This is a genomic window from Maribacter cobaltidurans (assembly GCF_002269385.1).
Classification (GTDB): domain Bacteria; phylum Bacteroidota; class Bacteroidia; order Flavobacteriales; family Flavobacteriaceae; genus Maribacter; species Maribacter cobaltidurans.
In genome coordinates this window covers 4,346,785-4,577,470 of record NZ_CP022957.1, presented here as the reverse complement: position 1 = coordinate 4,577,470, position 230,686 = coordinate 4,346,785, and the positions used below count along the sequence as shown (strand labels likewise).

Sequence of the window (230,686 nt, the reverse complement as noted above, 5' to 3'; positions counted from 1 at the left end):
TGATGAAACGTATCTTTTCCCCATAATCCGGTTGTGAAATTTCCCACCCATTATTGGAATACAATGGGAAATAAAGTTCAAAATAATCGGTAACTAAATTTAGCCGTACGCCAGAGTCGTAAACAAATTTTTCTTTAAACCCGTTATTTTTCACCAAACCGGCATCGCCATACAATTCTATCCACTTCCAAAGGTTGAAGCTTGTGTTAACGGTGGCCATCCAATTATCAGAAAATCTGTAGCGTTCATCCAAAAAGGATTTGAACCCTCCTTCTGCTATAATAATTTGCTGGCTATATATGCCACTATCTTCTGAACGACCCAAATAACCATAGTCAAACAGATAGTCAGTTGGACGGTCCAGCGCAAAACTAAAAAAATTGGAATCGGTATTATTACTCAAAAATTTACCGGCAAAGAATCTAAAATTAAACTGCCTATTATTTTCGAACAATTTTCTGTATTCGTATTCAAAAGAAAGTTTACTGAATTTTCCAGCCAATTGAAAGTCCAAAAACCACGATTTATAATCTAGAATATTATTGTCCCTGTTGAGATATCTTGCATTGAATACACTATAGTCGGGATTTTCCGGATCGTTGGCCAAATCACTAAGGCTTTCATCAAAATCCCTTAAAATATTTACAAACCTAAAAGACAATACCTGCCTTTTGTTGGAAATTAAGTTCTCCGGGCGCCATCCAAAGCTTAAAGCAGGGGTAATTGATGAATATCTGGAATTTACATTAAAGTGGGATGTTGAGCCTCCTAGTGAATAATTGGCCACGTAAAGACCACTTTTGCTCAAATATTTACGGTAGGTAAATTTTCCATAGCCAACGAATGCTTTTTCCCTGAAGGAATAGGAGGGGGCAAAGTCATAAACGAAGGGGCGCTCCAACAAAGTTTTGTTATAAAGTCTCATTCCGGGAACCCATCCGTCGTATATATTAAAATTTAAAACCGGCACATAGAAAACCTGATTATAATAGGGGTTTTCGGAATCCTTGAAAAATGAGAACTTCAATTTTTTGTTACTGGACAAGAAGCCTTTAAGGGACTTCCAGTTATCCCTTTGGTTGAATTCCGGTATGATTTGATCATAATTTAGGACCAATCGATCTTCTTGATTGTTGGGCACCGTAAATGTTTCCAAGGTTTTAATATCCTTAAACCAATATTTTGAAACCAAGGAATCATTTTTAAGTCCGAACATACTTATGGGTACATTGGTTCCTTCCTTATTTTTTATGGTAACCTTTAGGGAATCTTCGGTTTTATCCACTTTTTTTATCTTAAAGTCTATCTTACGATCCGTTGATACATATTCACTGAAAAACCAATTTATGTCCTTTTCCGTGGAACGTTTAAGAATGGACTCAAAATCCAGAACCTTAACTTTGTTTAGCTGGTAATATTTGAAAAAAGTCTTAATACTCTCATCCACCTTTTCCTTTCCAATATAATCGGCTAAATAGGCCAAACCTAGACCAGCCTTGTACTTATTGGCGATTTTTTGGTTAAATTTTATCAAGGAATCGTTTGGTGTGGTAAGTGCCTGATCTAAATTTTTCCTAGCGGTTAAATTGTACAAAAAAGGATACTGTTCATTAAAACCCATTTTTGCCAGATTAAAACTTCTTAACCCCCAAATACGTGATAAATTTCCCAACAATTTTTGATTGGGATAAAACTCCTCAACATAGCCTATCATAAGGTAATTGGCAATAGCACTGTTCAGCCATTGTTCTTTTCTAGGGTCCAAAAACATGGTTTCCCTAAGGATACTGTTTAAGGCCGTTTTCAAGAATTTCATTTCAAATTGAAACTGTTGTTCATAAGGGCGAATGAATGAAGGCAATTGATTTATACCGTACAGCGGATTTTTATTGTAGTCCATTTCACTGACCAATAATTTGTCGTGCGGATACTCACCTAAATTCCTTTCGATATAATCGGTAATTCTGTTAATTGAAATTCCTTGGGCAATAGGGTCATATCTTGGTGCAGAAATATCAGTCACCACCTTCATATGTGGAGTAATATGTGTGGTAAAAAGATTTTGAACACTTAAGATTATTTCAGCACTTTTTTGATTCTCAGCAATTAACTCCACTTGCTGGCTGCTACTCGTTTCCGTTTTTTTATTTTCCTTAAAGTTGGAACTTAAAAATAGGCCTTTGGGGTAGGTGAAGTCAATCGAAGTTTTAGTGATATTGGTATAGAGATCTTCTAAATTCTTATTTGAATAGAGATGCCACTTTCCATCGTAGACGGCCGGAGTAAGATACCAATCCTTTAGGTAATAATTGCCCTTGTTGTCGTAACCGTAGTCCGTGTATTTATTTGGTGGAAGCTTGACCTTGTAAGTAATAATAAGCTTGACCGTTTTTCTTGGTAATAGAGGCTTGTTCAACCGAAATTTTATGATGTCATCATCCTGTGTACGTTCCCATTCCAAACCTTCATACTGTCCATCGACTGCACTTATTATGGTCGTGTAACCTCGCTCATTTTTTTTTGCCAAATGAAGGCTTTTCTTGAATTCTTGGGCGAATCTTTTGGCCAGCCCCGTGTTTTTATTCGAATAGGCATGCGCCCAATCGTTAAAATAGATAATCCCAAGGTTATAGTTGGAGTCGTTGTAGTAATTGAACTCTTGCTTTATGTCCAATTCCTTGGTAAAATCATTTAGTCTTACAGTAAGATTGGTTTCGTATTGGGCCAATCCTCCCCAGCTCACCAACAAATATAGTAAGGCAAGGAGTGACTTCTTAAACTGCAAGTGACCTTTCAATTTGAATTTTAAAAATTAGGACTTAAGGTATGGCCTTTATAGAATGCATCTATTATTTCCACTACCTCATTTTCGGTATCCACTATTTTAATCAGATCTAAATCTTCTGAGCTAATGTTGCCAAAGGATAGCATTGTGTTTTTAACCCAATCAAATAAACCGTTCCAAAAGTCGCTACCTACAAGGATGATAGGGAATTTACCAATTTTATTGGTTTGTATCAGTGTGATAGCTTCAAACAATTCATCCAAGGTTCCGAATCCACCCGGCATGACTACAAACCCCTGGGAATACTTCACAAACATGACTTTTCTTACAAAGAAATAGTCAAAATCCAAGCTTTTGTCCTCATCGATATAAGGATTGTCATGCTGCTCAAAAGGAAGTTCTATATTGAGGCCCACAGAAGTGCCCCCTGCCAAATTTGCGCCTCTGTTACCAGCTTCCATAATACCTGGCCCACCTCCGGTAATTACGCCATAACCAGCTTCCGCTATTTTTTTGGAGACATTTACGGCAAGCTCATAGTATTTATTGCCTTCCTTGGTCCTTGCAGAACCAAAAATGGAAACACATGGGCCTATTTTGCTCATTTTTTCGAATCCGTTCACAAATTCGCCCATGATTTTAAAAAGGGCCCAAGAATCGTTTGTCTTAATTTCGTTCCACCCTTTGTGGTGTTTTTCGTTTCTCATTTGTATCCTTTATATTTTTAATTCTTTTCTCAAAAACTCTGCCGTATAACTGTCTTCAACCTCACAAATTTCTTCCGGGGTTCCGGTAGCAATCAACTTGCCACCTGATCGACCACCTTCATATCCTATATCAATAACGTGGTCTACCATTTTTATTACATCCAAGTTATGTTCAATAACCAAAACCGTATTCCCTTTATTCACCAGCTTGTTCAATACTTCCATAAGTACCCTTATATCCTCAAAATGCAAACCTGTTGTTGGTTCGTCCAAAATATAAAAGGTATTTCCCGTATCCCTTTTGGATAGTTCAGTGGCCAATTTAATTCTTTGTGCTTCACCACCAGAAAGTGTTGTTGATTGCTGACCCAAGGAAATATACCCCAATCCCACATTTTGAATGGTTTTTAGCTTTCTATGTATTTTGGGTATGGCCTCAAAAAAATCCACTGCCTCGTTGATGGTCATTTCCAATACATCGGAAATGGATTTACCCTTGTATCGTATCTCTAGTGTTTCCCTATTAAATCGCTTACCATTACAGGTTTCACATTCTACATAGACATCAGGCAGAAAATTCATTTCAATTACCCTTAACCCTCCACCTTGGCAAGTTTCGCATCTTCCTCCTTTCACATTAAAACTGAATCTACCCGGTTTATAGCCTCGTATGGACGCTTCGGGAGTTTTGGTGAACAACGACCGAATCTCACTGAATACCCCAGTGTAGGTGGCCGGATTGGAGCGCGGTGTTCTGCCAATTGGAGATTGGTTGATGTCGATTACCTTATCTATATGCTCAAGGCCCGTAATTTTTTTATAAGGCATTGGTTTTTTAACACCATTGAAATAATGGGCGTTCATGATAGGATAGAGGGTTTCGTTGATTAAGGTGGATTTACCACTTCCGGATACTCCAGTAACCCCTATCATTTTCCCTAATGGAAATTCAACCTTAATATTTTTTAAATTATTTCCTGTGCAACCAGAAAGAACTATCTTTTTACCATTTCCCGTTCTCCGCTTTTTAGGAACTTTTATTTCTTTTACTCCGGTAATGTAGTCCGCAGTAAGTGTATGATGATTTTTAAGGTCTTCTGGCGTTCCCTGGGAAATTATTTCCCCTCCATGCTTACCTGCCTTTGGTCCTATATCAATAACGTGGTCTGCACGCTCGATCATGTCCCTATCATGCTCCACAACAATAACGGAGTTACCAATGTCCCTCAAGGACTCCAAGGACTTAATAAGACGGGAATTGTCCCTTTGGTGCAAGCCGATGCTAGGTTCGTCCAAAATGTAAAGTACACCTACCAATTGAGAGCCTATCTGGGTCGCTAAGCGGATTCTTTGTGCCTCACCGCCAGATAATGATTTTGAGCTACGGTTCAGGGAAAGGTAATCCAGGCCTACATCTAAAAGAAAGCGAATTCTGGTGCGAATTTCCTTGATGATCTCCTCCGCAATCTTCAATTGGTTCCCTTCGAGGGTCTTTTCAAGACCTTCAAAAAAATTGGCCAACTCGGCAATATCCATATTGGCCAATTCTGCAATATTCCTGTCATCAATTTTAAAATATAGTGATTCCTTTTTGAGACGGGTTCCTTCACAGGAGGGACATTTTATTTTATCCATGTATTCCCTGGCCCATCGCTTTATGGATGTTGATTCCGCTTGGTCATACTGGCTTTTGATAAAATTGGAAATTCCTTCGTAATCAATTTTATATGTTCTTTTTACGCCCAATGATTTGGAATCTACCTCAAAACTTTCATTTCCCCCGTTCAGGAGAATTTCAATGGCCTCTGTTGGTAATTTATTGATTGGGTCCGTGAGCTCAAATCCATATCGCTGTGCGATGGTCTCAATCTGTTTAAAAGCCCATGATTTCTTATAATCCCCCAATGGCGCTATACCTCCGTTTTTTATGGAGAGTTTTTTGTTGGGGAATATTTTGTCCTCATTGACTTCATAAACATGGCCCAAACCGCTACAATTGGGGCACATTCCCTTTGGGGAGTTAAAGGAAAATGTATTAGGTTCCGGGGTGGGGTAGGAGATACCTGTGGTTGGGCACATAAGGTCTCTACTAAAATATCTTGGAACATCAGAACCTTCCTCAAGTACCATCAAAACATTATCACCGCTATACATGGCAGTATTGATGGTTTCTGCCAGTCGCTTATGCAACTCCTCGCTTTCCTGAACTTTTAGTCTGTCAATAACTATTTCAATATCATGGGTCTTGTATCGATCGACCTTCATGCCCTTGACAATGTCCCTTATCTCACCATCTACCCGAACCTTTACGAATCCCTGCTTGGCAATTTGCTCGAACAGTTCCCTGTAATGTCCTTTTCTCGATTTTATAATCGGAGCCAGAACATTAATTTTCTTATCCTTATAAGTATCGATAATCAAATTCCTGATTTGTTCATCACTGTAGCTTACCATTTTTTCTCCTGTATTATAGCTATGCGCATCGGCCGCACGGGCAAAAAGCAATCTAAGGAAATCGTAAACTTCCGTGATGGTACCAACGGTAGATCTAGGAGATTTTGAGGTAGTCTTTTGTTCTATGGCAATTACAGGGGATAATCCATCTATTTTATCTACATCCGGTCTTTCCAATCCACCCAAAAACTGACGGGCATACGCGGAAAATGTCTCTATGTATCTACGCTGTCCTTCGGCATAAATCGTGTCAAAGGCCAAGGATGATTTACCACTACCGGAAAGACCCGTTATCACGACAAGTTTCTCCCTTGGAATAGTTACATCTATATTTTTCAGATTATGGACGCGCGCTCCTTTTACCTCAATATTTTCTTCGTAATTGATCATAGCATTTGGCAAAGGTGCAAAATTACGATTTTGATCTCGAAACAAGTACCTGCCTTCCCTTATATTTGGATTAATGTGACTCGATGTCCTAATTGGGTAAAATTGAAAAATCCCTAATGACAAACTTATGGGTTAGCTTTATCCAAATGCTATCTATTTAGGCTTTTGAAGCCTTTATCATATTTAGGACCCTTCTCCAAAAGACCGTGCTACTTATATGTAAATTGTCACCTTGCAGAATACTCTCCGTATCCAAATTTAAATCTACTGCCCTGTCCTTAAAGGTGTCCTTCAATTCGTCCTTTTCGGAAAGCAAGGCCATGCTCCACTGTGGAAAAAAGCGATTGGAATTTATTTTACGGGTAAGAATTTCCAGATCATAGTGCCTTGGGTCTTTTTTAATTTTTTCATAGATATACAGCACATTGGATTTAGGCCCTTCCAACAATTGAAAGAAATTGTTATTTTGACAAACAAGGCAGCCCGTAATGTTGTGTTCTTGATTTCTTGGTTCTGCCTCCTCAATAATATCCTCGATATCGGAAAGTTGAATACCATCGGACATGGTAGATTTATAGGTCAGTTCATATACTAAATCATCCGAGGAAAGTGAGTTTTTAAATTTACTGGGCAAAAGTCCAAACCTTTCTGAAAATGTCTTTGAGAAATAGCTTCTACTGGAAAACCCAATTTTATAACAAACTTCAGATATATTTAAATCCGTATGCTGCAATAGTTCTTTTCCCTTTTCCAGGCGTAAATGTGTTATGAAATTACCTAGGCTTTCCCCAAATAGATGCCTAAAACCGGCTTGAAGTTTTTTTGGCGATAACCCAAAAGTTTTGGATAGATGGTCTATATTAAGGGATTGATCTATATTTTCTGCAATATATTCAGCAACCTCGGATATCTTCAGAATTTCGCTATTGGTTAGAGGAAACCCTATTTGGGCCTCTTCTTTGGCAGCATCATGGTGCTCTACTTGTGAAGCAAGGGTATTTATTACCGCTCCCTCCACCAAAAGTTTTCCAACGGCATCCGTACGATTATTATCAATCAATATCTTGGCATATTTGGATGTCACTGGACTGATCTCGCCATAATAACTAAAGGGGTTATCTTTTTGAATAAAAGAAGTAATATCATCCAGTGCAGATTCCAAAATTGTCCTTCTTTTGGAGTTGGAAGGTTTTGTCACACTCTTTACGAAAATAGCACTTAGCCTTAAATGAACATTTGCCGGAAAGGTGACAATATTAGGGGATTTTGGGGCACTTGAATATATTACATTTTGTCTGGGGTAAATTTTAGTGTAATCTTCTTGATTTTCAAATTTGTGAAAAAAATGCCCTTTAATACAATACAGAAAATAGATTATGGAGGGGTCCTGCTCCATTTTGGTTAGCTTAAATTCCTCATTGAAGGTTATATCATAGATTCTTACATTGAGGCCTTCCAAAACATTGTATGTGGTTACATGGCCCTTGCCCAAATCATTATTAAGGGTCAATATTGCAGAATCTTGGAATTCCTTGAAATCTGCATTCAAGCTTAAGGCCAATTTTCTTAATTGATCGAAAGGATGTTCAAAATTTATATAGAGCATGTTAGTGTCAAAAAGTACTGTTAAGTAAAGACCTAAAAATAAAATTATTTTTTAATATTTTTCTGTTTAATAAGTCTTAAGTACTGATATAGTTAACTTAGCGGGGATTTACACCCTTTTAGTTTAGCGCAATCCCATATACGCAAGGTTAAGAATGCATAACGATGATTTACCAAAAAAATCCCGATTGCGTTAAAGAATTTTAAAATTGAATAGAAAAAGTGTTCAGATGCTGGATGTAAACCAAGTATTAATTTTCAAACCTATTGAGCCTCCTTCGCAAAGACAATACTTCTTCTTGTAAGTGGGTAATCTGCTCCAGTAGATGATGGATGGCCTGCAGTCCCTGGGGATTAATTTCCAATTCTTGATTGAGGCGTACCATTTTTTCCAGTTTTGGGAGTTCGGTTGTTCTTATGACCTCCTTTTCATCCGTTATTTCAATTGAAAGTAACTCAAACTCCTCAAGTTGATGCACCAACGAAACGTCTATGTTGTAATGAGTACAAAATTCTTCGATAGATATGTAGGTGGATTGTTCCATGATTTCTTATTTGAGATCGGTTTTTTCCAGTTCCATGAAAAGGCTTTTTTGCTTTTCCGTAATTTTTGTGGGTATTTTAGGGCTATAGGTGATATATAAATCTCCAAATCCATCTTTTTTATATACAGGAAATCCTTTGCCCTTGAGTTTAACCGTAGTGCCATTTTGTGTGCCAGGTTTTACATTTAATTTTACTTTTCCCGTTAGGGTTTCTACTACAATTTCTCCTCCCAATACCGCCGTGGTCAAAGGAATTTCAATGGTTTTATAAAGATTGGCACCTTCCCTTTTAAAGGAAGTATCGTTTAAAATAGAAAAGGTGATGTATAGGTCACCATGGGGTCCTCCGTTAACGCCTTCACCGCCATACCCTTTTATTTTGATCGTTTGTCCGTCTTCTATACCCGCGGGTATGGTTATTCTTATATTCTTTCCGTTTACCGTTAGGGTTCTCTTATGCGTCTCCTTGACTTCCGAAAGGTTTAGTCGAAGTTCTGCATTAAAATCTTGCCCCCTGAACTTTGCCCTGCCCTGTTGTCTTTCAAATCTACCTCCGCCTCCAAACATAGATTCAAAGAAATCTGAAAAATCCCCGTCTTGCCCACTTGAGTAGGTATATTCATTGTAACCTCCACCTGATGGTCTGCTTTGCCTTTGGGATTTAGTTTTCTCAAACTCCTCCGCATGTTGCCAATCTTTTCCGTATTGGTCGTATTTTTTTCTTTTCTCGGGATCACTTAAAACCTCGTGGGCCTCATTGATTTTTTTAAATTTTTCTTCGGCTTCGGTATTATTAGGGTTTAAATCTGGATGATGTTTTCTAGCCAGTTTTCTATAGGCCGACTTTATTTCCTTTTCGGTCGCAGATTTGTCAATTCCTAAAACTTTATAATAATCTATAAAATCCATTGTTCTATATCTTCCAGAAGTTTTGGCTGAAATTACTTAAAAGCCTTCTATTTAACTAACTCTAACCATATCATTTTTAAGTGAAGTACACAAAGAACATAGTACTTATTGTTGCTACGAAATGGTGAGTATTAAAGTTAACGACTCATAGCTGACTCCTTAGTTGAACACTAAAAACTCAAGAATTCAACGGAATAGTTTTGCTTTACCAAAAGGTGGATTATCATTCCTCTCCTACATGTGTCTTATAGAATTTCCAGGCTTCCTGCGCTACGTCCCTTCCCAGTTTTAATCCGGCAATGTTATCCGATTGAATATGATATCCACCCAAAACTCTGGAAATTCCAGCCATTTCGGCTGTTTCAGTGAAAGTAGGGAAATCCAGTAAAATGGTATCGCCCATATAATCCGGTTCCGTCATTGCACCTGCAACGAGTTCGGCAGTGGAACCAAATTCATCGTTTCCTGTCCATAATCTCAAAGCTTCGGCACATCCTCCACTTATTGTGCTATGACCTGATACATAACTGGGGAATGGAGGGCACAGAAATGTTTCAGGGGAATACGGTCTCCATTGTCCACCATTCATCTCTATCATGCCCTTTCCTTCGCCTCCCCATGCTTTTATTTTCTGGTCGTCATAATATTCATGAACCAATGCATATGGTCTAGCATAATCATAGAACATTTTGGAATCCCATGAAGCAATGAAGGCGTCCATGGCAACAACTTGATTATAAAAATACATTTTCACGTCTTGATCTAGGGTATGGTTGTCCCTTTCTGAAACATCCTGCGCAAATTTTAGCCAGTGGCCTGCCTGTTGTACTGACTGAGGCCCATCGCGCATAAATTCCACTAGAGCTTTTTGATAGTCCGTTAGATTTGCCTGTAACTCAATCACCTCTTTAACTTCTTCCTCTAATTGCTTTGAACCAATCATAGGTGGTGGTCCCGGTCTAAATTGATCTCCTGATGTCAAGGAAACGGGAGTTACCTTGTCCCAATAGGGAGTAAGACATTCTGGAGCATAAGTTCCACCTTTTCCATCTGAAAAATATTTTGGCTGCCAACGATTTGGGTCCACACTTTTGTCTGCTGAATTGATGGGTTCATAACCTACATAATTGTAATAAGCTTTTCCATTAGACCCCTCTTCTTCGCCATATTGATTGGAACCATCTCCTTTCCTTGCTTCAATTACAGCCTTTGCCGCAAGGTTGCCAATTCCAATAGGTGTATTTGGGTCTAGACTTTCATCATTAGGATCTAAGCCCATTTCAACCATAAAATCCTCGAACATTTCCTTGTCCGAAAAATAATACTCGTTCATTGCCCTTAACGCGGCATAGCTAATGGCTATTTCCTTGTTTCTTAATGTTTGTTCGTCTGCAGGCCTTCTTTCAACATTTTCAAGATAAACGGGCGTTGCCTTTTCATCGTATCTTGACCACGCATCAAAGACTGACACGAATATCAACCCTAAATATCTTGAAGTAATCGTAGGTCTAGGTTTGAAACGCTCGGTGTCGTTCGCGGTTGCCTTAAGTGCCATTTTCCCCCATTTGTAGGCAACATTTTCCGTTCCCGTGGGTTCCTTGGTTTCTGGTCTGTCAGCCTTATTAGCATTTTTACATCCAAGGAAAGAAAATACAATTAGAAGAATTAGATACGTTTTGTTCCTTGTTATTCTTTTGATTTTTAGAAACATTGAATTCAAGATTTATGGTTAAAAGTATTAGTATTTTTTAGATCGGTTGCATAATTTGTTTGGGTGATTTTGAGAGCTTGGATAGCATTGCACCAACCTACTCGGAAATGCTTTTCGTTTTAAAGGGGTTCATATGGCAATAAAGAATAAAAGAATAACTTTTCAGTTCTTTTGGGAGCGAATCAAATCCGAACCGAGAAACCAGATTTAAACCCTTTTCCGAAATTTTCAGTAAAGTTTTAGGTAGTTCAATTCGTACCTCAATTTGAGTAAAATTTGAATTTTCGACTATGCCAATCACTAGTTTTTCATTTATCAGATATATGTTTAACCAAAAAGAATACTATGGAAACATTTAGAAAATTTTTAGAAACAAGCCTGGACATATTATTTTAAAGATGCTTTTGCTATTTCAAATTTACAAATTTTTTGTATTTGACTTGCACAGTATTTGGGCATCGTCTAAGGTATAGGAGCACTTGGGTTTGGCACATTGTTGAGTGATACTTTTTATTCATGAATATTAGCCGTAACCGAAGCCAATAGGTTTCTTGAAATATTTTTCCTATTCACCTCAAGAATTCCCATATGGTCTACTAGATTTTACAAAAAAAAACACTGCCATGGGTTTTGAATCCTGGCAGTGTTTAATGAAACTAACTAACTCAAACAACTTATTTTAATCTAATAACCAGGATTTTGGTAAGTAGATTTTACCTCATCAGATCCTTCCATCGAGTCTAATTGACCTTGCGGAATAGGACGTAAATAATGATAAGGCTCAATAGTTCTTTCAACCGTTTGCGGTGTGTGTTCACCGTAATTAGGTCCGGCTATCCTATAGCTTCCTGCCAGCTCTTCCCATTTTTGGGTACGAACTAAATCATACCAACGGTAACCTTCTCCAAAGTACTCCCTTGAACGTTCCGCCAATATAAAGTTGATGTCAATAGTAGCAGGTGTTTGTGCTACAAGTGCATCACTATTATCCTCTATCCTTTCTTCCTGTTCACCATTGTCGAAACGCCATTTTCCGGCTCTGGACCTAATTACGTTCATCAAATCCCTAGCACTCTTGCCACTTTGAGTTGCGGCCCCTTTAACAGCAGCCTCGGCAGCAATAAAATAAAACTCAGAGAATTTTGCAATTGGAAATGGGCGTGTGAGACCGGCATTTGGTGAGCCAAGGCCTCCGTCGTTATCTGTTCTATAGGTTCCCAATTTCCACAAACCTGGATATACGATTCTGCTAACTGCACCAGGTTCGATAACAAAATCGGCCCTTCCTGGAAGTACTCCAGCTCCAACGTTGCTTTCACCGGCACCATCTGGATACACGACAGCCGGATTGTTTTCGTCCAAGAAACTCAGGATAGCGTCGCCCGGCTCAACAGGTAAGTCATTGGCATTTGGATAACTAGGGGTGTCATCGCCTGCTTTGTCCCAATTTCCACGATAAGTAGTAGCAAAGGTACCATCGTATCGAGAATCCAAATCTTTTTCTTCAAAAGTTTCTTCAAGCACATTGATTGTGGGTGCCATTCTGGTCCAAGGACGTCCGTAGGTTTGGGCTGCTTCCCTTTGTACGGTACTGGCTCCAGAACTTCTAATATTGGTATAGTTCCAAGTAACCATCCAAACAGAGGCATTATCTTCTGCACCTGAGATACCCCATCCAAGATCCGCACCATTATAAATAGCACTTTCCTCTGTATGGTCCGCATATAAAAGCATTTCCGCATGTCTATCGTTGGGTGCCCAATGTACGTCGTAGAAATGTTCTAAGAGTGTGTAAGGCCCTGGATTATCAATTGCTGATGCTGCAATATCGTAGGCTTGTTGGAAATAATAAGAGGCATCACGACCATCCGGGTCCGTTCTCGGTGCCTCGGGATATGTTGGTATACCGTTCGGATTTTGTAACCACCAAGCATATGTTAAATAGGCTTTTGATAAGTATAAACGGGCAACATTTTTCGTTACTGTACCTGGAAGTCTTGGTGTTTCAGGTAAATTCTCGATTGCGGTCAATAGGTCAGGAAAAATGGCTTTGGTATACACCTCTGGAACAGTGTTACGTACAGAACTTCTGTTAGTTGAAGTATTAAACTTTAATTCCCCAGCGCCCAAATCCAAAGGTACACCTCCATAGGTTTGAACCAAAAGAAAGTAATCGAACGCCCTAAAAAATCTTGCCTCCGAAACTAGTGATTCGTTAATGCCAACAGCTTCGGCATTCTCAATGATTCCGCTTGCCGTGTTGATAGCGCCAAAACAGCTAAACCAAGGTCCAGCAGATGGTGCATTTTGTGAGGTAATGGAACCTACGCCGGATAAGTCCATGTCCTTAAAGTTTCCATCTGCACTTTGAGCCCAAGTATATTCATCGGTTCCGGTTTCCGTGGAATTATAGAAGTTCCATGCACCGTAGAGAAAACGTAGATGTCCGTATAGTGCCGTTATTCCTCCCTGTACCCCAAGCTCTGTAGAGAAAAAATCAGGAGTAAAGACACTCCTTGGTTCCTCTTCCAAAATTTCCTTGGTACAAGAAGCTAGAAACAATGCTACTGATAATATCCCAGTAACGATTAGCCTTGTTTTAAGTTTTTTCATAATCAATTTCTTTTAAAATGTTAAATTCAATCCAACCATAAAATTGCGCGTGGTAGGTGCATTCGCTCCGATTGTTGCGATTCCTTGAGAAATAGTACCATTCGTGCCCGTTGCAGAATTTTGACGGTTACCATTGCTATCTACTCCTGAGTTTGTTTCTGGATCCATACCGGATTCCTTATGAAAAGGAGAGAAAAGTACAAAAGGATTCTGTACAGTAGCATATAATCTTAAATTGGACATACCCAAATCATTGACCAATTTTTGGTCAAAGTTATAGCCTAGGGTCATAGCGCGTATTTTTAAATAAGATCCATCAAAATAGCCCATGGTTGATCCGTATCTTGGTCCATCCCCTTCTTGTGCCCCACCAGGTGCAGGATATTTGGCATCGGTATTGGTAGGAGTCCAATAATCAACATCAATGTTATTTCTTCTACCCGTCAATAAGTTCAAATATCCATTGGAAGAATATAAGGTACTTACTGCGATTCCCCCACTTCTAAAAGCACCTACAATATTCAAATCTAGATTTTTATAGGCCAAACGCGTATTGAAACCTCCTTGAAAATCAGGTTGAGGATCAATAATTTGTCTATCCTCTGCATTTATTTCCCTAACCGGAGAACCGTCAGGATTAAATTCGCCTGTGTATTCTACCTTAATCATTCCCACATTTCCTCCAGGTTCCAATGTCTGTAAGTATTGGAAATCCTCATCGGTTTCGTTCCATAATCCTATATTCTTAAAGTCGTAAATTACATTGATTGGAGAACCTACAAACCAAAGATTTCCTTCGTTGCGGTCTTCCCCACTAGCCAAAGAAGTTATTTCGTTTCTATTGGTATAAAAGTTCACTCCAAAGTCCCAACTGAATCCGTCTGGGTTGTCAATGATTGCAGCATTTAAGGCAACTTCAAAACCCTTATTGGAAGTAGAACCAATGTTGCCGACATATGAGTCCACACCAGAAGATGCAGGCAGCCCTACGCGATATAAAACGTCATTGGTTTCCGTGGTATAATATTCTACCGAACCGGATAAACGATTGTTAAATAGACCAAAATCCAAACCATAATTATAGGTTTCCGAAAATTCCCAACCTAAAGTTGCATTGGGTAACTCCTCAACAAAATACCCTACGGCAAAAACATCGTTGAAATTATACTCCCTTACCCCCAGTCTACCCAGCGTTGCATAATTGTCAATTGCTTGGTTGGAAGTTTCGCCATAACCGGCACGTAGCTTTAACAAATTGACCCACTCTACATTATCCATAAAGGCTTCATTTGCTATATTCCACCCTAGGGAAACAGCGGGATACGTATAAAACTTATTTCCAGGCCCCAGTCTTGAGGATCCGTCCGATCGTACTGTAGCTGTAAGCAGGTATCGGTTATCATATTGATACATGGCCCTACCCATATAGGAAATAAGACTGTTTTCTTGATATTGACCGCCGTAGCCCGTTATATCCTCTACAAGGGCAGCACTTAAATCATAATAAAGGAATTGCTCATTGGCCAAATTCCTGACCCTTAAGTTGGTGTCATCATATTTAGTGTTCTGGGCAGAAAACAAACCAACGATATTTACCTGATGTTTATTCGCAAATGTTCTATCATACGTCAAAAGATTCTCAATTACGTAATCAGTGGTTTGGCTGCTACTTACTCCGGCAACGTTTGGTGCTACATCATTCACGTTTGCAACTCCTTGTCCTGTAAAATCACCATCTCTACTTGTTCTAAAATTAAGACCGAGATTAAGCCTATATTTTAGACCTTCGACACCAGGTATTTCTACTTCACCATATAAGTTATTATAGGAACCAAAATCTTTCTGGAGATTTACCCTACCTTTTCCTATAGCGCCAAATGTACTTCTGGTAGGCGTCCAAATATCATCCTGAGGCATGCTAACCACTCTTTTAATGGAGCCATCTGGATTGTAGGGGTCCAAAATAGGTGTTGCAGCCAAGGTATTGTACAATCCCGGACCGGCACCGTTGGTCAAACTATAATTCATAACGGAATTCAGACCAAATCTGAAAGCACCAATTTGCTGGTCCACCTGGGCACGGAGCGAATATCTTTGAAAAGATTCTATAGGTAAAACCGAAGTGTCCTTCAGGTAGGAACCACCAATGCTATACGTACCATTTTCACTACCACCGGACACACCAATGTCATGGGTCGTTTGCAAACCGGAACCATATAGTAAATCCTGCCAATCCGTGTTAACACTTGGATCTTCATCAACTCCAGTAGCATTCAACGGGTCACCATTATTAAATAGGCCAGTTGCCTGTCTTAAAGCATTAAATTGCTCGGAGTTCATCATAGGAAATTTGGCGAAAACCTCTTTGGTCATATAATAGGTGTTGTATGTAAACTCCGCCTTTTGACCTTTTTTCCCCGTTTTTGTAGTAATCAAAACAACACCGTTGGCACCTCTGGAACCGTAAATAGCGGTTGCGGAAGCATCTTTAAGTATTTCCAGACTTTCAATGTCATTAACATTTATATCATTAAAACCTCCTGCAAACGGTATTCCGTTTAATACTATGAGTGGATCATTACTTCCCGTTAAAGACCTTGCACCCCGTATTCTAATTTGTGTATTGTCACTACCAGGCCTTGTATCCGTAGTGGTAATGTTAACACCGGGTGCACGACCTTGTAAAGCTTCTTGAAAGTTCGCCGCTTGAACCTTGTTTAGTTCATCACCCTTAATGGACACAACGGAACCCGTTACGGACTCTTTGTTTTGTGTACCGTAGCCAATTACTACCACCTCGCTCAAGGATTGTAAGTCCTCTTCCATAACTATGTTAATTTGGCTTTGCCCATTTATGGACACTTCTTGTGATTTGTAACCTAAATAGCTAAAAACCAAAACTCCGTTTGAAGGTGCATCGATGGAAAAGTTTCCGTCGAAATCAGTTGATGTGCCCTTTGTAGTTCCCTTAAGGATAACGTTTACGCCCGGTATTGGTCCGCCATCATCTGATACCGTACCAGAAACTGATGTTTGGGCATTTAGTCCCGATGATAACAACATCGCCAGAACAAAAAGACCCCACCATCTTAAGTTTCTACCTTGATTGAATAGAAAGTTCGTCATAAAATTGAGTTTAAAGTTTGAAATTTAATTTTCATATAATTGAGTTATTAATATTCCCTAATGCATATTCTTTGTATCCAATGGCAGCCCTATGGTCTTGAAAGCTGTTGTTTGTAAACGAATTTTAGTCCATTGTATATCTGTTCTATATTATCTTGAATATGTGGTATATTAACAAATGTAAATAATACATTTATTAAAAACAACCGATTGTGAAGATTTCGCAAAAAAAATCATAACTATTTCTTAAAATGATATAATTATAACTTCAATCCAAGGAACAAAGCTTTATATATTCTCTTAGTGCATTGTATATTGTGAATTTTAAAAATCTGATTTTAAGCCTTATATGGAGTAAAGAGTTTAATTAAATCATTTTCGTCATTAATAATTTCGTGCATTTTTATAGACCGCAATTGGGTGACGCCCTTCGACAAACTAGAGTCACGATAGAATTAATACTATTAATTATTGATCTTCCAAACGGAATGACGGGTTATCTACTCAACAACCAGTTCCAAAATATTTCCCAATAGGTAAATGGTCCATAGGATTTATCACCGATTACATAACAAATTCAATGTATGTCACCTGTTGAATAAGAGAAATAATATTTGTCATTGTTTTCATGTAACCAAGCAGCTTGAAGAAACCTACTTTTGTAATCAACTGCTGACAAAGGATTTCAGTTTTCCTCCTATATAAGGACGTCTTTAGGTTCTTCCGAAAATTCGATAAGATTTTAAATCATTTTCACAATCTTTGGCTTAAGGGCTATTTCATTATTACCCGGTATATGAGCTGTAGGGCCTTCCGGTTTTAACTATTGAATTTACCAATTCTCCATCGTTGTATCTGTCCACCCCATTAACCACCAAAATACATAGAGTAAGTGTCGTCTTCGCCTTCAAGGACCTCGTAATCTATTAAAAAACTCTTTTTATTGCATTTATTGTACACATCTGTTTGGCAGCCCAAGGGACATTGTCAACATGTAATGGAATCCCATGGTTCACGGCCTCTGTATGTACCTCGTACATGTAAAACAAATGATAATCTTCAATTGCAAAAATGACTATCGAAATAATCAAAGGCTACACCTTCATCTATATCATGGGATGGCTTAATGTATATTTCCCAATTGAAGTAATAAGCAGAAGGGTCTGCTGTTTAAATTTGGGATACAATGGGTTGCGAAATAGCTTTTTTTGTTTAAAAGTTCAAAATCGATGTGTTCAGTAGAATCTTCAGCTATTACTTATGAGCATTAATTATCTTCTAAGTTTCAATTCATTTTCAATCTGCAGTTCCATTTTTTTGTTGATTTCATAGAAAAACAACAAGCCTACCCCTATCAGAAAGGGTATTGCTGGGTATATACTTACCAAGAGTTTTGTCGCTTCAATGGCACTTTCAGGTTGCACTGTGTTTATACCGGAAACGGCTGCTTCTTTGGTTATATATCCATATAGACCTAAAATCCATGCGACCAAGGCACTTCCAATACTTAATCCACCTTTTAGGCCCACCATCATGGCCGAAAAAATTATTGCGGTGGCTCTACGATTTGTTTTCCATTCAGAGAAATCGGCCACATCTGCAATCATTGTCCAAAGAATAGGAGTGCTAATACCATAAAAGAACATATGTAATATTTGTGCCCCGTAAATTATACTTATGGCTTCTGGCGGAAAAAAGTAAAATGCGATGATAAACAAAGTTGAAATAAACAGAGACGCAGCAAAAACGTTTCTCTTGCCATATTTATCCGCAAGTCCTTTTGAAAGACCAATGCCTATTAATCCTATTAATATCCCCCCACCATTAAAAACACCCAATCCTAGTGAAGTGTCATTTTCAAATGTTGGTAAAAAACCTTTTAAAGGGTTTAAAAATCCATTTAGGCTTTGTTGGTCCACATAATTTTCAAAATAGTATACATAGGAGCCTCCCTTCATGGCCAAGGTCACAAAAACCAATGTAGTCACCGTTAACATTATAATCCAGGGTTTATTTTTGACCAAGTCGCCTAGGTCTTCCTTAATGCTCGATTTTTGATCCGGCTTGGGTACTACCCGCTCTTTGGTAGTAAAAAAGGTTATGAGCAACATTATAGTACCAATAATAGCCAACCAGGTCATAACCGTTTCCATACCAGCGGCCTTATTTCCATCTCCGGCCTTGAGGATTAGGTCATACATGAATACTTGTACAAAGAACTGTGCGCCCATTACGGCGATGAACCGGTATGCGGACAAACTGTTCCGTTCTTTCATGTTACCAGTGATTACTCCGCTTAGTGCGGAATATGGTAAGTTGTTAGCGGCATATAATAATAGTAAAAGTGTATAGGTAACTACTGCGTAGATTACTTTGCCCTTGTAGGAGAAATCAGGCGTACTAAAAGCCAGCATCGCCGTAACGCCCAGTGGTATGGCGGTCCATAGAATCCATGGTCTAAATTTACCCCATCTGCTTGTTGTACGGTCCGCTATCAAGCCCATTAGAGGGTTAAATGCGAAAGCGGCAATAAGCCCTACTATTAATGTTACAGCAGAAGCATCGTTGGCTTTAAGCCCATAAATATCAGTGTAGAAATAGGCCAGATAAGTAACTAAGGTCTGGAAAACCAAATTGGCAGCTAGATCGCCTAAACTATATCCAATTTTTTCCCTTACGGACAATTTTTGAGAATCGTTGTTCATTTAAAAGTTAATTGGTTGGTATTCTACTTTTGTCAAACTGTCTTTTCAAGGAAATTATACTGTCATAAGCTGCCTTGGGCTTCAAGTCTCTGTCAAACAGCAACGGATAATTAGTCCTACCTCTAATAGGAAAGCCGTTCAACCAAGATTGCCTATCGCTTACACCCCAAAAAGTAACCCTACTTATTTTATCCTTATGCTTAAGAAAAAGTGCAAATATATCCTTATATCTATTTGCTAGTTTTAACTGGACAGAGTCTGGTAAACCTTCCGCATACGGATTCATTCCTTCCCCGTTTTCAAAATTTTGGCTTATTTCCGCACCCTCTAAATCCCAAGGGTTGGGCAAAACGCTGATATCTAATTCCGTTACTGCCACTTTTACGCCAAGGGCCGCATAATCCAAAATACTTTGTTCTATTTCTTCTATAGATGGATAGTTCAAATGCCAATGACCCTGCATACCAATACCATCGACCTTTATGCCCTGATCCAATATCTTCTTTACCATTTTTATAGCTCCCTGTCTTTTATCGGAATTGGTCATATTATAATCGTTGTAATATAAATCCGCATCTGGAGCCACTTCCGCAGTCCACTTAAAGGCAGACGCTAAATAATCCTCTCCCATTTTCTGCAAAAAAATGGAGTTTCGCAATGTGCCATCCTCATTAAGTGCTTCATTGACGACATCCCAGGAATCAATTCTACCCTTATAGTGCGATGCAATATCTTTTACGTGTTTCTCTGTAAACGTAGCAAATTCAAGACTATCCTCTATTGAGCCGAACCATGGAGACAATTGGCTGTGCCAGATTAGGGTGTGTCCATGGATAAACATATCGTATTTCTCCCCCAAAGCCACGAACTTGTCCGCCAATTCAAAATTAAGCGTATCCTTACTCGGGTGTATATTAACAGATTTCATGATATTTTCCGCAGTAATGCTGCTGAACTCTTCACCTACAATGCTAGCCATAGTAGAATCTGTTTCCTCAATCTGAAAACGGTTCAATGCAGTTCCTATGTAAAAGGCATCCTCATAGGTTTCCCTTAGCGTTTTTGAAGTGGACGGTTCTTCTGCTTTTTTGTTGCAGCCGACTGCCGTAAGCATTATGGCTGTTATCATTAAATAAAATGCTGATTTTCCCATGGTTATTTTCATTGATTTTTCAGTTTTCTTTATGGCTTTGTGAGTTAAATTTCTTTGGATAGAATAAAAGGCGCTTTTTAACTTTTGGTTTCGTAAAATCTGAATTTTATATTTCCACCTATTTATTTTCAATTATTAAAAAATGTTCAGTTGTTAAAAAGACTAAGTTCATAAACATAATTTCAAATTCTGAACTAATCTAATTTTGCACTCTCCCTGGGTCCTAAGTAAGACTCTTTTAAATTACTGTTTTCCGTTTCTATAATAATTCTTTGGAGCACCAAACCTTCATCCACTCTAAAGTAATTCAAAGTGTGGTTGCTAGGTGCTTCTATATCAAATTCAGCTGTGATTGTTTTAATATTGTTTCCAACATCATTATGCCAATTTTCTGGTACTTTTCCATTATAATTAAAAATGGTAGGGTCGGCGTCATAATTGATCAATCTTGGAGACTGATTGTCAAATGACAGTCCAAAATACATTCCTTGCCGTGAAGCGTAGTTGATAGTAGGTGAAAAAAGCATTTGAACCTTAACTTTCCCCGCACTTGCAAGGTGAATATCGTATGATAGTTTTGGGGATTTTGCAGTTAGTTCAACCCGACCTTTTTGAATAGGTAATGATATCATCGAAGTACCCGTCTTACCAAGGTTTTCCACTGTTTTCCATTCAAAATCCCTTGGTTCTTTTTTATTCGTGAAATTCTCTGCATCTATAACGATATATCCGTTATTTTCTACAAAACCTTTTATATTGTCTTTAGGATAATTATTGATTTTGATTAATACAGGAATTTGCTTTTGGGCACCAGAAACTAGTATAGTCGCGGTATTTTTTCCTTTTGGAGCTTTTTTCCAATCAATAGTGACACTTATCTTTTTTTGGTCTTGGAGATTGCCTATGGTCTCAGAAAGTTTTATCCATTCGGCATCCTTTTTAATATCGAATTCAAAACTTTTCTTACCCCGATTGAATATTTCCACAAAATATTCTTGATTGTTAACGGGGTCAAAAATGGGTAGTACGGCATCTTCATTATCACCGGACCACCAATCCTCCGAGTTTGAAATAGTTAATCCCATCTCGGCATTGTCCGATGGGTCTATCTTTATCGTTTCTGGTATCCTGTTGAATCTTGGCTCCTGCCAGTTATTATATCCTATATGGGTTTGGGACATCATATGGTTCCATTTACCACTTGCCAATTCCGTATGGTAAAATTTGGTGAGCTCTGCATCTTTCTTAAAAAGTTCTTCAACCCTATCTGCGTATTGATTCGTAGAGACCCTGCCTTGTTTGGCGTAATAATTGTTTTTAGCAGCACTGATATAGAGTTCGTTTAAGTTTGCGCTGGCCAAAACCGGAAACAAGACCAATTGGTAAAAGGCATCCTTATAAATTATTGGAAGTTTAGAGTAGATTTCTTCTGCCTTTTCGGCAAGCGAGTTATAAGAATCTACTATACGGTCGGCTTCGTTATAATTGGTAAGGCTAAAGGTATTTGGGTCAATGAGTTCGTGCTTTCTTCTTGCATTGTATTTGGTGTATTTTCTCATTATATCAGCTATGACATGAGTTTCTATCCCGTTGAAAACCTCACTCGCCCAATGGTTGTAGTAGTCATTCAAGTTATCCGCATTCCATGCTTCTGGGTTCCAAGCGTAATCCATGAAAAATTGTAGTGGAAACTCCATAGGTTTGATGTCGCCAACATTTACAATCCATACTTGATCGACGTTGTGCTCGTAGGCAAGATGCATTTGCTCCCAAGTTCTTTCTATTTGATTGGTGTTAAGCCATTTATAGTTCCTAGGTCCGCCAACGTAATCGAAATGATAATAAATACCATATCCTCCCTTTCTAGGCTTGGCATCCAAACTAGGCAGCTTTCTAAGATTGCCCCAATTGTCGTCGCACAAGAGGAGGGTCACGTCCTCTGGTACCTCCATGCCATTATCATAGTAATCCTGTACTTCCTTATAGAGTGCCCAGATTTGGGGTGTGGCCTCAGCAGGTTTTCCAGTCACATCTTCAATAATTTCACGTTGTGTTTTCACCACGTTTTCCAACAATTCAATCGCGGTACCTTCGCTCATGGATTCGTCTCCATCGCCCCGCATGCCTATGGTGACCAATGTTTCTTTTTCTCCCATGCGTTCGATACCATTTCTCCAAAATTTCTTTAATTCTTCAGCATTGGTTTCGAAATTCCATGGTCCACTTCCAAAATGGGACCATTCTTCATGGGCCCTTGTCAACGGTTCGTGGTGGGAAGTGCCCATCACGATACCATATTCCTCTGCCAACTCTCCATTTCTTGGGTCATCTTCGTAGAACATTCTTGGTCTCCACATGGAAGGCCATACATAGTTTCCTCCCATCCTTAAAATAAGTTCGAAAACGTTATCGTAAAAATCTGAATTAAATGAACCATAATGTTCATTTACCCAACCGGTAAGCGCAGGAGCTTCATCATTTATAAACAGACCACGATATTTTACCTTTGGTTCCCCTTTTGTGTGTTTACCAGGAAGTACATGAAGTTCATTTTGTTTTACAATAGGAACATCTGCCCAGAAATGCCAAGGATGAACACCAATCTGATTGGATAGGTCATAGATACCGTAGATGGTACCTCTTTTGTCACTTCCGGCAATGACCAAGGCATTTTTGATACCAGGCATTGGGTTTTTTATCACTTTGGTAATAAACTTCTCCCATTTTCCTTTAAGCTCCCTTCCGGATATTTTTCCTTTTTTCACCAGTTCATCTATAAGGGAACTAGTACCAAGGGTACCTGCGATGACAACATAATCTTCATCGGTTGTCTTATCCAACAAAGTGCTTGGTTTTAGACCGGTTACCTTAAGCAAGTCATTTTGAAGGTGTCCAGCTACCCGTTTAACACCGGCAAAATCATTTTCACTCAACAAAATGGAAGCCACATTACCCTTGGTGGCCAGAGGGAAACTACCTTTTACAGGTTGGTCTACAACGTATTGGACATTATCCGAAGCAAAAACATTATTGCAAAGAAAAAGGAAGCATAAAAAATTTATAAAAGTACTCTTGATTTCTTTTAACCAGGTCATTGGGTCTAACATGTACAAGCAATAAGGTTAATTTTTAAAGTATATAAAACTCTTGGTAAGAGAAGATTTGATATAGATAGAAAATTGACTACTGAAACAACTCTCATTATCCTTTTAAATATAAATCCCTTAATTTATACCTTCAATTATTGTGAAGATAGTAAAAATACCTTTATTTGCAACCGATTGTGTTCAATATAGAAATTAGTTACGATACGTTTTTTCCACTGAAATAAATTGAATGATATGAAGAAAATCCAACTCTCAATTATTTTTTTGTGCCTTGCTTTTTCCAGTTCTTTTTTGAATGCCCAGATCAAACTACCTAGATTGATCAGTGATGGTTTGGTACTACAACGAAATGCGGAAGTACCTATTTGGGGTTGGGCTGGAGCGAACGAAAACATAACAGTTTCTTTCAACGGAAAAAAATATAAAACAAAATCCGATAAAGATGGTATTTGGAGGGTGACTTTGCGCAAAACGAAGGCTGGTGGACCTTACAATATGTTAATATCAGGTAAAGACAATACGGTAGAGGTAAAGGATATCTTAATTGGTGATGTTTGGTTCTGTAATGGCCAATCCAATATGGTACATCAATTGGATATTCATGATGTTCCGTACGAAAAGGAAATAAAGAACGCCAACAACCCATATATAAGACATTTTAAAATCCCAACTACTACGAGTGTTTCGGGACCTAAAGAGGATTTGAAGGGTGGTGAATGGATTAAGGCCGTTGGTGAGGAGGTTAGACCTTTTTCTGCCGTGGCTTATTTTTTTGCCAAAAAAATTTATGAGCAATATAAAATTCCAATTGGCTTGGTAAATGCTAGCGTGGGAGGCACACCTATAGAGGCATGGATTCCGGAGGAAGGCTATACTGATTTTCCGGATATTCTGAAGATTATTGAAGAGAATAAGGATACCGCTTTGGTGAACAGTCTTATGGAAAATAGACCTGATTTAAATAGGGAATCCAAGGTTTTGGACAAAGGTCTTACTGGGGATTTAAAATGGTATGATGTCAACTTTGAGCCCAAAGAATGGCGTAGAATAAATATACCCGGTTATTGGGAGGACCAAGGTGCCAGAGATTTGAACGGTGTGGTTTGGTATAGAAGGGAAATTGAAATTCCGGAGTCCATGGTCGGTAAAAAGTCAAGGGTATTTTTAGGAAGAATTGTAGATGCCGATGAACTTTATATTAATGGTGTTTTGGTCGGTAATAAAACATATCAATATCCACAGCGTCGATATGCTGTACCGGACACGCTTTTAAAAGCAGGTAAAAATACCTTTGTAGTACGTGTTACGAATACGCAGGGAAAGGGTGGCTTTGTGCCGGATAAGCCATATTACATTTTTACGGAAAAGGATACTGTAGATTTAAAAGGCTATTGGCAATATAAAGTTGGGGAAGTATACAAACCATTTGATTTTTCCTCTGAGAATGGGAATCAACCTACACAACGGCGAATCAACCCACAGAATGAACCGACATCATTATATAACGCCATGGTCGCACCCTATAAGGATTTCCCTATGAAAGGTGTTTTGTGGTATCAAGGTGAAAGTAATACAGAGCAACCGGAAATTTACGATGATTATTTACATGCTCTAGTAAAAGGTCTCAGAACTGTTTTTAACGATTCGGAACTTCCATTTATATATGCCCAACTGCCAAATTTTATGGATGTGACTTATCTTCCAACAGAAAGTAATTGGGCGGAGTTGAGGCAATCACAATTAAACGCATTGGATATACCCAATACCGCCATGACCGTAAATATTGAACTAGGGGAGTGGAACGATATTCATCCGGACAATAAAAAGGATGTTGGTGAACGTATGGCCTTGGCAGCGCTTCATTTGGCATATGGCCAAGACCTTGTTTATTCCGGACCTATATTTAAGGATTATGAAATGAAAGGGGATAAGATAATTGTTTCTTTTGAACATGTTGGTAGTGGCCTTGTTACGGATGACGGAGAACCATTAAGCGAGTTTGCTATTGCTGGCGAGGACAAAGAATTTGTTTGGGCTCAAGCTAAAATAGAAGGAGACCATGTAGTGGTATGGAGTGAAGAAGTACCCAATCCAAAATTTGTACGTTATGCCTGGGCGGACAACCCGGATAATCCTAATCTTTATAATAAGGATGGTTTGCCGGCATCTCCTTTTGAGACGGAGTAGCCTTTTATTTTCTTTTGGAAGATTGTCTCACCAAAACCTCGGTGTTCAAATAAGTTATTTGTTTTACAATTTCACTTTTTCGCTTGGCATTTTTAATGCTTTTCAGAATAATTTCTGCTGCGGTTTTCCCCATTTCAAAAGCAGGATGGGTAACAGTTGATAAATTGGGTTCTATTATGCTGGAAATAGAATCGTCGTTAAAGCCAACCACAGCAAGTTCTTCAGGTACTTTTATACCCATTTTTTTAGCTGTTTGTATGGCACTGACACCGATGGTATCTCCCGGTGCAAATATGGCGTCGGGACGATTTTTTAATTGAAGCAATTTTTCACTGGCCCTTGCCGCGTCTTGATATTTAATAGAATCAGCTCTAACCACAAGTTCATCCTCAATAGGTAGATTATGTTCTTGAAGTGCTGCCAAATACCCTTTTTTTCTTTCGCGATAAACGCTAAAATCGATTCCGGCGGTTATATAGGCAATACGTTTACAACCTTGTTCAATTAAGTGTTTTGTTGCTTTATACCCAGCTCTATAGTTGTCAATGACCACATTATAAGTGTCAAAATTTTCGGGGACCCTGTCCACAAAAACTAAAGCCGTATTATTATCCGTGAATCTTTTAAAATGATCGGTATTCTTGGTTTCCAAAGCCAAAGAACAAATTACGCCACTTACCCTGTTATCATATAAAGATTGGGTCAGATTAACTTCGGTTTCATAGGAATCATGGGACTGCATGATTAAAATAGTATAGCCCGATTTCTGAGCAACTATCTCAATTCCACTTATTAGAGAAGAAATAAATGGGGTAACCATGGGAAGCAGAACTCCAATAGTTTTCATTTTATTTCCTCTGAGGCTTGCCGCTAGATTATTTGGGCTATATCCCATTTCCGCGGCGGTTTTTTTTATTTTCTCAACGGTCTTTTTATTTATGGTATGATGACCTTTTAAACCTCTAGAAATAGTTGAAGTGGCTAAATTCAGTTTATTCGCTATATCATAAATCGTAACTTCCTTATTGGTTTTCATTTGAAGTTGATTGGTAAAGTTCAAATATAAGTGTTTTGGTTTGGCAGCAAATAGTACCGTTCAACAATACATTTATATACTACGAAAACTTTAGTAACTTTTTAAAAACGAAATTCTTGCCTTAAATATTTTATCTTTTTTTACATTTGAGACAAACGGTTGCATTTTAATCAAAATCTTTGCTTTGAATAGTATCACTTTACACTTGTCAAAAATTATAATTTTTGGATTGTTTTTAACAGTTCTCGGTTCGTGCACTCAAAATGAGGTAACCAAAAAAAGAACAACGGCAAAAACCCTCTTTTCCCTACTACCCAATGAAGAGACTAATGTTCATTTTAAAAATACAGTAGAAGAAACCTCGGAATTCAACATTCTAAACTATTATGATATGTATAATGGGGGCGGAGTGGCAATAGGAGATGTCAACAATGATGGTCTGCAGGATATCTATTTTTCTTCAAATCAACAATCTAACAAATTATATGTCAATAAGGGTGGATTTAAATTTGAGGACGTAACAAATGTTGCAGAGGTAAATGATCAGGAGGGTTGGACAACCGGAATTTCCATGATTGATATTAACAATGATGGGTGGATGGATATCTACGTTTGTAAATCGGCATCCATCGAAAATAATGAGCTCAGAAAAAATAAATTGTTTGTAAACCAAAAGAACGGCACTTTTAAAGAGGAAGCACTAAAATGGGGGCTGGACGATGATGGTTTTTCTACACAGGCCTATTTCTTCGATTACGATAAAGATGGGGATTTGGACATGTATCTAATAAACCATAGGATAGATTTTTTGAACTCGGTTAACCTTAAGGAGATTGTTGAGGACAAAGCATATTATCCCCAGACTTCTGATCATCTGTATCGTAATGATGGTGAAAAATTCACCGATGTAACCCGTGAGAGTGGAATCGTAAATAAGGAATTTAGTCTTAGCGCATCTATTGGTGATTTTAATAATGATGGCTGGTTAGATGTTTTTGTGGCCAACGATTTCATAACACCCGATAAACTCTATATTAACAATAAGAACGGTACATTTTCAAATGAGATAAATACAAGGTTAAAGCATATTTCCTATAGTAGTATGGGGTCTGATTTTGCGGATATCAACAATGATTTTCTACCGGACCTTCTTGTGTTGGACATGTCCGCGGAGGACCATAGGCGAGGCAAGCAGAATATGGCCAGTATGAACACCGAAGGGTTTTGGTGGATCGTAGAGGCTGGCTTTCACTACCCCTACATGTCCAATGTTTTGAATTTGAATAATGGCAATGGATACTTTAGTGATATTGCCCAGGTTTCTGGTATATCCAAAACAGATTGGAGTTGGGCCCCATTGATTGCCGATTATGACGGGGATGGTTTCAAGGATGTTTTTATTACCAATGGGATTAAACGGGAAATAGCAAATCAAGATTTTGGTAATTTTTTAGATGCCCACCAAGATTCGCTGGAGAGAATGCCAATAGATCAAATTTTAAGTGAAATGCCTTCGGATAAACTCCAGAACTATATTTTTAAGAATAAGAAAGATCTATCCTTTGCAAAAGTGATTGAAGATTGGGGGTTGGATCAGGCGGTTAACTCCAATGGAGCGGCTTACGGTGATCTGGATAATGATGGGGATTTGGATTTGGTGATAAACAATCTCGAAGATGAAGCCAGTATTTATGAGAATAACAGCACCAGTAATTTTTTGAATATCAATTTAGTGGGTGACTCAAAAAACATTAATGCCATTGGCTCCAAGGTAAAGGTATATACAGATAGTACGGAGCAACTTCAGGAACTCTTTTTGTCCCGTGGATATCAATCTTCGGTTTCACCAATAATGAATTTTGGTTTGGGTAATCAGGAGAGAATCAATCGCGTAGAAGTCGTTTGGGCAGACGGAGCCATTTCAACTTTGGAAGACGTTGCTGTAAACCAAACATTAAACTTGGATAAAAAAGATGCTAAACCTGAAAGTGAGACTGCCTACGAAAGGCCGGCAAACTTTACTCAAATTAATCCCGAATCCTTAGGGATATCCTACAAGCACGATGAGAATAATTTTAATGACTTTTCTAAACAAGTCCTTCTTCCCCAAAAGCAATCACAACAGGGTCCGGCATTCGCTACCGGGGATGTTAACAATGATGGCCTTTCCGATATGTTTTTGGGTGGCGGACCAGGTCAACCAGCACATTTATATGTTCAGAACAATAAAGGTAAGTTTGTAGAAAGTGAACAGAACGTATTTGTTGAGGACAAAGATTATGAAGATAATGGAGCCCATTTCTTTGATGCGGACGGTGATGGCGATATGGATTTATATGTGACCAGTGGAGGGTACGAGTTAAATGAAAACAGTATTCTTCTACAGGATAGATTGTATATAAACGGTGGGAATGCCCAGTTTACAAAATCCAATGGTTTGCCTAAAATGCTTACAAGTACAAAAGCTGTAGTTTCGTATGATTATGATAAGGATGGAGATGAAGATTTGATTGTTGGCGGAAGGGTAATTCCCGGTAAATATCCGCTATCGCCCACATCTTACGTCCTGAATAATTCTAATGGGTGCTTCACCGATGAAACGGAAAACATTGCGCCCGATTTTAGGGAAATAGGCCTTGTAAATGACATGATAGTATCGGATTATGATGGCGATGGACAAAAAGATTTGATTGTAGTGGGGGAGTGGATGCCCATAACTATTTTCAAAACTGAAAATGGAGTCTTTCAAAAACAGGAACTAAGTAGTTTAGCAGATACCCAAGGTTGGTGGAACACTGTTTCTGAAATTGATTTTGATAACGACGGTGATATGGATTACTTCGTTGGGAATTTGGGTGCCAACAATAAATTCCATCCCTCAATGGAAAAGCCTTTACATGTTTATGGGAACAATTTTGACAGTGACGGGCATTACGATATGATTTTAAGTAAAATTTACAACGGAAAGTTGGTACCGGTTCGTGGAAAGGAATGTTCCACCACCCAGAACCCTTTTGTTAGTCAAAAAATAAAAAGCTACGAGGAATTCGCCAATTCAACCCTTACGGACATTTACGGGGAAGAGGAGATTGAGAATTCCTTTCATAAGCAGGTGACCGAATTTGAGTCGGTTTATCTTGAAAATCAAGGCAACGGAGCGTTTTCCGTACATCATTTGCCTGTAAGTGCGCAATTAGGCCCAACCATGTCCTTCGCTTTTACGGACGTGAATAACGATGGTCATTTAGATGTCATCGGGGTTGGGGCTATCCATGAATCCGAGGTGGAGACTGTCAAATACGATTCTAACATTGGGTACATACTCTTGGGCGATTCCAAGGGAGGCTTAGCACCCTATAAGGATATCAGCTTCTACAACGGACTAAATGCCAAAAAAATGGATTTGGTTATGCTACAGGAAGAACCGTATGTATTTATCGCAAACAATAATAGGCCCCTCACGATATTCAAGTTTAGGTAACATACATACATATTCCTCGGTAATTTATCCACGTACAGTAGGTACCAATAATGAATAGAAGCGTACGGATTTTGTATTTTGAGCACTTGTTAAAGGAAGGAGATAAACCCCATATACAATAAAATGGTATGAAGAAAAATACACTGTTTAAAATAATAAGCATTTTACTTCCGATTATTTTTTTGTTTATTGTAGAAATTGTGCTTAGGTTGGCAGACTACGGTTCCAACTATAATTTGTTCAATGTAGTCCGAGTGGCCGATAAGCCGGATTATCTCGTAATGAACAAGCGCATTGCTGGGAAGTATTTTAAGGAGAACGGACTTCGTGCGGATAACCAATCCGATTTATTTCTTAGAACCAAGACAGATAGTACCTTTCGGGTTTTTGTTCAGGGAGCCTCAACTGTCGTTGGGTATCCTTTTTATAAGGGTGGCTCCTTTCCTAGAATGTTGAAGCATAGACTATCGCTTACATTTCCTGAAAAAAATATTGAGGTGGTCAATACCGGAATCACCGCTGTTAACTCCTATACCCTTTGGGATTTAACCGATGATATTATCGCTCAACAGCCAGATGTTGTCATAATCTATGCAGGACATAATGAATATTACGGAGCCCTTGGAGCCGGCTCTTCTATTACCTATGGTTCCCACCCAAGTTTTATTAGGCTTTACTTAAGTTTGAAGGAATTGCGGGTATTTCAGCTTTTTGAAAATGGAATCCAAAAGTTGGTTTCATCCAACGCGCAAAAACCTTCCGAAAGAAATACAACACTCATGGAAGTTTTGGCCAAGGATCAACGAATTCCTTATCGCTCTGCCAAGTACGAGGAAGGACTGGAACAATTTGAAGCTAATTTGGGGAAAGTGTTGTCCAAATATGCAGACCATGACATACCAGTGATTTTATCCACCGTGGTAAGCAATGAAAAGGATATAGAACCCTTTATAAGTGATAGTATACCGGATACTTTGAATTTTTTAAATGGCATAGAACAAGAATCCATTACGTCCAAAAAATTGGCTCGGAATAATGCAAAGGCAGCTTTCTTGTTGGGAAAACATTATCTAGAGAAAAACCAGGATTCTGCCAATAAATATTTAAGCATGGCCAAGGAACTAGATTTTCTTAGGTTCAGGGCTCCTGAAGAAATAAATACGATAATAACGGATTTGTCCCAAAAGTATCATGTCGCTCTAGTAGATATGGAGGCGGTCTTTAGATCATATTCACCACAATCTATAATTGGTGACGAATTGATGACGGAACATGTACACCCGAATATTAAGGGCCAATTTTTAATGGCGGATGCATTTTACAATCAGATAAAGCAGTTGGACTTGTTGGAAGATTGGGAAAATAACATTGGGTATGATGAAGCTTTCAATGATATTCCGGTAACCAGAATAGATTCTCTTCAAGGACAGTTAGTTGTGGAAGAGTTAAAGCGATCTTGGCCATATGATCTGGAAATGTCCGGTATGCGACCAACTTCCAGCTTCAATGAATCGACCTCCTTTGATGAACTTTTGGCGCAGGACATTCATCAAAAGAAGGCCACATGGGATAACGCTATGGCCTTGGCCTATAATACGTATAAGGCAGATGGTAAGTTTAGAAAAGCCTTGCATGTGGCGGAATCCTTGATTTTTGAATATCCGGAACAAGGTAGGGTATATCAAATGGCAGGCGAAATATCTCTGGCACTGGAGGAATTCAAAAATGCGGCATACTATTTTTCAAAATCCAATTACTTGGATAGCAGTGTTAAAAGCGCTGAAGGATTGGCTAAAGCATACATTCAACTTCAAATGGGTCAACGGGCCGAGAAGGTTTTATCCGTCGCACGAAATAAGGGCTTAAATGTGCGAAGTTTATCCGAAATTAAAAAGGAAATAACGACATCTCTGGATTGATATCTCACCAGGGTTTCTGAATATCCTTTAAGGAAAAGGTATGATTGCGATGATGAAAGTAAGATTCCGATGTTCCTTTTTTAAGAATTTGATTTTTACCCAATAACTTTTGGAAAAAAGATAAGGGAGTTAGGACGATATAAAAAATCAGCGCCATAATCAGGTAGTTCATCACCATACCGAAATATTGCGAAAATGTAAACCATGCTTTACCGATAAGCAAGGTTAGTTTTTTGGATAAAATGCCTATGGCGAGCAGTATAAAAACAACGTAAAGTAGCCAATCTAAATCAAATTTGACATATACCAAAAGAGATACTAAGGCTAATACGAGTACGGTCTCAAGTCCTTTTTCCTTGGTCATTTTAAAATAAGGTATATATAAAAGGGGCCAAAGCTGAGCTACTGGTAAGGAAAATTAATATTCCAAATATTAAGAATATGATTATTAACGGTATGAGCCACCATTTTTTTCGCTCTTTTAAAAAAAGAAAAAAATCCCCGATAAAATCCATCACTTTACAATTACATAATTTTCAAGGACCAGTACGTCCATTCCCGATTTCATAAAACAAATATAGGCATCATCCGGACTATTAACGATAGGCTCATCCTTAAGATTGAAACTGGTGTTAATGATTACACCAACACCCGTTATTTGTTTACAGGCTTGAATCAGATTCCAAAAGCGCGGATTCATTTCATTATTGACTGTTTGGACTCTAGCGGAATAGTCGATATGGGTAATGGCAGGCAGGTCAGATTTTGCAATCTCCCGTTTTTGCTCCAGATTTAAGGTTTCAAAGTTATGTGGCAATTTTTTTCGATGTCTTTGTTTTACTTTGCTGATAAATAGCATATAAGGCGATTCTTTTCCGCCCTCAAAGTAGTTAGCGTAATCTTCTTCACAAACAGCCGGTGCAAATGGCCTAAAGCCTTCCCTAAACTTTATTTTTTCATTTAAAATATGTTGCATTTCCGGGTCTGAAGCATTTGCCAAAATACTTCTGTTACCCAATGCTCTTGGGCCGAATTCGGTTCTGCCTTGAAACCACCCAACCACTTTGTTATCCGCCAAGTATTGGGCAACAACTTGATTTAATTCATTTATATTTTCAAAAAATTGACTATTACAATTGTTTTTGCGCAATACCCTTTCGACATCCAAATTGGAAAACTTTGGGCCTAGATATACATTAAAAGGTTTTTCTAACCCCGAAAATTCCATTTTTTCCTTTAAATGACACACCGCCAAAGCCGCTCCTAAACTCCCCCCGGCATCACCCGCGGCCGGTTGAACATAAATATCCTGAAACACGTTTTGATTATGTAATGCCGAATTAGCCACGCAATTGAGTGCAACTCCACCTGCCAGACAGAGGAACTTTTGGTCCGTTTCCTTCTGAATAAAACCAATCAACTTTAATAGAATATCTTCTAGCACTTTTTGGGCGGCATAGGCTAAATCGGCATGACGTTGTTCAAGTTTTTCCGAAGCTTGTCTTCTTTTAAATCCAAATAAGCCTTCCCACTTTTTGGGATTTACCATTCGCAACCCGTAAGGGTATTCAAAAAACTCCATGTTGAGTTCTATGGATCCGTCCGATTTTATATCAACAAGCCTTTTTTTTATGATATCCATATAAACGGATACTTCGTTGGATTTAGAATTTCCATAGGAGGCCAATCCCATTAGTTTATACTCTCCTGAGTTTACTGCAAAACCCAAAAAATAAGTAAAGGAAGAGTATAAAAGTCCTAAAGAATGGGGAAAATGAAGTTCGCCAAGAACCCTTATTCCATTTTCACCATCGGCGATTCCATAGGACGTTGTAGCCCATTCCCCCACACCGTCAACCGTTAGAAAAGCACATTTCTTAAAGGGAGAGGTGTAAAATGCACTGGCAATGTGGGATAGATGATGTTCTGGAAAATAAATTTGAGTGCTTTTAGGATGGGATGCACCCAATTCTTTCAATTTTTTCCGAATAAACTGTTTTATAAAAAGCTTTTCCTTCAACCATAAGGGCATCGCTTTGGAAAAGGATTTAAAACCTTTAGGGGCAAAAGCGTAGTATGTTTCCAAGAGCCTTTCAAACTTTAAGAAAGGTTTATCGTAAAAGGCTATGGCATCGACATCATTGAGCGTTAACCCAGACTCAAGCAGGCAAAATTGAATGGCATTATCTGGAAAAGATGCATCATTTTTAATCCTGGTAAATCTTTCCTCCTGTGCTGCGAACAAGACCTTGCCATTGTCTATGATAGCAGCAGCGGAATCATGATAATATGCAGAAATACCAAGGATTTTCATTCTTTAAAATTATAGATTGATGTTATGTAAACTCAGGGTCGACCCTTCCATAAAATCTAATCCCATCTGGGGCGTATACCCGGCGCAAATGGAAATTTAAGAGATTTAAAATACTCCAAAGATTTTGTTGGCTTTTCAACACCTTCGGGTAAAGGTCTATTGGAAAAGGTTTGAAAGTAAAGCAAACAGGCATCTCTCCACCATTTTGCTTCTTTCAGTTGTATTTCCAATAGCATGGCCACTTCCCTGTATTCGCTTTCCGAAAGATAAGGTTTCATATTATCCCATGTATTGATCATATCCTTTACTTGATCTACTCCTTCCTGGTATTTCAATGCAATCCCGTCCCATAGAATTTCTCCATTATCTAACTTATAGTCCCAAGGAAGATGGTGAAACCATAATAGGTACTCTTCAGGAATTTTTTTTACATCATTATATTTTTGAGCAATTTCTGGTGCATATTGCTCTGTAGCATTACTTCCACTGGGGGTCCTGTCAAAGCCAACTCCCAAAGAATCAGCTTTGTGATAGTAAACGGGGTTCCAATCTGGTCTTCCCAAATTATCTACCCAAGGTCCCGGTCCATAGTGATGGCCTGTATCAAAGATATGGTGAAGACCTAATGGGTTCATATAATTTACAACGGCCTCCCTGGAGGTCAGCATCATGCTCTTTACAGGTTCCACAAATTTGTTGTCATTGGAATACGTTGCCCTTAACCATTCATCGGCAATCACTTCGGAACTTAGGTAAGGGTCCCAAGCCAAGCGACCGAAACCGTACCAATTGGCCTGAGCAAAGGGATGTCCGGTCCAGTTGATATCATTTCCAATATTACTGACGCCGGCCATGCCCGTAATTTCATTACCGTAAAGGCTCCCATCAATGACTTTGGCAACGGTAGAACCTTCACCTCTTTGGTAGGTATCGGCATCCAGAACCTCCTCAAAAAGTTTTGGTAAATAGACCAAATGGGTACTAAACCCAAGATATTCCTGGGTTATCTGAAACTCCATGATCAAAGGTGTTTTTTTCATTGCTCCAAACATAGGATGGAAGGGTTCCCTTGGTTGAAAGTCGATAGGTCCATTTTTTACCTGTACCAAAACATTGTCCATAAAGTTACCATCATACGGAAGGAATTCATCATAGGCCTGCTTGGCACGATCTGTTTCATCATGTTCAGAGTACACAAAGGCACGCCAGATTACGTTGCCTCCGTAAGGCTTGAGTGCCTCTGCCATCATATTGGCACCGTCTACGTGGTCTTTTCCATAGTTTTGTGGTCCAGGTTGTCCTTCTGAGTTGGCTTTAACCAAAAAACCGCCAAAGTCCGGTATAATTTCATAGATTTCCTTGGTTTTATTCTTCCACCACAGCTTTACATCCGCATTCAAAGGGTCTGCGGTATCCAGATTTCCAATTTCTATGGGAGCGGAAAATCTTGCGGTTAAGTATACCTTAATACCGTAACTTCTAAAAGTATCGGCCAGTGCCTTTACTTTTTCCAAATACATTGGGGTAAGAATTAGTGCATTCGCATTTACATTTGTCAGCGCCGTGGCATTTATCCCAATCGAGGCATTTGCCCTTGCATAATCAATATAGCGTTCATCAATGTATTCCGGTAATTTTTGCCAGTTCCAAAGGGAAAATCCGGCATAACCCCTTTCAACGGAACGATCTAAATTATCCCAATGATTTAGCATTCTAATATCTAGTTTGGGGTTGTCCACTAGATTTAAGTTGTTGAGATTACTATGGGTTTGCATCATGTTTAAAAACCTGAACACCCCATAAAGCACCCCTATGTCTTTCTTTGCACTGATGATGGTTACTTTTTTGTTTTTGTAATTAACTGATTTTAGTAAAAAACCTTCATGGGTTACATTTTTTATTTCCTCGGCAATCAATGACTTTAAATCTTTTGAAAGGTTATCATAAACATCTACGACCAAGGTATTTTCAGGAACCCATTCATTGGTGAAAGTAATGTCATCTCCTAGCATTTTAGAAAGGGCAAGCTCTACTTCCTTTTTGGCGTTCCGTAAGGTTGGACTGCCTTGTGATATATAGGCGTGCTTGACCAAAGCATTGTAATTGATGGCTAAATCTGTATTTGTAATGGTTTGATATTTTAACCAAAGCTTATAATCTTCCAATTGCTGCTGGCCACTCGTTTCAAGAACGGAAATGCATATAAAGAAGAGCGTCCATTTAAATATTCTCATTTGGCTTATTTTTGCGTATAATTATTAGAATAGAACAAATTGGTAATTCTTAAGCGGCAAAGCAAGTTAAATAATAATATTGGGCAACTAATTTTGGATAAAACAAAATGATGGTAAAAAAAATATTTTGGGATATTACCGATGATTCTAAGATTTATGGGATTTTTTTTAAAAAGACGATAACCTTTTCGTTAATACTCCTGCTTTTCCTGTTCCCATCCTGTAATGAGCGTTCAAAACCGAGAGAGAAGAATATAACTGAACCTAAAGAATCTGTCTATTCTAATGAACTGATCAACGAAACCAGCCCATATCTATTGCAGCATGCCAAAAACCCGGTTAACTGGCGCCCTTGGAATGAATCGGTTTTTAAGGATGCCTCAACAAATGACAAGCTTGTCATATTGAGTATTGGATATTCTACATGTCACTGGTGCCACGTAATGGAGGAAGAATCCTTTGAGGATTTGGAGGTAGCCAAATTGATGAACGATAATTTCATTAGTATCAAGGTGGATAGGGAAGAGAGGCCCGATTTGGATAAAGTGTACCAAACGGCTTTGCAGTTGGTAAATGGAACCGGAGGATGGCCCATGAACGCTATTATCTTGCCTGATGGAAAACCAGTTTATTTGGGAACATATCACTCAAAGGAGGACTGGATGGCAGTTTTGGAAAAATTCATGGAAGAGTACCTGAGAAATCCTGAGAAAATGGCCGAATACGCAAGTTTGTTAGCACAAGGAGTACAGGATTATTATGCTCCTCCAACGGATAACCTAGAAGACTTGGTTTCTACGGAAAAAATAAACGAAGGTATTCAAAATTGGTCCAACTCATGGGATACTGATAGGGGAGGGAACATAGGACAGGAAAAATTTATTAGCCCTACGGCATTGAACATGTTACTGGATTATTCTTTCCTTCAAAAAGATGATAGCGCTAGAAACCATGTGTTTAAAACTTTGGATAGGGCATTAGCGGGAGGTATATACGACCATATCGGCGGAGGTTTTTTTAGATATAGTACGGACACCGAATGGAAGGTTCCCCATTATGAAAAAATGCTTTATGATAATGCACAGATGATTTCCCTTTTATCAAAAGCTTTCAAAATCACCGAATTTGATGTTTATAAAAATAGGGCAGAGGAAACTTTTCAATTTTTAAGAGCTCAAATGCGAAATGCCGAAGGTGGTTATTATGCTGCCATGGATGCCGATACAGAAGGAAGTGAAGGTATGTATTATTTGTGGACCAAAAGTGAATTACAAGAATTGTTGGGAGAAGATTTTGAACTGTTTTCCAGATTTTATGGTATAGAAGAAAGTGAGAAGTTGGATAATGGCAAGTTTGTGCTATTTACACCATTTTCATCTGATGATTTTGCCAAAAGCGAGCAGTTAGGTAAAGAAGAAATGAGAAAAAAAATAGGGCAATGGAAGAGAATTCTTTTGGAATATAGGCGTAAAAGGAAAGAACCAGCCAAGGATACCAAAATAATCACTTCTTGGAACGCTTTATTAATGAATTCACTTTTGGAAGCATATAAGGCATTTGGTGAAGAGATCTATTTAAATGAAGCCCTTTCTATTCATGATTTTTTCGTAAAGAACAATTACCAAGGCAAAAAGTTGGCTCATTCCTATATTGGGAATCAAGGTCAAAAACAGGTATTTTTAGAGGATTACGCCTTTTTCATTCAAGGATTACTCGGACTTTATGAAGTAACTTTAGATTTAAAATACCTAAATCTGGCCAAGGAGCTGATAGCGTCTACTGAGGAAGAGTTTGGAAGTACATCCGGAATGTATTTTTATAATAAGGCAAGTGACCTGACCCCTAAACTGATGAATACAATAGATACGGAAATACCCTCTGCAAACGCGGTAATGGCCCTAAACTTATTTAAACTGGGACATTTGGAGTATAATAAAGCTTATTTAAAACAAACTAAAGATATGGCTGCGCTGGTAATGGAGGATTTTACAAATCATGCATTAGGTAATGCAAGCTGGGGTTTTTTGTTATTAAATGAATCCTTTCCATATTACGAGGTGGCCGTTGTAGGTGAAGATGCCCCAAAAATAATTAATGAAATGAACCGTGGCTATCTTGTAAATACATTATTGGCAGGAAGTACAAAGTCAAGTAATTTGGCTTTGTATAAAGATCGCTTTTTCGATGACGGTACGTCTATTTATGTTTGTAAGAATAACGTTTGCAGATTGCCCGTAAAGTCCGTAGACGAGGCCTATTCCCTTCTTGAGGGTATGGGCCATCATGAAATCCGTCCATTTAAAATAAAAGCGAAATTTTAGCTAGTAATCCTCTGTATTTATGCTTTTAATTATGAGTCGAATCGTTTAATGAGATTAAAAGTAGGGAAATCATGGACATAAAAAACGGTTTGTGAACACAAACCGTTGATTTTGTTGACTTTGAGCCTTGTAGCGAGAGAGGGACTTGAACCCTCGGCCTCCGGGTTGTGAATCCTGAGACATTTGAACCCATTTGGTCTAATATGAATTGATAATCAATTGTTTATGAGTTATTTGACTATTTCTATTTGCTCAATAAAGCCATAAAAATTCAAGAAAAACCACCAAATGTTTTACCTATGTTTTACCTAAAATTTGTATCTTTAGGTAATAAAATTGGGGTTTATGGCTACTATACAATCATTTTTAATGAAAAAACCAAATAGCGCTGGCCTTTTTCCAATCGCTATTCGAATTACCAAAGATAGAAGGTCGTCATATTTATTCACTGGACAGTATATTGAAAGCAAATTTTGGGATGATAAATTTAAACGCGTTAAAAAATCTCATCCCAATTCAAAACGTCTAAATAGTTTAGTCGCAAAGAAGATAGCAGAAGCAAACGACAGATTAATTGACAATGAAAATCAAAACAATTCCCAATCCGCAAAAAAAATAAAGAAAAAGATTATTGGAAAAACCAAAATGGATTTTTTTGAAGCTAGTAAGCTGTTTTTGTCCAATCTCTTAAAACGAAAGAAATTCAATCAGCACTACAATCAAGAAAAAAGACTAGACATTTTCAAAACATTTTTAGGGCGTAAAAAACTTTTTTTTACGGATCTGGACGTTACTCTGTTAAAGGATTTCAAAGCATATCTCTTGTATGATAGAAAGGTTGCTGAAAGGACTGCGATAAATTACCTAATGCTTATTCGAACCATCTATAATTTTGCCAGAAAGGAATATCATGTAGATGATGGCAATTATCCATTTGGTAAAGGTAAAATACAGATCAAATTTCCCGAAAGCGAAAAGATTGGATTGAATAGGGAAGAGGTTCTATTGCTTGAAACGGCTAATAATTTAACAAAAGCACAACTTCATGCCGTCTACGCTTGGCTAACTAGTTTTTACTTTGCAGGTGTTCGTGTCGCCGATCTCATAAAGCTAAAATGGAAAGATTTTAAAGATGGTCGTTTATATTATCGTATGGGGAAGAACAGAAAACTTGTCTCATTGGTCGTTCCAGATAAGGCCAAAGAAATACTAGCATATTTTGCTGCTCAGAAGACAGGAAAGGATGATTTAGTTTTTCCTTTTTTAAAAGGTACCGATTTGAAAGATGAGAAAAGGGTGGCAACCAGAGTTAAGACCATTACCCGTAATCTAAACCGTCGATTGGAAATTGTCGGCGAAAAGCTTGGTATTGAGAAGAAGATATCTATGCATATTGCGCGGCATAGTTTTGGAAATATTTCCGGTGATAAAATACCTATTCAAATGCTCCAAAAATTGTATCGCCATTCTTCGATTACAACTACGGTTAATTATCAATCGAATTTTATGCACAAAGAAACTGATGACGCTTTGGAAAAAGTCATCAATTTCTAAATCGCTAAAGTTCCATACAACCAATAAATCGACCGATGGACTTCTTTACGGGGAACAGATTTCGGAAAATCTTTAAATTACGGGGATAATAGACCCAAAAAATGGGGTAATCCATTTTGGCAAAGAATTAATACAATGCAAGTAGTTTGCCTACAAGAAGAAGCTTTCTATGCCTTATTTGATAAGGTAATCGAACATGTAGAATCCAAAAGAAAAGATAAACCTGACAAATGGATCGATGGGGAAGAGGCAATGTTCCATCTAAAAATAAAGTCTACCACTACTTTGCAAAAGCTTAGGGACGAAGGTAAAATCAGATTTTCCCAACCTCAAAAGAAAGTAATTCTATATGATAGGGATTCTATTAATGAATATATTGAGGCGCACGTTCGTGAAACTTTTTAGCCATGGAAGAAAATATTAAAATTGATGAGGAGTATAAAAAAGCATTTAATCTTGGCTATGAATTGGCGAAAGAGTTAAATCTAACAACTCCGATGTTCAAAAACGTTGCGTCAACCGACGATCACATGAATGCTATGCAAGCAGGAATGATGCAATACTCTAACGAACTAAATAAAAATCTACATAAAGGAAATGTCCGACATCAGGAATCAAATGTAAAACCACAAAATATAGCCATTGTTCAATCAAACAAGAATAATAAGGATATGGGAAAGGGATTAGACTTTTCCAATTGAGAAGACCATTGCTAAATACCCTATATCCTGATATCCTGAATTGAAATATCCTGAATTGAAACATGATGTATCCCAAGGGTAGTTGGAATTGGTAAAAAGGTTATTTCTTAAGTTTTGACGCAAAAGCGTAGACTACCAATTCTTCAGCCTTTCAAGTTTTTGCACAACCTGTGCATCGATTAATTCTTACCTTTGTTGAAATTTATGAAAACACTTTTTTCCATATCAATGTCGCTATTATTCTTTTTTCAGGGAATTAGTATTGATATGGACTTTTGTGGACCCATTAAAGAAATTTCAAGCATCCTAATCCATTACCAAGACCATAAAGTTTATGGTGACTCTTTCCTTGAATATGTAGTTGAAGATTACTTTGGTAACGTAGCAAAAGCTGAAAGGCACCATAATGACTCTGGTAAGCAGAAAACACCAATCCATTCCCATCAGCAATGTTGCCACCCTTTAGTATTAATTATTGCGAACAACAATTCGGCTTTAATTAATCTATTAAAGTTTGAAGGGAAAGAACAGTTTAACTTATATAAAGTAAACTTCACTTCCAGATATTTGGAATCGCTTTTCCAACCACCTAAAGTATAATTCAGTTTTTTTAAGGATAGCTATATCCTTACGTGATGCTTTTCAAAATAAGCATCACATTATAAACGCATTGTATCTCATTGCATTGCGATGTTTAAACTGAATTAATACTTTTACTATGATTAACAAAATCATTTCATTTTCCATTAATAACAAGTTTATTATTGGGCTCTTCATAGTGGCACTGGTAGGTACGGGCATTTGGTCTATGGCCACTATAAATCTGGGTTCTGTCCCCGATATTACCAACAACCAAGTACAGGTTATTACAGTAGCCCCAAATTTAGGTACTGAGGATATTGAACAATTTGTTACCTATCCTGTAGAATTGGCAATGGCCAACCTTCCTGACGTTATCGAGCTGCGTTCGGTATCTCGTTTTGGGCTGTCCGTGGTTACCATTGTTTTTAAGGACGAAGCAGGCACCTATCTTCCCCGGCAATTGGTGCAAGAAAAATTGACCGAAGTCGCCGGGGAAATTCCCGAAGGTTTTGGTACGCCTTTTATGGCACCCATTACTACGGGTCTGGGCGAAATATTCCAATACACTCTAAAGGTAAAAGAAGGTTACGAAGATAAATACGATGCCATGGAGCTTCGTACCATTCAGGATTGGATCGTCAAACGCCAAATGGCATTAGTCCCTGGAGTGGTAGAGGTCAATGCTTTTGGGGGCTATGTGAAACAATATGAAGTTGCCATAAATCCTGATAAACTAAAAAGTTTTGGCATTACAATGAATCAGGTTTTTGAAGCCCTGAAAGTAAACAACGCCAACACGGGCGGTGCCTATATTGAAAAAAACCATCAGGCCAACTTTATCCGTGGCGAGGGGTTGGCCCGTAGCCTTGAAGATTTGAAAAATACAGTGGTTACCACCCAAAACGGAACTCCCGTATTGGTACGGGATATCGCCGAAAAAGTGGGCTATGGCAACCAGGTGCGTTATGGTGCGTTTACCCAAGATGGCCACGAATCCGTGGGAGGTCAGATTTTGATGTTAAAGGGAGAAAGTCCAAGTAATGTGATCAATAATGTAGAAAAACGAATTGACGAGATACAGAAATCGCTTCCCGAGGGCGTTTATATTGAACCGTTCTTAAGCCGTGCCGAACTTATAGCCAGGACCACAAGTACGGTAGAGAAGAACTTGATTGAAGGTTCATTGATTGTGATCTTTGTGCTTGTACTGCTCTTGGGGAGTTTACGTGGCGGATTGATTACCGCTTCGGTAATCCCGTTATCATTACTGTTCGCATTTATCCTGATGAAACAGTTCGGCGTATGGGCAAATTTAATGTCCCTTGGTGCCATCGATTTTGGGATCATCGTGGATGGTGCGGTAATCATTGTGGAAGGTATGGTATTGCATATCCATCAACGGATGAAAAAATCAAAAGCAGCGATAGGTCAGGCCGAAATGGATGAAATGGCATACGAATCTGGAAGTACGATGATGAACTCTGCCTTTTTCGGTCAGCTTATCATCCTTATCGTATTTACACCGATCCTTTTCCTTACTGGAGTTGAAGGAAAGATGTTCCGTCCCATGGCATTTACCTTTGGTTTTGCCGTACTTGGGGCGATTATCCTCTGCCTTACCTACGTACCTATGGTTTCGGCCTTGTTCCTGAAACCTGCAAAAAACCCGGACCATTGGTTCGCCAAATTTGAAAATAGTATCGATAGGTTCAGTGATAAAATCATGGCAGGGTTGAACAAAGCGTATAAGCCATTGCTTTCGTTTGCATTGCGTTTTAAGGCAGGTATTGTTTTAGGGGCAGTTGCTTTACTGGCAATCGCAGGATTTATTTTTAGCACTATGGGCGGGGAGTTTATCCCAAAGCTGGATGAAGGCGATATTGCCATGCAGGCCCTGATAAAACCTGGCAGTAGCCTTACCGAATCCATTGAAGCTTCAAAAAAACTACAAAATCTGGTAAATGAATTTCCCGAAGTGAAGACCATGATCTCGAGGATCGGGGTGGCAGAAATCCCTACCGACCCCATGCCCATGGACATTGCCGATAGTTACATCATCCTTGAAAAGGATAAGAGCAAATGGACCAGTGCGGAGAGCAAGGAAGAACTCATAGAAAAAATAAAGGAAAAGATTTCGGTTATCCCCGGTGTGAACTTTGTGTTTACCCAACCCGTAGAGCTCCGTTTCAATGAACTGTTGACGGGTGTCCGGGAAGATGTTGCCATCAAGATCTATGGTGAGGACCTGGATGTTCTGGCCGAAAAGGCGCAAGAAATGGCGGCAATCATACAAACCGTAGATGGCGCTGGTGATGTACGGGCGGAAGCGACCAGTGGCCTGCCACAGATGACCGTTGTCTATAACCGGGCAAAGATGGCGCAATACGGGGTTACCATTGACAAGCTCAACGATTATGTGAGTGCCGCCTTCGCAGGGGAATCGGCAAGTGTCATATTCGAGGGCGAAAAGCGCTTTGAAGTGGTCATCCGTCTGGCCGAGGCCTATCGAAAGGATATCAACAACCTTAAAAACCTGTACATAGACCTGCCCAGTGGTAACCAAGTGCCCCTAAAGGAATTGGCGGACATCAGCTATAAACCCGGGCCCATGCAAATTTCCAGGGACAATACCTACCGGCGAATCTATGTGGGGGTAAACGTTCGGGGCAGGGATGTCAAGTCCATGGTCGAGGAGGTTCAGCAAAAGCTCGATGCCCAGTTGAAACTGCCCCCGGGCTATTATATAACCTATGGCGGTTCTTTTGAGAACCTTCAAAGGGCGACCGACCGATTAATGATCGTAGTGCCTATTGCACTGTTCCTAATTTTCATATTGCTCTACTTTGCCTTGAGCTCGTTCTCACAGTCGGTAATGATTTATATGGCAGTACCCCTGGCAGCCATTGGTGGCGTGTTTGCCCTTTGGATACGGGGAATGCCATTCAGTATTTCCGCAGGTGTTGGGTTTATCGTGCTCTTTGGGGTAGCGGTATTGAACGGATTGGTACTGATCAACAAATTCAATGATTTAAAAGAAAGTGGTATGACAAATTTAAAAGACAGGATCTACGAGGCAACCCACGAGCGCTTGCGCCCTATATTGCTTACGGCAACGGCGGCCATTATGGGCTTTATCCCAATGGCGATTTCTACTTCCGGTGGTGCAGAAGTGCAGCGACCATTGGCAACCGTCGTTATTGGTGGCTTGATTACGGCAACCTTTTTAACATTGGTGGTAGTCCCGGTACTTTATAGTTGGTTGGAATCCCGTAAGGAGCGTAGAAATAATGGTGACAATACGGGTTATATCAAAAAAAGTCAAGCCATCATTCCAGTTTTATTGTTGGTTGGAGGATTTTTATCATCTGGTAACCTATCGGCCCAAAACAATCCCATCGCTCAAACCTTGACTTTAGATGAAGCTATAGCAATGGCAAGGGAAAATTACCCCACCCTTAAGGAAGGACAAGCGTTCATAGACAGGGAACAGGCCTTGAAGGGCACCAGTTTTGACCTGGGCAGCACGTTTCTATATGCCGGCAGGGAAGACCAAGGCCTGAATCAGGGAAATCTGCGTACCTTCGGGGTACAACAGGGCAACATTGACCTGCTCTCCGGGTTTTCAAAATCCAGGTTCTATAAGGAACGCACCAAGCTGGGCGAGAAATTCTATGACCTTAGTGAGCAGCAGCTGTTACGGGATGTGATGCAGGCCTATTACGAGATTGCCTACAATAAGGCCCGCCTGAAGCTCGCCGAAAGGCTGGACAGCATCTATGCCGATTTTGAAAGTGCGGCCAAATTGAGGTACGATAGCGGTGAGACCGGAAAACTCGCCTATATTTCGGCTACCTCGGAGTACCAACAAATACAGGTATTAAAGCAACAGTCCTATGATGATATCGAGATCGCCAAAAGGGCATTGAAGCAATATCTGGGAATCGATGGTTCCATTGATACGATGGATGGGCCTTATGGGATCATAAACCCAATATCGGTTGTAGACACTTTGGATATAAGCAATAACCCGTTGCTGCAGTTCGACCTTCAGAACGCAGCAGTGGGCAAAGCGAACGTAAAGGTCGAAAAATCCCAGTTCCTGCCAAAGTTCAGCCTGAGCTATGACAATCTCAAGTATAATGATGTTACGGGGTTCAATGCCTATCAGGCGGGCATCAGCATCCCTTTGTGGTTCCTTCCGCAAAAAAATAGGGTAAGGGCGGCCAAGGCAGATGCCATGGTGGCCGAAAACCAGTATTTGACACAAAAGGCGACCACCGAGAGCCTGGTCTCCCAACTGTACAAAGCCCAGGACAAAACGTTGAAGTCGTTGAGGTACTATGAAGAAGCGGCACTGCCACTGGCAGAGGAACAGTTGACCACTGCCGAACTGGCAAACAAGGAAGGTGAGATAGACTACATTAGCTATATCACCATCCTCAACAGTGCCATCAACATCAAAATAAACCATTTGGATTTCATCAACCAATATAACCAACAGGCCATTGAGATACAATATCAATTGGGCAATCTATAATCTTAAAAAGAAAGAAAAATGAAGAATATACTATTAGTTAGTACCGTATTATTGACACTTATGTTTCTGAGCTGTAACGATGCCCCAAAATCCGAGCTTGGGCATAACGAAACTGAAGGCGTATCAAAAACCGAAGCACCTGGAGAAGATGCGCATGGCGAAGAAGGCCACGAAGGGGAAGAAGGGGAAGAAGGTGTTGTAGCAATCTCAAAACAACAGGCCGAAACCATCGGTCTGGAAACGAAACCTCTGGAGGAACGTAATTTAGGGAACAACATTAAGGTAACAGGAACACTCGAACTCTTCCCACAGGACAGGGCAAACATTAGTCCCTTTATTGGTGGAAATGTTAGCTCGATCAAGGTAGTACCGGGCAACATTGTGCGCAAGGGACAGGTGTTGGCCTATATAGAACACCCGGATATCATCGCCATGCAACAGGAATACCAGGAAAAGAATGACGAACTGGTATTTTTAAAGCAGGATTTTGAGCGCAAAAAGACCCTCTATGACAAAGGGGTTTCCTCTGGCAAGGAATTCCAAATGGCGCAATCCAAATTTCGTTCCACCACTTCCAGTGTAAACGGCCTAAAGTCCAAACTACGCTTGTTGGGACTGGACCCTTCCAAAGTGGCCGAAGGGGAGATCTATTCTGCCATCCCCATTATTACGCCCATTAGTGGCTATGTGGGCGAAGTAATGGTAAGCCTGGGCGATTATGTGGCCCCACAATCCAAAATGTTCTCGATAAGCGATAATTCAAAAATCTATGTCAATTTCAAAGTATATGAAAAGGACATCAAGCAGGTCAAGGAAGGGCAACAGATATATTTTTCAACAGCCTCAAAACCTAATGAATTGTTAAAGGCCACCGTGCGTTCCATAGGCCAGACGTTTGAGAGCGATCCCAAGGCCATAGAGGTATTGGCAGATATTGAAAATAAGGACAAAGACCTTTTGCCCGGAATGTATGTGGAGGGAAGAATCGTGCAAGGAGAAAAATCAGGCTTTGCTGTTCCCGAGGAAGCCATTGTCCAGGAAGGTGAACAGTCTTATATCTTCATCGTGGATGAGGATGAAGAACCTGTTGAAAATAAAATGAAATATAAACGCATCCCCGTGAGTACGGGGGTCAACGATCTGGGCTTTGTAGAAGTTAACCTGCCTGCAGGAACACCCGAAAATATCAAAATAGTAACAAATGGAGCCTATACCCTTTCTTCGGAAATGGTTAAAGGCGAATTGGAGCACGGACATTAATTCTCTAAAAATCAAAGGTTTTGATTCCGGGTTTGTTTATCGTCTTAATTGGTTAGTTAAAAATTAGAAAACAGGCTCGGTTCAAAATCGATTAAAAATTTAAAAATTTTAAAAATGAAAGAAATAAAAGCATTTGTAAAACCGAACAGGATACAAAGGGTCATCGAAGCCCTTAGCGATAACGGTTTTAAAAGTATGACGCTCTCACAAGCAGAGGGCACCGGGGCGTTCAAGGCAAAAGGAGCAAGACCCTCCCTTGATTTTAATATTACCGATAGCCCGGTGGTAAAAGTGGAGTTGGTATGCCAAAATGAGGAAGCACAAGCGGCAATCGATATTATTACGGAAAACGGTAAAACGCCCGACCCAGGGGACGGTATCATCTATTTATCGGATATAGAGGATGCCTTCCAGATCAAAACAGGAAAATCCCTTAAACGCTACGATCTGTAATCCTTTTAAAATGGAAAAAATTGTCAAAAAACTGGAAAGCAAGGGAATACGGCCCACACCGATGCGACTGTTGACCTATAAAAAGTTACTGCAAAGCGAGGTAGCCATCAGTTTGGGAGAGCTAGAGAATTTTTTCGAGATATCCGAAAGGAGCACCCTTTTCCGGACGATGAAAACATTTGAGGAAAAAGGCATCGTACATCAGATAGAGGATGGTACGGGCATTATGAAATATGCGCTCTGTGAGGAAGACTGTGAATGTGAGGTGGGCAACGACCTGCACCTGCATTTTCATTGCACTAGGTGCAACGAGACCGTTTGTTTGACCGACCGTAAAATCCCGCAGGTAAACCTGCCCCAAGGATATATGGCAGAGGATATCAATCTGGTCGTAACGGGAGTATGCAATAAATGCAATGGCAATTTGGAGTAACCTTTAAGGACAATAATATCAAAAGAATACGACGATGATAGCAATCTATAAAAAAGACCAAATCTTATATACCATCGCAGATCAAGAGCTGGATGCCGATGATGGGGCGACCTTAGTCAAGGCCCTGAATGAACATTTGAAAAGCAATGAACTGGCCGCTTGGTATATGGAAATGGAGCCTCGCAAAAAAGGAGTGAAGAAAAGCAGCGGTGAGAGGTTGGATATTTCCTTTCCCGAAGAAGCACGGCTTAAGAAAATAGCCTTGGTGGGCGAAAAAACATGGCAAGAACGGTTTACCGAATCGCTATTGCCGTTTAGTGAAGCCCACATAAAATATTTCGGACCTGAAGATGGAAACATGGCCAACAACTGGCTCGAACAAACAAGCAATAGCAATAGTAACTGAAACATGAATCTTTAAATCTAGAAAATTATGATGGACGATTGGTATTTTGGGGGAATGCACTGGATATGGTGGGGGTTATGGATAATCCTCATCTTCTGGATATTCCTGATTCCCTACCCCACACCGGGACAGAAAAACAGAAAGGACAGGGCAATGGAAGCCCTGAGGGAGCGGTACGCCCGCGGCGAAATCGACGAAGAGGAGTTTGAGAAACGCAAGACGTTCCTGTTAAAGGACAAAAAATAACAGTGTTTTGCTTTTGACCGAACGACCATAACACCGTTATCTATGCAAAGAAGAAAAATAGGGATATGGCTTTTGGCAGGCTTTGCCTTTGGGGTCTTTATACTGCAACCCTTGGGCCTATCCCTTTTTCTCTTTGACCGGTCGGGCGATTCCGGTCACTGGCCAAGCTATCTTGGCGAGGCTTTTGAAACCGTATGGGGTTTTACCGATGTTGACCAAGTCCTTAAAAACCTGTTGTTCGGAATATTGGGAAGCAGCCTTGCCTTGATGGTCTTTTTCAGAAAAAAGATTTTTCAACTGAACAGGAAACGGATGGATGGGCAAACCCTGCTGGAACTCATTAAAAAAGGCGAGAATGATTTGGTGGAGTTCAAATCAAGTCTGCGATGGGATTTACGTCAATCCAAAGTGAATAAACAGTTGGAATTTGTAATTATCAAGACCATAGCGGGTTTTATGAACACCAACGGTGGTAATTTGCTTATAGGAGTAGACGATAACGGCAACATCCTCGGTCTAAACCAGGATTTTGACACCTTGAAAAAACCTGACACAGATGGTTTTGAGCAATACCTGATGCAGTTGGTATCTCTGAAAGTGGGTGCCCATTTGTGTATGGCAGTAAATGTATCTTTTTACAGATATGGAGAAAATGACGTGTGCTACATAGAAATAGCCCCGGCCAAAATACCGGTCTATCTAAGTCAGGACGGGAGGTCACGGTTTTATATACGCACAGGCAATGCCACGCACGAACTCGATTTGCCCGAAGCCATCTTGTACTTAGGAAAAGAGAAGGCACTTTATAATTAAAAAAAGTAAGTGTAAAGCCAATGGATATTTGCACTTACAATGCACTAATAATAATATTAATTTTAAAAGATGTTACAGATTACAGACATAAAGAGCGAAAATGTGGTTACCACAAAGGCTAGCGGTAAACTCAACCAGTACGACTTTGAAAAAATACATCCGCTTATCCATAGTATTCTTGAAAAAGGATTAAAGGTTCGGTGGTATTTTGAGATGAACGATTTTCAAGGCTGGCATATAGATGGGCTATGGAAAGATTTCTCTAAAGATGTTGACCACGAAAAGGAGTATGAAAAAATAGCATTGGTCGGCGAAAAAAAGTGGCGAAAGTGGGCCACCCAATTTATGAAACCATTTTGCAATGCCGAAATCAAATATTTTGGTTCAGACCAAAAACAGGAAGCCAAAATATGGATTGAAAGTGACTGATGACAGGTATTGGCTGGTTAATAAAAGAATAAACTAAAAGATATATTGATATGGGATTTTTAAAACATTTATTTCGAGGCTTTCAAAACGGAGGCCATCATTCCCGTGGGCATCACAATAAACGCGGTTATGGCTATAGGGAAGATAGTTCAGATGCAAAGGTTATGATTCGTTGCACAGCCTGTGGTGAGAAAAATGATGAAAATGCAGCCTTTTGTAAAAAGTGCGGTTCACCTTTAGGCAAGTCCAACTGCAGCAATTGTAACGAGAGTGTGCCAGTCGAAGCAAAATTTTGTCCTAATTGCGGTACTGAACGCATCAATAAATAACAACCGATGAAGTACTATATATTGATAATTCTATTTTTTGGTATTCTCAATGCGAACGCCCAAAAAATTTACAGGACCGAAGAAGGCCACGTTGAGATGATGGCAAGGGTCGATAGTGTACCCTTTAAGGCAGAAAGCCACAAACTGGCCTTATATCTCGACTATGATTCCAAAGTGGTCAGTGGGGTACTCGACCTTAAAACGCTATCGACCAACAACCCTGAAATCAAAGCTATGCTGGCAGGGGAGGAAGACCCCTTAATGCTTCGGTTTACCGGTACGGTGCCTTCTGTTGATTTTTTGTCAAAACGGCACGACCCTATCGACTTTAATTGGCTGATAGATGTTACTTATCAAGGAAAAGCCTTTAAATCACAATTTAAAGCAACCATTACACATATTGAACAAGGCGTAAGTATGTCGTGTTTGATAAGTGCCAGAGGACAGGTTTTGGTGGCTGATACAGGCTTGGATTCCATCATAAAAGGTATAGATGATACCATAGAAGTGCAGTTTGCACAAATGGTTTTAAAATTGGACAACCAGTAATTTAACAAATAAAAAATGCTCTTAAATAAACGGATATCCATCTGGTCCTTTCTTAAATATATTAAATATGACATTTTATTTATTGTGTTTTATGCCATAACTATGGGTATTTTAGACCAATTCGGTTTTCTAAGTAAAATTTCGATACCTATAGCCGTTACAGGGGTTTTCGGGACTGCTGTGGCACTACTGTTAGGTTTCAGGACCAATCAAGCCTATGAACGCTGGTGGGAAGCCCGTATTATTTGGGGCGCCATTGTCAACGACTCTCGTACTTTGGTACGACAGGGCATAACCTTTTATGACCGGCAGGATAGTCAGTATGAATTTAGGATTAAAGAAATAGTTTTACGACAAATTGTGTGGTGCTATGCACTGGGTGAGTCCTTAAGGAAAGTGGACTTTTCCCCTAAGGTAGCTGGCTATTTAAAAATTCAGGACATTAATGACCAAAATGTTCCCAATGCTATACTATTAAAGCATTCAGAAGCATTGGCAATTGCAAAAAAGGAAAACCAAGTGAACGACTATCAGCAAGTACAGATAGATAGTACAATCGCTAGGTTATGCGATTCAATGGGCAAATGCGAAAGGATTAAAAACACGGTATTCCCCAAGGCACATAGCCTGTTGATCCACCTCATCATTTATGTATTTGCCACAATGCTTCCATTCGGCCTGTCTGATAATTACCTCTCTGTGGAAATTGGGCTTACCGTCGCTATCCCTATCATCTTTATAGCCATTGAGAAAACATCAATTTTAATGCAGGATCCGTTTGAAAACAACCCAATGGACACACCAATGACCGATTTGGCCCAAACTATAGAAATTAATCTAAAGGAGATGACAGGTGATGATGACATCCCCGAGAAAAAGAAACCTGAAACATATTACGTTTTATAATAATAAGGTGTAACCTGAATTAACGCTAATAGCCGGATTGGAGGGCTGCTTTGCTGAGCTTGACGGCGAAGCTTCAATAGAACAATTTAAAATTTATGAATATGTTACAGATCTTAAATTTAAAGCAAGAGAACCTTGTTGCCGCTAAAATCAGCGGAAAACTTACGGAAAAGGATATGGAAAAGATACATCCGCTCATCCACAACATCATTGAAAAAGGCCATAAAGTGGATTTCTATTTTGAAATGGAAGATTTTGAAGGCTATACCCTTAAAGGCTTTTGGGAAGACCTAAAGATTGATTCGGCACACTTGGGAGATTATGGCAAGATGGCTTTTGTGGGCAACAAAAAATGGCAGGAATGGGCCGCGAAGGCAACTGATTTTTTCATAAAGTCTGAAGTTAAATTTTTTGATATTAAAAATAAAGAGCAGGCAATGACCTGGGTCTCAACAAAAGGATGAAAAAGAAAAAACTACAGCTACGGGAGCTAAAAGGGAAACAGTCCACTGTAATTTCAGCAAGCGAAAAAAAGCTCAAAACCTATTTACCGGCAATTTTCAGCTTTGTGATGCTCATAGTTGGTATTGCCATTGACTATTTCGATGCCTTTCCTTTCTTTAAGGGATGGGTCAGGATTGTGTGGTACACGGTGGCTTACATCCCTGTTGGCTTTCCCGTCATCAAGGAGGGATGGGAAAGTATTAAAAATGGCGATTTCTTTACAGAATTTTTCCTGATGTCCATCGCAACCTTGGGAGCATTTGCCATAGGCGAATATCCAGAGGGTGTTGCCGTGATGTTGTTCTATGCCGTGGGCGAACTGTTCCAAAATGCTGCCGTAAACCGTGCCAAAGGAAACATTAGGGCGCTTCTGGATGCACGACCGGACGAGGCATTGGTCTATCGTAATGGGGACTTCGTTTCCGTCAATCCCGAAACGGTCAATATTGGCGAGAAGATACAGGTACGGGTGGGCGAAAAAATCCCGTTGGATGGCAAACTGTTATCAAACAAAGCATCGCTCAATACAGCTGCCATTACTGGCGAAAGCAAACCCGACACCATAACACAGAACGAAAAAGTCTTTGCGGGAAGCATCAATCTCGACGGTGTCATCGAAGTAGAAACCACCAAGAAATTCAAGGACAGTTCCATCGCCCGTATTCTGGAGATGGTACAGAATGCCACGGCCCGGAAATCGAAGACCGAATTATTTATCAGGAAGTTTGCACGGATTTATACGCCTATCGTGGTTTTCCTTGCTATCGCGCTCACTTTGTTACCATACTTTTTTGTCGATGAATATGTGTTTAGGGATTGGCTATACCGAGCTTTAATTTTCTTGGTGATTTCCTGCCCTTGTGCCTTGGTCATTTCCATTCCACTGGGCTATTTCGGCGGTCTGGGTGCGGCATCGCGCAACGGAATCCTGTTCAAAGGTGCATCCTTTCTCGATGCAATGACCAAAGTGAATACTGTGGTGATGGACAAAACCGGAACCGTTACCAAAGGGGTCTTTAAGATTAAGGAAGTGATAAATACATCCGCTTTTGCGGAAGTGGAATTTATGAAATACCTGATGGCGATGGAAGAACAATCTACCCACCCCATTGCAAAGGCAATTCTGGAATACAAGGCGGACGGTACTGATTTTAAGGCATCCGAAGTTTCTGAAGTTGCCGGTAAGGGATTAAAAGGCACGGTCAACCATAAGCAGGTCTTGGTCGGCAACAAAGCATTGATGACTTCCAATAGTGTTGATATTCCCCCTGAAACCGATGTGATAGTCGAATCTATAGTGATGGTCGCCATCGATGGAAAATTCGCAGGCTATGTGACCATTGCCGATGAACTTAAGGAAGACGCACATCACACCATTCAACAGATTCGGGAGGCCGGAATAGCTAAAATCATAATGCTCTCAGGAGACAAGGATTCCATAACCCAACAAGTTGCCAAGGAACTGAATATTGATTGGGCCAAAGGCGGCTTGCTACCCGAAGATAAGCTCAACGAGGTCGAAAAGCTCAAGGAACAACCTGAATCCACGGTAGCATTTATGGGCGACGGCATCAACGATGCACCCGTGCTTGCAGCCAGTGATGTGGGTATTGCAATGGGTGGTTTGGGCAGCGATGTGGCCATAGAGACCGCAGACGTTATCATCCAGACCGACCAGCCGAGCAGGATGGCCCGAGGAATCCAAATTGGACGCTCAACACGCCGTATCGTATGGCAAAATATTGGTCTTGCTTTTGGGGTAAAAGGGATTTTTCTCATTTTGGGTGCCATCGGTTTGGCTACGATGTGGGAGGCTGTGTTTGCCGATGTAGGTGTTTCGTTCGTTGCCATTCTCAATGCAATACGTTTGCAAAAAATGAATTGGAAATAGCAAAAATGTTAACCTTTAACAAATTACAAGCCCAAAACTGGATTAAATCTTAATTAACAATAACAAAACCATTAATAATATGAAAGACAAGGAAAAACACAGCAAAGGCGATGGCCACAATCACGACCACGGCGGCATCTTCGGCAAAAACACGGAGCTCTATTTTGCAATTTTAAGTGGGGTCACACTAATTACAGGTTTCCTGTTGGAAAAATATACAGGGGTTTCAGCTAACATCCCTTTTGGGCTCTATATTGCAGCCTATTTTTTTGGAGGTTATTTTACCCTAAAGGAGGCCATTACCAAAGTGTCCAAAGGCGAATTTGAAATCGATTTCCTGATGCTGGTCGCAGCTGCAGGAGCCGCCTATTTGGGCGAATGGGCAGAAGGTGCCTTGTTGCTCTTCCTTTTCAGTCTGGGTCACGCACTGGAAAACTACGCAATGGGCAAGGCAAAAAAGTCCATTGCAGCGTTAACAGACCTTGCGCCTAAAACCGCACTATTAAAGAAGGATGACGATACCGTTGAAGTCGGTATAGAAGAGTTACAGATAGGTGATACTATCGTGGTACGCCCCAACAGTAAAATATCTGCTGATGGTGTTATTGTAAAGGGCAATAGTAGTATAGACCAGTCACCCATTACCGGGGAAAGCGTTCCGGTGGACAAAACACCAATAGAAAATCCCGATAAGGAATATACAGCAAAAAGCGATATTCCCGACGAGAACCGTGTTTTTTCAGGAACCATCAATGGCAACAACACCCTCGAAATAAAGGTGATTAAAGAGGCAAAAGATTCTACCCTCAACCGCTTGGTCACTATGGTTCAAGAGGCCCAGGACCAAAAATCGCCCACACAATTATTGACCGACAAGTTTGAGCGGTACTACGTGCCATCGGTAATCTTATTGGTCATACTATTGAATTTTGCTTTCCTGGTCATTGATGAAACGTGGAATGAAAGCCTGTACCGTTCCCTGGCGGTACTTGTGGCAGCCAGTCCTTGTGCCTTGGCTATATCTACGCCATCTGCTGTATTGAGTGGTGTGGCAAGAGCAGCACGAGGCGGGGTTTTGATAAAAGGCGGTCGCCCCTTGGAAGACTTAGGGGTACTTACCGCTCTCGCTTTTGACAAAACGGGAACACTTACCGAAGGAAAACCAAAACTTACCGATGTCGAAAGTTTTGGCAACATAGATAAAAATGAACTGTTGGAAATTGCTATTGCGGTTGAGGAACTGAGCGACCATCCCCTGGCAAAGGCAGTTGTAAGGGATGGGATGGAGCGGCTTGGGAAGGACACCAAGATTCCGGATGCCGATGATTTGGAGGCCGTACAGGGCAAGGGCATAAAGGCAAACTATCAAGGGAATTCCATTTACATAGGCAATCTTGAGCTTTTTGAGGATATTGATAAAGGTGTTCCCAGCGATGTATCAGAAAAGGTAAGAGCACTTGAAGGGGAAGGAAAGACCACGATGCTAATAAAAAGGGGCGATGAATTTATAGGGATGCTCGGGCTGATGGACACCCCACGGGAAAAAGCCAAGGAAACCCTGGCCCAACTAAAGGAAATAGGCATCAAGAAAATGATAATGCTTACGGGCGACAACCAGAAAGTGGCCGACGCTGTAGCCGAGGAAATCGGGTTGACCGAAGCACGCGGAAGCCTGCTTCCCGAAGAAAAAGTGGAGGCCATCAAAAAACTTGCGGAACAGGAAAATAAACTGGCAATGGTGGGCGATGGTGTTAATGATGCACCTGCTATGGCAAACAGTACCGTTGGTATTGCAATGGGTGCAGCGGGAAGCGACGTGGCTTTAGAGACAGCAGATATAGCGCTGATGGCCGATAAACTGGAAACCCTACCCTTTGCCATTGGTTTGAGCAGAAAAGCAAAAGCTATTATCAGGCAAAACTTATGGGTAAGTTTGGGGGTTGTAGCCTTTTTAATCCCTGCGACCATAATGAGCTGGGCAAGTATCGGCATAGCCGTGGCGGTTCACGAAGGCTCTACGTTGGTAGTGGTGGTCAATGCATTGAGCTTGCTCGCCTATAGGAAATAAATGTAATAAAGGAGATTGCTTTTGAATCAAGCTTAAAATGACCAAAACGGAAAAAATATTGTCAAATCACGGTATTCGCCCTACTCAAATGAGGTCCAAGATATACAGGTATCTGAGGAGGAAGCAAAGTGCCGTGTCCTTTTCCGATTTAAAAAAGGTCTTTGCCGAAAAGAGCGAAACCAATAAAACAGCAAACAGAACGACCTTTTATCGCAACCTTAAGATTTTTGAGGATAAAGGACTAATTCATCAGATTAATGATGGTACGGGCGTAGCAAAATTTGCGATTTCTGATGAAAATACAAAAAGTAAATACGGTACGGATTTACATCTGCATTTTCATTGTACCGAATGTAAGAAAACAATCTGTTTGCCAAATAAAATACCGGAAGAAAATTTACCAAGTGATTATAAAATAAACGATGTCAACTTGGTATTAAAAGGGATATGCGTGAAATGTAAGGAAAAATAACAGGTGGGAGTTCCAGAACTTTGAACCCTTGCGCCTAAGAGTCAAGTTCAAGGTTCTTCCACCTTATTTAACCAAAAAAAATACAACTATAGAAAAATATGATATAACAATTATTGGTTTGTGTTTTGGCGATAATGGAATTCAGGGCAGCGGCAGAGGATATCGCACGGATGCCGCATGGGCATCCCGCATTTTCAGAAACCTTTAAGGAAGCCTTTCTGGCCGCTACCGAAGATAGGGCATTGCATATATAAATATTGGGGCAAGTAATACCATATAAAATATAAGATGATGAAGAAAATTCAGAAGCTAACCCAAGAAATCAACGAATTGACAGTAAGGATAGAACAAGAATATCCCGAACTCTATCGGTATTTGGATGAGAATCCCATAACGATTTCCGTAGATGATGAAGCAAAACCGACTTATAATTCGTTCGTCGATTATTTGGAAAGCTTAAAATCGATTTTGGAAAAATATATGGAATCCCACAAATAAGTAAAGATTTAAAACACCAACCGTAGAATTTAATACAGATTATTTAAATGTCCGATATAAATAAAAGCACTTTTAAGGTAAGTCAAATGGATTGCCCTTCCGAAGAACAGATGATAAGGATGAAACTGGAGTCAAACCCTCAAATCAAATATTTGGACTTTGACATTCCGAATAGAAGGTTGGAAGTGTACCATCAGGGGAATGCCCAAGAAGTAAACAAGGCACTGGGCGAATTGAAGCTGGGAGAAAAACTCTTGGGAACGGAGAAGGCGGAAACACCTATTTCCGAGGACGAGACCAAACAAAAGAAGATACTCTGGTGGGTCTTGTACATCAATTTTGGGTTTTTCGTTATCGAAATGACCACGGGTTGGATTTCTTCCTCGATGGGTCTAATTGCCGATTCACTGGATATGCTGGCCGATTCCATTGTGTACGCATTGAGCCTTTTTGCCGTAGGCGGCGCTATTTCCAGAAAAAAGAAAGTGGCGAAATTCAGTGGCTATTTTCAGATGGCGTTGGCCCTTCTGGGATTTTCGGAAGTCGTGAGAAGGTTTTTGAGTAGTAGCGAAACCCCTTTGTTCCAATGGATGATTATCGTTTCCATTTTCGCCCTTATCGGCAACCTCGTTTCCCTATGGTTGATAAACAAGGCCAAAAGCAAGGAAGCGCATATGCAGGCAAGTGCCATCTTTACCTCAAACGACATTATTGTGAACGGCGGGGTAATACTGGCAGGGGTGCTGGTTTATTTTTTAGACAGTAAATGGCCCGATTTGGTCATAGGCGGTATTGTATTTGCCTTTGTGATGCGAGGAGCCATTAGAATTTTAAAATTGTCCAAATAACGTATTGGGAAGAAAAGAAATAGCAAAAGAAAGATTTTGGAAAGGAATCCAAATGCCATATCCCGAATAGGACTCAAAACTACCCTCGTAGGTATTTTGATCAGTGCATTATTGGCATTGATTAAAGGTTTGGGCGGGGTGTTCGGGCATTCTTATGCCCTTATTGCCGATGCGATCGAATCCGGAGCGGATGTGTTGACATCCGCACTATTATGGGCCGGGTTGAGATGGTCGTCAAGGCCACCGGATGAAAACCATCCCTACGGACACGGTAAGATAGAGGCCCTGGTGGCGGTGGGTATTGCCATAGCCCTAACCATTGCAGGTGGTATAATTATAAGGGACAGCATCGACCATATTCTGGTACCCCACAAAACTCCTGCACCCTTCACACTCTTCATACTGGTATTTGTTGTCCTCACGAAAGAGGCGTTGTATCGCTATGTCATGAAAACAGGTGATGAAATCAATAGTTCGGCCGTCAAGGCCGATGCATTTCACCATAGGAGTGATGCCATTACGTCGATAGCCGCTTTTATAGGGATTTCCATAGCATTGATCGGTGGCGAAGGGTTTGAGATAGCGGATGATTTCGCGGCACTCATTGCAGCGGGCATTATTCTGTTCAATGCCTATAAAATAGCTAGGTCATCGGTAAGGGAGTTGCTGGACGAAGCTGTTGAGCCTGAATTTCGAAATGAGGTTATCCGACTGGCCGAAGCCGTTCCTGAAGTGGTAAGGGTAGAGCGCTGCCATTCCCGAAAGATGGGAACGGCCTTTCATATCGATATGCATATTTGGATCGATGGGGAATTAACTGTGACCGAGGGCCATGATATTGCACACAAAGTAAAGGAGAGATTGTTCAGGTCATATTCCGAGATACTTGACGTGCACATCCATATCGAACCTAGCAAAGAGAGAAATGTTAAAATGACAGAATTATGAACATATGGCCATGGGTACTCGTTTTGGGCCTAGCGGCCTGGGCAGCACACTGGGGTGCGGATCGATTGTTGACTCCTTTAAAGTTGCTCCGCAAGCAATGGGGGCTTACCGCATCCGCTGGAGCCGCTTTTCTTGCCCTTGTAACGGCCAGTCCTGAAGTTGCCATCAATATAACCAGTGCGGCACGGGACGTTTCCGATATTGGCCTGGGCAACTTATTGGGTTCCAATATTATTTCCATTCCCTTGATGGTGACCATAGCTTATTTTGCTTCCAGGAAACAATTCAAGAACAACAAGGAACATCAAGAACATCTTGATAAAAACATTCTGGCGTTGAACAAACGTTCGGTTTCCGTACTGTCCCTTCCTTATCTGGGCATTATCGCCCTTGTGGCCATTTTAACTCTGCCAAAGCCCTGGCGTGGCCTGCAACATGTGGACGGGTGGATTATGCTGGCGGCCTATGCTGCGTTCTTGACCCACGCAATCATAAAAGGCAAGGAAAAGGGCAAAAAAGTAGAATGGAACAAAAAACAGGTCTGGTTATCGATTGCCGGGGCCTTTGCGATAGCAGTTGGCGCTTTTTTCATAGTGAAGGCGACCGAAAATATTGTTTCTGCCCTAAATATTTCTGAAATCGTGGGAGGCCTTTTCATCACGGGCATAATGACCACGGCACCGGAAATATTCAAGACCTGGAGCGTGGTAAAAGGGGGCGAGGTGACAGCGGGCACCACCAGTGTTATTGCAGACAATGCCGTAACGATGACGGTGGCATTTTTTCCGCTGGCTTTGGTAACCACCCCCATTGAGGACTTTGAACTGTTCTGGGTCAACATGGCCTTTGTCGGGCTTATGCCGCTGCTTTACACACTATTTGTGCACCAAAGCAAGGAACTGCACGGTTTCTCTCGTTGGCAGATTTTTGTATTTGATGCGGCATATATAGTTTATTTATTGGTCATGGTTTTTTACGTGTTGAAACTTTTTTGATAGATGAAAGACGAACTTTTTAAAGATTGCTCGATGAGGCTCAATATGCTGGATGAAAACATCCACAAATTGGCCGTAAAGTATGCTGAAGAATACTATACGACAAACCAATGCTCCAAGGAGGAAGCCCTTGAACGCGGCATTGTAAAAGCAGAGATGGAAGGGCGAAAGCTCTAAAAAAAGTATACAATATGGACTGGACATTTGAAGATTTCAAAACAAAACTTGATGGCCTACAGCCGTCAGTTCGGAAGAAGGCCCTCAAAATTGCACAAGAATTGGTAAAGGAGAATGGGTATTCTCGTGAGAAGGCCATTACGGAGGGAATCAAACGTGCAGAAGAATGGTTTTATGACCTTAGGGGATAGCATTGGTGCGTTGATTTTAGTAAAGCACAGTATAATATGTCACGGGAAAGGAGAAAGCGGAGACTAGAGGAAAAAAAGGGGAATTCAATAAACAGGAAAGTAAGAACCAGAAAGGAGAAAGGGTATTGCCTGTTGGTTTTTGTGGCAATGTTCCTTGCGGTGCTGACAATTGCCTTTCTAGATGCAATTCTATATGGTTTTTACCTACTTTTCAATTGAATAATTAAACCTAAAAAGAAAGATTAATGGAGTCAAATCAATAAAAACAAAATGATATGAAAGATGACGGAATTTTAATACCTGTAGATTTTACACAGGTTTCAAAAAATGCGGTGAGCTACGCAATTGGGCTAGCACAAAAATTGAAATCAAAACTGGTTTTTGTCCACGCCTATTCAGTGGCATATCCATCCGGTACGCCCATCGGGATGGCAACTATGGCACACAATGTAACAGATACCACAGCATCACAAGAAAAAATCAATAAAGAAAAATTGGATAAGTTTCTAAGAGGCTTTCCTGAACTGGACAAGTTGGAATTTCAAGCAATGGTCGGTTTCGGGGCAACGGTCGATGTGATTTCTAGCCTGGCTAAGGAAATGAATACCAGTCTTGTCGTTATGGGTACCAAGGGTACGGCTTCGGGATTTGATGAAATTTTTATTGGAACCGTTACCGAAAAGGTGACACAAAAGGCACCTTGTCCTGTACTGGCCGTACCTGAAGATGCCAGCTATACTGCGTATAGGCGTATCGGGGTCGCAGTGGATACGGATAGTACGGATTATAAAATAGATTTTGAAATATTGTCCAGATTATTGGAAAACTATAGTGCACAGTTGCACTTTGTACATATAGCGGACAAACAGGAAAGGGTGCTGGAGAAAGCATTTATTCGTGAAAGATTTGGCAAACTTCTTGTACCTAAGCAATGGTTCTTTACAGTTATCCAGGAAGACAAACCCGAAGAGGGTATCGATGAATTTTTGACTGAAACCCCAATAGACCTATTGGTTTTGCTTTACAGGGAACACGGATTTTTTGAGGCACTTTTCAAAAAGGGGCTAAGAAAAAAAATGCTGTATGCCTCCAAGGCCCCATTGCTGATAGTTAAGTAGCTTTTCTACCTATGTGATACTCTAGTAAATATTAGGTATAGCTTACTATGCGAAATTATCGTGCTCATTCTGGGTGCAGGTGGATTGGCTACCATGTGGGAAGCAGTGTTCGCAGATGTTGGTGTTGCAATGTTGGCTATTTTGAATGCGATTCGATTGCAGAAGATGAAGTGGAAAAGTTCCTAATGGATATCGAAGGGGTCGAAGAAGTACACGATTTACATATCTGGGCAATGAGTACCACGGAAACGGCACTTTCTACCCATCTGGTCGTTCCCGATGGACACGAGGACCAATTTATATACGACATCCGGGAACAATTGCACGATAAATTTGAAATAACGCATACCACCCTGCAAATCGAAAAAGAATTTGGGGACAAAGAATATAAACCCTATCAAGGTCTGGAATAATAAAATCACGATGAAGAAAAAACAAAATCTTAGGGATATCGATACCCGGAAACATTCTGGCGAACACAGCCACGATGATGGCCATAACCACAGTAGTCCGGAAAAGGCATCAAAATTTAGAACCTACCTACCTGCTATTTTTAGCTTTGTAATGCTGATTGTGGGTATTGCCATCGATTTTTTCGATGCCTTCCCATCTTTCACGGGTTGGATTCGTATTCTTTGGTATGTTGTAGCCTATATTCCTGTTGGGTTTCCCGTTATTATTGAAGGCTGGAAAAGTATAAAAAACGGCGACTTCTTCACGGAATTTTTCTTGATGTCTATTGCCACTTTGGGGGCTTTTGCCATAGGTGAATATCCCGAAGGTGTGGCCGTGATGTTGTTCTATGCCGTAGGCGAACTGTTCCAGAATGCCGCCGTCAACCGTGCCAAGGGAAACATCAAGGCTTTGCTCGACGTACGCCCCAATGAAGCACTGGTACATCGTGATGGTGACTTTGTTTCAGTTAATCCGGAAACTGTTTTCATTGGCGAGAAAATTCAGGTACGTGTCGGCGAGAAAGTACCGCTTGATGGCATCCTACTTTCGGAAAAAGGCTCGTTTAATACTGCGGCGTTGACCGGAGAAAGCAAACCCGATACCATTGCAAAGAATGAAAAGGTCTTTGCAGGTAGCATCAACCTCGATGGTGTTATCGAAGTGGAAACGACCAAGGAATTCAAGGACAGTTCCATTGCGCGTATTCTCGATATGGTACAAAATGCAACGGCACGAAAATCAAAGACAGAATTGTTTATCCGAAAGTTTGCACGGATTTATACACCTATCGTTGTTTTCCTAGCTATCGGTCTAACATTCTTGCCCTACTTTTTTGTTGATGATTATGTGTTTAGGGATTGGCTGTATAGAGCATTGATATTTCTCGTGATTTCGTGTCCCTGTGCATTGGTCATTTCGATTCCATTGGGTTATTTCGGTGGTTTGGGTGCGGCATCTCGAAACGGGATTCTGTTCAAAGGAGCATCTTTTCTCGATGCAATGACCAAGGTAAATACCGTTGTAATGGACAAAACAGGAACGGTAACCAAGGGGGTATTTAAGATTAAGGAAGTGGTAAACAGCTCGGCTTTTACCGAAGCTGAATTTATGCAGTACCTAATGGCCATGGAAGAACAATCTACCCATCCGATTGCCAAAGCAATTTTGGAATACAAGGCAGACGGTGCGGATTTTGAAGCGACCGAAGTTTCAGAAGTAGCCGGAAAAGGTTTAAAAGGTACGGTCAACGGAAAGACCGTGTTGGTCGGCAACAAGGCTCTGATGACCGCAAACGGAATAGACGTTCCCTCTGAAACCGATAGTATTGTTGAGTCTATCGTCATGGTCGCCAATGACGGAAAATTTGCAGGCTACGTGACCATTGCCGATGAACTGAAGGAAGATGCGCATCAGGCCATAAAGCAAATTAGGGAATCGGGTATTTCCAAGATTATTATGCTCTCCGGCGATAAGGATTCCATAACTCAAAAGACCGCAAAAGAATTGAAAATCGATTGGGCAAAAGGGGGTTTGCTACCAGAAGATAAGCTTAACGAAGTGGAAACGTTGAAAAAGCAACCCAATACCAAAGTTGCATTTATTGGCGACGGCATCAATGATGCACCGGTGCTTGCGGCAAGTGATGTAGGTATCGCAATGGGAGGCTTGGGCAGCGACGTGGCAATAGAAACAGCAGATGTTATCATCCAGACCGACCAACCAAGCAAAATAGCAAGAGCGATTAAAATTGGACGCTCAACGCGTAAGATTGTTTGGCAGAATATTGGTTTGGCATTTGGAGTGAAAGTTATCGTTCTTATTCTCGGCGCAGGTGGTTTAGCAACAATGTGGGAAGCTGTTTTTGCAGATGTTGGGGTTGCATTGCTGGCTATTTTTAATGCGGTGCGGTTGCAGAAAAAGAAGTGGGAATGATATATTATAAAAGAAATACTATATTCCATTATGCCTAAAAATGAACCAATAAAACAGCATTATATCCCTCGCTCCTACCTTAAAAATTTTGGTGTTGAGGGTAAAAACGGAAACTATTTCGTGGATGCCTACAAACTAGAAGACGAATTTCTTTTAGAATACATCAGCACGAAAAGCATCTGCTTCAAAAAAAACCTCTATACTATTCCCAATGCAGAGGTCGATAAGAAATATGCTTTGGAACTTCATTACGCTGAACACGTAGATTCAGAATTTCCAAAGATATATGCTCTGCTGGTAGATGAAAAGACAATAGTTCTGACACCTGAACAAAAAAGACAGGTATTATACGTTTGCCTATCGCTCTACTTCCGCACCCCGAAAGTTCTTAATCATCAGAATGCGTTCACTGACCAGATTTTAGATAGGATGTTGCTCTATGCTGATGCTAATGGCGATGTAAAGTTCTCATTTGAAGAGGAAAAATACGAATTCAATAAAAAAGACATTGATAAAGTTAGACACGAATTCAAAGAGCGCAATAGACTAAAATTCATAGTCAATCATCTGGAAAGATGGAAAGAATTTGTGGACTTCAAATATGATTGCACCATAAATGTACATCAAATAAATGATGCCAATGCGCCATTGATTACTTGCGATAATCCCCTTTCGATACGTGGCATGAATTCAACACGATTCGAAGGTCTGTTCAATCCCGATTCGGTAATAACCTTGCCTTTGGACACAAAATATTATCTGGAAATCTTTCCCAATAATATAGCCGATGGTCAGACAAGAATTAATAGAATGGTTCATGATAGGGATTACGTTTTTACTACGAACGCAATTATCCAGAGTAATGCGGAAAAATTAATAATTGGCAAGCCGGGAACGATTGAAAGACATTTCGAGATTCAATCAAGCTATGAAGAGGATGACAATGCCGAACGATTTGTTGAAAAAGCAAAGTTTAAGCTTGAAGAAATGCAAAAGTTTCACAAACTTTGCGAGACTTCAGGATTTCCTTCAGAAAAAGCGACTGCTCAACTAAAAACAATGTTGGCTCACGAACATTTTAAAAATGAAAATCAACTGCTACAATTAAAACGATTGCTCATTGTTTTGGGTAAATGGAAATAGCGCAGAATGCAGAAACCCTGAAATTAAAGTTCTGTTAATCACAATAAGAACTGTTAAAATTTTGTAATTTTACATCGATGAAAAAGGTTTTCCATAAAATATTATCCGTTTTGATGGCATTTGTGGTGTTGTTCACTACAATGTCGTTTACGGTGGATATGCACTATTGTGGGGACTCTCTGGTCGATTTTAGTCTTTTTACAAAAGCCGAAGGTTGTGGGATGGAAAAAGCACAGCCGGCCAAAAGCTGTGAAAATCCTTCGATGACCGAAAAATCTTGTTGTACCGACCAACAGATTGTCAAGGAAGGACAAGACGATCTAAAAACTTCATTCAACAAACTGACATTCGAGCAACAGACTTTCGTTGCCACATTTTTCTACACCTATATCAATCTCTTTGAAGGACTTGATGAAAACATCGTTCCCTTCAAGGATTACTCACCCCCCTTTATTGAACGGGACGTGCAGACCCTGTACGAGACATATTTAATTTGATTTTTAGACAGTAAATTATTTGCCCTTCGGTACTTCCGTTTTGGGCTCGTTTTGTTGTGTTCTATTTTCAGAATGCCGCAAGACAATCCCTTTGTATAACTGTCTAATTATCATCCAATATGCTGAATAAAAGCATAAAATTTCTTATCGAAAACAAGCTAGTTGCAGTTTTGATGCTCGCCCTATTTGTGGGCTGGGGCATCGTCAACGCACCATTTAGTTGGGAAACAGGATTATTGCCCAGCGACCCTGTAGCCGTGGATGCCATACCCGATATCGGCGAAAACCAACAGATTGTTTTTACCAAATGGCAAGGGCGTTCCCCACAGGACATCGAGGATCAGATTACCTATCCGCTTACCACATCCCTGTTAGGGATTCCGGGTGTTAAGACCATCCGCAGTTCCTCGATGTTCGGGTTTTCGAGCATCTATATCATTTTTGAAGAGGATATCGAATTCTACTGGTCGCGTAGCCGCATCCTTGAAAAGCTAAATTCTCTTCCAAGTGGTCTATTGCCCGATGGTGTGAATCCCGCCTTGGGTCCGGATGCTACGGGATTGGGTCAGATTTTCTGGTACACCCTCGAAGGTCGTGATAAAGATGGAAATGTAACGGGCGGATGGGATTTGCAGGAACTTCGCAGCATACAGGACTATTACGTAAAATATGCACTCTCTTCTGCAAGCGGCGTATCGGAAGTGGCATCCATAGGCGGTTATGTTCAGGAATATCAGGTAGATGTTTACCCCGAAAAGATGCGGCAGTATAATATCGGTCTGGCCGATATCGTAAAGGCGGTCAAGGAAAGCAATCAGGATATTGGTGCACAGACCTTGGAAATGAACAAGGCCGAATACCTGGTACGCGGTCTGGGTTATGTAAAATCCATTTCAGATATCGAAAATGCCGTAGTCGATTCCGAAAATTTCACCTCCATCAGAATTAAGGATGTGGGCAATGTCCATTTAGGTCCGGCTACCAGACGTGGGATATTAGACAAAGAAGGTGCCGAAGTTGTAGGCGGTGTGGTTGTCGCTCGCTACGGTGCCAACCCTTTGGAAGTCATCAATAATGTAAAGGAACAGATCAACGAATTAAGTGCGGGACTTCCCTCAAAGGAACTGGCAGACGGTAAAACCTCACAAGTAACCATAGTCCCCTTTTACGACCGTACCGAACTCATTCAGGAAACTTTGGGTACGCTCAACGAGGCCCTGACCTTGGAAATCCTGATTACTATTTTGGTCATTATCATTATGGTTTTCAATCTTCGAGCCTCTATCCTGATTTCTGGACTGCTACCTGTGGCGGTATTAATGGTATTTATCACGATGAAACTTTTTAATGTAGACGCGAACATCGTCGCCCTCTCTGGAATCGCCATTGCCATCGGTACCATGGTCGATGTGGGTGTCATCCTTGCCGAGAATATGATCCGCCATCTGGAAGATGAAGGCTTACGAGTAAATGAAAACGGCAAAGCCTATACCACTAACGAAATCGTCTATAATGCCACCGCCGAAGTTTCGGGCGCTATCGTTACAGCGGTAATGACTACGATAATCAGTTTCCTTCCGGTGTTTACAATGGTAGGTGCCGAGGGAAAATTGTTCCGACCCCTTGCTTTTACCAAAACAATGGCACTCGCTGCGGCATTGGTTATTGCACTGTTTCTTATACCACCTTTTGCGGCAACTTTTTTTAGGGAAAGGAAAATGCGGGAGCGGCTCAAATATGCCATCAATGGAATTTTGATTCTATTGGGATTCACTTCCGTAGTCTTCGGATATTGGATAGGATTGGTACTTGTCGCTTTTGGTGCAGTAGCCTTTCTATCAATGCGTGTTACGCTTTCGCGGAAGCAAAAAAATCTTATAAATACGGCTATCGCTACCATTGCCGTAGTGTTTCTATTGGCGGAATACTGGCGACCCCTCGGGTTTGACCGTAGCCTGACAATGAACCTAATTTTTGTGGCTGTAAGCTGTTTTGGGGTTCTGGGCATCTTTTCGTTGCTCAGGAAATACTACGACCGTATCTTGAAATGGGCATTGCAAAACAGGTTGTTGTTTCTTGTGATTCCTACTACGCTGCTTGTTCTCGGTTTCTTCATTATGCGCAACACGGGCAAGGAATTTATGCCAGCTCTCAACGAGGGTTCGTTCCTGCTGATGCCTACGTCGCTTCCACACGCTGGGGTTGAAGAAAACAAACGGGTCTTGCAGCAATTGGATATGGCCGTGGCCACCATCCCTGAAATCGAGACTGTGGTCGGAAAGGCAGGAAGAACAGAATCTGCACTCGATCCTGCACCGCTCTCGATGTACGAAAACGTGATTCAGTACAAGTCCGAGTATATGCGCAACGCTTCAGGGGAACGGCAACGCTATCGGGTAAATGATGACGGACTGTTTGTGTTGAAAAACGAAAAGTTACATATCAATCCGAACAATGAAGTAGAAAACGATGCCAATTATGAAGCATCTCAATTGCAAACTACCGTCACAAGAAACGAATTGATTCCCGATGACGATGGCGAGTACTACCGCAACTGGCGACCTGAAATCCAAAGCCCGGATGATATCTGGAACGAAATTGTTAGGGTAACAAAATTACCCGGCGTCACATCCGCACCCAAACTACAGCCCATTGAAACCCGTTTGGTGATGCTACAGACGGGAATGCGTGCGCCGATGGGCATCAAGGTCAAGGGGCAGGACTTACGTGAGATCGAGGCGTTCGGACTTAAGCTCGAAGAAATTTTGAAACAGGCCGAAGGGGTCAAGGAACAGGCCGTATTTGCAGACCGTATCGTGGGCAAGCCCTATCTATTGGTCGATATTAAAAGGGAACAACTGGCACGTTACGGTGTTTCGATTATGGACGTGCAGGAAATCCTGCAAGTGGCCGTTGGCGGAATGCCCCTGACCCAGACGGTGGAAGGCCGAGAGCGGTATGCGGTTCGGGTACGCTATCCCCGTGAGCTACGTGATAACCCGACCGACTTAAAGAACATCTACGTTCCCGTAGAAAAAGGCAGTCCTGTTCCATTAGGCGAATTGGTTGATATTCGATATGAGCAAGGCCCACAGGTTATCAAAAGCGAGGATACGTTTTTGGTAGGTTATGTCCTGTTCGATAAACGCGACGGCTTTGCCGAAGTGGATGTGGTGGAAAACGCCCAGGCAATGATTCAGGACAAAATAGACAACGGTGAACTGACCGTTCCCAAGGGCATCAGTTACAAGTTTACCGGAACTTACGAAAACCAGTTACGTGCCGAGAAAACCTTGTCCGTCGTGGTACCCCTGTGCCTGATAATCATATTCCTCATTCTGTACTTTCAGTTTAAGTCCGTATCCACCTCATTGATGGTGTTTACCGGTATCGCCATAGCCTTCGCAGGTGGCTTTGTGATGATTTGGCTATACGGACAGGATTGGTTTCTGAATTTCAGTTTGTTCGGTGAAAACCTTCGCGAGCTGTTCAACATCAAGACCATTAACCTGAGCGTCGCGGTCTGGGTAGGGTTCATCGCGCTTTTTGGCATCGCTACGGATGACGGTGTGGTGATGGCGACCTATCTCGACCAGAGTTTTGTTAGGGAAAAACCCAACGACAAAACGGGTATCCGTCAGGCTACCCGCGAAGCGGCAGGAAAGCGTATCCGTCCCTGTTTGATGACAACCGTAACCACAGTTTTGGCATTATTGCCAGTGCTGACATCCACAGGAAAGGGAAGTGATATTATGATTCCGATGGCCATCCCCATTGTGGGCGGGATGCTCATTGATGTAACCTCGTATTTCCTGTTGCCAGTCCTTTATAGCTGGCGGGAAGAATATAAACTTAAACGCACGAGCAAATGAAAAATATAAAAATCATAATTGGATTGTTGCTTGTTTCCGCTGAAGTTTATGCTGAGCGAACACGAAGTGCGAAAGCCCTCCTGAACGCATTGCTAATATTGAGCATTGGACTGATTTCAATCGGCGGGCAGGCGCAACAATTACAATCCTACATTCAAGAAGCCGAAAGAAACAATCCTGAGATTCAAGCCTACGAGCTGCGGTACAATATTGCCGAGAAAAAGGTCAATGAGGTCAATACACTACCCAATACTACAGTAAGTGCGGGCTATTTTGTAAGCGAACCCGAAACAAGAACGGGTGCGCAACGGGCAAGGTTCTCTATTTCGCAGATGTTGCCGTGGTTCGGCACTATAACCGCTCGGGAAAACTATGCGGGTTCGATGGCGGAAACCGAGTTTGTGGAAATTGCCATTGCCAAAAGAAAACTGGCACTCTCGGTCGCCCAATCCTATTACCAACTGTATTCCATCAGGGCAAAGCAGGATGTGCTCGATGAGAATGTCCAACTGCTACAAACCTACCAACGGCTGGCACTGACCTCGGTTGAAGTTGGGAAAGCCTCTGCGGTGGATGTGTTGCGATTACAGATTCGACAGAACGAACTGCAACAGCAAAAAGAAGTTTTGCAGGAAGACTATTTGGCGGAACAGGCGAGCTTCAACAATCTCTTGAATCGCAAAGAAAGTATTGCCGTGGCAGTCGTCCCAGAAATCACCATTCCGACGGAAGACCCGATGTATAGCGAAGAAGGCTTGGCACTCAATCCCGAACTGCTCAAATACGACAGGCTTTACGAATCCATCGAGCAATCGGAATTGCTCAACCAAAAGGAAAGCGCACCGAACATCGGTTTTGGATTAGACTATGTACCTGTTTCCGAGCGGCCAGATATGACCTTCAGTGATAATGGTAAAGATATCGTGATGCCAATGGTATCGCTGTCCATACCCATTTTCAACAACCGTTATTCCTCGATTTCCAAACAGAACGAACTGAAACAACTGGAAATCGAATCCCAGAAAAACGACCGATTGAATACGTTGGAAACCGCTTTCGCGAAAGCAACATCGCAACGCAATCAAGCACGAATAAAATTCAATACACAGCAAAAGAATCTTAATCAGGCAAAGGATGCCGAGGAAATCCTGATAAAGAACTATGAAACAGGCACCATCGATTTTAACGATGTGCTGGACATTCAGGAACTGCAGTTAAAATTTCAAGTGAACCAAATCGAATCAGTGCAATTGTATTATGTGCAATCGGCAATTATCAACTATTTAATCAATTGATTATGGTCAAGGATTTCTATATAAAAAATATGGTTTGTGAACGATGCATCAAGGTGTTGAAGGATGAATTGAATGCACATAACATTGACTTGCTCCAGGTAGAATTAGGCCGTTTGCGATTGGATATTGAAGACCATGATGTAGATAAACTCGAAAATTTATTGAAAGAAAACGGTTTTGCACTCATCACTTCGACCGAGGATAAATTGACGGAGAAAGTAAAAATTGAATTGATAAAGTTACTGAATATGATGCCACTTGAGATTAACGGTAAGCTATCAGATTTTCTTGCGGATAAATTACAAAGGGACTATTCGAAAATCAGCAAGGTGTTTTCCATTACAGAGGGCATCACTATTGAAAAATATTTTATCAAACTGAAGATAGAAAAGGTCAAGGAACTTATCCAGACACCCGAATACAATTTTACGGAAATAAGCCAGATGCTCGATTACAGCAACGTCAATCATTTAAGCAAACAATTTAAAAGCGAGACTGGAATGAGCCTTAGCGACTACAAGGATGGCCAGAAAAATTTTAGAAATCCTTTGGACAAAATTGTATAGATATGAACCAGAATTATGATACAACATACTGAATACCAGTAATATTTTTGTTGAACAATAACAATGAGAAAACTATGAAATTACTAAGAATTATCACATTACTCCTGTTTTCTTCTACGGTATTCGCCCAAGTGGGAACTAACGGACAGGATAGAAAGGAAGAGGGGCGACCTGTTAAGGAATACAGTCTTGTTTTGGAAAATAATAAAATAACGCTTGGAGGAGTAACGGCAAACGGGATGACCATCAATGGTAGTATTCCCGGCCCAGTCTTGGAATTTACCGAAGGCGACTTGGCCATCATCAACGTAACCAATAAAATGGATGTTGAAACATCGGTACACTGGCACGGATTGATACTCCCCAATTTTTATGATGGGGTTCCCTATTTGACCACACCCCCAATAGAACCTGGAACCACTTTTCAATATAGAATACCCATTAACCAATCGGGTACCTACTGGTACCATTCGCATACGATGCTCCAAGAACAAAAGGGTGTTTATGGCTCCATTATGATTCAGCCCAAGGAAAAAACATTGGAATATGATAAGGATTTGGTCGTGGTACTCTCTGACTGGACCAACGAAAAACCAATGAACGTACTGCGAAACCTTAAGCGCGGGAATGAGTGGTATCAAGTAAAAAAAGGTACGGCGGTTCCTTTGGGGAGGGTCATCAAAGAGGGTGCATTTGGTGCTCAACTCAAGTTTTGGAGAGACCGTATGGAAGGTGCGGATATAGCCGATATCTATTATCCGGCATTTCTGACCAATGGGAAAATTTTGGCGGAATATCCAGAATTCGAGGCGGGCGAAAAAGTGCGGCTTCGTTTTATTAATGCCTCCGCTTCCACCTATTATTGGATGGATTTCGGTGGCGGCAACCCTATGGTGGTCTCCGGTGATGGTATCGATGTGGAACCGGTTTCCAAAACTCGTTTCCTTTTTGGTATTGCCGAGACCTATGATGTTATCGTTACCGTTCCCGAGGGTACCTTGGAGGTGACGGCCACGGCACAGGATGGCTCTGGAAGCACTTCGTTGCGCTTGGGCCAAGGAACCCTGTATCCGGCAAAAAGAATTGACAGGCCCGATAAGGTGGCAATGATGAAACAGATGGCCAAAATGGATATGAAAATGGGCGCACCTGCAATGGCCGGTAACAAAAAGAAGAACACTCCGGAATATCTGATGCAAAAGTACGGAATGAAGATGGATATGAAAGACGGCAAGATGAATATGGGAATGCACGATAAGATGTCAGTGAATAATGGCCAAATGGATAAAATGAAAATGGATGACCAAAAACCTATGGATATGAATGAAAATCATATGCAAATGGAGATGGACAAAAAGATGGACGGTATGGAGGGAATGAACCCGCCTGCCGGACCGGCAGGAAAGGATTCAATGCCTATGAACCAAAAGAACGCATCCAATAAAATGAAGGGTCATATGGGTCACAATATGTCTATGATGAAGAAAGACACTTCATCTTTTGATTATGATACCCGAAAAACCTACTTCAACTATGATTTCTTAAAGGCAACCGAAAATACGACCTACAATGCTGATTTGCCCGTGAACGATATTCTATTGAACCTGACCGGGAATATGCAACGGTATGTATGGAGTTTGAACGGTGTGCCGCTTTCAGAAACGGATAAAATTAAAATCAAAGGAGGTAAAGTAACCCGCATTACGCTCAACAACCTTACAATGATGCACCACCCGATGCACCTACACGGGCATTATTTTAGGGTAATCAACGAAAATGGCGAACGTTCCCCATTAAAGCATACCGTCAATGTGCCACCGATGCAGAAAGTGGTCATCGAGTTTTACAACGAGGAGTATGGCGATTGGTTCTTTCACTGCCACATCCTGTACCACATGATGGGTGGTATGGCACGCATTTTCAGTTATGATACCCCAAGGGATGAAAGGATGCAGGATTTTCCTGTTAAAAAACTGATTGACGAAACAGACCATTATTATTCGTGGGGGATGGCGCGCTTGGGCTCAAACTTCAATGAACTCTTTTTAATGTCAAGCAATATCCGCAACGAGTTCGGACTACGGGCTGAATTTGACTATGACAAAAACTTTGAAGCCGAAGTAAACTATAACAGATACCTTAATGATTGGGTGCGCCTCTATGTAGGGGTAAATACCGAAACCTCCACACCCGATTCTTATAACACCTTTAATACGGTAGGTTTGGTGGGTTTAAAATACTTTACTCCGTACCGCTTCAATGTAGATGTGAGTATGGACCACCAACTAAGGCCAAGAATTCGTCTGGACCGGGAATTCTTGATTTTTCCGAGAATTTTTCTGGAAGGTGAATACGAATACCGGGCCGACTTTGGTTGGGTGAACGATATTGGGGATTCATCTTATCAAAGCGAAACCCAGTGGTTGGTGGGAGCCTCTTATATCCTATCCCGAAATTTTTCAATACAAGCAAATTACAATAACCGATATGGCTGGGGTGGCGGCCTTTTAGCCCGATTTTAACAAGTAACAATTTAAAACAAACACAAAATGAAAACAGTAAAGAGAACAATAGGTACAATGGCACTTGCTGCCATAGTGATGGTAACAGTTTCCTGCAAGGACGGAAATAAGAACGAACCCGCCAAGCCAATGAGCAATGAAATGCATCAGGAAACGATGGATGACAAAACAGATATGGCTATGGACAACAGTCAAGATGCTAAGGCCGAGGCCATTTTAAAGGGTTATTTCAACCTAAAAGATGCTTTGGTTAACGATGACAATTCCAAAGCAAAGGAACTGGGTAACACCTTGGCGCAATCGCTCAAATCATTTGATGCATCGAGCTATTCGGACAGCCAGCAGAACGAACTAAAGGACATCATCGAGGATGCCACCGAACACGCCGAGCACATCGGCGAGAGCGATATCAAACATCAACGCGAGCATTTTAAAACGCTTAGCAAGGATATGACCGATATGGTGGCGATAACGGGAACTTCAATGACCATTTATGAGCAGTACTGCCCTATGTACGATAACAATAAAGGCGGTGCTTGGCTTAGTATGAACGACGAAATCAGAAATCCCTATTTCGGTGATAAAATGCTTACCTGTGGTAAGGTACAACGTGAAATAAACTAAGTGAAAATAGTAAAAATCATAGCGTGGGTAGCTTTGATTGTCTTTGTGGTCATCCAATTTTTTCCTGTGGACTATAACCAGAATGAAATGGTGCCGCAAACCGATTTTATGCTCGTGAACAATGTACCCGCAACGATCGAAAAATCGTTACGGGTTTCCTGCTATGATTGCCATAGCAATAATACCGATTATCCTTGGTACAGTAAGGTACAACCAGCAGCTTGGTATTTAGAGGACCATATTAAAGAAGGTAAAGCAGAATTGAATTTTAACGAATGGGATAACCTTTCAGAAAGAAGAAAAACCAGCAAGTTGCGGTCGATCATAAGCCAGCTTGAGGATGGGGAAATGCCTTTGGATAGTTATACGCTAGTTCATAGGGATGCCCTTCTTTCGGAAGTAAATAAGGAAGCAATCATTGACTATGTAAATACACTTAAAGATAGCTTGGAATAAAGTCCTGGTGGGGGAAGGGCAACATGAAGTTTGGTTAGTAACTCTTCTCGTGTCAGGCACAAATATTAAATGCAATGAAACATACCTATCACATACACGGAATGACCTGCAACAGCTGCAGAAACCACGTCGAGAAAGCACTTTCCAATGTGGAAGGGGTAACGAATGTATCTGTCGATTTGGAAAAAGCCGAAGCGGTCATTGAAATGGAATCGCATATTCCTATCGAAACATTCCAGGAAGCACTAAAGCAAGAAGGCGGTTCGTACAGCATCCACAAACCGGGCGAGCATCATCACGAGAATGATTCTGTTTCTGCGAAAAAAGAAAAATCAAAAGGCCAAGGAACAGGAACCTTCTATTGCCCAATGCATTGTGAGGGCGATAAAACCTATGACAAACCGGGCGACTGCCTTGTCTGCGGAATGGATTTGGTGGAAGAGAAAAACTTGAACACTACCAGTTCCGAACAATGGACCTGCCCAATGCATCCCGAAATCGTAAAGGACGAACCGGGAAGCTGTCCTATCTGTGGTATGGATCTGGTTCCTATGAGACCCAACCTTTCCGCAGAAGAAAAAACGTATCGAAAACTGCTCAAAAAGTTTTGGATAGCTGTCGTCTTTACACTGCCAATCTTCCTGATAGCAATGTCGGAAATGCTGAGCAACAATCCATTGTACGACTTTTTGGAATTGAAATATTGGAACTGGATTCAATTCGGACTTTCAATCCCGGTAGTATTTTATGCGACGTGGATGTTCTTTGAACGTGCCTACCGAAGTATTAAAACGTGGAACCTCAATATGTTCACACTAATCGGTATAGGTGCGGGCGTGGCTTGGTTGTTCAGCGTATTTGGGATGCTCGTACCAGACTTTTTTCCGGACCAGTTCAAGACCGAAGCGGGCACGGTACATGTTTATTTTGAGGCGGCCACGGTCATTTTGACCTTAGTGTTGCTGGGTCAACTCTTGGAAGCCCGAGCGCACAGCAAGACCAATTCCGCAGTCAAGGAACTTTTGAAACTGGCACCCAACAAAGCGGTCAAGGTTGTTGATGGTGAGGAACAGGAAGTTGCTATCGATGACATTGAATTAGGTGATATACTTCGTGTCAAACCGGGCGATAAGATTCCCGTTGACGGTGCTATCACCGAGGGCGAAACATCCATAGATGAATCGATGATAACGGGCGAGCCTATTCCTGTGAACAAATCCGTCGATGACAAAGTAAGCAGTGGAACGATAAACGGCAATCAGTCTTTTCTGATGAAAGCGGAAAAGGTGGGTTCTGACACCTTGCTGTCCCAGATTATCCAGATGGTCAACGATGCAAGTCGCAGTCGCGCCCCTATCCAGAAATTGGCAGATACGGTTTCTGGCTACTTTGTGCCGATAGTTGTCATCATTGCAGTCATAACTTTTGGGATATGGGCGATATGGGGCCCTCAACCCTCCTATGTCTATGCACTGGTCAATGCCATTGCCGTATTGATTATTGCCTGTCCCTGCGCTTTGGGCTTGGCAACGCCAATGTCCGTGATGGTCGGTGTCGGTAAGGGTGCTCAAAATGGGGTACTCATTAAAAATGCTGAAGCCTTGGAAAAGATGGATAAGGTAGATACCCTCATTGTGGACAAAACGGGAACGATTACCGAGGGAAAACCTACGGTAGAAAAAGTGGGTTCATTTGATAAGGGTTTTAGCGAAAGCGAAGTACTTCAATATATCGTTTCGCTCAACAGTCAAAGTGAACATCCTTTGGCGGAAGCCACCGTAAAATATGGAAAAGAACAAAACGCGGAATTCCTAAAAGCTGAAGGGTTCAATGCCGTTACCGGAAAAGGTGTTGATGGCAAGGTCAACGGTAAAGATGTTGCTCTTGGCAATGCCAAAATGATGGAACAAGCGAATGCAAACCTTTCCGATGCGATGGAGAATGAAGCACAAACCTATCAAAAACAGGGTAAAACGGTTTCCTATCTCGCTATAGACGGTAAAACCGTGGGCTATGTTGTAATCGGTGATAAAATCAAGGAAACCAGTGCCAAGGCCATCAAGGAATTACAGGAAAAGGGAATTAACGTGATAATGCTTACGGGCGACAACCACGATACGGCACAGGCTGTGGCGAGCGAACTCAATCTTGCCGACTTTCAGGCAGGAATGCTACCTGAAAACAAACTGCAAGAAGTGGAAAAACTTCAGAAAAACGGAAAAGTGGTCGCAATGGCTGGTGATGGAATTAACGATGCCCCTGCCTTGGCCAAAAGCGATGTGGGTATCGCTATGGGAACTGGCACCGATGTGGCTATAGAAAGTGCGGCGATAACCTTGGTCAAGGGCGACCTGCACGGTATTGTAAAGGCACGGAATCTTAGTGATGTGGTAATGCGGAACATTAAGCAAAACCTATTCTTTGCAATGATTTACAACACCTTGGGAATACCCATTGCTGCGGGATTTCTATATCCATTTTTTGGGATTCTGCTATCCCCGATGATAGCGGCCTTGGCGATGAGTTTCAGTTCGGTTTCGGTCATTGCCAATTCGCTAAGGCTCAAAGGTTCAAACATCGACTAAATTATATGGTAAAAAGAAAAACAGCGATAAAAATTAGAAAGGCACACCGCTATCTGGGCATCTTCTTGGGCATCCAGTTTTTGATGTGGACGATAAGCGGTATGTATTTCAGTTGGACCGATATTGACGAAATACACGGCGACCAGTTTCGACAGGACCCGATTGTGGCATCCGCCTTTAAGGATTTGATAAGTCCTTCCGAGGTGAATCTTGAAGAAGCCATTGTATCCGTAGAACTTCGGGAAATCGATGGTGAACCTTTCTACTGGATAAATGGTAAACAACTTTTTGATGCCCGAACAGGTGCCGAAAAAAAAGCAATTTCAGAAACCGAAGCGCTTAAAATCGCTGAACGGAATATGTTGCCTGAACTTGAAGTGAAAGGAATCGAGCTCATCGAACAAGTGGATAACCATAGCGAATATCGCGGTAGACCGCTTCCAGCGTATGTTATAAGTTATGAAACACCCGAAAATATAAAGGCCTATGTTTCAGAAAAAGATGGTGCGTTCCAAACGCTACGTCATCGGGATTGGCGTTGGTTCGACTTTCTATGGATGACCCATACGATGGATTATGAAGGTCGAGATGATTTTAACACAATCGTACTACGTGCCTTTTCCCTACTGGGATTGATAACCGTATTGAGCGGATTATTGTTATGGTACATCAGTTCACCCACAATCAGAAAAATAAAAAAGAGAAACAAATAACACCAAAAATTCAAAAACAATGGAACATTCAAATCACTCAAACAAAGGAAAATACAGAACCTTTTTTATTATGCTGGCTTGCTCATTCGTGGCTATGTATATCACGATGTATCTCAACACCTATGAATGGGACCACGTATGGTTCAGCTTAACACGCTTCTATATGGTCTGTCTGGGTATTGCTGCAATGGCAGTGATAATGTGGTTCTTTATGCGTAAGATGTACACCGATAGGAAAAAGAATATTGCCATACTTTTAGGTAGTTTGGTCTTGTTTCTGGGGGCATTATTTCTTGTACGCGACCAAAAATCAACAGTAGGTGATGTGTTATGGATGAAAGCGATGATACCACACCATTCCATCGCTATATTGACCAGTGAACGCGCCGATATTCAAGACCCAGAGGTTAAAAAACTGGCAGAAGAAATTATTAAGGCACAGCGTAAGGAAATTACCGAAATGAAAAAAATGATTGAGCGATTACAGAACGAAAAATAATTAGTTATGAATAAGAATATCATTTACATCGCTATTGCAATCCTGGTCGGACTGCTCGGTGGATGGCTCATTTTTGGCGGGTCGTCGGAAGATTCAAAATCCAATAAGGATGCTTCAAATATGTCCGACAGTCAAGACCATTCAGCAGATGGGGAAGTCCAGATGTGGACATGCTCGATGCACCCACAGATTATGCAGCCCGAACCGGGCGATTGCCCAATTTGCGGGATGGATTTGATTCCAGCGGAATCAAGTGCCGATGGCCTGGCAATGAACGAGATCAAAATGACCAAAAATGCGATGGCATTGGCGGGCATCCAGACATCCATCGTGGGCAATCAGACGACAGATGACGAAAATATGATTTCCCTTTCGGGAAAAGTCAAGATGAACGAGGAAGAAAATGCGGTCCAGGCCAGTTATTTTGATGGCAGAATCGAACGGTTAAACGTAAATTATGAGGGTCAGGAAGTCAGAAGAGGACAATTGCTTGCCACCATCTACGCACCTAATCTAATTGCCGCACAGCAGGAATTGATTACCGCAGCTTCACTTAAAGAATCACAACCGGCGTTATACAAGGCGGTTCGTAACAAATTGAAACTTTGGAAACTCTCGGAAGCCCAAATCAACAGTATAGAGGAATCCGGAAAGGTCAAAGAGAACTTTCCGATTTATGCGACGGTATCAGGTACGGTCTCCGAAAAGATGGCTGCCGAAGGCGACTACGTAAAACAGGGGCAGCCTATTGTAAAAGTTAGTAATCTAAATTCGGTATGGGCCGAATTCGATGCCTATGAAAATCAGATATCCGAATTCAAGAAAGGACAAAAAATTAAGGTCGTTACCAATGCTTATACCAATAAGGAATTTGATGCGACAATTTCGTTTATTGACCCCGTTCTAAATACCCAGACCCGTACTGTTATCGTTCGTGCAAACCTAAAAAACAGTGAAGGGTTGCTAAAGCCTGGAATGTTTGTTACAGGAAAAATTGAAGCTAAAGCTAATGGAACAACATCACAATTCAGCATTCCGGCAAGCGCCGTAATGTGGACGGGCGAAAGGTCTTTGGTCTATGTAAAGACGAATCCCAACGAACCCGTTTTTGAAATGCGGGAAGTTACGCTCGGCAATCGAATCGGCGAGACGTTTACGGTCGTTTCCGGATTGCAGGATGGCGACGAAATAGTAACCAATGGAACGTTCACGGTAGATGCGGCCGCACAGCTACAGGGCAAGAAATCGATGATGAGCCAAGATACAGCCGATGACGAGAAACCTATGTCAGATATGAAAATGGAACTTTCCAAAAACACTCAAAATATTTTTCAAAAAAGCTTAAAACCGTATTTGAAAATGAAGGACGCTTTTGTTGACAGTGACGCAAAAAACACTTCTGCTTTCGCAAGAGAAACACTGGAAGAAATCCAGCTTATTCGGGAATCGGAATTGGGGACTATGGAAAAATCCCACGTTGCTAAAATCAAAAAGATGTTGGGGGCCATTTCCGAGAACGATGATATTGAGAACCAACGTAGCCACTTTGTGATATTAAATCAGAATATGGTTCCCATTGTAATGAATATTGATAATATAGACTCAAAAGTCTTCATCCAAAAATGCCCAATGGCAAATAATAACAAGGGTGCATTTTGGATAAGTGCAGATACCGAAATACGAAATCCTTATTACGGGGATGCTATGCTTACTTGCGGAAGTGTGATTGATACGGTACAGTAAATCCCTCAAAAAGCATCTAAATAACTATAAAATTATTTTTTTTAATGCGACAGGCCATTTTCAGAATGCCTGCCCCTGTGCCTGCGGAAGTTGAAAATCCTAAGCCTTCAATCCTCCCGAGCGGGCACGCTGTGCTGGCCCGCATTCGGTCGTCTTTCCGGTTTCGGCTTTTAAACATCCTCAGCACCGCGCATAAACCCAAACGGACGGAAAAAAATCGTCAGTTTGGATTTATCTTTCCAACCGCTTTTTTTGATTTCTTTATCTTTATAATCTATAAAAGCTAATCAAACATCAATGAAACGATTACTATTTCTACCGTTGGCAATTACGCTGTTATTAATATCCTGCAACAAAGATGATGACGAAGTTTCTATAGCAAACCGAAATCGGGCATTATTAGGGCAATGGGAATATGAAGCGATCATGACAGACAGAGCGGTAGATTTGAACGGGGACAATACCTCCAATATCGATTTGTTCAATACCCAAGAACTGCCCCAATGTGTTAAGGACAATATTACCACCTATACTGAAGATGGCCCTTCCGGCAAACCGGAATATAACGTTACCGAAAATAATCTGGCCTGTGATGACAATAATCCATTTTCTTTTGTTGAAGAGGATTTTTGGACACTCACAAACAATAATGCTACTATCAGTTTTGAAGGCAGGGAGCCTTTCAGAATAATCGAGTTGACAAAAAATAGGTTAAAGGTGAAATCGGACGACACTTTCGATGGTCAAGATTATATTATGACCATTACTTATCGAAAGAAATAGAAAATCATTTATAAAATGTTTCTAAACTCTTTGAACGGTGCCCATTTCAACATCGCTCCATTCCCCATTGCTGTCCTGAACCCTCACTTCATATCTTTGGTCGAGATATCTAAGTTTACCTTCGCTAGGTTCTTCTTCCATTAAAAATATGCGATCTACACCTGTACCTTGTGCATCGTTGTAATTGAAAAGTTTGGTATCCCATCTTCGGTCAAATCGGTTATATATCCTTATTTCCACCTGCTGCAATGTTGCGCCGTTGTAGGCCTCGCTACAATTCGTATCAAAACAGGTAAATATCCTTACTTGATAATCACAACCGTTCAGACCGCCACAACTTATATTTCGTTTCTCGCCTTTGGCCGCTACCTGTGGTTTTTTAAACATTATTATCGATTCGCTCAACGTTTGGGAAATGCCCGTGGAATTCTCGACCCTAAAATTGATGGTAAAGTTTTCATCGGTTTCCGGAAAAAATTGCATTGGGGTCGAACTGTAGTCCAACGGCAGAATATCCCCTTCTCGATATAGTCGGCTCTTATAGTATATGTACCCCGCGCTGGCACCCGTAAACGTAAAAGTCATTTCGTAGGTTATATTGGGATCATGACCTGTGCTGGCATTAGTAACTGCCGTCAAAGTAAAAGGCTGCCCTTCGTACTTATCCTCGGAGGATTGACTGATATTGAAATCGAAGAATTCCTCGTATTTTTCAAACTGTATGTTGACATCCGCCTTTTTTTCTACTTCCGACGAAGACCGAACGGTAAACTCTATACTATGGTTCGATTCGGAAATTCCAGTATATTTTCCTTGGAATGTACCTATCGGAACGCTGAAACTCTCGCCGGCGGCATAGGTGGTTCCCTGATATTCAAAAGTACCGTTGCTTCCTCCTGAAGAATAATACATCACATACGTATCGCCGCCAATACCCAATTCCGATATATTGAAATTGATGTCTACAGTATCCCCGGTATTGGCCTGCGATTGAGAAGCATTTGCTGTAAAGTTGAAATTTTTTGGTTCGACATTAATAGTAATGTCAACTGTCTTTTCAAGACCCGTATCATTCTGTACGTAGAAAGTCAAGTTGATATTTCCGTCATCCGTTCCCAACAGTTCCCAATTAAAATTTCCCTTAGGAACATCATAAATATTACCCGCACTGACCTGCGTGCCATTTTCATTGGTTATGATGGCATTCCCGTTAATACTATATCTCATGGTATAGTCCGAAGAACCAATACTTTCTGAAATATTGAAGTTCAAGGAAGTGATTTCCCCGACCGAAATATCGGATTTTTGGCTTCCTCCAGTAAATAGAAAATCGACCTGATTATAGTTGATAGCGGTATTTGCGGTATGGGTTACGTTGGCAGAAGATTCCACGCTCAAAACAATGTCATGCTGGCCGGCTTCCGTTCCGGTATACACGACATTGTTATTGTTCGGGCCTAAAAGGAATTTCTCGCCTGGACCATATTCAGTTCCATTCACGCGCAACGAACTGTTTCTCCCCGAGGAATAAAAGGCCTCATAACTATCATTGATTCCCTCGGGTATTTCGTCTATGTCGATAATTACGTTCACGGGAATATTCGCAAATTCAGAGGTTTTTGAAGGCGTGATATTGACCGTAAAATCATTTTGCTTGGTTTCAAGATCAATCAATACGGGGCCGACTTCTTGACCATAATTATCCGTAACGATAAAGGAAACTTGATGTGAACCCAGACTTTCGGGATAATAGAATAGGGAAAAATTCCCTAGTTCCACGGGATACTCGGTCGAATTTTGTAAGGTGTTGCCGCTGATTCCTGTAATTCTCCCATTGCCTTCCAAAAGCTCATAGGATATATTGTAATCAATGTTTTCGGTATTCCCGTTGGATTTGATATTGAAGTTGAATTGTGTCCGTTCATTCACGAAGACGGAATTACTTTCCGAATTGCCCGAAAACGTAAACGGAATATTTGCGACCTCGATTTCAACACTATCCTGTTTTACCTGTCCATTGGAATCCCTAACATCAAAGTATATCTTACGCTTACCCAATTCTTTGCTAGTAAACGTATAATTGTAAGAGTTTGGAACTATGGTTCTAAATTGGCCCGGTTCCATGACCCCGCCATTGTGGTCCCTGACCGTTCCGCTACCTTCACTAGTCGAAGAAAAGGAATGGGATATTTCATATTCCACTTCCGAATCTTCATCTTGTGTTTTTAAATCGATGGCAATGGCCAAATTGGTATCCAATTCCACTTGGGTCGATGATGCCGTGGCATTGAGGATAAAGTCCAAATTCAGAACGTTCAATAACAATTCTTCCGTCAAAGTAGCGCCATCGGGAGCTTTGGCCGTTACGATAAGTTTGTGTTCCCCCAAATTTTCGGGCAGATATTCCAATTCAGAAATGCCTTTGGGCAGGATAAATGGTTTACCTGCATCAAAGACTTCGTTACCAAGATAAAGCTTCCCGGTTCCGTTTTCTATTTGGTAAACGACCTCGAAATCCCCTTTTTTGTCAGGATCTTCAGTTTCCTTATCCCTGAGTAATGTGACATTTACCGGATTTTTAGAATTGATGATAAATGCGTTGACCCCCTTGTTTAGCAGAAAGCTAAAGCTGGCGTACTTGGCATTATATAGAAGTTCCAGTTCCTTTTTTCTAGTATTGGTATCCCATGCCGAAAATCTGATTTTGTGCGCACCCGTATCGATGGCCACATAATTGTAGGCCCAATTTCGGTCGGTTATCTGCAAAGTGTCCCGCTCCCTTATAGTATCGCCTTCCATTGTTAAGAAATATCCCCTGCCTTTATCAGAGGAGAACTTCATAAAGTAATCGACCGTGGTAATTTCTTTATCCGGTACCAAAGAAAAGGTAGTCCGGGCATTTTCGAACACAAAGTTTTCATCGGGATGTTCTTCCGTAAAACTAAAGTCAAAATCATCCTTGATAACACCCTCAAAGTCTTTGCTACATGCCAATATCAGGACAAAAGTTGCCAAGATGGCAGCAATCGAAAATCGGGTCGGTCGGATAAAATTTTTCATTTTCAAAGTATTTAGAACAGGAAATATCTAAGGCCCAATCCGGCATAGGGATAGAATTGACCTACATCGCTATTTATATGGTAGTATTCGTTCGCTTTTATCAAAAGGGAAAAGTCGTTGCTGAGGGTTATTTCTCCTTCAATTCCGACGAAAACCCCATATATAAATTGACTTTTGGCATCCAGAATGGCACCATTGGACAAAAGACTATTTCCGTTATTGATGACCTCATAGCCGAAAATACCGCCGCCGCCAACATTGATGGCATATTTTTTAAAGTTCTTTTGCTCCCAAACTTTAATGAAATACCCTGGCTGTACTGTAAATATGTTGTAGGGAATATCGAAACTTCCTTTATCCTCCGCAATGGCTGCAAATACACTTAATTGTGCATATCGGTTTCGGTTCAAATGGTAATTATACGTCCCCATAATCCCGAAACCATCTTCGGCGTAACCCCCACTTAGCCCTACGGAAGATGCATAGTTGCCGCTTTGGGAGTAGGCCAAAGTTGAAATAAAAAGTGCTAGAATTATCGTATTGATTTTCATTTTAAAAGTGTATAGGGTTGTTGATAATTTCATGGCCTATCTTCAATGAAAGATTTCGATTTCCGGATTCTTCATCCAATTCAACGACCACCTCTTTCTTTTCATCCAAAGCAAACTTTTTAAAGACGATTACAAAGTGGTTTTCACTTTTACCCGAAACCGTTTTTGGTCGTTTGTAAACGAATACCGGTTCCAAAGGCATTTTTTGGTTGCTACTGCTATTTTTATAATTAGTGGCCAGTTGATGCTTAATGAAGTTGATGTCCAAGTCAAGCCCCTCTTTGTTCTCGATACGGTACTGAAAATAGAGTTCGTCCTCATTGTAATACACTCCCTTTAGCCAAAGGAAAACATTGTCCAGCCTTGAGAAATAACGACTAATCTTTGCCTTATCGAACTGCATATAATAGCATCGCAGACGGTAATATTCCATGGGGTCTTTCTCGTAGAGTTCTTTTGTAGCCCTGTCAATAGAATTTGTTGCCGAATCTTTGGTTGATATTGTGAGTTGTTCTTCTGGAATTTCTATCCGTTTTATTTTTGTTTCTGAACCTGGATCCGCAACGTCCAAACTAATTGACTTGGAATTACCATTGATATTGGTGATCGCCTTTTCGGGCTTGATGTACCACGTAAACTTCTTTGGTTTTTCCTTTAGTTTCAAAATAAAGTCATAAACGTTACCTGATTCGGTAATTACCGTATGGTTTGTGAAGTTTTCTTTTTCAGGTGCCAGCTCATCATAGTATAACTTTAAGATTCGCCCATGGAATTTACTTCCAGCGGCCTTTGGCAAATCCGCTATAAAACCAAAGTCGTTACCGATAATACTTTCCGAAATATTCTCGGGAAATATTAAAATGGTCTTGTACTTTTTGGAAACTTCCAAAGTATCGGTACAGTATTGTGCCGTACCCTTGCACATCATGGTTAAAGCCAATATGAAAAAAAACTGTTTTGCCATTTTTTATGCTTTTGGTACTAGAATTACACGATCCCCGTTGACCAGTAAAATCTTATCTCGTTCTTTGTATTTTTTCTTTTGGAAAAAATTGCCAAAAGACCTTACTAGATTACGGGCCAAGGGCGATTCTATCGATTCCCCCGCCGCTTCGGATAGTTCGTTTACACCTTCCCGTTCAATATTCGCCCTAAATTCCTGCATTAGTGCTCCTGCCCGCTCATTGTGAAGTCCTATCATTCCATCTTCTTTATCCATAGCTGTCAATGACATCTTTACATTGTCGATATTGGTTACTTCCAATATTATCCGTGAACCTTGTATGTTTGAGGTGGCATAAACAAAAGTGTTCTTTGGAAATCGCTTACCGTTGTAATAAGTATCCTCCATTAAAATCAATTTTACGCGATTACCAGGAAGAATGAACTGGTCGCGATAGATGGCTGCATCGAGGGAAATTGAATTGGCGGAAGGTTTATTTGAGGACGCTACGTAGGGTGCGGAATAATCCTGACTTCGGGAAAGGCGTTCGTCACGTGCTTCCATCATCAGTTTTCGATACTCCAACTTTTCCTTAAATTCAGTTCTAGGATCGGCAGTCGATTTTTGTGTTGAAGCAGGCATAATTTCTGCGGATTCCATCGATGGTTTATCATCGAATGAAAAAGCGTTCAGTTCTTCCAGAACCAGTTCCAAAGAATCATTTTTCCGTTTGGTCTCCACGATGTTTTTTAACGTGCCATTATTGCGTAATCGTTCCAAAGAATCCTCTTGCGATTTTTTGTAAAGCTCATTGGGTCGTTGGACTTTAAGTTCATTCTCTTGACCGGGAAGCTTGTTGTTATAACCGTCGTCCTCCGCCAATGGCCTGTTTTCTTCTCCGAAAGAACCTAGACTGTTCACAAGAAAGTATATCGTCAGGAGCACGACAATCGGAGCCGACAACGCAAATAATTTGTGCTGTCTTACCCATGTATTGAATGTTTCGCGGTCAAGTTTCATTGTAAATCATTGTTTTCTAGAACATGGAACCGGATAATCTTTAACCCGTTCAAATTATTAGGTGTTGATTTGGTCTCCAAGAGAAAACCGCTGGTCACTAGATTTCGATATTCCGTCTTTTCATTCTTGCGTATTTTTTGTTTTCCCATAAACCGAAAGGCAAAGGGGTAAGCGGAGTAGTCGATATATAGCGAATCTTGCTCCACTTCAATGGAATAGTCGCTTTTGGCGACATCCTCATAATAGTTTTGATCCAACAGGCGGTTGTACAGCCGCTTACCGGAATGGTCTATCATATAGAGTGCCTTGCCCTCTATATTCCTTTTAATAAATCGTAGGTCGGGTTCTAACGAAAAGAACAGTTCGTGGAAGTTTTTTACATGTCCTTCGCACAAAATATCGAGCGCACGTTTGGGGTCGTTTATGCGCACAGCGGCCAATTTTTGTCCGTTGTCAAGCAAATAAAAACGGTTTTTTGCGCTTTCGTTCGTTTTATATCCAAAGTAAATATTGAACAAAGTGCAACCTACCGTAAGAGCTAAAGATATATAAAGAACCCTGTTGCTATTAGCACGAATCTTGTTTAAATCGTTGAAAATGTGATAAGTATCGTTCATCTGTTTATGCGCAATCGTTAAAAATCCATATTTATCGTTAAGGTGTTTACTGTATCAATGTTCTTACTCCCTTTGTAGCCCCTCCCGTCTTGGCATCGACCGTAGTTTGTGCTGCTTTTTTGGTATAGTGTTTTGTACGCTCCTTTAAGTGACCTGCACTTACGTTCATTCCCTGAACAATGAAATTGGAGAGTACCGGTGCCTTGAAATACATAAAAACGTTCATGAAAATCAAAAGCCCGCTCGTGAGTACCAACCCCAAATCGGCTTCTCCGCCCTGAAGTATGGAACCGATCAGCTTGTCGAGAATGTTCAACATGAAATTGTCAATGAGGTACAGCATGGGGATCCATAAACAAACGCTCATGAACTTTTGTAGCCACGCCTTCCACATTCCCCCGAACACGGGAATGAACGAAAGCCCGATATTCAAAGGGCCGAAAATGATAAGAACGAAGAGGTAAATGACTGACATCGCTTTGATACCAATGAATACGACCGCCGATATGACCGATGCGACCATGACGACCACGGAGGTTATGGAACTGAGAACAAACGCCTGAAATGCTTCAGGATCTGCACTTAAAAGTACCCAAGACCAGGCATAATCGGAAGAGGACTTCACTTGTGCGACCAAGACCTTCATTTGCAATATGTCCCAAGAAATATCATTGCTCTTAAAGGAGTTGCCGATGCCCTGATAAAAATCAAGAATGGTCATTGTTACTACTTTGTAATTGAGCAATAAAACGGCCAAGGGAACCCATTTCAGGTATTCCAAAAAAACTGCTCTTGTTTGGGGGTTCACAAAGACCCTAAGCGCGAGCAATGCGATACCGATAAAGGCGAACTGCTGCCCAATATCAACAATCGCATCGGTCGCCTCGAACGCATCGGCAATGTACTGGTCGAACATATCGTTGACCGTTTCGCGTATTCCTTTTTCCGTGACCTGCATATTCCTGTTCTTATTCTTTGTTCATATTGATCAAGGACAACTTGGCCTCCCGAAAAGCGTTGATTTGCGAGAGTTTGTTATTGTAGGCGATCAAGCCGTCCAGAAGCTGTTCGAGTTTCGAGTTGATGCCGCTGACTTTTTTTAGGCGCTCTTCGGGAAGGATGATGGATTTGGTTTTGATAATCCCATTACATTGTTTGAACAGGTTTTTGGCCTCTAGAATCGCATTGGCCGTATAGCCTGCAAATTCCTGAATTTCATCCTGCTCTAGATGTTTCCATTTTTGGATGCTATTTTTAGAACTTCTGTAAGCTTCAAGAATCTTATCCTTTAAATCCATGGTCATGTTGACATCCGTCGATTTCATAACATAATCGGGCGAAGACTTCTTGGCATCGAGTTCTTCCTTCAGAATTTTTCTCGATTTTGAGGTCTCGTTGTTGTTCTTTTCCATCAGATTGATGAGTCGCCCCAAGTTCTTGTTGACAGCCTTTAATTGGATGTTTATGTTCATCAATTGGCTGTTGACCATACCAACGCTGGCATTGGTAGCGGCGTCCGTTACGGGTATTTGCGCCGCCATAATAAACGGAACAATCGTTACTAGGATAAATAGTCTTCTTTTCATTTGTTTTTGTTTTTAGGGGAATTTTCGTAGGCGTAGGCCTTTGCGGTAAGCTCCCAATTATTATGATTGTTAGTGTATAGTTTTTTGATCCTTGAGCTTTCCGTAGGATTGGTCTCGTAGATACATTTTTCTTCCACCGAGGTTTCCACGCCATATACTTTTACCCTGTCCATCCAACAAAAGGCTACCTCACGGAACTTCCGGCCTTCCGGAAGGTCTTTATTGATGGATAGGATGAGTTGCTTCTGTTTTTCTCCAAGACCCATGACGGACTGGATTCGGTCAAAAGACTGAGCGAAATCCCGCATATCCAAAAAGACCTTAATGTGGGAATTGACCACAATGGCGTTTTTGATAATCTCCGAGGAGGTAAAGTCATCCACCTTCTGTGAAATAAAAATGGGTTGGCCACCAAGTTTTCGCGCCATTCTCGATTGGCTGTTGAAATAATGTGCCAGTTCCGGTCTGACCAATGCCTTCCATGCCTCGTCTACCGCTAAGATTTTATTTATGGACAGTTTCGAGGGGTCGTGCATTTTCTTATTGAAAATTTCCATGACCATCAGCGCGATAATGGGAAATAACAGCTCGTTGTCTATAAGTTTACCCAACTTGAAGTACACCACCTTTTGGTCGCTAAGCCCTGTGATTCTATTATCCTCTTTGTTCAACAAATTCCCTCTGGGGCCATCGGAACGGTATTTTTCCAATAGGAAGAGAAAAACATTGGGATCGAACTTTTCCTTCGGAATTTTCTTGGCTTTTATCAAAGCCGAGACCTGCTTCTTACAGAATTCGAAAAAGGTATCGAACTTAAAATTTGAATCATCGTTCTCCCACATGGCACTATAGTAGCCTGAAACCAAAAGTTCAAGAACGGTATTCGTAACCTCAAGATCATTGCCATTGTCCGTACTCCCTGTAATCAATTTTAGCAGGGATACCAGATGTAGCAACTTACTTTCCGCCAAGGTCTGTTTCTCGGTGGTAGATCGGATAAAATCATGTTTGTCCAGTAAAAAGGGGTTGAAGGTAAACGGGCGAGCATCGTCATGTTGTAGAACGACCCCACCGAATACCTTCGTCAGTTTGTCGTAGGAGTTGCCATCCTCCATGATAACGGCCTCGCCGCCCTGCCGTAGTTCGGAAGCAATATAGTGATTGACATAGTAGGACTTACCACCTCCCGATCCGGAGGCGACAAGCATACCACGGTTAAATATCCAATCCTTTTTTTCGGGTTCCCGGTAGACACTTACCGACAAGGGTCGCCCTGAAATCCGATCCACCAATCGCATTCCATAAGCCGAATTCGTAGTATCCTTGTAGCCACCCTCAAAATAGAGTAGGGAGGAGGCCATGTCACTTGGCATGGGCATGTACATATCCGAGGAGATTCCTATGCTGTTTCCCGGAACCCCTGCAAAAAACAAGTTCTTTCGATCTATGGTATTCTGTTTTGCGTTTATTCTCAATTTTTTGAAGGCCGAGCCAACGGAATTTTCCATCTGTCTTTGATGGTCTTTTCCTTCATCAAAACCAAATACGTTCAAATGATAAAAGACCGTTTCCTTGTGGTTTTCAAGAACCTCTTTGGTGTACTCATAGATTTGATCGGCGAAAATGGTGTTACTATCATCCTTCTTTCCCGAACTGAACCGTTGAAAGCTCTTGGCTTTTCGTCGAAGGCTGGCCAAGGCTTTTTCTTGATTCGGGATATAGATGTATTGGTTGATAATATGTTCATGGGGTACCTTAAAGCCCAAAGAGAAAAGGTTACCGATGGGGAAGCGATTGTGCCGGGTCGTGAATTTGCCGTACAGTTCGTGGGTGCCGATATGGTCCTTGGTAAACTGGTCTAGGTTTTCGAGCGTGAAAAATTGGCCCTGTTTGTTCCCAATGTTGACGCGATTACCACAAAAGTCAATATCCTTCAAATTTTGGTTTTTTTCGGACAGTCCGAAATATTTGGCGTACAGTCCGTTTTCTGAAAACAGTTCGTCGTATTCCAATATGTTGGATTTGATAAGTCCGGTCGAATTGATCAAGTTGTTGACGCTCGCTACCTGGTTCTCGAAATCCGCCAATACATTTGTATCAATGAATTCTTTGGGGACCGTATGGTTTAGATAGAAATCCCTGTTCTTGTCCAAGAAACCGTTCGCCCGTTTAGAACTGTACTTGATATAATTTTTGGGCACGATACTGATATACAGGTAATGGGTTCCTACCTGATAAGGACGGTCTTCAAAATGGTGCTCGTTGGCCCGTTCCAAAAAATCGCCTTGCAAACGTTCCTTGATCGGACGATAATTTTCCTGAAGGAAAAAATCCTGTCTGTGGAGCAGCCGGTTCGGCCCCAGGACGGCGATAATATTAAAGAACAGTTCTTGAAGGAGTCCATATTCCGAGGCATCCAATGTGAATACTTCGGGAAGTTCCAATTGCAAAGGGATAGTCACACACCCCTTTTCTTTCGCGATCAAGGATTGCCTTTCATAACCGTAGATGGGGAACGCATCCCAAAGTGCTACCTGTTTTTCCATAGCAACAGATTTTCAAACGGATTGGAAACTTTGATTGTATCGGGCTTTTGGGAATCCGCCAGTTTTTTGACAAAGCCGTTAGCGCCATAGGTTCGGGAATAGAACAACAGTACAAGGAAGACGATTGCGATGACGATGGCCATCAATAGCAAGGCCCAGATCATCGGAATAAAGGTGGAAATTACCAGACCGAGCATGATGGCTGTCAGTACCAAATACAGACAATACATAATGTATTTAGCCTTGAGTCCTTTATATAGGACATCCTTTTGCAGCCCCTTTTGGATAGGGATATATTGATTCTTCATGCGACGGGAAATTTAGATGTTGGCAATTTCCTCGCCGATGGCGATCAGGGCAAAAAAGATGGCGATACCGATGACGGCCTTACCCAACTTATTGGCAAGATCGGTCTGCTGGTCGCGTATATAGAGATAGGCAAGCCCTGTTATGGCAATGGCGACACCGGCAATGATCTTGATAATGTCGACGATTTCACGGGATAAGGTCTTGGAATCGTTCTTAAAATCCTGTGCCTCCTGTAAGAGTTGTTCGAATTGCCCGTAGGAGCAAAGAGGAATGCAGATTAGAATCAGAACTAGGAGAAATAGTTCAGGTTTCGGAATCCGGCGGGTCTTCTTCCGCCGTATCCTTGTTGCGGATAACTTTGAGTTTTTCATGCTTTTTGCGAGTTAAGGAATTTGAATCATCATCTAATGAACCCTCTTTAAAAGCTTCCAGAAGCTTTGAAGTGTCTTCCACTTCGTCTATCTGGTCGAGTACAGCTCCTAAATCGGTCTGTTTATTATTTGATTTATTTACAAATTTATTATTTATATGCAAATAAGCAAATTTATCTGAATCTTTTTTCTTTGAAGTTCTTTTCTTTTTGAGCAGCACCCACGAAACGTAGCCATAATAGATAAGGGCCAAACCAATCAATATGTACCAATAGCTACTCATTTTTCTTTATTATTCCTGTTCGATAAGGTTTAGCAGTTTCCTGAACTTTTGCTGTATAAAATCTTCCAAAACCTTTCGCATCAAATCATTGCGATGGGTTTTGATCTCTAATTTATAGGATGCTCCCTGTGCCAATTTCTCATATTTGGCCATACACTCCCTACTAAGTGAGAGCACGAACGATTCCTTTCTGTCCCTGAAGCTTTCCGCTTTTAGGAACTGTTCGAACTTTTGTACAGCATATCCATTGCCTTCCGGTGCATTTTCACATTTTTGGGGTTTCGAATTCCCAATAGCCGTAGTTTCGTCCTTTTTCTTAACGGATTTTCGCTCAGAATGTTGTTTGTTCTCCAGCGTAGACTTGCTAGGCACCCGTTCGTTTTTCAACTCTTCCAGAACATCCACGGTTTTCTTGTTTTTCTCCGCCATTTTTTGAATAAGTCCTAGCGTATCAATTTTCCGTTGTTTTTTCATGATTCCACTTTTAACGCGTTAATTGGGCAACTTCCTTAAAAAAATGTTTGATATCCTTCTCGCCCAGTTCCTTATGTTGGGGAATGGGATAGAGGGTATTTCGGTACCGTTCCTTGTAAATGGTTTTGTCCTTGACTACACTTTCCATCATCGGTATGTCCGCTTCAAGGAATTGTTGGCGCAGCACCGCAAATTTGCTTTTCTTGACCAACTTGTATTTGTTGAAGAACAGGTGGATACTCTTTAACATCCGTTCCTCATTGTCCAGGAAATTGTTTTTCAGGGTAAAATAAAAATGGGAAGTGCTATCGATTTCCAGTTCGTCATGATCGAATGGTACAAAGACATGCTCCACATATAAAAGACCTTTGACCATTTCCACGTTCAAGCTTCCGGGAAGATCAAGTATAATATAATCCACCCTCCCGTAGTGCTTGACAATGGTATCCTGTAGGGTAGCAACCGTCACAGGTTCTATCGGATAAAGTTCTATGGATTGCCTTTCTTCTTCATCCAACGATTCCAATTCGCGCTGTCTTTTATTGTAAATGGAATATTGGGGATCGTCCAAATCCAATAGTACCACTTTTTTGCCCTTGGCATAAAAAAGGTCGGAGGCCAAAATGATGTTCAAGGTCGTTTTTCCGATACCTCCTTTTTCGCCGACGACACTAATAATCTTTGTTTCCATAATTCATTATTTAGTTCGTTCGATAATTATTTAAATGACGTATTGATCAATGCACTAATCAATGATTTATACACCTAAATAGTTATATAATTAATGATGAATATAGAGATATAAAATGTTAATATACAAGCATTTATGAATTATTTTCCAACATAAGGCCATATAAGACCATAAGGGTTTAAATGGGTACAGGGACTGAATCGATATGGTGTTACGGAAATTCTTTTCTATCTGAAAGGGAAGAAAACGAGATCGGAAACCGTGACTATTCCATACTACTTTTTAAGTGCGGGTAGCCTATTTGTTTGAAGAGATAAAATAGACCTTACTTCGGATAAACGTCAAAAGATACTATCGCCATGGAACGGTAAAAATCGATTAATCAATGCTCTCCCAAAGTTCCTGCGGAAGCCAAGGAAGCCTATCGGCACCCTTGGCACCCTCGCAACCACGCAAAAGCCCATGGGACGAAAAGGTCCCATGCACTTTTTTGGCCAATCACTATTTTTGACACTCAATTTACGGATTGAGACTTTTTTGGATTTTATATATACCAAAACAGCCGGCGGAAGTGCTACTAAATGACCGATTACGCTTTGAAAAGAAAATTAGAAGATGTCAAACAACTCCTTAAAAATTAGCATTGATGTATTTTATCCAAGATTCGATACACTTGTCGAAATACCAATTACTTAGCTAAAATAATAGCTTATATTAAAATTCATAGAATTTTGCAAGATATGTTTTAAGTAACTTAAAACTACTACTTCTTACGAAGTGAAAAAACGCAAAAGCGAGTAAAATCGGCTCCGAAATGGCACAAAAAACAGGTAGAAAACCGTTAGGCAAAAACAAGAGGAAACATGATATCATGTTGCGCTTCAATGATAAGGAGCTAGGAATGGTCAAGAAAATTTTGGCATCCTATGATTTGGATTTTGAAAAGCGCGGTATTGCTGCACCATTTCTAAGACGCCTGATATTGGACAAAGAGGCGGTAGAAGAAAAAAAGCTACCTGATTTCTCGGCCAACCTGATCTATCAAATCAACAAAATAGGTATTAACATAAACCAATTGACGACAGTGGCACGGGCTAAAAACCTTAGAAGTCCGTCAGCCAAATTGGAAAGCGAAGTAGAAAGAGCGAACGAATTGTTGATGAAAATCATGGAGCTATTGAATGAAAAACTGCATAAATGATAGCCAAGATATTGTTTCGTGAAACTGTACATGGCGTGTTGAACTATGTATTCGGTAAGGAAGGAAGCATCATTTTAGGCTATCCGAACACCTGTTCGGAATTTGGGCTGTCGCCTGAATTTTTCGCGAACGTACTGCATTTTCAAGGCCAACGCCATGCTACCGAAAACAGGTATGTACATATCACGATCAACCTTCCCCATGGCGAACGGCTAGACGATGCCACTTTTTACCAACTGGGAAAGGATTATATGGCAGAGATGGGCTTGGGAAACCAACCCTTTTGTGTAGTTCTTCATGAGGATACAAAACATCAACATATACACCTTGTTTCAACGGTAGTTACCGAATCTGCCTCCCTGATCTCTATGTTCAATAGTTACCGGAGAAGTATGGCAACGCAAGCGTACCTTGAAAAACGCTATGGTCTTTCGCCATCGCCCCAAACCCGACAAAAACAGCACAGGGAACTTCCGATATACCGATTTCCGGAATTCCAGTTCAAGCCCGATGATTCAAATGGCACAAGGTTCTATATACAGGATGTAATGAACGGCCTCCTTCAAAAGCACAAGGTGCGCAGTTTTGCCGAACTAAAACAGTTGGCCAGACCCTACCACATCATCGTAAATACCATGACCCATGAGAGTGGAAGGGTAGGGGTAGCCTACGGAATCGATAACCAAAAAAAATATAAGACGCAATTTATAAACGGGTCGACCGTGCATCCGAAATTGAGCGGGCCGAAACTTGTGGCTATTTTTGAAAAGAATTCCAAATCGAAATTATTGGCGATGCACAAAAAGCGCTTGGAAAAGCAATGGATGACCACCTTAAAACTTTTTAAAAGCATTCGTCAGGAAGATCTACCGGATGTCCTGAAGTCATATCAAAACATAGACTGCGAATTATCGTACGGAAAGAATAGGCAATTGAACGAGCTAATCATTTATGACAAATCAGGTTATGTCTTCTTAGCCTCCGAGATTAGCTCCCAAATGGATTTTATCCATCACCCACAATTAGAGGACGATGTGAACGGTACAACCTGTTTGGACGAAAACGGGAAGCAATTTTTACTTGAAACCCGAAAGCTCATAAAAAATGCTTTTTACGAGGCCTATTTACAAGCCAACAAAAGTAATAGGTCGTTATCCGAGTTTGTAATAACTAAAAATCTGAGGGATTTGTTGCCTCATATCGCAGGCTCTGAACGCTATTCTTTCCTAAACCATTATATGAGCCAGGATAAGAATAAAAACCTATTGAAAGTTCTGAAAACCGAATTTGAGGGTACACGTAGGGAACTCCACAAAACCGAATCAAGAAAGGAAATGAAAACCTTGGAAGACAGAGTTTCACTATTCAAAAACGTGTTGGAAGCCAATGTGTTCGATGCTACCAAAAGCCTCTCATTTAATCTACTTCAGGGTTTGGGTCTCAAATATGTCGGGGATAAAGTTTTCTTTAGTAATTCCAAAGCCCATTCCGTTGAATTACTTATTGAGGATTACAAAATGCCAGAAGTCGGCTCATCCTATATATCCACGGGTAGTATCAACCAAAACGTGAAAGTTCTTGAAACGCTCACAGAAACCGGATCAAGTAAGCCATCGGATTTGAACGCGACTTCTTTCTTCCTTCCTTTATTGCTGCCCGAACTTTATGAATCGATGAACCCGGAATACCAAAAACAGTTTGAAGCACTCAGTTTAAGGGCATATCTCAGAATGGCCGAACAATTCAACTTACCTCTTGAAAAATCGCCCGTCGATTATATTAGGTTGTTCAATGCCAAAGGGTTTTATTTTGAGAAAAAAGTAGGGAAAATTTACCTACGCTCACTTTATTCAAAAAATGAAACCAATATACCGCTTTCTACGAAAACCCAGGCATATCTAAAATCCAGCACGGATTTGGATGCTGTCTTGACTGCTCAAATGGAGTCCGTCAACATATCAAACGAAAACGGTCAAATGAATCTTAAAAATTTATGGGTTTCGTATCTTATCGAAAGAGGCGTTTACGGCAGGGCAGCCTACATGATGGTCTATGAGGGTGTACGACCGAATTTACATCGTGAAGCACTGGAATATCATAAGAAGAACGGGTTGCGGGAAAAAATACACGCTGAGTCCCAACAAAAAATCAATACCCAACAGGCGACTATTTTACGCAAAAGTGTTTATTCGTTCAGTTCGCTTTTAAGCGGAAAATACAAGGAAGAGGTGTTTAACGGCTTTAGGGACGAGCTTACGGATTATACAAATAAAAAAGGTCTTTTTAGATAATTGGGTTGTGAACTTTAGTTTCGAAATCGACCTGAACGATCATCCCAAATTTTTCCAGTTCTAGAAATGGTTGTATCCTTACGGAGTATATTGCTTAGTTCCATCATGAGCGTTTTACCAACTCCCCTGACTCTTTTAAAATCATACAAAGTAATGTCTTCCAAATAATCGAAAGGGACTCTGGATGTATATCGGGTGTTCTTCAAAAGGATATTTTGCAATCTTAAAGAAACACCTTGCTTGGCCTGCAACCATTCCTTTATCGGTTTCTTTTGCGTCCTAAGAAGTTCACGGTCCCGATACATTTCAATAACATCGACCAGATGATCATGCAATTCGATGACCTCTGAATCATCCAAACACTGTATGAGCTTTTTTAAATCCATGTTGACTATACTATAATTTTAGGATAACCTGTTCCTTACACATTGGTCGCTTTATAACCAATGCTCTTTCTGGGTTTTCTCTCCTGCACGATAAGGTCTTTAATCGCATCGAAGACCACCTTGAATTGTTGGTCGTATTTCCTTTCCATGGACAATATTTGTTTTTCCAACTCCTTGTTCGATTCGAGTAATCTTCTTAATTGGACAAAGGTTCTCATAATTGCGATATTGACATCCAATGCCTTTTGGCTTCGCAGCACACTTGAAATCATGGCGACCCCTTGTTCCGTAAAGGCCATCGGAGCAGCTCCGCCTAAAACCCTTTTATTTTGTATCACATTACGTGATACCAAATCATCGATCTCGCTTGGCTCAAGTTCGAACATGAAATCTTTCGGAAATCGGTCAAGATTTCGTTTGACCTGTTGCTTCAGAGACCTATTTTCCACCTCGTAAAGTTTTGCAAGATGAAAATCCAGAATAACTTTATGGCCTCTAAAATATTGTATGGTTTCGGCGATGTTTTCAGGTAATATCTGTGTCATTTTCTTATACTGTTCTGAGGTATCACAAATTGTGATACCTCAAATGGCTGTCCGTTTTTTTATATGTTTCAAATGTTTCATAAAGCACAATCTTGTTAGTCTATAGGTAACGGGCTCAAATGGGTCATTATGGGCTCAGAGCTTCTTTTTAAACTTCATCAAAGCCGAAACGATATCAGATTCCAATTCACGATATTCTTCCTGAACATCGGTCTGGTATACCACATTTTCGCCGACATTGTGCTTCATTATAAATTCGTTATCGGGCGAAAGGATCCAAGCGGGATTGTAGCCCAAGGTGTAATAGTACAGCACCATCTTGATGGAGGTATAGGAAAACGTCCCTCGTTCCACATTGACAAGAGTATAATAGTCTATACCGAAGCGCTCGGCCAGATTTTTTCGAGAAAATTCACTATCCCGTTTGTTTCCGGAATCTTTTTCGATCAGTTCATCGCGTATAAGGCGCAAACGTTCCCCGATGTAACTAAAATCCTCTGAAGAGGCCTTCATAATTTCATTTATATCTTTCATAATAGTATGTTATTGTGTTTGTTCATCTACCATTTCCGCGGGATAACTTGAATATAGATCGCCTAAATCCCCAATATTGGGGTTATCGACTACTTCTGTTTCTTTAACCGCCGAGACCCTTTCAAATGTAGGGATTTCATGTGCTTTCCTGAACGCATCCGCCAACTCCCTACTGGGACGTTTTTTATAATGTTTCATAAAATTTTGAGCGATCTCCTCTTCCTTTTCCAAGGATTCGCCGATCTGGTCGCCCGTTTTTGCTTTGTCGAATACAGTAAATTCCGGTTTTTTCCCCGTGCAAATTTCATATTCCTCGGTTACCAGATCGTCAATATCCTGAATGACTTTTAGGAAATTGGCATCAAGTATCCGTTCGATTTCCTTATTGACGAACATCCTGTCCACCAATGTTGCAAGGAAGAGTTTCAAGGTGTCCTCGGTTCCCTCCTTTTTATTAATATGCCCGTCCAATGCCTGCAAATGGTCGTACAATTTGAGTTCGCGTGCCAATTTGATGAACTGCACCCGTTTTATGCTGTTCGGATAGTGCTTTTCGGCAAATGCGTCGATATAGTACTTGTAGAAACCGAGATAGTCCAATTGATTACAATCAATTTTTTGGATGGTTGCATGAAAATCAAGAGTCTGCATTAATTTCAAACGATCCTTGACAAATTCGCTATGGTTCTTGCTCCTAAAATCGGCATGGTTCGGGATTTCATATTTTCCCTGAATCTTCTTTGAAGCCATGTTGGGCCTGAGCAGCCCAAAACATAATTTCTGTTCGATTGGATGTTCAAAGGTATCCGCCACGATGCCCCCGAAATGCCCTGTGGACATGCTTGTGATCTTACTTTTCGGCAGTAATTCGGAAAGTATCGTGCTGAAATTGACCGTGGTATCGTTATTGGAAACGGCCTTGCTCTTTTTTTCCTGATGGATACGCCCGAAAATATCGCTGATACGCCGAGCCGTTTCCCCTTTGGCAGCACCGCTGAACACATTGGAGCAGTTATCGAAAATGACCTCGGCCAGTTCCCTGCCGTAGTCCGCAATCAATTGGGTTATACTCTGAATACCAAGCACGGTGGCCACATAATGCGACCTTCCGGTATCGATAATTTTTCGTAATCCCATAATGAATACGGTGGGCAGTTCGTCCAAAATCAATCCCAAAGGCCTTCCGCCAGGTTTGTTGACCACCTGTAATATTTTGTTGATATAAAGACCTATTGGTGCAGCGTAGATTTCCGAGCGATCAGGATTGTTCTGGATACAGACGATCTTGGGTTTCTTTGGGTTATTGATGTCCAACCTAAAATCGTTGCCGGTCATGATATAGTAGATTTCCTTGTTGGCCAACATCGATAGGGATATCTGTGCACTTGCGGTCTGTCCCGCCAATTGCTGGCCCGCCTGTCGTTCCATGGCATCCTTAAAGGGAATCATCAGGCTGCGTACCTCTACCTCACGCATCATAATGGTCAATAAATATTCAATATTGACCGTGGAAAGGGTAATCACGTGGGGTAGGGTGCAGATGTTCTTGCCCGTTTCCTCCGATTTTTTCTTCAAGTACCATATCAGCCCAGAAACAAAACTAATGGCACTTTTAGAGAAGAAATCGCTGCGCTTGATCCAGTCCTTGTTCAGATTCTTCATGATGATGGTCGCGGCGTCTGCGGCATCGGTCTGGTTGCGCATCAAGTAGGGGTCGATGGGGTTGCAGCGATGCGATTTTTCGATATCGTCAAAGCTCAGGGTATAGAATTCGGGCAGTTCGATAAGTTCGTCTGACTTTGCGGCCATTAGTCTTTCCTTTTTTCGCATCCAATAGTTATAGGCGATTTTGCTCAGGGTATCGAACTTAAAATCATAGATCAGCAGCGTAAATCCCTTTTCTATAAACTGCTCGATGATTTCCTCGATCAAGGCAAAGGACTTGCCACTACCAGGTGTACCGATAATCAAGAGCGCGCGAAAGAGGTTTACGAAATTGATCCAACCCTTCCGTAGTTTTCCTTTATGACGGTATTCATAGGGTATGTTGACGGAGTATGGGGTGTCCACAAGTTTTTCGGTCTGCCGAAAGGTCTCGTTCTTGTCGTTGAACGGGTCGTCCTCGGCCTCGTTACCATAATCCATTACCTGAAAAAGGTGTACTGCGCCTGAGACCGCGAAAATGAACCCGAGTATGTACAAAACTGCGGAACACCAGAACAGCCCCAAGTTGGCCGGTGCCAAATAGCCCGTTAGCAATAGCAACAGAACACCTAGGCCGAAATATAGGAGGCCTGTAAGAAATGACTTCCCTTCCCTTTTTCTGGGATTGTAGAGCATGACCGCGCCCAAGATGCACATCAACAACAGCCCACGGCTGTGCAAGGGTCGTTGTAAGGCCTCAAAACGCAATAAAAAATGGTAGCCGATTTCAGAGAGTTTGGAATCCCATTGCTGGTATTGCAAAATAGGATAATAGGCCATAAACCCGATAAGGGTAAAGACAGCCACGGATAATAACATAGCCGAAAATGCGAGATTCTTGTCGTTCATGACGAAACCTTGGGAATTTGAAAGTTCGTTCCGGGATTATCGGAACATCCGCTCCTTCCATTGTTGGATCACCAAAGAGGAGGCGATAGGGAAGGCGACCTCATTTTTTTCGATATGATCGATGGTCTCGTCCATTAAAAGGCCTGCCTGCTCATTGATGAACCGGGCATAGGTATCCGCTTTTTGCAAACGGTGCTTTAGTTCCATATCGTTTTCCTCGATAAGTGCGTTCAAAAGGGAAACGTAGTATTGGTTGTCCTTTAATTCTTCGGATAATGGTTCCATGGTCTTCATGACAAATTGTTTTGTAAGGTATTGTTTTTTGAATTCATTTTTGATTTTTCGCTGCCTTGTTCGATAACCTGGGCAGCACTTTTCTTAAAATGGGAGTGTATGGCAGAATATGGAATGGCATAGGTATAGTTCAAGCCAAAGTCGCATACCACACTATTTTTCTTTATGGATTTTACTAAACCTTGGTTAGTGCCACCTTCAGGGCCTTTGGTCGTATGCAATTCGATTTTATCCCCAACTGCGATAACATTTGGAACAACTGCGTCCATTTTTAGGTATGTTATGCTTTTGGAAGCGCAAAGGTCATCGTTCCAGTCTTTTCCCTGCGATTTGTGGAGGTCGGTCTGAAAAGGCAGATACAGAGCATTAACCATATTCAGCAGGGTTTTGAACACGTTTTGCTTTTGTTCGATATGTGGAGTGTTGACTACTTCGTTCAGGGAGAACTCCAAAAGGATTTTGTCCGAGAACCCGACACAGCGTACAAGGTCAAAAACCAAATAGTCCTTTTCTATATCGGAAGTCAATTTTTTGTTTAGAATAGTCGTATGATGGGACAATTGCCCCCTGACTTTTTCGGTATAATGAATGCCCATACTCACTTTGCCCGACCGAAATGCGGTTTCTATATAGATGTTCGGATTGTACCGATTGATGACCGCAGTAAAGATCTTTAGGTCGAACTCATGGCCTTTGAGGTCGTTGTCCGTGATGGATATCAGTTCTGTTTTCTTGGTTTGCAGTATTGGTTCGATCAGTTGAACGAAGAACTGCAATTTTTCTTGGTACACATTTCCCCCAAAGGACACGTAAAAATTATCAGGTTTTCCGTAAAGCTCGTGATAGGACAGCAGGTCGATACCACTTTCCCCGAATAGTATGCGAGCAGGTCGGTCAATAGGCTTGGAATGAAACAAAAAATGGTCTTTCTGGTTCAGTACCAATCGAAACTTTTTGATTTCATTGTCCTTTTTACTTCGGTAGGGTCTGTTGTAGAGGATGTAGTTTTTTGCGTTTCCTTCCAAATCGTATTTCGGAAAGGCAATATTGGCGATTTTTCCGCCATTGTCCCGAATGTGATAGGCGTTAAAAATTCGCCCTTTGAATGCTTCGGTGTTTAGCGTTTTTCTGGAAATACTTCGCTGTACCCTCAAATATTGGGAATTCCGCAAGGGCACGATATTGTAGTTTTCTTCCAAGGATTTCACAAAGGTGTTCGGTTTATTGGCCCGCAAAGCGTTATGTTCCAGGCCATAGGCTCTAGCGGCGATTTCCAGCCCCGCCTGCACGGCTTTATAAAAATTTTCGCTGCGTTGCATCAGGTATTTAAAGAACAATCCTTTGTCAAAGGAATCGTTCCGGTTGAAATAGGTAACGGGATTTCTTTTGGTTTGCAGTACGATCCGGTCTTCGTCGTTTTGAAACTCCATGGAACCGGCACTTTTGGTTATGAGTTGATAACCGTTTTGGTGCAGGTACATGGGAAAATTGACCTCTTCATTAATCTTGGCGATCGACCGTTTATAATGTTCGGGATCATCCCTATAGTTCGGACTTTTCATGGGAAGGGTTTAAAATGGCCGACACGCCAAGCATATCGGCCTTTGCATTGAGTTAATTAAAAAAGGGAACTACAGGCTCATGGCGTTGCTAGGCTGTTTCTTTTTTTTTTCGCTGTCAAGGGTTGTCCCCGCTTTGACCTCCATATCCTTGAGTTTCGCTTTCTCCAAATCCCTGTAGAGAAAACGTTGCCCTTTCGCACTCCATCTGACCATATAGGTCAAAGGCCCTTTTTTGGTCTTACGGATAGTGATTTTGACTTCTTCCCCTTTGTTCATGGTGTCGGCCTGCTCCTTGGTCAATTGTTGCCCGAGTACGTACATATTGGCGGAAACTGCCGGTTTTGTACGGATATCGTTCAGTCTTGGCTCATAGTAGGCCAGTTTTTGGAAGGTGTCCCCGTTCAAGGAAGTACCGGTAAATTGAATGGTTTGACCTTCTTTAACCATGGCATTGTATTCCTCCTTGGTAAATTGATATTGGTAGGCATTCGCATCTTCCAATTTGATCTGTTCGTTACGTCTGATCTGTACGTCCAATTTGGAACCAGTATTGGGATTATAGACCATTTGCACCATTTTGACAGAACTTTTCAACTGTCCATCACTGATATAGGTGGTCTTGATCAAACGCTCCTTGCCTTCCAAAAGGGATTCCTGAACATTATCGTCCAACTTTTGAAAACTGATATAGGCTCCTTCCAAACGCCTTTTTACGTCTTCCTTAGCAAATTGATGGTCCAAGTTTTCCCGGATCTGTATGTCCTCGTTTTTTCCACCTTCCTCGTTCATCTTGGGCATTGTAAAGGTTCTGCCATCATCGGTTTTGACCTTATAGGTGTCCTGATCCTTGGAAATGGCTTCGCCCTTAAACCAGACCTGGCTTACGTTGACGAAGACTTTTTCGATTTGTTTTTCTGCTTGTTTTTCCATTTTTGAGTGATTTTTAATTGTTACGAAATTTGAATTTGTTACTTTTGAGTACATAACTGCAAATCAGGAGTGATTTGTGAGTTACGGAATTTGAAGGAAAGAGGGCGGGAGCGTCCTTTTTCCATTTTATAGTGCGATTCTATACTCTTTCCACTGCACCTCCTTCCTTTTTTTGGTTTGGCTTTCTGCCAATTCCCATTCCGAATACCAATTGTGGGCTGTCGGTTTGAGGATTTCGATGGTCTTGTCCAAATAATTTTTATAGTACGACCAGACCAATAACTTTATGGCATTGGTCTCCAAAGGCAGGCGCACTTTGATCTGCTCCCCGTCTTTGGATACCATGATGCTATATCGGTTCAATCGGTTCTGGTCGATGATCTTATTGTATTTCAGAAAACTCTGGGCCAGTTCGGTATTGAACCGCCGCGTATGCTCATAAAATCGGGAAAAGGATTTCTCGTTTCCCATTGGGAAATCGATTACCATATCCCTATCGGTCAAATGCAGTTTAAAATCCGAATCCTCCACATAGGATATAAAATGCAGGTCGCGTAAATACCCCTCCAGTTTTTTATCGCCCGTAAAGCTCAAAAAAAGCTTATCCACCTTGGTCAAACGCTGGATTTGAAAAAGAATTCGTGTCGTTTGGGCATTGATAGTCCCCAAAGCGAGATATACGACGTTTTTAAACTGGAATTTTCTATGGAACGCCAACGCCTCTTTAGGATTTTTAAAAAGGAACAGTCCATCGATTTTTTTGGGAATATTGGAATACCACAACGAATGTTTGATGGCCGATTCCTTATAAGGTAGCACCTCTTGCTCGGTATCCGTAAAATACCCACAGATCTCGTTCTGGATATTGAACAGTGGAAATAGGACTTCGTCTTCCTTATTTTTGAAGATGCGCCCCTCAAAAGGTGCCATATCGTCCAAATTTTTGTAGAGTCCATCGGTGTTTTTATCCAAGGGTAAGGCATAACCAAGAAAATGGTTGAAATCTTTTGTTACTGTTTCAACGGTGCTTTCTGTATTGTCGCTAACCAATAAACTTTCTGTCCGTAACACCTCTCTATAATAGGTGTCCACTTTGTCCCAGAGCATTTCTTTGTCCATTCCCTCGGTTTTCGATACATGTTCGGTAATCAGATCCGAGGCCGATAGTTTTTCATCCGGGCGTTCTATTTTATAGTACAGATAGCCCTTTTCGGTGTTGAGGATAACGTATTGCGCGCCGTTACCTTTGTATAGATAATGTGTTCTTTCCCGTTGTACCGCTCGAAAGCCAAGATGCTTAAAAAGCTTCGGGAGGTCGATGCGATGGTCTTCTGTTAGCCAATTTTTTATCATTTCTTGCTTATTTGCAAATAAATTATAAATTTGTAGATAAAGCAAATATATGAATTTTTTTGAATCTGCAAATTTATTGGGGAAAAAAATGCGAATAGTTGGACATTGCTATGTCAGCGGTATGGGTCGAAAGGAACTGGCCCACTTGCTTTTTCTGATACTTCTTTGTCTTTTCTATGTCATCGGAAATGGTTTCGGTTTTTCGGATTCAAAACTTCGGGAAACAACCGTTGCCATGGAAAATTACGGGGAACGGCTAAAGGACAATTTTAAAACCGACCGCTTTGATAGTACCATTGTGGATAAGGAACGGGAACATTTGTTATTGGCCATTGAAGAACGGATTGCCAAGTACCTGTATCAAATTCCGGATTACTCCTATATAGCTGCTTTGGAAACATATTTGACATACCGACCGGAACTCCTGCACCAGTTTCCCTCGTGTGTTCCCTTGGAAAAGGGCAATTATTCATTGTCAAGTAGGTATGGCATGCGTACCCATCCCATTTCCAAAAAAACGAAAACCCATTTTGGTATCGATCTGGCCGCTCCATCTGGCAAGCCTATATATGCATCGGCCGCGGGAACCGTGTCCGAGGTCATTTATTCAGAAAATGGTTATGGCATCCATATTATCATCAGGCACCGGTTCGGTTTTAAGACCCTCTACGGACATTTGGAAAAGGTATTGGTCGCCAAAGGACAGACTATTGACCAACATGAGCTTATAGCAACGGTTGGTAGTTCGGGTAGTTCCACGGGATTTCATCTGCATTACGAAGTTTGGAAGAATGAAGTCAAAATCGATCCAAGGCCATCCTTTAACCTAAAGAAAACCATCTATGCCGAAGTCATGGATATTAAACCCAATACTCATGGAGAATAAAATCCCAATTTGGAAAAGGGCTGCACGCTTTGCAAGGCGCTTGTACCATACTGTCAATAATTACAGGCAAATGTCGAAAGATATAGATTTTAGGGCTTTTGGTAAGCTGGAATATGACTCGATAACCACTGATGAAGTCAAGGACCTTAAAAAGCTCGATTATATCAAACGGCTAAACCTTGCCAAAAAGGGCTATATCGATGGAAACCTTAAAAAGCTATTGGCCCAAGGCAAGGAAAAAGAACTACTGGTCAACCACGACCATAAAATCGTTCCTATCGGGAATTTTAGGATTTTGGAAAGCGATTCGCTTTTGTGCACGATAAAATTCGGGTTTCAGTTCAATACCCATACCTTTTTTATGGCCAGCACTACCCACGGTAATATTCCTTTATGGAAAACCTACGACGGTCGAGGCTTGCGTCAATCGGTTTCGGCCTTACATCCGGTAGAAAAAAGTTCGCTTCGATTTGAGCATTCCTTTTATGGGGCCGACCGATTGCAAAACGAAAGAAAGGATAGCAGAAGTATTGCGGCATTTTATAATGATGCCGTCCAACTGACCTTCCAAAGCAATCCCTATTTCAAGGAATCGATTTTACTACCAAGCGAGCAGGTGGTATCCGATCCCATACAATATGTAGGCAAACAGTTCCATCTTTCGGAATTAGAAGGAAAATACAATATCATGACCCTTACGGAAGCTACGGAGCGCTACTTGGTGTTTCAGTCCTTTCTGGAGACGGCACCAAAATCCGAATCCCTCTATTTCGGCATGCAGGAATTCAAGGAACGCTTTCTGGACAGCAAGATAGAACTCATAGCCTATCTAAAGCACGGTCTACAACTTGGTATCCACAAAGGCATCCTTTATGTTCGGCGCAATGAGGAAGTTAACGGACATTCACGATTGCAATGGGAAACTTATAAAAAACTCATGCAATCCAAGGAAATTTCGGCCCAAGAAAGATTGTACCTCTCGAAAGAGGTCATTATCAAAAAGAATTTTGTGGTCGAAAAAGATGCCATTGTGTTAAAAAACAATGAAAGAACGGCGTTCCTCAAAAAGCATTACGGTACGGGGGAATGGCGTTTTGCGGAAGGCGAGAAAAATCAAGAGGAAATGCACTTTAGACCCATTGTCGGTTCCGTACTGCGGCATATCGATCGGCATTACTCGCACAGCAAAAATTTCCCAATTGCCTTGGTAAAACTAAAAAATAATCTAGCTGTGCAGACTGTGCAAATGAAACCTTCCTAAAATGGAAAATAAGTACAAAAAAATCGACGGACACGTTTTTAAAATGGCCATGGTAACAAAATCGTTCATTTACTTTATCGGCGACAGCGAATGTGATGACAACGGAAGTGTGAGGATGTACGAAAAAGAAACGGGCCATTTGGTATCGGATAACTATATGGCAAATCGGGATATGCACCAAAACCTACTGTATTTCAATTACGAGTGGATTTGTGAAAGGCTCAGATACTCAAGAAAGTGTATAGTGGAAGAATGTAAAATCAATCTTGCCCAAGAATATTACCATGAAAATGAAATAGAGCACAATGGATTACTTGGTTGGTCCGAGTTTGCCAAGCGCAAATTCAACGATGCCCTTTTAACAAATTTAGGTTTTACACTTTCAGAATATGATTTGCGGGAAGTCCGTAAACAAATTAATCCAGATAAAAATAAAGGTCTGACTATGTAGCATAAGCATCCAATCAAATTCCTTAACTCACTCACTCATGAAATACTCAAAGAAAAGGTACCTCGACCATTTGGTGAGGACCCTGGACGCCCTCCACGCGCCAGAATCGGATCCGCATCTGTTTATTAACAACCTTGGTTTTGGCAATATTTACGACATCCTCAAGAATGAGGAATATCGATCCGTTTTTTTGGAACGGTTGGAACGTTATTTCGGGCAGGAATATGCCCCGACCGTTCTGGCAAGCTTGGAAAAAAGTTCCCTCAATTCCTATTTTACACCTGTTCCCATTATACGGTCCATCGGCTCGTTCTTGAATGGATTGGAAGATTTTAAACCAAAGACCGTTTTGGAACCGAGCGCGGGAAACGGCCTTTTCATCCGGGAATTATTGAAGCAGTTTCCTGCGGCACGATACACCGCTTTCGAAAAGGAAATTCTGACCACCCGTATTTTGGAACACAATTTCAAACCGAACACCAATGTCCAGATTTTTGGGGTTCCCTTTGAGAATATGGCACAGACCGATGCCGGTAGGAAGTATGACCTTGTGGTCGGCAACATTCCCTTTGGGGCGAGCAAGATTTTCGATACCGCGTTAAGTGGCCATCCATTACAGGCCCGGATTTCCAAGAACATCCATTCCTATTTTGTGTACAAGGGATTGTCCTGTCTAAAGCCTGCTGGGGTTTCCGTTTTGATATGTACCAAGAATTTTTTGGACAAGGCCCAATATGCGACCATTCGGAAGCACTTGATGGAAACCAATAATTTTTTGGGCGGTGTCCGCCTACCCGATACGGCCTTTGCCCAGGAAAATACGGCCGTGGTTACCGATATTTTGGTGTTTCAGAACAATCAAGGGATAGAAACAACTGCCGAACAGCAGAAGATCAATGAACTGTTTGCCGATACCATGGAACTGGTGGTGGGCGAAAACACCGTTCAGTTCAGTTCCTATTTCTCGAATTATGGAAATCGGGTCTTGGGCAAAATGGAGGAAGGTGGTATGTACGACCAAACCGATTACACGGTAAAGAACACGATCCAATTGGAAGGGCTGCAACATACCATAACCCAAAAGTTGGGCGATCTTGGACTTGCCGATAAAACCCGGACAATAGAAAAAAGGCCGATCGAATTTACCCCCAAGGAACCTTTGGCACCCATTTCGCAATTGCGGTATAAAGGCATACTAAAGGCCGGTAATCTGGTCATCAGGGAACAGAAAATCGCCAAAATCCTTGAAAACGGAGTGTTGGAAGTGTTGACCGTCAAACCCAAGGAATTCGATAGGCTTTCCAAGATATTGGCCTTGCGCGACACCTATCTCGAATTATTGGATACCGACAGGAGCATGGGGCAAAAGACTTTGGACAGCCTGAACTATCAATACGACCTGTTCGACTTTCAGTACGGGAAACTGCACGACAAGGCGAACTATCCCTTTGTAACCTTGGATATTCAGGGACCGATGCTCCTGGCCTTGGAAAGACCTGAAAACGGCACTTTCTTAAAGGCCGATATTTTGGTCAATCCTTGGAGCGGGATGGCCAAAACCCCTGAAAAACTATCACTGGAGGATGCCATCTATTTTTCGTTGAACAAATACAACGGCATCGATGCGGACGTATTGGCCCGAATGACCGGGGGAGCCAAGGAATCGCTCATCAAGGATGCCCTGGAACGGCAATTATTGTTTCTGAACCCGGAAGGGAACAGTGTCGTTTTGGCTCCAAAATTCCTTTTTTTATCGGGAACCATCTACGAAAAAATCAATTTTTACCGAAGGAACGATTTTGGCCCATACCAGTCCTATATCGATAAGAATTACATCGACAGATCCCTTTTGGCCTTGGAAGGGGTAAAGCCGCCCGTTACGCCTTTTGAAGACCTTGACATCAAACTGCACGAACCATGGTTTCCGTTGGAGATTACCCAGGCCTTTCTCTATGACACCTACCAGACCTTGGCGCACATTGCCTACAACGAAAGTACATCCAAATATATGGTCAAGATCGAGACCTACGAATATCAGGAAGTCAGAAAGTTCTATGTACGGAGCGAGAACCGGAGCTATTATTTTACGGATATTTTGGAAGGTGCCCTGAACTCAACCATTCCCTATATATCGAAAGGGCCAAAGGGGAACAAGAAAACGGATAAGGCAAGGATGCAGGAAATCCGCATCAAATTTGAAATCCTTTATAAGGATTTTCACAACTACATCATGGGGAAGCCCGATCTAAGGAAAGAACTGGAATTAATCTTTTACAGAATGTACGACGCCAAGGTACATCCCAAATATGATGGCAGCTATCTCAAATTCGAGGGGTTACAACAGTTTACCCCATATCCCAGCCAAAAAGATACCGTGGCGGGCATCATCATCAACCAAGGGTTGTTGGTCAATAAAGAGGTGGGTTTCGGGAAGACCTTGGACATGGCCTTGGCCTCCTATAAACTAAAGGAACTCAACCTTTCGAAGAAAACCTTGGTTATCGGGCTGCGCTCCACAATAGTGCAGTTGAGGAACGAACTGCTCAATGCCTTTCCGAACATGAAATTATTGGTCGCCCATGACAAGGTGGTCAGCGGCCTCGCCAATCGCAATGCTTTTTTTGCCAAGATCGCAAGTACCGATTGTGATGTGGTATTGATGAGCCATGATACCTTTAAGTTCATTCCGCAGTCCCCGAAGGTCATCCACGACATCATCAGCGAGGAACTGGCGAACCTGGAACGCGACCTGAACGTCATCCAAGAGGATAAGTATTCCATCAGCAAAAGAGTACTCAAAGGCCTACAGCAAAGGCGCGAGAATTTGAAGGCCACTTTGGACGAGGTGTATTTCCAGATGCAACAGAAACAGAGCGAGGTCATCAATTTTGACCAAATGGGCTTTGGGCACATCATGGTGGACGAATCCCATAAGTTCAAGAACCTCATGTACACCACACGGCACAGTAGGGTTGCCGGGCTGAATACCAACAAGGGTTCGCAGCGCAGCAAAAACCTGCTGGTCGCCATTCGAACCCTTCAAAAGGCAAAAGAAAGGGACTTTCAGACCACTTTTCTATCGGGTACGCCCATTTCCAATTCGATTACCGAGGTCTATGTACTGTTCAAATACCTTATTCCCCATCGCATGCAGGAGATGAACATTACCTCCTTTGACCAATGGGCACAGGTGTTCGCCAACAAATCCTATGAATTTGAACCTACCGTTTCGGGCGATTATAAGGTTCGCGAGCGTTTCCGTTCCTTCAAGAAAATGAAATTGTTGTCCTCGCTCTACAACGAGATTTCGATTATCGTCAACGGCACTACCCACCAAATCGACAGGCCAAAAATGCAGCTCGATGTCCATACGTTAAAACCTACTGCCGCCCAATTGGCGTATTTTGACAGGATAAAGGAGTTCCTGCAAAGAGGGGATAGTAGCTTGTTATACGGCGGAAAGGAATATACCGAGGAACAAAAAAGCGCCTTGTCGCTGATCGCGCTCCATCATATGCGAAATGCCTCCATCGATCCGAGATTGTTGAACCAGGAATTGGACGACCCCGGGGAGGCCAAATTGCGGACAATTGCCTCTGAAGTCTATAAAACGTATGTCGAAACCAATTCTTTTAAGGGCGCACAGGCCATTTTTTCTGATTTGGGGGTTCCCAAGGAGCATTTCAATATCTATGACGAGCTAAAGCGTATTCTGGTCGAAGAATATGGAGTTCCCAAAGAAGAAATAGTATTCATCCATGACTTTAAGACCGATAGAAAACGCTTGGAATGCTTCAAAAGAGTAAACGAAGGTTCCTATCGGGTCATCATCGGCTCCACGGAAAAGTTGGGGACCGGAACCAATATCCAGCAACGTTTGGTACGGATACACCATGTGGATATTCCCTACCGGCCTACGGATATCGACCAACGCAACGGGAGAGGGGTGCGGAAAGGAAACCTTGGTGCCAAGGAACATTTTGACAACAAAGTCGTGGTATCGTTTTACATTGTCGAGAACTGTACGGATGCCCTGATGCTCAACAATGTCAATATCAAAAAGAATTTTATCGAGCAATTGACCAATGGCACGATACAGTTCAACAGATTGGATATGGGGCCGGTCAACGACGAGGGCTCCATTGATTACAAAACCTTGTTGGCCGTTGCCAAGAACGACCCTTTGTATCTGGAAAAGGAAGAGTTGGGCAAGCAATTGGACGAACTGAAACTCGAACGTTCCATTTTTAAAAAGAACCGTTTGGAGGCGCAGAACAATATCCATTTCTATGAGAACGAACTAATGAAAACGGACAAAAACATCGCCAATCTTCAAAACGATCTACCCTTATGGGAATCCCTCGCCGATAAAAGCATCTATTTTTTGAGTTTACTCAAAGCGTTAAAAATAGATGGTTCGACAGAAACGCTGGTCATTGGAAAAAAACTCCAGCATCTTTTAGAATCCAAACGAAAAACGGTCGGGGAACATATCATAGTCTCCCTCTTGGATGCCGAACTGAGGCTCAAGGTCATCGATAACGATGAACATCGGTTGTTTGTCAAGACCCCGAATGCCAGCTACGTCCATGGTTCCCAGAAAATCGTGGCCAATCCCCTAAGTATCGCTGAATATATGCACAATGCCTTGGCCAAGATACCGAAGACCCTCAAAACGCAGACGGAACTGAAAGACGATTTCGGCAAGGCGGTAGCGGCCAATAGAAAGGTGTTGGAACTGGAATTCGACAAGTCGGAACAGTTGGTACAGATGGAAGAACGGTTGGAAGAAATCAATCTTTCCTTGGAAGATAAATACGATGTTGAACCCGAGGAAAAAGAAGAAGAATCGACTTCACGAACGAAATCCGTCCAAAAAGTCTCCCATACGCCAAACATCTCTTTATAGGTTTTTGGGCGTTGGCCGGGCTATCCGCTATATCGCCCTTGCGGACCCCAAGGTTTCGTACGCCTTGAAAGAGCTCCGCTGTCGCTTTTCAAGGCAACGAACCCTAAGGGGGCCACCGCGGTCGATGACGCTGCTATCCCTAACGCTTGCGCCCTATCGGGCGCTTTTAGTAGACAGTAAGGTTTACTTTTTCTTTTTTCTCTTATTCCGTTTTTTGACTTTCAAGTATTCTTCATAATCCGATTCGGCCAAATAGTTGATTTGTCGCACTCCGGCCCGAAAAGCCTCCATTGGTGTTTCGTGGAGTTCATTTTTTAAAAAACCCGTTTCTTTGTCTTTATCAAATTCTCGAAAATCATCCAACACTAAATAACCTGTTCTATTGTTTACCTTGTCCACTCCGCCAATAATATTTATGTAATAGAATTCATCAGTGTCACCTAAAAGTACTTTTACTTGAGGGCTGAATTTTATAATTTTATGCTGAGACCTTTTAACCAAGTATTTTGTTTCATTTATTGGATTTTCCAAGGGTCGGCCCCAATTATCAGAAGATAAACTTGATTGTTGTCTTGAAAATTCTATTCGTATTTCTTTGCGGCCTTTTCCTAAACTTTGGGTAAACTCATATTCAGGAAAAGCTTTAAGAATTTCTGATTCCAATTCCCATTGCTCATATTCACTTGTGAAATTAATCTCATACCTATCCTCGAATTCTACGATGACAATGGGTGCTTTAATTTCATGTTCCCTTAATAATCCTTGAATAAGTTCAATATCAGTTTTTCGATTTACAGTTAGGTTTAAGTAGGTTTCTATCATCACAAATTATTTCTCTAGATTGAACCTATCATTATACATGGATCGTCCAATATCAGATTTCCAGAAACTTTCAGGATCTTTCATTATTTCTTCTACAATTCTATCTTGTTGAGCTTCGCTTGGAAGTGGAAACTCTGCTATTTTTTTAATTCGATTGGTCATAAAAGTTGTTATCGGTTCATATTCTAACCTCTGGGGGATTTCAATACTCCCCCCTTTTGGATGAATTTCAACATCATAAAGTTCATCCAGATATCCAGGGCTTTTGATGACACTCCAAAAGACAAAGCGGTTGAACTTTCCATATACTATTACATACTCTTTAGATGGGCCACTTACAATTGTTCCGTCTAACGCTCTAGTGAAGTAAAAGTCGACTCCCTTTAAATCTGTTGAATGTGATTTTATCCTATCCGTCAAAAATAGGTTTACGTTGTGAAACTTTCCGGGAATAGTGTCTGTCCGCAAATAAAACTTCCATTCCTCTTCTACCTCTTGAAGTAGTTCAAAATACCATCGTTTCTTTATATTTTCCGTCGTTCTGAATTCGGACAATAGTATTCGCCATAGAAACGAAATTGAGAAATAGTAGAGATTTTCGTTGTATTCTAGTTCTGTAGTACCTTCCAAGAAAGGATGAAAAATTTTCTCGGCGAACCATTTTTCGCGAACTGCAAAATCTTGCTCTGCTTTAAAACTTAGCAAATGATGTTTAATTCCATCTTGTTCCCGTTTATTGGGTTCAACCAATTTTCTCAAAAATTTTGACCCCGTTTTCTTGGTATGCTTGATGACAAATTTTGGAAAAATGTGGCTTTCCATCAAATCTGTCTCATTTCCATATAATGCACAAATTCCTTTCATGATTTACTTTACTCAAAATAAAAGAGAATCCAGATTTTAGACGTAGAGGAAGATTCAGGTTTTTTTCGATAGTTTCAAACCAATCTCCAATAACTTTCGATTACCGACCTCGTTTTTTACCTTATCAACCAAAGCACGCTTTTTTTCTTCAACCTTTATGAGGAGTAAATTGGTTAAAATAAAAAAGTTCTTCAGTTGGACTTCATCGAAACTAAACACTTTGATAGAGTAATGACTAAAGGTGGAATTCAGGATTTTTCCATCATATTCAAATTCAATATGAGCCCTATCGGTTTCATAAATATTCCTATCCGCGTGTGCAATGAAGGTATTTCTTAAACCCATAATATACTTATGAAATCGTAATAAATCGGCAACTTCTATATCATTGTATTTTGGAAAATCTTTTCTGATGAGTTTGATGTCAATAGAATTTCTTCCGTCCTTTTTAGTACTATTAAAGCATCGAGCATAGTTGATAATCGCGGTTATAAAAAGTGCTCTTTTTATCAGTCTCCTTTCCTCTTTATTTGCTTTAACCTCTTTCTCGCGGATAACGACAAGTTCCTGAATAAGATCCTTTACGTTTTCTAGGTCATCGATAATCGAGATATAGTTATTGAGTTGCTTAGCGAATTTGATTTTTTCATCAATCAGCCATGAATTTTTAGGTAATTCCTTCAAGAGTATCTCCTCAACGGATTTTGGAGTGACATCGCCAAATATTTTTTCTGTTCGTACAGGCATATTTTTATTGAGGTATAGTAAACCGAAAATAATTAGTATTTATAGCCCTGAGAGATACCAGTTATCAAGTCTTTTGACAAGCCCTACTGTTTCAAGTTTGTCGGAACCAGGCCCAAAAGCGATTTCAATTTTTGCAGTTTCGTTCTCAATTTTTGCTTCTCCCATGATTCTTCCATTCTTAAAACTTTCGGCAAATTTATTCTGCATTTCCTTTGGTTGCATTTCCACTAAACAAATTCCGCGCACATCTCCATCATTTTCACCGTAAGGGTCACACAGATATCTCAATTTACTGAAATCATGATTCTTCGCTGACTCGAACAAATAGTTTATTACTCCTTCCGGGGTGTTTTGAAAATCAAAGGTTTCCCTTAAGTTTATTAGAGAAATCTCGTTTTCTAAGTTTGATATATAATCATTCAGCTTTCTAATTTTAGTGCTTTGGTCATTGAGTTGCTTTTCTTTTGTTGTGCTTGAACGACCTAACTGAAATCTGCCAATCTCTTCCATTTTTTTATTCTCTTGGTCTAGCAATTCTTTAAGCCTTTCTAGTTCATTGGTCAAGTCTATTCTTAGTTTGGATTTTCCAACTTCAATTTTTTCCATATGGATTCTCTCTAATTCCTGTTGTTCCGCCAATCTTTTTTGTTCCAGTTCAATTTTGGCTTGTTCTTTTTCAACTTCTTTTTTACTCTTTCCGCATGCAAATGCTAGCGTCATGAATCCAATTGCAAGGATCTGGTTTATTTTCATTTGTATATATGTTTTTTGGTTATGTATTTAGGCGAGCCCAAAATACATTTATTTTTTTATTAGTAAAAGTCTTACTTATGCTAAAGATATAAACCCTATTGCGTTTAACTATTTCATATCCTTTATTGGAATATAGCGCCCTATCGGGCGCTTTTTTTGTGGATAGGGAGAAAGAAGATAAGGGTGGATTTTAGCCTGTTTTTCCGTGGATTCTCATTGGTATGGGCGTATCTTGAAGGTGAGTTAAGGAAGGAGCGGGGCAAATTCATGCGGTTTATACCAAGCCCCGCTTCTAATTAAAATAGTTTTTTAAGAACAATAAATACCGTTACTATGACAGACTTTTTTTCAACATTACGGCAAACGGGAATCGAACAATTTGGCATCAGTATTTCCTTTAATGAGGATGTGGTAAGCGTATCTCTACTGCCCAAATCGAGTGCCAAGGACAAGGCACTTCAATCCCTAAAACCACTTACCCTGCGTGGAAACGTAACGGAAGTGGACGAGAAATTTTTTCAAATCCTTCAAAAACCTTTGGAGCAGACCAAGGCACTTTTCAGGAATACCGTGGCTTTCGAGAAAACCTTGGCGGAAACCGAACAAAAGACACAACAGGCCAAGAAGAAAAAAGAATCTACTTCCAAAAAGGCGACCGAGTTAAAGCAACTTCTGAAAGAGAAGGACTTTAATCCCATGAGCGACCATAAGAAGGCAACTGACCTTGCCAACCAAATTTTGAAGATAGACGCGAGCCACAAGGAAGCTCAAAAGGTCATCAAGGATATGAAAGCATACGAATCCCCTAAACTTTTTCAATAATGGAAATCGCAACAATAGAACGTAAGTACATCTACCAAAACGGCAACAACAACTCCATCGAGTTGGATGATCTGGATAGCCAATTGACCCATCAGCAAGTGATGGAACACTATTCGCAAATCTATGCCGAACTGACCAACGCCAATATTATGGACAAGGGGATTGTCAATGGCTATCATGAAATCCACTTCAAGACCTTGGCAGGAACAAAGGGATAGAAATATGAACATTGATGAATTTCTAAACCACGAAAGATGCACCCACAAACCGACACCCATATTATCAAAAGAACTCAAAGAGTTCCACGCCCAATTGTTCAAGGCGGTTCAACAATCCCATTACAGGTACGGAACGCATCGACCAAAAGTCCTGCAACCAAAGGTTTTTCCATTTCTGACCTAAGCGTATTGCCCTTGCTTTCCAAACCGATACTAGAGGATGAATCATCGGTCGATACAAAGGCACTTGCCAGTTTAATGGTGGATGCGACCCGAAACTTTTCGGGAAAGATTGACGATTGGCGGTTTTCGGCATCCGATGGAATGGACGATCTGATACTGCGATGCGCCAATCATTTAAAAGAAAGAGCTAAAATAGACCATATCGAAGTTTTACGGGAAGATTCCGATTTGCGCTTGGTCTTGAAACGCCATATCGGAAACCGTAGCACGGTCTATTGTATTCCGTTGGAATCCGTTATGCCCCTTCGATGGAAAAACCCCATGCTTTTTGATATACTGATGTCCTTCATCAAAAGCCTACCCTATATCAACCTTTTTCATACGGGCGAGGATAGGGTGGACTGGCTCTGGGAATATCTTTTCGAGGAAGAAGCCTACCACAGAAAAAACGGTAGTGTTTTTGGGAATTGCAATTCGGTCAGGTTCTTCGGTCGCTACCAAAAGCTTTTCAATGAATACGAACCACAGGATTGGAAATCCCTTTTGCTAAAATACCGTCCTCGCAAGTCCCTGCACAAACGAATCAAGGAACTGTTATCAAAAGCCGATACCATTGATTTTCAGGCGCCGTTCCGTATCGGAACACGGGATGCCTATGAAAGTATGTTCGAGCATTGGGAATCTTTCCTGATTGTTGATGATGCCGATAGCGAGTTTAGCCGTTCCTATATCGAAATGCTCAACGAATGTTCCAACGAATACGACATAATTTCGGCTTATGAACTTACTACGGTCGAAAAAGGAAACATTCAACCTTTCGAAGAAGGTTTGATCTACAATCTCAATCGGTTGGAAGAATTTCTCACCGATCTCAACGAACTTTTAAGACTACTTTGAACATGGAACAGATTGCTATTTTACAGCCCGATGAACACTTTCTTCCAAAATTCGCCATAATAGGCTACTCCCAAGAGGAAGATTATTACAACAGGGGACACTACTTTTCATATCACAACATCGTAGGGGCAAAGCTTACGGCAGGGATGCCGTTGACCAAAGATACCGCCCGAAACCTTTTTAGGTGTTTAGAGGGCGATTTAATAAAGTTCCGTTTTAAGGGAATGTTGCCCAAGAACCTTATCCATTTCGATTTCAAGGGAAATCTCCAACTGGTATGGTACGTCCATCCAAAACAGCACACCCTGTATTTCGATACACGAACGGGTATCGCTTCGGGAAGTTATCCCCTGCCAAAACTGGTTTTCAAACTCGAAGGAAATAACCTCAAAGTCTTTGCCCTCCATCGAAAGGATAAATTGACCGACACTATGCCATTGTATCACGCACCCTTATTGAACGTAGGACGGCACGGAAAGGTTTGTATGGGCAACACCACGATGGATTATGACGGCTTTGAATATTACGAGGATATCATGGGATTCGTGGAACAGCAATTTTTCCGTTCCGTCTTTACGGCAACCCATCACAACCACATTGCGAAAGGAAATATCGTCGATGTAATGAAACGGAATTTTGGGAAAACGTCCTTTGATGATGGGCTATTGAATGAAAACAAATTGATTTTAAAGGATTTATATGAAGACTAGAATACACTTTGCGCCTAATTATTTCTATAACCCCACCCATCCAATTACCATTGCATTGATTGGGGTGGGGGGAACAGGGTCATTGATGCTGGCACGGTTGGCAAGGATGGATTTTGCCTTGCGCCAGATCGGACACCCAGGGTTGCACATAATCGCTTATGATTCCGATGTGGTGGAAAACAACAATGTAGGCAGACAACTCTATGCCCTCAGTGATGTTGGGGAATATAAAGTGGTCAATGCCGTCAATAAGGTAAATATTGCCTTTGGTCTGCAATGGGAAGGTATTCCTATGGACGCAATTCCCAATGGCGAGGATATTCGGGCGAACATCATCATCACTTGTGTGGATAATGCCCGATTTAGAACGCTGTTATCAAAATCGCTTGGATTTCCCTTTAAAGGTTCGGAATATCAAAGCATGTTCTATTGGTTGGACATTGGTAACAGTAGGGATAGTGGGCAATTCGTATTGGGAACGTTGTTCGAGGAAGAACGAAAAACAGAACGGGAGGATTTTGAAATGGTGGACAAACTCAAAAACATCATCGACTTTTTCCCCGATTTGGATGCGCATGATACGCCCAATTTGCAGGGTAGGGGATGTGCCTATTCCGACAAGCTGAACGAGCAATCGTTGTTTATCAATGATGTTTTGGTTGCCCATGCAGCCGATTGTCTGTTTCGGTTGTTGTACCATAAGCAAATTCAGAAACATGGGGCATTCGTGAATTTGGAATCGGGGAGGGTTAACCCGATTTTGGTGTGACACTTAAAAAAAGGAACTATTGTACATTGGATATTTAATCCCTTTCCTCACCTATGTTTTCTCCCAATTCAATGTGAATAGTGCTATCGTTGTTATTCCAGACAACTGCGATAACAATGGAGGCATCATCAAAAGAACATCGCTGCCCGCCATAAATCCATCTCTTGTATCTTTTTTTCAAGGCTTCGGTTTGCTCTACCTTTCTCTCTAAATGTTTATAATCTTGAGGGTCAATAAAGAGGCAATCTCCGATTCTAGGCACAAAGGGCATCTGAATCTCAAGTTGCACGGCCTTATCCATATAATCTTCAGCACATGGAAAGTGGACATAAATTGTGTACATCTCATTCATTTTCATAGGATTTTAATTCTTCTATTTCGTTCATTCTAGAATGGAGTTGCTGCCAAACAATTTTTTGTTTGGCGAGGATTGTGTGAACTTCTCCCTTTTCAAAATGTTCGGGGTTTTTGGAGACAATGTCTTTTCTCAATTCAAGAAAATCGTATATGGCCTTGACATCAGAGAACGTAAAGTTGTTCAGGTTTTTCATATTGTCGATGTGATTTGTGGTAGAGTTGCAATATGCATATTTTTTCAAGCAGGAGATGTATTCGTTGGAATTTATACCTATTACTTTCGATTTAGTTTTTTAAGCCTTGTTTGATACGATTGTAAATAATTTCTTTTGGACGTATCGCTTAGATAGGAAGCGTCTATTAGTTTTTCGACCTCTTCAGAATTCGACAGCAATTTCTCCAAGACCCCATCCAATTGGCCTTGGCCAATTTTTGCGTGTTCGGCAAGCGAAAGAAATTGTTGCATAACCTTGCCTTTGGACAAGTTCTTAGGTAACAGGCCGTCATCTAACGCAAAATCGGAATCTTCTATATGCATTCGTGTATTGAGCAGGTCATAGGCAGGACTTAACCTGAAATCTCCCAATTCTGTTTCCAATAACGAGAAATTTTTGAAATGGGCATCCCCATTGGAAAAAAGATAATTGAAGACGAGCAGTCGGAAAAGTTTCGGTGCCTCCAATTGATAGGCGGGCAGGTATTTTTTCATAAGTTCGAACAACTCAAGATAACTACCCGAATATTTATAGTGCTCCCCATGGGTCTGGGGAGTCCTTCCCGCCAAGGAAGCAAAATCCTCTTTGGCAAGTTTTCCACCACCTTTCTTTACATCAAATCGCTTGGTAATGTAGGCCGGTGTTCCATCCTTAAAAAATATGAGCGCATTTTCGGCGGTCTCGATATCGAATACCTGACGTGCGATCTGCATCGTCAAATGCTCATTGGCGGGCATCTGGTCAGGATTTTTACCTGCACCGGGAATTGGTTTTAAAATATATGTCCCTTGCTCCCCTTCGTTAATAAGCCGAAGTTTATTTTTCTCCAAAAGGACGGAAAATTTTTCCTGTACCCCTGAAATCGAAATCCTTTTTCGGTTCTCAACAAAGAGTTCATCCGTGGCTTCGTTGCTGGCCGGGGAATCGTAAGGCAATATATGGTTTACCTTTCTTCCATCAAACACCCTTCTCAAACAGGTCGTGCTGTAGGTTTCATACCCCTCTGCCAAAGTGCCGGGACAATATTTTATCATCGGTAAACTCATATCGGTTGCTCAATTTTCTTTACGGTTATGGCACCGATCGTATCATAACGTGCCGTTGTCAGCAACAGGCCAAAGTAATCGTCTTGGTCTATCTTCATATGTCTGCACACGACCTGTTTGTTTGTCCCCTCTGGAAGCATATTAAAAAAAAATGGGAACAGATGTTCCGAACGGTACTCCTGTTCGGTTTTGGGCAACGTTAGGCTTATGGCCGGCTTTCCCGAATCGCCAAGCCATTGGTCATGGTAGCGGTACGTAAAGCTTCCATCGTCATACTGGGTAAGTATGCCCGCTTCTTCTCCCTTAAATAATATTTTGGCCTGCCTCATATAATCAATCTAGAGTTTCTTTACTTTTAAGCATACCTCCATTCCCAATACATCCGCAATTCCATCCAAGGTTTCAAGGGTAGGGTTTGCCTGGCCACGCTCAATTTTATAGAGTGTATTAACGCTTACATCGGCGAGTTGGGCCAATTGTTGTTGGGTTACCCGTAGCGCTTTTCTACGTGCTTTAATGCTCTTGCCTATCTTCTTTTTTGACACTATAATGTGATTTAGGTATAAAAATAGTTATAAAATTCAATACTTACAACAAAAATCACATTATAATGAGATAATGAGGTAAAAATAATATCTAAAGTGGGGGACAGGCATGTAAATCACAATATAGTGTGAGAATGAGAGAAAACGAACCTATACTTTACCGCACCGATGAGATATATTTCAGCGAAGTCAAAAACCTATATTCGGGAATCATTTATTTTTTATACCAACGATACATGCCGCAATACGTTTTTCCAATTTTTCGGTCAAGGGAATATGGTCATAGATGGATTTTAATCGCTCAGGCTCAAAGTATCGTTTTAGCCATGGAGTTTTCAGATTTTCCAACGTTATAAGGGCACGCCTCGTAGCTTTTAGTTGCTTTTCTTTTAGCATCGGCATCAGAAGTTCCAACCAGAGTTCGGCAAATCTAGAATAGTCTATGGCCATTTCGTCAATGCGGTAACCCGCTCTAAACGCTTTTTGCAGTTCTTTAATCAACCGAATTATCGTATCATCTTTTTCATACCGTATTTGTTTCGTCAAAAGGAATTCTGCTACCTCTAAAGCCCGACGTTTTTTATTAGGAATGGCGTTGCGCTCATTTCTCCTAAAAATAGAGATGAAATTATCCAATGTTTTAGGACTCCAGTCAATATCGGTTACATTATCCAAGTTTTCACGAAGTAATTGACAAATAACCGAAAATTCGTTGTGTACAACACCAGAGGCTTCTATAAACAACCAAAGAGGGGATTTTTTTTCAGTCCCCTTAGTGCATATAAATGCCCAATCTTCTTTTGATTTCACAAAGCTTACCCTACATTGAATTGACGCTTTTGTACGTTTTAGTTCTTCATAAACTTCCTCTTTGATAATAGCATTATTACCTTCTTTTAATCTATAAAGAGGATCAAAGGCATCATTAAGACCTTGCCAATCCGAGTCTTCCCTTTCAAAAGGGTTGAACTCACGTATGAATTCTGCTGCAGAAATCAGGTCTTCTTCACCCTCCAAAAGTTCATCGGGCAAGTCAAGATTGCCACCTATAAGCTTTTCCGTTAGAATCGTGGTACGTACCAAACGGCGATCGGCCTTTAACGCAAATGACTCGGAATCTTTTGACCAAAATACTTCTATGTCGTCATGGGGACTGTCCATACGGTGCAATCTTCCGACACGTTGCTCGGCCAAACGCATAACACTGGGAAAATCCAACTGTAAAAGGGCCTTTGCTCTTTGAAGGTTAACCCCCTCTGCCATCACATCGGAACAAAGTGCGAGTCCCCGTTCAACCTTCGAATCGATTCCAAAGACTTCCTGAACCTCCAGTCTTGCTGCGTCACTACTGCCGCTCACCAAATGGATTTTTTCGGGGTACCCAAATTCCCTAAGTAATTTTCTAAGATAGAACAATGTGAGCACCGTACTATCAAAACCCAAGACCAGCCCATGTTTATCTACCAATAGCATTAACTGCTTCGCTTTTCCTCGTTCACGACTATCTGACATTGACTTTAATAACTCTAGAATTTCTTTATAGGTCTTTATTTCATGGTTTATTACTTTTTCATATTCTATTGAATCTGTGAGCCAATCTGGGAGTAATTGGGGATAATCACTTCTGGGGAGTGGTTTTTCACGAAAAGATTCCAATTTTGAAATGATGTTGCCCGTATCCGACTTATGCCCTTTAAGGTCATAAAATTTTTTTGTTGTTTGCGTACCAACTACATGTTCCATTAATGCCGCAGTGGAAGAGCGCAGTGAATTCTGAATATGGTAACCGGTAAACGCCGTGGCCGTTTTGATGCGTTGTTTGTAGTAGACCATGATCCTCTCGGTATCTTCTTTTTCTATGTATACCGGTATCCTAAATTTTCTCAAATAGATCAGTCCTCGAAGTTGTTTTGCTTTGACCCCGATCTGTTGCGCAATTTCAATATCCTGTTTCGTCTCTGCCGTCTTGTAGGTTCTATTATTGACTTTGGGAAATTTAGCCCTGTTACCGAATTTATTCACATAAGCCTCCGGTTCTTTGTCAATGAGTTGGTTAAGTCTCTTTTTTGTTCGTCTCAAAATGAACTTTTGGATGAATCGATTCAATCTTTTGAGATCTTCGGCCTTCTTTTCGCGAATGGGAGTTTTATATAATTCTTTCAGTTTTAAAAGTTCCTCATCCTGTAAATTATCCGGACCTAAAAGCTCTATGATGCGAAGAAGATCATCCGCTTTCTTATTTATTGGCGTTGCGGTTGAAAGAATGACGTAGCTTGCATTATGTTCCTTGAATGCATTGCTTCTATTGGACTTTCTTGAGAGAAAGTTGTGGGCTTCGTCCAAAACCAGTATGTTGGTCAGTTGGAGGGCTTTAATGGTCTTGTTTCTATTGCGTCCCTCTCGTTGTAAAATTCCCATGGAAATCGGCGGCGTGTTCAGGAAACTTAGATTAAGACTTTCTTTTTCCCAGTTTTCAACGATATTTTTTGGACATAAGACCAAACTATTACATTGGTCACGCCGACCACTTTCCCATAATTTGTGGATAAGGGAAAGCATGCATATGGTGACCATTCTGGTTTTCCCCGAACCAGTAGGGTCGGCGATAAGAACACTACCCTGATGGTCCAGTAATATCATGGATTTGGCAAGACCACTAATTTGAAAGGGCCAAAGCTTTGCGTTATCAATCTTATTTTTGAATTCTGGATAATTTGAAATCCAGTTACCTTCAAGAATCTCGGCCAAGGCACGTGCCAGCGCCTGATCCCAAGGGACTTTTTGTAATAAACCTTCCAATAATGACTTCATATCATAAGTCTGTCCTTGGTCCCAGAAATTCAATGCCTTTTTTCGAATATTGTCATACTGATATTGATTCAAATCTTTATTGAAATCAGAAACACCTACATCTTGGTAAGGCTGTGATCCTACTCTAATGGATGCCTCTTTTTGGGTGGTAATACCCTGTATGGAGAAATTGGCCGATCCCAAAACGGCATGGCGGTCTCCTACATACAGTTTGGAGTGTTGTCGTTCCTTTATCCTAAATTCGATAGTTCCATTATTGATATGTTCAATGGTCTGGATAACTTTGCCCCCTTTCAGGACATCAATACCCCTATCGATCCAATATTCCTTGATTTCTTCTGAGAGTGGGGTCTTAGACCAAGACTTTCTTTTACGCACTTCGGGTTCAAATCCTAAAAGAATCCTTGTTTTTCTGGTAATGTCAAGAGGCTCACTGCCAAATACTTCTACGATATTTGCTAGTGAGGTGAAACCTGTGATGATGAGATATTCTTTAGAGGCCTTCAGGTCTTCAAGAATAATATCTTTAATTTTTCGCCCGTCTTCATTTATGGGGAAATCTTCTTGTGATGGCCAAGTGTAGGAAGGGTTGTCAAAATCGATAAAGAGTTGCTTTTTGTTTTTCAAAATGTTCGATATTGCTTTTAAGATAGGAAAAATCTTATTTCTACTGGATGTAGTTAAAATCAAGTAGTTTCACTGGCCACTGTTTAATTGTAAGACGTAGACCGCTTTTTTTGATAATTGTTGAAATACTTATCTTACAAATTACTTATAAACAATAATGATATGTACAATATTCTCTCTCTTGATGGTGGCGGTAGCTGGTCTTTACTCCAATTTCTCACCTTAAGGGAACGTTACGGAAATAGCAAGGGTCACGAAATACTAGGAAAATATGATTTGGTCATTGCAACATCAGGTGGAAGTCTCGTGCTGGCCGCCCTCTGCTGTAATTGGGATATTGATAAGTGTTTGTCCCTCTTCTATGAAAAGCAAAATAGAACCTTGGTTTTCAGCAAAAACTCTTTTTGGGAAAAGTACTTTCCGGCCGATTTTGTAGGTCTTTTTGGAGCAGGCCCAAAGTATTCGGTCAAAAAGAAGTATGCAGGACTCAAAAGCTTGTTCAGTGAGATTGAAGCAATACCAATGGAAGACCTTCCTGATTTTATCGGTAAGCCCAGTCTTAAATTAGTAGTTACCACATTTGACGCACTCCATAATAAGGCGAAGTTTTTCAAGTCTTATGGGAAAGAAGGGAAGCCATTCGATTCTGTTAACCTCATCCAGGCCATTAGTGGTTCTACAAACGCACCAATTGGCTATTTTGATTTTCCCGCTAGAATAAAGGCCCAAAGATCTGAGCGAAATTTTTATCTGTGGGATGGTGCTCTAGGAGGGTTCAACAACCCAGTGGCTGCCGGTCTCACGGAAGCCATTAAACTTGGCGTAAGTAAAGAGGAGATTAACATCATCTCACTAGGTACCTCAAATAAGATCACATCTCAACGCGAGCGAAAATATTTTTACCTTTTATATATCAATGTTATAAAATACCGAAAGACAAAACCGGGTCTAGGCCTTAAGTTTTTTGGGAAAACCGTTATAAATCAAGCTAAGACCATTTTATATGAGCCTCCGGACTGGGCAAATTACATGACTTATATATGGAGGTTCGATAATAATCTGGGGCAGGCTTTAGAGAATAAGAAACGGTTTATTCGCTTGTCCCCATTATTGCATAGGCATTCCCAAGACGATAATGCCAATGAACTAGATCACTTGATTAACGAGCTTTATGATCTAGATATGGATCTAACCAATGACGACGACATTGAACTTTTGAACCAATGTTTCGAAAAATGGAAAATAGGTGAAATTTATAACCAACCGATTAGAACCAATTTGGACACCAAGGGAGACGTGTTGCACGATCTTGGACACAAATATTTTAAAGAAGCAATGGCTGATTGGATAAATATGAAAATCTAATTATAAAAGATCGGTCTTCCGTATGTATTATTAATTTTAGTATTTTTAGCGTCAGTTTTTACTGACATCACCCCCTTTCTTGTCGATTGGTAAACAGGCCTCTTTTTGAGCTAAAATTCGTTTGCCTTTTAAAAATGTTTTTTAAAATATATTCAAGTAGCAGCTTTAGTCCATGATAATTAAATTTTTAGAGGCACATAAGGGAGATAGCATCCTCATTTCCCACCAAGATGATGAAGGTACTTCACGAAATATACTGATTGATGGGGGAATGTCATCAACGTATTTTAACTCAAGTTATAACCAATATGGGCAGTTGCACCTAGAAATTGAAAAAATTAAAAAGCGAAAGGAAAAAATCGACCTACTAATTTTATCCCATATTGATAATGACCATATCGAAGGCTTGTTAAAATGGTTCTCAACGGATGCGAAGGCCTACAACCTTGTGGGCCAGGTCTGGTTTAATTCGGGCAAATCTATTGCCCAGTTTTTCAAAAAAGAAGAGAATAATGATTTACGGCTAAATCTCAAAGTACCTAATACGACGTACACTGGGGTGGCGGAGGCTATTGAATTTGAAGACTATTTGCTAAAACATAAGATTTGGGACAAAAAAATTATAAGACAAGGTGATGAATTTGCCCTCTTTGGAGTCCAATTAAAAATACTGTCTCCCGATAATTCACAATTGAAAAAATTGGTCGGTGAGTATAATAAGAAAACGGGAGATCCTGTTTATACAAGCGGAAAGAAAGAGGACTGGGCAAAAAATCTGAAAGATATCATCCAAAAAGAAACACTGGACAGCTTTCGTTTTAAACAAGATACAAGTGTGAAGAACGGAAGTTCCATTACAGTGCTTCTAACCTATGCCGAAAAGAATTTTTTATTTCTGGCCGATTCCCATCCTGATCGGGTATTAAAGTCTTTACAGGAATTGGGATATTCCAAGGAAAAACCTATCCCGGTCGAACTATTTCAGATATCCCACCATGGCAGTAAAAGTAATATGCATAAAGAACTTTTGGAAGTTGTAAAAACGAATAAGTACGTAATAAGTACGGATAGTTCTTCACATGGTCATCCTCACAAGGCAACATTGGCCAGAATAATTAGCGTCAATCCCCAAGCAGTCATTTATTTCAATTATGAGAACGTAAAGAAGAGTATTTTTACCGAACAGGATTTAAATGATTTTCCCAATTTTGAAACGAAGTTGATTTCAGAATACCCCGTTTCAAAATGACCGCAGAAGACTTAAAGAGATATAGTGTTAGAGTAGGGGAAGGCAGTGGATGTTTCTTTCAGCCTATGACGAATGAATACACCTATATTTTAACAGCGAAGCATTTGTTCAGTGCTTTACAAAATGGAGCCGAAATTGATATTTTCAGACATCTGAAAAACGAAGACGGCTGGTCGGAGGAATTGATACCGTTTACTCTGGAATTGGGTGTTAATTATTTTCCGCACTCCCAGGCAGACGCCGCGATACTGAAAATTGATTATTTAGATGGTTTCAAAGAACTTTTTGTGAAAAATGAAATCAACGAAAATGTTGGGTATCAACTTTGTGGATTTCCTTCTCAGAATAGAGATAGTGCCGAGGGGGAGCGGTATTCTCCTTATAGGGTAGAAAGGATACTTGCCTCTGGAAATTATTGCCATATGGCACAATTGTTCGGTACGGTCAACTATGATAACGTTGCGGGAATGTCCGGAGGCGGGTTCTTGAAAATAGAGACAGATCATTTATCCATTCTCGGGATTCAAAGTAGAATGGCAACCAACGCCGTACAGGCATTGGGACAAATTGGTTTTATTCCCATAAAATACTATAATCAAATTATTGATGCAAACGAAAACGCGGGAGCGCTGGAGAAATTATTGCCGGCATATTTAAAATCGTTTTCCTTTTTTGAGGATGAAATCTTTTCTATTATAACCGGGCCACAAGAGGTAATAGTTTCCAGAAGGGATAAGCTCACGGAGTTGTTAAAGGTAAAGGCAAGCGAGATAAGGGATAGTGATATTACCCCGAACTATATTAAAGAGCATTTGAGCAATAGACTTTTGCTGTTGGAGCAAACTAATTTTGAATTGCAGAAAAGGGGCATATGGCGAATGTGGTTAGAGTTTCTCACGATATTGAATATAGCCAAAAACAAGGCCCATAGTTTAGCTGACATGCCAGTGGTTTTTGAGAAAGTCAGAATGTTTTTTTCGGACATCAATCAGGATTTTTGGACGGCACACCTGATGGATTTGCCCAAGTTGGATTACTCGGGTTTAGGACCAGATGGTATAGTTGTCGTTGCTTCTAACATCCCTTCCGTAGATAGGGAAATGGAAATACTTGATTTAAGCAAGATAACATCAAATATCGCGGAAGCGAGAAAGCAATATGCACAAACCCATTTTGGCCATGATATTGACGTAGCATCAGAATTTCCTCTTGAAAAATATAAGTTTATAAATATCTCGGCCTTTAAAGAAAGGGTTGTTACAGAGTTGGATGAAGATTTTGATAACAGTCTGCCAAACGAATCCTTGGCCACATTAAAACGATTATATGAAAGATTCATCCCCGAGTGGTAACGTAAAGGAAGCTTTTCAAGAACAATTCTTGGATTTATCACTATTATACGAGGAGATAGATTTGGGAAACGGTAAGGCGCACGCTTTTTTTGTTGATATTGAAGGGTACGAGGTCTTGGAAGAAAGCTGGCAACAAATAGTGAACCTTATTGCGATTAATTTCCAAAATAAATTGGAGAAGGAATTTGAACGTTGGAATATCTATTTGTTTTTCAGGCTTTCTGAAGCGGTGGACAAGGGTCTAAAATACAAGATTGAGAACGACACATTTTCCTGTAGAAAGATAATCATTGATAAGAGTGAAAGTCACAAATCCGCGGTAGAGGACCACATATTGAATAAGCTTGTCAATATTGGTGTTTCCACACAGAGTACACAAAATGTCTTTGAACCAAACAAAATAATACAAGAAGTTCTAAAGGGTAAGACATTAAAAAAAATTAACACAACGCCTGATGCCCGCAAAGCATATGACCTATTGGTCGAAAAAATCATAAACAAGAAATGAAGTTTAAATCCGTAGAAATATCCGGTTTCAGGGCCTATGACAAGTCAGAAGATGCCACGTTCAAATTTACAACGCCAGAAGGTGAGGTATTGAATTTTATATCCCTATATGCCCCAAACGGTTTTGGAAAGACTTCTTTTTATGACGCGGTCGAATGGGGCATAACCAACAATGTAAGTAGGCTTTGGCGCAGGGGCAAGGATACCGAAAAATCAATAAACACCCTTCGTGAATTGGACACGGATAAAAAGCAGGTAAATCTATTAAGGAATACAAATACTTCTGGTCCAACTTTCGTACGATACTTCACCGATCGTGACGAGAAACCGGTTGAACGGCTTTTAAAGGTGCACGGTTCAAACAAAGCAGACACAAAAAAGGATGTTGGTGAACAACTGGCATTTCGAGATGTGATTTTGTCACAAGAATGGATTTCCGCCTTCTTAAAAGAGGATGACGGCGAAATACGATACAGCAAGTTTATGAAGAATCATGAACTTCAAGAAACCGATGTTTATTATCAAAAAATAAAAGTATTACAAGAAACCAATAAAAAACATTTAGCTGAACTAAGGGAAAATATCAAGGTCTTAAAATCAAAAATCTCGGAAGAGGACGAAGAGGATATTTTGGAAACAGTTAATAACCTTATACAGAAGATAAATACCGATTATCAAAAGCCCATTTCCGATTTGATAACGCTATCTGCATCAAAGAAGGAAATTAAGGATTTACAAGATGTTTTGGCCAAAGCATTGATAGAAGAAGACAACTCAACAGATTTGGCGTTACTGTTAATGGCAATTGAGAATGCGATTGTTGGTAAAGAAGGTTTGTTTTCTAAAAAACAATATTTTGAGGCTAGAGATAACCTAAGGAAATTAATTGCTGAAATCAAAGCCATAGAAGAAAACCTAAAACAGTTCGAGAGGCTTGAAGCTGCTCAGAATGAACTTGAAAGTGGAAATTCGGAAAGAGAGGCTTTACAAGGAAAGGCCAAGATCTTGGAAAGGTTAATAACCCAGTTTGACAACTATCTTGAAACCCAGAAAGAAATAGATGATAAACATGAAGAACAGAAAGATTTAAGAAAACAAAAATCAAAGCTAGATAAAGAAATCGAGCAAGTTCGGAGAAAGCAGATTGATGAAAAGGCAACTTTGGACAGTTTGGCCAAAAATAAAGTTGGTCTAGAAAAAGAACAGGAGTCCTTACCCAAGTTAAAAGAGAACCTCGAAAAAACAGCTACCGCTATTGACCAGGGAGAAAAAAGAATATTGGACCTTGAAGATATAATGGATAAGCACAGGGCTGATTTAGAAAAAATTGACGAGCAAATTTCTGAACTTGAGCTGGTGAAAAGGGAAGCTAAAGAAGGGCAATATGCACTTACATCCGTTTCGGAAAGTCCGCGTTTGAATAAAGTGGTAGAAGATTTACTGGCAAAATCACAACAAAAATTCACCATTAAAAACGAGCTAAAACAGCTAGCGGAAACTATAACGCAACAAGAAGAGCTTAATACTACTATCCAAGGTTTTATAGCATCAGGTTTGGATATTGTGAATCGCAATGAAACGGATTCTTGCCCACTGTGCGAACACCAATATGATTCGTATAAAACATTGGCAGATAAAATATCCAACAATCGAGCTTTGTCCGAATCCTTAAAAATTCTTCTCGAACAAAAAAATAGGTCGCTCGATGAAATGGCAAAAATCGACACCGAACTGGAAAAGTTGCTAAATGATTTGATGTTATTTTATGACAATGGACTCAAGAACCTTAAAGAAAGAAGGATCCAAATTGATAACAGTAGAACTGAGGACCAAAAATTATTAAAGGCCCAAGAGAGTGATTTGGCCAAGCTTAAAGAGAACCAAGCCGGGCTGATAAACAAAACCAATGGCAAGTCATTTGAGAACCATACAAGTGCTTTAAAAGAATCGCTAAAAGGCATTTTGAAAAATTTGGAGGATACAAGAACCAAATTAGCCAAGACCGATCAAGAATTGACAAACCTAGAAACAAATGAAAAAGAAATTATTGGTAGAATTGAATTGATTGCCACGGAAATTGAAAATTTAAAATCTGGGAAAAGCTTTATCGAAATAGAGAATTGGTTTGAAGACAACAATCCGGGTCAAAAAATCAATAAGGGGTTTCTTGAAAAGCAAACTAAAAAAAATCAATCGGCATTAGACAAGGTTCAGGAATTGCTGGCAGAGCTACGGAAGGAAATCCAAAACCTGGAAGAAAATCTAAAATCCCTTAGCCAAAATAACCAGCAAAGCAAACTAAGCGGTGCCGAAGACCAAAAAAAAGATTTAGAAAAGAAAATTGCAGCTTATGAAAGATTCCTTCAAGAAAGCCTATCCATTGAAGGCCCCGAGTTAAGCGATGAAGCGCTTACGCGGTTGTTGTCACAAAAAGAAAATGAGACTAAAGCACAACTGAAAAAAACCAAGAAAAAACTTGAAGATTACAGAAAGCTGGACAAATACAGCCAAAATATAGTTCCGTTTTTAGAGCGCAAGAATGCCAAGATTGAATTGGAGAAAGAAGAAGGTGAACTGGCTCTAGTGAAAAAATCGGTCACACCTATTATAAATGCCGAGGTTAAAAAAACTAAAGAGTTCCTTGAAAATAAAATTAAGGAGTTCTTTTATGTGGAATTAATCAATGAGATTTATGAAAAAATTGATCCGCACCCTGAATTCAAATCTGTCGAATTCAAGGCTAATTTTGACTTAGGTACTCCTAGCTTGGATGTTTTTGTGAAAGATAACAACAATCAAAGTACATTAATACCAAACTTATATTTTAGTACGGCCCAAATAAATATTTTAAGTTTAAGTATTTTCTTGGCCTCTGCCTTAAATTCTCATGAATACGATTGCATTTTTATAGATGACCCTATTCAATCAATGGACAGTATCAATGTTCTTTCTACCATTGATTTATTGAGAAGTATAGTGATTAACCAAGAGAAACAAATAATACTTTCCACTCACGATCAAAATTTTCACAACCTTCTTAAAAAGAAAATACCGTCTAGGATTTTTAAATCAAAGTTTATGGAGCTGGAAAGTTTTGGCAAAGTTAAGGACGATCGGCAGCTTACCAATTGAATTTAGATATTGAAAACTGATAGGCAGATCGATACAAAAGCGAATAGCCATAGAATCCATTTTATGATGACTAGACTAGTAATCGAGTTTATTCTAAAACATCAGATTAATTGAGTCAGATTTCATGAGACTAATATCTAAACTCTTTCCAAATTGTACCTTTTATTAAGAGTAAAGTTGCCACTTATCGTTATTTACATAAACAATATCAATAATTGTGTATCGAATTGACATGTTAGTAGCAGATAAGTAAAATATCAAAATGTTTTACCTATGTTTTACCTAACAAAAAAACCCAAGATTTTCATCTTGGGTTTTTTATCATCAAAAAGTAGCGAGAGGGGGACTTGAACCCCCGACCTCTGGGTTATGAATCCAACGCTCTAACCACCTGAGCTACCTCGCCATTTACTACAATATTTCAATTTTGTCCCCGGGTTATGAATCCGACGCTCTAACCAGCTGAGCTACCTCGCCATGGTAATTTTTGCGGCTGCAAATATAGAGTTTAATTTTTTCTTCATCAACATTAGTCGGCTAAAAAATATTAGGCTGCTTTTATTTTTTTATCATGTAGAAATATATATATTGGGCAAATAAAGACGATCGAATGAGCGAAAAAATAAAATTTGAAATAGAATACGTCATACAATCTTCTCCACAGCTACTATATCAGTATTTGGTTACACCTTCAGGTCTGTCCGAATGGTTTGCAGATAATGTGAACTCCCGGGGCGAGAAATATATTTTTATTTGGGACGGTGCAGAGGAAGAGGCTAAATTACTCAAGAGGAAATCCGATGAGTTTGTAAGGTTTTCTTGGACAGAGGGGGATGATGATACCTATTTTGAAATGAAGATTATTGTTGATGAAATAACCAAGGACGTTTCTTTGTTCATAACTGATTTTGCGGATGAGGACGAAGTGGACGAGGCTAAAATGTTGTGGGAAAATCAAGTGTCCGATTTAAAACAGGTATTAGGCTCAAAATAAAATTTATCATTTAAAGAGTATCTTTGGGCCTTTAATATAAAGGCCTTTTTTTATGATAAATTTGAATGGTGAATTGTACGGTGACAACCATTATTTTCTTAATCAGAACAATCGTGGTTTTCGTTATGGAGATTCCCTTTTTGAGACCCTTAGGGTGGTAAACGGCCATATATACTTTCTAGAGGAACATTACCTAAGACTTATGGCCTCTATGCGGATTCTTAGGATGGAGATTCCCATGAATTTTACCATGGATTTTTTTGAAGAGGAAATTATTAAGACCATACAAGGGAATGTCAATGGCCCTGCCCATAGAGTGCGTTTCTCGGTATATAGAAACAATGGCGGACTGTATACGCCAAAGACCAACGAGATTTCCTATGTGATTGAAGCTAAAAGTTTACAATCAACTTTCTACGTGTTGGGCGATGCTACCTACGAAGTGGAACTTTTCAAAGATTTCTATGTAAACCCGGATATGCTATCAAATCTTAAGACGAACAATAAAATTTTAAATGTTGTAGCGGGAATTTACTCCCAGGAAAATGATTATCAAAACTGCCTTTTACTTAATCAGGACAAGCAAGTAGTAGAGGCCATCAATGGAAATGTATTTTTGGTTTCCGGTAATATTATCAAGACTCCCCCCTTAAAAGATGGGTGTATAGACGGAATCATCAGGAAGAAATTGATTTCTATGTTAAAGGATGATGAAAACTTCGTAATCAAAGAAGAAAGTATTTCCCCTTTTGGACTTCAAAAGGCCGATGAGATGTTTATCACCAATACGATTAGTGGAATTATTTCTGTGACTAATTACCGAAAAAAGGAGTTCAGTACTGAAATCGCCAAAAAAATGGTTGGGAGACTTAATGCCTTGGCACGTATAGCTATCTAATTAAGACTTGGATTTTCCGGGGCATTGGACCATAATAAATAATCTCCACCAAGTTCCAACATTTTTTCCTTCCAGAAGGCACTAGAAGATTTTTGTATGATTTGACTTTGGTGCTCGTTTTTTGCCACAATCCAAGTATTGGATGAAAGTTCCTTGTCCAATTGTAAGGACGACCATCCTGAATAACCAAGAAAAAATCGGATATCATCCTCGCTAATGATGTGATTGTTTATAAGATCTACAGTCTTATCAAAGTCTCCTCCCCAATAAATACCGTCCGAAATTTCTACACTATTGTCTATTAATTGGGGAACCTTGTGTATGAAGTAAAGATTGTCCTGTTCCACTGGACCTCCATTGTATACTTGAAATGGTTTGGAAATTTCGGATACCAAATCACTTATCTGATATTCCAATGGCTTGTTCAATATGAATCCAACGGAACCCTCCTCATTGTGCTCGGCCAAGAGTACTACAGACCTATTAAAGGAAACATCTCCGGTTAGTGAAGGTTCTGCAATCAATAACTTTCCTTTATTTGGTTTCAAATGGACCATCTTTAGTTATCTGTATCTATCTAAAATAAGACAAATCATTTTAATTACCCAAATTGGGCATAAAAAAAGGCGCTATGAAAGCGCCTTTTAATATTATAATCCTGTAATAATTAGTTTACTGCATCGCTTAAATCAGAACCTGCTTTAAACTTAACAACGTTTTTGGCTGCGATTTGGATGGTTTTACCTGTAGATGGGTTTCTACCTTCTCTTGCATTTCTTTTAGATACGGACCAAGATCCGAAACCAACTAGAGAGACTCTATCGCCCTTTTTAAGAGCACCTTCAACATTTCCTAAGAAAGATTCCAATGACTTCTTAGCCGCTGCTTTAGTGATGCCTGCGTCTGCTGCCATTGCATCGATCAATTCTGTTTTGTTCATAATGTGATTAAATTAATTGTTGTTAAATAATTTTAAACCTAGAACAAATTTATATGGATTTACGACCAACGCAAGTAAAACAGCGGGAAATCCCCTATTTTGTTGATAACTCAGAGGGTTTGTTGATAAAGTAGGGCATTTTTTACGTTGTTGGTAAGGCCAATGGACACGGGGCTTTAGCCAAGATGGGCATTTTTTGATAGATTTAGTCCGTTTAGTAGGTCCTTAATAGGCATTTTTCTTTTCCCTTGAAGCTGTACTTCCAGTATATTTAAGTACCCTCCTGTTACGGCAACCCTCAATTCATTTTTTTCATTTATAAGGGTCCCATTTTTTAATCCATGCCTTCCCGGCTCTTTGGAGACTTTGTAGATTTTGGTAATCGTTTCATCTTTCCCATCATGGAGCATGGTCCAGGCAGCGGGGTAGGGGCTAAGTCCCCTTATGAAGTTGAATATATTATCCATGGGTTGGTCCCAATCGATTCTACAGGTATCCCTATGTATCTTATGTGCCAACTTAAGTTCCTTTGGGTTTTCCTGTTCCTCAGTTTCAAAATTATCATTAGCAATCCTTTGGATGGTGTCCAAAACAACTACAGAACCCAGGACCATAAGTTTGTCATGCAAGGAACCTGCATTTTCTTCAGGATCTATTTCGATTTCTTTTTGGAGGATAATTGCTCCGGTATCTATTTTTTCATCTATAAAAAATGTAGTGACGCCGGTCTTTGTTTCGCCATTAATTATGGCCCAGTTAATAGGCGCAGCTCCCCTATATTGCGGAAGAAGTGAGGCATGAAGATTGAATGTCCCGTATGCAGGCATTTGCCAAACTACCCTAGGAAGCATTCTAAAGGCTACTACAACTTGCAGGTTGGCTTTCAGCAATTTCAGCTCATTGAGAAATTCTTCGCTCTTGAGATTGGTGGGCTGCAAAATATGAAGGCCTTTTTCCATGGCATATTTTTTCACGGAAGATTCATTTAATTTTCTTCCTCTTCCTGCAGGCCTATCCGGAGCGGTTATAACACCCACAACGTTATAGTTGGTATTCAATATGGAATCTAGGATGCCTACAGCAAAATCCGGGGTACCCATGAACACAATTCTTAACTTTTTCATACTACAATTTTATACTCATTCTTTAAATTTAAGGTAATGCTACCTTCTTCTAGAAGCTCCTTTAGGATGAAAACCAAATCATTGGAGGAACAACCTAGGGCACTTTGCATTTTTTTGGAAGAGGCTGTCTGTTTTCTTAAAAGGGAAATGATTTGTTCTTTAAGGTCAGATAACTCTTCCCTATTTGATGTATCGTTCACACAAACATCGCAGATTCCGCAGTCCTTGGAAGACTTCTCCCCAAAGTAGTGCAATAACTGTTTACTTCTACAAATTTTATTGTTATTGATATATCCTAGAATGGCATCAACTTGAAATTTTTTCAGTTCATTTTGCTCGGTAATGTTCCTTGCAAACCTATTAATGGTATGGCCATCCTCCCGAGGTACCAAAAAAGTAAGTTCAAGGTCGCTGTGGGATGCCTTGTAATCTACAATTTCATCCTTCTCTAAAATCTCCAAGTAATCAAGTACTTTTTTTTCCGGATAGTTCAATTTTTGTGCAAGGGTAAAGGTATTGATGTGGGTTTCATTTTCAAAGATGCCACCGTATGTCCTTAGTATCAATTTGACCAAATCATCTAAAAAAGTATTTCTGCTCAAATAAGTCATGATATTTTCCTTGGAAGAAATAAATTGTATGCCGGTCATTCTATGAAAGGATTCCGATAGCGCAATGACTGAATTCCTGTCCAAAATTTTCAACACATTATAACTCAATAGGGAGTTTAACTGATAGACGGAACAGAATTCATTGAAATTGAGCCGATATTTTTCGTTGCTTCCCTCTCCATAGGCAATTTGAAAATAATTGTTCAATTTGTTATAAATGTACTTGACGAAGGAAACATCCGGCAATACGCTTAAAAACTGTTTCTTTCCCAGTTCTATATCGGTTTTGTTAGTTAGCAGTATAGCTTGGGCCTTTTCACCATTTCTACCAGCTCTTCCGGCCTCCTGAAAATAATTTTCAATACAGTCCGGAATTTGATAGTGCACCACCAATTCAACATCTGGCTTGTCGATGCCCATGCCAAAGGCATTTGTGGCCACTATGATCGTAATGTCATTTTTAAGCCATTTTTCCAACTTGTCCTTTTTGTCTTTTTCGGGTATACCACCATGGTAAAATGTGGAGGAGATACCATTCTTGATTAGATAGGAGCTTAGTTCCTTCGTAACCTTTCTGGATCGGGTGTAAACAATTCCACTACTTCTAAGTTGTTTGCAATAATGTAATAGTTGATGGCTCTTATCTTCATTATAATGGACTTGGAAAGCGATGTTGCTCCTGGAAAAGGAGTCTTTTTGCACCAATGGATTTAATAATTGCAAGTGTTCTATAATATCCTGGGTGACTTTTGGGGTTGCAGTTGCCGTCAATGCCAGCATGGGTGCATCCGGCTGTAGTTCCCTTAATATTTGACACTTGAGATATGCAGGACGAAAATCATGGCCCCATTGGGAAATACAATGGGCCTCATCTACGACCAGAAAATTAACGTTCATTTGGCGTATCCGGTCGCGGATAATTTCTTGTTCCAAACGTTCCGGTGAGAGGTAAATAAACTTATAGTTCCCATAAATACAATTGTCCAGTAGGTCGTTGACCTCCACAAATTTCAGCCCTCCAGTCATTCCTATTGCCTTGATGCCAAGGTTCTTTAGTTGGGCAACCTGATTCTGGATTAGGGAAATCAGTGGGGAAACCACAATACAAATTCCCTCCTGAGCCATAGCAGGAACTTGGAAACATATGGATTTGCCTCCTCCTGTAGGTAATAGTGCCAGAACATCTTGTCCCTTTAGTGCTGCATTAATAATAACTTCCTGGGAGCCCTTAAAATTTGGATAACCCCAATATTGTTGTAGGATTCTATGTGGTTCGGTACTCACCTATATGTTGGTCTTATTAAGAATGAAGGCTAGCCTTTCATCAACTGTTCCAAACGGAACCTCTATGGGGGAATAGCCCAATGATGAATACGTTTCTTCCAGATGTACGTGAAGGTCCACAGCTTGCGAATAACTTTCCAATCGTTCGTTATCCTGTTCATAGATTTCCTCCCAAGGAGGTAAAATAAAGACTTGGCAATATTTGTTCTTCTCACATATATCCTTAAAATCTTGCTGTTGGGTTTGCCCAAAATAGTCCATATAGGCCAGAACATCCGGTGTTCCGCGATCATAGAAGACTAACTTTTCTCTAATTTGGGAAGCTTCTTTGAACTGTTCCAATCTACCTAAAATCAGGGCACGGTTAAATGCCAGTGAATCATCCACAAAATCAATGGGGTTGCTCAAAGGTGAATCGGGATGCTGGCTTTTTTTGGCCTCTAGGGTCATGGTCCGTATAATTTCATGGAAACAATGGTAGCCGGCATTTTCCAATGATTTTATGACGGACGTTTTTCCGGTACCCGGGGCACCGGTGATAACAATTCTTTTAAAGTCCAAACAAAATGGTTTTATATAACAAAAATAGCGAAAGCATGGGTATAAAAAAACTAGGCAATTCAATGTATCTTTGCAAAAAACAAAGCCATGGAGGAAACGAATTCTGAGGAGTTTTATGATAAATTAAAGGAACAATTAGAGGCTACCAGTTCATGGCCTTCCAACTATCTATATAAGTTTATAGTATTGTCCGACCAGAATAAGATAAACCGTATTCACAAGATTTTTGACAACATGGGAGCGGTAATAGAGTCCAAAAAGTCAAAAAATGGTAAATATACGAGCGTCTCGATTACGGTCAATTTGGAAAATCCAGACGAAGTCATTGCAAAATATAAGGAAGTAGGGGCTATAGAGGGGGTAATCTCCCTTTAAAATAGTATTTCACCTATAATTTTATTAATTTGCAGACGTTTAAAGAATACTTCTTCAACAATTTTAAGATAAATTTTCCAATTTGGATTTAGTAGACAACCTCGAGTACAATACAGAGCGTCCACAATTGATTATACCTGAATATGGTAGGCATTTTCAAAAAATGGTGGACTACGCAGTAACCATAGAAGACACTGCGGAACGCAATAGGATAGCAAAATCGATAATTAGTGTAATGGGCAATTTACAGCCCCATCTACGTGACGTTCCTGATTTTCAACATAAGTTATGGGATCAACTGTTCATAATGTCCGATTTTAAATTGGACGTTGAATCACCTTTCCCCATTACTTCCAAGGAAATGCTTCAAAAGCGTCCAGAACCTTTGGACTATCCACAAAATTATCCCAAATACAGATTTTATGGCAATAACATCAAACGAATGATTGATGTGGCCGTAAAATGGGAAAAAGGGGATAAACGTGCAGGTTTGGAGTACGCCATAGCAAATCACATGAAGAAATGCTATCTCAATTGGAATAAGGAAGTGGTGGACGATGCCGCAATTTTCAAACATCTTTATGAGCTTAGCAATGGTGAGATCGATTTGGCCGCCAAAGGTGAAAACCTTACGGATAGTGGTCAATTTCTAAAAAACAGGGTTGCAAAAACTCCAAGGTCCTCTTCCGGTAAAAAGAATCGAAGTAATAATCGCGGTAAAAAACGCTACTAAATTTCCTTTTCCTAAATGGGAACATTTAAGATAGAAGGTGGTCATTCACTATCTGGTGAAATAACGCCACAAGGTGCTAAAAATGAAGCTTTGCAAATTTTATGTGCGGTGCTTCTTACATCTGAAAAAGTAACCATCCATAATATTCCTGATATTGTAGATGTGAACAAGCTCATATCCCTCTTGGAGGATTTGGGCGTAAAAATTCAAAAGAAAGGTAAAGGTTCCTATACTTTTAAGTCAGACGACATAAACTTGGATTATTTACAATCCGATCAATTTAAACAGGACGGTAGAGGTCTTAGGGGCTCAATTATGTTGGTAGGTCCGTTATTGGCTCGTTTTGGGAAGGGATATATTCCCAAACCTGGAGGAGATAAGATTGGAAGAAGACGGCTGGACACGCATTTTGAGGGGTTCATAAAATTAGGTGCCAAATTCAGATATAATAGGGAAGAATATTTCTATGGGGTAGAGGCGAAAGAGCTCAAAGGTACCTACATGTTGCTCGATGAAGCTTCGGTTACCGGAACTGCCAATATTCTTATGGCGGCGGTATTGGCAAAAGGCCAAACAACAATTTATAATGCTGCCTGCGAACCCTATTTACAGCAATTATGTAAAATGCTGAACAGAATGGGTGCCAAAATTACAGGTGTGGGTTCCAATTTGTTGGAAATTGAAGGTGTAGATTCTCTGGGTGGTACAGAACATACCATGCTACCCGATATGATTGAAATTGGGAGCTGGATCGGACTAGCCGCCATGACGAAAAGTGAATTGACCATTAAGAATGTAAGCTGGGACGATCTTGGTCAGATTCCAACGACATTTAAAAAATTGGGTATTCAACTAGAGCGTAGGGGAGATGATATTTACATACCCGAACACAAAGACGGATATGAAATTCAAAATTATATCGACGGCTCTATTTTGACCATTGCCGATGCTCCTTGGCCAGGATTAACACCAGATCTTTTAAGTATAATACTTGTTGTTGCAACCCAGGCAAAAGGTGAGCTGATCATTCATCAGAAAATGTTCGAAAGCCGATTGTTTTTTGTGGACAAGCTATTGGATATGGGATCTAAAATTATTCTTTGTGACCCTCATCGGGCGGCAATCATTGGGCATGATTTTAAGTCGACACTGAAAGCTACAACAATGACCTCACCCGATATTAGGGCAGGTGTTTCTCTATTGATTGCTGCACTTTCGGCTAAAGGAACATCTACTATTCACAATATCGAACAAATCGATAGAGGGTACGAAGATATAGATGTTAGGTTAAGGGCCATTGGGGCAAAAATCGATAGGGTTTAACCCTGTTTATTTTTCCACAAGGGTACCATCGGGATATTTTGCAAATCGGCCTTTTTCAGCAGGGTGTACATTATCAGGATATTGCCATGGCCAACCTCCAAATTGAGTCAACCTAAATTGTGAAAATGCTTTTTGCAGTTCTTCCCTGTTCGTCATAACAAAAGGACCCTGTTGAGCAACGGGCTCATTTATGGGAGCACCCTGCAACACTAGAATTTTTGCTTGTTCAGACCCGGCCTTTATGGTAATATCCGCTGTGGAATCTACATCGATTCCAAAATTTGCAAGGATTTTTTCCGAATCTATGGTAATGGAGTCACCTTCGTAAAAATAAATACTTCGATTGATACCTTTTTCAGATTTAGGAAGACGTATTTCTCCGTTGGCTTTAATAGTGATACTCCAAATGGCTACCTTGTTTGCTGGTTCTGATGCCCATGAGTCAGGTGGCGGTGCGAGGGCTAAAGTATCCTTGAAATTTCCTGCGATCACAGTGACAGTAGCACTTTCCATTTCCAATACCGGTATATCCTCATGCCATAGCATCTTAAAGTATGGGTCGGCAAATTTGGATTTTTTGGGTAGATTCAACCAAATTTGAAATAGTTCCAACGTATTTTCTTTTTCTGAATTCAAAAGTGGAAACATTTCGGAATGCTGGACACCACTACCTGCTGTCATCCATTGCGTGTCGCCCAGGCCAAAACGCCCTGCGGCCCCTAAAGAATCTGAATGATCACAAAAACCTTGGTTAACAACGGTTACCGTTTCGAAACCGACATGCGGATGTGCGGGAAAGCCAGGTATGGTCTGTCCATGATACATACGCCAATCTTGATTTGGATCGAAGTCACTTCCTAAAGGCTTACCCTTTAACAAATCAGGGTCTGGACCTAAATCGGCAGTACCTTTTGGAAAATGGTCCAAGTGGTGCACACAGAACAAAAAAGGATCCTGGGTTTGCCATTGAAAACCAAGAGGAAATTTTCTTAATATATAAGTATTCATCTATTTGAATTATTAGTTGCTAAGCAAGTTTAAAATTACGGCAGCCCAGCATTTTTACAAAATGCCTTCCATGATTACAAATTCTAGACCTGCCTTTGTAAAGAATTTGTTTGTTTTGGCCATTCCAAAATTTTCATAAAAATTAGCCTTGTCAACCCTAGCATTGCACCATAATCTTTTAATATTATCTTGATAACAAACCATTTTGACATGATTAATGAGCGCAGAAGCACAACCTTTTCTTTGGTGTTGGGGCGTTGTCGCAAGTTTTCTGAATTGTGCGGAATCGCCCTCTATAAAAAGCGAAATGCAACTCACTATGTTATCATTGACAAAAATGGCATAATGCTTCCCTTTGCTATCATTTTCGAGTTTAACAAAATCCATAGGAAGCTCTGGCCACATAACTTCATGCCTTATTGGCCAAGTAGTTTCTGCCGAAACACTTTTGATGAGCAATTATAGTATGGTTTTATTGTTTAAAAAATTCTTTTGCTTATCCTCAATGCTCTGCAGTGTTGATTTCCACCCAATTGTTTTCCGGGTCTTGTACGTAAATCTGCCTTACTCCATCTGCTCTTAGCGTTACCGCATTTGGTTTGCCCGGCCAGTCCGAATAGGGTACTTTCTTTTCTTCCAGATATGCAATGAATTCATCCAGTTTTTGGGTGGCCAAACATAAATGTACACTCTTGCTGTGCTTCATGGCTACGCTGTCCTTGCCAATCAAATGCAATTGGGAATTTCCGTTGATGATAAACCACCTAAACCCACTAGTAGCGGATGGATGTGGTGTTTCCTTAAGCCTAAGGATTTCTTTGTAAAATTCTCCCGTTTTTTCCAAATCCTTTACAATTAGAGAATAATGGTCATATTTAAAATCAAAGTTGGGACCGCTACTTTCCTGTGCCTTAAGGTTCAAGTGTGCGAAAAGGAAAATTAGGATTATCACTGTTAGCCGTCCTACACTAGTCAAGTGCGTCCATTCGTTTTTGTAACTCATCGGCTTCGGCATATTTTTCATCACTTGCTCTTCTATTGGATTTAGATAATTCAAAAGCCTCCTTCATTAGCTTTTGATATGTTAATTTTTCTTTTTCTGTTTTTTTCTTGAACAATCCGAACAAAAATAGGTTGTTTTAATTTTTACCGATTGGAGGAGGACCATCGATCATTGGCTCATAGACTTCATCACCTTTTCTGGTCTTAAACTCGGACTTAACCTCTTCTACCATTTTTGGATTTTCAAAAAGGTCAAGCATGGTCATGCCCATAGCCTTGGCAGCGTAGACCATTCCCTTGTGCCCTATGGACATTCCTCCGCAGGCAACTACGGCCCAAGAGTGCCATGGAGTATCTTTAGGAGCAACGGTAACGCCCAAATTTATATTAGGAACGTTCCAGCTTACATCGCCAACATCCGTAGATCCTCCACCCGGATTCTCCTCGGTTTCCTTCAATGGATGTATTTTACCGTCCATACCTACTTCCGGTTTTCCAGTTGCCTTTTGAATGGCCCTACCAAAAGCTTCCTCCTCATCCGTGTAACTAATAGGACCTAAAAGTTCAAGATTCGATTGCATGATTTCACCACCCTTTCTATTGACCAAGGTTTCGTAGATACCGGACACCAAGGATATTTTGTAATCGACATTGGCCATAATAGCAGCGCCTTCGGCCATGGCCTTAACACGTTCATAGGTAGGTAACATCTTGGATCTTTTTGGATCCCGAACCCTTACCCATAATTTGGCATAATCTGGAACAACGTTAACTACTTGACCACCATCCTGTATATGATAATGTATTCTGGATGTAGGAAGTATGTGTTCCCTATAATAATTAATTCCTGTGGTATATAGTTCCAAGGCATCGGAAGCACTTCTTCCGTTCCAAGGATCAGCGGATGCATGTGCAGTCTGTCCATAGAATTCCACGATAAAATCGATTAGGGAAAGTCCTGTTTGTACATCGGCCTCGATCCCGGCGGATGGATGCCAACTCACATTCACGTCAACATCGTCCCAAAGACCGGCTTCCACCATCCAAACTTTTGCAAAGTATTTTTCTTCGGCCGGTGTACCCAAAAATTTCACGGTTCCCTTAATTTTACCCTCATCCATTAATTCCTTTATGGCAATAGCGGCACCAAGACTTGCCGTACCGAACATATTATGACCACAACCATGGCCAGCAGCACCTTCTTTTAAAGGTGATTTTTCAGGAGTTGCCTTTTGTGAAATTCCAGGGAGCGCATCAAACTCACCTAATATACTGATAACCGGTTTTCCTGAACCATAGGTTGCTGTAAATGCAGTTGGAATGTCTGCAACACCCCTAGTGACGTTTAAGCCATTCTTTTCGGCATAGTCTGCCAAGATTCTCGAGGATTCCGTTTCATCAAAAGCTGTTTCTGCAAGTGCCCATATAGAGTCACTTATTTTAATGAGTTGTTCTTTATGGTTTTCAATAGAGGCAATGACGGACTTTTTGTTTTTGCTCATTTTTTGACTGTGAAGGCTGATCACAAAAGAAAAACTTAAAGCCAGAAAAAGAAGTTTTTTCATTTTAATTGGGTTATTTGGTTAGGTCTTACATTAGATTAAGATACACGAAAGCATAGTGCTTTCCCATGTTCAGTAAATATAGGCTTTTATACATTTTTATTAAAGTTATATGGAATGTGATTTCCGCAAATTTATGAGTAGAAAAGGAAATGTATTTTTTTCTTTCCAACTGGAAAATATAATTATTGGCATGGTTTTTCGTTATATATCAGTCCATTAGGTCCCAAAACTAAAATTATGAGAAAGTCCAGTCTATTATTCTTGTTATCAACCATTATTTTATTCAATCTTTCGTGTAGTTCAACAAACAGGTTGACCATGGGGGTCACTACACCTCCTAGAATTGCGATTCCTGCAAATGTTACCAAAATAGGTATCATTGACCGTAGTATTCCTTCTGAAGAGAATAACAAATTGGATAAGTTGGATAAAATACTTTCTCTTGAAGGATTGAACTTGGATAAGGAGGGAGCAAAATTTGCACTGAATGGACTTTTGGACGAATTAAGTAGGGACGGTAGATTTGAAATCGTAAAAATAATTGATGATGTTGAGGCCCAAAGAAAGGGTTTGGGCGTGTTTCCAGCAGCTCTTCCCTCAGAATTAGTTCAGGAAATATGTGAAAGCAATGATGTAGATATCTTATTTTCACTTGAATTTTATGATACGGATACTGCACCAAGCTATGAGCTGACAACGGTGAGCATACCCAATAACATTGGTATCAATGTCGCAATTCCCGGGCATAGGTTAACCTTGAATACGGTAATTAAAAATGGTTGGAGGGTGTATGACCCCCATTCAAAAACCGTATTGGATGAATATAGGTACAATGATTATTTAACTTCTGTAGGTGAAGGTATAAATCCCGCTAAGGCATTCGAGGCCATAGCCGGTAGAAAAGAAGGAGTAATGCAAATAAGTAGCAATATAGGCGTTGATTACGGACTTTTGACCAGACCAGCCAATATTAGGGTGGCCAGGGATTATTTTGTTCGGGGAACCAATAACTTTAAAATCGCCATGAGAAGGGCACGAACGGGAAATTGGGACGGAGCCGCCGATTTATGGGCTACAGAACTTGACAACCAAAAAATGAAAGTAGCGGGAAGGGCGCATTACAATATGGCCATTATCAATGAGATAAACGGTGATTTACAGAAGGCGTTGGAGTTTGCTTCAGCTTCATATTCCGATTATGAAACAAGATTGGCTTTGACCTACGTAAACATTTTAAAGCGCAGAATTGCACAACAACAGCAATTGGAAGCCACTTTTGACCAGCTTTCCAGATAATCCATCAATTGTTCAGAGTCCCTTTATAGGTTTCCAAACAACGTTCCCGGGCTTTTTTATGATCTACCATTTTGTCCGGGTAGGTGAGTTCCTGTAATTCCGGAACCCACTTATTGATGTATTCCTTTTGTTTGTCAAATTTGTCGACTTGCGTCATAGGATTGAATATTCTAAAATAGGGTGCCGCATCTACGCCGCTGCCTGCCGCCCATTGCCAGTTGCCCACATTGGCACTCATATCATAATCCAATAGCTTTTCGGCAAAATAGGCTTCACCCCAACGCCAATCTATAAGTAGATGTTTACAAAGGAAACTTGCCGTTAGCATTCGCACCCTATTGTGCATATAACCAGTGGTATTCAGTTCTCGCATACCGGCATCGACCAAAGCATAACCTGTTTTTCCGTTTTTCCACTTTTCAAATTCCTCTTCATTATTGCGCCACTCGATACGGTCATATTTAGGTTTAAAGGCCTTGTCCTTGGTATGTGGAAAGTGCCAAAGGATTTGCATAAAAAACTCGCGCCAAATCAGTTCGCTCCAGAAAACTTCATTTTCCTCGTTAATGGCCTTTTTCATCATTTTTCGAACCGATGCCGTACCGAATCTCAAATGCGGGCCTAATCTGGAAGTGCCATTCTCCTTGGCAGGAAAATTTCTAGTATCCTCATAGTTATTGATCAAGGTTGGGGTAACGGTATAATAAGGAACGGAAATTTCCGATTTTTCAAATCCGAAATCACTCAGCGAAAGATTGGGCAATCGTGTATTTTCTATAAGGTTCCCCATATAGGAATGGGTGTAATGTATGTCCAAATGCTTTTCAGGGTCAAAGGTTTCCTTCCATTTGTTTTTGTAGGGTGTATAAACCACATATGGATCTCCATCTTCCTTCACAACCTCTGACTTTTCAAAAATGACCTGATCTTTAAAAGTCTTGAACGTTATATTATTTTTTTCCAACAAATCCCCAATTTCCTTATCTCGGTTTCTTGCATAAGGTTCATAATCCCTGTTGGTGAATACTGAGGCGATTTCGTGGGTTTCAATTAGTTCTTTAAAGATTTTTTCCGGTGTTCCATGATATATGGCCAAGGAACTGTTCCACTCATTCTGGAGTTCATTCCTCATTTTTTGTAGCGTTTCATAAATGAAGGTTACTCGCGCATCATTTTTTGGAAGTTTGGAAAGAATATTCTCGTCAAAAATAAAAATAGGAAGTACTTCAAAGTCATCTTTTAGGGCTTCTAAGAAACCTACATTGTCGTCTAACCGTAAATCTCTTCTAAACCAAAATATGGATAGCTTGTTTTTAGACATCTAATTCAGGTTTAAGGTTGATATTCCGCCATCTACGCCAATTACTTGCCCTGTCATCCAGGAACTTTTATCAGTTAATAGAAAAGAGACTATATTTCCAATATCTTCCGGCTTACCCACTCTTTTCAGTGGATGCCTTTCACTCATGGAATCTCTTTTCTTGTCATTGTTTAAGAGCCTGCTGGCTAAAGGTGTATCTATTAACGAGGGTGCAATTACGTTCACTCTCAATTTTGGAGCATACTCCGCAGCCAAGGATTTTGCAAAGCCTTCAATGGCTCCTTTTGCCGCTGCAACACTGGTGTGAAACGGCATTCCGTTACTCACGGCTACAGTGCTAAAGAATACCAAGCTACCGGATTCGCTCATTTTAGGCATTATGTCCTTAACCACACGGATTAAACTAAAGAAATTGATTTCCATATCCTCCTCAAAAGTGTCCAAACTCATCATTTTAAAGGGTTTAAGGTTGATGGTGCCGGGACAATATACAAACCCATCCAGCTCAGGTAGGTCATCTACGTTAAGGGAATCTTTTGTGGCGTCAAACGTTATATGTTCAATATTTTGATGTGACTCAGACGGTTCGGAACGGGTAGCAAGAATCAATTTATGTGATTCCTTTAATTGTTCAACTATATTTGATCCAATTCCATGAGTACCTCCAACAAGTAAAATAGTTTTCATTTAAATAGTTTTAAATTCAATAGTATTTTCAATGCCCTCTATACTACCAAATAGCGAATTCAATTTTTGCTCTCGATAATTAAAAATTTGCTGTAATTGCTTTTTCACCAAAAAAGGATGAACCAATTGACCCAATAATCCGAATGGAAGCTTGTAATCTATGATGTCTTCCATTTCCACACCTTTTTTGACCTCTTTGATAAAATGTTTATGATGCCATAAATTATAAGGCCCAAAACGTTGTTCATCCACAAAATAACTTCCCTCTTTTACATGTGTGATTTCAGTCACCCATTTAGTAGTATACCCTGGAAAGGGTTTGACTTTGTATTGTATAATTTGACCTGGAAACATCTTTCTATCGGCACCGGAAAGTATATCAAAACCCATATGGTCTGGGGTAATTACCTTTAAATTAGAAGGGTCTGAAAGAAAGTTCCACGCTTTGTCAGTGCTAATGGGCAAGTATTGTTTCGAACGTAATTGATAGAGTTGCATGTTATAATTTTAACAAATATAAATTGATTTTTGTTCAACAAAAATATTTTATGGTTAAACAAAATATAAACTTTGACTTATATTCCGGTACGTTGTTTTATCGATTAATCTTGTTCTTTTGTAGGGTAATATTATTGATATGTCCATTGAAACTAGGGATTTTGTAAATTACCTAAGTTAGTATGGAATTATCATGAAAAGGTTACTTCAAAGTATTCTGTTATTTACAACTATAATGCTTTCCGCTCAAGAAACGGTAGAGGTTGGACCTTTGAATATGAACATAAATGAATCCTCCGGACTTATCTTTTTTAACGGCCATTTAATTACCCATAACGATTCTGGCAATGAAGCCATACTTTATGAAATTGATACTACCTCGTTGGCGATTATAAGGCAAGTAACCATTACCAATGTGGAGAACAAGGATTGGGAAGCCTTGACCCAGGATGAAACAAATATCTACATTGGGGATTTTGGGAATAATGTAGGAACTAGGACAGATTTGGCCATATATAAGATTAATAAAAGTTCGTATTTGGAGGCCGATAGTATTGAGGCGGAAATCATCGAGTTCAACTACGAAGACCAATCGGATTTTAGTAACAATGGTAATTCTGATTGGGATGCCGAAGCTTTCGTTGCGTTGGAATCTGAGTTGGTCATTTTTACAAAACAATGGCAAAGTCTAGGTTCGGTCGCTTATTCTATTCCTAAAACAATGGGAAATCACATAGCAACAAGAATGGATGAAATAGGTGATGTTGGCTTGGTAACCGATGCGACCTACAACAACGTTACCAATGAATTGTACCTACTTGGATATTCTTCCATATTGACTCCCTTTTTATTAAAGTTTGAAAACTCAACTTCTGCGGGTATTCTTAATACAGGTTATGTGAGATATGATTTAGGCTTATCTTTCGTACAAACTGAGGGATTGGCCAAAGTCTCGGAAAGTCAACTGTTTTTTACTTCTGAATATTTCTCAAGACAGACCCCAACCATCGTAAGTGAGGCAAGATTATTTAAATTGAATTTTCCCAAACCGGAAATTCCTATTGAGGAACCTGAAATTCCTGAAGAGCCTGAAATTCCTGAAGAACCTGACCAGAACGAGGAGCAAGAAAAGATTATTATTTATAAGGATATGGGGTTGTGTGAATTTATTTATGATATAAGAACACCAAATACCGTTTTTGGTAGTGCCATTTTTGATGCATCCGGAAGATTACTATGGATTTCAAGGAATAACCCAAGCACATCAGGATTCATCACGGAAAGTTTAAAAAGCCCCGGAATTTTTTATTTTTCAGCTTATTTAAACACTGGCATTCTATCTGTACCCTTCTCCGTTTATTAAATACACATTTCACTTATTTAGGACTTTCTTAACAAATGTGGTTTTGGTTTATAGCTAGTTTTGTTAAAACTAAATAAATCAATTAACTATGAACAAAGTAGTACTATTCCTTTTGGCCATTGTGGCTTCTTTATCGCTTGAGGCGCAGATAAATACGCCCGCTCCAAGTCCGTCTTCCAAGTTGATTCAAATGGTTGGGTTGACCGAAGTCGTTGTTGATTATTCCAGACCTTCCATGAGAGGAAGAACTGTTTTTGGAGATTTGGTTCCTTATGGAAAGTTGTGGAGAACAGGAGCCAATGCCTTTACCAAAATCACTTTTGATACGGACGTTACTATTGCAGGAAAAGAATTAAAGGCAGGTAGTTATGCCGTATTCAGTAAACCTGGCGAGAAGAACTGGGATGTGATTTTCTATACTGAAAGTGAAGGTTGGGGTACACCTAGCAAGTGGGATGAAAGCAAGGTAGCGGCAACAGCAACCGTACCGGTTTATCCAATTGAAATGCCTATTGAAACGTTCACTATCACTATTGATGATGTAACTTCAACAGGAGCCAATTTAGGCATTATGTGGGAGAATGTTTATGTAGGAGTTCCTTTTGAGGTGCCAACGGATAAAACCGTAATGAGTAGTATAGATAAGGTTCTTTCAGGTCCTGGCGCAAATGACTATTATGCCGCAGCAGTATATTATTCCAGTGAAGGAAAGGATATTAAGAAAGCTAAAGAATGGATGGAAATAGCAATGTCCATGACCGAAGATCCTGCTTATTGGCAGCTTAGACAGCAATCTTTAATATTGGCAAAATCAGGGGATAAAAAAGGAGCCATTGATATAGCCAAAAAATCATTGTCCAAAGCAAAGGAAGCTGGAAATGCCGACTATGTAAAGATGAACGAGGATTCCTTAAAAGAATGGGGGGCTAAGTAAGGGATATAAAAATCCATATTAAAAGTGCCCGTAAATTTTTTATTTGCGGGCTTTTTTGTTACAAAATGTGAACCCCATCCCCAATTTCTAATTGGTAGGTTTCACATTCAATCGAGGTCTCTTCTTTATACTTTCGTCTTATTATCTCCAAGCTGTTTTCTAGGTTGTCTGTCTTTATCAAATTGATGGTGCAGCCTCCAAATCCACCACCCATCATTCTTGATCCCTTGACATCTTCAAGTTGTTCGCCTGTTTTTACTAAATAATCGAGTTCTGGGGTTGTAATTTCATAATCCTTGGACATCGCCCAATGACCTTGCAAAAGGATTTGTCCGACCAAATCGGCATTTCCCAATTCTAAGGCATCCATCATTTTATGCACGCGATCGTTTTCCTCCAAAACATATTTTGCCCGTTTGTAATCCTCAGGATTCACTTCTAATTTTATCCTTTCAAGGTGTTCTGTGGTAACATCTCTTAGAGAAGATACTCGTTCTATCCTATCATTAACAATTGATACGACCCTTTCACAGGAATTCCTCCTATGATTGTACTCGGAATCTACGGCAAGGTTATGTTGTATTTTGGAGTCTATCAATATCCAACTATACTCTTTCAAATTTATGGGAACATATTTGTGGGTTAAATCCCGACAATCCAAGAATAGTGCATGTGACTGCTTACCGAACAATACGGCGTACTGATCCATAAGCCCACAATTTAATCCTATAAGATGTTCCGCTTCCTGTGCTATATGGGCATTTTCTTTTTTTGAAATAGATAGGTCAAGTAGTTGCGACACTCCATGAATAAAACCACAACAAAGCGCCGCTGATGAAGAAAGACCGGCACCTATGGGAATATCACCTCCAAACACACAATCGAACCCATGAAGGTCGTAACCTTTTTTAAGTAGTATTTGGATTATGGCCTTAAAATAGTTCCCCCATCCAGCTTTAAAAGGTTCGCAACCTCCTTGAATATAGAACGTGATTTTCTCCGGGTCGGTAAAAATAGTTTCTACATTAATGGTTTTATGGTTGTTTTTTTGAAAGGCAAAATAAATGGATTTTTCAATGGAAGCAGGTAAAACGAAACCCATATTATAATCCGTATGTTCACCTATCAAATTGACTCTTCCCGGGGCCTTTATCAATAAAGGTGAACTCTTATAATGGGTAATAAAGTAATTTTTAATTGAGTCGAGGACCATACTACCTAGAATATATCAATGCGCAATTAATTTTGGGATAATGGTCGGTTCAACATTCTATCAAATGCTTCAAAAATTATTGCAGTAATGATGACCAGAGCTGCTCCATAAAAATTTAACCATAAGTAACCAAGCTTCTCTTCTCCGGCAGGGTAAATATGAATAAGGTTATAGTATATGATGCAAATTATTATTTGCGTAAGAATAGCGGCAAAGAACACCGCATTACCCTTCACGAATTTAAAGAAAAAGGCTAGCAAGAAAATTCCCAAAACGTTCCCATAGAAAATACTTCCAATGATGTTGACAAGTTGTATTAGGTTGTCAAATAGATTTGCAATACAGGCTATCAAAATAGCTATTATACCCCAAGCAAGAGTAAAACCCTTGGATGCAAGGACATAATGTTTCTCGGTAAACGTTCCTTTTTTGTTCCTTTTATATAGGTCCAACGCGGTTATTGTACCCAATGCATTTAGTTCTGAAGCCGTTGAAGACATTGCCGCAGAAAGGATAACGGCCAGTAAAAGACCGATAAGTCCTTTGGGTAAATTGTTGAGAATAAAATGGATAAAGACATAATCCTTATCATTGGTTTCTATGGAATCGTCCGCTTGGGAAATTAGAGATTTAGCGGCAATCCTATTGGTACTATCTTTTTGATTAATTTGAATTATTTGCTGTTTGGCTACTTGTACGGCAGTATATTCCTTTATGTCCAAAGCTGCGGAAAATTGGTTTTGGGCAATACGTTTTTCCGCTTCCAAGGCTACCTGTCCTTCCTGTAGAATTTTATAATCCTCAGCGTATTCGGAATCCATAACAGCCGATGTGGCAGCGGGATTAAAGTTTAATGGGGAAGGATTGTATTGGTAAAATACAAATACCATTACACCCACCAAAAGGATAAAAAACTGCATCGGTATTTTAAAAATGGCGTTGAAGACCAATCCCAATTGACTTTCCCTAATCGATTTCCCTGATAAATATCGTTGCACTTGACTTTGATCGGTACCAAAATAGGCGAGAGCAAGAAATAAACCGCCTGTGATACCACTCCAAAAGGTATACCTGCTTTTGGTATTCATGCTGAAATCCAAAATATTTAATTTATTACTGGCACCCGCAATTTTCAATGCTTTGGAAAAGGTAATATCCGACGGAAGATAGCCTAGGATAAAAAAGAAGGCTATGAACATCCCTGTCATGATAATGAACATTTGTTGCTTTTGGGTTACGCTTACGGCTTTGGTACCTCCAGAAACGGTATAAATAATAACTAAGGTACCTATTATAATATTCAGGGTACCCAAATCCCAACCTAACACGGCCGATAAAATTATGGATGGCGCAAATATGGTAATTCCTGCAGCAAGGCCCCTTTGCATTAAAAAAAGAATGGCTGCCAAGGAACGGGTTTTAAGGTCGAATCGGTTTTCAAGAAATTCATACGCTGTATAAACCTTCATACGATGATACATGGGTACGAAGACCAGACATATAATAATCATTGCCAAGGGTAGTCCAAAATAGAACTGTACAAACCCCATTCCATCATGGAATGCTTGCCCCGGTGTGGATAAAAAAGTAATAGCACTTGCTTGGGTGGCCATTACCGAGAGACCTATAGTCCACCATTGTGCCTCACTACCTCCCTTAACATAATCATTGACATTGGCGCTTCCTTTGGTTTTCCAAACACCATAGGATACTATAAACAATAGGGTACCACAAAGAATTGTCCAGTCTAGTGCTCCCATATTAGTTGAAAGATATCATTATGAGATAAAAAACAAGAATGTAGATAAGATTAAGTATAAGGACCAAAGAGTATTCTCTTTTCCAACTTTTATGTTCATCTTTTTTCTGACTCATCCTTTTACTTGCTCCTTTTTGGTCAAATTATCTTTTCCTATGGAAAGCATATTGGAAAACAACTTATACGCCCCGGGAACTCCTGCCGGCAATTCCCTAAAAAAGCTCAATCCAGTGTAAATATAGTGACCTTCCCCGTAAGGTGCTACAAGTAAGCTACCTTTTGTTGCATTTTCACCTTCATCCTTCATTTCCAGTATTGGAGTGAATTCCTTGCTCCACTTGTCGGGAAAGTAAAGCCCTCGTTCCTGTACCCATCCCTTAAAATCATCGGGAGTAATTTTATTGGGATAATTTACCAAATCATGGTCCTGCGCTATAATTTTGACTTCGGAATTTTCATTGGTTACACGATCTCTGGAAATTTGAAGTTCATAAGGTGCAATATTTTCGAACTGATCAGCCCATCTTCCCGCCGTATTATATTGCACAATAACCGTACCACCTTGTTTTGCGTAATCTAGGATATATTTTTGTTTAAAACTTAGTTCGTTCACCACATTGTAAGCTCTAATTCCAAGAACCACGGCGTCGTATTTATCGAGAGAGTTTTCAGTGATATCCAAGGGGTCGATGGTATGGACAGTATATCCAATTTGCTCTAAACTCGTGGGCACGTCATCCCCGGCGCCCATTATATAACCAATATTTTGCCCTGCTTTATGAATATTTAAGCGTACTACTTTGGCTTCCGATGGCATCAAAACCGTTTGTGTGGGAATGTGATCGTATGCAATGGTTACCATTTCCTTGGAAATGTCCTCTCCATCTATATGCACCACGGAAGTTAAAGATGTTTCATTTTCTGAAGATGGTGGAGTTAAGGTAAATATCAGCGTTTGTTCGTCACCATTCTTTTCAATGCTAAATGTTTGGGAAGGGGTATCCAAAATCCAGTCTTGTCCCACTTTTAAGGATACACTACCTGTGACATTATCCTTGTGGGATTTTACGGTTACAGGTATTTGCTTTGAGGTATTATTTGAAAAAATAATCACTTTGTCCTGCAATTGGGAGGTTGCCTTAGGGACAATCTCAAAAGGCTGATAAATTTCACCTTTGTCCGGTCTGCCATATTTGTAGGACACGGTCTTGTCAATTGGTATGGAGACGCCCTCAAGCTTTAAATTAAAAGTGGCCTTAAAGGCCCTTGGTGTTTCGGGCTTGCCTATCAATTCCATATTGGTTACGCTATAAGTACCCAATGTTCCCTTTTCCATCAACCAATATGGGCCAGTATAGTCAGCGGATTTTGGAATAGTGATTTTTAGTTCTTTCCGGAACAATTCGTTATCCTTTAAATCAATGGGCTCACTCAATTTCGTTTCTCCATTTATTGCTACTGATTCCAGATTGATTTTTTTGTTACTTCTATTAATAGCTTCTAGGTTTATTACTATGGATTCTCCTGGGTTGGAATATCCTTGTGTAGTAAAGGCCTCCAGATGCAGTCCCGCCACTTCCTCGATAATAGCTTTAAGCTCTTTGGATTTTAGTTCCTTCCAATGTTCATCACCAATACCTTGTAAGAGTTGGTATGCCTTTACCAAATCTGCCAAATGTACTGATGGATCTTTGAAATTAAATTCAGCTTCCACCTTATTTAGAATTGCACCGATTTTATCTCCCCCCTCAACTCGTGTCCAAGAGGTATTGATACCTTCAAAAAGGTTCTCTTTGTTTTTGGGCATATCACCTTTTAACAACTCTAGATATTCTTCTTCAGAACCTCGAGAACTAAGTCTGCCAAAACCTTGGCAAAGGTGTTGACTGCTAGCGAGGGAAGCTATTTCATTATTGGACATGCCCAACATGGGGTAGTAGGTGCCTATGTCCACATTCAAAAGTCTGGATTTGTCCGCTTTTTCAAACTTTTCTTGACTTCCGTAGAACCACCATGAGGTATTAAAAAATAATCGTTTAGGCTGCCATGTTTCCGTATTTTCCAATCGATCGGAAAAAGCGGTAGGGTCGTTGGCCAAATCAAAAGCTTCCACACTTAGCATGGCCGAAGAAGTGTGATGTCCATGCGTGGTTCCCGGACTTCTATGGTCAAATCGATTCACGATTACATCCGGTTTGAATTTTCGTATAGCAGTGACTACGTCTCCCAAAACCATATCCTTATCCCAAATTTCCAAAGTCTCCTTTGGATTTTTAGAGTATCCAAAATCAACGGCCCTTGTGAACATTTGCTCACCTCCATCGACTCTTCTGGCGGCCAATAATTCCTGAGTTCTTAAAACACCCAATAATTCCCTTAATTCTGGACCTATTAAGTTTTGACCGCCATCACCCCTGGTCATAGAGAGGTATCCGGTCCTGGCGTGCACATTATTGGACAGATATGATATTAACCGCGTATTTTCATCGTCTGGGTGGGCCGCAATATACAATGCGGTACCAAGAAAATTAAGTTTCTGTATCTCGTGGTATATATCTGCCGGACTATGATTTTTTGGGGCTTGGGCAGATAAAGGATTTCCTAATAGAATGCACAAAAAGAAAAAAATGGCAATACGGCGCATGAGATTGGTTTTTGGTCTAGTCCAAAGATAACAAGATTGCATCCCCAAGACTGGTTTTTACGACTTCTTTAACAGACTAGATGTTTTCCTTATCGGCATCAATTTCATCATCTTTATAGGTGGAAATAATTACAACACCTTTTTGTAAAACCATATTATTGGGATAGGTAATAATTTCTCCTTTGGAACTTCTTAAATGAAGATGAAAAGCCTTTATATCCTCTATTACGAATACATCCCTTTCCGGATTATCGGAATCTAGGATGTCCTTGTCCAAAATTCTAATGGTATTTCCAATTTTGAAGGGAAAAGAAAAGAATATAATTACCCCAGCAGTAATATTACTTAAAATGGACCATTGGGCAAATAGGGCCACGCCAATTACAGCAAAAACCGACGACAATAAAACCCCCAAGTCCCTATAATTGACTCCCCATATGAATGTAAGGGTTATAATGGAAATAATGGTAAGGACAATATTGATGTATTTTATAATTAAATTGGTTCTTACAGGGTTAAAATCACCCAATTTGCCAACCTTTCTAACAATTGAGGTAAAAATAATTTTAAGAGAAACGATTAAAATAAAAAGTATAAGACTAAACAAGAGGCTACTCTTGTGATCTGCAATAAATCCTTCCATAAATTATAAGCCTAAACTATCCCGCAAATATAAATCCTTATTACCATTTTGTTGCCAATATGGGGTATTTATGGATTTTATTTTTGTGGCCTTTGAGGTAAGCAATTGTGCATTTGAACCAAAACCGCTTGGAAATGTTTCAGTCCAGCTATCTATAGTATAGGGAAACGATGCACTGAAGTTGATGGTCAAGGTTCTCTCCAATTCAGGATAATTGATTTCGTATGTATAAACCTCTTCATTCTTTTTTAGTTCAGCATTAGCGCTGTATGCCTTAAGTTCCTTATGTCTTAACCTTGTAAACTCCAAGGATGGAATTATCATTAAAGAACCTTGTGGTAGGTCCTCTGGGCTTATTCTTATTTTATTCCAAAGTTCGTTTTCCAAAATGGCCTTTTCCAATACAAGGTCTTGATCAGCCTCGGATTCAAAATAGGAATGGGACTGAACTTCAAAATTGTCCCTATTGTTCAATTGAGCGTACACATGGCCGCACCATTCCTGTGCGGAAAAGGAAACTTTTATGGCATGCTGATTATAGTATATAGGATAAAAAGTACTGGTCATGATGGAGTAGGGGTAGATTCCAGTTAAGTATTTCTTAGTGGCATTTAGCTTTAGGACCGGGATGTTATCTGGATTGCTATTGTCCGCCTTTACCTGTTTATCCTTTAGGAAAGGTTCGGTAACATAAATCATTACGGCCTTTCCTTCCCGTATTTCACCATATCTGGCCTGTTCCAATTTATATGAGGTGATTTCTGCGGTTCCGGAATACCAATAGTCCTTGAATTCTTGGGACAATTTCTTTTTGGGCATTTCGGCGTTTGTCTTATCGACTTTGGTTTCCTCCTTGTTTTCAAGGTCATTCTTTGGTTTACAGGATTCCAAGCCAGTAAATAGTATTGCCAAAAAAATTATTGATGCTTCTAAGGCCAACCACTTTTTGAACATAACAGGACTTTTTTTAAAGTTAAACAAAAACTACTTGTCGACCATATCTTGAAGCGTTTCATATACCATTTGGGTGGGTAATCCTACTACGTTGGTATAGGAACCTTGTATTTGTTCAATGCCGATAAGTCCTATCCATTCCTGGATCCCGTATGCCCCAGCTTTATCAAATGGCTGGTAATTTTTTATGTAATAATTTATTTCCGCATCGGTCAAATCTTTAAACTTGACTTTGGTGATACTGTTTTTAACCGATTGCCTTTCCGTTGTAGTAAAGCATACCGAGGTAATTACCTCGTGCCAATCACCGGAAAGTTGCGATATCATTTCAAAAGCTTCATTGGCATCCGAAGCTTTTGCCAATGAAGTATCGTTGTACCAGACAACCGTATCCGAAGTAATCAAAATTTCCATAGGCTTAAGTTGTCCCTCGAATGCCGATGCCTTTAGTTTGGATAGATAATCCGATATTTCAGAACCTTTAAGGTTTGAGGGATAGACTTCTTCAACTGGTCTTAGTCGAATTTCAAAGTTCAAGCCCATTTCCTCAAAAAACTGTTTTCTTCTCGGGGAGCCAGAGGCCAAAATCAATCTGTAGTCTTTAAGCAGTTCTTTTAACATGATCAATCGTTCGCCGCACTAAAATTATCCATCCAATCCCCGCGAACTTTTAAAACCTGTTCTATAACGTCCCTAGCACATCCAGAACCACCATTTATATGAGAAATATAATCACAAATGGCCCTAACCTCGGGTACTGCGTTATGTGGACACGAGGCTACCCCAACTTCCTTCAGGGCGGGTATGTCCGGGATATCGTCACCCATATAGAGTACATTTACAGGGTCAATTCCGTATATGTCCAAGTATTCTTCCAAAGCCTCTACTTTATGGTGCGAGCCCATGTAAAAATCGGTTATGCCCAAACCCTGTAATCGTTTTTTTACCCCTTCATTGGTGCCACCGGTAATGATGCAAATATTATATCCTTTTGTTATGGCAACTTTTAAGGCATAACCATCCTTAACACTCATTTTTCGCAACATTTCCCCTTCTGTAGTTACCAGGACGGATCCGTCGGTCAACACTCCGTCAACATCAAAAATAAAAGTGGTAATATTCTTTAGATATTCTTTATAGCTTTTCTTCATATTTCGTTCTCCGCTTTTATGGCGTTGCTTAATAATTTATATATCGCTCTTTGTTTTTCGTTTTTCAATAGTTGCAGATGCGCATGTAGTGTTTCAAGATCATTTCTTTTGGCCGGTCCGGTCTGGGCTTCCAACGGGGAAAGGTGTTCTATTTTAAGAGCAGTTTCCGTAATAAGGGGTTGTAATATTGAAAAATCCAATTGATTTTCTTCACAGATAGCCTCACCAATGGTATACATGTAGTTGGTGAAATTATTGACGAAAACTGCGGCTACATGCAGTATTTTTCTTTTTTCCGAATCTATTTCTTGCACATTGGAACTGATTTTATTTCCTAAGCTTTTCAAAAGCTGAAGATCCTTATCTTCCTTTGCCTCAAGACATAACGGAATATATTCAAAATCAATAGTTTTACCGGCCGTAAAGGTCTGTAGGGGATAAAAAACACCTCTTCTTTCATGTTTTTGTAAAGCATCTATAGGAACGCTTCCAGAGGTGTGGACCACTAAACCGGATACATTAATTTTATCGGATACCTCCTTAATGGCATCATCCTTCACTGCAAGAATATAGATATCTGCTTTTGGTAAGTCATTGTAATCGGTCGAGACCTTGGTTCTTTCCATAAAATAAGATAAGGAATCATGAGTCCTCCCAACAACCTTCAACATGTTAATTTCAGGATTAAGAAGCAGTGCTTCAAAAAGATTTTGGGCTACATTCCCGGTTCCTAAAATGATTACCGACATCATTCAGCGAAAATACAAAGAAATGATTGTAGCCATTTAAATTCAAAATTAACATTTTAGATTACGTATTAAGAATATTTATACTTCTTAGAAAGTGTAAAAGGCCGTATTTTTGCAAGCTGAAAACCATTGTCTTTCTACATGACAGATTTGTTAAAGAAAATTTTCTTTTCTACCCGTTTAATGTCAGTCTTATTTATTGTATTTGCCGTGGCCATGGCATTTGGCACCTTCATTGAAAGTTGGTACAGCACGGAAACGGCCCGAATATGGATATACAATACCACATGGTTCGAGGTAATCATGGTCTTTTTTGTCATCAATTTTATCGGAAATATTTCCCGATATAGATTGCTTAGAAAGGAAAAATGGCCGGTTTTGATCTTACATCTTTCTTGGATACTCATTATCGTTGGTGCTTTTGTTACTAGATACATAAGTTTTGAGGGTATGATGCCCATAAGGGAAGGTGAAACAGAGAATGTGTTTTATTCGGACAAAACGTATTTAACCGCTTATGTAGAAGGAGACATAAATGGAGAGCCGAGAAGAAAAACGTTGGAGGATGATTTAATCGTGACTCCTGAGGCAATAAAGTCCAATTTGCCCTGGACCGGTGATTTTAACGGTCAGGAATTCACTATTTCTTATGTGGATTTTATCGATGGTGCTAAGGAAGGACTTATACCGGGGTCAACTGGCAATACCTATCTCAAAATAGTGGAAGCGGGAGATGGTCAGCGCCATGAGCATTTATTGGAAAACGGAAAGGTAATGAGTATCCACGGGGTTCTTTTCTCGTTAAACAATGAAACCGAAGGAGCCATTAATATATTTACCAATGGGGGGCAGTATCAAATTGTGTCGGCTTTTGATGGCAGTTTTATGAGAATGGCAGACCAATTTCAGGGTATGCTGGCCAAGGATAGTTTACAGCCTTTGCAGTTACGTTCGCTATACAACACGGCTAACATGCAATTTGTAATACCCGATTCCTTGGTACGGGGGAATTATGGTATTGTTGAAATCCCCGAATCTGAAAAAATGGAATTTGATTTGGACGCCCTAGTACTTTCCGTATCTAGCAATGGAGAAACTAAGGAAGTAAAGGTTTTAGGTAGTAAGGGACAGACCCAGTTTACGGATAAGATTAACGTTGGCGGACTTGACTTTGCCTTGCGATATGGTTCCAAAGTTTACGAACTTCCTTTCGCCATCCAGTTGAACGATTTTATCGCAGAAAAATACCCGGGTACGGAAAATGCCTACGCCTCCTTCATGAGTAAGGTGACCATTAAGGACGAACGGCCTTTTGATTATGATATATATATGAACCATATCTTGGACCATAAGGGGTATCGTTTTTTCCAAGCTAGTTTTGATCCTGATGAGAAAGGGACAAGACTTTCCGTAAACCATGATTTTTGGGGTACTTGGATTACCTACATTGGTTATTTCTTACTTTATATTGGGCTTATGGGGATTATGTTCTTTGGTAAGACACGTTTTAAGGATTTGGCGGAATCCTTGGATAAGCTTAAGGAAAAAAAGAAAAAGCTGCTGACCACCATCGTCCTTTTAATCGGATTGTCCACTTCTTTAAATGCACAGGAACATACCGTTGACGATGGTCATGACCATACCCAAACACCTACCCAACAACAAATAGATTCGCTTATAAAATCCTCCATAGTGGCCAAGGAACATGCCGATAAATTTGGGAAATTGGTCATACAGGATGAGGGTGGAAGAATGAAGCCCATCAATACCTTTTCTTCAGAATTATTGAGAAAACTGAGTTTTAAGGATACCTATCTGGGATTTAGCTCAGATCAGATTTTTCTTTCCATGATCATGAATCCTGCAGTTTGGTACAATGCTGAGTTTATTGCTTTGGATAAGAAGGCACAAAATGACAGTATCCGAAAGATAATAGGGGTTCCAAAGGGACAGGAATATGTTAAGGCCACCGACTTTTTCGATACAAAAGGCAATTATAAGTTAGAGCCCTTTTTACGGGAAGCAACCGCCACGAACAATCCGAATAAATTCGAGCAGGATTTTAAGGATGCCAATATTCGATTGAGTTTATTGAACCAAGCTTTGGGACAGGATATAGTGAAGATATTCCCTCTTCTGAATGATGAAAACAATAAATGGATTTCCGCCGTAGAATATCGAGGAGGGCAGATACAGGTTCAGGATTCCTTATATGCCAATTTTGTTAAGAATGCCATGCCTTATTACTTAATGACCTTAAGCAAGGCTCAACAAACTGGGGATTATTCCGAAGCCGACCGACTTTTAGCAGCATTTAAGCAAAATCAGGTAAATAATGGTAGTGAAGTTTTACCATCGGACAAGAAAATAAATACCGAGGTAATTTATAACAAACTTAATATTTTCAATAGGCTTTATAGGTATTATGCTTTGGTGGGTCTGTTGTTATTCTTTGTTTTAGTATTTCAAATTTTTAAGGAAAGGGAAATATGGAAGGCAATGGTTTATCTATTAAAGGGAACCATCATTATTCTATTTTTGTGGCATACAGCTGGGTTGATTCTTCGGTGGTATATTTCTGGACATGCGCCCTGGAGTAATGCTTATGAGAGTATTTTATACGTGGCATGGGCTACTATGGGTATGGGAATGTTGTTCATTAGAAAAAATACAATGACCCTGGCCGCTGCATCTTTTGTTACAGCCATGCTGTTATGGATTGCCCATCAAAGCTGGGTGGACCCAGCGGTAGGTAATTTGGTTCCTGTATTGGATAGTTATTGGTTAATGATTCATGTTGCCGTAATCGTTGGTAGTTATGGACCACTCACCGTAGGAATGATTTTGGGTGTTGTTTCCTTGGTATTGATTCTTTTGACCAATAAAAAGAACAAAAAGCGAATGGATTTAAACTTGAAGGAGCTTACCATAATCAATGAACTATCGTTGACCGTTGGTTTAATTATGCTAACTATTGGTAATTTTTTGGGTGGCCAATGGGCAAACGAAAGTTGGGGTCGTTATTGGGGCTGGGACCCTAAGGAAACTTGGGCCTTGATATCCATTATGGTCTATGCCTTTGTGATCCATACAAGATTGGTGCCTGGACTTAGAGGTAGATGGACTTTTAATTTTCTAAGCATTGTTGCGTTTGGTAGTATCATGATGACCTATTTTGGCGTAAACTTTTACTTAGTAGGTCTACATAGTTATGCTAGTGGGGCACAGGTAATTACCCCTATGTTCATCTGGTATACCATAGCAGGGGTACTTGCCCTAGGAGGTTTAAGCTATTGGAGGTACAAGGTGAATTACTCAAAATAAACTTTAGTCGGCCAGTAACAATCGCATGATTTCCTCTGCAGCCACTTTTCCTTTTTCCTTGAGAAAGTTGCGTGGGGTGTTGTCCCCCAGTTCAAAAACAATGGCAGGCATACCATGGTTAACATAGAAATAATTTCTAGAAACCATAGTAGGTTTTATTTTGTTCGAAGGAGCTATATTCGTGCGTTTTTGGGGAAGTCGGTTTGAAATGCTTTTAATCCAGTCGTACACTATTTTACCTTTTTCACCAATCACAGTGCTGTCGATGGGGTAGTAGATGTCGTCCCAAGTGGAATGAAAATCGGCACCGAAAACAAATTCATATCCCGCATCACTTTTTTTATTTAAAAAATCCCGGACACTTCTTGTTTCTGGTTGATTGAAGTTTTCCCAATCACGGTTAAGGTCTATACCTCCCATATTATGACGCCAATGACCGTTGTCAACACCATCTGGGTTCATAAGGGGTACTGCAAAAACATCAAATTTATTACGGAACTCTTTGGCTTGCGGGCTATCTCCCGTAATGGTTTCAATAAAGGATTTCATGACCAAAAACCCCGTTACCTCAGGAGGGTGTTGCCTTGAAATAATCATCAGGGCCTTTTTGGTAGAGGGGTTTTCCTTGATTTCCATCAGCTGGATGGCCCTGTTTTCATGTGATTTACCTATTTCGTAGTTTGAAACAAAAGGTTTAATGGACAATGAATCCACCCAATTTTGTACTCTTTTTGAAGTATAAAGTTCCTGGGCAGAAATCCAAGTGGGATTATTGTCAATATTCAGGGCAATTTCTGCAAATTCGGGTGCCGCTTTTATACCGAACTCACCTTCACCAGGATTGATAATCTTATATGCAGTGCTATCCAGAGGTTTAAAATGGACACCGTCTAAACTTAGTTTTGGGTAATATCTACTGCGTGAATCTTGATAAGAGAGTTTTATGGTGATTTCCCTAGGGTTTTCGGTCCAAACCTTGAAGGAATACCATGGGCTAACGTTAATTGGGGTGTTTTCAGCAGTTATCCAAACGGTATAATGATCGTTTCCATCGAACGCAACACCGTTTAAACGGGCACCATCGAAATCATTAGAAAAATAAGTTTTATTCTCTTGAGACCATATACCTTTCCATTGTTTCTGTACGGGTCTATCTACCGTAGGTACCACGGGACTGGCACCTTGACCCTGGTATCCGGTTTCCTTTTTCTCGGTAATTAGGGTTGCCGAGTTTTTACAGGATATCGATATAATGCTTAGTAGAAAGAGGCAAATCAAAGAATATTTCATAGAGTTTTAATTTGTTTGGAAGTTCCTTTTTGGAAAAATAGATGATTTTATCAATCGGTAAAATATATTTTCAATTATAATTTTTTGCATCTTTGCCCTATTATGGAACTCTAGGAATTTATACCCGCTGTTTAAAGCCTTTTTTGGTCGTATTCTTCAAAACGACCTTGGCTTATAATTTCTTTTTTTATCAATTATAAATTTCTTTTCAATGAGTTCAAATAAATACTCAATAAAAAATATAGCTTCCTATTTTTGGATCGCCGTAACCGGTAAGGAATCCGAATTTACCCAGGGTAGCATTCGCAGGGCAATTTTTATGCTTTCCATACCCATGATATTGGAAATGCTAATGGAATCTATTTTTGCATTGGTAGATATCGCCTACGTTTCAAAAGTTAGCGTCAATGCAGTAGCTACCATTGGTCTTACCGAGTCTGTAATAACACTTATCTATGCGTTGGCCATTGGTTTAAGCATGGCGGCCACGGCCATAGTTGCCAGAAGGGTAGGAGCCAAAGATATTTCTGGTGCCAAGGAAGCCGCTGTTCAGGCAATAGGCCTTGGAGTTTTTATCTCCGTTCTAACGGGCATTCTGGGTTTTATATTTGCCAAGGACATTCTTGCATTAATGGGTGCGGAACCTGACCTAATCAGGGAGGGCTATGGGTACACGAAATGGTTGTTGGGCGGCAATGTAGTAATCATGTTACTATTTCTAATAAATGCTATTTTTAGGGGGGCCGGTGATGCCTCCATTGCCATGTGGACCCTTGTTCTTTCAAATGGATTGAATATAATCTTGGATCCCTTTTTTATTTTTGGATGGGGACCAATACCTGAGTTTGGTGTTACTGGTGCTGCCATTGCCACCAATATTGGAAGGGGAATGGCTGTATTATTTCAGTTGGGCATCTTGTTTTTTGGTTGGGGCAAAATAAAACTTGCCTTAAAAGACCTTATTTTTAATTTTAAGGTTATGATCAATTTGATCAAGGTTTCTCTAGGGGGGATTGCCCAGTTTTTAATAGGTACCTCTAGTTGGGTATTCTTAATGCGAATGATGTCGGAGTTTGGTAGCGAAGTTTTGGCAGGATATACTATTGCCATTAGAGTGATGCTCTTTACTTTAATGCCGTCCTGGGGGATGAGCAATGCCGCTGCAACCTTGGTTGGGCAGAATTTGGGAGCCAAGCAGCCGGAGCGGGCAGAAAGATCTGTATGGAAAACGGGAAGGTATAACGTATATTTTATGGCAGCTGTCTCTTTGATTTATCTACTGTTTTCAACTGAAATAGTAGGCTGGTTCAATACAACTCCCTTGGTCGTTGAAAATGGTGCACTTTGTCTGAGGATAATTGCGGCAGGTTATATTTTCTATGCCTATGGCATGGTGGTTACGCAAGCATTTAATGGTGCAGGTGATACAGGAACACCCACAAAAATAAATCTATTGGCCTTTTGGGCTTTTCAGTTGCCATTTGCCTATGTTGCGGCATTCTATTTTAACTGGGGAGCCGTGGGCGTGTTTTTGGCAATTACCTTGGCCGAAGTTTTGTTGGCCATAATTTCCATTATTCTTTTTAAAAAGGGAAATTGGAAAAGAATAGAAATATAGGTCGTTTTCGTACCTTTAAAGCTTTGATTTAAATTATGAGTATGAACGCAAAAGGAAAGGGTTTAAACACGGTATGTACACATATAGGGGAATTAGAAGACACTGTTCACAAAGGTGCCGTATCACCTTTGTATATGAGCACATCCTATGCTTTTGATGATGTGGATGTTAAACGGTATCCCCGTTATTTTAACACCCCCAATCAGGAAGGGCTCTGTAAAAAAATTGCGGCTTTGGAACATGCAGAGTCCGCATTGATTTTTGGTAGTGGTATGGCAGCGGTCAGTACGGCCTTGTTGGCGTTTCTTAGGGCTGGGGACCATGTGGTTCTGCAGCAAACGCTATATGGGGGAACCTACAATTTGGTAACGGAGGAATTTGATAAATATGGAATCTCCTATTCCTTTACGGAGGGTTGGCAACCAAAGGATTTTGAAGAAAAAATTCGGGATAACACCAAGGTCATTTATATTGAAACACCATCAAACCCTCTTTTGACCATAACTGATATTGAAGGAGTAGCCTCTATTGCTAAAAAGAAAGGTATAATTTCCATGATCGATAACACCTTTGCCAGTCCGGTGAACCAAAACCCTATCGATTTTGGCATCGATATAGTCATCCACAGCGCAACAAAATATATGGGTGGACATTCGGATATCTGTGCAGGGGCTGTTGCCGCGAGTAAAGAACAGATAAACCGGATTTTCCATTTAGCCAAAAACTTTGGCGGTAGCCTGAGCGAATATACGGTTTGGTTATTGGAACGAAGCATAAAAACCATGGGACTTAGGGTAAAGGCACAGAATGAAAATGCTATGGAAATGGCCAAATTTCTGGAATCACATACCGATATAGATGCTGTTTATTATCCAGGTTTAACATCACATAAAGATCATGAGTTGGCCAAAAGGCAAATGAAGGGTTTCGGGGGCATGCTTTCCTTTGAATTAAAGCCCTATTTGGATGCTTCACTTTTCCAAAAATCCTTGAAGCTTATAAAATCCTCTATGAGCTTGGCGGGGGTAGAGAGTACAGTTTTATCTCCATCCCAAACATCACATTCGTTGATGAGTCCTGAAGTTAGGGCGCAACAGGGCATTAAAGATGGTCTGATACGTTTTTCGGTAGGGATTGAGGAGCCGGAAGATCTTATTGAGGATATTCAGAACGCTTTGGCTGTTGTAAAGAATACATCGAAAACCTCAGTTTAAATTATTTTATCCATCCAAAAACCTAAAAACGATTAAATGAAATTAGATATACTGGTGTTTGGTGCACATCCTGATGATGCGGAATTGGGTGCCGCTGGGACCATAGCAAAAGAAGTAGCTAATGGAAAGAAGGTTGGCATCATAGATTTGACCCGTGGGGAGCTGGGAACAAGGGGGTCCGCAGAAATTCGTGATAAGGAAGCTGAGGAATCCAAAGGAATATTGGGAGTAGCCATTAGGGAAAATATGGAATTCAGGGATGGGTTTTTTGTAAACGATGAAAAACATCAGTTGGAGATAATCAGGATGATTAGAAAATATCAACCTGAAATTGTTCTTTGTAATGCCATAGATGACAGACATATAGATCATGCCAAAGGAAGCGAATTGGTAAGTGATTCCTGCTTTTTAAGTGGACTTGTCAAAATAGAAACACAATTTGAAGGCATGCCACAGGAAAAATGGAGGCCAAAATCAGTATATCACTATATTCAATGGAAAAACCTTACCCCAGATTTTGTTGTTGATATCAGTAATTTTATGGAAAGGAAAACGGAGGCCATATTGGCCTACTCCTCACAATTCCATGATCCAAAAAGTAAGGAACCAGAAACTCCAATAAGTAGCAAGACTTTCATTGAAAGTGTTCGCTATAGGGCGCAAGATTTAGGTAGGTTAGTTGGTGTTGATTATGCCGAGGGCTTTACGGTAGAAAGAATGCTTGCGGTAGAGTCATTAGACTCTTTGATTTAAGCCGTTTTTTTATACTCCTTGCGTGCCTTGGGAATGGTAAAATAGAAGCTAGAGCCTTTGTTAATGGCACTATCTACCCATATAATCCCATTGTTTTTTTCTACCATTTCCTTGCACAAGGACAGGCCAAGACCAGTTCCCTTTTCGTCATTTGTACCATATGTGGAATGTGTTCCAGATTGGTCGAATATTTTTCCAAGGGTTTCCTCGCTCATCCCAACTCCATTGTCCCGAACATAAATTTCCCACTGTTTTGTTCTTTCCACTGCACCAATGGTAACGATTCCGTTCTCTGGTGTAAATTTTAGTGCATTGCTCATCAGGTTTCTAATAACAATATCGATTTGATTACTATCACACCATGTTGTTGTATTGGGCTCTATTCTGTTAATCAGTTTGATAGATTTGGCATTTGCCACCTCTGAAAGCAATGAAATGTTTTCATTGACAATATTTTCAATGGAAGTAAGCCCCGGTTTAGTTACAGATCCGTTCATTTGGGTTTGCCCCCAAGATAGTAAGTTGTTCAAAGTAAAGGATATATGGTCAATATCTGATTTCAATTTTGGTACAAAACCGATGAATTCATCTTTTGACATTTCCCCTTCCTTAAATAATTTGATCAACCCTTGGAATGCACCAATTGGGCCTCTCAGGTCATGACCAATAATGGAAAAAAGTTTGTTTTTGGTATGGTTAACTTCATGTAGATATTTTTCCTTCCTTTCTAAATCCTCTTGCTTCAAAATAAGCTCCCTATTCAACTTTTTTTGAATTTTGGCATTTCGCTTTATCAGAATAGTTATGACCAAAAATATAAACAGGATAATCAAAGAGGCATATACATAGTTCTTTTGTTTGGAAAGCGCCTTTTCGTTTTCTTGTATCAAATATTCTTTCTGCTTTTCATAAGCTATTTTTGTCTTAAGCATGTTGAGTCCCTTCATGCTTTCTTTTCTTGTAATCTTAGTGGAAACATCCTTGAAAATTTCATGATATTCCAATGCGGATTTAAAATCACCGTTGTTCTTGTGTATTTGATAAAGAAGCTTTGAGCCTTCCTCTATACCTGAAGCAGCGTCGATGTTTTTGGAAAGGTCATAGGCACGTTGGGCATAAATTCTGGATATACTATCCTTCCCTAAATTAAGTTGGGCCTCGGCTATGCCTGTCAAAAGGGTTATTTTTTCCCTTATGTCATCTAATTTTTCATGCAGATACTCACTTTGGGAGTACCAATAAAGAGCCCATTTGTTTTTCTGTTGTTTTAGATAGACCTTTCCCTTAACCTGATAGGCATAAGCCAGCCAATCTATAATTTTGTTTTCCTCAAAAGTCTTTATTGCGGTGTTGATATTGAACATGGCCAGTTCCAGTTTGCCAATATCGGCATATGTAGATGCCATATTACTCATCGTTTCTGCAATGATTATGGGATCACCAATTTTTTCATTGATTTTTTTTACTTTTTCATAATAGAACATTCCTTCTTCATAATCCTTCTGTGTAATGTAAAGATTGGCTATGTTCTCATTAACGATTGATAGCATATTTTGGTCGTTCAAGTATTCTGCTATCTCAATACACTTTAAATATTCCCTAAGGGCGAGGTCAAAATCGCCTTTATAATCATATTGTCCGCCTATGGTGTTTAGTATGGTAAGCCTCAATTGATCATCATGGGAATCCACACTGATTTCCAATGCCTTTTTTAAACTGGTAATGGACTGATCGTACTTACCTTTGTCGGAATAAAAAGTTCCTAATCCCAAATATGACTTTGCCATTCCTTTTGCGTAATCAATTTTGGTACTCAGTTTCAGACCTTCATTGGACAAAATTTTTAGGCTATCCAAATTATAATAACGTTGCTCGAGTCCTAACTCAAGTATTAAATCGATATAATCGGTATTCTCTTTGGTTGAATTTTGAAGTTTGGCAACTTCTATTTGTAGCGAGTCCCTTAAGGATAATTGGGCAAAATTACCATTGGCATAAAAGAGAAATACGAAAAGCATTCCTGTTTTAACGGAACCACTCAAAAAGGGTATGTTAAGAAGTTTAAATTTAATTATCACCGGTTAGAGCTCATTAAAAAATTAAATTTAGGATGGTTCTATTTAAAATTTCAATAATTGTTGTGAACTTCCATTTTTTGTGTGTTTTATCTGTAAATTATGCATTTGGTCGATGATATAATTCTAAAATATCATTTTTATTACCTATATAAATAATACTGTAAATTTAAAATATTAAGAAAAGTAATTCTCTTATAAATTAAATTGTTGGGGTTTTAAGGACATTTTGACAAACTAATGAAGAACGAAGTCCCTACATCTATTTCACTCTCCAACTGGATGTTTCCATTGTTTTTTTCAACCATTTCTTTGCAAAGCATCAACCCTAATCCTGTTCCTTTTTCAGATTGTGTTCCAAAAGTGGATAAATGCTCTTTGTTATCCCAAATTTTATTGATATTTACTTTGGACATACCCACTCCATTGTCAATTACTTTAATTATTGTATGATTGTCGGTAATTTCTCCTTTGATATGTATAGTTCCGTTTTCGTGAGTGAACTTGATGGCATTGCTTATGAGGTTCCTAAAAATAATTCTAAAGTGATTCAAATCGGCCATTACGCACAAACTTTTATCTAATGAACTCAAAAGATTAATATTCTTATTTTTTATATTTTCCTCGAATAAACCAATAATTTCTTCTAATTCCTTCTTTACAATTATTTTAACGGGGTTCACGGAGGCTCCTTGCATTTGAGTTTGACCCCAATTCAAAAGGTTGTCCAATGTAAAATGTATATGTTCCAAATCTTTGTGCAATTTGGGACCGAACCTTTTAAATTGACTTTCCCCATTTATATCCTTTAAGGATACTTCAAGCAATCCTTTCAAGGAGATGATGGGACCTCTTAAGTCATGACCTACAATGGAAAATAATTTATCCTTGGTCTCATTGGTTTCGTTGAGTATTCGCTCATTTTCTAACAAATTCCTTGTTTTATCGGCCAAAACTGCATTGAGTTGCTTTCTTTTCTTGTTGGATCTATAGATTATGATAATTATTGAAACTGCAATCACAAGTATACACATGGACCAACTGATATAATTTCTTTGTTGGTTTATCGTGGTCAGGTTCTTCTGGTCAAGTTTCTTTCTTTCCTCCTCAAATGCCAGTTTGGCTTTGAGCATGGCTATATTGGTTCTGTTTTGTTCCTTGGAAATAGAATCTGAATAAGCCTCAGCTCTCTCCAGATATACTAAGGAGGTATTTATATCATTTTCTGATTTAGCTATTTGGTACAAAAGTCTTGAACATTTTTCCAGTCCTGTTTTTAAATTGAATGAAGAATATAGATTAAGGCTTTTATGAGCATACTCCTTGGCCAGTGTAAATTCTTTCAATTCCATATGCACCATAGCCAATCCAAAATAAAGATCTGCAGTACCTTTTTTGTCTCCATTTTCAAGGTACTCCGTAGACGCCTTTTTATAGAATTCCAATGCATTATCATATTGTTCGCTTAGACGGTATACTTCACCTAAAGTAAGGTAGTTAAAAGCTTTAATCGTTGAATAGTCGGTTTTTTGAGCGAGAATGGATCCTTGGTTCAAATAGTCCAAAGCAATATCCAAAGCTTTCTTTTTCATATTTAGGTAGCCTAAATTAGAAAGTATGAGACCGTGGATATGATTTGGGGTGTCTTCATCAATGAATTCTCTAGCCTTGTCATAATATGCCATGGATTCTTCATAATCCCCAATTAATAGGAACATGGTCCCCAAATTGCTGTTGATTCGTATTATCTCCGTTTTATTTTGGGTATCTTCTGCAAGATATTTGGCCATTAAAAAGTTTTCATAAGCCTTTGGATGTTCCGCTTTTATAAAGTGGGCCTGGGCGATATCATTATAAATTTTGATGGCTATACTTGGATACAATTTCAGGTTAGGATTTTTGATGGCCTTTAAGTTGTATTCCAAGGATTTAGCGGTATTGCCCTGATATAGTTCGTGGCTAGCTAAATTGTATGTGGAATAGAATATCCCTTTTTCGTAATCGATTTCGCTGCTAAGTTCCAAAGCTTTTAAGGCCAAAATACGAATGGAATCCGATTTTTTATACCGCAGTTCCTCTGCCTTCCTATTAAGTTCCAATATATGAACGGTGTCCCGCATTACCTGATCGGACCGTACAGAATTATTGGGGTATTTAGTTAAAATGGCCTGGAAGCTTAAAATTGAAAGTAGTATATATGCAAAAAGGAAAAATATTTTCATTCCGTGGTTAAAGTAACAGAATAAAAGGATTTGTGATTCTTAAGTCAATGAATCTATATCTTTTGTATTCTTTAAATAAGATTGTTTAACAAACTAAGATAACACAATCAAAACATTCTTATGCGATTAATTGCTAATTTATAAATGCATTTTAGTATTCTTGAAATATTAAGATTTATGAAAATCCGATTTATTAAAAAGAACAAAAATTCATCGAAGAAATAAGGTTTTGGGACCATATGATAAAGTGATAATTTATAAAATTGTATTTTATTTAAAGATTATTTTCTTTTGATTAGTAGAAGAAAAAAAATTACCTTTGCTGCCGCTTATAAATGGTGGTTGTAGCTCAGTTGGTTAGAGCGCTGGATTGTGGTTCCAGAGGTCGCCGGTTCGAACCCGGTCTTCCACCCCAAAAAACTTAAAAGTCCCTGACAATTTGTCCGGGACTTTTTTTTATTGTTAAGGTCAATCTTAAAGAGGTACAGTTATTCTCTGAATAATTTGGTTTTCAACTCAATCTGCAGCCTTATCGACAATCACCGGATTTTGTCTGTTTGCCAATTCCCATGCCGTATAAAAAATGAGTTTTGCCCTATTCTCTAAAAGGTCATAATTAATTTTATCGGGCGTATCACTGGGGCGATGATAATCGTCGTGTGTACCGTTGAAATAGAAAATGATGGGTATATTATTTTTGGCAAAATTGTAATGATCACTTCTATAATAAAATCGATTCGGGTCATTTTCATCATTATAGGTATAATCAAGTTCCAAATGTGTATATTTTGAATTGATTTCTTCCGAAAGTTCGTGAAGCTCTGTGCTTAATTTATCGGATCCTATTAAATAAATATAGTTTTTATCTCCTTCCCGCTTTGGGTCAATTCTTCCTACCATGTCAATGTTGAGGTCGGCCACGGTCTGATCTAGCGGAAATATTGGGTCAACGTCCGTATAATATTCAGACCCCAAAAGCCCTTTTTCCTCTCCGGTAACATGAAGGAATACAATGGATCTTCTTGGCCCGTTTCCTTCCTCTTTCGCTTTTTGGAACGCTTCCGCAATTTCAAGCATGGCTACGGTACCTGAGCCGTCATCATCAGCACCGTTATTGATTTCACCACCCTCGGTTATACCAATATGGTCCAAATGCGATGAAATGATCAGGAACTCATTAGGTTTTTCCTTTCCCTGGATATAGGCAACCACATTCTCGGAATCTATCATTAAATTTGAACTTTCAAAGGAAAGGGTCAGTTGGGCCTCCAAATTTTTTGGCGAATCGTTTGTTTCAATATCCTGCATTATGGTTTCCGCGAGGATGTTATCAATAAATATGCTGGAGAAGTTTTCAGAGGTGACATCTTTAAGCCTCATTCTTCCACTACTGCTGTTCTTCATATAATCAAACCTGCTTTTAAACCTGGGAAAATTTTCCGCATCGTAATATAGAATTCCAGAGGCGCCCTTTTCTTGAGCGAGTTGGATTCTTTTGCCAAGTGACTCTGACATATTGCTCCATATGGATTTTTCTGAGGAACCGGAAATAACGTAGGAACCATTCTTATCAACTGGCTCTCCAGATTTTATCAGCACAAGCTTTCCGGATACTTCCAAACCTTGATAATCAGAATAGTTTTCATCCTCTATACCAAATCCGGCGTATACAACCTCGTTGTTCTTGGATTGAGCTTCGGAAAAGGTCAATACGTGTTCTACCAACAGGAAATCGGTGTTGTTTACGCTTAATTTTCCAATAGGAATTTTACTTATCTCAATTGGAACTTTCTGAAAATAGTCACCATTGGCCTTAGCTGCTGGAATACCTAACTTTTCATATTCGGACCTTATGTAGGCTATGGCTTTTTTTTGACCAGGCTCACCTGTTTCCCTACCTTCAAATTCATCTGAGGCATAAGTGAAAAGATGTTCCTTTAATTCCGGTTCCGTAATGGTTTCGGCATATATAGTTGGATTGGCCGGTTCTTTGGATACTTCTTCAGTTTTGACCGTTTTTTGGGAAGAATTACAGGCTACCAATAGTCCTGCAAACAACCATAATGTTTTTTTCATGTTTATTAGTCTAAATTTCTCAAAAATAAGGAAAAGTAGGGTTTATGCGTATCACAACAGGATGAATCGACTAGAATTTTCCTTATTCCAAATATTCTTGTGATGATTGGCTTAAAGTGACTATTAACATCATAAATTTTCCTAACAGAACGGCATTCGAGGTTGACTCAATTTTGTAGAATGTTATTAGCGTAAAATCGAAGGTCCTGTTTTTTTGTATATATAGAAAATAGATTTCAGTATCTTTAAACAAGGCACAAAATATTAAATGAACATGGGGTTTAAAGATTTAGCGGAAGAACATGTATTGATTTCAGATCTGTTCCACCTCCCACAAACAAGGGAGGAGTGGGAAACTTACATGCTGGACAAAGACCAAATAGAACATTTTAATGAATACGGCTTCCTTTCTGGGATTAAACTCTTGGATCAGGACCAAGTTCAGCAATTACAAAAAGAATTGGATGAAATAATGGACCCCAAGCATCCTGCGCATTCCCTTTTCTATGAATTTCATAGCAATGAATCCAGTGATACGGATTCCATATTGTTTCATTCACTGGGCCATTGGCGAATAACCGAGGGATTTCATGACGTACTCTGGAATCCGGCATTCATAATGGCCGCATATCAGTTATTGGGAAATAAAGCTGTTCGTTTTTGGCATGATCAAGTCTTTTATAAACCGGCAAAACACGGTGGGGTAGTGGCGTGGCATCAAGATTATTCCTATTGGACGCGAACCGTTGCCATGCAACATTTAACTTGCTGGACAGGTTTGGATGATGCTACTACTGAAAATGGTTGCTTACATTATATTCCCAAAAGCCACAAATGGGGTTTGTTGGACGCCCCCGAGCTGGCCGGCGATATGAATGGCCTCTTGAACCATCTTTCAAAAGAACAGCGTAAGGAATTCAATCCGACACCTATAGAATTGAAAGCGGGATACGCCACCTTCCATCATCCCTTGTTGGTGCATGGCTCGTATGAAAACCGGTCCGATAGACCCCGTAGGGCCTTTGTTTTAAATGTTTTTGCTGATGGTACCGTAAGTAATACCAACGATGAACTCCTCAAAGGTGTTCCGCCCATTCCTAAAGGTCAAAAAATGGAGGGTAAGTTTTTTCCTTTGCTATACCCCTAAATAGGAAGCTTTTCCTTGCTTGATCTTCTCTTTTGCCGAAGTTGTATTTTCTTTAGAATATCATCCGGATAGTTATTTGGATCGTCCTCGGCTTCTAAGATCATTAATTTCTGACCATCCCGAGGTTCCTTGAGTTCGTCCGGTGTTTTTCCCAATATAATAGCAGCCGTATTTACTCCGGAATGTCCAGCCCCGGCGACTCCATGTGATAAGATACTGGCACCACATAAAAAGAGGTTCTCTATTTCACTTTTTGCCTTGAAGGCGAAAGGTCCAATGTGCTTCAGGCTTTTTTCAGTCCCATAAACATTCCCATTTGTCGTATTGATATAATATTCATTGGTTATGGGCGTACCTAATTCTTTTTGCACAATATGTTCACCTATATTAGGGATTACCTTTTCAAGGCTTAAAATCATTTTTTGGGTCAGTTCTTCCTTGTATTGCAAATAAGCTTCAGAGCGTTGCTTATCTTCATTCTTAAATGGTGCAAAAGAGGTATAGTCTACGAAAGTAATTACTTCTAGGCAATGGTTTTTTCCATCAAAACTCGTAGGGTCCTTTAAGGTGGTGCAGTTAATGAACATTCCCTCAAAAGCTTTAATCTTCTTAAGATTACCGTTCATTACTTCATCAAAATAATCATCCATGTCCCTGTCCGGCATCACCCAGATATTGCCAGAATCCAGTCCAGCTTTCCTCACATCCATATCTACCGTAAGGAATAACATTAAGGAAGTACAGGAATAGATGGTTTTGTCCAATTTCTTCCTCAGTTTTGGACTGAGGTATTGTTGTCCGATTAACCTATTATAGGTGATGCCAACGTCAGCATTGGAAACGACGTGGGTTCCAAAAATTTGCGTTCCGTCCTGAAGCTCTACACCAATGGCTTTTTTTACCTTTTCGTCTTCGATGAGAATTCTTTTAACTGAAGTGGACGTTTTAAGTACACCACCATAAGATTTAAACCTTTTGTTCATGGCTTTTACCAGCGCACCACCACCTCCCATGGGATAATAGCCTCCTTTGAAGTAATGAAACATCAATGCGGCATGTAGAATAAATGCAGCTTTGCGGGGTTGAACCCCATGGTCTCCACATTGTATGTTAAGAATATTTCTTAAAAGCGGATTCTTTACATGCCAATTGATAACCCTTCTCAGGCTAAACAGACCATATTTTCCAAAATGTCTGGTCCTATATGGTAAGGTCAACTTTTGCCAAAACCCTTTTATATAGGGAAGCGAATATAATTCCTCGCTCGCCAGCCTTACAAGTTTTAGATATTTTTGAATTCCTTTTTTTTCTTCTGGAAATTTTGCAATGAGCCTTTTTTCCAATTCCTCGGGATCATCGGGATAATCGAATCGATGCGGACCCAAATGTACATGTTCATAGGCTTCTGGGTTCATTCTAAAAAACACTAAATCATTGGCAATTTCCAATCCTTTGTATAGGTCACTTGTAGATTCTCCTTCTCCTAGCAACCCTATATAGTGAACACCGGGTGTAAAACGGTGACCGTTTAAATAAAAGCTATGGCACCAACCTCCCGGAACATCGTGCTGCTCCAATAGTAGCACTTTTTGACCTGCTCTCGCTAGACATATAGCAGCGGATAGACCACCCGCCCCTGACCCTATAATAATAGAGTCCCACGTTTGGTTTGATATATCCCCTAAATTGTTTTTTACGGTCAAATTTTATTTTTTCAACGCGTTTTCAATAGCTTTTTCAACAAGTGGCTCCATGATTTCATAACCTTCAATGGTCGGGTGGACTCCATCCTCAGCATACTTTTTTGGAAGTCCATTTCGTTCATCGGCCATTTTGGAAAAATAATCAAGATAAATATGGCCCTTGTCTTGGGCATATTCCTTTATCATTTTATTTAAGGCTACAATTTTGTCCGCGGGTTCCATACCCGGTTTCCAAGGATAATCATATGCCGGTAATGTAGAGGATAGAACCACTTTTATGTCATTCGCATGGGCCAGTTCTGCCATTCCCTTTATGTTGTCCATAATCATTTCCAAAGTAGAAGGTCCTGTGTTGCCCGCTATATCATTGGTTCCTGCTAGAATTACCACGACCTTTGGCTTTAAGTTTATGACATCCTGTCTAAAACGAATCAACATTTGTGGCGTTGTTTGGCCACTAATTCCTCTGTTGATATATGGTTTGCCTTCAAAAAACTCAGGCCTGGAATTCAACCACCCTATGGTAATGGAGTTTCCCATAAAGACGACCCTATCCTCACCTTTTTTTGGTAAACCAACTTCCTCATTTGCATCTTGGAACATTTTTAGGTTGGCCCAATCCTGGGCAAGAACGGTATGTTGGGATAAAAATGTGGCGAGAATTCCCATAAATAAAAGTTTGATGTTTTTCATTTGTATATTATTGATTATGTTGAAGTTTTCTTTTTTCATCTGAAGTCAAGGGTAGTGTATCCATTAACTTATGAAGATTTGGCCTTTGGACGGCCAAATATAAAACCAAACAGATTGCAATGACCAAAGGCAAGGCATTGCCCGTAAGACTGTAGGCGACTATGGCAAAAAAGGCCGGACCTTCCAACAATGCATATTTAATAATGGATGCGGTTTGGTACGTTTTCAATTTATTTTCCAAGGATACGTCCTTATTTACTGAAGAAATCATTTTTTTAAATATAAACTGACTTCCAAAATAACCCACTATTGCAAATATTGGGACCAAATATAAAAATGGATTTGAAGAATCCATTTCTGCATTAATTTCTTCTGATTGTAGATAAGAATAGATAAGGAATACCGTCACTCCAGCAACCAACGCCAAATGAATTGTTGTGTTTGTTCTTAAAAAGGCCTTAATATCCAAAATTGATAATAAAGCCCTAATATACTATTTTATAGTTTAGTTATTTTAGAAAAAAACATGACCAAAAGAACGCTTTCTATATATTTGCCGAGTATGAGGACTCTGCTACTTTTTTGCTGTATGATTTTATTTACCGTTAAAGGATTCTCCCAATTGGGTGAAGACAAAGTTTTGCACTTTGTTGGTGGTAACCTTTTTGGTATGGTAGGAGCGGGCTTGGCCAATCAAATTTCCGATGGTAATCGTGCTTGGACCTTTGCGGGGTCGGTTGGGGGTAGCCTGCTCATAGGTTTGGCCAAAGAGGGCATTGATCAAAACCAATATGGTGGATGGGATAATGAAGATTTATTGGCTACCGTTTTGGGTGGTGTAACCGTTGGCGTTACCATTGATGTCTTCAAGCAAAAGAAAAAAAGAAAGCGAGAGCAGCTTTATAGGGATGCTATTGGATTGGAACTTGAACATGATAAACAACCAATCAATAACCTTTCCCTTGATACCTCGCTTTCCGTTTTGGCAATATCGTCAGGTGTTCTTACCGGAAAATACTAGTATTTGGCACTTTCACCGTTTGTCAAAGTATTTTTGATAAATTCCCGTATATCATTATTTGCTTTTTGAAGGTCTTCTTTTCTTAGGTACATCATGTGACCGGAACGATAACCTTTAAAACTAAAACGGTCTTTCATCCTACCACTGGGGTCCACTTGCCACATCAAATATTTAGCATTGAAATAGGTGGTTGCACCATCATAATAACCTGATTGTACCATAACGTTCAAGTATGGATTTTGTGCCATGGCCTGTCTCAAATTTTCTCTTGTATTTTCATCAGAGTTGTCCCATGGATGAACAGGACCGAACATATTATATTTTATATCGGTCTTGAACTTTAATTCTTCCTGTAGATAGTAATTTATGGCCGGTGTAAAGCTGTGCAACCATGAAGTAAGTTCGGAATTATAGTCTGGACGCATACCCATAAGTTGTTTATCCAGTCCCATATAACGGGAATCCAACCGTCCAACGGTGTAGCCCCCTCTTTCCTTTAAAAGATTCTTCCAAAAGAACGAAGTAGGAACAGATAGGTTTTGGTCGATGATATCCTTGGCATCCAAACCGGAATAATAGGACATTTTTTCAGCAACAGCGGCTCTTTCATTATCCGGAATAAATCCTCCTTTGGCCAAAGCTGGTATTAAAGTATTTATGGTGTACTCTTCCGATTCTGGAAGTATCTCAAGCAAATCCTTGTTCTGTAATTGGGGAGGTAAGGCCTTGTGATGCCAGGCTGCAGCGGTATAGTACGGCAAATTGATGGCCTCTGCAACGGGTCCCTCGTTTCGTATAATTTTATAATCTGCTGGCGATACTAAAATCACCCCATTGAGATACATCCATTGTGCGTTCTGCAATTCCAGTGAAAGTCCCATAACCCTTGGTCCACCGTAACTTTCACCAATTAGATATTTGGGCGAACGCCATCTGTTATTTCTTGTTACAAAGGTATTTAACCATTCTGCCAAGTATTTAATATCGGCATTGATACCAAAGAATTTTTTACGGTCCACTTTTTCGCCGGATTCAGGAATAGTTCTTGAGTAGCCCGTATTGGCCGGATTTACGTAAACCACGTCAGTAACATCCAAAACGGAATATGGATTTTCACTAACTCCGTACGGTTGTATGGGATACCCTTCATCATCAATCTTTAAAATTCGGGGGCCTGTATAGGCTAAATGCATCCAAACGGATCCGGAACCGGGCCCACCATTAAAGGATATCAACAAAGGTCTGGATGCCCTGTCCTTCACATTATTCCGAGTATAATAAGTATAATGTAAAGAGGCTATGGGTTCACCGTGTTCATCCCAAACAGGCTGGGTTCCCGTTTGTGCAGTATAGTTTATGGCGTTTCCATTGATGTTAACACTGTGTTGTGTGGTCACAACCGTATCAATGGGCAAATTTCTACCCTGTGCGTTAATTTGAAAATTGAGGAATAAAAAAAGTACAGATAAGTATAAATAATGTTTCATAAGTTAGTTTGAATTAGTCGCTTAAAAATAACCATTTATTAAGGAATACCATTTTATGCAGCTATGGAATTTATTCAATTTTATTCTTGCTATATTTAATGGAGTATCAAAATGGATAATTCATAAAATATTAATTAAAAATGAAACTATTTTCTAGAAGGGACTTCAGTGCGACTATGGGGAAAGGGATCACTGCCACTGCTTTATTGGGAGGGACAAGTCTAGCCTGTGCAAATAGTACAAAACAGGATAAAAAGAAACTTGGAATTGCTCTTGTTGGATTGGGCAGTTATAGTACCTATCAATTGGCTCCGTCTTTACAGGATACTGAGCACTGTTATCTGGCTGGTATTGTGACAGGAACCCCTGAAAAGGAAAAAGTTTGGCAGGATAAATACGATATACCCTCAAAGAATATTTACAACTATGAAAATTTTGATACAATAGCCAAGAATGATGCCATTGATATTGTATATGTGGTACTACCCAACAGTATGCATGCCGATTTCAGTATTAGGGCTGCTGGGGCTGGAAAACATGTGATTTGTGAAAAGCCAATGGCCATAAGTGTCGAAGAGTGCGACGCTATAATCAAGGCATGTAAAGAAGCTGGTGTAAAATTATCGGTTGGATATAGAATGCAATCGGACCCATATACTAAAGAAGTGAAAAAGTACGTGGCAGAAAAAACATTTGGAGATGTACATTTCGTATCCTCTGATGCCGGATATATTTCACGAGGCAATCCAAACCAGTGGCGTTTGAACAAGAAGTTATCCGGTGGGGGTGCTTTAATGAATATGGGCGTTTATTCCATTCAGACCAGTATATACGGATGTGGTTCAAATCCTTCTTCAGTATCTGCACAGGAATTTAGTACAAGACCAGAATATTTTAAGGAGACGGATGAGACCATAACGGCCCAGTTTGAATTTCCAACGGGTGCAGTGGCACATATGATGACTTCCCATAATGCCAATGGAAATCGGTTAAAATCGCATTGCAGTAAAGGCTGGTTTGAACTGGAACCTGCCCATAGTTATGGGCCCATTAGCGGAAGAACATCCAACGGAAACGTTATTAGCTTTCCCCATAAAAGGCAGCAAGCCCTGCAAATGGACGATTTTGCAAAACACATTCTTCTGGGTACTCCAAATGTAGCGCCCGGTGAAATGGGCAAAAGGGACATGATTATTGTAGAAGCCATTTATAGGTCTATTGCAGAAGGTGGTAAAAAACAAATGCTTGATTTGGGGAATATGGGAATAGTACCATAATTATAATACACTATAAATCAATCACTTATAAATATTTTTAACTATTTATTTAGGATTTGTTCACTTCAAATTCACTATTAATTTACACCATAACGGTTTAGTAATGTTTAGTTAATGGATTACTAATTTTCAGCCAACCTTTTTAAAAGGTTCGGTTTTTAGTTTTGGGCTTCATGTAACCTAAAACTAGAATGGAAATGAAAAAATCAAAAAAATTATTGTTTAAAGTCTGTGCTCTTTCCTTGCTGGGAATTGCCGCCGTAAGTTGTAATCCAGAAGACGGTATGGACGGCCGTGACGGTGTTGATGGTGTTGATGGAAGGGATGGAGTAGATGGTCAAGATGGGGAGGACGGGCAGGACCTTAACATAGCTGAGATGGTACCATTGACCAGTTCCGTAATTCCGGACGATGTATTTGAATTGAAAGGTTCCTTTGCCGGTTCCGCCAACCTTAAAATGATTTTATCTTCCGCCGATATTCTGGAGACGGACTCCACCTTTGTATACGGGTCTTACATGGACGGTGCCGCTCTATATCCTTATGGAGATGGTACGTATGCGTTTATCAACAATTTGGAGGCTGATTATTCGATTGCCCGTATCCGAATGAACTCAAATTTAGAACCCATGGAAGGGGATTACATTGTAAATTCAACGGCCACTGCTTTTACCGCCATGTGTTCCGGTTCTTCCGTAACGGTTGAAGAACATGGGTTTGGCCCATTGTACCTTTCCGGTGGGGAATGGGGAGGAAACGCCAAGGGTGTTTATAAAATAAATCCCTTTAGGGCAGCAGAGGACAGAGTAGAGGCGGAAAGACTTCCTGCAATGGGGGAATGGTCTACTGAAAATGCCGTTGTGATCGGAAAAAATGCATATCCTTCCCAAACCGTGGTATTTATGGGTGACGATGATAGTAATAATACCTACCCACAAGCACATTTTGGAATGTATGTTGGTTCCAGGGGTGACCTTTATGGTGGAAAACTATATGTGTTGAGAGGGAAAAATCCTGTTGAATCCGCACCCGGTGCTGGCGGACAATTATTTGAAATGGGAATGGCAGAAGATATAGAGTATGATGTAGAGTGGGTAGAGGTTACTGAAAGGACCTTGGCCGAACTGAACCAAGAAGCAATTGACTCTTCGGCAATAGGATTCCAGAGAATTGAGGATATAGATTGGAGAAAGGGTTCAGCAAGTGCCGAGCGAGAGGTTTACTTTAATGCAACTGGACGAATTAGAGGTGACAACCCTGACTTAAACCTACGCGGAACTGGATTTGGAAGAGTATATAAGTTAGTGCTGGACCCAAATGACCCTACTGCTGATGCCAAATTAACGGTTGTGGTTGATGGTGATTTAGAAGGAGGAAAAGGAGATGGCTTGCATTCCCCTGACAATATCTTGGTTACCCAAAACTATGCGTACATCCAAGAAGATCCCAACGGCTATGCCTCTTTAAATGCTGATATTTCCGGATTTGCAAAATTGTGGCAATTGGATTTGAATACAGGGGCGTTTACAGAAGTTATGGAATGCAACCAAACAGTTGCGGCGGGACTTGGCCTTGGAACAACGACCGATATGTGGGAAATAACAGGACTCATTGATGTAACCGATATCATCGGGGCATCTGAGCCTACTTTTATGGGCGGTGCGCAAGTTCATGGTTGGAATTTTAGCACGACTCCAGAAACTGCAGTCCGTGCGGACGGATTGAAATTCGTGGATCCAACGGCTATTGATGAATCTAGTGCCACCTTGGAAGGCTCTTTCCTTTTTAAGTTAACTGGGTTACCCAGATAATTTGTAATGAAATTTAAAAAAAGAGGGTTTCTCGTGCGAGAAACCCTCTTTATCTATGCTAAAAAATTGGACAAAATGGGATTGAAGGGTTTTGGATTTTTTATGACCACTATATTTGTACTGATGACTTCATGCAAAGAAGAACAGAAACCTAGGTTGTTGGCTTCAAATGACTTGGAATCGGTTTTTAATGAAGAAATTAGGGAGTACTATTTTGTCACCTTGGATAGCACAGCATGGTATGTTTCGCAAATGGATACAACAAATTCAGTCGAAAGAAATCAAGAGCTATTCCTAAAGTCCAGAAAATGGTATAAAAAAGTGGAACCCATGCTCATAGCATATGATTATGAGAATTACCTTTCCCTGAACGCGCCAAATCTTCTAAAGGTCGAAATAGACGATTATCAGGATGTTAAAGTACTGCAGCCAAAAAGTTTTCAAGTTTTGGAGGAACTATTGTTTGAAGAAGAAGGTTTTTCAAACAAAGATCTAAATGCCGTACTGGATTATTTGAAGGTGCGAATTCCTTTTGTTCGAAAGAATCACATATTGATCAATCAGAGGGATAAACATCACCTCAAAATGATTCGTGATGCTATTTTAAACATTGCGGCCAAGGGAATTACGGGTTTTGATTCCCCTATGCTGTCCAACTCCTTGAACGAAGCTGTTTACAACTACGAAACCCTTGGCAAGGTTATCGACATTTATGAAAATGCCTTTACTGACAAATCCATCTATCAAAGTTGGAAGGCCGAAATTACGGGGACGATAAATGACCTTAATTCTTCTGATTTTGACAGTTTTGACAGATATACTTTTATAAAAAGCCATACCAATAAACAATTGGATTTGGTCAATAAAACCGCAAAGGATTGGAGAATTATTATGAATACCTCCCGCACCTTAAATCCCACCATAGACAATCTCTTTGATAAAAACTTTTTCAATATGAAGATGTTTTCGGAACAACGTGAACCTCAATTGACCGACGAACGAATAGAGTTGGGAAGAAAACTTTTTAATGATACTTCTTTATCTAGCCCAGGCACTATTAGCTGTGCTACATGTCATATAAAGGAGAAAGCCTTTACTGACGGACTTAAAATAGCTGTCGGTATTAACAATAAAGAACTTCAAAGAAACACTCCTACGTTAAGTTACTCCGCTTATCAAACCTCGTTCTTTTACGATGGTCGTTCGGACGGTCTTGAAGACCAAATCGTAAATGTGGCGAACAATGAAGATGAATTTCATATCGATTTAAAGCTTTTGGAGCAAAAAATCCGAGCGAATGCCGATTATAAAGTGCAGTTCGATTCCCTATACAATGGCATAATTTCAGATTTGAACGTACGGAATGCAATTGCTACCTATATACGAAGTTTGGCTCCGTTCGATTCTAAATTTGACCGAAATATGCAGGATTTGGAAGCATCCCTAACTGACGAAGAAATACAGGGTTTTAATCTATTTATGGGGAAGGCTGCTTGTGCAACGTGTCATTTTCCACCGGCATTCAACGGGACCGTTCCCCCCAAATACTCGGAAACTGAATTCGAAAATCTGGGCGTGCCAAAAACCGATGATTTTGACCATCCGCAATTGGATAAGGATTTGGGACAGTATTTTCCTTACAAGGTCTCAGAAAAACGTAATTTTTTCAAAACATCTACGGTAAGGAACAGCGCATTGACCGCGCCATACATGCATAACGGTGTGTACGAAAACTTGGAAGACGTCATTACCTTTTATAATGTGGGTGGTGGACAGGGGATGGGACTTGATGTACCCAACCAAACCCTACCTGCCGATTCATTGGGTCTTACGGATAATGAATCCAAGGCCATTATTGCATTTTTAAGGACCTTGACGGATATGGAATTCGAAAATATAGATTAAAATTTTTCAAAAACACCCAGTCCAAATAGTGCAAAATCATATTTAACTGGATCCATTGGGTCCAGTTTTCTTAAATTTTTGTCCAGCTCGGCCAAGGCTTTTGCATCGTTTTGTTTACGCTTAAGGAGTTTTAGTTTTCTTGCAACATTCCCGGAATGTACATCCAAGGGACAAGATAATTTTGAAGGTGGAATTTCTCGCCATAGTCCAAAATCAACTTGGTTGTTTGCATCTCTGACCATCCAGCGCAAAAACATATTGATGCGTTTGGCGGCCGAGCCCTTTAGAGGATCAGAAACATGTTTAGTGGTTCTCTGTTCAAAAGGCAACTCAAAGAAAATTCCCTTAAAATGCGAAATAGTGGGCTGCAAGGAGGAATCAGTTTGGTATTTTGTAAACACTCCTTGCAAACCTCCATGTTGGTTATAAATGTTCTTTAGGCTTTGGATAAAATAGATCAAATCGGTTCCATTGAAAGTCCTATGGACAAAGCCCTGCAATAATTCTAGATCAGAACCTTTATGGTTCATGACGAAATCATGGGGACTATTTCCCAATAACTCCATCATTCGGTTTGCATTGTTGATAATGCTTTTTCTATTTCCCCAAGCTATGGTGGCCGTTAAAAAAGCACTAATTTCTATGTCCTCCTTTTTGGAAAAGAGATGAGGAATTTGAATGGGATCAGATTCCAAAAATTTAGGATTATTATATTCCTGAACTTTTTGATCCAAAAACTCCTTTAATTCCTTTTTGGTCATTCGATAGGGATATCAAACAGTTTGAAGATAAAAATGGGGCCGGCCAGTATCAAGTTATAAAAGGCATGCATAATCATGGAGAAGACCAGTCCAAATTTTACCCTTGTAAAACCAAGCAATAGTCCGGCAGAAAGCTGGGGAGCCACTAAAAAAGGGGAAAGCAGCAAATTTTGTAGGTTCATCTCGTAATTGGTAATATGCATAAAACCAAAAACCAAAGTGAGTACATAAAATATATACGGGAACATTTTTGAATTTTTGAACCAACCCATGGGGCCTCTGAACATTAACTCTTCCATAATAGGGGCTCCTAGCACGGCAAATAAAAAGAGGTAGATTGCTGGATAGTTTTCTAGAAAATCATCCATCGCATGTTTACCCAAATCCAGACTAAATACCGTTTCTATTAAACCTATAAGGATACTTAGAACAACGCTAATAGAAATAGCCAAAACCGTGAGTTTTAGAATATATTTTAATTTTTCTTTAGTGCGTAGGGAATTGTCTACCTGATAAACAGGCTTTTTTAGAAATTGAATGATTTCTTCGATCATGAATAGGATTTAGGAAAGAATAACTTCTTTGTCCACGATTTTCCCATCTACCATGGTCAATTTTCTATCGGCCATTTCTGCGAGATCTTCATTATGGGTAACGATTACGAAGGTTTGACCAAATTTTTCGCGAAGCTCAAAAAACAAATTGTGCAGGTTGTCCGCACTTTCAGAATCTAGATTTCCGCTGGGTTCATCGGCAAAAATAATGGAAGGATTGTTGATCAACGCCCTGGCAACGGCAACTCTTTGCTGTTCACCACCCGAAAGCTCCGAGGGTTTATGGTCATAACGATGTGATAGTCCCAAGAAGTCAAGTAGCTCTTTGGCTCTTATTTCGGCATCTGTTTTAGGCGTTTTTTTAATAAAGGCAGGAAGGCATACATTTTCTAAGGCCGTAAATTCCGGAAGTAGTTGATGAAATTGAAAAATGAAACCAATATGTTCATTTCTAAATTTGGCCAGCTCCTTATCGGATAATTTTGGGGTCTCGGTGCCATTGACTATAAGTGTGCCGTCTTGGGCATTCGAGAGGACATCCAAGGTGCCCAGAATCTGCAGGAGTGTTGTTTTTCCTGCCCCTGAAGCACCTACAATAGATACGATTTCTCCTTTCTTTATGTGCAGGTTTACGCCTTTTAATACTTCCAAGGCTCCATAATATTTATGGATGTTAGTGGCTTTGATCATATCATGGATAAATGAGTCAGTGAAATTAAAGAAAGGGGGCCATATAAAAAAATAGGTGCAAAATTACACCTCCTTATAATCTCTTTTGCGAGATGGCTAATCTAAAATTTACATAGCTAAAAAGAAATTTAACGATATATTAGCTAGTAATGATGTTACAATGAATATTTTTGTTTAATATTTTAATCATTTACTTAAACATTATAAATGTCGCCATACAGAAATTTAGAGGAATACAATTTGGAGATAACCGATGAAATAAAAGAAAAATTCTCGTCGGTCATAGATGAAATAGGAGAGGATAAAAACAGGGAAGGTCTTCTAAAAACTCCTGAAAGGGCCGCCAAAGCGATGCTCTTCCTTACTCAGGGATATAAACAAGATGCCGAGGAAATTTTAAGAGGGGCCATGTTTAAGGAAGATTATGATGATATGGTCATCATAAAGGATATTGAATTGTATTCCTTGTGTGAGCATCATATGCTTCCATTTTTTGGAAAGGCACATATAGCCTATATTCCCAATGGGCATATTGTTGGTCTAAGTAAAATTCCTAGAATCGTCGATGTCTTTGCCAGAAGACTTCAGGTTCAGGAACGCCTTACGCATGATATCTTGGAATGTTTAAACAATACATTGAAGCCCAAGGGCGTGGCTGTTGTTATAGAAGCATCCCACATGTGCATGATGATGAGGGGTGTACAAAAACAAAATTCGGTGACCACTACATCTGGATTCAGAGGTCAATTTGAAAAAATCGAGACTCGAAACGAGTTTTTAAAATTGATCAGTTCTGATCTATCTTGATTAAATAAAAATCAGTGAGTTTTTTCTTGGCATTGTTGTTGTTCAATTAGGTAGGATTTTTAATTTTACTATATGACGACGACCAAAGACAAAAAATATAAGCAGTTATTCCTTGGGCTTCTTTTTGATGCCATTGGAATGTTGTCTTTTGCCATTCCATTTATCGGAGAATTTTCTGACGTTATTTGGGCACCTTTGTCGGGTTGGCTCATGACAAGAATGTACAAAGGGAAAATAGGTCAGGCAGCCGGTGTTATAACTTTCGTTGAAGAGATAATACCAGGTTTGGATGTCATTCCCACTTTTACCATAATGTGGTTTTATACCTATGTATTTAAGTCTTCCAAAAAACACAAGACGATCGAGGTCTAATTTCTTCCAAAATGCTTGAAAAGATGTAACTTTAGGAACAAATCCAAACATCTTGAAAAGAAGGAATTTCGTAAAAAAGACCGGTCTCGGTGGATTGTCCGCAATAGTGTTCAGCGATATTGTCTACCGGAATTTAATGCCTAAAGACTATGTTCCGTTGGCCTTCCAAGACCCAAATCCATTTAAAATGTTCAATAAGGACCCGGAAATGGTCCTACTTAATGATAAACCTTGGAACATGGAGGCCAGGGCGCACCTTCTAAATGATGAAATTACCCCAAACAAATACATGTTCATTAGAAACAATGGAATCATTCCAGAGAACATTGATGTATCAACATGGACATTAAAGATTGACGGTGAGTCCGTAAAACAAGAGAAAACATATACACTTGGAGAATTAAAATCTAAATTTCCAAATTACACATATCAATTGACCTTGGAATGTGGGGGTAATGGGCGAAGTGAATTTAACCCACCTGCCAAAGGAAACCAATGGACAATAGGGGCTGTTTCCTGTGCAGCATGGACGGGAGTTAGGCTGCGCGATGTTTTAGAGGATGTTGGTATTAAACCAGATGCTGTTTATATTGGCTATCATGGTGCGGATATTCATCTCAGCAGAAACCCCAATAAAGAGTCCATATCAAGGGGAGCGCCTATGTCCAAGGCATTGCAAAATGAAACACTCTTGGCATTTGCCATGAATGGGGAAGATATTCCATTGGCACATGGCTACCCTTTAAGATTGGTCGCCGGGGGATGGCCGGCTTCTGTATCGGGTAAATGGATCAATAGAATCAGTGTTAGAAATAAAATCCACGATGGCGAAAAAATGGGGGGAAGCTCCTATCGTGTTCCCTGTGAAACCGTAGCTCCTGGAGAAACCGTGGCGGATGAAAATATGTGCATCATTGAGTCCATGCCCGTTAAGTCCTTGATAACTTCTCCTAAATCTGGAGCCATTATAACAATGGATACTGCATTTCACATTTCCGGACATGCCTGGGCGGGAGAATTTGAGGTTCAAAAAATGGAGTGTTCCATAGATTTTGGTACATCTTGGCATACGTGTAATTTAAAACCTCCCGTGAATCGTTTGGCCTGGCAACATTTTGACCGATTGATTAAATTTCCAAAAAAGGGATACTATGAGGTTTGGGCAAGGGCAACGGATAGTGAGGGCAATAAACAGCCCATGGTGCTACCTGGTTGGAATCCAAAAGGATATCTAAACAATGCCTGTCATAGAATTGCAGTAAAAGTAGTATAAGTACCTTTAAGTGATTTCATGAATAGAAAACCGATACATACCTATTTAGCCATTGCGGCGCTAATACTCATTTCCATGGGTGTGATTTTTTTGTTTATAAGGGACTCTGAGGTTGTAACCAATGCCAACCCCGAATTAATTGACAATGAAGTAGAAAGTCAAAATACTATTGTTGACGGAATACATGTTAGCACAGGATTGATAGAGGGAGAAGGTCTGGAAGAAGTTGTGACCAATTGTACCACATGCCATTCCTCCAAACTGATTATCCAGAATAGAATGACCAAAGAACAGTGGAATGCCACTATTCGATGGATGCAGGAAACTCAAGGTCTCTGGGATTTGGGAGATAATCAGAAAATAATCGTGGACTACTTGACTACAAATTACCCTGTTTTTAAGAAGGGGAGGAGGGCCGTGTTAGAAGATATTGAATGGTATACATTAGAAGGCAAATAAGTTAGCTATTTCTTACTCCCTATTACCCATAGAACTGTTCCTGTGCCTGCAAGGCCTGTGCCTGCGCCCAGTATAACCACTCCAAAACCTCCTCGTGCATCACCATAACAATTACCGTTGACACATTCATAATAAAGTTCATCTGCTCCTGCCACCATGATACCCTCAATTATGGCTAAAGGAACTCCTATGTACGTCAATATCCTACCTGTTTTTTCTAGGGGATGTCTCCTTCTTTTAAATGGATATTCCATGTTTAGTCGCCTATTGAGTGCATGAAAATCGTTATTTACGGACAACATGTCATTAACTTTAGGATAGCTGTCATGAAAATTTTGTTCTAAGCCAAAATGATTTTCCGTTAAAGTTGAGTAATCAATAGTAACACCGTTTTCAACGAATTCATAGGCCTGGAAATCCGAATAATTATAGGTGTTTTCCTGTGAATGCAGGTTTACGAAGATAAAAGCTGTGATAATGACTAAGGATACTTTTAGGTGGCTCAATGTCGTTGTGTTTAATTTAAATATTGGGGGTATAACGTGGATATAACGAAAAAAGTCTTTCCAATTTATTGGAAAGACTTTTTCATAACTTGAACAAAGTAATCTATAGAATTTAAAAATATTTATGGAGCAACCCCTTTTGTTTTACTCAACAACTAGGGAAAAACTTTGGGCAATATCAGTTTCGCCACCTGCATCGGCCAAGGTACCATCGTTTGGTTTTTTAGGCTCATGTCGTAATGTAATTTGTAAGGGGTAGTGACCTCATAGCTGCATAAAGCGACAACTTAGCCCACAAGCCCTGTAAACACTGATATCGAATTTATCTCAAATATAGCGTATTAAGATAAATATGCTAATTTGTGGCAAAAACACATGGAACAAAACCAGTATCAGGATTGGTACCTGACCTACGATGAGTCAATATTGTTGAAGAATAAAAGCTTTCCCCATAAACTGGCTTTTGCAGTCCAATTGAAACAATATTTATCCACAGGTTCATTTCCTAAAAGTAAATCAAGTTTGGTAAGTGGTCTGGTTTCCCATTTAAGTGAACAGTTGGAGACCAATGAATCTATTTTAAATGAGTATGATTGGTCGCAAAGAACCGCAGAACGTCATCGTAAAGAAATATTAAAATTCTTGGGCGTTGAAAAAACAAATGAAGAACACCGCGAAGATCTTATCGATTTTTTGATTGACGACATCCTTCCCTTTGGAAGTACAAAAACAGAAATCGAAGATGTTTGCCTTAAATGGTTCTTTGAACATAAACTTTCAGCTCCTACGGAAAAAGTACTTTCCCGTATAATTTCCACTGCACTCTCGAAATTTGAAAACAGATTTTTCGATCAGGTTGCATCATTGTTGGGAAGGGGTACAACGGAATTATTCGACCGTTGCCTGAGAAGCGATCCAGGCGAAAAGGGTTCGTTTACTTGGCTTCGTTCAGATCCTGGACGTGTTGGCCTTCTAACCGTTCTTGATGAGCTGGACAAATTGGCATTTATAGAGGATTGCGCAATTCCTATTCAAGAAATCGGTGGGATACATCCCAAGATTAGGGAAAGATTGTACAAAAGAATAGCTTCGGAATCCGCTTGGGAGATAAGGCGACACCCACCATATATTAGGGATACCCTGATGGGTGTCTTTCTTTTTTCCAGAAGGCAAAAAATCATAGATGACCTTGTGGATCTTTTCATTCTCATTGTGGGAAAACTATCAAAGAAGGCAAAAAAGAAAGTAGAGACCGCACTGGTAAAGGAATTGAAACGCGTTTATGGTAAGACGACAATATTGGCCCGAATCGCCGAGGCATCATTGAAGGACCCTAAAGGAACCATCAATAGGGTAATATTTCCCATTGCAAATAAATCGAAGCTTTCCGATATCGTCAAGGAGTATAAATATTCCGGTAAGGGTTTCAAAAATGAAATCCATGGATTGGTGCGTTCCAGTTATTCCTCACATTATCGGAGAATGGTCCCGAAAATATTGGGCAGTCTTACCTTCAGGTCGAACAACGATCTGCACGTACCTATTTTGGACGCGATAGATTGGCTGTTGGAGAACCCTATGCCAAACTCAAAATTCTCAATGGACGATGACTCGATTCCCACTTCGGACATCATCAAGCCCAGCTTTGTAAAACTTGTCAAAGGGATGGGCAAAGGCGATATGGATCGGATAGACTATGAAATAGCAGTACTTGAAGCTTTGAGAAAGAGGCTCCGTTGCAAGGAAATATGGGTTGAAGGAGCCGATAGGTACCGTAATCCCGATGAGGATGTACCTAAAGACTTCAATATGAACAGGAAATTTTATTACGACCGGTTGGGCGTAGAGAACGACCCCGTGGAATTTACCAAGGGATTAAAGGAAGAAATGGAAATCGCACTGAGAACGTTAAATGAAAACTTGCCGTCCAACAAGTATGTAAGATTACGGCAAAGCGGCATCAAGAACATTGTTCTCTCCCCCATGGACCCGCTCGTGGACCCACCGAACATAAATGCGCTCAAGGGAGATGTACAATCCAGATGGCCAATGACATCACTTTTGGAAATCCTTCGCGAAGCGGACAGTTGGTCCGGGTTCACAAAATTGTTCAAGAGTATCCGGACATCTGAACGTTTGACACCGGAACAGCTCAGAAAAAGACTATTGTTGGTTCTTTATGGGCTTGGAACCAATATGGGACTTAAAAGAATAGCGTCAGGTAATAATGTAAGCTACAAGGAGCTCCGTCATGTAAAGAATGTATATGTACACAAAGATTCCCTGCGCAGTGCCATTAGGGAAGTGGCCAATGGGGTATTCTCCGTAAAGGACACCAAACTCTGGGGCGAGGCAACGACCTCATGTGCCTCCGATTCCAAAAAGTTCGGGTCCTGGGACCAGAACCTGATGGCGGAATGGCACATCCGGTATGGAGGAAGGGGCGTTATGATCTATTGGCACGTGGACACGCGATCCACCTGCATCTATTCCCAACTAAAGAAATGTTCCTCATCAGAAGTGGCCAATATGATAGAAGGTGTACTCAAGCATTGTACCGATATGAAGGTGGAAAAACAGTTTGTGGACACCCACGGTCAGAGTGAGGTCGCGTTTGCTTTTTGCAAGCTCTTGGGGTTTGAACTAATGCCAAGGTTGAAGAATATTGCCTCCCAGAAACTTTACCTACCCGATATTTCCCTAAAGAAAGAACTTAAAAACCTTTTACCGATACTCAATAGAGGTATCAAATGGGAAATCATCGAGAGGCAATATGATGAAATGGTAAAATATACCGCTGCTTTGGAACAGGGTACCGCCGACCCTGAATCAATTTTAAAGAGGTTCACCAGGGGTAACGAGAGCCATCCGACATACAGGGCCCTGCAGGAACTAGGAAAGGCGGTGAAAACGATATTCCTTTGCAGGTACCTTGCCGATGGGGACATCAGACGTGAAATACACGGGGGGCTGAACGTGATAGAGAATTGGAACTCTGCCAACGGTTTCATTTTTTTTGGAAAAAGTGGTGAAGTTTCCTCGAACCGATTGGAAGAACAGGAACTATCCGTACTTGCACTTCATCTGCTCCAGAACTGTTTAGTCTATGTGAACACACTTATGATCCAACGTGTGGTTTCCGAGAACGGATGGATGGACAGGTTTTCAAAAGAAGATTACCGAGCATTGAGCCCGTTGATACATGCACATGTGAACCCTTACGGGAAGTTTGAGCTTGATATGGACAAAAACCTCGGTCTGGCCGTGTAGGGTAATCATCCTCTGTACCAAAAATGGTTCCTTTCATGAAACTCAATTAGTTCATCTGAAATTAAATTAGCTTACAGACTTTTTATTTTAAGAGGTTGTCATGAATAATTAAGATATATTCCAAATAACGCAAAATACTCTAAAAATTTTGTTAAATAAGAATCATATTCTTATTTTCATTACTTTTAAAATAAATATCAAATGACTTATGGCAAATGTACTATGGTTACAAGGAGGTGCATGTAGTGGCAACACAATGTCCTTTTTGAACGCCGAAGAACCAACGGTGGTAGAACTTATTACCGATTTCGGGCTAAACATTTTATGGCACCCAACAACCGGTTTACAGATTGGGGACCAAGTTCAAGACCTATTAAAGGATATCCTCGCAGGAAAAGTGCAGATGGATATTCTTGTTTTTGAAGGCTCGATAATTCAAGGCCCGGATAACACAGGAACCATGAACTTATTCGCTGACCGTCCGATGAAGGACTGGATTAAGGAACTCTCAGAAGTTGCGGGCTATGTCGTCGCTATTGGCGATTGCGCAACATGGGGAGGCATACCTGCAGTTCCGCCAAACCCTAGTGAATCTACTGGAATGCAATTCCATAAAAAGAACAAGGGTGGGTTCTTGGGCCCTGACTATGTTTCAAAAGGTGGTTTGCCAGTAATAAATATACCAGGTTGCCCTGCGCACCCAGATTGGATTACTCAAATTCTTGTCGCGATTTCTGTGGGAAGGATAGGCGATGTGCTTATTGATGATTACCACAGGCCAAAAACGTTTTTTACCGACTTTGTTCAGACAGGTTGTACCAACGTAGTCAACTTTGCACAAAAAGTCGATGGTGGATTTGGCCAAAGGGGTAACGGATGCCTCTTTTACGAGGTTGGATGTAGAGGCCCAATGACAAGAGCGAGTTGTAACAATATATTGTGGAACAGACAATCTAGTAAAACCCGAGCTAATCATCCTTGTTTGGGCTGTACCGAACCTGGCTTTCCACATCACGACCTTATGAAAGGTAGTGTTTTTAAGACCATGAAGTACATGGGTACATTTCCTAAAGAAGTCCCAGAGGGTAGGAACAAATTGGCTTACTATTTAGAGGCCGGTTTCCAGAAAGTATTACCTACAAACCATAGGGTTAAGGAAGGTTCAAAATAATAGCAACGAAAAAGAATAAAAATGTCAGTAACAGAATTAAATATATCTCCCGTTGGTCGTGTTGAGGGCGATTTGGATGTGAAGGTCTATATTGACAACGGCAAAGTCACACGCGCCCATACGCAAGCAGCGATGTTCAGGGGTTTTGAGAAAATCATGGCAGGCAAGGATCCACAATCGGGACTCATTGTTACTCCTAGAATTTGTGGTATTTGTGGAGGGTCGCACCTATATTGTGCATCCTCGGCATTAGATACTGCTTGGGGAACAAAGCTAACCCCAAATGCTCTTTTGTTGAGAGCGATTGGTCAGGCTTCGGAAACCCTTCAAAGTATCCCAAGATGGTATTATGCGATTTTCGCCACGGATTTAGCTAATAAAAAGTATGCCGATAAACCTTTATATAAGGAAGTGGTAAAACGCTGGTCCGCCTATGTCGGAGAAACCTTTCAAAAGGGATTGACGGCAAGTGGACTGCCAGTTCAGATTTATGCCTTGTTCGGTGGTCAATGGCCCCACTCAAGTTACATGGTGCCGGGTGGGGTGATGTGCGCTCCTACCTTAAAGGATATTACCAGAGCTCATGCTATACTCGCACAATTTAAAAACGATTGGTTAGAACCGATTTGGTTAGGTTGCTCTATCGAGCGTTATATGGAAATCAAATCTTGGGACGACATGTTGGCGTGGGTCGAAGAAAATGAATCTCAAAAGAATAGTGATCTGGGATTGTTGATTCGTGCGGGTATCGAATTTGGTTTGGATAAATTCGGTCAAGGTGTTGGTAAATTCTTAGCAACAGGAACATACTTGCATAAAGACAGATATAATAATCCAACTATTGAAGGTAGAAATGACGCCTTAATTAGCTCAAGTGGATTCTTTGATGGTGAAAATTATCATGAGTTTGACCACATGAAAGTGAGCGAGCACGTTAAGCATTCGTGGTATAAAGACCAAGAAGATGGGCTTCACCCTTGGGATGAACCGCTTCCGACACCTATGAAATCGCAGACATTGCATGATAGTGACTTTGATAATCAATATAGCTGGGCAAAAGCTCCGCGTTATGACGGACATGCTGCTGAAGCTGGTCCGTTGGCTAGGGTGATTATGAACGCTAACCCAAATAATAAGGAACATCAAATTAGAGATCCTTTATTTGGTGATATCATGAAAAAGCTAGGGCCTAGCGTATTCACTAGAGTTCTTGCTAGAGTTCATGAAGCTCCTAGAATCTATAAATTCATTGAACAATGGTTATCTGAAATTGATTTAGATGGTGAGTTCTACACCAAACCTGTTGAGAAAGACGGCAAAGGTTTTGGTGCTACGGAAGCAGCAAGAGGAGCCTTAGCACATTGGATTGAAATTAAAGATGGTGTTATCAAAAACTATCAAGTTATGGCCCCAACAACTTGGAATGTTGGTCCGCAAGATGGTAATGATAATCCAGGACCTATTGAGACCGCTCTTTTGGGCACAACGATCGAAGACCCATTAGATCCAGTAGAAGTAGGTATTGTAGCGCGCTCTTTCGATTCATGTTTGGTATGTACGGTACATGCCCATGATGCGCAAAGTGGCGTTGAGCTATCAAGATTCAAATTATAACTTCTGACATGTAGTTTTTTTGAGACTTTCCTGAGGGTGACCTCGGGAAAGTTTTTTACTTTAATAGAAAGAAAAATAGATGAAAACGGCAATAATGGGATTTGGAAATCCGGTGCGCAGCGATGATGCAGTAGGCATTTATGTAATAGAACAGTTGCGGGAAAAACTTCCCGATTCTGACGACATAAGCATTATCGATATGGGTACAGCTGCCTTTGAAGTACTTTTTGGTTTAAAAGGCCATGATAAGATTATTTTGGCAGATGCAGTTCTGAATAGCAATGAACCTGTGGGTACTTTGTTTAAAGTCCCAGCGGAAGAAGTAATGAAAGCACCTCAAGATGACCCGATGGTTTTTCTCCATGGAATGAAATGGGACCAGGCTTTATCGTACACGAAAAAAATATTACAAGATGAGTATCCAGAAGATATTCAAGTGTATTTAGTGGCGATTGAAAATACCAAGCTAGAAGTTGATTTGAGTGACGTGGTGAAGGAAGCAGGTGATAAAGTCGTACAACATATTTTGGAAGAATTAAATTTATAGATATCTACGTGAGTGCTAAAATCACCCTGAAGACTTCACATATTTATTTGGACAATGAATTGATTCAACCCATCTTCGGAGACATTCATTACGCGTATGTCACCTATGTGGAAGAGCAGAGTAAGGTTTTAATCACTCCTGTTTCGAGTCAATGGTTCGTTAAAATGTACAAACCGACTCAGTTTCTATTGAAATCACGTAATTTAAAAGGTGATAAAACCCTAGCTATTCGAGAGATATTGATAGACAATGATTTAGATATGACTGACAGGGATTTGGATTATGAAATCATTGAAAAAACGAATTTGATAAAGGTGAGTATCTCATGACAAAACCAAAAAACGACTGGCTAATAGATGCCGAGGTGCAGTACAAGGTTACCCCTGTAAAAGGACGTTGGGAGGTTTCGCTCATATTTATAAATACCCAAGACCCTAACGAGGTTTTGGTTCAAGTTATCGGTGATTACCGTTCGGAACGACTCGCTGAAATCTATGGTAGAAATATACAGCAAACAGCTGCAAAAGACCCACGAGGTACACAAAAAGTAGACAAAGATGCTTACGATATTAACAACAACTGATGCCATCCTAAAGGTTCAGAAGGCGATTGCATCGGTAGATAGATTGGATGAGTTGGTTGGCATAACCGAGGACGCTGAAACTATAGATGACCTGAAAACCTTGGTGGTAGCATCGGATGAAATTACAGTTCCTTTAGATTGGTATGATTTGGAACCGCCTTATATATTTCCTGCGACTCCATTTAACAGGCAAAATCTACTGGCCTTGGTTTTCTATAAGCTTGGAAATCATCAAAAGGCCTTTGAGTTTGTTTCTGAAGAACATCCGCTATACCACCACCTTTTGATTGCAACACATTTGCAATTCGGTTATGAGATTTCGCCTGACATGGTAGATTTTTGTTACAATACATCGCCGCACAACAGTGCAGTTCTAAGTTATTATGGTGTCGTAGAAAACCCCAAAAACAATGAGGGACTTAAAAAAGAGTTTTCTGAAGCACTTTCCAAAGCTGAAAATGATGAAGTCAAGGTATTTACGGCTAAACACTACCTAAATTTACTTCTCGATTCTGGTGAATTGCAGGAGGCAAAACAACTGGCGCAAGAACAATTCGAAATTGCCATTTCAGAAGATGCCAAAAATGCAATGAATACCCATTTAGCGGGAATTTTAATGGCACAATTACAAGTGCCTTATGATAGTCAAATGTTAGAAGAAGTTCATGAACTGCAGTTAAAGGCCATTGCTCAATTCGAAGCAAAAGACCTGAAAATACAGGCAGGAATGTTGTTGGTCGATGCAACAGAAATTGCCAATTTTAAGGGAGACTTTGTTGCATCCAAAGAACTTATTAATAGAGCGATTCAATATTTTAAAGAAGAAGATATTCCGGAGTTCTTGGGAGAGGCCGGATTCAAAAAAGCGATTCTATTATATACTTGGTCAAAGAATGGAAGTCCTCAATATTATAAAGCAGCCATTAATGCTTTTCAGGATGTATTGAAAGTGTTCAAGCGAGATACACATCCTCAGAAATTTGCAGATGTACATCACAATCTGGCGTTAATTTATTCTGAAATTCCGGTAGGTGCTGACGAGAAACCAATGTGGACGGCCTTTTGTGCATCATCCTTCAAAGAAGTTCTGGCTTTTTATACAAAAGATAAGTATCCGTATGAAAATGCAATGGCAAGTCATAATTATGCGACAGCGTTAATGCATTTTCCTCCAGCAAAAATTCATGACAATCTTGAAAAAGCAGCTGGTCTGTTTGAGGAAGCGCTTGAGGTGAGAACGGCAGAAGCATATCCCTTTGAACGTGCTTTGACCTTGATGAATCAATTGGAATTGGGATGGCTTACACATAACGAAACTAGTGAGGAGGAGTTGAAAAAATATGAAGAAATGAAGGAAAAAGCCGAGGAAGTGAAAACTTTGGTGACAGATGCTGGTATACTAGAACAAGCTGAGAAGCATCTCCAAGAATTGGAAAAAGTAAAAAGTTTAATTTAGGAGGGTTATGCACGAAACATCTATCGTAAATAGCATTATTGCGACTTTGGAACAAGAGTTTGAAGCTGAGAAACTCCAGAAGATGAAAGCAATTCACCTGAAAGTGGGAATCCTTTCGAACATAGAACCGCGTTTGCTACACAACGCATATGATGTTTATCATTTAAGGGATGGCAGATTTCAGAACGTTGCTTTGAAAATAGAATCGACACAATTGAAAATTCAATGTGAAGTTTGCGATCATGTTACCAATGTGGAGAATTACAGGTTTCTATGCGAAAATTGCGAACGACCAAGTAAAAATGTAATCGAAGGGGAGGAAATGTTGATTCACAAAATAGAATTTGATGACTAGACCATTAGGTCTTTATAAACACAAAAAAACGATGAGCGTAGATAAATCAACAAAGGCGGCACGAGGAACTGTGCAATGCGAGAACACTAATATCAATTTGCTCAAAGCAAATGATTTTGTAGCGGATATTATTAAAAAGGAAATGGCTAAAACCAATACTCTTTTAATCAACATAACCTCATCAGCAGGTAGTGGTAAGACCACCTTAATGCAGAAAACCGCAGAAAAACTAAAGGATAAAATAACAATGGCCGTGATGGTCGGAGATTTAGAAACGGAACGTGATGCAGAGCGTATTCGGGAGACCGGCATACATGCCCTGCAGATAGTAACGGGAGGTATTTGCCATCTGGAAGCTCAAATGGTGCATCAGGTTTTAGACCAATTCGACTTGGAGAATATTGATTTATTGTTCATAGAAAATGTGGGCAATTTGGTTTGTCCGGCTTCTTTCGATTTGGGTGAAGACTATCGCGTTACCTTAATGGCAACAACAGAAGGTGATGACAAGCCCAAAAAGTATCCTAAAATGTTTTTGACCAGCGATATGATGGTCGTTTCAAAAGCCGATTTATTGCCTTACGTGCCTTTCTCAGTAGAAGCCGTAATCAAGGATGCGCGAGAGGTAAACCATGAAATAGAAGTGTTACAAGTTTCGTCTACGAACGGAGAGGGAATAGATGCTTGGTGTGATTGGTTACTGGAGAAAATTGAACGGAAGAAAGGATAATGGCTAAATGCAAAAAACCTTTGAAATTACTATTTCTGGTCAAGTACAAGGGGTGGGTTTCCGTCCTTTTGTGTATAGTTTATCTAAACAATTTCAATTGAGGGGTTCGGTTTGCAATAATCAAGACGGAGTACTAATTCACATCAATGCCTCCGAAGAAAAAGCAACTAATTTTCTGGTTCAACTACTAGAAAATGCTCCATCAATTTCTATCATTCAATCACATAAGATTTCCGAAATTCCGTTTCAAGAATTCGATGGCTTCAAGATAATTCCTTCAGAAGCAAAGCATCAAACCAACATTCCGTTAACCCCAGATTTTTCTATTTGCGAATCATGCAAAGCTGAAATTAGGGATAAAAGCAATCGGCGATATGGGTATGCTTTTACCACATGCACCAACTGCGGCCCAAGATTTGCGGCGACCACAAAATTTCCTTTTGAGAGGTCAAATACAACGGTTTCTGCCTTTAAAATGTGTGCTACTTGTCAATCGGAATATATCAATCCTGATGACAGGCGATTTCATTCGCAAACGAATGGCTGCCCCGATTGTGGGATTCAATTAAAACTGCAAGATTATGACGGGAGGCAATTTGATGGAGACCATAAGGAGCTAGTTAAGAAAACATCCGACTTCATCCGAAAAGGAAGCATCCTGGCACTTAAAAACACAAATGGTTATCTGCTATGTTGCGATGCCAATAATAAGTCGGCGATAGAACGTTTACGTGAAAAAAAGCAACGCCCTGCGAAACCTTTTGCCTTGCTCTATCCATCCTTGGAAAGAATCAAAAAAGACTTTAACCTAAGTGCTACAGAAGAAAATGCACTTACTTCATCTGTAGCTCCCATAGTTATTTTGAACCCGAAGAAGTCTATTCCTGACTTGGAACAAGATGGTATCGCTCCAGGATTGAATCAATTCGGTGTTATGTTACCATCATCAGCTTTGCTCACGGTTTTGATGGATGAACTTGGTACTCCGATCATCGCCACGAGTGGAAATGTTCATGGCTCCCCGATTATCTCGAAAGAATCAGAAGCAATTCAAAAACTATCTGGAGTGGCTGATTATTTCCTGCATCACGATTTAGAAGTTACTTTTCCTCAGGATGATTCTGTATTTCGGTTTACTGATGAACATCAAATTACACTTCGACGTTCTCGTGGATTAGCTCCCAACTTTCTGAATATGACACCTTCGGGAAACGAAAAGATACTGGCCATGGGTGCCCATTTAAAGAGCACGTTTACGTTTGTGCCTAATTCGCATACCTATATGAGTCCTTATCTTGGAAATCTGGATAGCTATGATGTTTCCGAAAGATTTCAGAATAGTATTGGACAATTTGAAAAGTTGTTTCAAACACAACCGGAAGTAATTTTGATAGATGCCCATCCACAATATCAAAGTAGCATTTTGGGAAGGGAGTTGGCTGAAAAATGGAATGCGGAATATATCTCCATACAACATCACAAAGCCCATTTTGCAAGTGTTTTAGGCGAACACGATTTATTTGATTCCAAAGAAAAAATACTAGGTCTAGTTTGGGATGGAACTGGGTTTGGAGAAGACAATATGATATGGGGAGGCGAGTCCTTTACGTATCAAAATCACGAAATGGAACGGCTGATTCACTTTGAATATTATGATTGGTTGGCTGCTGATAAAATGGCGAAAGAACCAAGATTGTCCTTTCTCAGTATACTTCCCAATGCAGAAAAGGAAATTGCCAGGAAGAAGTTTTCCGAAACGGAATGGAAAGTCTATTTAAAAATGTTGGAGAACAACCCATTGAAAACATCATCGGTAGGACGCTTGTTTGACGCGGTTGCATCCTTGTTGGGTATAATAGATGTGACTAGCTATGAAGGTGAGGCTGCAATGCTATTAGAAAATCAAGCAAGAATGTATGTTGGAAATGATGAAGTTGATTTTTTAGCAGGGGTAGTATTTGAAAACATTCCAACAAAAACAATTATTCAAAATATTCATCAAGCTATGGTAGATGGTTTCTCAATTCCAAGAATTGCGAATAGTTTTATTCATACGCTAGCGCGCGTGATTTTTAATATAGCAAAGCAGCATAATTTTAGTTGTATTGCTTGTAGTGGCGGGGTTTTTCAAAATGCTGTACTCATCGAAAAGCTTATAAAACTAGCTGAAAATTCGGGAATAAAGTTAAAATTTAATCGTATATTGTCTAGTAACGATGAGAATATTTCGTTCGGTCAGTTATCTTATTATCAGCATATTAAAAAGTAAATTATGTGTTTAGCGATTCCAGGTAAAATCAAGAGTATTGAAATGCAGTATGATGGCAAGGTGCGCATGGCTAAAGTGTTATTTGGCGGTATAACCAAAGAGGCCAGTTTAGAAATGCTGCCTGATGCCGATATTGACGATTATGTATTGGTACACGTTGGTGTTGCCATCAGCAAAGTAGATGAAGAAGAAGCGCAAAAAACGTTTAAGTATCTGGAAGAGATTGGGGAACTGGGAGACCTTACCGATGTAGATGAATATTTGCCAAAAACTAATTAAAACCGTTTGCCGTGAAATGATCCATTACAAACATTACATTCAATTTGCAAATTGAGCGAATTACATCTGACCAATTAATAAAAATAAAAATCTACAGATGAAATACATGTCTGAATACCGCGACCCTGAACTCGCAAAAAAATATTTGGAAGAAATAAAGAACACCGTTTCTAGACCTTGGTCGATTATGGAAGTTTGTGGTGGGCAAACACATAGCCTTGTGAAAAATGGTATCATTGAAATGTTACCGGATTCGGTTACTATGATTCATGGACCCGGGTGCCCCGTTTGTGTGACTCCTTTGAATTTAATCGATAAAGCGGTGTATCTCGCCTCAGACAAAGGAGTGATTCTTTGCTCCTTTGGAGATATGCTGAGAGTGCCTGGTTCTCAAAAAAGTTTGCTTGAAGCAAAAGCAGAAGGAGCCGATGTACGGATTTTATATTCTCCCTTAGAGGCTGTAAAAATTGCCGAAGACAATCCGGATAAAGAAGTTGTTTTCTTTGCCGTTGGCTTTGAAACAACGGCTCCGGCAAATGCCTTGTCGGTAGTGCACGCGCATCGTAGAGGCGTAAAAAACTATTCTATTTTGGCATCGCATGTCTTGGTGCCACCAGCAATAAAAGCGGTAATCGATGATGAGGAAAGTAAAATAGATGGCTTTTTGGCTGCTGGTCATGTATGTACCATAATGGGCAATACGGAGTATCATCCAATATCGGCCAAATATAAAGTGCCGATCGTGGTTACGGGTTTTGAACCTTTAGATGTGCTGCAAGGTATTTTGATGGTTATCCGTCAATTAGAGCAAAGTAAGTCTGAAGTTGAAAATCAATACGCTAGAATCGTTCGGGAGGAAGGTAATCGTGATGCTCAAAAAGTCATTGATGAAGTTTTTGAAGTTAGACATCAGATGTGGCGGGGTATTGGGGAAATTCCTGATAGCGGCTATGCCGTTCGTGAGAAATATGCAGCGTTTGATGCTACAAAAAAATTTAGTGTCACGATTGAAGAGGCACCTGAAAACCCAGACTGTATTTCAGGTCAGGTTATGAAGGGAATCAAAAAGCCTTTTGAGTGCTCTCAATTTGGTAAAGCGTGTAAACCTACAAATCCACTTGGTGCGCCCATGGTCAGTAGTGAAGGGGCTTGTGCTGCCTATTATCACTTTTCCGGACTAGTTGAAGCTTAATCGAAACCAAATGCCGGAGAACAACAAAATACGCGTGCAGCTGCAATGCCCCATGCCTAAACTTGACTTTGATGTCATCACTTTAGGGCATGGAAGTGGCGGAGTACTAACCAACAGACTTTTAGATAGTGGTGTTTTTGATCTGCTGAAAAACGATATCCTCGACGAACGCCATGATGGTGCATTTTTAGAGTTGCATGGCAAAACGGCTTTTTCTACAGATAGCTTTTTAGTGTCTCCCATATTTTTCCCCGGGGGAAATATTGGAGAGTTGGCCGTAAACGGAACGGTCAATGATCTGGCAATGTGCGGGGCTACGCCCAAATATCTCTCGTTAAGTTTTATCATTGAGGAAGGACTTCCAGTAAAAGAATTTTGGGATATTCTGGTAGCCATCAAATTCGCTTGTGAAAAAGCAGGCGTGCAAATCGTTACTGGCGATACTAAAGTGGTTGAAAAGGGTAAGGGCGACAAAATTTTCGTGAACACTTCAGGTGTCGGACCTATTCATCCCAAAGCAAATATCCGCGTAAAAAATATATCCGTAGGAGACAAAATAATTATTAGTGGAAATGTTGCATCTCACGGAATGGCTATCATGTCGGTTCGTGAAGGTTTAGAATTCGGCTCTGAAATCAAGAGTGATACCACCAATCTAAATCATACCATACTACGATTGATTGAGCTGTTTGGAGAAAGTATTCATTTATTGACTGACCCGACACGGGGTGGTGTTGCAACAGTATTGAAAGAAATTGCACAATCTTCTGAAATAGGTATCGACTTGTTTCAAAGAGATTTTCCTATGGATGAACAGGTGGCAAGTGCCTGCGAATTATTAGGCTTGGACCCTTTATACGTAGCAAACGAAGGACTCTTTATTGCTTTCGTATCTGAGTCTGTAGCAGATGCCGTTTTGACTGCTTTGCAAGAAGATGAGAATGGTCAAAATGCTCGTATTATAGGAAGCGTCGTTGCGGAACATCCCAAACAAGTCATTATGGAAAGTGCAATAGGAGGTAAGAGGGTTATAAGTATGCTTCCCGGAGAACAATTGCCTAGAATTTGTTAATATGAATTTTGAAACGCTAGGCAAACATGTTACCGATTCTTATGTTTTTAAAGGTTCCGAGGAAATGCCATTCTTGGCTCCAAGAGGAGTTTTTACTATGGAGAATAAACTCTTTGTTTCCGATACGGGGCGTAATCGCATTTTTATCTGGAATGAAATTCCCAAGACAGAATATCAAGAACCCGATATTGTTTTGGGTCAGGTCGATGCCACAGAAACGGGTCGTAATGCGGGTGGAATTGCAACTGCAAGTACATTACATTATCCATCGGGAATATGGAGCAATGGCACTATCGTTATCGTTGCAGATGCTTGGAACCATCGCGTGCTTATTTGGCATTCGTTACCCACTCAAAATGGGCAGCCAGCGGATGTAGTGTTGGGGCAGCCCGATTTTGAATCAAATCAACCCAACGTTTCGGGTATTGGAAACGACCCTTCTGCACAAACCTTAAACTGGCCGTACGGAGTTTTCTCAGATGGAGAAAGCCTTTGGATAGCAGATACAGGGAATCGGAGGATATTGTTCTATGACGGGATTCCAATGACCAATTTTGCTCCGGCGGATGAAGTCATAGGAAAACCGGATTTCACGAACAGGGATTATGAAAATCATGAACCCATTTGGCCCTATTCCGTTAAGGTAAATGCCAAAAGACAAATGGTCGTAGCCGACACTCAATTCTACCGTTCATTAGTTTGGAATGATGCTGACAAAGCATTTTCAAAACCAGCGGATAGTATTATTGGACAAGCCGATTTTGATGCTTGTGGACAAAATCAGTTTGGCTTGTTTCCCTCTTCAAAATCGTTAAACTGGATATATGATGCTTGTTTCTATAAAGACGGGATACTAGTAAATGATACTGGGAATAGTAGAGTATTATGGTTTGATAAAATCCCAACGAAAAACAATCCCGAAGCAACAGCGGTCATTGGGAAACGAGATTTTAAAACAGGAAGCGAAAATAAAGAAACCTTGATGGGAACTTCAAGCTCCTTGTATTGGCCTTTTTCAATAACTACAAAAGAAAATAAACTAATCATTGCCGATACTGGAAATCATCGGGTAGTGATAACGGATTTAAAGCTCTAAAGACTAAGATACAGCCAGTAAACACCTATAGCAATTGCGAAAACTCCTCCCGATAAGCGCACCATTTTAAAAAGAGATTTACTGTTTTGTTTTTTGGAGTACCTCGCTAATTGTCCAAGTAAGAATGTATAAATCGTCATAACCAATAGTGTTCCTAATCCGAAGCCAATGATGTATTGAATACTATCAAATTTATTTTCAAATCCCAATACCGGAAGGAGTAAAACAAAATGTGCTATTCCTGCGAGTCCATGTAAAACCCCAATCCCAAAAGAAGTCCATTGATTTTGCTTAACCTTTTTGCTATGAGCGTGACCATGGTTTAGCATGTTTTTGTCATGCTCATGTTCGTGTATATGAATATAGGGCTCTTCCGCATTGTGCACATGCGGATGTTTGTGGTTTTTTCTTTTGCCGAAAATACTGTATAATGCCCAGAGTCCCACGACAATTAAAACGGCGCCAACTAGCTGTTCACTATGTTCCGATATTTTCTCTATTGGAATGTATTGCCGAAATAGGAGAAAAAGCAACCCTATCAAAAGCATTCCGGTCAGATGTCCAAAACCCCAGAACAAACCTATTTTCCAGACTTTTCGTCTCGTTTCAATCGCCAAAGGGGTAACCGCAGCCAAATGGTCTGGTCCTGAAACCACATGTAATATTGAAGCTGCAATACCGGCAAGTAAAGGAAAGCTCATCATTCGATTTACAAAAGAACAATGTAGTGAAATTTCTTGTCAAAATTGTTTCTGATACGCTTTTCAATTCGCTCTACGTTGTTACAAAATATACATTTCATTATTTAGCTCTTTAAAGTGAAAATCCTAGGCCGTTATAAATCATAATTATGGTCCTATTAATCGGCCGTTTTTCGGTACAACCGAAATGCCCTAAAAAAATATCTTATCCTAGTTCCATTTATCGTTCTTTTTAGTAGTTTCGTTATATAACCTTTTACGGAACTAAAAATGGTAGTAGGATATGCCAGGGTATCGACACCCGAGCAAAAGCTTGAAGCACAGATCGATCTGTTAAAAAATGCTGGTTGTGAGAAAATTTATAAGGATATAGCAAGCGGTACCCGGGACGACAGAAAAGGATTGAACGAAATGCTGAGATATATGCGAAAGGGGGACACTATCCTTACCTATAAAAACGACAGGGTTTTCCGTTCGCTGAAAAATATGGTTGAACTTATTGATAGGTTCAATGAGGCAGGGGTACATTTCAAAAGCTTGAGCGAACCGGAATTCGACACCACATCGGCCAACGGTAAATTTTTATTACAGATTTTTGCGGCAGTTGCGGAATTCGAACGCAACCTTATCAGTGAACGCACAAAGGTGGGGCTTGATAATGCAAGAAAGCGGAACAAGTTGTTGGGCAGGCCCAAAGGGTCGAAGATTGAAACAATCGAAAAGTACCATTATGCCAAGCATCTGTACGGGAATCAAGGAGTATCGATTGATTTGGCCTGCAAACGGGCAAAAATCGGTAAGACCTCTTTTTATAGAGTAGAAAAAGAACTTTCGTCAAAATCAAGTAGTTAATCTCAGACAAGGCTATGTCTTACCTCACATCACTTAGCATAACTACAGAAAGAACCCATCCGTTTCCCTATGATGTCAGTGCAATAAAGTTTGCAAAGGACGTTGATGTATCCGCACCTGTTACCTTTATTATAGGTGATAACGGTACCGGAAAGTCCACATTGCTCGAAACATTGGCACTTCGTTTACAATTACCACATATGGATGGATTTGGGTATGGTAAAAATTGTTTCAAGGCAGCCCGTTCGTTGACGCCATATCTGCATTTAGATTGGAAAATTGAAAAACCCAGAGGATTTTTCTTCAGGGCAGAGGACTTTGGTGACCTCTTGAACAGTATCGACAGAGAGGATGCCAGGCTCCATGAATCCTTCAAGGATATTTATGGAGAAGTTCCAGACCATATCATCCAAGAAATGAAGGACAACCAAAACTATCAGATTTATCGAATGCGATTGAACTATGGTCAGGATCTACAAGGTTTTTCTCATGGGGAGGCCTACCTGAAGATAATGGACGATACTATAAATGGAAACGGGATATTTCTATTGGATGAACCGGAGGCCGCTTTGTCACCATCCAAACAGTTGTCCTTGCTTTATTTTATCCAAGAACATCTTAAATCCCATATGTCCCAATTCATTATAGCTACACATTCACCTATGCTTATGGCATATCCCGGAGCCAATATATATGAGGTGACCGACAAAGGAATGAACAAAGTATCTTTGGAGGAGACAGAACATTACACTATTACAAGGTCGTTCCTGCAAAGTCCAGAAAGCTATTTGAGGTTTTTCAAGTAGAAAGTCCGGTATTATAATATGCGGTGCCGTCAAAAAATGGATACCACCATTTATCCCTTGTATTGGTTTCTCCTATGTTTTTTCCAGTTCCTGGTACGTTTTGAATACTTCGAGTTGGTCGTTTCAATCCCGTGGGGAAAACAGTAACAACAGCCACCCATCTTAAGATAGTTGTCAATCCTTGATAAACGAACATTGGATATTTTCTTTGGAAAATCAATATGTCCTTCAGGGGTAAGTCCAAAAGCCCTTTCAAATCGTTTCGTATATTTCACGATTTCAATGTTTTAAGTGAATACTTAAAACATTGAGCCTTTTAGGAATTTGGAAAGAAACATAATCGGTTGATTTCCGTAAAGATAGTCCATAAAACAGTTTGGGCACAAGTTATATTCAAAAGCTATGAAATGGTAGTGTAATCCCGAAACAAACGAATGTTCTTAAGCATTTGCAGAATAGTAGTTTGGTTAATCCAATTGGACTTTTGGCCAACTTTTGAGATGTAACCATTGTATAAGAAGTGCCAGTGTTTTCAGTACCTGTGAGCTAAGTTGTCGTTTTATGCAGCTATGAGGTCACTAGGCCATATTATTGTAGATGCCAATCACCCCTTAGCTGGTGAAGACCTAACTTTTGAGTTGGAGTTATTGGAGATAAAATAATTGATTATTTACCCAAGAATATAAAAACCGCCCTACTCGGGCGGTTTTTTTGTGCTCAGAATTCATTGCATTCATGTGAAATATATGTATAAATTAAACTCGATGCCGACACATGATGAATCTATGAATAGGTAATAATTAATTGACTGACAGTAGTTTAATGTCAAAAATAAGTACGGACCCACCTGGAATACCGTTATAATCATAGCTACCGTATCCTAAATGTGAGGGTATGAATAAAGTGCCATTTCCGCCTTCTTTAAAATAAGGGATACCCTCTGTCCAGCCCTTGATTACCCGATTGAGTCCAATGGTAATCCCATCTTCTGGACTTTGGTCGAATACCGTTCCATTTAAATAATAGCCCTTATAGGCAACGGTTACATTGGAAGTTGCAGTGGGTTGTGCGCCATCACCGGGGTTTTCAATTGTATAATAAAGCCCCGATGCTGTTTTTTCAGCTTCTAGATCATTGGCCGTTAAATAGTCTGTAATTTGTTTGTCATTTAAGGCTGTATAATCTACGGGGTCAATATAAACTTCATTACCGGAATCTAGATTACATGAAGTAATCAGCACTAAAAGTAAAAGGTAAGTAATGTTTTTCATTTTGGATTTTTAAGCTAATATAGTTCGTGTTTTAAATAGTAATTCGTTAATAGATAAGATTAACAGTTTGATGAAACGTTGCGTATAACCCTTTAATAATTTGCAAAAGAATTATTTGTTCTCTGTTTTAGAGAGTTTAATAGGTAGGCAATGAGTATGAAGAAAACCTACGCTTTAAATATTCTATTTTACATAATATAAATTATAGTACAAATATGTCTATATCGTAAAACGGCGCATGCTTGCATTTGATATAATATCAGATATATGATTATCAAAATTTTGATGGGAACAATACGTTTTCTTAGTTTTAGGTACCGAACCAGACAGAGTAAAACCAAATACAAATGTTTTATACTTATCTTTTTTTTCTACTTGTATTTGTTGTTTTTCTTCGCCCCATTTCAACCCTTGTCCATGAATTAGGTCATGGAATTCCCGCACTTCTTTTAACAAATGGTAAGGTTACATTATATCTAGGTTCTTATGGTAACCCAAAGAACGGTTTTAGAGTTCAAATGTGGAGATTGGAATTGTTTTTTAGAAAAAATCCCTTCCATTGGAAGCTCGGTTTGTGTAAAATGCATGATGAAAGAGTTTCCATCAACAATCAAATTTTCATAACTCTTATGGGGCCAATTATGTCGTTAGTCCTTGCCGGTGTTATAACATATCTTGTATTTTTCTCAGATATAAATGAAGATTGGAAAGTCATTTTATTTTTCTTTGGGATATCAACATACTTCGATTTTTTCGCTAACCTAATTCCAAGAAAAGAACCGATTAATTTACACGATGGGACTTCTACCTTTAATGACGGTCAAAATATTCTTAACCTCATTAAATTAAAGAACTTGCCACCTGAATATTTAGAAGGAGTAGAAAAGCTTAATAAAAAAGAATTCAAAGAGGCTGGTAAAGTTTTTTGTGGAATTTTACAATCTGGCCATAAACAAGATTTTATTTATCGGCTCACTATTTCTTCTTTTTTAAACGCCTATGATTATAAAAAGGCAAATGTTGTCAATAAGGAGTTTGAAGAAAAAAAGAACCGAAAAAACTTCGATTCTAATGATTATAATAGCTCAGGTTTAATAAAATCTTACTTAAAAGATTTTTCTCACGGGATACAAGATTATGAGAAATCTTTAGAATTGAATCCCAACAACTCCTATACACTCAATAATAGAGGTTACACCTTCAATTTGATGAAAGAATACGAAAAGGCAATAATTGACTTTGATAAAGCAATTGAATTAGAGCCTGAACATGCTTATCCTTACAACAATCGAGGACTTGCAAAAATAAAACTTGGGCAAACCGAAGAGGGTCTTAAGGATATACAAAAGTCGATGGAATTGGACGAAGACAATTCATATGCTCATATGAACATTGGCATCTATTACTATGATTCTGGAGACTATGCCAAGGCCTTAGAAAAGTTTGAATTAGCATATAAACTGGATGCCAACACATATGAAATCAAAAATAGAATTGCTGAAGCCAAGAGTAAGTTGAAGTAATCCGAGCCATTCCACACACATTATACTCCCCTCCTACTGTCGAGTCGCATAATAAGTGTTTATTCATTGCTTGTTATTTGTTTTTTTAAAGGTATTCGTGAACCTTAAATGAAGTTTGGCTACCGCCTAACCTTATTCTTCGGTTTCATTACCTTTTGAGAAGGGGGTTTTAGAAGAAAAATTTAAAGAAAATTTAGTGCCAATAAGTACTCCGGTGCATTATACAAATACATCACTTGGGTAATCGATTCTTTATGGTCCCAATTTGCCCCATATGGTTGGCCGAATGTTCCATGACATGGTACCAGATATAATGGTAGTTCAATCCCTCCTCTATATTCGAGGCGAACCAGGCATCATCCTTGGTTTTGAGTAAGGTCAACGTTTTTTTACGGACGGCATCCCATAAATCCAAATAGTACCCAATAGGCTCACCTTTGAGCATACTATTTACCTTTGCATTCAATTCCCCCGCAACACCAACGCTTGCAAGCTCATCTTCTGTCCATTCCCTGTCCTCCAAGGTAGCTACCTGATAATAGGATTCTGTGGATACCAAATGCATAATTAAGGCCCCTATACTATTCGGATTGGAATCATATAAAAAATCGGTTTGTGATTGGTCCAAATCTTTAACTTGTTCGGTAATACGGTCTTTTAAGTCTTCCAACATATAGACCATGCTACCAATGTTTGGCGAGTAGCCTTCAACCGACTTTAATTCCCCTTGTGCGTTCAACAACACCATCGGTAATAATAAAAGTAAAAGGCTGATTCTGGTTTTCAAGGGTTTCATAGTGTCATTTTCGAATTAGTAAATGGATATGGATCACTTTTTAAACGTACTATTTCTGGTCATACAGAAAAAACATGGTAGAAGGTAATCGATTACCTACCAATATCCATGATTATCAATCCTTTTGACACGGTTTTAACACAGTATGGTCGCTTCTATACTATCGCGCTACATAGAAATGCTACTCCCCTCCTATCCTTCAGCTTACCTTGACTCCACTTGGTATAGGTCGCTCAGGGGGAGGTTTTAATTTATCCGAAGAATGCGCTAAAGCGATTCCGCGCTAAAGGTATCGCCTTGGGAAATATCCCCGGTTTCATACCCTTTTTTAAACCAGCGCATACGTTGTTCAGAAGTGCCATGTGTGAAGGAATCGGGTACTACCCTACCTGAAGATTGCTTTTGTAGGCGGTCGTCCCCAATGGCATTCGCGGCGTTCAAGGCTTCTTGGAGATCACCGCTCTCCATCAGCTGTTTGGAACGATTGGCCCACACCCCGGCCAGAAAATCGGCCTGTAGCTCTAGGCGTACGGAATATTTATTGAACTCGGTCTTACTTAATTGACCTCTGAGCCTATCGATTTTATCGGTAATTCCCATTAAATTTTGAATGTGGTGCCCTACTTCGTGGGCAATGACGTAAGCTTGTGCAAAATCGCCAGGAGCGTTCAACTGGCGTTCCATTTCCTCAAAAAAACTAAGGTCCAGGTATAGCTTTTCATCCCCGGGACAATAAAACGGACCGGTGGCACTGGATGCGGAACCACAGGCGGAGGATACATATCCTGAAAATAACACCAATGTTGGTTCGCGGTAATTTTCCAAGGTGTTGTTCCAAACATCTTCGGTGCTCGCCAAGACAACGGCACTAAAGTCGGCCAGTTTATTTTCTTCGGGAGTTCCTTCATAATTTCCTGAAGGAGCGGATTGCGTTACCCCGCCGCTAAGTAAATTACTGATCAGGGTCAATGGATTATTTCCGGTAACAAATGAAAATACAAGGAACAGACCTACAATGATCAAACCCACTTTGGAAAAGAGCAGTCTAATGATCGGACCGAGTAAATTCGGACTAAATCCGCCAAAACCCCTTTCGGAACTGGACCGACCTCTTCGGTCATCGACATTTGAACTTTGACGCCTACCTTGCCATTTCATACTGTTGATTTTTAAATAATTAAATCAAATATAATGCATATGGCCGTTATTCAATGAGGGAAATTAACCTAAGGAAAGATTTTTTTGCCCTAAAAAATTGATTGAAGATAAAAGCTTCTATTGCTGGTTTTCTAATATCTTAAGTATAGCGTAAACCAAATTCAGGGTACTTTTGGACGCTTCCAGTTGGTTTAAAGTGCCTGTAATATAAGTGTCCAATTGAGGGCAATACCATAAAAACGATGCAGTACTACCGGTATGCCCCATTACTTCCAAGTTTGTGTCATCATCAAAAAGTGTTTTGAAAGATACCTTTCGTATCCCATACCCGTATTCCATGCCTACCGTTTCATATACCCATTGTTGCATCGTGTGGCGTGTATTCTTCTTTACCAGTTTATTGGTGTTGTAGGCTTCAAGAAAGGTAATCAGGTCTTGGGTTGTGGATACCAAACCTCCCCCACCCCAATCGGCACTTAAACTTTTAATGGATGATACTTCCGTATCGCCGACATAAAATTTGGCCATGGGGCGTTCATTCTTCAGCGATAATGATTTTAAATTGATATAGGAAGACTCCATCCCCAAAGGCTGAAAAATATGCTGTTTAAAAAACTCATCCAAGGAAAGGCCGCTTACCTTTTCGACCAGCAGTGCCAACAGCACATATTCCGTATCCGTATACTGATAGCCATCACCGGGAACAAAATGAGGTTTCATCTTTTCTTTGCTAAACCGAATCATCTCCTCGGGTGACCACGACTCATCCGTATCCATCAACAGTTGATTAATGATATTGGGACTACCATCTACGGTTTTGTCCGTAAAATAATCCGGCAGCCCCGATCTATGTTGTAAAAGATGGGCGATGGTAATGTCTTTTGAGTAGTCCTTTCCATCCAATACGTGCAGCTTTTCAATCAATGATTTTGGCAAAAATTGTGCAATCTTATCCTCAAAATTCACTTTCTTTTCATCCTTTAACATGCCTACGGCGGTAGCCGTGAGCATTTTGGTAATACTGGCCGTGTAAAATGGATTATTGATGGTTATGGCATGTTCCGAATTCACGGTACTTTCCGCCAACCGAACATCAATTCCTTTGGATTTGGAATAGACGTGCAGAAAAGCACTTTTGATAGGTTCCTTTTCCAATTCGGTCGCAAATAATTCCGCAATCTTTTGAGTTGCGGTCTGCTGACCAAAAGTACATATGGAAACAAAAAGTACTATGGTTCGTATTACCTTATTCTTCATTGTATTGCTTTCGTTATGTAAGATACTTCATTTAAAATAGTCCCTTGTTAGAACCAACTGAACCCTAGCCCGATGTTAAGGCTTACTGCGTCCCTATGCGCATCTCCGGCTAAAAATGCCCTGCCCATTACCAGCTTGGACTGCACGTTCAGCGCAAAATTATTCTTTTTGTAGATTTCATAACCCGTGCTGGCCATTACGGCACATCCAAAATTCCAATCATCATTTTCGTTGTCCTTAATGTCATAGAGTGCCGGTGAATCTATGGCCAAACCTATACCTCCATGAATCCACCAACGGTCATTTGCCCAATATTGTAGGGACGGTATAAAGCCTCCAAAATGTCTGTCATTGTCCTGAAATTCGTATATGTTTCCCGGTAAAGAGACCGTAATGGCGAGATTATCGTTCAACATGTGGCCGAACTTTAAATCTGGAAAAACGAACGTTCCCTGAGCTTTGTCAAACGTTTGATTACCAGCACTATCCTCTATGCCGATAATGCCCCCACCTACTTGGAATTCGATGAAGAGACCATCCCTCTGTGTTGTTGTTTCTGAATGTGCGTTTTGTGCATAGGTTACACTTGATACGAATGCAAAGGCTACACAAGCCATTTTTAATACGATTTGTTTTTTGATTGTTTTACTCATGCCTTTGTTATTTAATTTTAATAGGTATTCGTGAATCTTTGATTTCATGATTGTTCGTTTTTTGATTGTTTTAAATTGATGTTACAAAGTTGGGGTACCTATTCAAGAAAATCGTATTGAATTATAATTTGAAACCTAACTATTCTTTTTACTTTGGATTGATTACTTGTTGGCCTTCGCCAAAACATGGTATATCAAGTTTTGCATTTCTACCGATTTGTACATCGGTATTTGATGTCCCACATTTTTCAGCCGAAACAGTTGCTTTTTGGGTGCTTCTAGTTTTTTATAAAATTTTTGTGTGAGTTCAAAACCGGTGGTTAGATCGTCCTCCCCTATGAATACATACACTGGGATTTTAAAAAGGGTTAGATGCTTTAATGCGTTAATGCTATACAGTTCTTTATAAAGGGCCATCCATTGTGCCTCCCATTCCTTAAAGAATTTCATGTATTGAACAAATTCATTTTCTGAAATGGGAGTTCCCTTGTAATCACTGATCCATTTAAATTGAACGGCCATATCCTCGACGTTTTCATAAGGTATATGTACAGCTTTAAGTTGCCTAACGGCTTCCTTATTGTTCCGTGCCCTGTAGTGCTTTATCAGTTTGGCTTGGGTCGCATCTTGACTTTTTTGATTATCTATTACGGGACTAATGGCCACCAATGAGGCTATTTTATTTGGATATTTTGATGTCAAATGGAACCCTAAAACGGTTCCCCAAGAATTGGCTGCCACTATCATTTTGTCTTTTTGAAACGCTTCCAATAGATATTCCAAGATGTCCTCGGCATCTTGTTTCATAACCGAAAGGGTGGGCGATATTAAATTACCGAGCGATGATTTTCCTGACCCTCTTTGGTCCCAATGGACCACCAAGAAATGTTCTTCCAGAATATGGGTGATTTGTTCCCTGTGGGATGAGCTCGCCGCTCCGGGTCCACCATGTAGATACAGCAGAAGGGGATTGCTTTTATTCCCTTTGATACTGATGAATTGCTTACTGCCCCCAATTTTCACAAATTGGGTAGTATCCACACGTGTTGAATCCAGCCTAGGACTCTGCGCGAATAAAGTAGAGGATAGCGCAATACAAATTACTGTTAATAGATATTTCATGAGGTTGTAGCTAAAAAAAAGGTTGTTAAATCACTATAATCCAAAGTCTTACTTGATGTCCCATAGAGGACTGTATCACTTTAGGATTATCTTTAAAATTTGATTCCAACGTATAGATTCGGTTCAAAAAGGAAATAGGATTTCCATCGATTGTCCAATTGTTTAAAGGCGTCCGGGGTATTGGTATCGAACATCCAATTTTGAAAATGGACTTGGGGCTCAATAAAAATGCGCTTCTTTTTTCCGAAAGCAATATGATAACCCAAATGGTAAGACGTGTAGAGTTTGAATCCATTGGCTATTTTTTCATTGTTGAGGTCTAGATAGGTTTTGTATTGCGGTAAAACTTCTACCGTAGCGAACAATCCTTTCCAAAGCATGCGTTGGTATGAAATTCCAATACCCGTTTCACGTAGGTAGCCGGGATAGAATTCACTTTCTGAATCTATTTTGTCTTTAAGGCCATCCCACCACTGTATGCCCATGGGCTGAAACAATCTCCAAGTGGCGAATTTTACACCGATGATGTTTTTGGAATCCAATTCGCGCTTCACATGAAGCTCAATATGTTGTGTATTGGTTCTTTCGCCTCCTTTACCAATATTACCTAGGATGATGGCAGGAAAGCTCACCCTGTACTTATAATCGGAATCATTACTCAATATAGATTCCTTGTTACTTTGAGCAAAAACACTTAACGTGCAAAGTGTTAGACCGATGATGAATAGTTTTTTCATTGTAATGTATTTTTAATTTTCGTTTTTGATTTGTAATGAATTGATGAGGCAAAGAAACTGTACACAGGAAGGCGTATCGTCCTGAATTATGATTCCAAACCTTTTTGTTTCCCCTACTATTTCTAGGTTTTTGTATAGGGGAAATACAAGATTATAGGGACAAAAAAAGGCTTAACATTTTCAGTGTTAAGCCCTCTGTAACATACTATGTAGGTTTTTAAAACAACGCTTCAGGATTACTTGTAAGTTTCCCTAGATTTTGGGTGATTTTTTCTATATCCCAATCCCACCATAGTAGTTCCAACAATCTGGAAATGGTAGCTTCGGAGAAGCGTTTTTTAATTGGTTTTGCAGGATTACCACCCACAATGGTGTAAGGTTCCACATTTTTTGTAACCACCGCCTTTGTGGCAATAATGGCACCATCTCCTATGTGTACTCCCGGCATAATCGTTGCCCCGTGACCTATCCAAACATCATTGCCGATAATGGTATCCCCTTTTGTAGGATAGCTTTTACCCTCCATGGCGTTTTGCCAGGCACCTCCAAATATGGCAAAGGGATAGGCCGTTGCGGCTTCGGTGAGATGATTGCCACCGTTCATAATAAAGGTAGCACCGGAGGCAATCATACAGAACTTCCCAATGATGAGCTTGTCCCCAATAAAATCAAAATGGTATTTGACGTTTTTTTCAAAGTTGGCAACATCTTCAAAATCATCGTAATAGGTATAATCCCCAACAATGATATTCGGATTTGTAACGATGTTTTTCAGAAAACAAAGCGTATCGTAGTTTGATAAGGGGAAGCGGGTATTTGGGTCCGGAGCTTTCATGGATTACGTTTGGACAGGTTAAACAGACTTAGCGCTAGAATAAGCGTAAGCAAGGCTTGCGCTTTTTCAAAAATACTTTCCGCCAGTACATTCCCAAGGGTATTGAGCACAAAATATACGGAAAACACCAATAACCATCTATTTAGGGCTTTCTCTTGCCATTTGTTGGGAATTACTTTGGTTTTCATTAAAATCAAACTGCCTAAAAACAGGAGGACCAAAAGTGCTACCCATTCTAAAATTAGGATCGTTTTGGGTTCCACTATTTTTCCTCCCCAAACCACATGGGATGGGATGAATTGCAATAAAATCAGTGTATGAAATAGAACGTAGGCCATTACAATACCCAGCGCAATTCTTCCAAAAACGTTTATTTTTTTCATTTTGGTTCTATACTGTTTTGAACTACTTCCTTATAAAAATCCTCCAAATGATGGGTCCCAAAACAGGGGGCAATACAATCCTCTGCCATTAAGGTGAGAAAAAATTCGATGGGTCCATAGGTTTTGACACTGGTAAAAGTTCGCAAAAACCAAACGGTCAGTTTTCTGGACCAATCCGGCAAATGCACAATTTTAATGGGCTTGTTCAAGGTTTTTAGCGCGAGTTCACTTATCTCATTCAAGCTTAAAACATCCGGACCTCCAATGGTCAATTCTTTGTTGCCCTCATCCAAAGTATCTAAAATGGCCCTTGCTAGGTCATCGCCATGGATAGGATTGAATTTTTGATGGCCAGAACCAAACAAATAAACACGTCCCGATTTCGCCATTTCCAAAAAATCCTTCATATCCGAGAAAAAACCATTCGGCCGTACGATGGTATAATGCAATCCAGAAGCTTTCAAAGCATCCACAAACTTTTCCTTGGCTTCAAAGATTTTTAGATTGCGGTGTTTGTCCCCGTTAATGGCGGACACATACACAAAGTGCTTTACATCCGCCTTTTTAGCTTCCTCCAATAAATTCATATTGGCCTGATAATCTACATCCATGTAGGTAAGACCATCTTTTTGCCTGGTGATGCCCACTGTGGAAATTACGGTGTCAATGCCCTTACAGATATCCCGTAAGGTTTCAGGTTGTGTTACTTGGGCCTGTTTTATTTCCAAATAATTCTCATGGTCATTTTGCAAGCTATTGGGATTGCGCACAATGGCTACGACCTGATTTTTCCTTTCGATGAGGACTTTCAATAAGAAACCACCCAAATAGCCTGTAGCGCCTGCCAATAATACGTTGGTATGTTTCATCACTAATAAAAATTTAATGGTTTTTCAGTCCAGTTTTCTTTTAAAAATATATCGGGTTATAAAAATCCCATTATCGTCATTTTCGCCTGCGTCACTTTCCACGGCACTGGTTACGAACACCAAATCCCAACCTTCTGTAAGCATGTCCGTCAGTTTTGATGAAATCAAGGCATCGTTCGCTACAATATTTTGAAAGCGTATGCCGCCCAAATTGTAAAAGTTCAACAGTTTCGTTTCTTCAAAATTTTTGACCCTAATGTCCTTTCTCTTGGAGGTATTCCGGGAATTGTCGTCTTCCGTTTGCTCAGAAGTGAACTCTTTGTAGTCCCTTTCATCGTTAGATGAAAGCATACGTGATCGGCCCAATCCGCTTGAAACAATAGATTCTACACTTGTTATAACCTTAACTTCATAGTCTTGCTGACTAAAAACAGGATTTGTACAAAATGTGTAAAAGGCAAATAATACTACTAATTTTTTCATGTCTCTATAATTGAAATATTTTTAATTAAACTCCTTGGTCAATAGGTGTTCGATAATGGTGTTGCGTTGTGTTCCCGTATCGTCTTGCTGATTGCTTAACAGTACGATCGTGGCATCATATTCCGGTATAAAACCTATCATACTCCAATAGCCATTAATATCGCCACCGTGCCAGTACATCGTGGTATTGCCCTCTTGTGTGGTAAACCATCCCAAGCCAAAATCCACATAGCCACTTGGAACATCTTTGGCAAATATTTCCGACTTTTCAGCTTCGGTAAACCAATCCGTTTTTACGGCATTTGTCCAGGTTTCCATATCGCTTGGCGTACTACTGAAATCGCCTGCCCCAAAAGGAATTTCCATAGGATACGAACTGTTAGGGCTTCCATTCAAATAGCCCTGTGCGTGGGTATCGCTGTCAATCTCATCCGTCCCTTTGTAGGATTCTGACATTCCCAACGGATTGAAAATTTTCTGCTGCACATATTCGTGATAGGGCATTCCCGATACCTGCTCCACCAACAAGGCTGCAATGAGGTAGTTTGAGTTGCAATACTCTTTGTTGGACCCTGGTGTAAAATCGAGTCCATTTTCAAGTATCAATTCCTTGATAAGCTCATAAATAGTCCCTTCATCCAAGGTTTCCCCTTGTTCGTAAGCGCCTTCAGCCAGTAATTGAAACTCTGGTACACCCGATTGATGGGATAGTAACTTTGCAATGGTAATTTGTTCACCATTCGGGAATTCGGTATCAAATTCATCCAAGGTTTGATCAAAGCTTTGGATCAACCCATCACGTTTTAATTGCACGACCGCCGCTGCAGTAAGTGTTTTGGTGACCGAACCTATTCGGTACCCTAGGTTATCCCCTTGGGGCAATTCCGTGTCTTGATTGGCCCATCCAAAACCCTGGCGTACCAAATCCTTCCCGTTTTTGGTGACAATGGCATAGCCTTGAAACCCGATATCGGTGAGGACAGTTTCAATGGTGGTGTCGTTGGGATTGGGTGAAGGGGTGTCGTCTTCCTTAGAGCAAGATGTAAAAAGCCCTAAAAGGGATACCATGAAAACGATTAAGCGTTTGTGTAAAGTTGTCATAATTGTTCGTTTTTTGATTTATAATTTTGATGCAAAGATTGACTGTAAGTACACATCAATCGTTCTGAATTATAATCTGAAACGAACTAAGGAAGATGAATCATGAATTGGACTTCATCCAAGCCCTAGGGGTTATCCCCTCTATTTTTTTAAAGTAGGTATTGAACACACTTTTGGAATTAAAACCGCTGTCATAGGCCAATCCAAGAATGGTCAAATGCGAGTTTTTGGGGTCCAGGGCAATGGATTTAAAGCGTTTTAGGCGGTATGAATTCACAAAATCATTAAAATTTAGATCAAAGGCGGTATTGATCAGGTAGGATATTTTATTGGTGTTGAACCCTAGGACATCGGCCACGAATTTTAAACTCAATTGCGGATTCAGAAAAGGTTCCTCTTCCTCAAAATAGGTAAGCAGCTCCTCTTTTAAGGCCTCTATTTGGGAAGCATCTAAAATAGTAGGTGTTGTTTTTTCTTCCTCTTCCACGGGGGATGTAATATCCGAAAGGCACAGGTTGGAATGGTGCAAATCCGAAAAACCATCCATCCCGTGTAAGGGTTTCAAAAAAGGTTCTTGCCTGTAATTGATGATTTGGCCACGCCTGCGTTCGATCATTTCCTGCAAACGGGATAAACCTAACGCTTTATGGTTGGAATTACTCAAAATATAAAGGTCGTAGGGAACAAGCATGGTTTCGTTGCTTTCACTAGCTGTCCATTGTGATACGATTTCATCAGGGACTTCAACAGGCTTTTCATTGATAAGTCGGAATAACCATTTTTTCTCTTCGACTAGTGGCGTGTCCTTTATAAATTCTTCAAATTGCTGTTTTTGGTTGAGCCATATCAAACAAAAACACTTTAAATGATGCGCTAGGGCCAATTCCGGATTAAGGGTTAGGGCATAGTTTACACTTTCCAAGGCTTTATCAAATTGACCTTGATAGTAGCATATATGAGCAAAAGTGTAATGATTGTTTGCCGAAAGTGGGTCTAGATCCAAAAGTTTGTTGGCATATACTAAGGCCTCGTCAAAAAAGCCAAGGGCAATGAACAGTTCCGCCATAGCTTCCAACCCATCGATGTGATTCGGATTAATGGCCAAGACTTTATTGATATGGATGTACGCATTTTTGAAATCCCATTCTCCCCAAAAAAACTTACCCACAAAGGAATGTGGGTATTCGGGTAAGGAGGTGTCTATTTCTTTGGCGATCAAAAGATTGCCAATGGCCAAATCCATAGCTTCTTGGTAGGGCATATACCCCCACATGGCCAATAAGCCGTAGCATTGCAAATTGGCATAATAGGCTTTCGCATAATTTTTATCCAAGGTAATGGCCTGATCATAATAGGTTATGGCTTCGTTAAGGCTTTTTGGTGTCCATTTTAATTGCAGTGAACGCCCTTTTAAGAACAATTGATAGGCATCCACATTGTTGGTGGGTTGCTTTATTAAATGGTCTTGCACCTCAAAATGCCCAAAATTGTTTCGGACTTCATCCGCAATGGCCAGGCTAATCTCATCTTCCAGATCAAAAATATCCGTTAATTCCCTGTCGAACCTTTTGGACCAATAATGCGTCCCATCCGCAACATCTATTAACTGTGCCGTTATCCTAACCCGTTCCCGGGATTTTTTAATACTTCCCTCAAGCACCGTGTTGACACCCAATTGCCCACCAATTTCCCGAATATCAATATCCTTTCCCTTAAAGGCAAAGGAAGAGGTCCGCGCAATTACCTTAAGCTCGTTGATTTTTGTGAGTGCATTGATGATTTCCTCGGTAATCCCATCACAGAAATAGTCATTGTCAATATCATTGCTCATATTGACAAAAGGAAGTACGGCTATCGATTTTTGGGTCATCAAAGGAAAAATTGACGGACGTAAAAATAAAAAATATAAACTTTAAAAGGTTAACAATGTATTAACCTTATCACATGTACTACCCTCCCACCTTTGGCTTACCCTAGCGTAACCCATTTTCATTAACTTCCAGTACAATGTAAGGGTGCTTACCGTGACACCCACTGCCCCCCAAAATATTTGTTAAAACCACCCAAGACCCCACACAACAAACCGAATTACAGAGCGTTATAGCTATTGCTTCTTATGCCATTTTTTAAATTTTCAGGTTCTAGGGCACACTTGGGAATCTGAGTAGAAAATGGGTGAGCAAGCCAATTCCCCAACAGAAGTTCAAAAAAAAAGCTATGAAGTATACCTATTTAGTTTTGGCAATGATGCTTATCGTCGTGGCGAGCTGTTCAAAATCGGACGACGGGCCTATTGAGAAACCCGACCCAACCATGTATTTTCCCCCGATTGGAAGCGATACCTGGGAAAGCATTAGCCCAAATAGTTTAGGTTGGAATGTGGACAATATAGAGGCCTTGAACGATTTTCTAAGTCAAAACAATTCCAAATCCTTTATGATCCTTGTCAATGGTAGGATCGTTATGGAAGAATATTATAATGGACATACGGCACAAGAACCTTGGGAATGGAACAGCGCTGGAAAAACCTTGGTGTCCGCAACCACGGGTATTGCGCAGCAAAACGGTCTGGTGGATATTGAAAACAAGGTGTCCGACTATCTAGGGACCGACTGGACCAATATGGACTTGGAAAAGGAAAACCTGATTACGGTGAGGAATCTGCTGACGATGACCTCGGGAATCGATGATACCAAACAATTGGTCATAAAATCGAACCTTACCTATGTCGCCGATGCCGGTACCCGATGGGCCTACGGCAACGTTTTTCAAAAATTGATGGATGTGGTTGCCGCATCCAGTTCGACCGATTTTGAAAGCTACTTCAATGCCAACCTCAAATCAAAGATCGGGATGGATGGCTATTGGAACGAAGGAACCATCTTTACCATCTTTCATAGCACGACCCGAAGCATGGCCCGGTTTGGACTGCTAGGGCTCAACAAAGGTACCTGGGACGGAGAACAGATTATCGATGAATCTTTCTTTACCGAATGTGTGACTACCTCACAAAGTATCAATCCCTCCTACGGATATCTTTGGTGGTTAAATGGAAAATCGCAGTTTATGGTACCCAGTGAACAAACCGTGTATCCAGGTTCCTTAGTCCCAAATGCCCCTGCCGATATGGTGGCGGCCATGGGCGCCAAGGATCAACGTATCTATGTGGTTCCCAGCAAAAACATGGTGGTCATACGCATGGGGGATGCTTCGGACCCACAAAATCCCAATTTTGCGGTATCCGGTTTTGACAATACCCTGTGGGAAAAAATAAATGCAGTTATTAACTAGGATCCCCCCTACTCCATCATAAAATCGAATTAGACGCTTTTTAAAAAAATAGGTAAACAGGTTACACCGATAAAATAAAAACGATGAAAACAAGTAAATATCTCGCTACGACCCTTGTACTATTGACAACCTTTTTTGCTTTAGCACAGAATGGCAAGGAAACCGTTCAGGACCACCTACAAATAAAGGTTGGGAACGCGCAATTGGAACGTGACACCAAAGAACTGGAAGCTTTCAAGGAGGAGGTTTCGCAATTTCAAACGGCACTTGAAAATAACGATACCAAACTGGCCGATCGGTATCGGCAAGGAATTCTTAAAGCCATAGAACGGGAGATTCAACAGGCCGAAGGAAAAGTGGCCAGGGCCAAACGGGAAGTGGTGCAAAGTTCCGTGGAAAAAGGAACCAACCGAAGGGAAAAAAGAAGGAACCGCAGAGGTTACGAGGGTACACAGGACGATAGAAGGGATATGCGCCGCGACCGAAGGAATACCCGTGATGACCGTCGTGATAAACGGGACGATGTAGCCGACCGTGCCGAATTGGAAGCCCGATTGGAAAACCAAAAGGCCCTATACGAAAACGCAAAAGCCGATGAAACGCTTGGAAACGGAATTCTTGAAAAGTTTATTGCCACCATGAACAATGACCTGTTGGAGACACAAGAAGAAATCAGGGAGGATAAAGGTGAATTACGGGAAGACCGTCGCGAACGCAGGGACGACCGTAGGGAGCGAAAGGAAAACAGATTAAACGGGTAATCCTTTAAGGTAAGACCTACTTAATAATACAACCGAAAATCCAACAGCTTACAGATATTGTAATGCCGTTGGTGCAATTCCTCTACCACATCGAACATATTGTCGTCTTCCTTGAACAGGTTAAAGAAGGCCTTGTCCAAGTCGGAGCTGCTGATGCCTTCATAGGCATGGCCGTAGCCCGAAATGGCTTTGGCATTGGTGATATCCAAAAAATATTGGGATTCTTCCTCGTCTAGGTCCAGCACTTTGGCATTGGAAAAATGCAGGATCTTTCCTTTTAATCGGCCTTCAAAGAGTTCCGCAATTTCCTGTAAACTATAGTAGTAGTCGTTCAGGCAAATACTATTGGCCTCCCCCGTCATCACCAAGTAGATGATCTCATAGTCCTTAAAATGATGGTCGTCCAAAACCAAGGCATTCAAACTGGCTTCCAGCCCTTCAATGGTATCGCAGGTTTGATAGATGCTGGCCACCCCATACTGCATGGCCAAATGTTCCAAGTTCTTTTGAACTTCGGTAACCGCTTCGGTTTCAATATCATCGACGGCTTCCAAACAGTAAATAAACCGTTCAGTATCGTTGGTAGGTATTTGGGGCAATTGTCGTCTTTTTGCTAACAAGTTTCAGAGTTTTTGCCAATGTACTAAATCAGCATAACAATAGGACCATTGCTAAGATTTCTTTAACCTTGAAAGACCCTTCGACTGCGCTCAGGGAGACAGGTATTTGAAATTGAGCCCTAGAATTGAAGGTGATTTTTGAATGCTTCCCCGACTTATTTATACTTCGATTCCCAAAGCGTTTTCATCTCCCCCACGCGTGTATGCAATTGGGCAGCGGCTTCTTGGGTTTTGGCGGTTGGTTGGGCATCGGTTTTTTGCAAGACGTTGAGCAAAAAGAGCAATTTGGATTGCAGTCCGACTAGCGTTTCGTCCTCCAGCTCCGACATATAAATACTTCCATAAATCAAATCGCCATCCTCCGGGGCGCCATCCCCTCGAAAGGCTAACATTTTTTCCTTCTTTCTACCTTTTGCCGAGCTGGCATCAATAGCTTCCCGAATCTCCTGCAATCTCCCATAATCGGTATAGGTTTGCAGGGACAGGTCGGTTTGTAGGGCAAGGGCTTCTTCGCTCATTTCGGAACGTGGATCCAGTTTTACCGTGATGTTTTTTTCCAAAATTTCCCCATCGACCTTCAATTGCACTTTATACGTTCCCGGAGATACAAAAGGTCCTTCGGGTCCGCTAGGCGTATTGTACTGTACGGCCGCAATGGCAAAAGCGCGATTGGCCCCCTGCGGTTCCTTATACCGTAGATTCCAAACGAATCGGTGGTGGCCGGGTTCGCCGGACAAGCCTTTGAACGGACGTATCCAATACGTGGGATGCTGCATTTGGGTCGTATCCAAGACTTCCGCCCTATCGTCACCGGAAAAGCTGTTGACCAACCCGCCTTCCGAATCCAATATGTTGAGTTCTACCTTTTGGGCATCGGCTCCTAGATAATAGTCGATCAAGGCACCATCCGGCGGATTCTCTCCCGTAGGTTCTTCCGGGGGCAAAGGCGTGTCGCTAAACATATTGAACCGTACTCGGTAGGCATCGCTGGGCGAAAATAAATAGGCGTTTTGGTCGGATAGACTGGCCAATTCCCGCAGCAGACTTACATCGTCCAAAATCCAAATGGAGCGACCGTGCGTCCCGATGACCAGATCATTTTCGTGTACCACCAAATCCCGAATGGAAGATGCGGGCATGTTCATGCGAAGGGATTGCCAAGTAGCCCCATCATCGGCCGAAAAATAGACCTCACGCTCCGTTCCGGCATACAGCAATCCTTTTTGTTTTGGGTCTTCACGCACCACGTTTACCGGTCCGGAGGGATTCATCCCGTTAACGACTTCCTCCCAGGTTTTCCCAAAGTCGTGGGTTTTGTAAATATGGGGTTGCATATCATCCTTCCGTATGGCATTCACCGCCACATAGGCCGTTCCGGCATCAAAATGACCGGCATCGATCTGTGAAATTTTATCCCAGGAGGTAATCGAGGTCGGTGTTACGTTGGTCCAGGTGTTGCCCCCATCCCGGGTCACCTGAATGAGGCCATCGTCCGTACCCGCCCAAATAATGTCTTTGTCCAAGGGCGAAGGTCCAATAGCGTAGACAATGGCGCGTTGCGGCATATTTTCCATGGCATCGGTTTTGTAATCGCCTACACTGGCCGGCACTTCGGGTCGGGCTCGGGTAAGGTCGCCACTGATCTGTTCCCAATGCTGTCCTCCATCATGGGTTTTCCAAATCACATTCGTACCGAATAATAACATACTATCATTGGCTGGATGAAATAACAGGGGCATCGTACGCAGGTATCGAAAATCCCGGGAACGCAGCACTTCGGGACCCACATATTGCGATTGTCCTGTTTTCTTGTTGAACTTTATGACGCGTCCGCCATAAACGATGTTGTTGTCCAGTGGGTCCGGAGCGACATAGGCATATTCGTCGGCACCCACGCCCATAAATTCTCGAAACGAAATCTGTCCCCCATTGCTCCTGCTGGCAATGCCAATGGCCCCACTTTCCTGTTGGCCACCGTACACCCAATACGGAAATTGGTTGTCCGTGGTCACATGATACAATTGTGACGTGGGCTGGTTGTACCAAGAGCTCCACGTGTCCCCACCATTTACCGTGATTACGGCACCCTGATCGGCGGCAAAAAGCATGATTTCCGGGTGCAGGGGATTGATCCATATCCTGTGGTAGTCGTCCCCGCCCGGTGCGCCTTTGATGGAGGTCCACGTTTTACCGCCGTCCTTGGATTTATATGAGGCTACATTCCCCACAAAAACTACATTTTCGTCCTTGGGATGCACCTTGATTTCGGCAAAGTCACTGCCCCGGCCCCATAATCGGTTTTCCGTGGTGACCAGGCTCCAGCTTTCGCCGGCATCCGCACTGGTATAGACTCCGCCCTTTTCCCGGGCATCGACCGTGGCATACATCCGTTTGGAATTGCTGGCCGATAGCGCCACCCCTACCCTGCCCAAACCCTCTTCCGCCCCGGGGAGTCCGTTGGTTAGTTGTCGCCAGGTGTCCCCGCCATCCGTGGATTTGTAGAGTCCGCTGTGGGGGCCGGAGAATTTGGCGTTCTCCCAAGGTCCTTCCTGATGTTCCCACATCGCGGCGAACAGGATGTTAGGATTATTAGGATCTAGCTCCACTTGGATCGCCCCGGTATTGGGGTTGCTATACAAGGTCTTTTTCCATGTTTTTCCGCCATCGGTGGATTTAAAAATGCCCCGCATTTCATTGGCCCCATACGGATGGCCCAAACCGGCGACGTACACGATATCCGGATTGGTAGGGTGTACGATGACCCGACTCACTTGTTGGATATCTTCCAGCCCGATATGTTCCCAGCTTTTACCGCCATTGGTGGATTTGAACATCCCATCACCCACGGCAAGGTCCGGCCGGTGCAACCCTTCGCCGGTACCGACATATATCACATTGGGGTCCGAGGGCGAAACCGCCAAATCCCCCACGGAACCTGTGGGCACGTCATCAAAAATAGGGTTCCAGGTACGGCCATAATCATCCGTTTTCCATACTCCGCCATTGTTTACCCCAATAAAGAATACATTGGGTTGGGAAGGCACGCCCACCGCCCCTACGGTCCGACCCCCACGGAAGGGCCCGATCATCCTGTATTCCAGATCTTGGTAATAGGATGGATCTACTTGGGCCAGGGACGAAATAGCTACCAAAAGGCAAAGGATGCAAAGAGCGGTTTTTAGGTTGGTGGTTTTCATGGTGGTGGGTTTTAAATTATGTGTTTAAAAAATAACTATCCATACTTCTCGCTATAACTCAATTTTAAAATATGATTTTTCTCCAATTCCTTTTGAAAATTTAGCAATATCCCAATTTGAAGGTTTTGAATACCAACAATGTGAAATTTTAAAAGCGGCGCTAATGGCTGCGCATGCTACAGTATGTCTCTTCGAACCTGTTAGTGCGAGTTCAAAGTTGAAATTCTGATCTATATAGTGTAATTGATATTGTTCTGTCAGAAAAGCAAGCATGGCATCTAAATCGTTCGATTCAAAACCATAGCACTCCGCATTAGAATAAGCATTAGAAATAACTTCAGAAGCTAATCTGGCTAATTGCCCTCTCATACTGTCAACCTGGGGAAATACAATTCTTATCATGTCAAATTCCCTTTTTTCTAAAATCTTGAATAATCTTTCGTACTTAGAATTTGAGAACCCTATTAATACATT

At 40.3% G+C, this 230,686-nt stretch carries 201 protein-coding genes, 2 tRNA genes and 1 pseudogene (2 of these 204 running past the window's edge); 104 read left to right on the top strand and 100 right to left on the bottom strand.

The annotated features are described in order from the left end of the window. The 12 genes from CJ263_RS20565 to CJ263_RS20500 form a co-directional block, all read right to left on the bottom strand. A protein-coding gene (locus CJ263_RS20565) for a gluzincin family metallopeptidase (protein WP_233726872.1) crosses the window boundary here: on the bottom strand, positions 1 to 2,785 show its 5' portion. Its footprint begins 53 nt before the window's first position; the window shows 2,785 of its 2,838 coding nt (coding positions 1-2,785); it begins with the start codon at positions 2,783 to 2,785; its stop codon lies off the left edge, out of view. 20 nt (positions 2,786 to 2,805) lie between these two features. Next, the gene (locus CJ263_RS20560) at positions 2,806 to 3,492 is read right to left on the bottom strand and encodes an LOG family protein (protein ID WP_094998984.1); all 687 of its coding nucleotides are present in this window, start codon (positions 3,490 to 3,492) and stop codon (positions 2,806 to 2,808) included. A 9-nt stretch (positions 3,493 to 3,501) separates the two neighbouring features. Then, complete coding sequence (gene uvrA, locus CJ263_RS20555) at positions 3,502 to 6,336, bottom strand: excinuclease ABC subunit UvrA (protein WP_094998983.1); 2,835 nt, start codon at positions 6,334 to 6,336, stop codon at positions 3,502 to 3,504. Positions 6,337 to 6,493: 157 nt separating this feature from the next. After that, complete coding sequence (locus CJ263_RS20550) at positions 6,494 to 7,942, bottom strand: BLUF domain-containing protein (protein ID WP_094998982.1); 1,449 nt, start codon at positions 7,940 to 7,942, stop codon at positions 6,494 to 6,496. 250 nt (positions 7,943 to 8,192) lie between these two features. Further along, positions 8,193 to 8,486, bottom strand: a complete 294-nt coding sequence (locus tag CJ263_RS20545; RefSeq protein ID WP_094998981.1) for a chaperone modulator CbpM — start codon at positions 8,484 to 8,486, stop codon at positions 8,193 to 8,195. 6 nt (positions 8,487 to 8,492) lie between these two features. Beyond that, positions 8,493 to 9,395 carry a DnaJ C-terminal domain-containing protein gene (locus CJ263_RS20540; RefSeq protein ID WP_094998980.1) on the bottom strand — a complete coding sequence of 301 codons (903 nt, stop codon included), beginning with the start codon at positions 9,393 to 9,395 and terminating at the stop codon, positions 8,493 to 8,495. 223 nt (positions 9,396 to 9,618) lie between these two features. Continuing rightward, positions 9,619 to 11,106, bottom strand: coding sequence for a vanadium-dependent haloperoxidase (locus CJ263_RS20535; RefSeq protein ID WP_094998979.1), 1,488 nt, complete (start codon positions 11,104 to 11,106; stop codon positions 9,619 to 9,621). A gap of 684 nt (positions 11,107 to 11,790) precedes the next feature. Beyond that, a complete protein-coding gene (locus CJ263_RS20525; RefSeq protein ID WP_094998977.1) occupies positions 11,791 to 13,719 on the bottom strand; it encodes a RagB/SusD family nutrient uptake outer membrane protein in 1,929 nt (642 codons plus the stop codon). Positions 13,720 to 13,731: 12 nt separating this feature from the next. Beyond that, complete coding sequence (locus CJ263_RS20520; protein WP_094998976.1) at positions 13,732 to 16,845, bottom strand: SusC/RagA family TonB-linked outer membrane protein; 3,114 nt, start codon at positions 16,843 to 16,845, stop codon at positions 13,732 to 13,734. Between the two features lie 1,271 nt (positions 16,846 to 18,116). After that, a complete protein-coding gene (locus CJ263_RS20510; RefSeq protein ID WP_094998975.1) occupies positions 18,117 to 19,550 on the bottom strand; it encodes an MFS transporter in 1,434 nt (477 codons plus the stop codon). Between the two features lie 7 nt (positions 19,551 to 19,557). Then, positions 19,558 to 20,715, bottom strand: coding sequence for an endo-1,4-beta-xylanase (locus CJ263_RS20505; RefSeq protein ID WP_094999330.1), 1,158 nt, complete (start codon positions 20,713 to 20,715; stop codon positions 19,558 to 19,560). A gap of 182 nt (positions 20,716 to 20,897) precedes the next feature. Beyond that, positions 20,898 to 23,798, bottom strand: a complete 2,901-nt coding sequence (locus CJ263_RS20500) for a glycosyl hydrolase 115 family protein (RefSeq protein WP_158657217.1) — start codon at positions 23,796 to 23,798, stop codon at positions 20,898 to 20,900. Positions 23,799 to 24,044: 246 nt separating this feature from the next. Between CJ263_RS20500 and CJ263_RS20495 the strand changes: the two genes are divergently transcribed. Next, on the top strand, positions 24,045 to 25,997 hold the full coding sequence (locus tag CJ263_RS20495; RefSeq protein ID WP_094998973.1) for a sialate O-acetylesterase: 1,953 nt from the start codon (positions 24,045 to 24,047) through the stop codon (positions 25,995 to 25,997). A gap of 4 nt (positions 25,998 to 26,001) precedes the next feature. On the opposite strand, the gene CJ263_RS20490 is transcribed toward CJ263_RS20495, so the two are convergent. Continuing rightward, positions 26,002 to 27,033, bottom strand: a complete 1,032-nt coding sequence (locus tag CJ263_RS20490) for a LacI family DNA-binding transcriptional regulator (RefSeq protein WP_094998972.1) — start codon at positions 27,031 to 27,033, stop codon at positions 26,002 to 26,004. Positions 27,034 to 27,217: 184 nt separating this feature from the next. On the opposite strand from CJ263_RS20490, the gene CJ263_RS20485 reads away from it, so the two are divergent. Both CJ263_RS20485 and CJ263_RS20480 read left to right on the top strand, forming a co-directional pair. Further along, entirely contained in the window at positions 27,218 to 30,514 is a 3,297-nt protein-coding gene (locus CJ263_RS20485; RefSeq protein WP_158657216.1) for a VCBS repeat-containing protein, read from the top strand. Between the two features lie 128 nt (positions 30,515 to 30,642). Next, positions 30,643 to 32,433: an SGNH/GDSL hydrolase family protein gene (locus CJ263_RS20480; RefSeq protein ID WP_094998970.1), complete on the top strand. Its 1,791-nt coding sequence runs from the start codon at positions 30,643 to 30,645 to the stop codon at positions 32,431 to 32,433. A gap of 4 nt (positions 32,434 to 32,437) precedes the next feature. On the opposite strand, the gene CJ263_RS20475 is transcribed toward CJ263_RS20480, so the two are convergent. The 4 genes from CJ263_RS20475 to CJ263_RS20465 are packed head-to-tail and all read right to left on the bottom strand — an operon-like array spanning position 32,438 to position 36,981. After that, positions 32,438 to 32,797: a hypothetical protein gene (locus CJ263_RS20475; protein ID WP_094998969.1), complete on the bottom strand. Its 360-nt coding sequence runs from the start codon at positions 32,795 to 32,797 to the stop codon at positions 32,438 to 32,440. 1 nt (position 32,798) lies between these two features. Beyond that, on the bottom strand, positions 32,799 to 32,948 hold the full coding sequence (locus CJ263_RS21320) for a DUF5989 family protein (RefSeq protein WP_229702383.1): 150 nt from the start codon (positions 32,946 to 32,948) through the stop codon (positions 32,799 to 32,801). After that, entirely contained in the window at positions 32,948 to 34,747 is a 1,800-nt protein-coding gene (locus CJ263_RS20470; RefSeq protein WP_094998968.1) for a carbamoyltransferase family protein, read from the bottom strand. The genes CJ263_RS21320 and CJ263_RS20470 overlap by 1 nt, the downstream gene beginning before the upstream one ends. 56 nt (positions 34,748 to 34,803) lie before the next feature. Continuing rightward, positions 34,804 to 36,981 carry an alpha-glucuronidase family glycosyl hydrolase gene (locus CJ263_RS20465; RefSeq protein ID WP_094998967.1) on the bottom strand — a complete coding sequence of 726 codons (2,178 nt, stop codon included), beginning with the start codon at positions 36,979 to 36,981 and terminating at the stop codon, positions 34,804 to 34,806. Between the two features lie 110 nt (positions 36,982 to 37,091). On the opposite strand from CJ263_RS20465, the gene CJ263_RS20460 reads away from it, so the two are divergent. From CJ263_RS20460 to CJ263_RS20260, 43 genes are all read left to right on the top strand, one after another. Further along, positions 37,092 to 39,302 (top strand): thioredoxin domain-containing protein, encoded by a 2,211-nt coding sequence (locus CJ263_RS20460; protein WP_233726870.1) that lies wholly within the window; start codon positions 37,092 to 37,094, stop codon positions 39,300 to 39,302. A 345-nt stretch (positions 39,303 to 39,647) separates the two neighbouring features. Beyond that, complete coding sequence (locus CJ263_RS20455) at positions 39,648 to 40,856, top strand: site-specific integrase (protein ID WP_094998965.1); 1,209 nt, start codon at positions 39,648 to 39,650, stop codon at positions 40,854 to 40,856. Positions 40,857 to 40,991: 135 nt separating this feature from the next. Then, entirely contained in the window at positions 40,992 to 41,261 is a 270-nt protein-coding gene (locus CJ263_RS20450; RefSeq protein WP_094998964.1) for a helix-turn-helix domain-containing protein, read from the top strand. 2 nt (positions 41,262 to 41,263) lie between these two features. Continuing rightward, on the top strand, positions 41,264 to 41,557 hold the full coding sequence (locus tag CJ263_RS20445) for a hypothetical protein (RefSeq protein ID WP_094998963.1): 294 nt from the start codon (positions 41,264 to 41,266) through the stop codon (positions 41,555 to 41,557). A 204-nt stretch (positions 41,558 to 41,761) separates the two neighbouring features. Next, positions 41,762 to 42,157, top strand: a complete 396-nt coding sequence (locus CJ263_RS20440; RefSeq protein ID WP_225604828.1) for a hypothetical protein — start codon at positions 41,762 to 41,764, stop codon at positions 42,155 to 42,157. Positions 42,158 to 42,275: 118 nt separating this feature from the next. Continuing rightward, the gene (locus tag CJ263_RS20435) at positions 42,276 to 46,676 is read left to right on the top strand and encodes a CusA/CzcA family heavy metal efflux RND transporter (protein WP_094998962.1); all 4,401 of its coding nucleotides are present in this window, start codon (positions 42,276 to 42,278) and stop codon (positions 46,674 to 46,676) included. An 18-nt stretch (positions 46,677 to 46,694) separates the two neighbouring features. After that, the gene (locus CJ263_RS20430) at positions 46,695 to 47,936 is read left to right on the top strand and encodes an efflux RND transporter periplasmic adaptor subunit (protein ID WP_094998961.1); all 1,242 of its coding nucleotides are present in this window, start codon (positions 46,695 to 46,697) and stop codon (positions 47,934 to 47,936) included. A 114-nt stretch (positions 47,937 to 48,050) separates the two neighbouring features. After that, positions 48,051 to 48,389, top strand: a complete 339-nt coding sequence (locus CJ263_RS20425; RefSeq protein ID WP_094998960.1) for a P-II family nitrogen regulator — start codon at positions 48,051 to 48,053, stop codon at positions 48,387 to 48,389. A gap of 10 nt (positions 48,390 to 48,399) precedes the next feature. Further along, positions 48,400 to 48,822, top strand: a complete 423-nt coding sequence (locus CJ263_RS20420; protein ID WP_094998959.1) for a Fur family transcriptional regulator — start codon at positions 48,400 to 48,402, stop codon at positions 48,820 to 48,822. 34 nt (positions 48,823 to 48,856) lie between these two features. Then, entirely contained in the window at positions 48,857 to 49,228 is a 372-nt protein-coding gene (locus CJ263_RS20415; RefSeq protein WP_094998958.1) for a SpoIIAA family protein, read from the top strand. Between the two features lie 27 nt (positions 49,229 to 49,255). Further along, positions 49,256 to 49,474, top strand: coding sequence for an SHOCT domain-containing protein (locus CJ263_RS20410; RefSeq protein WP_036383466.1), 219 nt, complete (start codon positions 49,256 to 49,258; stop codon positions 49,472 to 49,474). A 42-nt stretch (positions 49,475 to 49,516) separates the two neighbouring features. Next, a complete protein-coding gene (locus CJ263_RS20405; RefSeq protein ID WP_094998957.1) occupies positions 49,517 to 50,287 on the top strand; it encodes an AlbA family DNA-binding domain-containing protein in 771 nt (256 codons plus the stop codon). A 69-nt stretch (positions 50,288 to 50,356) separates the two neighbouring features. Then, entirely contained in the window at positions 50,357 to 50,716 is a 360-nt protein-coding gene (locus CJ263_RS20400) for a SpoIIAA family protein (protein WP_094998956.1), read from the top strand. A 50-nt stretch (positions 50,717 to 50,766) separates the two neighbouring features. Further along, positions 50,767 to 51,045: a zinc-ribbon domain-containing protein gene (locus CJ263_RS20395; RefSeq protein WP_094998955.1), complete on the top strand. Its 279-nt coding sequence runs from the start codon at positions 50,767 to 50,769 to the stop codon at positions 51,043 to 51,045. Positions 51,046 to 51,051: 6 nt separating this feature from the next. Further along, on the top strand, positions 51,052 to 51,594 hold the full coding sequence (locus CJ263_RS20390) for a hypothetical protein (RefSeq protein ID WP_094998954.1): 543 nt from the start codon (positions 51,052 to 51,054) through the stop codon (positions 51,592 to 51,594). A gap of 15 nt (positions 51,595 to 51,609) precedes the next feature. Beyond that, positions 51,610 to 52,500 carry a bestrophin family protein gene (locus CJ263_RS20385; RefSeq protein WP_094998953.1) on the top strand — a complete coding sequence of 297 codons (891 nt, stop codon included), beginning with the start codon at positions 51,610 to 51,612 and terminating at the stop codon, positions 52,498 to 52,500. Positions 52,501 to 52,601: 101 nt separating this feature from the next. Then, positions 52,602 to 52,964, top strand: a complete 363-nt coding sequence (locus CJ263_RS20380; protein ID WP_094998952.1) for a SpoIIAA family protein — start codon at positions 52,602 to 52,604, stop codon at positions 52,962 to 52,964. Next, a complete protein-coding gene (locus tag CJ263_RS20375; protein WP_094998951.1) occupies positions 52,961 to 54,895 on the top strand; it encodes a heavy metal translocating P-type ATPase in 1,935 nt (644 codons plus the stop codon). The genes CJ263_RS20380 and CJ263_RS20375 overlap by 4 nt, the downstream gene beginning before the upstream one ends. A 79-nt stretch (positions 54,896 to 54,974) precedes the next feature. Continuing rightward, the gene (locus tag CJ263_RS20370) at positions 54,975 to 56,963 is read left to right on the top strand and encodes a heavy metal translocating P-type ATPase (RefSeq protein ID WP_094998950.1); all 1,989 of its coding nucleotides are present in this window, start codon (positions 54,975 to 54,977) and stop codon (positions 56,961 to 56,963) included. 37 nt (positions 56,964 to 57,000) lie between these two features. Further along, positions 57,001 to 57,435 (top strand): Fur family transcriptional regulator, encoded by a 435-nt coding sequence (locus CJ263_RS20365; RefSeq protein ID WP_094998949.1) that lies wholly within the window; start codon positions 57,001 to 57,003, stop codon positions 57,433 to 57,435. A 125-nt stretch (positions 57,436 to 57,560) separates the two neighbouring features. Continuing rightward, positions 57,561 to 57,689 (top strand): hypothetical protein, encoded by a 129-nt coding sequence (locus CJ263_RS21375; protein ID WP_262494262.1) that lies wholly within the window; start codon positions 57,561 to 57,563, stop codon positions 57,687 to 57,689. Positions 57,690 to 57,726: 37 nt separating this feature from the next. Continuing rightward, positions 57,727 to 57,933: a hypothetical protein gene (locus CJ263_RS20360; RefSeq protein WP_094998948.1), complete on the top strand. Its 207-nt coding sequence runs from the start codon at positions 57,727 to 57,729 to the stop codon at positions 57,931 to 57,933. A gap of 47 nt (positions 57,934 to 57,980) precedes the next feature. Next, on the top strand, positions 57,981 to 58,781 hold the full coding sequence (locus CJ263_RS20355; protein WP_094998947.1) for a cation transporter: 801 nt from the start codon (positions 57,981 to 57,983) through the stop codon (positions 58,779 to 58,781). Between the two features lie 36 nt (positions 58,782 to 58,817). Further along, positions 58,818 to 59,729 carry a cation diffusion facilitator family transporter gene (locus tag CJ263_RS20350; RefSeq protein WP_081894367.1) on the top strand — a complete coding sequence of 304 codons (912 nt, stop codon included), beginning with the start codon at positions 58,818 to 58,820 and terminating at the stop codon, positions 59,727 to 59,729. Further along, complete coding sequence (locus CJ263_RS20345; RefSeq protein ID WP_094998946.1) at positions 59,726 to 60,724, top strand: sodium:calcium antiporter; 999 nt, start codon at positions 59,726 to 59,728, stop codon at positions 60,722 to 60,724. Before CJ263_RS20350 ends, CJ263_RS20345 begins: the two co-directional genes overlap by 4 nt. Before the next feature lie 33 nt (positions 60,725 to 60,757). Further along, positions 60,758 to 60,901, top strand: a complete 144-nt coding sequence (locus tag CJ263_RS21175; protein ID WP_165357338.1) for a hypothetical protein — start codon at positions 60,758 to 60,760, stop codon at positions 60,899 to 60,901. Between the two features lie 14 nt (positions 60,902 to 60,915). After that, a complete protein-coding gene (locus CJ263_RS21170) occupies positions 60,916 to 61,092 on the top strand; it encodes a hypothetical protein (protein WP_162987829.1) in 177 nt (58 codons plus the stop codon). Positions 61,093 to 61,367: 275 nt separating this feature from the next. Beyond that, the gene (locus CJ263_RS20335; protein ID WP_094998945.1) at positions 61,368 to 62,210 is read left to right on the top strand and encodes a universal stress protein; all 843 of its coding nucleotides are present in this window, start codon (positions 61,368 to 61,370) and stop codon (positions 62,208 to 62,210) included. Positions 62,211 to 62,395: 185 nt separating this feature from the next. Further along, entirely contained in the window at positions 62,396 to 62,623 is a 228-nt protein-coding gene (locus tag CJ263_RS21510; protein ID WP_182859066.1) for a cation transporter, read from the top strand. 10 nt (positions 62,624 to 62,633) lie between these two features. Beyond that, on the top strand, positions 62,634 to 64,598 hold the full coding sequence (locus CJ263_RS20325; RefSeq protein ID WP_094998944.1) for a heavy metal translocating P-type ATPase: 1,965 nt from the start codon (positions 62,634 to 62,636) through the stop codon (positions 64,596 to 64,598). Positions 64,599 to 64,628: 30 nt separating this feature from the next. Continuing rightward, positions 64,629 to 65,741: a DUF4238 domain-containing protein gene (locus CJ263_RS20320; protein WP_094998943.1), complete on the top strand. Its 1,113-nt coding sequence runs from the start codon at positions 64,629 to 64,631 to the stop codon at positions 65,739 to 65,741. A 77-nt stretch (positions 65,742 to 65,818) separates the two neighbouring features. Further along, positions 65,819 to 66,238, top strand: a complete 420-nt coding sequence (locus CJ263_RS20315) for an HYC_CC_PP family protein (RefSeq protein ID WP_094998942.1) — start codon at positions 65,819 to 65,821, stop codon at positions 66,236 to 66,238. Positions 66,239 to 66,357: 119 nt separating this feature from the next. Then, on the top strand, positions 66,358 to 70,110 hold the full coding sequence (locus tag CJ263_RS20310) for an efflux RND transporter permease subunit (RefSeq protein ID WP_094998941.1): 3,753 nt from the start codon (positions 66,358 to 66,360) through the stop codon (positions 70,108 to 70,110). Further along, complete coding sequence (locus CJ263_RS20305) at positions 70,107 to 71,405, top strand: TolC family protein (protein WP_094998940.1); 1,299 nt, start codon at positions 70,107 to 70,109, stop codon at positions 71,403 to 71,405. The genes CJ263_RS20310 and CJ263_RS20305 overlap by 4 nt, the downstream gene beginning before the upstream one ends. A 2-nt stretch (positions 71,406 to 71,407) precedes the next feature. Beyond that, complete coding sequence (locus tag CJ263_RS20300; RefSeq protein WP_094998939.1) at positions 71,408 to 71,971, top strand: helix-turn-helix domain-containing protein; 564 nt, start codon at positions 71,408 to 71,410, stop codon at positions 71,969 to 71,971. 74 nt (positions 71,972 to 72,045) lie between these two features. Next, positions 72,046 to 74,493 carry a multicopper oxidase domain-containing protein gene (locus CJ263_RS20295; protein ID WP_094998938.1) on the top strand — a complete coding sequence of 816 codons (2,448 nt, stop codon included), beginning with the start codon at positions 72,046 to 72,048 and terminating at the stop codon, positions 74,491 to 74,493. Between the two features lie 27 nt (positions 74,494 to 74,520). Then, positions 74,521 to 75,117 carry a DUF3347 domain-containing protein gene (locus tag CJ263_RS20290; protein WP_094998937.1) on the top strand — a complete coding sequence of 199 codons (597 nt, stop codon included), beginning with the start codon at positions 74,521 to 74,523 and terminating at the stop codon, positions 75,115 to 75,117. Beyond that, the gene (locus tag CJ263_RS20285; RefSeq protein ID WP_094998936.1) at positions 75,118 to 75,573 is read left to right on the top strand and encodes a heme-binding domain-containing protein; all 456 of its coding nucleotides are present in this window, start codon (positions 75,118 to 75,120) and stop codon (positions 75,571 to 75,573) included. It abuts the gene before it with no gap. A 74-nt stretch (positions 75,574 to 75,647) separates the two neighbouring features. After that, positions 75,648 to 78,158 (top strand): heavy metal translocating P-type ATPase, encoded by a 2,511-nt coding sequence (locus CJ263_RS20280; RefSeq protein WP_094998935.1) that lies wholly within the window; start codon positions 75,648 to 75,650, stop codon positions 78,156 to 78,158. Positions 78,159 to 78,163: 5 nt separating this feature from the next. Then, a complete protein-coding gene (locus CJ263_RS20275; protein ID WP_094998934.1) occupies positions 78,164 to 78,871 on the top strand; it encodes a PepSY domain-containing protein in 708 nt (235 codons plus the stop codon). A gap of 19 nt (positions 78,872 to 78,890) precedes the next feature. Then, the gene (locus CJ263_RS20270) at positions 78,891 to 79,370 is read left to right on the top strand and encodes a DUF305 domain-containing protein (protein WP_094998933.1); all 480 of its coding nucleotides are present in this window, start codon (positions 78,891 to 78,893) and stop codon (positions 79,368 to 79,370) included. 6 nt (positions 79,371 to 79,376) lie between these two features. Continuing rightward, on the top strand, positions 79,377 to 81,113 hold the full coding sequence (locus CJ263_RS20265; protein ID WP_094998932.1) for an efflux RND transporter periplasmic adaptor subunit: 1,737 nt from the start codon (positions 79,377 to 79,379) through the stop codon (positions 81,111 to 81,113). 297 nt (positions 81,114 to 81,410) lie between these two features. After that, the gene (locus tag CJ263_RS20260) at positions 81,411 to 81,896 is read left to right on the top strand and encodes a lipocalin family protein (protein ID WP_094998931.1); all 486 of its coding nucleotides are present in this window, start codon (positions 81,411 to 81,413) and stop codon (positions 81,894 to 81,896) included. A 21-nt stretch (positions 81,897 to 81,917) separates the two neighbouring features. On the opposite strand, the gene CJ263_RS20255 is transcribed toward CJ263_RS20260, so the two are convergent. The 13 genes from CJ263_RS20255 to CJ263_RS20195 are packed head-to-tail and all read right to left on the bottom strand — an operon-like array spanning position 81,918 to position 94,347. After that, positions 81,918 to 84,956, bottom strand: coding sequence for a TraQ conjugal transfer family protein (locus tag CJ263_RS20255; RefSeq protein ID WP_094998930.1), 3,039 nt, complete (start codon positions 84,954 to 84,956; stop codon positions 81,918 to 81,920). Positions 84,957 to 84,967: 11 nt separating this feature from the next. Then, positions 84,968 to 85,507, bottom strand: coding sequence for a conjugal transfer protein TraO (locus CJ263_RS20250; protein ID WP_158657215.1), 540 nt, complete (start codon positions 85,505 to 85,507; stop codon positions 84,968 to 84,970). A gap of 1 nt (position 85,508) precedes the next feature. After that, positions 85,509 to 86,471: a DUF4138 domain-containing protein gene (locus CJ263_RS20245; RefSeq protein WP_094998928.1), complete on the bottom strand. Its 963-nt coding sequence runs from the start codon at positions 86,469 to 86,471 to the stop codon at positions 85,509 to 85,511. 3 nt (positions 86,472 to 86,474) lie between these two features. Beyond that, a complete protein-coding gene (traM, locus tag CJ263_RS20240) occupies positions 86,475 to 87,470 on the bottom strand; it encodes a conjugative transposon protein TraM (protein WP_094998927.1) in 996 nt (331 codons plus the stop codon). Next, positions 87,467 to 88,087 carry a hypothetical protein gene (locus tag CJ263_RS20235; RefSeq protein WP_094998926.1) on the bottom strand — a complete coding sequence of 207 codons (621 nt, stop codon included), beginning with the start codon at positions 88,085 to 88,087 and terminating at the stop codon, positions 87,467 to 87,469. The genes traM and CJ263_RS20235 overlap by 4 nt, the downstream gene beginning before the upstream one ends. Positions 88,088 to 88,133: 46 nt before the next feature. Then, complete coding sequence (locus tag CJ263_RS20230; RefSeq protein WP_094998925.1) at positions 88,134 to 89,045, bottom strand: hypothetical protein; 912 nt, start codon at positions 89,043 to 89,045, stop codon at positions 88,134 to 88,136. A gap of 10 nt (positions 89,046 to 89,055) precedes the next feature. Then, entirely contained in the window at positions 89,056 to 89,673 is a 618-nt protein-coding gene (locus CJ263_RS20225) for a hypothetical protein (protein ID WP_147378611.1), read from the bottom strand. After that, positions 89,670 to 92,219, bottom strand: a complete 2,550-nt coding sequence (locus CJ263_RS20220; RefSeq protein ID WP_094998923.1) for a TraG family conjugative transposon ATPase — start codon at positions 92,217 to 92,219, stop codon at positions 89,670 to 89,672. Before CJ263_RS20220 ends, CJ263_RS20225 begins: the two co-directional genes overlap by 4 nt. Beyond that, positions 92,204 to 92,527: a DUF4133 domain-containing protein gene (locus CJ263_RS20215; RefSeq protein WP_094998922.1), complete on the bottom strand. Its 324-nt coding sequence runs from the start codon at positions 92,525 to 92,527 to the stop codon at positions 92,204 to 92,206. The genes CJ263_RS20220 and CJ263_RS20215 overlap by 16 nt, the downstream gene beginning before the upstream one ends. Positions 92,528 to 92,539: 12 nt before the next feature. After that, positions 92,540 to 92,899 (bottom strand): hypothetical protein, encoded by a 360-nt coding sequence (locus CJ263_RS21050; protein ID WP_147378610.1) that lies wholly within the window; start codon positions 92,897 to 92,899, stop codon positions 92,540 to 92,542. Then, on the bottom strand, positions 92,832 to 93,182 hold the full coding sequence (locus tag CJ263_RS20205; protein ID WP_094998920.1) for a hypothetical protein: 351 nt from the start codon (positions 93,180 to 93,182) through the stop codon (positions 92,832 to 92,834). Before CJ263_RS20205 ends, CJ263_RS21050 begins: the two co-directional genes overlap by 68 nt. A gap of 9 nt (positions 93,183 to 93,191) precedes the next feature. Then, positions 93,192 to 93,656: a hypothetical protein gene (locus CJ263_RS20200; RefSeq protein ID WP_094998919.1), complete on the bottom strand. Its 465-nt coding sequence runs from the start codon at positions 93,654 to 93,656 to the stop codon at positions 93,192 to 93,194. A 10-nt stretch (positions 93,657 to 93,666) separates the two neighbouring features. Further along, a complete protein-coding gene (locus CJ263_RS20195; protein WP_094998918.1) occupies positions 93,667 to 94,347 on the bottom strand; it encodes a ParA family protein in 681 nt (226 codons plus the stop codon). A gap of 814 nt (positions 94,348 to 95,161) precedes the next feature. Between CJ263_RS20195 and CJ263_RS20190 the strand changes: the two genes are divergently transcribed. Together CJ263_RS20190 and CJ263_RS20185 are read left to right on the top strand one after the other, a co-directional pair. Further along, on the top strand, positions 95,162 to 95,548 hold the full coding sequence (locus CJ263_RS20190; RefSeq protein WP_094998917.1) for a hypothetical protein: 387 nt from the start codon (positions 95,162 to 95,164) through the stop codon (positions 95,546 to 95,548). Beyond that, positions 95,545 to 97,839: a relaxase/mobilization nuclease domain-containing protein gene (locus CJ263_RS20185; RefSeq protein ID WP_094998916.1), complete on the top strand. Its 2,295-nt coding sequence runs from the start codon at positions 95,545 to 95,547 to the stop codon at positions 97,837 to 97,839. The genes CJ263_RS20190 and CJ263_RS20185 overlap by 4 nt, the downstream gene beginning before the upstream one ends. A 14-nt stretch (positions 97,840 to 97,853) precedes the next feature. On the opposite strand, the gene CJ263_RS20180 is transcribed toward CJ263_RS20185, so the two are convergent. From CJ263_RS20180 to CJ263_RS20145, 8 genes are all read right to left on the bottom strand, one after another. Beyond that, positions 97,854 to 98,225, bottom strand: coding sequence for a hypothetical protein (locus tag CJ263_RS20180; RefSeq protein ID WP_094998915.1), 372 nt, complete (start codon positions 98,223 to 98,225; stop codon positions 97,854 to 97,856). Positions 98,226 to 98,260: 35 nt separating this feature from the next. Further along, positions 98,261 to 98,770, bottom strand: a complete 510-nt coding sequence (locus CJ263_RS20175) for an ORF6N domain-containing protein (RefSeq protein WP_094998914.1) — start codon at positions 98,768 to 98,770, stop codon at positions 98,261 to 98,263. 135 nt (positions 98,771 to 98,905) lie between these two features. Further along, positions 98,906 to 99,304 (bottom strand): hypothetical protein, encoded by a 399-nt coding sequence (locus CJ263_RS20170; protein WP_094998913.1) that lies wholly within the window; start codon positions 99,302 to 99,304, stop codon positions 98,906 to 98,908. Positions 99,305 to 99,313: 9 nt separating this feature from the next. Next, on the bottom strand, positions 99,314 to 101,857 hold the full coding sequence (locus CJ263_RS20165) for a type IV secretory system conjugative DNA transfer family protein (RefSeq protein ID WP_094998912.1): 2,544 nt from the start codon (positions 101,855 to 101,857) through the stop codon (positions 99,314 to 99,316). Positions 101,858 to 101,893: 36 nt separating this feature from the next. Further along, the gene (locus CJ263_RS20160) at positions 101,894 to 102,151 is read right to left on the bottom strand and encodes a hypothetical protein (protein WP_094998911.1); all 258 of its coding nucleotides are present in this window, start codon (positions 102,149 to 102,151) and stop codon (positions 101,894 to 101,896) included. Beyond that, positions 102,148 to 103,713, bottom strand: a complete 1,566-nt coding sequence (locus CJ263_RS20155) for a toprim domain-containing protein (protein ID WP_094998910.1) — start codon at positions 103,711 to 103,713, stop codon at positions 102,148 to 102,150. The genes CJ263_RS20160 and CJ263_RS20155 overlap by 4 nt, the downstream gene beginning before the upstream one ends. Before the next feature lie 69 nt (positions 103,714 to 103,782). Beyond that, entirely contained in the window at positions 103,783 to 104,643 is an 861-nt protein-coding gene (locus tag CJ263_RS20150) for a hypothetical protein (RefSeq protein ID WP_094998909.1), read from the bottom strand. A 126-nt stretch (positions 104,644 to 104,769) separates the two neighbouring features. Further along, on the bottom strand, positions 104,770 to 105,996 hold the full coding sequence (locus CJ263_RS20145) for a hypothetical protein (RefSeq protein WP_158657214.1): 1,227 nt from the start codon (positions 105,994 to 105,996) through the stop codon (positions 104,770 to 104,772). Positions 105,997 to 106,084: 88 nt separating this feature from the next. Here CJ263_RS20145 and CJ263_RS20140 point away from each other — a divergent pair, with 88 nt between their 5' ends. The 4 genes from CJ263_RS20140 to CJ263_RS20125 are packed head-to-tail and all read left to right on the top strand — an operon-like array spanning position 106,085 to position 113,503. Further along, complete coding sequence (locus tag CJ263_RS20140; protein ID WP_158657213.1) at positions 106,085 to 106,882, top strand: M23 family metallopeptidase; 798 nt, start codon at positions 106,085 to 106,087, stop codon at positions 106,880 to 106,882. Next, a complete protein-coding gene (locus CJ263_RS20135; protein WP_094998906.1) occupies positions 106,872 to 108,143 on the top strand; it encodes a hypothetical protein in 1,272 nt (423 codons plus the stop codon). Before CJ263_RS20140 ends, CJ263_RS20135 begins: the two co-directional genes overlap by 11 nt. Before the next feature lies 1 nt (position 108,144). Then, the gene (locus CJ263_RS20130) at positions 108,145 to 108,594 is read left to right on the top strand and encodes a hypothetical protein (protein WP_094998905.1); all 450 of its coding nucleotides are present in this window, start codon (positions 108,145 to 108,147) and stop codon (positions 108,592 to 108,594) included. 37 nt (positions 108,595 to 108,631) lie between these two features. Beyond that, entirely contained in the window at positions 108,632 to 113,503 is a 4,872-nt protein-coding gene (locus CJ263_RS20125) for an SNF2-related protein (protein WP_094998904.1), read from the top strand. 183 nt (positions 113,504 to 113,686) lie between these two features. Here the strand turns inward: CJ263_RS20125 and CJ263_RS20120 are convergent, their stop codons facing one another. From CJ263_RS20120 to CJ263_RS20105, 4 genes are read right to left on the bottom strand one after another with little or no spacing between them, the layout of a single operon-like run. Next, positions 113,687 to 114,325, bottom strand: a complete 639-nt coding sequence (locus CJ263_RS20120; protein WP_094998903.1) for a hypothetical protein — start codon at positions 114,323 to 114,325, stop codon at positions 113,687 to 113,689. A gap of 6 nt (positions 114,326 to 114,331) precedes the next feature. Next, positions 114,332 to 115,189, bottom strand: coding sequence for a hypothetical protein (locus CJ263_RS20115; RefSeq protein ID WP_094998902.1), 858 nt, complete (start codon positions 115,187 to 115,189; stop codon positions 114,332 to 114,334). Between the two features lie 54 nt (positions 115,190 to 115,243). Beyond that, positions 115,244 to 115,936 (bottom strand): hypothetical protein, encoded by a 693-nt coding sequence (locus tag CJ263_RS20110; protein WP_094998901.1) that lies wholly within the window; start codon positions 115,934 to 115,936, stop codon positions 115,244 to 115,246. A gap of 39 nt (positions 115,937 to 115,975) precedes the next feature. Beyond that, the gene (locus CJ263_RS20105) at positions 115,976 to 116,689 is read right to left on the bottom strand and encodes a hypothetical protein (RefSeq protein WP_158657212.1); all 714 of its coding nucleotides are present in this window, start codon (positions 116,687 to 116,689) and stop codon (positions 115,976 to 115,978) included. Between the two features lie 333 nt (positions 116,690 to 117,022). Between CJ263_RS20105 and CJ263_RS20100 the strand changes: the two genes are divergently transcribed. The 5 genes from CJ263_RS20100 to CJ263_RS20080 are packed head-to-tail and all read left to right on the top strand — an operon-like array spanning position 117,023 to position 120,288. Next, positions 117,023 to 117,511, top strand: coding sequence for a PRTRC system protein E (locus CJ263_RS20100; protein ID WP_094998899.1), 489 nt, complete (start codon positions 117,023 to 117,025; stop codon positions 117,509 to 117,511). After that, positions 117,511 to 117,729 carry a PRTRC system protein C gene (locus CJ263_RS20095; RefSeq protein ID WP_094998898.1) on the top strand — a complete coding sequence of 73 codons (219 nt, stop codon included), beginning with the start codon at positions 117,511 to 117,513 and terminating at the stop codon, positions 117,727 to 117,729. Before CJ263_RS20100 ends, CJ263_RS20095 begins: the two co-directional genes overlap by 1 nt. Before the next feature lie 36 nt (positions 117,730 to 117,765). Then, positions 117,766 to 118,809: a hypothetical protein gene (locus tag CJ263_RS20090; protein ID WP_094998897.1), complete on the top strand. Its 1,044-nt coding sequence runs from the start codon at positions 117,766 to 117,768 to the stop codon at positions 118,807 to 118,809. Between the two features lie 2 nt (positions 118,810 to 118,811). Next, positions 118,812 to 119,519 carry a hypothetical protein gene (locus CJ263_RS20085; protein WP_094998896.1) on the top strand — a complete coding sequence of 236 codons (708 nt, stop codon included), beginning with the start codon at positions 118,812 to 118,814 and terminating at the stop codon, positions 119,517 to 119,519. Further along, positions 119,509 to 120,288, top strand: a complete 780-nt coding sequence (locus CJ263_RS20080; RefSeq protein ID WP_094998895.1) for a PRTRC system ThiF family protein — start codon at positions 119,509 to 119,511, stop codon at positions 120,286 to 120,288. The genes CJ263_RS20085 and CJ263_RS20080 overlap by 11 nt, the downstream gene beginning before the upstream one ends. 34 nt (positions 120,289 to 120,322) lie before the next feature. On the opposite strand, the gene CJ263_RS20075 is transcribed toward CJ263_RS20080, so the two are convergent. The 6 genes from CJ263_RS20075 to CJ263_RS20050 form a co-directional block, all read right to left on the bottom strand. Beyond that, positions 120,323 to 120,640, bottom strand: a complete 318-nt coding sequence (locus CJ263_RS20075; protein ID WP_158657211.1) for a hypothetical protein — start codon at positions 120,638 to 120,640, stop codon at positions 120,323 to 120,325. Then, on the bottom strand, positions 120,633 to 120,839 hold the full coding sequence (locus CJ263_RS20070; protein WP_094998893.1) for a hypothetical protein: 207 nt from the start codon (positions 120,837 to 120,839) through the stop codon (positions 120,633 to 120,635). Before CJ263_RS20070 ends, CJ263_RS20075 begins: the two co-directional genes overlap by 8 nt. An 80-nt stretch (positions 120,840 to 120,919) precedes the next feature. Then, positions 120,920 to 121,906, bottom strand: a complete 987-nt coding sequence (locus CJ263_RS20065) for a type II toxin-antitoxin system HipA family toxin (protein ID WP_094998892.1) — start codon at positions 121,904 to 121,906, stop codon at positions 120,920 to 120,922. Next, on the bottom strand, positions 121,903 to 122,235 hold the full coding sequence (locus CJ263_RS20060) for a HipA N-terminal domain-containing protein (RefSeq protein ID WP_094998891.1): 333 nt from the start codon (positions 122,233 to 122,235) through the stop codon (positions 121,903 to 121,905). Before CJ263_RS20060 ends, CJ263_RS20065 begins: the two co-directional genes overlap by 4 nt. 9 nt (positions 122,236 to 122,244) lie before the next feature. Further along, positions 122,245 to 122,451 carry a helix-turn-helix domain-containing protein gene (locus CJ263_RS20055; protein WP_094998890.1) on the bottom strand — a complete coding sequence of 69 codons (207 nt, stop codon included), beginning with the start codon at positions 122,449 to 122,451 and terminating at the stop codon, positions 122,245 to 122,247. 210 nt (positions 122,452 to 122,661) lie between these two features. Then, positions 122,662 to 125,889 carry an SNF2-related protein gene (locus CJ263_RS20050; RefSeq protein ID WP_094998889.1) on the bottom strand — a complete coding sequence of 1,076 codons (3,228 nt, stop codon included), beginning with the start codon at positions 125,887 to 125,889 and terminating at the stop codon, positions 122,662 to 122,664. A 162-nt stretch (positions 125,890 to 126,051) separates the two neighbouring features. On the opposite strand from CJ263_RS20050, the gene CJ263_RS20045 reads away from it, so the two are divergent. The 5 genes from CJ263_RS20045 to CJ263_RS20025 all read left to right on the top strand — a co-directional run bounded on the left by CJ263_RS20045 (position 126,052) and on the right by CJ263_RS20025 (position 133,494). Beyond that, positions 126,052 to 127,254: a patatin-like phospholipase family protein gene (locus CJ263_RS20045; protein WP_158657210.1), complete on the top strand. Its 1,203-nt coding sequence runs from the start codon at positions 126,052 to 126,054 to the stop codon at positions 127,252 to 127,254. A 172-nt stretch (positions 127,255 to 127,426) separates the two neighbouring features. Then, positions 127,427 to 128,503, top strand: a complete 1,077-nt coding sequence (locus tag CJ263_RS20040; RefSeq protein WP_094998887.1) for a ComEC/Rec2 family competence protein — start codon at positions 127,427 to 127,429, stop codon at positions 128,501 to 128,503. Next, positions 128,500 to 129,855, top strand: coding sequence for an ABC-three component system protein (locus CJ263_RS20035; RefSeq protein ID WP_094998886.1), 1,356 nt, complete (start codon positions 128,500 to 128,502; stop codon positions 129,853 to 129,855). Before CJ263_RS20040 ends, CJ263_RS20035 begins: the two co-directional genes overlap by 4 nt. Next, a complete protein-coding gene (locus CJ263_RS20030) occupies positions 129,830 to 130,363 on the top strand; it encodes an ABC-three component system middle component 1 (protein ID WP_094998885.1) in 534 nt (177 codons plus the stop codon). The genes CJ263_RS20035 and CJ263_RS20030 overlap by 26 nt, the downstream gene beginning before the upstream one ends. Then, positions 130,360 to 133,494 carry an AAA family ATPase gene (locus CJ263_RS20025; RefSeq protein WP_094998884.1) on the top strand — a complete coding sequence of 1,045 codons (3,135 nt, stop codon included), beginning with the start codon at positions 130,360 to 130,362 and terminating at the stop codon, positions 133,492 to 133,494. The genes CJ263_RS20030 and CJ263_RS20025 overlap by 4 nt, the downstream gene beginning before the upstream one ends. Positions 133,495 to 133,826: 332 nt before the next feature. Here CJ263_RS20025 and CJ263_RS20020 read toward each other — a convergent pair. After that, positions 133,827 to 133,900: transfer RNA gene (locus tag CJ263_RS20020), tRNA-Met, on the bottom strand. Between the two features lie 204 nt (positions 133,901 to 134,104). Here CJ263_RS20020 and CJ263_RS20015 point away from each other — a divergent pair. Both CJ263_RS20015 and CJ263_RS20010 read left to right on the top strand, forming a co-directional pair. Further along, complete coding sequence (locus CJ263_RS20015) at positions 134,105 to 134,488, top strand: START-like domain-containing protein (protein ID WP_094998883.1); 384 nt, start codon at positions 134,105 to 134,107, stop codon at positions 134,486 to 134,488. A 52-nt stretch (positions 134,489 to 134,540) separates the two neighbouring features. Then, positions 134,541 to 135,386 carry an aminotransferase class IV gene (locus CJ263_RS20010; RefSeq protein WP_094998882.1) on the top strand — a complete coding sequence of 282 codons (846 nt, stop codon included), beginning with the start codon at positions 134,541 to 134,543 and terminating at the stop codon, positions 135,384 to 135,386. Here the strand turns inward: CJ263_RS20010 and CJ263_RS20005 are convergent. The 5 genes from CJ263_RS20005 to CJ263_RS19985 form a co-directional block, all read right to left on the bottom strand. After that, positions 135,383 to 135,943 carry a YqgE/AlgH family protein gene (locus CJ263_RS20005; protein ID WP_094998881.1) on the bottom strand — a complete coding sequence of 187 codons (561 nt, stop codon included), beginning with the start codon at positions 135,941 to 135,943 and terminating at the stop codon, positions 135,383 to 135,385. The two genes, CJ263_RS20010 and CJ263_RS20005, sit on opposite strands and share 4 nt — an antisense overlap. Positions 135,944 to 136,053: 110 nt before the next feature. Then, positions 136,054 to 136,326 (bottom strand): HU family DNA-binding protein, encoded by a 273-nt coding sequence (locus tag CJ263_RS20000; protein WP_094998880.1) that lies wholly within the window; start codon positions 136,324 to 136,326, stop codon positions 136,054 to 136,056. Positions 136,327 to 136,502: 176 nt separating this feature from the next. Beyond that, on the bottom strand, positions 136,503 to 137,450 hold the full coding sequence (gene fmt / locus CJ263_RS19995) for a methionyl-tRNA formyltransferase (protein ID WP_094998879.1): 948 nt from the start codon (positions 137,448 to 137,450) through the stop codon (positions 136,503 to 136,505). Beyond that, positions 137,447 to 139,345 carry a RecQ family ATP-dependent DNA helicase gene (locus CJ263_RS19990; RefSeq protein WP_094998878.1) on the bottom strand — a complete coding sequence of 633 codons (1,899 nt, stop codon included), beginning with the start codon at positions 139,343 to 139,345 and terminating at the stop codon, positions 137,447 to 137,449. The genes fmt and CJ263_RS19990 overlap by 4 nt, the downstream gene beginning before the upstream one ends. After that, complete coding sequence (locus CJ263_RS19985; protein WP_094998877.1) at positions 139,346 to 139,906, bottom strand: AAA family ATPase; 561 nt, start codon at positions 139,904 to 139,906, stop codon at positions 139,346 to 139,348. Between the two features lie 87 nt (positions 139,907 to 139,993). On the opposite strand from CJ263_RS19985, the gene CJ263_RS19980 reads away from it, so the two are divergent. The 3 genes from CJ263_RS19980 (at position 139,994) to murA (ending at position 142,337) form a co-directional block, all read left to right on the top strand. Further along, positions 139,994 to 140,281 (top strand): DUF493 family protein, encoded by a 288-nt coding sequence (locus CJ263_RS19980; RefSeq protein ID WP_094998876.1) that lies wholly within the window; start codon positions 139,994 to 139,996, stop codon positions 140,279 to 140,281. Between the two features lie 82 nt (positions 140,282 to 140,363). Beyond that, entirely contained in the window at positions 140,364 to 141,014 is a 651-nt protein-coding gene (locus CJ263_RS19975; protein ID WP_094998875.1) for a DUF4290 domain-containing protein, read from the top strand. A 15-nt stretch (positions 141,015 to 141,029) separates the two neighbouring features. Continuing rightward, complete coding sequence (murA, locus tag CJ263_RS19970; protein ID WP_094998874.1) at positions 141,030 to 142,337, top strand: UDP-N-acetylglucosamine 1-carboxyvinyltransferase; 1,308 nt, start codon at positions 141,030 to 141,032, stop codon at positions 142,335 to 142,337. A 6-nt stretch (positions 142,338 to 142,343) separates the two neighbouring features. Here the strand turns inward: murA and CJ263_RS19965 are convergent, their stop codons facing one another. Genes CJ263_RS19965 through CJ263_RS19950 form a run of 5 tightly spaced genes read right to left on the bottom strand, consistent with a single transcriptional unit; the run spans position 142,344 to position 145,912 of the window. Continuing rightward, positions 142,344 to 143,345, bottom strand: coding sequence for a pirin family protein (locus CJ263_RS19965; RefSeq protein ID WP_094998873.1), 1,002 nt, complete (start codon positions 143,343 to 143,345; stop codon positions 142,344 to 142,346). 54 nt (positions 143,346 to 143,399) lie between these two features. Beyond that, positions 143,400 to 143,804 (bottom strand): GNAT family N-acetyltransferase, encoded by a 405-nt coding sequence (locus CJ263_RS19960; protein ID WP_094998872.1) that lies wholly within the window; start codon positions 143,802 to 143,804, stop codon positions 143,400 to 143,402. A gap of 43 nt (positions 143,805 to 143,847) precedes the next feature. After that, positions 143,848 to 144,348, bottom strand: a complete 501-nt coding sequence (locus tag CJ263_RS19955) for a VOC family protein (RefSeq protein WP_094998871.1) — start codon at positions 144,346 to 144,348, stop codon at positions 143,848 to 143,850. After that, on the bottom strand, positions 144,314 to 144,472 hold the full coding sequence (locus tag CJ263_RS21045; RefSeq protein WP_158657209.1) for a Lacal_2735 family protein: 159 nt from the start codon (positions 144,470 to 144,472) through the stop codon (positions 144,314 to 144,316). The genes CJ263_RS19955 and CJ263_RS21045 overlap by 35 nt, the downstream gene beginning before the upstream one ends. Before the next feature lie 12 nt (positions 144,473 to 144,484). Further along, complete coding sequence (locus tag CJ263_RS19950; protein WP_094998870.1) at positions 144,485 to 145,912, bottom strand: amidohydrolase; 1,428 nt, start codon at positions 145,910 to 145,912, stop codon at positions 144,485 to 144,487. A gap of 237 nt (positions 145,913 to 146,149) precedes the next feature. On the opposite strand from CJ263_RS19950, the gene CJ263_RS19945 reads away from it, so the two are divergent. Next, positions 146,150 to 147,208, top strand: coding sequence for a DUF6340 family protein (locus CJ263_RS19945; RefSeq protein ID WP_094998869.1), 1,059 nt, complete (start codon positions 146,150 to 146,152; stop codon positions 147,206 to 147,208). Between the two features lie 4 nt (positions 147,209 to 147,212). Here CJ263_RS19945 and CJ263_RS19940 read toward each other — a convergent pair whose 3' ends face one another. Genes CJ263_RS19940 through CJ263_RS19930 form a run of 3 tightly spaced genes read right to left on the bottom strand, consistent with a single transcriptional unit; the run spans position 147,213 to position 149,714 of the window. Continuing rightward, entirely contained in the window at positions 147,213 to 148,529 is a 1,317-nt protein-coding gene (locus tag CJ263_RS19940) for a cryptochrome/photolyase family protein (RefSeq protein WP_094998868.1), read from the bottom strand. Further along, positions 148,530 to 149,216, bottom strand: a complete 687-nt coding sequence (locus tag CJ263_RS19935; RefSeq protein WP_094998867.1) for an SDR family NAD(P)-dependent oxidoreductase — start codon at positions 149,214 to 149,216, stop codon at positions 148,530 to 148,532. It abuts the gene before it with no gap. Next, positions 149,217 to 149,714, bottom strand: coding sequence for an SRPBCC family protein (locus tag CJ263_RS19930; RefSeq protein ID WP_094998866.1), 498 nt, complete (start codon positions 149,712 to 149,714; stop codon positions 149,217 to 149,219). Positions 149,715 to 149,907: 193 nt separating this feature from the next. Here CJ263_RS19930 and CJ263_RS19925 point away from each other — a divergent pair, with 193 nt between their 5' ends. After that, the gene (locus tag CJ263_RS19925) at positions 149,908 to 151,077 is read left to right on the top strand and encodes a hypothetical protein (protein WP_094998865.1); all 1,170 of its coding nucleotides are present in this window, start codon (positions 149,908 to 149,910) and stop codon (positions 151,075 to 151,077) included. 88 nt (positions 151,078 to 151,165) lie between these two features. Then, positions 151,166 to 152,011: a DUF2911 domain-containing protein gene (locus CJ263_RS19920; protein ID WP_094998864.1), complete on the top strand. Its 846-nt coding sequence runs from the start codon at positions 151,166 to 151,168 to the stop codon at positions 152,009 to 152,011. 58 nt (positions 152,012 to 152,069) lie between these two features. Here CJ263_RS19920 and galK read toward each other — a convergent pair whose 3' ends face one another. The 8 genes from galK to CJ263_RS19880 all read right to left on the bottom strand — a co-directional run bounded on the left by galK (position 152,070) and on the right by CJ263_RS19880 (position 161,127). Then, positions 152,070 to 153,224, bottom strand: coding sequence for a galactokinase (galK, locus tag CJ263_RS19915; protein ID WP_094998863.1), 1,155 nt, complete (start codon positions 153,222 to 153,224; stop codon positions 152,070 to 152,072). A gap of 26 nt (positions 153,225 to 153,250) precedes the next feature. After that, on the bottom strand, positions 153,251 to 154,984 hold the full coding sequence (locus CJ263_RS19910; RefSeq protein ID WP_094998862.1) for a sodium:solute symporter: 1,734 nt from the start codon (positions 154,982 to 154,984) through the stop codon (positions 153,251 to 153,253). A 111-nt stretch (positions 154,985 to 155,095) separates the two neighbouring features. Then, a complete protein-coding gene (locus CJ263_RS19905; protein WP_094998861.1) occupies positions 155,096 to 157,627 on the bottom strand; it encodes a PIG-L family deacetylase in 2,532 nt (843 codons plus the stop codon). A gap of 76 nt (positions 157,628 to 157,703) precedes the next feature. Continuing rightward, a complete protein-coding gene (locus CJ263_RS19900) occupies positions 157,704 to 158,270 on the bottom strand; it encodes a mechanosensitive ion channel domain-containing protein (protein WP_094998860.1) in 567 nt (188 codons plus the stop codon). 3 nt (positions 158,271 to 158,273) lie between these two features. After that, positions 158,274 to 159,224, bottom strand: coding sequence for a septum formation inhibitor Maf (locus CJ263_RS19895; protein WP_094998859.1), 951 nt, complete (start codon positions 159,222 to 159,224; stop codon positions 158,274 to 158,276). Positions 159,225 to 159,254: 30 nt separating this feature from the next. Next, on the bottom strand, positions 159,255 to 159,845 hold the full coding sequence (locus tag CJ263_RS19890; RefSeq protein ID WP_094998858.1) for a Maf-like protein: 591 nt from the start codon (positions 159,843 to 159,845) through the stop codon (positions 159,255 to 159,257). A 2-nt stretch (positions 159,846 to 159,847) separates the two neighbouring features. Continuing rightward, positions 159,848 to 160,375, bottom strand: a complete 528-nt coding sequence (locus CJ263_RS19885) for a KdsC family phosphatase (RefSeq protein WP_094998857.1) — start codon at positions 160,373 to 160,375, stop codon at positions 159,848 to 159,850. Continuing rightward, on the bottom strand, positions 160,372 to 161,127 hold the full coding sequence (locus tag CJ263_RS19880) for a Rossmann-like and DUF2520 domain-containing protein (protein WP_094998856.1): 756 nt from the start codon (positions 161,125 to 161,127) through the stop codon (positions 160,372 to 160,374). The genes CJ263_RS19885 and CJ263_RS19880 overlap by 4 nt, the downstream gene beginning before the upstream one ends. A 138-nt stretch (positions 161,128 to 161,265) precedes the next feature. On the opposite strand from CJ263_RS19880, the gene ccsA reads away from it, so the two are divergent. Continuing rightward, a complete protein-coding gene (ccsA, locus tag CJ263_RS19875; RefSeq protein ID WP_094998855.1) occupies positions 161,266 to 164,448 on the top strand; it encodes a cytochrome c biogenesis protein CcsA in 3,183 nt (1,060 codons plus the stop codon). Positions 164,449 to 164,451: 3 nt separating this feature from the next. Here the strand turns inward: ccsA and CJ263_RS19870 are convergent, their stop codons facing one another. Continuing rightward, positions 164,452 to 165,738, bottom strand: a complete 1,287-nt coding sequence (locus tag CJ263_RS19870; RefSeq protein WP_094998854.1) for a M14 family metallopeptidase — start codon at positions 165,736 to 165,738, stop codon at positions 164,452 to 164,454. A gap of 211 nt (positions 165,739 to 165,949) precedes the next feature. Here CJ263_RS19870 and CJ263_RS19865 point away from each other — a divergent pair, with 211 nt between their 5' ends. The 3 genes from CJ263_RS19865 to bshB1 are packed head-to-tail and all read left to right on the top strand — an operon-like array spanning position 165,950 to position 169,323. Next, positions 165,950 to 167,356: an MATE family efflux transporter gene (locus CJ263_RS19865; protein ID WP_094998853.1), complete on the top strand. Its 1,407-nt coding sequence runs from the start codon at positions 165,950 to 165,952 to the stop codon at positions 167,354 to 167,356. Between the two features lie 41 nt (positions 167,357 to 167,397). Beyond that, positions 167,398 to 168,570, top strand: coding sequence for a trans-sulfuration enzyme family protein (locus tag CJ263_RS19860; protein ID WP_094998852.1), 1,173 nt, complete (start codon positions 167,398 to 167,400; stop codon positions 168,568 to 168,570). Positions 168,571 to 168,606: 36 nt separating this feature from the next. After that, the gene (gene bshB1, locus CJ263_RS19855; RefSeq protein WP_094998851.1) at positions 168,607 to 169,323 is read left to right on the top strand and encodes a bacillithiol biosynthesis deacetylase BshB1; all 717 of its coding nucleotides are present in this window, start codon (positions 168,607 to 168,609) and stop codon (positions 169,321 to 169,323) included. On the opposite strand, the gene CJ263_RS19850 is transcribed toward bshB1, so the two are convergent. Together CJ263_RS19850 and CJ263_RS19845 are read right to left on the bottom strand one after the other, a co-directional pair. Then, the gene (locus tag CJ263_RS19850) at positions 169,320 to 171,341 is read right to left on the bottom strand and encodes a tetratricopeptide repeat-containing sensor histidine kinase (protein WP_094998850.1); all 2,022 of its coding nucleotides are present in this window, start codon (positions 171,339 to 171,341) and stop codon (positions 169,320 to 169,322) included. The two genes, bshB1 and CJ263_RS19850, sit on opposite strands and share 4 nt — an antisense overlap. A 275-nt stretch (positions 171,342 to 171,616) precedes the next feature. Beyond that, positions 171,617 to 173,620, bottom strand: a complete 2,004-nt coding sequence (locus CJ263_RS19845) for a tetratricopeptide repeat-containing sensor histidine kinase (RefSeq protein ID WP_094998849.1) — start codon at positions 173,618 to 173,620, stop codon at positions 171,617 to 171,619. A gap of 338 nt (positions 173,621 to 173,958) precedes the next feature. Between CJ263_RS19845 and CJ263_RS19840 the strand changes: the two genes are divergently transcribed. Further along, positions 173,959 to 174,035 (top strand) — tRNA-His (locus CJ263_RS19840). A 101-nt stretch (positions 174,036 to 174,136) separates the two neighbouring features. On the opposite strand, the gene CJ263_RS19835 is transcribed toward CJ263_RS19840, so the two are convergent. Beyond that, positions 174,137 to 175,696 (bottom strand): M28 family peptidase, encoded by a 1,560-nt coding sequence (locus CJ263_RS19835; protein ID WP_094998848.1) that lies wholly within the window; start codon positions 175,694 to 175,696, stop codon positions 174,137 to 174,139. Between the two features lie 274 nt (positions 175,697 to 175,970). On the opposite strand from CJ263_RS19835, the gene CJ263_RS19830 reads away from it, so the two are divergent. Beyond that, positions 175,971 to 176,843 carry a phytanoyl-CoA dioxygenase family protein gene (locus CJ263_RS19830; protein WP_199768155.1) on the top strand — a complete coding sequence of 291 codons (873 nt, stop codon included), beginning with the start codon at positions 175,971 to 175,973 and terminating at the stop codon, positions 176,841 to 176,843. On the opposite strand, the gene CJ263_RS19825 is transcribed toward CJ263_RS19830, so the two are convergent. Genes CJ263_RS19825 through CJ263_RS21040 form a run of 3 tightly spaced genes read right to left on the bottom strand, consistent with a single transcriptional unit; the run spans position 176,840 to position 179,510 of the window. Beyond that, positions 176,840 to 178,546, bottom strand: a complete 1,707-nt coding sequence (locus CJ263_RS19825; RefSeq protein WP_229702468.1) for a phytoene desaturase family protein — start codon at positions 178,544 to 178,546, stop codon at positions 176,840 to 176,842. The genes CJ263_RS19830 and CJ263_RS19825 overlap by 4 nt on opposite strands. A 3-nt stretch (positions 178,547 to 178,549) precedes the next feature. Further along, positions 178,550 to 179,239, bottom strand: coding sequence for an SGNH/GDSL hydrolase family protein (locus CJ263_RS19820; protein WP_094999328.1), 690 nt, complete (start codon positions 179,237 to 179,239; stop codon positions 178,550 to 178,552). Positions 179,240 to 179,246: 7 nt separating this feature from the next. After that, on the bottom strand, positions 179,247 to 179,510 hold the full coding sequence (locus tag CJ263_RS21040; protein ID WP_158657208.1) for a hypothetical protein: 264 nt from the start codon (positions 179,508 to 179,510) through the stop codon (positions 179,247 to 179,249). A gap of 318 nt (positions 179,511 to 179,828) precedes the next feature. Between CJ263_RS21040 and CJ263_RS19810 the strand changes: the two genes are divergently transcribed. Further along, complete coding sequence (locus CJ263_RS19810) at positions 179,829 to 180,260, top strand: hypothetical protein (RefSeq protein ID WP_199768154.1); 432 nt, start codon at positions 179,829 to 179,831, stop codon at positions 180,258 to 180,260. On the opposite strand, the gene CJ263_RS19805 is transcribed toward CJ263_RS19810, so the two are convergent. Then, positions 180,257 to 181,747: a S10 family peptidase gene (locus CJ263_RS19805; RefSeq protein WP_094998845.1), complete on the bottom strand. Its 1,491-nt coding sequence runs from the start codon at positions 181,745 to 181,747 to the stop codon at positions 180,257 to 180,259. The two genes, CJ263_RS19810 and CJ263_RS19805, sit on opposite strands and share 4 nt — an antisense overlap. 140 nt (positions 181,748 to 181,887) lie before the next feature. Between CJ263_RS19805 and CJ263_RS19800 the strand changes: the two genes are divergently transcribed. From CJ263_RS19800 to CJ263_RS19790, 3 genes are all read left to right on the top strand, one after another. Further along, positions 181,888 to 183,024, top strand: a complete 1,137-nt coding sequence (locus CJ263_RS19800) for a Gfo/Idh/MocA family protein (protein ID WP_094998844.1) — start codon at positions 181,888 to 181,890, stop codon at positions 183,022 to 183,024. Positions 183,025 to 183,221: 197 nt separating this feature from the next. Then, positions 183,222 to 184,835, top strand: coding sequence for an alkaline phosphatase PhoX (locus tag CJ263_RS19795; RefSeq protein WP_158657207.1), 1,614 nt, complete (start codon positions 183,222 to 183,224; stop codon positions 184,833 to 184,835). A gap of 6 nt (positions 184,836 to 184,841) precedes the next feature. Continuing rightward, positions 184,842 to 186,740: a cytochrome-c peroxidase gene (locus CJ263_RS19790; RefSeq protein WP_094998842.1), complete on the top strand. Its 1,899-nt coding sequence runs from the start codon at positions 184,842 to 184,844 to the stop codon at positions 186,738 to 186,740. Here CJ263_RS19790 and CJ263_RS19785 read toward each other — a convergent pair. Genes CJ263_RS19785 through CJ263_RS19775 form a run of 3 tightly spaced genes read right to left on the bottom strand, consistent with a single transcriptional unit; the run spans position 186,737 to position 188,745 of the window. Beyond that, positions 186,737 to 187,501: a TIGR02757 family protein gene (locus CJ263_RS19785; RefSeq protein ID WP_094998841.1), complete on the bottom strand. Its 765-nt coding sequence runs from the start codon at positions 187,499 to 187,501 to the stop codon at positions 186,737 to 186,739. The genes CJ263_RS19790 and CJ263_RS19785 overlap by 4 nt on opposite strands. Then, entirely contained in the window at positions 187,498 to 188,055 is a 558-nt protein-coding gene (locus tag CJ263_RS19780) for a CPBP family intramembrane glutamic endopeptidase (RefSeq protein ID WP_094998840.1), read from the bottom strand. The genes CJ263_RS19785 and CJ263_RS19780 overlap by 4 nt, the downstream gene beginning before the upstream one ends. Before the next feature lie 9 nt (positions 188,056 to 188,064). Further along, entirely contained in the window at positions 188,065 to 188,745 is a 681-nt protein-coding gene (locus CJ263_RS19775) for an ABC transporter ATP-binding protein (RefSeq protein ID WP_094998839.1), read from the bottom strand. A 207-nt stretch (positions 188,746 to 188,952) separates the two neighbouring features. Between CJ263_RS19775 and folE the strand changes: the two genes are divergently transcribed. From folE to CJ263_RS19755, 4 genes are all read left to right on the top strand, one after another. Continuing rightward, positions 188,953 to 189,552, top strand: a complete 600-nt coding sequence (gene folE / locus CJ263_RS19770) for a GTP cyclohydrolase I FolE (protein ID WP_094998838.1) — start codon at positions 188,953 to 188,955, stop codon at positions 189,550 to 189,552. 72 nt (positions 189,553 to 189,624) lie between these two features. Continuing rightward, a complete protein-coding gene (locus tag CJ263_RS19765; RefSeq protein WP_094998837.1) occupies positions 189,625 to 189,924 on the top strand; it encodes a hypothetical protein in 300 nt (99 codons plus the stop codon). Positions 189,925 to 189,976: 52 nt separating this feature from the next. Beyond that, positions 189,977 to 191,197 (top strand): sulfite oxidase, encoded by a 1,221-nt coding sequence (locus tag CJ263_RS19760; RefSeq protein ID WP_094998836.1) that lies wholly within the window; start codon positions 189,977 to 189,979, stop codon positions 191,195 to 191,197. An 18-nt stretch (positions 191,198 to 191,215) separates the two neighbouring features. Further along, on the top strand, positions 191,216 to 191,656 hold the full coding sequence (locus tag CJ263_RS19755; RefSeq protein ID WP_094998835.1) for a monoheme cytochrome C: 441 nt from the start codon (positions 191,216 to 191,218) through the stop codon (positions 191,654 to 191,656). Positions 191,657 to 191,661: 5 nt separating this feature from the next. On the opposite strand, the gene CJ263_RS19750 is transcribed toward CJ263_RS19755, so the two are convergent. Continuing rightward, positions 191,662 to 192,162, bottom strand: coding sequence for a hypothetical protein (locus CJ263_RS19750; RefSeq protein ID WP_094998834.1), 501 nt, complete (start codon positions 192,160 to 192,162; stop codon positions 191,662 to 191,664). 375 nt (positions 192,163 to 192,537) lie between these two features. Between CJ263_RS19750 and CJ263_RS19740 the strand changes: the two genes are divergently transcribed. The 14 genes from CJ263_RS19740 (at position 192,538) to CJ263_RS19675 (ending at position 207,796) form a co-directional block, all read left to right on the top strand. Further along, positions 192,538 to 195,432, top strand: coding sequence for a Tn3 family transposase (locus CJ263_RS19740; protein ID WP_094998668.1), 2,895 nt, complete (start codon positions 192,538 to 192,540; stop codon positions 195,430 to 195,432). 208 nt (positions 195,433 to 195,640) lie between these two features. Next, a complete protein-coding gene (locus tag CJ263_RS19735) occupies positions 195,641 to 196,603 on the top strand; it encodes an NADH-quinone oxidoreductase subunit B family protein (RefSeq protein WP_067037452.1) in 963 nt (320 codons plus the stop codon). Positions 196,604 to 196,624: 21 nt separating this feature from the next. Continuing rightward, positions 196,625 to 198,217 carry a nickel-dependent hydrogenase large subunit gene (locus CJ263_RS19730; RefSeq protein WP_036382135.1) on the top strand — a complete coding sequence of 531 codons (1,593 nt, stop codon included), beginning with the start codon at positions 196,625 to 196,627 and terminating at the stop codon, positions 198,215 to 198,217. 79 nt (positions 198,218 to 198,296) lie between these two features. Continuing rightward, positions 198,297 to 198,764, top strand: coding sequence for a hydrogenase maturation protease (locus CJ263_RS19725; RefSeq protein WP_036382137.1), 468 nt, complete (start codon positions 198,297 to 198,299; stop codon positions 198,762 to 198,764). 8 nt (positions 198,765 to 198,772) lie between these two features. Further along, a complete protein-coding gene (locus CJ263_RS19720) occupies positions 198,773 to 199,093 on the top strand; it encodes a hypothetical protein (RefSeq protein ID WP_051947244.1) in 321 nt (106 codons plus the stop codon). After that, complete coding sequence (locus CJ263_RS19715; RefSeq protein WP_036382140.1) at positions 199,090 to 199,347, top strand: hypothetical protein; 258 nt, start codon at positions 199,090 to 199,092, stop codon at positions 199,345 to 199,347. Before CJ263_RS19720 ends, CJ263_RS19715 begins: the two co-directional genes overlap by 4 nt. Continuing rightward, positions 199,322 to 200,803, top strand: coding sequence for a hypothetical protein (locus CJ263_RS19710; RefSeq protein ID WP_072877979.1), 1,482 nt, complete (start codon positions 199,322 to 199,324; stop codon positions 200,801 to 200,803). Before CJ263_RS19715 ends, CJ263_RS19710 begins: the two co-directional genes overlap by 26 nt. A gap of 7 nt (positions 200,804 to 200,810) precedes the next feature. Next, positions 200,811 to 201,158, top strand: a complete 348-nt coding sequence (locus tag CJ263_RS19705; protein WP_036382147.1) for a hydrogenase maturation nickel metallochaperone HypA/HybF — start codon at positions 200,811 to 200,813, stop codon at positions 201,156 to 201,158. A gap of 31 nt (positions 201,159 to 201,189) precedes the next feature. Beyond that, positions 201,190 to 201,888, top strand: coding sequence for a hydrogenase nickel incorporation protein HypB (hypB, locus tag CJ263_RS19700; protein WP_072878679.1), 699 nt, complete (start codon positions 201,190 to 201,192; stop codon positions 201,886 to 201,888). Between the two features lie 7 nt (positions 201,889 to 201,895). Next, positions 201,896 to 204,157 carry a carbamoyltransferase HypF gene (gene hypF, locus CJ263_RS19695; RefSeq protein ID WP_094998669.1) on the top strand — a complete coding sequence of 754 codons (2,262 nt, stop codon included), beginning with the start codon at positions 201,896 to 201,898 and terminating at the stop codon, positions 204,155 to 204,157. Positions 204,158 to 204,160: 3 nt separating this feature from the next. Continuing rightward, the gene (locus CJ263_RS19690; protein ID WP_036382153.1) at positions 204,161 to 204,436 is read left to right on the top strand and encodes a HypC/HybG/HupF family hydrogenase formation chaperone; all 276 of its coding nucleotides are present in this window, start codon (positions 204,161 to 204,163) and stop codon (positions 204,434 to 204,436) included. A gap of 97 nt (positions 204,437 to 204,533) precedes the next feature. After that, positions 204,534 to 205,628 (top strand): hydrogenase formation protein HypD, encoded by a 1,095-nt coding sequence (gene hypD, locus CJ263_RS19685; RefSeq protein ID WP_036382157.1) that lies wholly within the window; start codon positions 204,534 to 204,536, stop codon positions 205,626 to 205,628. Positions 205,629 to 205,638: 10 nt separating this feature from the next. Beyond that, positions 205,639 to 206,700 (top strand): hydrogenase expression/formation protein HypE, encoded by a 1,062-nt coding sequence (gene hypE / locus CJ263_RS19680; RefSeq protein ID WP_229702477.1) that lies wholly within the window; start codon positions 205,639 to 205,641, stop codon positions 206,698 to 206,700. Position 206,701: 1 nt separating this feature from the next. Next, a complete protein-coding gene (locus CJ263_RS19675; protein WP_036382160.1) occupies positions 206,702 to 207,796 on the top strand; it encodes an NHL repeat-containing protein in 1,095 nt (364 codons plus the stop codon). On the opposite strand, the gene CJ263_RS19670 is transcribed toward CJ263_RS19675, so the two are convergent. Further along, a complete protein-coding gene (locus tag CJ263_RS19670) occupies positions 207,793 to 208,500 on the bottom strand; it encodes an urease accessory protein UreH domain-containing protein (protein WP_094998670.1) in 708 nt (235 codons plus the stop codon). The two genes, CJ263_RS19675 and CJ263_RS19670, sit on opposite strands and share 4 nt — an antisense overlap. A 267-nt stretch (positions 208,501 to 208,767) precedes the next feature. On the opposite strand from CJ263_RS19670, the gene CJ263_RS19665 reads away from it, so the two are divergent. Then, the gene (locus CJ263_RS19665; protein ID WP_094998671.1) at positions 208,768 to 209,349 is read left to right on the top strand and encodes a recombinase family protein; all 582 of its coding nucleotides are present in this window, start codon (positions 208,768 to 208,770) and stop codon (positions 209,347 to 209,349) included. Positions 209,350 to 209,363: 14 nt separating this feature from the next. After that, entirely contained in the window at positions 209,364 to 210,155 is a 792-nt protein-coding gene (locus CJ263_RS19660; protein WP_094998672.1) for an AAA family ATPase, read from the top strand. A 50-nt stretch (positions 210,156 to 210,205) separates the two neighbouring features. On the opposite strand, the gene CJ263_RS19655 is transcribed toward CJ263_RS19660, so the two are convergent. Further along, a complete protein-coding gene (locus CJ263_RS19655) occupies positions 210,206 to 210,430 on the bottom strand; it encodes a phosphate ABC transporter substrate-binding protein (RefSeq protein WP_094998673.1) in 225 nt (74 codons plus the stop codon). A gap of 309 nt (positions 210,431 to 210,739) precedes the next feature. On the opposite strand from CJ263_RS19655, the pseudogene CJ263_RS21415 reads away from it, so the two are divergent. Then, a pseudogene (locus CJ263_RS21415) lies at positions 210,740 to 210,817 on the top strand (FKBP-type peptidyl-prolyl cis-trans isomerase); the annotation flags it as partial. Positions 210,818 to 210,955: 138 nt separating this feature from the next. On the opposite strand, the gene CJ263_RS19650 reads toward CJ263_RS21415, so the two are convergent. Then, complete coding sequence (locus CJ263_RS19650; RefSeq protein ID WP_094998833.1) at positions 210,956 to 211,426, bottom strand: FKBP-type peptidyl-prolyl cis-trans isomerase; 471 nt, start codon at positions 211,424 to 211,426, stop codon at positions 210,956 to 210,958. A gap of 347 nt (positions 211,427 to 211,773) precedes the next feature. Here CJ263_RS19650 and CJ263_RS19645 point away from each other — a divergent pair, with 347 nt between their 5' ends. Beyond that, complete coding sequence (locus tag CJ263_RS19645; protein ID WP_094998832.1) at positions 211,774 to 212,949, top strand: tetratricopeptide repeat protein; 1,176 nt, start codon at positions 211,774 to 211,776, stop codon at positions 212,947 to 212,949. A gap of 232 nt (positions 212,950 to 213,181) precedes the next feature. Here CJ263_RS19645 and CJ263_RS19640 read toward each other — a convergent pair whose 3' ends face one another. The 12 genes from CJ263_RS19640 to CJ263_RS19585 all read right to left on the bottom strand — a co-directional run bounded on the left by CJ263_RS19640 (position 213,182) and on the right by CJ263_RS19585 (position 224,213). Further along, the gene (locus CJ263_RS19640; RefSeq protein WP_094998831.1) at positions 213,182 to 213,745 is read right to left on the bottom strand and encodes a mycothiol transferase; all 564 of its coding nucleotides are present in this window, start codon (positions 213,743 to 213,745) and stop codon (positions 213,182 to 213,184) included. Positions 213,746 to 214,012: 267 nt separating this feature from the next. Continuing rightward, entirely contained in the window at positions 214,013 to 214,903 is an 891-nt protein-coding gene (gene ypfJ, locus CJ263_RS19635; RefSeq protein WP_094998830.1) for a KPN_02809 family neutral zinc metallopeptidase, read from the bottom strand. Between the two features lie 117 nt (positions 214,904 to 215,020). Further along, complete coding sequence (locus CJ263_RS19630) at positions 215,021 to 216,160, bottom strand: serine hydrolase domain-containing protein (protein ID WP_094998829.1); 1,140 nt, start codon at positions 216,158 to 216,160, stop codon at positions 215,021 to 215,023. A gap of 47 nt (positions 216,161 to 216,207) precedes the next feature. Next, positions 216,208 to 216,813 (bottom strand): hypothetical protein, encoded by a 606-nt coding sequence (locus CJ263_RS19625; RefSeq protein WP_094999327.1) that lies wholly within the window; start codon positions 216,811 to 216,813, stop codon positions 216,208 to 216,210. Positions 216,814 to 216,975: 162 nt separating this feature from the next. Further along, positions 216,976 to 217,935, bottom strand: a complete 960-nt coding sequence (locus tag CJ263_RS19620) for an alpha/beta fold hydrolase (protein WP_094998828.1) — start codon at positions 217,933 to 217,935, stop codon at positions 216,976 to 216,978. A 92-nt stretch (positions 217,936 to 218,027) separates the two neighbouring features. Next, positions 218,028 to 218,672 carry a hypothetical protein gene (locus CJ263_RS19615; protein WP_094998827.1) on the bottom strand — a complete coding sequence of 215 codons (645 nt, stop codon included), beginning with the start codon at positions 218,670 to 218,672 and terminating at the stop codon, positions 218,028 to 218,030. A 217-nt stretch (positions 218,673 to 218,889) separates the two neighbouring features. Further along, positions 218,890 to 219,507, bottom strand: coding sequence for a CatB-related O-acetyltransferase (locus CJ263_RS19610; RefSeq protein ID WP_094998826.1), 618 nt, complete (start codon positions 219,505 to 219,507; stop codon positions 218,890 to 218,892). Further along, positions 219,504 to 219,890 (bottom strand): hypothetical protein, encoded by a 387-nt coding sequence (locus CJ263_RS19605; RefSeq protein WP_094998825.1) that lies wholly within the window; start codon positions 219,888 to 219,890, stop codon positions 219,504 to 219,506. Before CJ263_RS19605 ends, CJ263_RS19610 begins: the two co-directional genes overlap by 4 nt. After that, positions 219,887 to 220,759: an SDR family oxidoreductase gene (locus CJ263_RS19600; protein WP_094998824.1), complete on the bottom strand. Its 873-nt coding sequence runs from the start codon at positions 220,757 to 220,759 to the stop codon at positions 219,887 to 219,889. The genes CJ263_RS19605 and CJ263_RS19600 overlap by 4 nt, the downstream gene beginning before the upstream one ends. Before the next feature lie 24 nt (positions 220,760 to 220,783). Further along, the gene (locus CJ263_RS19595; protein ID WP_094998823.1) at positions 220,784 to 221,242 is read right to left on the bottom strand and encodes a hypothetical protein; all 459 of its coding nucleotides are present in this window, start codon (positions 221,240 to 221,242) and stop codon (positions 220,784 to 220,786) included. A gap of 21 nt (positions 221,243 to 221,263) precedes the next feature. Further along, positions 221,264 to 222,343: a serine hydrolase domain-containing protein gene (locus CJ263_RS19590; protein ID WP_094998822.1), complete on the bottom strand. Its 1,080-nt coding sequence runs from the start codon at positions 222,341 to 222,343 to the stop codon at positions 221,264 to 221,266. Between the two features lie 100 nt (positions 222,344 to 222,443). Further along, entirely contained in the window at positions 222,444 to 224,213 is a 1,770-nt protein-coding gene (locus tag CJ263_RS19585) for a helix-turn-helix domain-containing protein (protein ID WP_094998821.1), read from the bottom strand. Between the two features lie 347 nt (positions 224,214 to 224,560). Here CJ263_RS19585 and CJ263_RS19580 point away from each other — a divergent pair, with 347 nt between their 5' ends. Next, positions 224,561 to 225,634 (top strand): serine hydrolase domain-containing protein, encoded by a 1,074-nt coding sequence (locus CJ263_RS19580; RefSeq protein WP_199768153.1) that lies wholly within the window; start codon positions 224,561 to 224,563, stop codon positions 225,632 to 225,634. An 83-nt stretch (positions 225,635 to 225,717) separates the two neighbouring features. Then, positions 225,718 to 226,395 carry a hypothetical protein gene (locus CJ263_RS19575; protein WP_094998820.1) on the top strand — a complete coding sequence of 226 codons (678 nt, stop codon included), beginning with the start codon at positions 225,718 to 225,720 and terminating at the stop codon, positions 226,393 to 226,395. 20 nt (positions 226,396 to 226,415) lie between these two features. On the opposite strand, the gene CJ263_RS19570 is transcribed toward CJ263_RS19575, so the two are convergent. The 3 genes from CJ263_RS19570 to CJ263_RS19560 form a co-directional block, all read right to left on the bottom strand. Beyond that, positions 226,416 to 227,015: a DUF6642 family protein gene (locus tag CJ263_RS19570; protein ID WP_094998819.1), complete on the bottom strand. Its 600-nt coding sequence runs from the start codon at positions 227,013 to 227,015 to the stop codon at positions 226,416 to 226,418. Positions 227,016 to 227,170: 155 nt separating this feature from the next. Next, on the bottom strand, positions 227,171 to 230,212 hold the full coding sequence (locus tag CJ263_RS19565; RefSeq protein ID WP_229702450.1) for a WD40/YVTN/BNR-like repeat-containing protein: 3,042 nt from the start codon (positions 230,210 to 230,212) through the stop codon (positions 227,171 to 227,173). Positions 230,213 to 230,263: 51 nt separating this feature from the next. Continuing rightward, positions 230,264 to 230,686: the 3' end of an ORC-CDC6 family AAA ATPase gene (locus CJ263_RS19560; protein WP_094998818.1), read on the bottom strand. The gene runs 3,234 nt beyond the window's last position; 423 of the gene's 3,657 nt are visible here — the last part of the coding sequence; its start codon lies beyond the right edge, outside the window; the stop codon is at positions 230,264 to 230,266.

Excerpts from the sequence above, each read along its gene's own strand:
- CJ263_RS20325 (WP_094998944.1), top strand. The coding sequence starts at position 62,634 with ATGAAGAAAAAACAAAATCTTAGGGATATCGATACCCGGAAACATTCT.
- CJ263_RS20170 (WP_094998913.1), bottom strand. The coding sequence starts at position 99,304 with ATGAAAGATATAAATGAAATTATGAAGGCCTCTTCAGAGGATTTTAGT.
- CJ263_RS20475 (WP_094998969.1), bottom strand. The coding sequence starts at position 32,797 with ATGACCAAGGAAAAAGGACTTGAGACCGTACTCGTATTAGCCTTAGTA.
- CJ263_RS19830 (WP_199768155.1), top strand. The coding sequence starts at position 175,971 with ATGGGGTTTAAAGATTTAGCGGAAGAACATGTATTGATTTCAGATCTG.
- CJ263_RS20250 (WP_158657215.1), bottom strand. The coding sequence starts at position 85,507 with ATGAAAATCAATACGATAATTCTAGCACTTTTTATTTCAACTTTGGCC.
- CJ263_RS20090 (WP_094998897.1), top strand. The coding sequence starts at position 117,766 with ATGCACCCACAAACCGACACCCATATTATCAAAAGAACTCAAAGAGTT.
- CJ263_RS19625 (WP_094999327.1), bottom strand. The coding sequence starts at position 216,813 with ATGAGTAAAACAATCAAAAAACAAATCGTATTAAAAATGGCTTGTGTA.
- CJ263_RS20080 (WP_094998895.1), top strand. The coding sequence starts at position 119,509 with ATGAAGACTAGAATACACTTTGCGCCTAATTATTTCTATAACCCCACC.
- CJ263_RS19790 (WP_094998842.1), top strand. The coding sequence starts at position 184,842 with ATGAAATTTAAAAAAAGAGGGTTTCTCGTGCGAGAAACCCTCTTTATC.
- CJ263_RS20560 (WP_094998984.1), bottom strand. The coding sequence starts at position 3,492 with ATGAGAAACGAAAAACACCACAAAGGGTGGAACGAAATTAAGACAAAC.
- CJ263_RS20335 (WP_094998945.1), top strand. The coding sequence starts at position 61,368 with ATGAAAGATGACGGAATTTTAATACCTGTAGATTTTACACAGGTTTCA.
- CJ263_RS20305 (WP_094998940.1), top strand. The coding sequence starts at position 70,107 with ATGAAAAATATAAAAATCATAATTGGATTGTTGCTTGTTTCCGCTGAA.
- CJ263_RS19615 (WP_094998827.1), bottom strand. The coding sequence starts at position 218,672 with ATGAAAAAACTATTCATCATCGGTCTAACACTTTGCACGTTAAGTGTT.
- CJ263_RS20205 (WP_094998920.1), bottom strand. The coding sequence starts at position 93,182 with ATGAGTAGCTATTGGTACATATTGATTGGTTTGGCCCTTATCTATTAT.
- fmt (WP_094998879.1), bottom strand. The coding sequence starts at position 137,450 with ATGAAAAAGTTAAGAATTGTGTTCATGGGTACCCCGGATTTTGCTGTA.
- CJ263_RS20300 (WP_094998939.1), top strand. The coding sequence starts at position 71,408 with ATGGTCAAGGATTTCTATATAAAAAATATGGTTTGTGAACGATGCATC.
- bshB1 (WP_094998851.1), top strand. The coding sequence starts at position 168,607 with ATGAAATTAGATATACTGGTGTTTGGTGCACATCCTGATGATGCGGAA.
- traM (WP_094998927.1), bottom strand. The coding sequence starts at position 87,470 with ATGAAACTTGACCGCGAAACATTCAATACATGGGTAAGACAGCACAAA.
- CJ263_RS19800 (WP_094998844.1), top strand. The coding sequence starts at position 181,888 with ATGAAACTATTTTCTAGAAGGGACTTCAGTGCGACTATGGGGAAAGGG.
- CJ263_RS19955 (WP_094998871.1), bottom strand. The coding sequence starts at position 144,348 with ATGAGTTACAAAAACGAATGGACGCACTTGACTAGTGTAGGACGGCTA.
- CJ263_RS19935 (WP_094998867.1), bottom strand. The coding sequence starts at position 149,216 with ATGAAAACTATTTTACTTGTTGGAGGTACTCATGGAATTGGATCAAAT.
- CJ263_RS19630 (WP_094998829.1), bottom strand. The coding sequence starts at position 216,160 with ATGAAGAATAAGGTAATACGAACCATAGTACTTTTTGTTTCCATATGT.
- CJ263_RS19940 (WP_094998868.1), bottom strand. The coding sequence starts at position 148,529 with ATGTCTAAAAACAAGCTATCCATATTTTGGTTTAGAAGAGATTTACGG.
- CJ263_RS20355 (WP_094998947.1), top strand. The coding sequence starts at position 57,981 with ATGTCCGATATAAATAAAAGCACTTTTAAGGTAAGTCAAATGGATTGC.
- CJ263_RS20025 (WP_094998884.1), top strand. The coding sequence starts at position 130,360 with ATGAAGTTTAAATCCGTAGAAATATCCGGTTTCAGGGCCTATGACAAG.
- CJ263_RS20400 (WP_094998956.1), top strand. The coding sequence starts at position 50,357 with ATGTTACAGATTACAGACATAAAGAGCGAAAATGTGGTTACCACAAAG.
- CJ263_RS20465 (WP_094998967.1), bottom strand. The coding sequence starts at position 36,981 with ATGAGAATATTTAAATGGACGCTCTTCTTTATATGCATTTCCGTTCTT.
- CJ263_RS19665 (WP_094998671.1), top strand. The coding sequence starts at position 208,768 with ATGGTAGTAGGATATGCCAGGGTATCGACACCCGAGCAAAAGCTTGAA.
- CJ263_RS19730 (WP_036382135.1), top strand. The coding sequence starts at position 196,625 with ATGTCAGTAACAGAATTAAATATATCTCCCGTTGGTCGTGTTGAGGGC.
- CJ263_RS20265 (WP_094998932.1), top strand. The coding sequence starts at position 79,377 with ATGAATAAGAATATCATTTACATCGCTATTGCAATCCTGGTCGGACTG.
- CJ263_RS20165 (WP_094998912.1), bottom strand. The coding sequence starts at position 101,857 with ATGAACGACAAGAATCTCGCATTTTCGGCTATGTTATTATCCGTGGCT.
- CJ263_RS19650 (WP_094998833.1), bottom strand. The coding sequence starts at position 211,426 with ATGAAAAACATTACTTACCTTTTACTTTTAGTGCTGATTACTTCATGT.
- CJ263_RS20135 (WP_094998906.1), top strand. The coding sequence starts at position 106,872 with ATGGAGAATAAAATCCCAATTTGGAAAAGGGCTGCACGCTTTGCAAGG.
- CJ263_RS19605 (WP_094998825.1), bottom strand. The coding sequence starts at position 219,890 with ATGAAAAAAATAAACGTTTTTGGAAGAATTGCGCTGGGTATTGTAATG.
- CJ263_RS20440 (WP_225604828.1), top strand. The coding sequence starts at position 41,762 with ATGAAAACACTTTTTTCCATATCAATGTCGCTATTATTCTTTTTTCAG.
- CJ263_RS19950 (WP_094998870.1), bottom strand. The coding sequence starts at position 145,912 with ATGAAAAAACTTCTTTTTCTGGCTTTAAGTTTTTCTTTTGTGATCAGC.
- CJ263_RS20110 (WP_094998901.1), bottom strand. The coding sequence starts at position 115,936 with ATGCCTGTACGAACAGAAAAAATATTTGGCGATGTCACTCCAAAATCC.
- CJ263_RS20365 (WP_094998949.1), top strand. The coding sequence starts at position 57,001 with ATGACCAAAACGGAAAAAATATTGTCAAATCACGGTATTCGCCCTACT.
- CJ263_RS20010 (WP_094998882.1), top strand. The coding sequence starts at position 134,541 with ATGATAAATTTGAATGGTGAATTGTACGGTGACAACCATTATTTTCTT.
- hypB (WP_072878679.1), top strand. The coding sequence starts at position 201,190 with ATGAGCGTAGATAAATCAACAAAGGCGGCACGAGGAACTGTGCAATGC.
- CJ263_RS19705 (WP_036382147.1), top strand. The coding sequence starts at position 200,811 with ATGCACGAAACATCTATCGTAAATAGCATTATTGCGACTTTGGAACAA.
- CJ263_RS20070 (WP_094998893.1), bottom strand. The coding sequence starts at position 120,839 with ATGAAAAACCTGAACAACTTTACGTTCTCTGATGTCAAGGCCATATAC.
- CJ263_RS20500 (WP_158657217.1), bottom strand. The coding sequence starts at position 23,798 with ATGACCTGGTTAAAAGAAATCAAGAGTACTTTTATAAATTTTTTATGC.
- CJ263_RS20525 (WP_094998977.1), bottom strand. The coding sequence starts at position 13,719 with ATGAAAAAACTTAAAACAAGGCTAATCGTTACTGGGATATTATCAGTA.
- CJ263_RS19595 (WP_094998823.1), bottom strand. The coding sequence starts at position 221,242 with ATGAAAAAATTAGTAGTATTATTTGCCTTTTACACATTTTGTACAAAT.
- CJ263_RS19565 (WP_229702450.1), bottom strand. The coding sequence starts at position 230,212 with ATGAAAACCACCAACCTAAAAACCGCTCTTTGCATCCTTTGCCTTTTG.
- CJ263_RS20280 (WP_094998935.1), top strand. The coding sequence starts at position 75,648 with ATGAAACATACCTATCACATACACGGAATGACCTGCAACAGCTGCAGA.
- CJ263_RS19870 (WP_094998854.1), bottom strand. The coding sequence starts at position 165,738 with ATGAAATATTCTTTGATTTGCCTCTTTCTACTAAGCATTATATCGATA.
- CJ263_RS19905 (WP_094998861.1), bottom strand. The coding sequence starts at position 157,627 with ATGCGCCGTATTGCCATTTTTTTCTTTTTGTGCATTCTATTAGGAAAT.
- CJ263_RS20045 (WP_158657210.1), top strand. The coding sequence starts at position 126,052 with ATGTACAATATTCTCTCTCTTGATGGTGGCGGTAGCTGGTCTTTACTC.
- galK (WP_094998863.1), bottom strand. The coding sequence starts at position 153,224 with ATGGTCCTCGACTCAATTAAAAATTACTTTATTACCCATTATAAGAGT.
- CJ263_RS20195 (WP_094998918.1), bottom strand. The coding sequence starts at position 94,347 with ATGGAAACAAAGATTATTAGTGTCGTCGGCGAAAAAGGAGGTATCGGA.
- CJ263_RS20290 (WP_094998937.1), top strand. The coding sequence starts at position 74,521 with ATGAAAACAGTAAAGAGAACAATAGGTACAATGGCACTTGCTGCCATA.
- CJ263_RS19980 (WP_094998876.1), top strand. The coding sequence starts at position 139,994 with ATGGAGGAAACGAATTCTGAGGAGTTTTATGATAAATTAAAGGAACAA.
- CJ263_RS21170 (WP_162987829.1), top strand. The coding sequence starts at position 60,916 with ATGGACTGGACATTTGAAGATTTCAAAACAAAACTTGATGGCCTACAG.
- CJ263_RS20015 (WP_094998883.1), top strand. The coding sequence starts at position 134,105 with ATGAGCGAAAAAATAAAATTTGAAATAGAATACGTCATACAATCTTCT.
- CJ263_RS20310 (WP_094998941.1), top strand. The coding sequence starts at position 66,358 with ATGCTGAATAAAAGCATAAAATTTCTTATCGAAAACAAGCTAGTTGCA.
- CJ263_RS20370 (WP_094998950.1), top strand. The coding sequence starts at position 54,975 with ATGAAAGACAAGGAAAAACACAGCAAAGGCGATGGCCACAATCACGAC.
- CJ263_RS19690 (WP_036382153.1), top strand. The coding sequence starts at position 204,161 with ATGTGTTTAGCGATTCCAGGTAAAATCAAGAGTATTGAAATGCAGTAT.
- CJ263_RS20520 (WP_094998976.1), bottom strand. The coding sequence starts at position 16,845 with ATGACGAACTTTCTATTCAATCAAGGTAGAAACTTAAGATGGTGGGGT.
- CJ263_RS20320 (WP_094998943.1), top strand. The coding sequence starts at position 64,629 with ATGCCTAAAAATGAACCAATAAAACAGCATTATATCCCTCGCTCCTAC.
- CJ263_RS20225 (WP_147378611.1), bottom strand. The coding sequence starts at position 89,673 with ATGAAAAGAAGACTATTTATCCTAGTAACGATTGTTCCGTTTATTATG.
- CJ263_RS19640 (WP_094998831.1), bottom strand. The coding sequence starts at position 213,745 with ATGAAACCCTTGAAAACCAGAATCAGCCTTTTACTTTTATTATTACCG.
- CJ263_RS19820 (WP_094999328.1), bottom strand. The coding sequence starts at position 179,239 with ATGAAAAACATCAAACTTTTATTTATGGGAATTCTCGCCACATTTTTA.
- CJ263_RS19810 (WP_199768154.1), top strand. The coding sequence starts at position 179,829 with ATGATTTTATTTACCGTTAAAGGATTCTCCCAATTGGGTGAAGACAAA.
- CJ263_RS19645 (WP_094998832.1), top strand. The coding sequence starts at position 211,774 with ATGTTTTATACTTATCTTTTTTTTCTACTTGTATTTGTTGTTTTTCTT.
- CJ263_RS19660 (WP_094998672.1), top strand. The coding sequence starts at position 209,364 with ATGTCTTACCTCACATCACTTAGCATAACTACAGAAAGAACCCATCCG.
- CJ263_RS20155 (WP_094998910.1), bottom strand. The coding sequence starts at position 103,713 with ATGAAAAGTCCGAACTATAGGGATGATCCCGAACATTATAAACGGTCG.
- CJ263_RS20495 (WP_094998973.1), top strand. The coding sequence starts at position 24,045 with ATGAAGAAAATCCAACTCTCAATTATTTTTTTGTGCCTTGCTTTTTCC.
- CJ263_RS19620 (WP_094998828.1), bottom strand. The coding sequence starts at position 217,935 with ATGAAATATCTATTAACAGTAATTTGTATTGCGCTATCCTCTACTTTA.
- CJ263_RS21040 (WP_158657208.1), bottom strand. The coding sequence starts at position 179,510 with ATGATTTCTTCAGTAAATAAGGACGTATCCTTGGAAAATAAATTGAAA.
- hypD (WP_036382157.1), top strand. The coding sequence starts at position 204,534 with ATGAAATACATGTCTGAATACCGCGACCCTGAACTCGCAAAAAAATAT.
- CJ263_RS20470 (WP_094998968.1), bottom strand. The coding sequence starts at position 34,747 with ATGAAAATCCTTGGTATTTCTGCATATTATCATGATTCCGCTGCTGCT.
- CJ263_RS20550 (WP_094998982.1), bottom strand. The coding sequence starts at position 7,942 with ATGCTCTATATAAATTTTGAACATCCTTTCGATCAATTAAGAAAATTG.
- hypF (WP_094998669.1), top strand. The coding sequence starts at position 201,896 with ATGCAAAAAACCTTTGAAATTACTATTTCTGGTCAAGTACAAGGGGTG.
- folE (WP_094998838.1), top strand. The coding sequence starts at position 188,953 with ATGTCGCCATACAGAAATTTAGAGGAATACAATTTGGAGATAACCGAT.
- CJ263_RS19765 (WP_094998837.1), top strand. The coding sequence starts at position 189,625 with ATGACGACGACCAAAGACAAAAAATATAAGCAGTTATTCCTTGGGCTT.
- CJ263_RS19930 (WP_094998866.1), bottom strand. The coding sequence starts at position 149,714 with ATGCAACTCTATCAATTACGTTCGAAACAATACTTGCCCATTAGCACT.
- CJ263_RS20200 (WP_094998919.1), bottom strand. The coding sequence starts at position 93,656 with ATGAAAAAACAACGGAAAATTGATACGCTAGGACTTATTCAAAAAATG.
- CJ263_RS21320 (WP_229702383.1), bottom strand. The coding sequence starts at position 32,948 with ATGGATTTTATCGGGGATTTTTTTCTTTTTTTAAAAGAGCGAAAAAAA.
- CJ263_RS19805 (WP_094998845.1), bottom strand. The coding sequence starts at position 181,747 with ATGAAACATTATTTATACTTATCTGTACTTTTTTTATTCCTCAATTTT.
- CJ263_RS20275 (WP_094998934.1), top strand. The coding sequence starts at position 78,164 with ATGGTAAAAAGAAAAACAGCGATAAAAATTAGAAAGGCACACCGCTAT.
- CJ263_RS19710 (WP_072877979.1), top strand. The coding sequence starts at position 199,322 with ATGCTTACGATATTAACAACAACTGATGCCATCCTAAAGGTTCAGAAG.
- CJ263_RS20030 (WP_094998885.1), top strand. The coding sequence starts at position 129,830 with ATGAAAGATTCATCCCCGAGTGGTAACGTAAAGGAAGCTTTTCAAGAA.
- CJ263_RS19885 (WP_094998857.1), bottom strand. The coding sequence starts at position 160,375 with ATGAAGAAAAGCTATAAAGAATATCTAAAGAATATTACCACTTTTATT.
- CJ263_RS20100 (WP_094998899.1), top strand. The coding sequence starts at position 117,023 with ATGACAGACTTTTTTTCAACATTACGGCAAACGGGAATCGAACAATTT.
- CJ263_RS19835 (WP_094998848.1), bottom strand. The coding sequence starts at position 175,696 with ATGAAAAAAACATTATGGTTGTTTGCAGGACTATTGGTAGCCTGTAAT.
- CJ263_RS19775 (WP_094998839.1), bottom strand. The coding sequence starts at position 188,745 with ATGATCAAAGCCACTAACATCCATAAATATTATGGAGCCTTGGAAGTA.
- CJ263_RS19670 (WP_094998670.1), bottom strand. The coding sequence starts at position 208,500 with ATGATGAGCTTTCCTTTACTTGCCGGTATTGCAGCTTCAATATTACAT.
- CJ263_RS19740 (WP_094998668.1), top strand. The coding sequence starts at position 192,538 with ATGGAACAAAACCAGTATCAGGATTGGTACCTGACCTACGATGAGTCA.
- CJ263_RS20450 (WP_094998964.1), top strand. The coding sequence starts at position 40,992 with ATGCAAGTAGTTTGCCTACAAGAAGAAGCTTTCTATGCCTTATTTGAT.
- CJ263_RS19600 (WP_094998824.1), bottom strand. The coding sequence starts at position 220,759 with ATGAAACATACCAACGTATTATTGGCAGGCGCTACAGGCTATTTGGGT.
- CJ263_RS20125 (WP_094998904.1), top strand. The coding sequence starts at position 108,632 with ATGAAATACTCAAAGAAAAGGTACCTCGACCATTTGGTGAGGACCCTG.
- CJ263_RS19610 (WP_094998826.1), bottom strand. The coding sequence starts at position 219,507 with ATGAAAGCTCCGGACCCAAATACCCGCTTCCCCTTATCAAACTACGAT.
- CJ263_RS20505 (WP_094999330.1), bottom strand. The coding sequence starts at position 20,715 with ATGAAAATAACCATGGGAAAATCAGCATTTTATTTAATGATAACAGCC.
- CJ263_RS20140 (WP_158657213.1), top strand. The coding sequence starts at position 106,085 with ATGCGAATAGTTGGACATTGCTATGTCAGCGGTATGGGTCGAAAGGAA.
- CJ263_RS20220 (WP_094998923.1), bottom strand. The coding sequence starts at position 92,219 with ATGGAAAAACAGGTAGCACTTTGGGATGCGTTCCCCATCTACGGTTAT.
- CJ263_RS20230 (WP_094998925.1), bottom strand. The coding sequence starts at position 89,045 with ATGCAGGTCACGGAAAAAGGAATACGCGAAACGGTCAACGATATGTTC.
- CJ263_RS20380 (WP_094998952.1), top strand. The coding sequence starts at position 52,602 with ATGTTACAGATCTTAAATTTAAAGCAAGAGAACCTTGTTGCCGCTAAA.
- CJ263_RS20405 (WP_094998957.1), top strand. The coding sequence starts at position 49,517 with ATGCAAAGAAGAAAAATAGGGATATGGCTTTTGGCAGGCTTTGCCTTT.
- CJ263_RS19785 (WP_094998841.1), bottom strand. The coding sequence starts at position 187,501 with ATGACCAAAAAGGAATTAAAGGAGTTTTTGGATCAAAAAGTTCAGGAA.
- CJ263_RS20375 (WP_094998951.1), top strand. The coding sequence starts at position 52,961 with ATGAAAAAGAAAAAACTACAGCTACGGGAGCTAAAAGGGAAACAGTCC.
- CJ263_RS20035 (WP_094998886.1), top strand. The coding sequence starts at position 128,500 with ATGACCGCAGAAGACTTAAAGAGATATAGTGTTAGAGTAGGGGAAGGC.
- CJ263_RS20315 (WP_094998942.1), top strand. The coding sequence starts at position 65,819 with ATGAAAAAGGTTTTCCATAAAATATTATCCGTTTTGATGGCATTTGTG.
- CJ263_RS20075 (WP_158657211.1), bottom strand. The coding sequence starts at position 120,640 with ATGAATGAGATGTACACAATTTATGTCCACTTTCCATGTGCTGAAGAT.
- CJ263_RS21050 (WP_147378610.1), bottom strand. The coding sequence starts at position 92,899 with ATGAAAAACTCAAAGTTATCCGCAACAAGGATACGGCGGAAGAAGACC.
- CJ263_RS20160 (WP_094998911.1), bottom strand. The coding sequence starts at position 102,151 with ATGAAGACCATGGAACCATTATCCGAAGAATTAAAGGACAACCAATAC.
- CJ263_RS20455 (WP_094998965.1), top strand. The coding sequence starts at position 39,648 with ATGGCTACTATACAATCATTTTTAATGAAAAAACCAAATAGCGCTGGC.
- uvrA (WP_094998983.1), bottom strand. The coding sequence starts at position 6,336 with ATGATCAATTACGAAGAAAATATTGAGGTAAAAGGAGCGCGCGTCCAT.
- ccsA (WP_094998855.1), top strand. The coding sequence starts at position 161,266 with ATGACAGATTTGTTAAAGAAAATTTTCTTTTCTACCCGTTTAATGTCA.
- CJ263_RS20150 (WP_094998909.1), bottom strand. The coding sequence starts at position 104,643 with ATGGAAAAACAAGCAGAAAAACAAATCGAAAAAGTCTTCGTCAACGTA.
- CJ263_RS19845 (WP_094998849.1), bottom strand. The coding sequence starts at position 173,620 with ATGAAAATATTTTTCCTTTTTGCATATATACTACTTTCAATTTTAAGC.
- CJ263_RS20185 (WP_094998916.1), top strand. The coding sequence starts at position 95,545 with ATGATAGCCAAGATATTGTTTCGTGAAACTGTACATGGCGTGTTGAAC.
- CJ263_RS20395 (WP_094998955.1), top strand. The coding sequence starts at position 50,767 with ATGGGATTTTTAAAACATTTATTTCGAGGCTTTCAAAACGGAGGCCAT.
- CJ263_RS20130 (WP_094998905.1), top strand. The coding sequence starts at position 108,145 with ATGGAAAATAAGTACAAAAAAATCGACGGACACGTTTTTAAAATGGCC.
- CJ263_RS20235 (WP_094998926.1), bottom strand. The coding sequence starts at position 88,087 with ATGAACGATACTTATCACATTTTCAACGATTTAAACAAGATTCGTGCT.
- CJ263_RS19865 (WP_094998853.1), top strand. The coding sequence starts at position 165,950 with ATGAGTTCAAATAAATACTCAATAAAAAATATAGCTTCCTATTTTTGG.
- CJ263_RS20510 (WP_094998975.1), bottom strand. The coding sequence starts at position 19,550 with ATGAACAACGATTCTCAAAAATTGTCCGTAAGGGAAAAAATTGGATAT.
- CJ263_RS20145 (WP_158657214.1), bottom strand. The coding sequence starts at position 105,996 with ATGATAAAAAATTGGCTAACAGAAGACCATCGCATCGACCTCCCGAAG.
- CJ263_RS21175 (WP_165357338.1), top strand. The coding sequence starts at position 60,758 with ATGAGGCTCAATATGCTGGATGAAAACATCCACAAATTGGCCGTAAAG.
- CJ263_RS19920 (WP_094998864.1), top strand. The coding sequence starts at position 151,166 with ATGAACAAAGTAGTACTATTCCTTTTGGCCATTGTGGCTTCTTTATCG.
- CJ263_RS19965 (WP_094998873.1), bottom strand. The coding sequence starts at position 143,345 with ATGAATACTTATATATTAAGAAAATTTCCTCTTGGTTTTCAATGGCAA.
- CJ263_RS19715 (WP_036382140.1), top strand. The coding sequence starts at position 199,090 with ATGACAAAACCAAAAAACGACTGGCTAATAGATGCCGAGGTGCAGTAC.
- CJ263_RS20180 (WP_094998915.1), bottom strand. The coding sequence starts at position 98,225 with ATGGATTTAAAAAAGCTCATACAGTGTTTGGATGATTCAGAGGTCATC.
- CJ263_RS20065 (WP_094998892.1), bottom strand. The coding sequence starts at position 121,906 with ATGAGTTTACCGATGATAAAATATTGTCCCGGCACTTTGGCAGAGGGG.
- CJ263_RS20175 (WP_094998914.1), bottom strand. The coding sequence starts at position 98,770 with ATGACACAGATATTACCTGAAAACATCGCCGAAACCATACAATATTTT.
- CJ263_RS20460 (WP_233726870.1), top strand. The coding sequence starts at position 37,092 with ATGGTAAAAAAAATATTTTGGGATATTACCGATGATTCTAAGATTTAT.
- CJ263_RS20120 (WP_094998903.1), bottom strand. The coding sequence starts at position 114,325 with ATGATAGAAACCTACTTAAACCTAACTGTAAATCGAAAAACTGATATT.
- CJ263_RS20005 (WP_094998881.1), bottom strand. The coding sequence starts at position 135,943 with ATGGTCCATTTGAAACCAAATAAAGGAAAGTTATTGATTGCAGAACCT.
- hypE (WP_229702477.1), top strand. The coding sequence starts at position 205,639 with ATGCCGGAGAACAACAAAATACGCGTGCAGCTGCAATGCCCCATGCCT.
- CJ263_RS20085 (WP_094998896.1), top strand. The coding sequence starts at position 118,812 with ATGGAACAGATTGCTATTTTACAGCCCGATGAACACTTTCTTCCAAAA.
- CJ263_RS19860 (WP_094998852.1), top strand. The coding sequence starts at position 167,398 with ATGAACGCAAAAGGAAAGGGTTTAAACACGGTATGTACACATATAGGG.
- CJ263_RS20060 (WP_094998891.1), bottom strand. The coding sequence starts at position 122,235 with ATGAGGCAGGCCAAAATATTATTTAAGGGAGAAGAAGCGGGCATACTT.
- CJ263_RS20540 (WP_094998980.1), bottom strand. The coding sequence starts at position 9,395 with ATGGATTTTATAGATTATTATAAAGTTTTAGGAATTGACAAATCTGCG.
- CJ263_RS20095 (WP_094998898.1), top strand. The coding sequence starts at position 117,511 with ATGGAAATCGCAACAATAGAACGTAAGTACATCTACCAAAACGGCAAC.
- CJ263_RS19725 (WP_036382137.1), top strand. The coding sequence starts at position 198,297 with ATGAAAACGGCAATAATGGGATTTGGAAATCCGGTGCGCAGCGATGAT.
- CJ263_RS19880 (WP_094998856.1), bottom strand. The coding sequence starts at position 161,127 with ATGATGTCGGTAATCATTTTAGGAACCGGGAATGTAGCCCAAAATCTT.
- CJ263_RS19575 (WP_094998820.1), top strand. The coding sequence starts at position 225,718 with ATGAAAACAAGTAAATATCTCGCTACGACCCTTGTACTATTGACAACC.
- CJ263_RS20105 (WP_158657212.1), bottom strand. The coding sequence starts at position 116,689 with ATGAAAATAAACCAGATCCTTGCAATTGGATTCATGACGCTAGCATTT.
- CJ263_RS20535 (WP_094998979.1), bottom strand. The coding sequence starts at position 11,106 with ATGTTTCTAAAAATCAAAAGAATAACAAGGAACAAAACGTATCTAATT.
- CJ263_RS19850 (WP_094998850.1), bottom strand. The coding sequence starts at position 171,341 with ATGCTTTTCGTATTTCTCTTTTATGCCAATGGTAATTTTGCCCAATTA.
- CJ263_RS20245 (WP_094998928.1), bottom strand. The coding sequence starts at position 86,471 with ATGGCAAAACAGTTTTTTTTCATATTGGCTTTAACCATGATGTGCAAG.
- CJ263_RS20385 (WP_094998953.1), top strand. The coding sequence starts at position 51,610 with ATGCTCTTAAATAAACGGATATCCATCTGGTCCTTTCTTAAATATATT.
- CJ263_RS20270 (WP_094998933.1), top strand. The coding sequence starts at position 78,891 with ATGGAACATTCAAATCACTCAAACAAAGGAAAATACAGAACCTTTTTT.
- CJ263_RS20445 (WP_094998963.1), top strand. The coding sequence starts at position 41,264 with ATGGAAGAAAATATTAAAATTGATGAGGAGTATAAAAAAGCATTTAAT.
- CJ263_RS19795 (WP_158657207.1), top strand. The coding sequence starts at position 183,222 with ATGAAAAAATCAAAAAAATTATTGTTTAAAGTCTGTGCTCTTTCCTTG.
- CJ263_RS19780 (WP_094998840.1), bottom strand. The coding sequence starts at position 188,055 with ATGATCGAAGAAATCATTCAATTTCTAAAAAAGCCTGTTTATCAGGTA.
- CJ263_RS20545 (WP_094998981.1), bottom strand. The coding sequence starts at position 8,486 with ATGGAACAATCCACCTACATATCTATCGAAGAATTTTGTACTCATTAC.
- CJ263_RS20430 (WP_094998961.1), top strand. The coding sequence starts at position 46,695 with ATGAAGAATATACTATTAGTTAGTACCGTATTATTGACACTTATGTTT.
- CJ263_RS20490 (WP_094998972.1), bottom strand. The coding sequence starts at position 27,033 with ATGAAAACCAATAAGGAAGTTACGATTTATGATATAGCGAATAAACTG.
- CJ263_RS20435 (WP_094998962.1), top strand. The coding sequence starts at position 42,276 with ATGATTAACAAAATCATTTCATTTTCCATTAATAACAAGTTTATTATT.
- CJ263_RS19580 (WP_199768153.1), top strand. The coding sequence starts at position 224,561 with ATGAAGTATACCTATTTAGTTTTGGCAATGATGCTTATCGTCGTGGCG.
- CJ263_RS20040 (WP_094998887.1), top strand. The coding sequence starts at position 127,427 with ATGATAATTAAATTTTTAGAGGCACATAAGGGAGATAGCATCCTCATT.
- CJ263_RS19590 (WP_094998822.1), bottom strand. The coding sequence starts at position 222,343 with ATGACAACTTTACACAAACGCTTAATCGTTTTCATGGTATCCCTTTTA.
- CJ263_RS19675 (WP_036382160.1), top strand. The coding sequence starts at position 206,702 with ATGAATTTTGAAACGCTAGGCAAACATGTTACCGATTCTTATGTTTTT.
- CJ263_RS19890 (WP_094998858.1), bottom strand. The coding sequence starts at position 159,845 with ATGTTAAAAGAACTGCTTAAAGACTACAGATTGATTTTGGCCTCTGGC.
- CJ263_RS19925 (WP_094998865.1), top strand. The coding sequence starts at position 149,908 with ATGAAAAGGTTACTTCAAAGTATTCTGTTATTTACAACTATAATGCTT.
- CJ263_RS19945 (WP_094998869.1), top strand. The coding sequence starts at position 146,150 with ATGAGAAAGTCCAGTCTATTATTCTTGTTATCAACCATTATTTTATTC.
- CJ263_RS20000 (WP_094998880.1), bottom strand. The coding sequence starts at position 136,326 with ATGAACAAAACAGAATTGATCGATGCAATGGCAGCAGACGCAGGCATC.
- CJ263_RS19910 (WP_094998862.1), bottom strand. The coding sequence starts at position 154,984 with ATGGGAGCACTAGACTGGACAATTCTTTGTGGTACCCTATTGTTTATA.
- CJ263_RS19585 (WP_094998821.1), bottom strand. The coding sequence starts at position 224,213 with ATGACCCAAAAATCGATAGCCGTACTTCCTTTTGTCAATATGAGCAAT.
- CJ263_RS20190 (WP_094998917.1), top strand. The coding sequence starts at position 95,162 with ATGGCACAAAAAACAGGTAGAAAACCGTTAGGCAAAAACAAGAGGAAA.
- CJ263_RS20255 (WP_094998930.1), bottom strand. The coding sequence starts at position 84,956 with ATGAAAAATTTTATCCGACCGACCCGATTTTCGATTGCTGCCATCTTG.
- CJ263_RS19735 (WP_067037452.1), top strand. The coding sequence starts at position 195,641 with ATGGCAAATGTACTATGGTTACAAGGAGGTGCATGTAGTGGCAACACA.
- CJ263_RS20425 (WP_094998960.1), top strand. The coding sequence starts at position 48,051 with ATGAAAGAAATAAAAGCATTTGTAAAACCGAACAGGATACAAAGGGTC.
- CJ263_RS20295 (WP_094998938.1), top strand. The coding sequence starts at position 72,046 with ATGAAATTACTAAGAATTATCACATTACTCCTGTTTTCTTCTACGGTA.
- murA (WP_094998874.1), top strand. The coding sequence starts at position 141,030 with ATGGGAACATTTAAGATAGAAGGTGGTCATTCACTATCTGGTGAAATA.
- ypfJ (WP_094998830.1), bottom strand. The coding sequence starts at position 214,903 with ATGAAATGGCAAGGTAGGCGTCAAAGTTCAAATGTCGATGACCGAAGA.
- CJ263_RS20415 (WP_094998958.1), top strand. The coding sequence starts at position 48,857 with ATGATAGCAATCTATAAAAAAGACCAAATCTTATATACCATCGCAGAT.
- CJ263_RS20420 (WP_094998959.1), top strand. The coding sequence starts at position 48,400 with ATGGAAAAAATTGTCAAAAAACTGGAAAGCAAGGGAATACGGCCCACA.
- CJ263_RS20115 (WP_094998902.1), bottom strand. The coding sequence starts at position 115,189 with ATGAAAGGAATTTGTGCATTATATGGAAATGAGACAGATTTGATGGAA.
- CJ263_RS19900 (WP_094998860.1), bottom strand. The coding sequence starts at position 158,270 with ATGGAAGGATTTATTGCAGATCACAAGAGTAGCCTCTTGTTTAGTCTT.
- CJ263_RS20360 (WP_094998948.1), top strand. The coding sequence starts at position 57,727 with ATGAAGAAAATTCAGAAGCTAACCCAAGAAATCAACGAATTGACAGTA.
- CJ263_RS20410 (WP_036383466.1), top strand. The coding sequence starts at position 49,256 with ATGATGGACGATTGGTATTTTGGGGGAATGCACTGGATATGGTGGGGG.
- CJ263_RS20260 (WP_094998931.1), top strand. The coding sequence starts at position 81,411 with ATGAAACGATTACTATTTCTACCGTTGGCAATTACGCTGTTATTAATA.
- CJ263_RS20390 (WP_094998954.1), top strand. The coding sequence starts at position 51,052 with ATGAAGTACTATATATTGATAATTCTATTTTTTGGTATTCTCAATGCG.
- CJ263_RS20480 (WP_094998970.1), top strand. The coding sequence starts at position 30,643 with ATGAAGAAAAATACACTGTTTAAAATAATAAGCATTTTACTTCCGATT.
- CJ263_RS21510 (WP_182859066.1), top strand. The coding sequence starts at position 62,396 with ATGGATATCGAAGGGGTCGAAGAAGTACACGATTTACATATCTGGGCA.
- CJ263_RS19895 (WP_094998859.1), bottom strand. The coding sequence starts at position 159,224 with ATGTTCAAAAAGTGGTTGGCCTTAGAAGCATCAATAATTTTTTTGGCA.
- CJ263_RS20345 (WP_094998946.1), top strand. The coding sequence starts at position 59,726 with ATGAACATATGGCCATGGGTACTCGTTTTGGGCCTAGCGGCCTGGGCA.
- CJ263_RS19755 (WP_094998835.1), top strand. The coding sequence starts at position 191,216 with ATGAATAGAAAACCGATACATACCTATTTAGCCATTGCGGCGCTAATA.
- CJ263_RS20215 (WP_094998922.1), bottom strand. The coding sequence starts at position 92,527 with ATGAAGAATCAATATATCCCTATCCAAAAGGGGCTGCAAAAGGATGTC.